Source organism: Streptomyces sp. TS71-3, from assembly GCF_018327685.1.
Classification (GTDB): Bacteria; Actinomycetota; Actinomycetes; order Streptomycetales; family Streptomycetaceae; genus Streptomyces.
This window is the reverse complement of the sequence record NZ_BNEL01000001.1, coordinates 1,897,028-2,127,713: the sequence shown is the minus strand read 5'-3', so window position 1 is coordinate 2,127,713 and position 230,686 is coordinate 1,897,028. Positions and strand designations below refer to the sequence as shown.

Genomic DNA, 230,686 nt, shown 5'->3' with positions numbered 1-230,686 from the left:
CGCGAGCGCCGGGCGGTGTAGGAACGTAGTACCGCTGCGTCGAAGGGACCCATCGTGCATCGCTCAGCCGGGCCGGCCGCCCTGGCCGCCGCCCTCCTCCTGGCCACCGCCGCCTGTTCCTCGGACGGCGGCTCCCACCCGCGGCAGACGTCAGGCGCCTCGGCGAGCTCCGCGCACCCGGGCTCCTCCGCCCCCGCCCCGGCACCGGCCGCGCCCCCCGCCAAGGGCTCGGTGAAGGTCGTCCGCACCCTCACCGAGGACCTGAAGTCCCCGTGGGGCCTCGCGGAACTCCCGGACGGCGACCTGCTGGTGTCGTCCAGGGACGAGGCCACCATCACCCGGGTCGACACGAAGAGCGGCAAGAAGACGGAGGTCGGCTCGGTGCCCGGGGTCTCCCCGTCCGGCGAGGGCGGGCTGCTCGGCATCGCGCTCTCGCCGTCCTTCGCCAGGGACCACATGGTCTACGCGTACTTCACCACCGCCTCCGACAACCGCATCGTCCGCATGCCCTACGACGAGAAGCGGTCGTCCGGCGACCAGCTCGGCGCGCCGAGCACCCTGCTGCGGGGCATCCCGAAGGGCTTCATCCACAACGGCGGGCGGATCGCCTTCGGCCCGGACAAGTTGCTCTACGCGGGCACCGGCGAGTCCGGCGAGCGCGGCCGGGCGCAGGTGAAGACCGACCTGGGCGGCAAGATCCTCCGGATGACCCCGGACGGCCGCCCGGCCCCGGGCAACCCCTTCAAGAACGCCCCCTACGTCTACTCCTACGGCCACCGCAACGTGCAGGGCCTGGCCTGGGACACCCACCGCCGGCTGTGGGCCTCGGAGTTCGGCCAGGACACCTGGGACGAGCTGAACCTGATCGAGCCCGGCGACAACTACGGCTGGCCGGAAGTGGAGGGCAAGGCGGGCAAGAAGGGCTTCCACGACCCGGTGGCCCAGTGGCGGACATCGGAGGCCTCACCGAGCGGTATCGCCTACGCGGAGGGTTCGATCTGGATGGCCGCGCTGCGCGGCGAGCGGCTGTGGCGGATCCCGCTGGACGGCACGCATGTCTCGGCCGACCCGCAGTCCTTCCTGAAGGGCACCTACGGCCGCCTGCGCACGGTCGCGCCTGCGGGCGGCGACAAGCTCTGGCTGACCACGAGCGAGACGGACACCCGGGGCACTCCGCAGAAGGGCGACGACCGGATCCTGGAGGTCCAGGTGAAGTGACGGGCGGCGGGCCGGCCTCGACCGGCGGCCCGGCCTCGACGGGCCTCCCCGGAAGCGGGGGACCGTTCAACACCCGTTCTCAGGCAACGTCCTGGTCGGGCTTGCGGATGACGACCTTGCCCGAGTCGAGGTCTATGGGGCCCCGTCCGGGGTCGCCGTCGTAGAGGTCGATCCGGCTCAGCTCCAGGCGCTTGCGTTCCTCGTCGGTGTGCTTGCGTCCGGGCGAGAAGAGCTCCTCGATCATGTTGAACACGCCGCCTCCAGGGCCGAGTCCTCGCTTCAGCGTAAGCGAGCGGGTCCGGGAGCGGCGTGTCTCGCCGGTCACATCCGGGCCGCCGCCCGGGCACGGGCGGCAGTTCCGGGGACGGGCGGCGGCGCCGGGACGAACCTCGGGCGGCCGGCGGACGTGGGCCGGCGGACGCGGGCCGGCGGACGCAGGCCGGCCGACGCGCCCGGTACGCACCCGGCCCAATGCGTGCCCGGCCCAACGCGCCCTCAGCCAACGCGCCCACGGTTCGGTCCGGACCTACGCGCCCCCGGGCCGCCCCGCCGCGTCCTACGCGCCGCGGGCGACCGTCTGCTCGGCGGGGAAGAGCTGCCGGCTGTGGGCCAGCGCGGCGGCCTCTCCGCGCCCGGAGACCCCCAGCTTGGCGAGGATGTTGGAGACGTGCACGCTCGCGGTCTTCGGGGAGATGAAGAGCTCCTCGGCGATCTGGCGGTTGGTGCGGCCGGCGGCGACCAGCCGCAGGACGTCGCGCTCCCGGCTGGTGAGCCCCAGCGCCTCCGCCGGGTCGGCCGGGTCCGGGGTGGCCCCGCGGGTGAGGGCGAGCCGGCCCCGCTGGGCGAGGCCCGCGACGGCCTCGGCGAGCGGCCGGGCGCCCAGGTGCTCGGCCACCGCCCCGGCCTGCCGCAGCAGTTCGGCGGCGCGGTCCCGGTCGTCGTCCCCGGCGCCGGCGGCGAGCAGGGCCTCCGCCAGCCGGTACCGCACCCGGGCGGTGTCGTAGGGCCGCTCCAGGGGTCCGACGGCGGCGACCACTTCCAGCCAGGTGTCCGGGCCCGCCCGGCCCTCGGCGCGCAGCAGTTCCGCGCGCACCCAGCGGGCGTAGGCGTCCCAGACCGGTACGCCCGTGGCCAGCGACTTGGCGGCGTCCCTGATCCGGTCCAGCGCTTCGGCCCGGCCGGGGCCGGCGACGGGCAGGGTGCGCGCGTCGGCCTCGGCGGTGGCGGCGGCGAGCAGTAGGGGCCATGCGTAGCGCTGGGTGCCGGGCGGGAAGCCGGCGGCCACGGCGTCGGCCAGCTCGGTGCGGGCGTCGAGGACGCGGCCCTCGCCCGCGGCGGCGCCGACCGCGATACGGGCGATGGGTATGGACTGCTGGGGCATGCGGTCGTGCGTGCCGTAGTGCCCGCGGGCCGCGGTGAGCAACCGGGCGGCTTCGGCCATCTCGCCCCGGGCCAGGGCGAGATACGCGAGACGGGCCACGCCGGCGCCGCGGGGCTTGGCGCTGTGCCCGATGCGCTCGGCCTGCGCGGCGGCCTCGGCCGCCCGGTCCCAACGGCCCAGGGCGTACAGCGACTCGGAGAGGTTCCCCCACATCCAGGCCTCGGAGTCGCGCAGGCCGTACTTCCTGCTGAGTTCGAGGCCCTCCTCCAGGAGGCCGACGGCCTCGCGGGAGCGGCCGACGCCTTCGAGCGCCGAGGGGAGGTTCACATGGCTGCGGCCCACGCAGCCGGCGATGCCCAGCTCGCTGACGCGGGCGGCCACCTCGTACATCGTGGCGAGGCCGTCCTCCACCTGGCCGGCGTCGACCATCAGGCCGCCGAGCGTGATGCGCGCGTGCATCTCGGTGTCGCGGGCGCCGACCATGTGCGCGTACTCCACGGCGCGCTCGGCGGCGACCAGGGCCTCGTGGCCGGGCTCGTGCAGCATCGACCAGTTCGCGGCGTAGGCGAGGACCTCCGCGTGCACCTGGGACGGCGGCAGCCCGCGCACCAGGTCCTGGGCGGTGCCGAGCTCCTGCCAGCCGTCGCCGTGCGCCAGGCTCTGCACCAGGCGGGAGCGCTGGACCCAGAACCACGCGGCGCGCAGCGGATCCTGCCCGTCGGAGTCGTCCTCCAGGAGCCGCAGCGCCCGCTTGGTGATCTTCAGGGCGCGCAGCCGCTCGCCGCAGAGCCGGCCGGCCACCGCCGCCTCGGCGAGCAGGTCGAGGAAGCGCAGCGGGGTGGTCGCGGGGTCGCAGCCGCAGGGCAGGTACGACTCGGCGTAGTCCATCGGACGCAGCTCGGCGCGGACGGGCTCGGGGGCGGCGTCCCACAGCTCCATGGCGCGCTCCAGCAGCCGCAGCTGCTCGGAGTACGCGTGCCGGCGGCGGGCCGCCACGGAGGCGCGGAGGACGGCGGGCAGGGCCTTGGCTGCGTCGTGCGCGTGGTACCAGTAGCTGGCCAGGCGGGTGGCGCGCGCGTCGCTGGCGACGACCGCGGGCTCGGCCTCCAGGGCTTCGGCGTAGCGGCGGTTGAGGCGTGAGCGCTCGCCGGGCAGCAGGTCGTCGCTGACGGCCTCGCGCACGAGGGAGTGGCGGAAGCGGTAGCCGTCGCCGTCCGGGCTGGCGATCAGGATGTTCGCGCCCACGGCGGCCCTCAGGGCCTCGATCAGCTCGTCCTCGGTGAGGCCCGCGACCGCCGCGAGCAGCGGGTACTCGACGGTGGAGCCGCCCTCGGCGGCGATCCGCACGGCCCGCTGGGCGTGCTGCGGCAGCTGCTCCACGCGGACCAGCAGCAGGTCGCGGAGGGAGTCGGTGAGGCCGCACTCGTCCGGGGCGACGGCCAGCTCCTCGACGAAGAAGGCGTTGCCGTCGGACCGCTCGAAGATCTCGTCGACGAGGTCGGGCTCGGGCTCGGCGGCGAGGATGCCGGCGAGCTGCCGGGCGACCTCGGGGCGGCTGAGGCGGCGCAGCTCGACACGGCGGACCACGCGCAGCCGGTCGAGCTCGGCGAGCAGGGGGCGCAGCGGGTGCCGGCGGTGGATGTCGTCGGCGCGGAACGTGGCGAGGACGACGATGCGGGGGGTGCTGAGGGTGCGCAGCAGGAAGGCGAGCAGGTGCCGGGTGGAGGCGTCGGCCCAGTGCAGGTCCTCCAGGACGAGGACCAGGGTGCGGCCGGCGGCCAGGCGCGTGAGGACGCGGGTGGTCAGCTCGAAGAGGCGTGCCATGTCCTCCTCGTCGTGCAGCCCGCGCGGGGCCTCGCCCAGCTCGGGGAGCAGCCGGGCCAGCTCGGCCTCCTGACCGGCGGCAGCGACGGCCATCTCCTCGGGGAGCTGCCTGCGCAGCGAGCGCAGCGCGGCGGAGAACGGGGCGAACGGCAGCCCCTCCGCCCCGATCTCGATGCAGCCGCCGCACGCCACGACCGCGCCCTCGCGGCGGGCGAGGGCGGCGAACTCCTCGACGAGGCGGGTCTTGCCGACACCCGCCTCGCCCCCGAGCAGCAGGGCCTGCGGCTCCCCCGCGAGGTCCGGGTCCTCAGACGGGTCCGGATGCCCTGCGCGGGGCCCGCCCGCGGCCGGCTCCCGGGCGGCGGCGCCGGCGGCCCGTGCGAGGGCGTCGCGCAGCAGCTCCAGCTCGTCGTCGCGGCCGACGAACACGGGGCTGACGGATCTGGTCTCCACGGGCCCGAGCATGGCACAGGGGTACGACAGCGCGGCACCGATTACCGGCACCGCCCCCGCTGCCACGGCGGCACCGCCCCCTCCGTCGGTGCCGTCCGCGGCGCGGGGGCCGGTCATGCCGTGCGGGGTGAGCAGGCGTGGGCCGGGGTGCCCTTGCCGCCGCCCTTCTCGGGGGAGCGTTCACCGGACTCGCCGGGCTCCCCGCGGACCCTGCGGCCCTCGGCGCGTGCCTCGCGTGCCTCTCGTGCCTCGCGGGCCTCGCGCAGCAGCCGGCGCTGCTCGACGGCCCGGATCAGGTCGGCTTCCCGTGTCTGGAAGATGCTGAACTGGAACATGCGAACCCCCTGGGACGAGTCGGTCTGATCTCACCGCGCCGTGTCGGCCGCGGTGTTCCAAGACTCGTCTCCCAGGGGGTTCATCCGCATCGGGAGAGTTCCGCATTGTGCGGGCTGGGGGTGCCTTAGCGGTGCCGTACCGCGTGCTTAGGCGGTCCTCGCCAAAGGGCCGGGGCGGGGCGTGGCCCCCTAAGGGGCCTCACATGCCCGATCCCCGGGCCCTCCGGCGCCGGTAGTCCCGCGCAAGCGCACTCCGGGTCCCGCCACGGACACGGCCCCGGCTCGGAAGGGAGGCCGGCGGTCTGCCCGTGAGGGGAAGGCGGGGCCGCTCAGGAGGAGACCGACGGCAACCCCAGGATGGCGTCGCTGTACTTGAGCACCGCGAGCAGCAGCCCGATGACGCCCAGGACGACACCCGCCCAGGACACCGACTTGATCCAGGACGCCTGCCGCTCGCCCGGCGCGCCGAAGGCGGGCTTGGCCAGCACCACCACGCCGACGATCAGCGCGGCGAGCGCGAAGATGCCGCTGATCAGTGCGGTGACGTGCCACTGGTCGCCGTAGACCTCGTGGATCTGCTTGGAGACGCTCGCTCCCTGGGACGTCTGGAGCTGCCCGACCAGCGATTCGCGGGCACCGGCGACGGTGCCGAGCCAGCTTCCCGTGAGGGAGACGAAGCCGAGCGCCGCGGCGACCACGGCGCCCGTGCCCTGGGCGACGTCCGACGAGGGGGCCTCGCCGTCCTCCTCGACCAGGAAGACGTCGTCGCCCGCGCCGGCGTCCACGGTCTCGCCTTCCGCGGTGACCGCGCCGGCTTCCGTGGTCCCACCCGGAGCGGCGTCCGCGGTGGGCTCGGCGCCCTGGGGTGTCGTTGCGGCGTCTCCGGTCTCCTTCGGCGACTCGGCAGCACGCTCCGCGCCGTCGGCCTCCTCGGGCCTCTTCGTGGGCTCCTCGCCCTTGACTGCGAGCCCTTCCGGCCTGTCCATGCGCTGTCCCTTTTCCTTGGTTTCCTTGGTTTCGTACGTCTGTCCGTCGTCCTGGATGCCCTCGGCCCCCTTCTTCCCGGCCTCGTCCGCGGTGGTCGCCCGGCCCGTGGAACGGGTCTCCGCCGCGGCCGCGTCAGGTGTCCTGTATGCCATCCCGCGCACCGTACGAACGGAATCTGAGAGCTGTCTTAGCGAGCGCCGAGCCCCACCCCGGGTCGGTACCAACGCGCAGCGAGCCCAGGAGGGGCCGGATGTCGACGTGATGCCCCACAGCCGCACACCAGGCGAAATATCCCGTGGCGCCCATGGCGTCCAAGGCATCCGCGCGCCAGCATACGCACCCGGCGACCGGGTGCGGGGGGCGGGAGCGGGAGCCGAGCGGAAGCGGGCGTCCCGGCGGGGCGGGACCGGGGCGGGAGCGGGCGCCTCCCGGGAGCGGGCCCACGGAGCCCGGAGGGGGTGGCGTGGGCCGCGGCCCCGCGTGCCGGTGCCAGTCCCGCGTGCGGGCGGCGGTCAGTCGCTCCGCGCGGCCGACGGCCTCGGGGAGGCCATGTCCCCGTCGCCGGGGGGCCTGGTCAGGCGGGCGACAGCGAGGACGACCGCGTGACGGCGCAGGGCGATCACCTCCGGGGAGACATCGCCCTCGCCGAAGGCCTCCGGGCTGCCCGGGCTCCAGGTGGCCGCGATGGACAGGATCAGCGAGAGCAGTTGCAGCGGAGGCAGGCCCGCGTCCACCAGGCCGTCCGCCTGCGCCCCGGCCAGGCCGCGCATCTTGAGGGAGTTCGACGAGACCACCACCGGAAGCCGCTCCAGGGCGCCGGGCCGCTCCAGGCTGTGCCAGCGCGCGAGCCGCATCAGCCGCGGGCGGGTCAGGTAGAAGTCGTAGAGCGCCCCCGCGTAACCGGGCAGGTCGTCGGGGGTGATCGGGACGGCGTTCTGCAGCTCTTCCACGGCCCGTGCGAAGACCGCGTCGAAGAGCCCCTCCTTGCTGCCGAAGTGCACGTAGATCAGGTTCTTGTTGTAGCCCGCCGCCGCGGCGATGCGGTCCACGCGCGCGCCTGCGATCCCGTACGTGGCGAACTCGTCGCTCGCCGCCTGCAAGAGGCTGGCCTTGGTCGCTTGGGAATCCCTGGGCATCCTCTCATGCTAGCCCGAGTCCGTACCCGGTGACTAACCAGATGGTCATCTTGGTAGGCGGAGCCCTTAACCCCGAAGATTCGCTGAAAAAGCTCGTTGCAATCGGTGGCGTATGGGCGTACTTTCCGAAGTAACTGGATGGTCAGTTACTTCTCTGGCTACGCCGATCGCCTTCACCACCGCGTTCACTTCAGGAGCCCCCTTGGCACCCAGCAGCTCGCCCGCCCCCGATGCCCGGACCTGGTTCATCACCGGCAGTTCCCGGGGACTCGGCCGCGCGATCACCGAAGCCGCCCTGGCGGCGGGACACCGCGTGACGGCCACGGCGCGCAGACCGTCACACCTCGACGACCTGGTCGAACGGTACGGAGCCGACCGGATCAGGGCAGTACGGCTCGACGTCGCCGACGGCGGCGCGGCGCGTGCGGCGGTGGCCGAGGCCGCGGAGACGTTCGGCCGGCTCGACGCCGTCGTCAACAACGCCGGCTACGGCGACATGGCCGCCGTAGAAGACGTCACCGACGAGGCCTTCCGGGCGCAGATCGACACCAATTTCTACGGTGTCTACCACGTCACCAAGGCGGCCCTGCCGATCTTCCGCGCCCAGGGCTCGGGGCACGTCATCCAGATCTCGTCCAGCGGCGGGCGGATCACCACCCCCGGGCTCAGCGCGTACCAGAGCGCCAAATGGGCCGTGGGCGGCTTCTCCGAGGTCCTGTCGAAGGAGGTACGGCCGCTGGGCATCAACGTCACCATCGTCGAGCCGGGCGGCCTGCGCACCGACTGGGCGGGCTCGTCGATGCGGATCCCGCCGATCAGCGAGCCGTACCGGCAGTCCGTGGGGGTGTTCGCCGAGCAGGTCCGGGGCATGGACGGCAAGCAGAACGGCGACCCGCAGAAGGCCGCCGAGCTGATCGTGGGGCTTCCCGAGCTCGCGGATCCGCCGCTCCACCTGCTACTGGGCTCCGACGCGTATCGGCTGGTCACCGAGGCGGATCGGGGCAAGGCCGCGGCGGATGAGAAGTGGCGTTCGCTGTCGGAGTCGATCGACTTCGAGGCAGGTGCGCCTGTGCCTCGGCTGTGACACTGTGGTTTGCGGTTCCTTGCGGTCTCGTGCCCGGCTGGCCGCCGGTGGGGCTTCTTTCCGCAGTTCCCCGCGCCCCTGATCAGGTCCAGCCCCCTGCGGTCCCGTCGTCGGCCGACCGTCCGTCGGGGCTTTTTTCCGCAGTTCCCCGCGCCCCTGATCAGGTCCAGCCCCCTGCGGTCCCGTCGTCGGCCAGCCGCCCGTCGGGGCTTTCGCGCAGTTCCCCGCGCCCCTGTCGGGGCTGGGTCATGTTTGAGCGTTCGGGGCGGTCGGGGGGCCTGGGCGTTCTACGGCGATCATGGCCATGTCGTCGGCCAGGTTGTCGTTCACGTAGTCCAGCAGGTCCCGGGTGAGGAACTCCACCAGGGTCTCGGGGCCGCCGTCCGACCACATGGCGACCCTGTCCGCCTCCGCGGCGCGCTCCACCACCGGATAGAAGGTTCCGTCGCGGTCCCGTGCCTCCGAGACGCCGTCCGTGTACAGGAGCACGCGGCCCCCTTCCGGGAAGGGGAACGTCTCCGGGGCGTACGAGCTCGTGGCCAGGCCGCCGAGGCCGAGCGGGGTCGACGGGCGGCTGACGACCAGCGGGGTGGCCGTGCCGTCGCGCAGCAGCAGGGGCGGTGGGTGGCCGCAGCTCACCAGCCTGATGACGGGCTCGTCGTCGGGGATGTCCGCGACCACGGCCGTGACGAAGCGCTCACCCACGTCCGTCTCCATCTCCGCCAGCTCGGAGAGCCCCCAGTGCACGCTGCCCTCCAGATAGGCGACCAGCTCCGGCAGCGGCGCCTGGCGGTGGGCCGCCGCCCGGAAGGCCCCGAGCATGATCGAGGTGTCGGTGATGGAGTCGAGGCCCTTGCCTCTCACGTCCCCGATGAGCAGCCGGGTGGAGCCCTCGGTTCTCGCGAAGGCGAACAGGTCCCCGCCGATGCGCGACTCGCTCTCGGCGGTGCGGTACTCCGTGGCGATGCCCAGCGGGCCCGCGCGCTCAGGCAGCGGGCGCAGCACGGCGCGCTGGGTCGTCTCCGAGACCAGTCTCACCCGCCTGAGCTGGCTGCTGTGCGTCTCACGGACGTAGGTGAAGAGCACCAGCAGGGACGAGAGCAGCACCAGCGCCACGACCTCGGTCAGGACCTGCTGCGTGCCCAGGGTGTGCCGCTCCGCGCCGGCGACCACCTGCGCGAGCACGGCGAGGACGCTCATCCCGGCGGTGGCCCAGATTCCGGCGATCGCCGCGGTGAACGCCGGCGCCACCGTGAGCAGCGGCGCGATGTGAATGGTCGGTTCCAGGAAGTAGTCGGCGATGGGGATGGCCACGACGAAAAACAGCGGCGCGAGAATCAGGGGCCAGCCGGTTTTCACGGAGTCCCCGAAGACCACGTCCGGGATCCGGATCCTCATTCTTCCTGGATACACCTAATGCGGCATATGTAACTTTTCGGGGACGTCACCCGCGGGTCTCATCACGCCTTGTCACGCCTCGCCATCCACGACGGCAGCATCCGTCACCTCATCCATGACGGCATCCACCACGGCATCCATGGCGATCCCGCCCGCGCCGTCAGGGGTCAGCGCGGCAGGTAGCCCCGCAGGAACGCCCGGACACCCGCGGTGATCAGCTCGGTGCGCTCCTGATCCGGCAACGGCAGCGCGCCCATGCACGTACGGTCGTTGACCTCGCCGAGCGTCAGGTGGAAGAGATGGTGGGCCGCGCGAAGCGGGTCCGGCGCGTCCAGGAGGCCCTCGTCGGCCAGCTCCCGGAAGCGCCCTGCGGCCGCCTCGATGGACCGCTGCGGGCCCGAGCGGCGCCAGGCGTCCACCAGCTCCTGCGGGATGTGCCCCACCTCGGCGCGTAGCTGCCGCGCCACGGCGAAGTGGTCGGGGAACCGGTCCGCCGGCTCCGCCCACGCCTGGATGAAGGCGATCAGGTCGGCCTCCAGGTCGGTCACCTTGTGGAGCCTGCGGTCGAGGGCGTCGAGGTGCGCCTGGACGACCTGCGCCGCGCCCTCCTCCACCACCACGCGGAAGACCTCGGCCTTGCCGCCCGGGAAGTGGTTGTAGATCGTCCGGGTGGAGACGTCCGCTTCCTTCGCGATCGCGTCGATGCTGGTACGGGTGTAGCCGTCACGCCCGAAGACGCGGCGCGCACCGCAGACGATCGCCGTCCGCTTCTCCGCGAGCCCCTGCCTCACCCGTTGTGCCACGTGGGTACCCCTGCACTTCCGGTCTCGACACCGCTTCCGTCGTCGCGCTCGGGCCACCGTACCCAGTGGGCCTCGCGACTGAGGTACAACGAGCCATGTAATTATTACCACGGTCGTTGTACTTTTCGTTGTACTTTCCGTGTCATGACACCCCCAGAACCCGCCGGCCTCCGACACCGCACGCGTGCCCCTTCCGCGGCACGCCCTTGCCGTCGCGGGTCTTCCTCACCGCGGTCGCGCTCTTCACGCTCGGCTCCGCCTGCGCGGGGCTCGCCTGGGACGCCGGCTCGCTGATCGCCTTCCGGTTCCCTGGGCGTGCTGCCGCTGCTGCTCGCCGCACGCGTCCTGTGGCCGTGGCCACTCGCGGCCTCGCGAACACCGAGGTGGCCGCGGGGACCACGGCGGACACCATCGTCACGCAGGTCTCCGCGGCCACCGGCACCGCGCCGTCCGCGCTGCTGCTCACCGCGACGGGCGGCTTCCGGACCACGCTGCTGTGCGAGGCGGCCCTGATGGCGCTGTCGCTGCCCGCGGCGCTGCGGATGCCCGGGGTCCTGCGGATGCCTGGGGCCCTGCGGATGCCCGGGGTCCTGCGGATGCCCGGGGAGTCGCCCGGGTCCGGGAAGCGGCTCGGTCCCGGTCCTGATGGGCGGTCCGGTGCCGGGGAGCCGTCAGGGGGCTGATTCGTCCCGTGCGTGCGCTTGCGGCGCGGAGTCGGCCTCCTGCCCGGTCGTCGCGGCGGTCGCCGGGCGGGTGGCGAGGTGGGCGAGGAGTTGCAGGCGCTCGTGCGAATCCGAGCCGGGCTCGGCGTGGTACGTGATCAGCATCTGCCCGGGCGCGCCGGGCAGCGCCAGCTTCTCGTAACGCAGGTCCAGCGGGCCCACCTGGGGGTGCAGCAGCCGGCTCGTGCCGGCCGCTTCTGACGGTGGCTACCTCTCCGCCTCGTCGCGCAGTTCCCCGCGCCCCTGAGCAGGCACCGGTCGCCCTCTCCGCCACCTGAACCGGCCACCCCGGCACGGCAGCGACTGCCCCCTCCCGCCGTGACTACCTCTCCCTCTCGTCGCGGCTCGTCGCGCAGTTCCCCGCGCCCCTTCGTGGGCGCCGGTAGCGCGGGAGGGCGGCGCACCGTGGGTGCGTCGCCCTCCCTTTCGTGCTGTCGTGCTGCGGTGTCAGGACTCCGTGACGCCCAGTTTCTCCAGGATGAGTTCCTTGACGCGGGCCGCGTCCGCCTGGCCCCTGGTCGCCTTCATGACCGCGCCCACCAGCGCGCCCGCGGCGGCCACCTTGCCGCCGCGGATCTTGTCGGCGATCGCGGCGTTGCCCGCGATGGCCTCCTCCACGGCGGTCGTGAGCGCGCCCTCGTCCGAGACGACCTTCAGGCCGCGCTTTTCGACGACCTCATCGGGACCGCCCTCGCCTGCGAGGACGCCCTCGATGACCTGGCGGGCCAGCTTGTCGTTGAGCGAGCCCTCCTGCACCAGGGTCGCGACGCGGGCCACCTGCACGGGGGTGATGGGCAGGGCGCCGGGCTCGACGCCGGTCTCGTTGGCGTGCCTGGCCAGCTCGCCCATCCACCACTTGCGGGCGGCGGTGGAGTCGGCGCCGGCCTCGATGGTGGCGACGATCGGCTCGATCGCTCCCGCGTTCAGGATCGACTGCATGTCGTGGGCGGAGACGTCCCACTCCTCACGCAGCCGGTTGCGGCGCTGCAACGGCAGTTCGGGCAGGCCGCGGCGGAGCTCGTCGACCCACTCGCGGGCCGGGGCGACCGGCACCAGGTCGGGCTCCGGGAAGTACCGGTAGTCCTCGGCCTCCTCCTTGATCCGGCCGGAGGTGGTGGTGCCCTGGTCCTCGTGGAAGTGCCGGGTCTCCTGGACGACGGTGGCGCCGGAGTTCAGCACCGCGGCGTGCCGCTCGATCTCGAACCGGGCGGCCCGCTCCACGCTGCGCAGGGAGTTGACGTTCTTCGTCTCGCTGCGGGTACCGAACTTCTCGCTGCCCTTGGGCATCAGCGAGAGGTTCACGTCGCAGCGCATCTGGCCCATCTCCATCCGGGCCTCGGACACGCCCAGCGCCTTGATCAGCTCGCGCAGCTCGGCGACATAGGCGCGGGCCACCTCGGGGGCGCGCTCCCCCGCCCCGACGATGGGCTTGGTGACGATCTCGATGAGCGGGATGCCCGCGCGGTTGTAGTCGAGCAGGGAGTGCTGGGCACCGTGGATCCGGCCCGTGGCACCGCCCACATGGGTGGACTTGCCGGTGTCCTCCTCCATGTGGGCGCGCTCGATCTCCACGCGGAAGGTGGTGCCGTCCTCCAGCTGGACGTCCAGGTAGCCGTTGTAGGCGATCGGCTCGTCGTACTGCGAGGTCTGGAAGTTCTTCGGCATGTCCGGATAGAAGTAGTTCTTCCGGGCGAAGCGGCACCACTCGGCGATCTCGCAGTTCAGCGCGAGGCCGATCCGGATGGCGGACTCGACGCCGGACGCGTTCATCACGGGCAGCGCGCCGGGCAGGCCGAGGCAGGTCGGGCAGGTCTGCGAGTTGGGCGGCGCGCCCAGCTCGGTGGAGCAGCCGCAGAACATCTTGGTCCTGGTGCCCAGCTCGACATGGACCTCCAGGCCCATGACGGGGTCGTACGACGCGAGGGCTTCCTCGTACGGCACCAGGTCGGTCGTGGCAGTCACGGTGAAAACTTCCCTCTCAGCCCAGCAGGACGTCGTCGTCGCCCAGGCGCTTCAGCTCGCGGTAGAGGATGGCGAGGCCGGTGACGATGGCGACGGCGGAGACCGCGGCGTCGACCAGCCGGAGCGTGTCGTTGTCCTGCCGGGCCAGCTTGGCCTGCTTGGCCACGCTGATGGCGCCGAGGGCCGTACTGCCGATCGACAGGTACAGGCCCGTCTTGGACTTCTTGAAGTTCTTGGCCTTCTTGGTCATTGCGCTCACAGTGACGGTGCCTCCTCCAGCAGCGGATGTCCCCAGCGTTCCACGAAAGCGGACTCGACGGCGGCACCGACTTTGTACAGCCTTTCGTCCCGCATGGCCGGCGCGATGATCTGCAGGCCCACCGGGAGGCCGTCCTCAGGGGCCAGGCCGCACGGCAGCGACATGGCGGCGTTGCCCGCGAGGTTCGCCGGGATGGTGCACAGGTCCGCGAGGTACATCGCCATCGGGTCGTCGGCGCGCTCGCCGATCGGGAAGGCGGTGGTCGGGGTGGTCGGCGAGACGAGCACGTCGACCTGCTCGAAGGCCCGCTCGAAGTCGCGCGCGATGAGCGTGCGCACCTTCTGCGCGCTGCCGTAGTACGCGTCGTAGTAGCCGGAGCTGAGCGCGTAGGTGCCGAGCATGACCCGGCGCTTGACCTCGGCGCCGAAGCCGGCCTCGCGGGTGAGGGCGGTGACCTCCTCGGCGCTGTGGTTGCCGTCGTCGCCGACCCGCAGGCCGTAGCGCATGGCGTCGAAGCGGGCGAGGTTCGAGGAGCACTCGGACGGCGCGATCAGGTAGTACGCCGACAGGGCGAGGTCGAACGACGGGCAGTCCACCTCGACGACATCGGCGCCGAGCTCCTTGAGGAGCTGGACGGACTCGTCGAAGCGCTGCACGACGCCGGGCTGGTAGCCCTCGCCGCGGAACTGCTTCACGACTCCGATCCGCAGGCCCCGCACGCTGCCGCTCCGTGCCGCCTCCACCACCGGCGGTACCGGGGCGTCGATGGAGGTGGAGTCCAGCGGGTCGTGGCCGCCGATGACCTCGTGCAGCAGGGCTGCGTCGAGGACCGTCCGGGCACAGGGGCCGCCCTGGTCGAGCGAGCTGGAGAAGGCCACCATGCCGTACCGGGAGACGCCGCCGTAGGTGGGCTTGACGCCGACGGTGCCGGTGACCGCGGCGGGCTGGCGGATCGAGCCGCCGGTGTCCGTGCCCATCGCGAGCGCGGCCTGGTACGAGGCGATGGCGGCACTGGAGCCGCCCCCGGAGCCGCCGGGGACCCGGGTGAGGTCCCAGGGGTTGCCGGTGGGCCCGTAGGCGCTGTTCTCGGTGGAGGAGCCCATGGCGAACTCGTCCATGTTCGTCTTGCCGAGCAGCACCAGGCCGGCGTCCTTGAGGCGCCTGGTGACGGTGGCGTCGTACTGCGGGACCCAGCCTTCGAGGATCTTGGAGCCGACGGTGGTGGGGACGCCCTCGGTGGTGAAGAGGTCCTTGACGGCGATCGGCACGCCGGCGAGCGGGCCGAGCTGCTCGCCGCGCTCCCGCCTGGCGTCGACGGCGCGGGCCTGCTTGAGGGCGCCCTCGCGGTCGACGTGCAGGAACGCGTGCACCTTCTCGTCCACGGCCTCGATACGGGCCAGGTGGGCCTCGGTGACCTGCACGGCGGTGAGCTCGCCGGAGGCGATCCTCGCGGCGGTCTCGGCCGCGGTGAGCCTGATGATGTCCGTCATGTCGGTCACTCCTCACCCAGGATCTGCGGCACCTTGAATCGCTGCTGCTCCTGGGCGGGTGCTCCGGAGAGCGCCTGCTCGGGGGTGAGCGACGGGCGTACCTCGTCCGGGCGCATGACGTTCGTCAGCGGCAGCGGGTGGGAGGTCGGCGGAACGTCTTGGTCGGCGACGTCGGAGACGCGGGCGACCGCGTTGATGATGTCGCCGAGCTGGCCTGCGAAGTGGTCGAGCTCTTCGGGCTTCAGTTCCAGACGCGCCAGCCGGGCGAGGTGGGCGACCTCCTCGCGCGTGATGCCAGGCATGCGGGATCCTCAGGGTCAGTGACGGTGGTTCGGGCGGCAGTCCGCCCCCGTGCGCAAAGTACACCGTAGGCACACGCACACGGGACGAGCCCAATCCTATGGGCGCAGCGCCCCTGCCCGTGAATTTCTTTTCCCGACCACCGCCCCTTCTGGGGCGCACCGGGGTGCCCGGACGGCCCACGGCACACACCCAGGGGCGCGGGGTGGGGGCACCTCCCACGCCCTCAAGGCAGTGGGGGAGCGAACGGCCACGACGAAACCGACAGCCCGCCACGCAGCGCCACCCACCAGGACCGGAGGCATGGCCCGTCAGGGCCGAGGCGTCCCGCCCACCAGGGCCAGGGTGCGGCCCGCCAGGGCCAGAACATCCCGCCGCGTCCGGCAACCCGCTACCCCTGGCCCCGCCCCAGCGAGGCCTGCTCGCGCGCCCGCAGCCACGCCGTGGCCTTGTCGGTCGGCATGGCCGCGGCCACCAGCCAGCCCTGCACGGCGTCGCAGCCGAGTTCCCGCAGCCGCTGCCAGGTCTCGTCGTCCTCCACGCCCTCGGCCACCACGACCAGGCCCAGGGAATGCGCGAGGTCCACCGTGCAGCGCACGATCTCCGCGTCCTCCGCGTCCACCGCGAGCCGCGCCACGAACGACCGGTCGATCTTCAGCTCGCTCACCGGCAGCCGCCGCAGGTGGACCAGCGAGGAGTACCCGGTGCCGAAGTCGTCCAGCGACATCTTCACGCCGTGCGCGGTGAGCCCGGCCAGGGTGTCCGCGGCGCGCTGCGGGTCCTCAAGCAGCACGTGCTCGGTGATCTCCAGCTGGAGCGCCCCGGGCGGCACGCCGTGCCGGGCGAGCCGGGCCGCGACGGAGCCGGCGAAGCCGGGCGTGTGGACGTCGCGCGGGGAGACGTTCACCGCGACGGGCACCCGCAGCCCCTGCTCGCGCCACCGCGCGACCTGGGCCAGCGCGGTCTCCAGCACGTACTCGGTCAGGTGCGGCATCAGCCCGGACGACTCGGCGATCGCGATGAACTCGTCGGGCGGCACCTTGCCCCGCTCCGGGTGCACCCACCGCACCAGCGCCTCGAGTCCGGCCACCTCGCCGTCGAAGCGGACCTTGGGCTGGTAGTGCAGCTCCACCTCGTGCGCGTCGAGCGCCCGCCGCAGGTCGCCGAGGAGGCCGAGCCGGTCGGGGGTGTTGGAGTCCCGCTTGGACTCGTACACCTCCACTCCCGTGCGGTCCCGCTTCGCCTGGTACATGGCGACGTCGGCGCGGCGCAGCAGCCCCTCCGCGTCGAGGGCGTGGTCGGGGAAGACGGCGAGTCCGGCGCTGGCCTCCAGGACGAGGGTGAGGCCGTCGAGGTCGAGCGGACGGCCGAGTTCGGCGACGAGCCCGCGGGCCACCCGGCTCGCGGAGGTGGTGGAGTCGGCGACGGGCAGCAGCACGGCGAACTCGTCGCCGCCGAGCCGGGCCGCCTCCGCCCCGCGGGGCAGCGCGAGCCGCAGCCGGTCGGCGATCTGCAACAGCAGCCGGTCGCCGGCGAGGTGCCCGAGCGTGTCGTTGACCGACCGGAAGCGGTCGAGGTCGATCAGCACGAGGGCGGACCGCTCTCCGTTCTGGTCGGCCTCCTCCAGGGCGGCCCAGGTCCGCTCCAGCAGCCACTGCCGGTTGGGCAGCCCGGTGAGCGGGTCGCGCAGCTGCTCCTCGGCGCGGGCGCGGGCGATCCAGAGGCTGGAGTCGAGGGCGATGAGGGGCACGGCGAAGAGCGGCAGCAGCACGGGGCGGGCCATCGCGACGACGCAGATCAGCGGGGCGATGCCGAGCAGCCCGGCGCCGACCAGGCCCTGCCGGATGAGCGCGGTGCGCAGGACGGTGGGCAGGCCGGTGCGGGGGGTGTGCACGTACCAGGTCAGCAGGCGGGTGACGGCCACGTAGGCGGCCGCGACGAGCACCGCCTCGGGGGCCGTCAGCAGGTCCCAGCTCTCGGGTTTCCACGGGGACTCGACGGACGGCACCCGCCCGCACGCCCAGAGCACCAGGGCGCCCGAGCCGATGCCGAGGATGTCGGCGGCGCCGTGCAGCACGCCCTGCCGCCAGCCGTTCCTGCGGGCCACGCCGACCAGGACGATCAGGATGAGGCTGACCATGCCGGCCGGCACCCACCCGTACAGCAGCAGCACGGCGAGGGTGAGGGCCGAGCCGGAGCCCGTGCCGCCCCACCAGCGGTCGCGGCCCATGGCCACGAGGTGGCCGACTATGAGTCCGGTGAGCGCGGCCAGGGACCATCCGGTGACTCCGGACGGGAAGAGGGCGTGGTGGCCGCTGACGGCGCGCACCACGCCGGCGCCCAGCACCAGCACGGCCAGCAGGACGACGGCGCTCGGCAACGCGGCCCGAAGAGCCTGCCGGGACGCGGCGTCGTCGGCGAGGGCGCCGTGCTCGCGCCCGGCCTCCCGCGTGCCACGCGTGGACAGCCGGTCGCGCAGCCCCGCGATCCGGGCGATGCTCCAGCGCTCGGCGGCCGGGCGCGGCGCGCTCCGGCCGGGCAGTCCTTCGGAACGCTCCTGAGACCGTCCCGACCAGGGGGTCGGGGCGCCCCGGCCACGGCCCGGCACGGAGGAACCGGTGGCGGCGGATCCCGGTCCACCGGAACCTCTCGCTCCGGACCCCGGCATCCCGGTGCCGGTCACCGCGGGCCTCGGCCCGCCGCGCCCGTTCGCACCGGGCCCCGTCACGCCCTGTCCAGCGGCTCCCGGCGACATCGCCGCACGTCCTCCCGCATTCCGATCACGTCCCCCCGGACTCTGCCCCACAGCACCCTGCCCCGCGGAGCCCTGCTCTGCCAATCCCTGCCCCGCAGAACTGTGCCCCCCGGAGCCCCGCCCCGCCAAACCTGCTGCGTCCGAAGGGCCTTGAGCCCCGGTGCGCGGTGCCGCGGCCCGGGTGTCCGGTGCCGTGGCCCGGGTGTCCGTGGGGGCCGGCTCCGCGGATCCGGCGCTCGCGGAACGTTTTACCAACGAGGCGTCAGGCTCCTCACCCGGCCCCGCTGCCTCCGGTCCGCTCCCCGCTCCCCGGGACGCCTCAGCGCGGTCCTGCCCGGGCAGGGGAGGTCCGGTCCGTTCGGAGGCTGACGGTGCGGGGGCTGAGTCCACCTTCGTCTGCGCGGGAGCTGAGTCCACGCTCGCACGCGCGGGAGCTGAGTCCACGCTCGCACGCGCGGGAGCTGAGTCCGCGCTCGCACGCGTGGGGGCCGAATCACCACCGCGTTCCCTCCCGAGCGCTGACGGACCCGCGCTCGCACGCGCGGGGGCCGAAGCCACATCTGCCTGCGCGGGGGGCGAGCCCGCATCCGCCTGAGCGGGGGGCGAGCCCGCATCCGCCTGAGCGGGGCCCGGATCCTCCGGTTCCGGACTCGGACCGCTCTGCCTCGCCGCGGGCTCCGCCGGCCCGTGCGCCGCCGGCTCCGGTTCTCCGGGCTCTGTTTGAGCAGGCACGGGATTGGGCGAGCCCTGACCAGTGGGCGTCCGGCCCGCGTCGGGGCGCTCGGTCGCGCCGTCAGCGGAGGCGCGATCCATGGCCGTGGCCATAGCCCTGGCCGTGGCGCCGCCCTCACCGGCCTCCCGTGCCGTCTCCCCGCTGGTAGGGCCGTCCTCCGGCGCCGCGGGAGTGTCGGGCGTAGGCACCGCGGGGACGCCGGGCGCAGGCGCCGCGGGGGTGCCGGGCGCAGGCGCCGCGGGGGCCGGGGTCGCCGAGGGGCCCGCGCCGTCGGCGGGCTCGGTGCCCTGCGTGGCGGTGGGCTCGCCGGTGAGTGCGGGGGCCGGGCCGGAGCCCTGCCGGCTGCCCGGCCGGCGTGCCGCTCCGCTGCCGCCCCGTGGCGTCTCGTTGGGCGGAGCGGCGGCACCCGGGGAGCGCTCCCCCGTGGCGGTGCCGCGCTCGCGGGTTTTGGGTGCGGCGCGGCGACCGCTCAGCCAGTGACTGCGGCCACGGTGCAGTCGGGCCTCGGGGGCGGCGCTCTCGGTCGGTTCCATTCCCGTCCCTCTCACAGCCGGCGGTGCCCACGCCCTGCGGCGCGGACGCCGAAGACGGAAGGCGGCGGCCCCGGTAACCCCGGTGCCCCCTCGACCTCGACGGGGTCCGCGTCCGATAACCCGCCGCGCTGCTGGGCACGCACGACGGGCACGCCCCTCAACAGTAGGCCGCGGATGGCTTTCAGGGGCAGCGCTCGACAGTGGTTGCCCGAATGCGCCCCGGCCACCCATCTGCCTCTGATATGCGCCGAACGAGTGGCGTTCAACCGCTACTCATCGGTCGGCCGTGCGATTTCCGCCGCCGCGTCGGGTCCTCGTTCGAGCAGGGTGGTAAGGCCGTCCTCGTCCAGGACGGGAACCTTCAACTGCACCGCCTTGTCATGCTTCGAACCGGGATTTTCCCCCACCACCACGAATGAGGTCTTCTTGGAGACCGAGCCGGAGACCTTGGCGCCCTGGTTCTGGAGTGCTTCCTTGGCGGCGTCGCGGGTGTAGTTCACGAGGGTGCCCGTGACGACGACGGTGATGCCCTCCAGGGCGCGAGGGCCCTCTTCCTCGCCGCTGACCTCGGCTTCGAGACGGACCCCGGCCGCACGCCATTTCCCCAGGATCTCGCGGTGCCAGTCCTCCTCGAACCACTGCTTGAGGGAGGCGGCGATGGTCGGTCCCACGCCCTCCACCGCGGCGAGCTCCTCCTCGCCGGCCTGCTCGATCCTGTCGATGGAGCGGAATTCCCGGGCCAGCGCACGGGCCGCGACCGGCCCGACATGGCGGATGGACAGGCCCGTGATGACGCGGTCCAGGGGGCGCTCTTTGGCCGCGGCGATATTGTCCAGCATCGCCAGGGTGTTCTTCTTGGGCTCGCCCTGCTGGTTGGCGAAGACCGTCGCGATTTTCTCCTCGCCCGTTTCGGGGTCCCGCTTGGGCAGGCCGCTGTCCTGGTCGAGAACGTACGCCTTGATGGGCAGCAGCTTTTCCAGGGTGAGGTCGAAGAGGTCGCCCTCGTCGCGCAGCGGGGGCTCGGAGGGTTCCAGCGGCCTGGTCAGCGCGGCGGCCACCACATAGCCGAAACTCTCGATGTCGAGGGATTTGCGGCCCGCCAGATAGAACAGCCGCTCGCGGAGCTGTGCGGGGCAGCCCCGGGCGTTGGGGCAGCGCAGATCGACGTCGCCCTCTTTCATCGGCCGCAGCGGGGTGCCGCACTCCGGGCATTCGGTGGGCATCACGAATTCCCGCTCGGTGCCGTCCCGCAGGTCGGCGACCGGGCCGAGGATCTCCGGGATGACGTCGCCGGCCTTGCGCAGCACCACCGTGTCCCCGATGAGGACGCCCTTGGCCTTGACCACGTCCTGGTTGTGCAGGGTGGCGAACTCGACCTCGGAGCCCGCGACGGTGACGGGCTCCACGTGCGCGTAGGGCGTGACCCGGCCGGTGCGGCCGACGCCGACGCGGATGTTCACCAGCTTGGTGTTGACCTCCTCGGGGGCGTACTTCCAGGCGATCGCCCAGCGCGGGGCGCGGGAGGTGGAGCCGAGGCGGCCCTGGAGCGGGATCTCGTCGAGCTTGACGACGACGCCGTCGATCTCGTGCTCCACGGAGTGGCGGTGCTCGCCGTAGTACGCGATGAACTCCCGTACGCCGTCGATGGAGTCGACCACCTTGCCGTACGGCGTGGTGGGCAGGCCCCATTCGCGCAGCAGCTCGTAGGCATTCGAGAGGCGGTCGATGTCGAAGCCCTCACGGGCGCCGATGCCGTGCACCACCATGCGCAGCGGGAGGGTGGCGGTGACCTTGGGGTCCTTCTGGCGCAGCGAACCGGAAGCCGAGTTGCGCGGGTTGGCGTACGGCTTCTCACCGGCCTCGACCCGGCGGGCGTTCAGCGCCTGGAACTCCTCCATCGGGAAGAAGACCTCGCCGCGGATCTCGACGAGCTCGGGGACGCGGTCGCCCCTGAGCCGGTCGGGGATCTCCTCGATGGTGCGGACGTTCGGCGTGATGTCCTCGCCGGTACGGCCGTCGCCGCGGGTGGCGGCGCGGGTGAGGCGGCCGTGCTCGTACGTGAGGTTGACGGCGAGGCCGTCGATCTTGAGCTCGCACAGGAAGTGGTAGTCGGTGGTGCCGACGTCCTTGGCGATGCGGTCCGCCCAGGCGCCCAGCTCGTCGTCGTCGAAGGCGTTGTCCAGCGAGAGCATGCGCTCGCGGTGCTCCACCTCGGCGAGGTCGGTCTCGTAGGCGCCGGAGACCTTCTGGGTGGGCGAGTCGGGGGTGCGCAGCTCGGGGTGCTCGTCCTCCAGGTCCTGGAGGGCCCGGAGCAGCCGGTCGAACTCGGCGTCGCTGACGACCGGCTGGTCCTTCACGTAGTACCTGAAGCGGTGCTCCTCGATCTGCTCGGCGAGCTGCTTGTGCTTCTCCCGTGCCTCGGCGGGCACCGCTGCGGGCTGTGCTTGCTGTTCGCCGGCCACCGTCTGTCCTCCCGTCACTCAGGGTTGTCCGCGAGGGATCTCGCCGCCTGGACGCAGTGGGCGAGCGCGCGCCGCGCGTACGCGGGAGACGCACCCGCCAGACCGCATGCGGGCGTGAGCACCACGGCCCGGGCGAGCAGCTCGGGCCGGAGCCCCAGCCTGCGCCACAGCGTCCTGACACCCCCGACGCTACCGGCAGGGTCTGACAATGGGCCGTCCGTGCCGGGCACGACACCGGCGAACAGCTTCGTACCGCTCTCGACGGCCTCGCCGATCACGTCGTCGTCACGTTCGGTGAGCAGTGCGGCGTCGAACGAGACGGCGTCCGCGCCGGCCCGGCGCAGCAGCGCGAAGGGGACGTCCGCGGCGCAGGAGTGCACGACCACGCCGCCGCCCGCCGCGTGCTGGATCTCCATCACGTCCCGCAGGGTGCTCTCGACGACCTGGCGGTCGACGGCGCCGTGGGTGCGGTAGCCGCTGGCCGAGCGCACCTGGCCGCGCAGCACGGCCGTCAGGGACGGCTCGTCGAGCTGGAGCACGATGCCGGCGCCGGGCACCCGGCGCCGTACGTCCGCGAGGTGCGCGCCGAGCCCTTCCGCCAGCGACACGGCCAGGTCCCGGCAGGCGCCCGGGTCGGAGAGGACCGCCTCGCCGTTGCGCAGCTCCAGGCTCGCCGCGAGCGTCCAGGGGCCCACCGCCTGTACCTTCAGCAGCCCCTCGTAGCCCTGGGTGAACTCCTCCAGGGCGTCGAGGTCCTCGCCGAGCCAGGAGCGGGCGCGGCGGGTGTCCCGCCCCGGGTGGTCGCCCAGGCGCCAGCCGCTGGGCTCCACGCGCGCGTACAGCTCGACGAGCATCCCCGCCGTCCTGCCGATCATGTCGGCGCCCGGGCCGCGGGCGGGCAGCTCGGGAAGGTAAGGGAGCCCGTCCCCCGACTGGCCGGATTCAAAGGTTCCGGTCACGGTCCTCACGGCCTCGCGGGCATCGTCTCCCGGCATCGATCCCGTGCCGGAGGCGCCCCGGGGGCTGAAGTCCCGGTTCTCGGTCGGGGGGTTCTCGCTCACGCGGTTTTCGCTCACGCTGCGCAAGCGTACGGAATCCGCGGGGGCGCGGATTCCGGTGGTGGGGTTGTGGGGGGTTCGCTGCTGGCCACGTGCGGTGCGCGGGGTCGTGGTAACCGTCCTGCGCAGTTCCCCGCGCCCCTATCAGCGGGGCTTCGCCCCGACCGCACCACGGCGTGGGCACGGCCTATCGACCCGGACCACCCCCCGGCGGAACTTGCTCGCGCAATTCCCGCGCCCCTATCAACGGGCTTCGCCCCGACCGCACCACGGCGTGGGCACGGCCCATCAACCCGGACCACCCCCCGGCGGAACTTGCTCGCTCCCCCACTGCCTTGAGGGCGTGGGAGGTGCCCCCGTCCCCGCGCCCCTATCGGGACGCCGGGGTGGCCCTACGGCCCACGGCACCCGCTCAGGGGCGCGGGGAACTGCGCAAACAGCCACGACGAGGCCCGCGCCATCGCAGCGCGGAGAAACCACCCGAGGAAGGGGCGCGGGGAACTGCGCGGACGGTCACCACGGACCCCCGCACCGCCACAGCCATGAGAAACCACCCCGAGAAGGGAGCGCGGGGAACTGCGCGATCAGCCACAGCGATGCCCGCGCCGTCGCAGCGCAGAGAGACCACCCCCGAAAAAGGGGCGCGGGGAACTGCGCAAAGCCGCCGGAGGCGACGCACGCGGTGCGTCAGAGGTGCGCCGGGGTCACGTGCCGGGGCGGACCGTCACGTCGTGGATTTCCGCGTCGCGCGGAAGGTCGAGGGCCGTGAGGACCGCCGTGGCGACGGAGTCGGGCGCCATCCACCGGGCCGGGTCGTACTCCTTGCCCTCCTGACGGTGCACCTCCGCCTGCATGGAGGTCCTGGTGCGGCCGGGATACACGGTGGTGACCCGAACCCCGGCGGCCCGCTCCTCGGCCCGCAGGGAGTCCGCCAGGGCCTTCAGACCGTGCTTGGAGGCGGCGTAGCCGCCCCACTCGGGGCTCGCCGACAGCCCCGCTCCGGAGTTGATGAAGACGACCTGCCCGCGGGCGGCCCGGAGCGAGGGCAGCAGGAGGCGGGTCAGCTCGGCCGGAGCGACCAGGTTCACATCGAGCTGCCGGCGCCACGTGGCGGTGGAGAGGTCCCCCACGGACCCCAACTCGACGACACCGGCGCTGTGCACGAGGGAGTCGGCCCGCTCCGGCAGGCCCTGGCGCGAGATCGCCTCCGCGAGCTTCTCCGGCTCGGCGAGATCCCCGACGAGGGTGCGGGCGCCGGGGTACTCGGCGGCCAGTTCCTCGGCGCGGCCGGCGTCCCGCGCCAGCAGCAGCAGTTCCTCGCCGCGCGCGTGCAGACGGTGCGCGACGGCCGCGCCTATGCCGGAGCCGGCGCCAGTGATCACACGTGTGGCCATGGGGGACATGCTAGGCACCGGCTCCCACGCAGCCGCCCGGCGGGTCGGCGGACCCGCAGGCCGACGGCCAGGTCACGCGGTGCCGAACGACTCCTCCAGATAGGCCAGCGCCCCCACCGGCTCCTCGGCGAAGAACACCAGGTCGGTGAGGGGCAGCGGCAGGAACCCCTCCTCGTCCATGCGCCGGAACTGCTCCTTGAGGCCGTCGTAGAAACCGGCCGCGTTGAGGAGGACCACGGGCTTGGTGTGGTGGCCGTGCTTCTTCAGTTCGAGGATCTCGGTGGCCTCGTCGAGGGTGCCGGTCCCGCCGACCATGATGACGACCGCGTCGGCCTTCTCCAGCAGCAGCGCCTTGCGCTCGGCGAGACTGCGCGCGACCACCATCTCGTCGGACCGCTGGCGCACCCGGTCGGAGAGGAATTCCACGGAGACGCCGAGCAGCCGCCCGCCCGCCTTCTCCACGCCGTCCGCCACGACCTTCATCAGCCCCACGTCGGAGCCGCCCCACACGAGGGTGTGCCCGCCCTTGCCGAGCAGCTCGGCGAATTCACGGGCAGGTCGTGTGTAGCGCTCGTTGAGGTCGGCGGCGGAGAGGAAGACGCAAATGTTCATGCGCCCCACGGTACGGGGAAGAGACACGCTCCAAAGAACGCTTTACGTGGCATGGCTGATGGACACACGATCACGATCGAGCAGGGCAGCGAGCACGTACGCGTCGTTCACGAGGGGCAGGTGCTCGCCGAGAGCACCCGGCCGCTGGTGCTCCGCGAGACCGGCTGCCCGCCGCGCTACTACTTCCCCCCGGAGGACGTCCGCACGGACCTGCTGACCCCTTCGGAGTCGCACACCTACTGCCCGTTCAAGGGCACGGCCTCCTACTGGTCGCTGAACGGCTCCCCCGACCTGGTGTGGGCGTACCCGGCCCCTAAGCCGGACGTGGCCCAGATCGGGGACCACCTGTGCTTCTACGAAACCCAGGTGGTCGGCGAGGCGGCCTGACCCTTCGCCCGCTGGCAGTGCGGAGCGTCCGCCACACGCGCGTGGCGGACGGTCCGGTTCGGTTCGGTTCGGTTCCGGAGACTGACCCCGTCGGCGGGGGCCGCTCGGTGCCACAGAGCGGGTTCAGATGTGCCTGGAGCGGTGCCCGAACCGGCACCGGGGAGTCGCCGTGGGGATTTCCGGGGTTTTCCGCGGAGACCCCGCTCAGCCCGCTCAGCCCGCTCAGCCCGCTCAGACGGCTACACGCGCGCGTGTGGTCGACGCGATCGTCGCCGAGCCGACCACCCGGGTGCCGTCGTAGAGAACGATCGCCTGGCCGGGGGCCACGCCGCGGACGGGCTCGGTGAAGGTGACCTTCAGGTCGCCGCCTTCGAGGTGCGCGCCGACCTCGGTCTCGCCGCCGTGCGCGCGGAGCTGGGCCGTGTACGTGCCCGGGCCGGCGGGCGGGGTGCCGCACCAGCGGGGGCGGATCGCGGTGAGCGCGGTGACGTCCAGGGACTCGGCGGGGCCGACCGTGACGCGGTTGTCCACGGGTGAGATGTCCAGCACGTAGCGGGGCTTGCCGTCCGGTGCCGGGGTTCCGATGTGGAGCCCCTTGCGCTGGCCGATGGTGAAGCCGTAGGCGCCGTCGTGGCTGCCGACCGTGGTGCCCGACTCGTCGACGATGTCACCGGGGGCCGTGCCGAGGCGGCGGGACAGGAAGCCCTGCGTGTCGCCGTCGGCGATGAAGCAGATGTCGTGGCTGTCGGGCTTGCGCGCGACGGCGAGGCCCCGGCGCTCGGCCTCCGCGCGGATCTCGTCCTTCGTGGTGACCGTGTCGCCCAGCGGGAACAGCGCGTGCGCGAGCTGCCGCTCGTCGAGCACACCGAGGACGTACGACTGGTCCTTGGCCATGTCGGAGGCACGGTGCAGCTCGCGGGTGCCGTTCTCGCCGGTGACCACCTTCGCGTAGTGGCCGGTGCAGACGGCGTCGAAGCCGAGGGCGAGCGCGCGGTCCAGCAGGGCGGCGAACTTGATCTTCTCGTTGCAGCGCAGGCAGGGGTTGGGGGTGCGGCCCGCCTCGTACTCGGCGACGAAGTCCTCGACGACGTCCTCGCGGAAGCGCTCGGCGAGGTCCCACACGTAGAACGGGATGCCGATGACGTCCGCGGCGCGGCGGGCGTCGCGGGAGTCCTCGACCGTGCAGCAGCCCCGGGCGCCCGTGCGGAAGGATTGCGGGTTCGCGGAGAGGGCGAGGTGGACGCCGGTGACGTCGTGGCCGGCTTCGGCTGCGCGGGCGGCGGCGACGGCGGAGTCCACGCCGCCGGACATTGCGGCGAGGATGCGGAGGGGGCGCTGCGGGGTGTCAGTCATAACGTCCACCAGGGTACGGGGCTCCGCCCCGCTCCGGCCGCCCCGTTTCCGCACACCCCGCTTCCCTCGCGCCTGAGCGGCACGGGCCCCGCTTGCGGCCACTTGCCGGTGGGGGTTCCCAGACCGCGGGGCTCCGCCCCGACCGCCCCCTTGGTCGCGTTGGCCGTCGACGCCGGACCATCTGCCGGTGGGGGCCGTTTTTGCGCAGTTCCCCGCGCCCCTTATCCGGGGCCACGACCCTCTCCTCCGGACCACCAGCCGGTGGAGGCCCTTTCGCGCGGTTCCCCGCGCCCCTATCGGGGCTCCAGGGCGGCCCTACGGCCCACGGCACCCACTCAGGGGCGCGGGGAACCGCGCGACCAGCCGCAGCGATACAGGCGCCATCACAGCGCCGAGAAACCACCCCAGACAAGGGGCGCGGGGAACTGCGCGATCCGCCACGACGGAAGCCGCACGTTCACGCACCATCCGCCCCCCGTTATCTTTTTCGCGGTCCTGCAAGAGGGCCGCTGGCCTCCGGGCCCGGCATGACTGTGTCCCCCTGTCCGAGATGACGTGGGGGGTGGTGTTCACCGGGCCCGAGAGGTGCCGTCGGAGCCGCTGATGAGAGGTCCGGCCACCGTCCGGTCCGGCGCAACGCCGGACAGTTCACGGGCGGCAGGTCTGCATAACGTGGATGCGCGCGTACGACACCGAAGCCCAGGCCAGCCGCACCAAAGGAGCTGACAGCACGATGTTCGACACCGGCGACGTGGGCGTCTTCCTCGGCCTGGACGTCGGCAAGACCGCCCACCACGGCCACGGACTCACCCCAGCCGGCAAGAAGGTCTTCGACAAGCCCCTGCCCAACAGCGAACCGAAACTGCGAGCCGTCTTCGACAAGCTGGCCGCCAAATTCGGCACCGTCCTGCTGATCGTGGACCAGCCCGCCTCGATCGGCGCTCTGCCACTGACCGTGGCCCGGGACGCAGGCTGCAAGGTCGCCTACCTGCCCGGACTTGCGATGCGCAGGATCGCCGACCTCTACCCGGGCGAGGCCAAGACCGACGCCAAGGACGCCGCGGTCATCGCGGACGCCGCCCGCACCATGCCCCACACCCTGCGGTCCCTGGAACTGACCGATGAGATCACCGCCGAACTCACCGTGCTGGTCGGCTTCGACCAGGATCTTGCCACCGAGGCCACACGCACCAGCAACCGCATACGCGGCCTGCTCACACAGTTCCACCCCAGCCTCGAACGCGTCCTGGGCCCGCGGCTGGATCACCAAGCAGTCACCTGGCTGCTGGAGCGCTACGGATCCCCATCCGCCCTCAGGAAAGCCGGCCGCCGCAAACTCGTCGAAACCATCCGACCCAAAGCCCCGCGCATGGCCCAGCGGCTGATCGACGACGTCTTCGACGCACTCGACGAACAGACCGTCGTGGTCCCGGGGACCGGCACGCTCGACATCGTGATCCCCTCGCTGGCCCGCTCGCTCGCGGCTGTCCACGAACAGCGCCGCGCTCTTCAAGCGCAGATCGAGGCCCTGCTGGAGGAGCACCCTCTTTCCCAGGTCCTGATCTCGATGCCGGGGATCGCGGTCAGGACCGCTGCCACCCTGCTGGTCACCGTCGGCGACGGCACCAGCTTCCCCACCGCCGCCCATCTCGCCTCCTACGCCGGCCTGGCCCCGACCACCAAGTCGTCGGGCACATCGATCCACGGCGAACACGCGCCACGAGGCGGAAACCGCCAGCTCAAACGGGCGATGTTCCTGTCCGCTTTCGCCGCCTTGCACGATCCCGTCTCCCGCACCTACTACGACCGCTGCCGAGCCAGGGGAAAGACTCATACCCAGGCTCTCCTCCGCCTGGCCCGCCAGCGCATCAGCGTGCTCTACGCGATGCTCCGCGACGGCACCTTCTACGAACACCGAACCCCACGCCCCGCTTGACCAAGGACATAGAGGCACCCCCCCCGAAACAGGGGCGCGGGGAACTGCGCAAAGCTGGGGGGCGGCCCCTACAGGGGGCGGAGGGAGCTCAGGACAGACCCGCCGTCCTCGCCCTCTTCACCGCGGGCCCGATCGCCGTGGCGACCGCGTCGACGTCCGCGCGCGTGGACGTGTGCCCCAGCGAGAAGCGGAGCGTGCCGCGGGCCGCTTCGGGCGAGGCGCCGGTGGCGAGCAGGACATGGCTGGGCTGGGCCACCCCGGCCGTGCAGGCCGAGCCGGTGGAGCACTCGATCCCCTGCGCGTCGAGCAGCATCAGCAGGGAGTCGCCCTCGCAGCCGGGGAACGTGAAGTGGGCGTTGGCGGGCAGCCGGTCCACGGGATCGCCGCCGAGGACGGCCTCCGGCACCGCCGCGCGGACGGCGTCGATCAGTTCGTCGCGCAGTACCCCGGCCCGCCGCGCGAACTCCTCGCGCCGCTCCGTGGAGATCCGCGCCGCCACCGCGAACGCGCTGACCGCGGGCACGTCGAGGGTGCCCGACCGCACGTGCCGCTCCTGGCCGCCGCCGTGCAGCACGGGCACGGGGCTGTGGTCCCTGCCGAGCAGCAGCGCCCCGACTCCGTACGGCCCGCCGATCTTGTGCGCGGAGACGGTCATCGCGGCGAGCCCCGAGGTGGCGAAGTCGACCGGCACCTGGCCGACGGCCTGCACCGCGTCCGCGTGCAGCGGAACCCCGAACTCCGCTGCCACGCCGGCGAGTTCCCGGATCGGCATCAGCGTGCCGATCTCGTTGTTGGCCCACATGACTGTGGCGAGCGCCACATCGTCGGGGTTGCGGGCGATGGCCTCCCGGAGCGTCTCGGCGTCGACCCGGCCGTAGGTGTCCACCGGCAGGTACTCGACGGTGGCCCCCTCGTGCTCGGCGAGCCAGTGCACGGCGTCCAGCACGGCGTGGTGCTCGACGGGGCTGGCGAGGACGCGGGTGCGGGCCGGATCAGCAGCCCTGCGGGACCAGAACAGGCCCTTCACGGCGAGGTTGTCCGCCTCCGTACCGCCGGAGGTGAGCACCACCTCGCTGGGGCGTGCGCCGAGCGCCGCGGCCAGCGTCTCGCGGGCCTCTTCGACGGCGCGCCGGGCCCTGCGGCCCGCTGCGTGCAGCGATGAGGCGTTTCCGGTGTGTGCGAACTGGGCGGTCATCGCCTCGATCGCCTCGGGAAGCATCGGGGTGGTCGCCGCGTGGTCGAGGTAAGCCATGGTGGCCCCGATTCTACGAGGTCCGCCTTTCGGGACCGCCGGGGCCGGTACCGGTTCCCGCGCCCGGCGGAACGGTCACCGGGGCGCGGCGGGTGCGCGAACGGCCGGTTCGGGAGGGTCAGCCCGGGATGTTCCAGGACCAGGTGTGGTCGACGGTGACGAGCACCGCCAGGACCGCGAGGTCGGCGACGCCGAGGGCCAGGCCGAGCAGGGCGCGGCCGCGCCGGCCGGTACCGCGGGAGAGCGCGAGCGCGGACAGCACGATGGCCGTGGGCCCGAGGAAGAGGTTGGCGACCAGCAGGCCCAGCAGGCCGAGCACGAAGGACGCGACGGCCATGCCGTCGGCGTCCCGGCGCGGGCCGCGTTCCGCCGCTGGCCCGGCGGGCCTCGCATCGGGGCGCGTCCCGGCGGACGAGGACGTCGCGGTCGCGCGCTCGGCACGCGGAGTCAGGGTGGGGTTCATGGGTGCCTCCTGACGGAGTGGTGAAACGGGTCGGTGAAGGGGGTCGGGGGTGTGGGGAGTCGGGAGCCGCCGAAGGGTCAGTGGTGACGGCGGGCGTGCCGTTCGCGCACGGCGAAGACGACGAGCCAGACGCCGATGACGGCGGCGGCGATGACGCCCACCGGCAGCGGCGCGTGCGCCACGGCGCCGAGGCCGACGCCGAGCAGCAGCAGGGCGGCTACGAGGAAGAGCATGGAGACCTCTCTGGTGTCTCGTGACCCGCGTCCCGTCGGGCTCCACGGGAGTCCAGGGAGTCCAAGGGGCTCCATGGGAGGAGAGCCTCCGGGTACGGGAAGTTCGGTGAACGAATGTGGGTACAACTGTTCACTGACATCCACAGTACTCCCTGTTCGGCTTTCCAAAGGCGGAGAACAGTTGTTGACTGAATGGCATGAGTCACACCCTCGGCAAGCGGCAGGCCCAGAAGGAGCAGACCCGGCAGGCGCTGCTGGACGCCGCGCTCACGCTCCTCGCCGACCAGAGCCTGAGCAGCCTGGGCCTGCGCGAGGTCACGCGTGCGGCGGGCATCGCGCCGACCGCCTTCTACCGGCACTTCCACAGCACGGCCGACCTGGGCATCGCCCTGGTCGAACAGGCGCTGGGCAGCCTCCACGAGATGATCGGCATCACCCTCGCCGCGCCGGGCGGCATCGACGAGCGCATCGCCCGCAGCGTCGATCTGATAGCCGGTCACGTGCGGCGCCATCCGGCGCACGTACGGTTCGTGGCACGGGAACAGCACGGGGGCGTGTCGCCGGTACGGGAGGCCATCGCGCGCCAGCTCGACCAGTTCTCCCTTGAGGTGCGCACGGAGCTGGCGCGGCGGCCCGAGTCACGGGGCTGGGACGACGACGACCTGCTGATGCTGGCGCGGCTCTACGTCAACCACATGGTGATGACGGCAGCGGCGATCCTGGAGGCCCCGCCCGAGGGTCTGGAGGCAGTGACGGAGCTGGCCCGCCGCCAGATGCGCCTGATGAGCCTCGGCCGCCGCCACTGGCTCGACTGATCCCGTCCGGATCACGAGGGTGATCCCCGTCCGTCTCCGGATCCCCGTCCGGGGACGGACGGGGACCGGAGATCCGTCGGGGGCTCCCTCCACCCCGGCGGCCGTGCGCATCCGCGGCGGCAGAGAGGCGGTCAGTCCCACAGGTCGCAGTGGTGGAGCGCCGCGGTGGTGGCGGGGTGCACGCCGCCGTCCGAGGGCGGCGCGAGGCGCTGGAGCACGGGCGCCGGGCCTCTCACCGCGGGCCAGTGCGGCAGGCCCGGGCGGTTGGGGTCGCCCGTCGCGGCGAAGCGGGCGAGATAGCGGATCATCTGCCCGGAGAGCCGCCGCTGCGCCGGGCTCAGCAGGGCCGTACGCCCCGGGACGTCCCAGACGTAGGGGAGGTCGGAGCCGTGGTAGGCGCCCAGCGGGAACGGGGGCTCCATGTCGAAGGTCGACGGAGCATGCGTGTCAGCGAACTCGTAGGCGTGGGTGGGCACCTGGGAGGCGAGGACGGCCTCGGTCCGCTGGTTGGGGCAGGCGTAGGCGCGGTCGGTGACGATGGCGGCCCATCGCAGCGACGGTGAGCCGTAACGGCTTGCCGGATAGGCGGCGGCCACCTCACCCGCGCGCGGCCCGAGGGCGCGGTCGAGCAGGTCGTGGAGCGTGCCGGTGCCGATCTGCCCGAGGGCGGCGGCGACCAGCAGCGTCGCCTCGTCGCGGGTCGTGCCTTCCAGCACCGGGACGTGCGCGAAGTCGCCCGCGGCGATGGCTCTGCCGGGAGACCTCGGCAACGTGGGGGTGCCATAGGCCGGACTCCAGTAGACGGCGGCCACCGCCGGCGCGCTCAGCAACTGCTCGGCGCTCATCGCGCGCAGACAGGGCAGTGCCCTCTCCTTGCAGCCGAGCCGTTCCGCGACCCCCGCGCCGGCGGACCGCACGGCGTCCAGCGGCTTCCAGGTGGCCGTCGCGGCACCGGCGCCGGGGTACAGGTCGTCCACCGCGTTCGTGTCGGTGCAGGTGCCGCTCTGGATGGCGGCCCGCGCGAACAGGCCGCGTGCCGCGGGCGATGCGAGCTGGGCGCAGACGCTGTCCCCTCCGCCCGACTCGCCGAAGACGGTGACCTCGTGCCCGTCGCCGCCGAAGCGTGCCGCGTTCCTGCCCACCCAGGCGAGCGCGGCCCGCTGGTCCATGATGCCGAAGTCGCCCGAGCCGGGCAGTCCGGAATGGCCGAAGAAGCCGAAGACGCCGAGCCGGTAGTTGACGGTGACGACGATGACGTGGCCGTCGGCGGCGAGCCTGCGGGGGTCCTGGTCGCTCCCTGCTCCGGAGCTCAGCCCGCCGCCGTGGATCCACACGAGGACCGGCAGCCGCTCACCGGGGCGCCTGGGCGGCACCGCGACGTTGAGGTAGAGGCAGTCCTCGCTGGTGCTGCGCGCGGTCCCCGTCAGCGGGTCGGCGTTCTGGGCGCACCGGTCACCGGGACGGGTGGCGTCCCTCGTGCCGTGCCAGGGCCGCGCCGGGAGCGGCGGCCTCCAGCGCAACGGGCCCACCGGCGGCGCGGCATAGGGAATGCCCTGGAAGCTGCGGTATCCATCGGCGGCGGCGGTGCCGCGGACGAGGCCGCCGTCGGTGCGCACCACGGTGCCGCGGCCTGCCGCCACCGCGCCGGCCGCCACCGGACCCCCTCCCCCCGCGGGGACCAGGGCGGGGACGAGCAGAGCCATCACCGGGGCCAGCAGCAGGGCCGACCGCAGCGGCACCGGCAGCCGTAAGAGCCGCAGAAGCAGCCGCAGAACGAGCCGCGGCGCGCGCGTCGAGGAGATGCACGTGGTCATGGGTCTCCGGTCTCCTCAGCGGGCGGGGTTCGATGAGGTGTTCCGGTCGACCGCGGCCCCGGCCGCAGGGCGGTCGGCGGCGACGGCCGGCCCTTCGACCCCGGTGTCCGGGCCGGACGGCGGTTCGGTCAGGGGTGACAGGCGGGCTCCCCTGAGGCGCAGGCCGTGCCGGCGCAGGTAACCGCGTGCGTAGGTGCGCTGGAACACCAGCAGCGCGCCGAGCGTGACGGCCAGCAGCACATCGTCGAGGACCGGCACCACGTCCACCGGCAGGGTGAACGCCATCGCCACCCGCAGAGCGGAGTCCAGCAGGCACGCGGCGCCCCAGACGAGGCTGCACACGCGCAGGACGCGCCGGAACGCCTCGTACCGCTCCCAGTTCCGGGTCCACGCCTGCCGCCCGTCCTCGTCCAGGACGAGGCGCCCGGCCTCGTAGAGCGGCGGGCGCCGCCTGAACGCGGTGAGCATCATCCAGAGTCCGATCGCCGCCATCCCCCAGCCGTTGCGGAGCAGGAGGAGGCGCGGGCTGCCCGCGACGAAGGACATCACGACGGTCAGCGTCATCGAGCCGACGACGAAAAGGGTCACGCCGCCGACGCGGCGCTCGCGGACGATGCCGTGCACGGCGCGTCCCAGCGACAGGACGATGCCGGCGAGCAGCGCGACGAACTGGCTCGCCCCGAGTGCGCGCAGTCCGTAGAACAACGCGAGCGGGGCGACGACCTCCGTCATCAGCGGCCGGCTCATGGCACGGCGCGCGCTGCCGGCCCGCCGGACCTCGTTGGATGTGCTCATGCTCATGGGGACGCCTTCCGGTCCGGGGGTCAGGTGCGCCGGGTCGCGAGCGTGAAGGTGGTGACGACCTCGCGGCGGTAGGCGTCGAAATCCAGGCCCGGTCCGCCCCGCAACCGCTGTGCGGCGGCCTCCACGGCGCCGCGGATGACCAGCGCCATCGAGCGGAGGTCGAAGTCGCGGAACTCGCCGCTGTCCTGCCCCGCCCTGAGCAGCTCCTCCAGGCCCAGCACGCCCGGCTCCTGCGCCGTCTGCGAGGTGTACGGCTCGCCTGCGGGGGTGCGCAGGTGGGGGCCGATCTCGGTCAGCGCCGCCATGTCCCGTGCGTGGTCCCGCAGATATTCCAGATTCGACTCCAGGTACGCGCGCAGCCGGCCGGCGGCCGTCTCCTCCGCCTGGATGCGCTCCGCCATGAACCGCGCGGCCGAGGTGTAGATCTCCACCACGATCTGCTGGATCAGGCCGTCCTTGCTCCCGAAGTGGTACGAGATCAGCCGTGGACTGCTCAGCCCGGCCCGCTCGGTGATCCGGGCGAAGGTCGCCCCGGCGAAGCCGTGTTCGGCGATCGTCTCGATGGCCGCATGCATGATCTGGGCGCGCCGCGCCTCGTTGGTGAAGGTCCGCACCGTGCCGTCCGGCTCCCTGATTCTCATGGCGCCAATTCTCATGGCGCCGACTCCCGTGACGTCGGCTCCCGTGACGCTCGTTTTTATCCGGCTGGATAAACTCTACCCCACCCAGATAAGATCATGAACGCATCGTCACCGCCGCATCGGCGCGGTGGCCGGGCAGGCCACCGCCGGCGGCAACGGGAGAGAGGACACCTCTGTGATCGAAGGAATCAGTACCGGCAACGCACCGGTCAGCCGCTTCGCGGACGGCACCGAGCCGCCGTTGTCGGGGGCCGTCAGGTCCCTCGGCCTGATCATCACGTCCGGGCAGGGGCCGCTCCACCCCGCCACGCACGAGATACCTGCCGGCTTCGCGGCCCAGGCCCGCCAGGCCCTGGAGAACCTCGTAGCGGTCGTCGTGGCGGCCGGCGGCAGGAAGGACCTGATCATCAAGTGCACCTGCTACCTCGCCGACAGGAGCGACTTCGCGGAGTTCAACGGCGTGTACCGGGACTTCTTCGCGGACTGCTCGCCGCTGCCCGCCAGGACCACGGTCATCGCCGAGCTCGTGCGCGACGGCGTGCGCGTCGAGATCGACGGTGTCGCGGCCGTCGCGGCGGCATGAGCTCCGGCCCCATGGTCCGGGTGAGGACCGAGGACGACGTCGAGGCCTTGGTACGTGTCCTCGCGGACGTGCACCGGGGCGACGGCTATCCCGTGAACTGGCCCGGCCGGCCCGGTGAGTGGATCGCGGGGGCGCCGGCCCTGGGCGCGTGGGTGGCCGAACTCGACGGCCGCGTCGTGGGCCACATCGGCCTCACGAGGAGCGGCGACGGAGACGTGGCCCCCGGCGTGTGGAGCGCCCGGACGGGAACGGGGCCGGGACGGACGGCGGTGGTCAGCCGGCTGTTCGTGGCCCCGGGGGCGAGAGGGCACGGGATCGGTGCGCTGCTGATCGGGCGGGCCGTGCGGGAGGCCCGGCGCCGGGATCTGCACCCCGTACTGGACGTCGTGGCCTCCGACACGGCCGCGGCCGCCCTGTACGAACGGCTCGGATGGGAGCTGCTGGCCACGCTGGAGCAGCGGTGGGGCCCGCGGCAGACGGTGACCGTGCGCTGCTACGCCGCCCCGGTCGGGTCCGGCGTTGCGGGGTCCGGTGCCGGCGGGCCCGGTGCCGGCGGACCCGGTGCCGACGGGCCCGGTGTTGATGGGTCCGGTGCCGACAGGTTCCGTGCCTACGGGTTCGGTGGTGATGGGTCCGGTGCCGGCGGAGCCACGTTCGAGAATTTTTAGAACACGACATAGTCTGACCGCCCATGAGCGATGTGCGTCGCCCAGGCGACCGGGAGCTGTCCGCCGTGTCCCCTCCGGGTACGGGGTCGGGTGACGGCGACTGGCACCTCGACCAGGTCTTCCGGAGCCCCTACGGCGACGTCCGCTGGACCGCGCTCGGCGAGGGGGACGCGCCGCCGGTCATCCTCGTGCACGGCACTCCGTTCTCCTCCTACGTCTGGCGGGGGCCCGCCCGGGCGCTCGCGCGGGATCGTCGCGTCTACGTCTGGGACCTCGCCGGGTACGGCGCCTCCCAGAAGTTCACCGGGCAGGACGTCACGCTCCGCGCGCAGGCGGAGATCCTGCCGGAGCTGCTGTGCCACTGGGACCTCCCCGAACCCGACGTGGTCGCCCACGACTTCGGCGGCTGCGTGGCACTGCGCGCCCATCTGCTGCACGGCGCACGCTTCCGGCGGCTCGTGCTGGTGGACCCCGTGGCGCTCGCCCCCTGGGGCTCCCCCTCGTACCGCCTGCTGGGCGAGCACGCCGAGGTGTTCGGGCAGCTTCCGCCGGAGCTGCACGAGGCGCTGGTGCGGGCGTACGTCTCCTCGGCGAGCCACCGCGGGCTGCACCCCGCCGTGCTCGACCGGCTCGTCGCGCCCTGGTGCACCGAGGAGGGCCGGGCGGCCTTCTACCGGCAGATCGCGCAGAACGGACAGCGCTTCACCGACGAGATCCAGGGGAAGTACGGGCAGGTGGAGCCGCCCGTACTGATCTGCTGGGGCGGCGAGGACACCTGGATCCCGCCCGAGCGGGGGGTCGAGCTCGCGGGGCTGATTCCCGGGGCCGAGTTGCGGATGATCGAGGGGGCGGGGCATCTCGTCCAGGAGGACGCGCCGGACGAGTTGACCGCGGCGGTGGTGGATTTTCTGGGGTAGGCGGGCCCCGCGGCCCCACCCGCCTGCGGCAGGCCACCGGGGCTGGCCCTCGCTACCTCACCCCGGCCGCCGGGAGGTCGGACGCCAGGGGCGCGAGGGTGCGTTTGCCCTGCCCTCCGCGTCTCCCTGCGGATGCGCTCCGCGCGGTCGCCTGCGGCGGGCTTTCTCGGGCCAGCCCCCTGCGGTCTCTTCCTTCACCGCGGGCCGGCCTCGGCTGGCCGCGCAGTTCCCCGCGCCCCTTCATGCGCGCCGTCCGTCCCTCCTGTTGCCGCGCCCACACACGCGCGTGCCGCCTCCGGCGGGCTCTTCCGTCCAGCCCCCTGCGGTCTCTTCCTTCACCGCGGGCCGGCCTCGGCTGGCCGCGCAGTTCCCCGCGCCCCCTCGTGCGCACCGCACCCGCACCCCCGCCTCTCCCCCTCGGCCTCACACTCCGTCACTCGCATACAACGCCGTAATGGACGCCGCCGCCTCCGCCAGGTGGGCCCGGGCCTCCGGGGGCGAGAGGACCTCCAGACGGTTGCCGAAGGCCAGCAAGGGGCGGGTCTCGCCTACCGCGCCGTAGCCGAGGTGGACCGTGATCCAGTCGCTGGTGCCGTCGTCCTCCGGCGGGGCCGTGAGCGACGCGGCGTGCAGGCGTAGGAAGAGGTCGTAGCGGTCGCGGCGCACGCGTGCCGTCACGTGGAGGGCGTCGGGGCGTTCCTCGACCTCGCGGCGCAGCGCCTCCCAGACGTCGGAGAGTTCGACCCCGGGCCTGCGCCGGACCGGGTCGTCCGTGACCGTCGCCGCGCGTACGCGTTCCGCGCGGAACAGCCGGGGACTGCCGCGCCGGTCGGCGACCAGGTACCAGATGCCCGCCTTGGCCACCAGGCCGTACGGGTCGACGGTGTACGTGCTCGGCTCGGCCGCGCCGCTGTGCCGGTACCGCAGGCGCACGCGCCGGTCGCTGAAGACCGCCTCCTGGAGCGCGCCCAGGTCGGCGGGAGCCTGCGGACCGCCGCGCCAGCGGGCGGCGTCCACCAGGATGCGGCGGCCGGCGAGTTCGGCCGCCGGGCGGTGCGGTGCGGGCAGGGCCGCCATCACCTTGCGCAGTGCCGAGCCGAGCGCGGCGCCGAGGCCGAGGGCGTCGTGCGCGCCGCGCGCGGCGACGATGAACAGCGCCCGGGACTCGTCCTCGGTGAGGCCGGTGACGTCCGTGCGGAACCCGGGCAGCAGGGCGATGCCTCCGTGCCGGCCGCGTTCGGCGTAGACCGGGACACCGGAGGCGGACAGCGCCTCCACGTCGCGGTAGACGGTGCGGACGGACACCTCGAGGCGCTCGGCGAGTTCTGGGGCACTGACCCGGCCGCGGGTCTGGAGCAGCAGCAGGATCGACAGCAACCGGTCGGACTTCACCCGTCCAGCATTCCGCAGGCCGCTGTCACTGCCCCGCCCGCCCCGCGCCGGCGTGCGCCCGGCGCCCCGTTCCCGACCCTCGTCCCGCCTTTGCGGCCAGTCCGGCCGGCCCCGCGCTCAGCCCAGGCGTACCCGGGCCAGTTGCCGGGCCTGCGCGACCAGGCGGTCCGCGGTGTCCCAGACCTCGGCGTCCTCCTCCAGGAAGCCGCCGGCCAGATTGCGCGTGACGACGGACACCCGCAGGGGTCCGGGCGCCGGCAGCGCGCGCACGTGTGCGGTGAGTTCCACCGTGGGCACCCAGCCCGTGAAGCCCATCTCGAAGGTGGTGGGCGGCAGCGCGTCCACGGCGACGAGCAGGGCGAGGGGGTCGGGGTCCCGGCCGTCGGCGAGCGCGAACCAGCCACGCGCCTCGCCCTTGCCGGAGGGCTGTCCCACGGCCCAACCGAGGGTCGCCGGGTCCAGCCGCAGCCGTAGCCGCTGGTGCAGCGGCATGGGCGGCACAAGGCCGTCGTCGGGGGCGTCCTCGGGTCCAGGGCACTGTTCGATGGGCGGGGTCTCCGGCGGCTTCGCCGCGGTGCGCACGTCGTCGGGGAGCTCGTCGAGGTCGCCGTACGAGGCGAGGACCCGTACGCGCTCGACCTCGTTGCCGTCGCCGTCCCGCTGGATCAGGCTCGCGGTGCCGGTGGACAGGGACCGGCCGGTGCGGACGGTCTCGGCGCGGATCAGCGCGGGGCCCGGCCGGGAGACGGTCAGGTAGTGGGCGGTGATGGTGAACGGGTGGGGGTGCGGAAGCTGCTCCCCCAGGGTCCGGCCGAGCAGGGCGAGCAGGTAGCCGCCGTGCAGGGCCCCGTTGGCGGCGGACCAGCCGGTCGGGAGATCGGCTTCGTAGAGGCCGGGGCTCCGGCGCTCCACCGCGGTGTCGCGGTCCAGCTCGCCGGCGCCTATGGGAACGGGTGCAGCCATGCCGCCAGAGTACGTCACGCTGGTACTAAGCGGTAGCTTTCCATGGTCGACTCCGGCGGGGGCGGATCCGTGATCCTCCGCGTCCGGCCGCGCCGCGCCCCGGCCCCGAACGGGCCGCCGGGAAGCGTCTCCCGTACGCCGCCGGGCGGCCGCCCCGCGAAGGGACGGCCGCCCGGCGGCGTACGGCCCGTCTCACTCCTCGGAGGCCGCGCCCCCGGTGGAACCGGACGCACCCTCAGCGGACGCCGAGGCGCCGCCGGCGGAACCGGACGCACCCTCAGCGGGGGCCGACGGGCCCTCGGCGGGGCCGCCGGCGGCCGCAGACCCGTCCGTGCCCAGGGTCACGAGCTCGATGGCCTCCCGGGCCGCGGAGAGCAGCGTGGTGTCCTGCGGAGCCTGGTCCGGCGCGTTCTCCGGGTGGTGGCAGGCGACCCGCTGGCCCGGACCCAGCTCGATGAGCGGCGGCTCCTGGGTGGTGCAGATCTGCGTGGCCTTCCAGCACCGGGTGTGGAAGCGGCAGCCGCTCGGCGGGGCGATCGGGGACGGGACGTCGCCCTTGAGCAGGATCCGCTCGCTCTTGGCGGAACGACGCTTGGGGTCCGGGATCGGCACCGCGGAGAGCAGGGCCTTGGTGTACGGGTGCATCGGCGCGTTGTACAGCGCGTCGCGGTCCGCGAGCTCGACGAGCTTGCCCAGGTACATCACCGCGATCCGGTCCGAGACGTGCCGGACCACGGAGAGGTCGTGGGCGATGATCACGTACGTCAGGCCCAGCTCGGACTGGAGGTCGTCCAGGAGGTTGACCACCTGTGCCTGGATGGAGACGTCCAGCGCCGACACCGGCTCGTCCGCGACGACCAGCCGCGGGTTGAGCGCCAGCGCCCGGGCGATGCCGATGCGCTGCCGCTGGCCGCCCGAGAACTCGTGCGGGTAGCGGTTGTAGTGCTCGGGGTTGAGGCCGACCACCTCCAGCAGCCGCTGGACCTCCTTCTTGATGCCGCCCTCGGGCGTGACGCCCTGGAGCCGGAAGGGGGCCCCGACGATGGTGCCGATGGTGTGCCGGGGGTTGAGCGACGAGTACGGGTCCTGGAAGATCATCTGGACGTCGCGGCGCATCGGGCGCATGCCGCCGACGCCGAGGTGCGTGATGTCCCTGCCCTCGAACTCGACCGTGCCCGCCGTCGGCTCCAGCAGCCGGGTGATCAGCCGGCCCATCGTCGACTTGCCGCAGCCCGACTCGCCCACCACGCCCAGGGTCTCGCCCGCGCGCACGTCGAAGTCGAGGCCGTCCACGGCCTTGACCGCGCCGACCTGGCGTTGCAGCAGCCCCTTCCTGATGGGGAAGTGCTTCTGCAGTCCGCTCACCTTGAGGAGGACGTCGCCCTCGGCGATGTCCTGCTTGCCCGTTGTCTTCTGGTTCACAGCTTCGGCGCAATCTCTTCGGTCCAGATACGCTCCCGCTGCTCCTGCGACATGTGGCAGGCCGCCCAGTGCCGGCCGCCGACCTCCTGGAGCTCCGGCCGGACGGTGCGGGTGACGTTGTCCTTGGGAACGTCCGCGTACGGGCACCGTGGGTTGAAGGCACAGCCGGACGGGATGTTGATGAGCGAGGGCGGGGAGCCCTTGACCGGTACGAGCCGGTCGGTCTGGTCGCGGTCGAGGCGGGGCATCGAGCCCAGCAGGCCCCAGGTGTAGGGGTGCCGGGGCTCGTAGAACACCTTCTCGGCCGGGCCGCGCTCCACGCACCGGCCGCCGTACATCACGAGGATGTCGTCGGCCAGCTCCGCGACCACGCCCAGGTCGTGGGTGATGATGATGACCGCGGAGCCGAACTCCTTCTGCAGATCGCGGATGAGGTCCAGGATCTGCGCCTGCACGGTGACGTCCAGGGCGGTGGTCGGCTCGTCGGCGATCAGCAGCTCGGGGTTGTTGACCAGCGACATCGCGATCATCGCGCGCTGGCGCATGCCGCCGGAGAACTCGTGCGGGTAGCTGTCCACCCGCTTGTCCGGCTGGGGGATGCCCACCCGGTCGAGCATCTCGACGGCCCGGCGCCTGGCGGTCTTCTTGTCCACGTTGTGGTGGACCCGGTAGGCCTCCACGATCTGGTGGCCGATCGTGTAGTACGGGTGCAGCGCGGAGAGCGGGTCCTGGAAGATCATCGACATCTCGCGGCCGCGCAGCTTGCGCACCTGGTCCGGGTCGGCGGAGAGCAGCTCGGTGCCGTCCAGCCATATCTCACCGGAGATCTGCGCCTTGCGCTTGCCGTACTGGCCCGCGGTGTGCAGGCCCATGATGCCGAGCGACGTGACCGACTTGCCGGAGCCCGACTCGCCGACGATGCCGAGGGTCTTGCCCCGTTCCAGCTGGAAGCTGAGGCCGTCGACGGACTTGACCACGCCGTCGTCGGTGGGGAAGTGCACCCTGAGGTCGCGCACCTCCAGGAAGGCGGTGGGAGCGGGCGAGGCGTCGACCGGTTCGCCGACGGCAGCTCCGCTCTTGTGGAGTTCGGTCATGCGAGCCTCACTCGGGGGTCGATCACGGCGTACAGGATGTCCACGAGCAGGTTGGCGAAGATCACCGCGATGGACGTGATCAGCGTGACGCCCAGGATGATGGGCAGGTCCTGGTTGCGGATCGCGTTCAGCACGGCCTGGCCGAGGCCCGGGAGGCTGAACGTGGTCTCGGTGAGGATCGCGCCGCCGATCAGGGCGCCGAGGTCCATGCCGAGCATGGTCAGGACCGGCGTCATCGTGGAGCGCATGGCGTGCTTGCCGATCACGACGGGCTCGGACAGGCCCTTGGCGCGGGCGGTGCGGATGTAGTCCTCGCCGAGGATCTCCAGCATGGTGGCGCGGGTGATCCGGGCGTACATCGCCGCGTAGAGGAACGCGAGGGTGATCCACGGCAGGATCATGCCGCCGAGCCAGCCGGTGAAGCTCTTCCCGATCTCCACGTACTGGCCGTCGATCCAGCCGAGCCCGTAACTGAAGATCGCGAGGCTCAGCAGGCCGGTGAAGTAGATGGGCAGCGAGACGCCCGCCAGGGCGACGACCATCGCGCTGCGGTCCCACAGGCTGCCGCGCTTGAGCGCGGAGAGCACGCCGGCCGCGATGCCGAACAGCAGCCACAGGACGGCGGCACCGAGGGCCAGCGCCAGGGTGACCGGGAACCGGTCGGTGAGCACCGGCCAGATCGCCTGCTCGCTGCGGAAGGAGTAGCCGAAGCAGGGCGCGGCGCAGTGGGTCACATCGCCGCCGGCCGCGTAGGTGCGGCCCGCGAAGATGCCTTTGAAGAACTCCCAGACCTGGATGAAGATCGGATCGCCGAGGCCGAGCTTCTGCCGCACCGCCTCAATGGCGGCGGGGTCGGCCTGCTTGCCGACGAAGGACGCGGCCGGATCGACCCCCGCCCATTTCGGGATGAGGAAGAAGATGCAGAAGACCACCACGATGATGACCACCAGCATCACTACGGCGGCGATCAGCCGCCTGATGAGGTAAGTGAGCACAGCGATCGGCCCGCTGCGGACCGCGGGCCACCGGTGGCCTGCCCCGGCTGTTTGCCGGAGGACTGCCCCTGGTGGCCCGCGGTCGCGCCGCGCCGGCCTTCACCTGCCTTTCGTGCCGTAGGGCGGGTGTGCCGGGACTAGCTCTTCAGACCCAGGTTGACGAAGTCGTACATACCGTTGTACGCGTCGGTGGTGTACACGTTCGCCAGCCGGGTCGAGCGCCAGTTGATGAACTTCTCGAAGACGAACGGCAGGTAGTAGCCGCCCTCCATCACCTTGTGGTTGATCTGGGTGGCGATCTGCGCCTTCTTCGTCGCGTCCATCTCGTTGACGTACGAGTCGAACAGGCCGTCGATCGTCTTGTCCTTGATCAGGGCGTAGTTGTTGTTACCGCTCTGGAGGATGTAGTTGCTCCCCCACAGCGGCAGGCCGTAGCCCTGCACCGACGCGAAGTCGGGGCCCCAGCCCATGATGATGATGCCGTAGTCCTTCTTGACCACGTTCGAGGGGCTGCCGATGATGCCGGGGCTCTGGGAGCCGTCGTACTGGTCGATGTCGGCGGTGATGCCGATCTTCTTCAGCGACGCCTGGAGCGACTGGGCGGTGGCCACCTCGACCGGCTTGTTGTTCCGGACCGCGATGGTGGTCTTGAAGCCGTTCGGCTTGCCGCACGCCTTCAGCTCGGCCTTGGCCTTGGCATCGTCGGGACCGCCGTTGTTCTTGAGGAAGCCGAACGGGTCGTACTTCTGGCCCTCGGCGCCCGGCACGGCCGGCGGCAGCATGTTGGGGGCGATGGCGCCACCGGCGATCGGGCCGCCACGGGCGGTCTGGAGCGACTTGTGGTCGGCGCCGTAGATCACCGCGTTGCGGCAGTGGATGTTGTCGAACGGCTTCACGCTCTGCGGGAAGGTCGCGTAGCGGACGTAGCCGGACGTGGGGTTGTCCAGGTTCGCCCTGTCCTTCTTCAGCGCCTCGGTGCGGCCCTGCGGCGACAGGCCCGTCTGCGCCAGGTCCACGTCGAAGTCGCCCTGTATCAGGCGCTGGTCCAGGTCGTTGGCGTTGGTGAAGAAGTTGATCGTGACCTTGTCCGGGTACGCCTTGCGGACCGGGTCCGAGGACTGCTTCCAGTTGGGGTTCCGGACGAGCGTCAGCGACTTGGCCGGGGAGTACGACTGGAACTTGTACGGGCCGGAGGAGAACGGGTGCAGGCCGTACTTCGACTTGGTGTCCTTGTCCTGGCGGACCGGGGACGACGAGGCCATCGCCAGCATCTCCGGGAAGTCGGAGTTGGCCTTGGGCAGGTGGAAGACGATGGTCTTGTCGTCCGGCGTGGAGATGGCCTTGAGACCCAGGTGGTCGGGGCTCTTGTCCTTGTAGGGGCCCTGGTAGGCGTTCTTCGGGTCGAGCACCTGCTTGAGGTAGACGGGACCGCCGGACAGCACGTCCTGCGCCCACTGGCGCTCGATGCCGTACTTGACGTCCTTGGAGGTGATCGGCTTGCCGTCCTCCCAGGTGACCCCGTCGCGCAGCGTGTACGTGTACGTCTTGCCGCCGTCGGTGACCTTGCCCAGGTCGGTGGCGAGGTCCGGGGTGACCTCGGCACCCGCCTTGCCCGGCTCGGCCTTGTTGGTGACGAGCGTACGGCTGTAGTAGCGCATGAAGTTCCACGCGAAGCCGTAGTAGCCGCGCGTGGTGTCCCACGAGTCGGCGTCCTGGGCGCTGGCGAACTTCAGCGTGCCGCCCTTCTTGGCCGCGGACGCCTCGGCGACCTTGTTGTTGGCGGCGTCGTAGCCGGGGGCGCCGTCCTTCGACGAGCCGTTGCCGCCACCGCCACCACACGCCGCCGTGGCGAGCAGCGCGGCTACCGCGGTCGCAGCGGCGAAGACCTGCTTACGCCGCCCTGAGATGCGTTGGGTAGTCACGATCTCGGATCCTCCGAATTGAAATGCCGGCCGTGGATGGGCCACGGGTCCCGGGGGGTAGCTGTTCATCGGGAACCCTTCGGGTCGAGCGCGTCACGCACGCCGTCGCCGAAGAGGTTGAAGGCAAGCACGGTGATGAAGATCGCCACGCCGGGGATCACCATGTACATGGGGTCCGAGTCGTAGTAGTCGATCGCACTGGAGAGCATCTGCCCCCAGGAGGCGGTGGGCGGCTTGACGCCCACGCCCAGGAAGCTCAGTGCCGCCTCGGTCAGGATGTTGGTGGGGATCATCATCGTCGAGTACACGATGATGGGTGCGACGAGGTTGGGCAGCAGCTCCTTGAAGAGGATGTAGCGCCGGCCGGCGCCCAGGCTGCGTGCCGCCTCGACGTACTCGCGTTCGCGCAGCGAGAGGGTCTGGCCGCGCACCACTCGGCCGACGTAGGGCCAGCCGAAGAAGCCGATCACCAGGATCATCACGAACAGGCGCACGTCCGTGCCGGTGAGGCCGAGCATCGAGTTCGGCATCACGGAGACCAGCGCGATGATGAAGAGCAGCTGCGGGAAGGCGAGCAGGCCGTCCATGACGCGGCTGACGACCGAGTCCACCCAGCCGCCGAAGAAGCCGGCCAGGGTGCCCAGCACGGTGCCGAGGATGACCGCCACCACCGCGGACAGGAAGCCCACGAGCAGCGAGATCCGGGAGCCGTAGACGACGCGCGCGAACACGTCGCGGCCGTTCACCGGTTCGACGCCGAAGGGGTGGGCGCCGCTGATGCCGCCCAGCGAGCCCTTGGGAGTCGAGAAGAGCGGGTCGATCAGGTCCTCGTGGTACCTGTCGGGGTCCTGGCCGACCAGATGGGCGATCACGGGAGCCAGGATCGCGATAACGATCAGTACCAGGACAACGATGCCACCGGCCAGTGCCAGCTTGTCTCGCTTAAGGCGCTCCCAGGCGATCCGGCCCAGCGAGCGGCCCTGGACCGCCGAACCGGCCGTGGCGACCGACGCCTCATCGGCCGCGCTGGGGGCCGCTTCTGCTGTCGGCTCGTGCAGTGGTGCCGTCATCGTGGCAGGGACCCCTCTCAAACCGGCGGTTACCGGCCCACACATGCCGCTGTGGCGGCCTGATCCGTCCGTTTCGTACGCAGGGGCGACCGCCCCTTGGAGCGGGAGTCTTCATTGCTGTCGTGATCTGTTGCCAGACTTGACAGGGAATGGATGCCTAACCGTGATGCTGTCTGGGACGTTCCGTTATCCGGACGAGAGAAATCGAGGGTCGGACACCCGGAAATTCCGGACAAACCCCAAAAACGCGGAGATTAGTCACCATGTTGTTTATGGGGCGTGGGCATCTGTTACTGAAGAAGACATAATTCCCCCCAGTAACATTCACATGACGCACCGTGTCCTGGGGCGGAGTCAAGCGATTTTCACCCCTCGAACGGATCCGCAGGGGCGGAATCAGGCCCCGCATCAGGGCTCTGCGACGGGTACTTCCGGGATTTTCCGGGGCTCTTCCGGGGTTCTCCGGGGCTGTTCCGGGGTTTTCCGGGTTCTTCCGAGGGGCTCTCTCAGGGCTTCTCAGTAAGCGCCCGGAGGCGGGTAGCCGTAGCCCGTGGGCTGCGCCGGCGAGGAGGCGGGGTTGCCCGGGCCGGCGATGACACCCGGGCCGCCGGGGCCGCCGGGGAGACCGGCCGCCGCGTGCGCCTCGCGGTCGTAGAAGGGCCGGGCGAGGGCCCGCATCCACATCGCCACGGGATCGTGCTCGTCGAAGAGCGCGACGGTCGACACCGAGAGGCCGTCCGGCACCGCGCCGATGGACTGCTGCATCATCGCCCGGACGGCATCCACGGCGGGCGGGCTGGTGTCGTACACGTCGAGCCCGATGGCCAGGTACGGGGTGCCGATCGCCGGCTGCACCCAGGCGCGGCGCAGCGAGCGCACCGCGGCGGTGCGGTGGGCGTGCTGGGTGAGCAGGGCGTAGAACTGCGGGATCTCGATGGTGGGTTCGCTCATCCGCAACGGGCCCGCGGGCTGGCGGTCCAGGCCGGTGGCCACCCGCCGCAGGTCGAGCCAGGGGATGCCGACGCCGCCGTTCGGCGCGTGCGGATTCAGCCAAAGGCCGTAGTGGTCGGGGTAGAGGGCGCGGGCGACCTCCACGCCGCCGACGAGCTCGTACGCCCTGTTCCAGCCGCTCACGGCCAGCTCCTGCGGGGAGGTCACGCAGGGGGCGTAGCCGTGGTCGTCGACCAGCATGTTCCCGTACTGGGCGTCCGGGGAACCGGCCTGCCCGTGCCAGAGCAGCATGTACACCTGCCCGCCGGCGGGGTCGGCGAGCGCCTGGAGCAGCGCCTCGTAGGCGTCATAGCGCCCGGGCTTCACCTGGCGCAGCATGTGCTCGACCTGCCCGGCCGCTGCCGTGCCCGACGCACTCACCCTGACCGCTCCTTCGAAGCATCCGCTGTGACGCACTGACGAATCCCGGCCGTCCCGAGCACCGGAGGACGGACCGAACCGTACGCGAGGAACCCTGGTACCCCGCCACCGCCCGTCCGGGTCATGAAACCAGCTTAAGCGGCACCGCCCGGTACCGACTTGACGCGTCCCGTGCCGGTGCCGCGCCGTTCGACGTACGGAACCGGTGGGACGGGCGCCCGTGCGGCGCGTTGCGGGCCGCCGGGAAGGCTCCTGCGGACCGTCCCGCGTCGGCCGCCGCGGTGGGCCTCGCGAACCGCCCGGCACCCGCCGGATCCGCTCGCCACGCCGGGTCGCGGGTGCCCGAATGCTGCCACGCCGCGGCCGGCCGGCTCACCGGGCGCTCGTGTAGAACGGGATGACCTTGTCACGCATCCACTCGGCCACCGGGTCCTGAGTGACGTCCAGCAGGACCAGGTTGACGGGCCAGCGGACCGGGGCCCGGCCGAGCGCGCGGCCCAGGGCGGCGAGCGGTGCCTCGCGGGGGTCGTGGCCCTCCGTGCCCCAGTGCTCCGCCATTCCGAGGGGGCCCAGGTGGGCGAGTTCGACGCCGACGAACAGGACGGGGTCGTCGCCCTCGACGCTGGCGAGGCAGCGCCGCGCGCTGCGCACGGCTCCGGCGGGCTCCCCCGTGCCGGGCAGGCCGGTGTGGGAGGCGGCGCCCCCGGCGTGGTCCCCGGCCGCGAACTCCTCGGCGGCGGCGGTCAGGAACTCCACCGGATCCTCCTGCCAGTCGGGCTCGAAGAGCCGCACCCGGCCGCCGCTCAGGGACGCGTCGAGCGGAATGCCCCCCGCTCGGCAGAGCTCGGCCACGGCGGGCGGCGGGAGCGGGATGCCTATCGTGCCGTCCGGGTTGACGGCGATGCCCAGCTGCGGCTGGAGCCCGCGCGCGAACTCCACGGCCGGCGCGACGGTGAACGCCATGTGGTCGCCGACCACCTGGCGGAACTGCTGCTCCGAGCTGAAGACGGGGACGTACGCCTGGCCGTCGAGCTCCATGGTGGGCAGGTCGAGCATCCGGTGGTCGGGGCCGCCGCCGTTGGGCAGCGGCACCCACAGGGGGCTGCGGGCCAGGACTTCCAGGATGCGGGCCCCCGCCGAGGACGGTCCCCCGCTGCCCGAGGCCCCGGGGAAGTGGCCGCCCTGGGTGCCCAGGGAGGCGGCCAGCACCTCTTCGAGCTCGTTGGCCGGCCAGCCGCCATGGGGGTGGGTCATGGCCTGTGGCGGTATGTCCATGCTTCTCAATCCTTGCGTCCTGCCCTGTTCGCCCACGGCCTGCGGGTGGTGGGTCGCTCGCCGTGCACAGCATTGTTCCGCTGCTGCGGGTGGCACCCTAACCCGACGTCAGCGGGGGTGACGCTTGTTGTGGGCGGCGGGTTGCGTACGGGTTCCCTTCCGGGGGGTTCGCCGGGGTGGGTGGGGGTGATTTGGGTGCGTTCCGGGGGGTGTGGGGTGCCGGCCTGTCGCGCGGTTCCCCGCGCCCCTTTTCGGCGCCTTCCGCGACCACCCGGAGGGGTGGACTCGGATGTCTCCGGTTCCTGCGCTGGGTGGTGGGCTGCTCGCGCAGTTCCCCGCGCCCCTTCAGGGCCCCTTCGGTGACCGACCAGCGGTGTCTTGGGCGTCTTTCGAACCTGCGCTGAGTGGCCGGTCGTTCGCACCGGCCCCCGCGCCCCTTATCCAGCGCCTTCTGCAGCCGGTTGGGCGGGACGGGGTGCTGTCGCCGGAGTGCGCCGCAGGCGCCTTGAGGGGCGCGGGGAACTGCGCGACCGGCCCATCGGCCAGCGTGAGATGAAGGACAACCGGGCCCTCAGCGGCGCTGAGGCGCCGCAGGCGCGGACGGGGCGCGGGGAACCGCGCAAGGTATCCGCCACCCGCCGGCCGGGGCCGGGGACCGCCGGAGCGGACCCTCAGAGTGGGTCACCGGAGCCGGGGCGCGCGGCGAATTCGATCGTGTGGAGGTCGTCGGATGCTGCGCGGTCCATGAGGACCGCGGACGCGCAGCCGTGTGGCAATCGGCCGGCTGCCAAAGCCCCCGCGAGCCGCCCCACGGCCCTGCGGTGCCGCAGGAACGCGTACCACGACACCCCGCGCCCCCGCGCCCGCTGCCCGGCCAGCGCCGCACCCGCGGGCACGTCGAGCAGCACCAGGTGCAGTGCGGCGCCCCGCCGCGCCGCCACACGGGCGAGCCACCACCGCACCCACGCCTGCGTCCCGCAGTCGTGCACGACGAGCCCCGCCCCGTCACGCAGCGCACGACGCAGCCGCGCGAAGTGCGCGAGGCGCACGAGAGGGCGGTAGAGCGCGTACGGCACCCACCGGGGCAGCCGCCGCGCCCAGCGCTCGCGGCTGTCCTGCGAGTCGATGCGGTGCCCCCGCACGGCCCTGCGCATCAGGGTGGACTTGCCGCTGCCGGGCAGACCGGAGACCACGACGAGGTCGCCCGCGGCGAACGACAGGCGCCAGGGCCCACGCCAGGAGTGCCCCCGCAGGTCGCGGACGGCGCCCGGACCGGGCGTGACGAGTGCCCCGGGCCCGGCTGGCGCCGCACGCCGGGCCACCGCACCGCCCACCGCGCGCCCGCCGCGCACCGTGATCGGACCCTCCATGATGGACCTCCCCCGGCCTGCCCCGGCGCCGCCCTCCCGGCCCGCTGGTACGTGGTCTGCCCGCCGCAAAGTGCAAAGAAACGGTAATGGGACGGCTGGCGCGAACCCGTCTGCGCACGTCCTCCGCGTGTGTCGCAGGGCCACCGCCGGTCACACCCGGCCGACCGGCACCGCCCGCGCCCCGGAGCGCGGGCTTCCGCCGAGCGCCGCTGCAATCCCCTGAAGCGCCCCCACTGCCATGGCCTGCGCGCCGTGCAATGATGTGCCCGCCAACTCCATACAGGCCGCTCGAATCCGCGCGGGAGAGCCTCCGGCCGTCGGCCGGGGCGCCGAAGGAGCAAGTCCTCCCTTGAATCTCTCAGGCCCCGATACCGCGCGGGTGAGGCAATTCTGGAAAGCGGGCCGCCCCTGGCGGTCCCACCCAAGGTGCAAGCCCGGACGCCCGGACGTCTCCTCGTGAGACGGGCTCTCGGCGAACCTCTCAGGTTCCGATGACAGAGGGGGAGGAACGGCACCGTTCGTCCGTGCCCGTCCTTCCTCGCAACCCTCTGATCCGACCCGGGAGCCCTCATGCCGCACGACGCCGCCCAGCCCCGCCGCACCGCCCTCGACGCGGTGCACCGCTCGCTCGGCGCCACCATGACCGACTTCGCGGGCTGGGACATGCCTCTGCGGTACGGCAGCGAGCGCGAGGAGCACCAGGCCGTACGGACCGCGGCCGGCCTCTTCGACCTCTCGCACATGGGCGAGCTCACCGTCACCGGGCCCGGCGCCGCCGCCCTGCTGGACCACGCGCTGGTCGGCAACATCGGCGCCCTGAAGCCGAGCCGCGCGCGGTACACGATGATCTGCCGGGCGGACGGCGGCATCCTCGACGACCTGATCGTCTACCGGCTCGACGGGGGCCGGCCGGGCACTCCGTCGCAGGCGGCCGGTCCGGGGCAGGCCGCGCCCGAGTACCTGGTCGTCGCCAACGCCGCCAACGCCGAGACCGTCCTCGCCGCGCTCACCGAGCGTGCCGCCGAGTTCGACGCGGCCGTGCGCGACGACCGCGACGCCTACGCCCTGCTCGCCGTCCAGGGCCCCGCCTCCCCCGGCATCCTCGCCCCGCTCACGGACGTCGATCTGGACGGGCTGAAGTACTACACGGGCGCGCCCGGCACCGTCGCGGGCGTTCCCGCGCTCATCGCCCGTACGGGGTACACCGGCGAGGACGGCTTCGAGCTGTTCGTGGCGCCCGCCGACGCCGAGCGGCTGTGGGCGGCGCTGACCGAGGCGGGCGCCGGCGCGGGCCTGGTGCCGTGCGGGCTGTCGTGCCGCGACACGCTGCGCCTGGAGGCGGGCATGCCGCTGTACGGGAACGAGCTGAGCACGCGGCTCACGCCGTTCGACGCGGGCCTCGGCCGGGTGGTGAAGTTCGACAAGCAGGGTGACTTCGTCGGGCGCGAGGCGCTCGAAGCGGCCGCCCGGCGCGCTGAGAGCGCCCCGCCGCGCCGGCTGGTCGGCCTGGTCGCCGAGGGCCGCAGGGTGCCCCGCGCGGGGTACGCCGTGGTGGCGGCCGCGGACGGTACGGTGATCGGCGAGGTCACCTCGGGCGCCCCGTCGCCGACGCTGGGCAGGCCGATCGCGATGGCCTACGTCGACGCGGACCGTGCGGCTCCGGGCACGCCGGGCGTGGCCGTGGACGTCCGCGGCGCCCGCGAGCCCTACGAGGTGGTGGCCCTGCCGTTCTACCAGCGGAAGAAGTGATCCGGGGCGCAGAGCTGCACCCCTCACGCCCCCGTGGGCCCGTGTCCGCCGCGGGCCGCGCCCCCGCCCGGCGCGATCATGGCCGGGTCCATCCGCTCCGTCTCGCATCGCAAGACGGTCCGTTCACAAGCACTCCCCCGCGTACAGGAGAATTCACCACATGAGCAACCCCGAGCAGCTTCGCTACAGCAAGGAGCACGAGTGGGTGTCGCCCACCGAGGACGGTGTGGCGACGATCGGCATCACCGAGTTCGCGGCCAACGCGCTCGGCGACGTCGTCTACGCCCAGCTCCCCGAGGTCGGCTCCTCGGTCAGCGCGGGCGAGGCCTGCGGAGAGCTGGAGTCGACCAAGTCCGTCAGCGATCTGTATTCGCCGATCAGCGGCGAGGTCACCGAGGTCAACGACGACGTGGTCGACGACCCCTCGCTGGTGAACTCCGCGCCGTTCGAGGGCGGCTGGCTGTTCAAGGTGCGCGTGAGCGGAGAGCCGGACGACCTGCTCTCCGCCGACGAGTACACCGAGTTCTCGGCCGGCTGACCCACCGCCACCGCTGCCGGGGCGCCCCGCACCGCCGCCGGGCGCCCGCGCACCGCCGCCGGGCCGTCCGGCGGGCCGCTCAGACGGGAAATGCCCGGACAACCGCTTAGGGACCGTGATGTCGCTTCACTCGCCTCACTCGCTTCTCGACATACCTCTCCACGAGGTGGACCCGGACGTCGCCGCCGCCGTGGACGCCGAGCTCCGGCGCCAGCAGTCGACGCTGGAGATGATCGCCTCTGAGAACTTCGCCCCGGTGGCCGTGATGGCCGCGCAGGGCTCGGTGCTCACCAACAAGTACGCCGAGGGCTACCCGGGCCGCCGCTACTACGGCGGCTGCGAGCACGTCGACGTGGTCGAGCAGATCGCCATCGACCGCGTGAAGGCGCTGTTCGGCGCCGAGCATGCCAACGTCCAGCCGCACTCGGGCGCACAGGCCAACGCCGCCGCGATGTTCGCACTCCTGAACCCCGGCGACACGATCATGGGCCTGAACCTGGCGCACGGCGGCCACCTGACCCACGGCATGAAGATCAACTTCTCCGGCAAGCTCTACGACGTCGTCGCCTACCAGGTCGACGACGAGACCGGCCGGATCGACATGGCCGAGGTGGAGCGGCAGGCCAAGGAGACCAGGCCGAAGCTGATCGTGGCGGGCTGGTCGGCCTACCCGAGGCAGCTCGACTTCGCGGCGTTCCGCCGGATCGCGGACGAGGTCGGCGCTTATCTGATGGTCGACATGGCGCACTTCGCCGGCCTGGTGGCGGCCGGACTGCACCCGAACCCGGTCCCGCACGCCCACGTGGTGACCACCACCACCCACAAGACGCTGGGCGGGCCCCGCGGCGGTGTGATCCTGTCCACCGCCGAGCTGGCCAAGAAGATCAACAGCGCGGTCTTCCCCGGCCAGCAGGGCGGGCCGCTGGAGCATGTGATCGCGGCGAAGGCGGTCGCCTTCAAGATCGCGGCGAGCGAGGAGTTCAAGGAGCGCCAGCAGCGCACGCTGGAGGGCGCGAAGATCCTGGCCGAGCGCCTGGACAGCGCGGACGTCGCCGAGGCAGGCGTCTCCGTCCTGTCGGGCGGGACGGACGTCCACCTCGTCCTGGTGGACCTGCGCAACAGCGAGCTGGACGGCCGGCAGGCCGAGGACCGCCTCCACGAGGTGGGCATCACGGTCAACCGCAACGCCATCCCGAACGACCCCCGTCCCCCGATGGTCACCTCGGGCCTGCGCATCGGCACGCCCGCGCTGGCCACCCGCGGCTTCACGGCCGAGGACTTCCGCGAGGTCGCGGACGTCATCGCCGAGACGCTCAAGCCGGCGTTCGGGGCGGAGGCCCGGGACGCCCTGGCCGCCCGGGTGGCCGCGCTGGCCGCGCGGCACCCGCTGTACCCGGGAGTGGGCGAGGGCTCCTAGCGGGCCGGGCCCCTTCCACGGCGGGGCTGGGCCCCGGCCCGCTCAGGGGCGCGGGGAACTGCGCGAGCAACCGTCCACCGACAGGTGGTCCGGACACGACAGAAACTGCCCCCTTGGGTTGGTGGCGATCTCACGGCCTCGTGGCTCGTCGCGCAGTTCCCCGCGCCCCTGGGTGGGCCGGGGACGACCCCACATAAAGGCGCGCCCGAAGGGGTGCGGGGCTGTGTCGTGGGGGCACCTCCCACGCCCTTGAGGCAGTGGGTCAGGCTCCGCCGCGCGGGCGCAAGCAACCACCCCACCCTCCGAGGTTTCGGAGACGACCGCACCACCCCTTACGAGGGGGCGCTGAAGGTGCAAGAAAAGCGTGCCGTTCCGCCCGGTTCGTCAGCACTTCCGGTGGAACGTACGCTGAGGTGGGGCGGCGCGCGCCCCCAACATTCGCGTCACGGCGGACGTCGCCGTCCGCCCATGCAAGGAGTCCCTGTGGCCGTATCCGTCTTCGACCTGTTCTCGATAGGCATCGGCCCGTCCAGCTCCCACACGGTCGGCCCGATGCGGGCGGCCCGGATGTTCGCCCGGCGCCTGGAGGGCGAGGGCCTGCTCCCCCGGACGGCCGCGGTCCGCGCCGAGCTCTACGGCTCGCTGGGCGCGACGGGGCACGGCCACGGCACCCCGAAGGCGGTGATGCTGGGCCTGGAGGGCAGCTCGCCGCGCACGGTGGAGCTCGACGGTCCGGCGGGCGCGGACGCCCGGGTGGAGCAGATCCGCGCGGCGCGCCGCATCCGGCTGCTGGGCACCCACGAGGTCCCCTTCAACGCCGACAAGGACCTGGTCCTGCACCGCCGAAGGGTGCTGCCCGGGCACGCCAACGGCATGACCCTCTGGGCGTACGACGAGACGGGCGCCACGCTCCTGCAGAAGACGTACTACTCGGTCGGCGGCGGCTTCGTGGTGGACGACTCCGCGCTGGGAACCGACCGCATCCAGCTCGACGACACCGTGCTGAAGTACCCGTTCCGCACCGGTGAGGAGCTCCTGCGGCTCACCCGGGAGACCGGCCTGTCCATCTCCTCGCTGATGCTGGAGAACGAGCGCGCGTGGCGCACCGAGGACGAGGTGCGGACCGGGCTGCTGGAGGTCTGGGACACCATGCGCGACTGCGTGCGCCGCGGCGTCTCGCGCGAAGGCATCCTGCCGGGCGGCCTCAAGGTGCGGCGCAGGGCGGCGATCCTGGCGCGGCAGCTGCGCGCCGAGGGCGATGCCCGCACCCGCGCGATGGAGTGGGTCACGCTGTACGCGATGGCGGTCAACGAGGAGAACGCCGCGGGCGGCCGCGTGGTCACGGCACCCACCAACGGCGCGGCGGGCATCATCCCGGCCGTCCTGCACTACTACCAGGACTTCGTGCCGGGCGCGGACGACGAGGGCGTCGTCCGCTTCCTGCTGGCGGCCGGCGCGATCGGCATGCTCTTCAAGGAGAACGCGTCGATCTCGGGCGCCGAGGTGGGCTGCCAGGGCGAGGTGGGCTCGGCGTGCTCGATGGCGGCCGGGGCGCTCGCGGAGGTGCTGGGCGGCAGCCCGGAGCAGGTGGAGAACGCCGCCGAGATCGGCATGGAGCACAACCTCGGCCTGACCTGCGACCCGGTCGGCGGCCTCGTGCAGATCCCGTGCATAGAGCGGAACGGCATGGCGGCGGTCAAGGCCGTCACCGCCGCCCGCATGGCGATGCGCGGCGACGGCAGCCACAAGGTGTCCCTGGACAAGGTGATCAAGACCATGCGGGACACGGGCGCCGACATGAGCGTCAAGTACAAGGAGACCGCGCGCGGCGGGCTCGCGGTGAACATCATCGAGTGCTGAGCGCCGGGCGCGTCAGGCCCCCAAGGGGGCGCGTCCCGCCAGGCCCGCTCTCACCACGGCTCCCCGCACACCCACGCTTTTCGGCTCTTCCCCGGCTCAAAACAGATTCACGGCCTCTTCGCGGCTAATTGCGGCTTATCTTCCGTACTGCGACACCTCGCCGTCAACGGACGAAGCACAAGAAGCACGATCAGAGAGGTCCGTCCTTGAAGGTTCTGTGCACCACGCTCGGCAGCCCCTCGCACGGGCGCGCCCAACTCCCGACGCTCCGTTCCCTCAAGGCCGCCGGACACGACGTCCTGGTGGCCACCGCCCCCGAGCTGAGCCACGTCTTCGAGCCCGACGGCTTGCGGGTGCTCGACTGCCTGCCGGCCCTGTGGGGCGAGAACACCCGGCACATCTTCAGCGAGGCGCTGGCCGCGGCGGGCCTCACCTCCGGGAGCCTGCCCCAGCAGGCCGCACGAGGTGGGGACGGCCCGCCGGGTACCGCGTTCGAGGCGAGGCACGAGAAGATCGTGGCGGCGATGGCGCTCGCCCTGGCGGGCCCGCTCGCCCTGCTGCTGCGGGAGGCCGTCCGGCCGGTCGTCCGCGACTTCTGGCCCGACCTGATCCTGCGTGACGGCTTCGACATGAGTTCCGTCCTGATCTCGGAGGAGACCGGGATCCCGCAGGTGGCGACACCCTCGGGAGCGAGCAACGTGATGGACCCCGGCCTGCTCCACGGCGGCCTGAACGCGTTGCGCGACACGCTCGGCCTGCCGCGGAAGGACGACCCGCTGTCCGTCGTGCCGTACGGCCGGATCGACCACGTGCCGCCGGCGTTCTCCTTCGCCCGCCACCTGCCCCCGTCCCTCTCCTACCGGCAGGCGCTCCAGGTGGACCATCAGGCCGTGCTGCCGCCCTGGATCGCCGGCCTGCCCACCGACCGGCCCCTGGTGCTCGCCGCCATCGGCACGGCGCTGCCGATACGGCACGCCGTGCCGGAGTCGGACACCCCCTCGCCGTTGGCGCTGGTGACCGGCCCCGACCCCGTCGAGACGCTCGGGGCCATCGTCGAGGGGGTGGCGCAGCTCGACGGCTGCACCGCCGTCGTGGCCACCGGCGGGCTGCCCGTGGACAGGTCCGGGCTGCCCGGCCACGTCCACCTGACCGATCGGGTTCCGCAGCCGCTGCTGCTGGAGTCCGTCGACGCGTTCGTCACGCACGGCGGCTTCAACAGCATCCGCGAATCCCTGCGCACCGCCACACCGCTGGCGGTCCTGCCGCACTTCGGCGACCAGATCCACAATGCGAAGCGGGTCGAGGAGCTGGGTATCGGCCGGGAGATCACCGACCGGACGGCGGACGGCGTCGCCGCCACCTGCCGTGCGGTCCTGGGCGACCCCTCCATCGCCGCCAGGACCCGCGCGGCACGCCTCGGCATGCTCGCCCTGCCGGAGGTCGGGGCCGTGGTGGGCGACCTGGCGGACCTCGTGGCGCGCGGCACCCCGGTGGGCGCCGCCGGCGGCCCCGCGGCGTAGCACCGCCCGCCCGGGGGGTCCGGGCCCGCCGGCCCGGCGCGGGCAGCCCGACGTGGTGGGGCCCGCCGGCGGCGGCTCATGGCTGCCGGCGGCGGGCCCGGTCCCTGCGCCGGTGTCACGGCGCGGGTGCCTCAGGGCCTCAGGGCCTCAGGGCCTCAGGGCCTCAGGGCCTCAGGAAGCGTTCAGCCCGAGGGTGGAGCCGGTGCCCGCCAGGGACTTGGCGGACTGGTTGGCGGTGCCGGTGAGCGTGGTGTGGCCGTACTGCGAGAAGGGCTTCGCGACCCGCTCCACGACGTAGACCCTGTTCGCGGCGGTGTTCAGGGTGAACTCCGGGTCGGCGGTGCTCAGCACCACGGAGTTGTCGGACACCGACCGCACCTGGACCTGCTGGCCCGGCCACGGGTTGACCACCCGGGTGCTGTTCCCGTAGAGGCTCTTGATCCCGACGTATTTGGTCTCGCCGGCCTCGCGCTCCGAGCTGACCTGGAAGCCGCCATTGGCCAGCAGCGTGAACTTCCCGGTATAGCCCGACAGCGACGGCGTCGCGGGGAAGACGCGGATCTTGCCGTTGTAGGACTGGAGCAGCGACTCGTTGATCACGTTGAGCTGGACGCCCAGGTACTCGAAGACGCCGTTGGTGTTGCTGGTCATCCCGTTCGGGTAGTTCTGGTACTTGTTCAGCATGGTCTTCATGCCGTCGAAGGCGTCGCCGCCGAGGCCGAGCCGGGCGGCCTGGATGGCGTCGTTCGACCAGACGTTGCCGTAGGGGAAGGGCCGCGCGCGCCAGGTGTTGACGGCCTTCTGCTGGTCCGGGTAGCCGATGCCGGTCCGGTCGTAGGGCCAGACGAGCTCCGCGGCGACGTTCTCGTTGTTGCGGGTCTGCGCGATCGGCGGGGTGTGCGGCAGGTAGGTGCTGCTGTCGGACGGGTACGCGATCAGGTGGTCCAGGATGTTCTGCCACTGGGGCCTGAGGTCCGCGTCCTGGCCGAGCTGCTGGGAGACGCTGATGGCGATCGGGAAGACGTTGCGCACGGCCGCCAGGTCGGTGATCGCGTTGGGGACGTTCCAGTACGTCTCGTGGGAGTTGGAGTTGGCCACGTAGTACTGCCCGTTCGCGTCGCGGGACAGCATCTGCTGGTAGAACTTCACGACCTCGCGCAGGAACGGGTAGGCGGTGTTCCGCAGATATCCGGTGTCGTTCGTGTACCGGTACTGGAGGTACATGTTGTAGGCGGCTTCCGCGCCCGACGACCAGATGTTCTTGGTGTAGTCGCTGCCCACCGTGCCGCGGGCGTTGCCGTCCCAGCCCATGGTCTCCGGCACCCAGATCCCGTCGACGCCGTACCGCTGTTTCGTGAACGACTTCAGCGCGTCGAAGTTCCGGCTGTAGAGGCGGTTGAACCCGGACATCAGGTCGGCGTGGTTGGACGCCAGGAAGGAGTTGTAGACGTCGCGCTGGTTCCAGTACCAGTACGCGTTGCTCCACTTGGTGCTGTCCCCCGTGGAGCGGAAGACGCCGTTGATGAAGTGGAACGGATAGTCGCCGTATCCGCCGGCCGCGATCATGTAGGTGCTCAGGTAGTAGACGTTCTCCATGTAGTCCGCCGCGCCCGACTGGTCGCCGTACTGCACGAAGGACTTCTGCCAGAACGCGTGCCACCAGTTCTTGTAGGCGTTCAGGGTGCCCGTGTACCCGGTGGCCCTGACCTGGCTCAGCGCCTTCTTGGCCTGGGCCACGGAGTCCTGGTTCGGTGCGTTCTTGCGGCTGCTGGTGGTGAACCAGACGGTGTAGCTGTGCGACGGCGTGATGGTCAGGCGCACCGTGCGGCCGTCCACCACCTGCGTGCTGTACGCGGCGCCCTCCACGCTGGCGGCGAGGGTGTAGCCGAAGCCCTGCGGATCGTCCTGGCCGCGGCTGAAGCCCGCGCTGTCCGCGTCGGCGTAGGTCCTGACGGTCTTCCAGGTGTCCAGGTTCGGCACGTCACCGCTGTTGCCGAGCCCGCTGACGTCCCAGAGGCCGAGGTCCAGGGTCACCCCGGAGACGTTGCTGCGGCCGTCCTCCACGTGGATGCCCATGACCTCGGAGCCCGGGGCGCCCATCACGGTGACGGTGCGGTTGTCGTCGTAACGGGTGGTCAGGGTGCCGTCGTAGAGGGAGAGGCGCTGCTGGTAGCGGGAGAAGCCGCTCTCCATGGCGGGTGTGGTGCGCAGATTGACCAGGCCGCCTCCGAAGGCGCCCTGCTGGGAGTTGTCGACGCCCGACGCCTGCATGGTCAGGCCGTTCTGCTGCCAGGCCATGGCGCCCATCCGGCCGTTTCCGACCGTGAGGGCGTACTTGGGATCGGTGTTGGGCCGGTTGTAGACGATGTCGTGCTTCGAGAGGTAGCTGCCGTAGTTCACGTCGAGGGCGCCGGAGCCGGTGTTGAACGCGGCGTCCGTGGTGGAGGCGGGACGGGGCGGGGCGGCCGACGCGGGGACGCCGGCTCCGATCGCCGCCACGCAGGCCACGGCGACCAGCGAGGCGACGAGTCTGGGGAATCTCATTGGCGTTTCTCCCAAGGGTTGCGGGGGTGGAACAACCTGGGCGCTCTGTCTGCCGTCGCGGGGCGGCTCGGCGGGGCAGGGAGACGCACTAGAGCAACACGCAGTTAACATCGGAGGTTTATAGGGGTCAAGCCTCAGAACGCGTCTCGGGAAAATCGTCCTGGAATTCCCAAGTGCCGGAGCGCATCGTGATGTTCGACCTCCGGAGAGCGCTTCCTAATCATCGGATGTCCAGTGGCGTTTCCAGAGATACGGACCCGCCGACACGAGTTGTAAAGAATGGAGAATGACAGCTCCCTGTGCTTCGCTCACAGGGCGGCGCGGCGGCGGTCGTCAGGGCGCGCGGCGGCACGGGAGCGGACCGGCGCGGCGTGGGGCGCGCGAGGTCGGGCGGCACTCTCGGACCCGGACCCCGACATCACCTGTGGCGCGTCCGGGACCCGGTTCGGGGTAGGGGACGGTGCGGACGCCGTCGCCCGACCCGAAAGGCTCGGCACGCCGGGCGACGGGGAACGTCCATAGCGGAGCATTCATTCACGCCATTACGGGAGGCGGTTACGCGTGCTGCACGGCATCGACGTCAGCTCTTATCAGACCTCGTTCGACACGGACGGCCTTGCATTCGTGTTCGTGAAGGCCACGGAAGGCCGTTCGTACATCAATCCGAAGCAGTCGGAGCAGGCGAAGAGGGCACGGGACGCGGGATGCGTGGTGGGCTTCTACCATTTCCTGTGGCCCGGCAACATCAAGGCGCAGGCCGAGTACTTCGTGGAGAAGTGCGCGTCGGTCGAGGAGGATCTGCTCGCGGCCGACTGGGAGTACACGGGCGAGGGCACGGCGGCGAGCAACGCCGAGAAGGACAGCTTCATCAGAGAGGTGAAGCGGCTCCGCCCCCAGCACCGCGTGATGCTCTACTGCAACCGCGACTTCTGGCTGAACCACGACACCACCTCCTACGCCGGAGACGGCCTGTGGATCGCCGACCACGTCGATGCCGGAAAGCCGCGCATCAAGGCGGACTGGACCATCCACCAGTACAGCAGCACCCCGCTCGACAAGAACGTCGCCGATTTCAAGAGTGCCGCGGCCATGCGGGACTGGGCGACCGCGCTCCAATAGGCCGAGCGGGGCCGGCCGAGTCCGGGCGCGGCGGGCCGCGGGGGCCGGCCGCGCCCGGGTCCGGCGTGCCGTGTGCGGCCTTCGCGCGCCGCTTCGCCGCGCTGGTCGGCGTTCCCCGCTGACGTTCCTCACCTGGTGGCGGACGACGGCGGCCGGCCGGCTGCTGAGCGACGATGGCATCCCGCTGCGGACGGTCGCGCCACGCACCGGGCAGGCCCGGCCGGGGGGATGGGGCCTGCGGACCCTGGGTGGGCCGGGGCTAGGCTTCTGACCATGACATTCAGCGGTCTGCTCCCCGAAACGGCCTCGGCGGACGACGCCGGGGCGCCCCCGCACGCGCCGGTCCTCGACGCCCGTGACGTGCACGTGGTGCGCGACGGCCGCCCGATCCTCCAGGACGTGTCGCTCACCGTGCGGCCGGGCGAGCACTGGGCGCTGCTCGGGCCGAACGGCGCGGGGAAGACCACCCTGCTCAGCCTGCTCGGCGCGCTGGTGCATCCCACGGAGGGGACTGTCAGGGTGCTGGGCCGGACGCTGGGCCGGGTCGACCTGCGCGAGCTGCGCACCTACGTCGGCCATGTCAATCCGCGGCATCCGCTGCGCTCGCCCCTGCCGGTCCGCGAGGTGGTGCTGACCGGCCTGACGAACAGCGTGGAACGGCTGCCTCGCTGGCGGCCGACGGCGGAGCAGGAACAGCGGGCCGACCGGCTCATCACCACGCTCGGCCTCGCGGCCCGGGCCGGGGCGCGCTGGCCGACCCTCTCACAGGGCGAGCGCGGCCGGGCACTGATCGCCCGCGCCCTGATGCCGAGCCCCCGCCTCCTGCTGCTGGACGAACCGGCCACCGGCCTGGACGTCGCGGGCCGCGAGCAGCTCATCGACTCCCTCGACTCCCTGTCGGCCGACCACCCCGCGCTCGCCTCGGTCCTGGTGACCCACCACCTGGAGGAACTGCCCTCCGGCACCACGCACGCCATGCTGCTCCGCGACGGCCGCACCCTGGCCTCCGGCCCCGTCTCCGAGGTCCTCACCAGTGACCGCGTCAGCACGTGCTTCGCCCACCCGGTCCACCTGACCCGCCACGAGGGCCGCTGGACGGTACGCGCGAGGCGGGTGGGGAACGCCTGAGGGGCCGGTTCGGCGAGTACTTGAGGACGAGCGAGGCAAAATCGAGCCGGTCCGGCGCTTGAGGAACGAGCTAGGCAACTTCAAGCCCGTCCGGCACGTGAGGACGGGCCAAGCGAAAACAAGCCCGTCCGGCGCTTGAGGACGAGCGAAGCGAAAACAAGCCCGCAGGGCGAGAAGAGAGAAAGCCTGTCCGGGGCCTGAGGACAAGAGCCCGTCCGGCACGTGAGGACCCCGTACCGGACAGACCCACCCCCACCGCTCAGGACTTGTTCAGGTTCGCCCAGAACTCGTCGAACGACAGCACCCTGTCCCCGTTGGAGTCCTGAGCCGCGATCACGGCTTCCGCCACGGACTCGGTGACGTAGAAGTCCCCCATCGCCGCCATCGCGCTCTTGTACTCGGCCGCCGTTATGAACCCGTCCCCGTCCGCGTCGAACCGCTGGAACGCCCTGCGTGCCGCCTCGATGTCCGCCACCGGGATCTCCGCCCCTTCTCGCTGCCTGACTCTGTCCGGACCAGGCTATCGGCCGAGTTGGTGACGGAGCGCGGCGGCCACCCAGGCGAACTCCTCCCGGTGGTCCGGGGCCGCGGGGCGGCCGGCGACCCTGGCGAGCAGTTCCTTGTAGCGGACGGTGTCGGCGTCGGTGCCGGTCTCCAGGCGCTCCAGGACGGCGGCGCGGTCGCCACTCGTGCCGAGCAGTTCGTCGAGGACACCGGCGGCCTCGGGGCTCTGAGGGGCGATGCCGCGCTGCCTCGCGTCCCCGACGAGCTGGACCAGGCGCTTGGCGAACCAGATGGAGGCGCCACCGGGGGTGTCCTGGGTGCGGCCCTCCGCGTTGAACTCGATCATGCGCCGCATCACCGCCCTGAACTGCGGGTCCTGGACCAGTTCCGCCAGCTCGACCCAGGCGTCGACCTGTTCGGGCGTGGGGTCGTCGGGCAGGTGGACGGAGGTCCTGCGCATCCGGTCGCGGATGTCCGGGTCGACGTTCTCCAGGTCCCTGAAGGTGTCGGCCACGAAGTCGTCGATGATCCGCTGCCGCTCGGCGGCGGACAGGCGGGCGAGTCTGTTCACGAGTGCCATCTCCTCGGCGGTCGAGCCGCGTTGCGCGACGGTTGACAGCACGGCCCTGGTGATCCGCAGGCTCCGGATCTGCGCGTCGATCGCCGCCACATGGGCGTCCGCGACCTCGGCGACCGTCGCCTCGCCGGCCAGCACCCGGCGCACGTCGGCGAGCGGGAGGTCCAGCTCGCGCAGGGTGCGGACGAGTTCGAGGCGGGCGACGGACGCGGCGTCGTACAGCCGGTAGCCGCTCTCGGAGCGGGCGACGGGCGGCAGGGCGCCGGCGTCGGACCAGTAGCGGATGGTGCGCACGGACAGTCCGGTGCGCCGGGAGAGCTGCCCGATGGTGAGCAGTTCCGTGCCGTCTTCGATCATGCTGAGGAGTCTCGGCCCTCCAGTCGGTGGAGACTCAAGCCCCTACCGCGCCCCGCGTCAGCGGAAGACGCCGGTGTGGCCGAGCGAGTAGCGTCCCGGCTGCGGGTAGACGGCGAGGCCGTGCGGTCCGCTGCCGACGGGGATCTTCGCGAGCTGCGCGCCGGTTCCCGTGTCGATGGCGTAGACCTCGGAGTTGTAGCGGCCCGAAAGCCAGAGCACCTTGCCGTCCGCGGAGACGCCGCCCATGTCAGGGCTGCCGCCGTCCGGCAGCCGCCACTTCTTGCTGAGCCTGCGCTGCCCGAAGTCGAAGAGGGAGATGGTGCCCTCGCCGCGGTTGGTGATGTACATGACCTTGGAGTCCCGGCTGACGTACAGGCCGTGGGCGCCCTTGCCGGTGGGCATCAGCACGGGTTTGCCGAACTTCCCGCCGTCCAGGACCCAGACGCCGTCCGCCGCCATGTCGGCCACGTAGAAGGCGCTGCCGTCCGGTGCGATCTTGACGTCCTGCGGCATGGCGCCGCCGAGCGGCAGCTTCTGCTGGGCGACGACGGCCATCCGCGCGGTGTCGACCTTGAGCAGATCGCCCGAGAACTCGCAGGAGACGATGAAGTACGTGCCGTCCGGCGAGAAGTCGGCGTGGTTCACGCCCGCGCAGTCCACCGGCACGGTCTTCTTGATCTGCATGCTGTGCGCGTCCCGGAAGACGAGTTCGCGGTCCCGGGAGGCCATCACGACGGCGTACTTGCCGTCCGGCGTGAAGTAGAGGTTGTAGGGGTCGTGCACGTCGACGGGCCGGCCGGCCTTGCCCGTCTTCGGGTCGATCGGGGTGAGGGAGTTGCCCAGGTCGTTGTTGACCCAGAGCGTCTTGAGGTCCCAGGAGGGCACGACGTGCTGGGGCTGCGTGCCGACCTGGATGGTCTCGGTGACGCGGAACGTGGCGGGGTCGATGACCGAGACGGTGTTGGAGTTGGTGTTGGGCACGTAGATCCGCGTGGGGAACCCCCGCACCACGGGCGAGAGCATGCCGGGGCGGTCGGCGGCGTACACGTCCTTCGGATCGAGCAGCGGAGGCATGCCGGGCAGCCCGTCCTTGGGGGCCGGGGCCGCGGTCCTCCTGGCGGCCGGCGGGGGCGGCATGATGTGGCCGCTGTCCTTGGTGCTCCGCTCGCCGGAGGGCGTGCCGCAGCCCGCCAGGGCGACGAGCAGCGCGCCGCCGAGCAGGGCACCGGCGCGTCTGGTGAAGGGTCGGTACACATACAGCAGATTCACCCGGAACCGCCTGCTCGGCGAGATCTGTTCCGGCATCGGTGTCATGTCCGTCGGCATCGGTGTCATGTCCGCTCGGGACGGTTCAGGACGCCAGGTGCCGCGCTTCCCGTCCATCCCGTCCCTCACGGACGGACGCCGTCATGCACCCCGTTGAAGATCATCACGAAGGCGCTCCATCAGCCGCACTTTCGTAGGCAAGTGGCACATATCACCTGTGATTGCGTGTACCTCTTGGGGACTGCGCCCCCTTTTGCATGAATGGTTCCTTTGGATCGGGGGGCATCGGCTGCCATAGTCGAAGACGTGCCCCGCACGCGTCCGGGACGGGCCCGGACCGTCGCCCTCACCGGCTCGGGGCCACCCTCCGACCGCCGTGGCTCACCATCCCCCGAGAGACACGGCACCCCGACAGCAGCCCCCGTGCCCCAAGAAGGCGGCGGGGGCTGCTGGCGTTCCGGGCACGCCCCTAGGTCGTGTCCGGCGCCGACCCCGCCGACCGGTTCCGGCCGGCTCGCTCCCGGCCGTGCCGTCAGCGCTCCGGCAGGCGCATCTCGAACCAGGTGGCCTTGCCGTGCGGCTCCAGGTCGACGCCCCAGCGGTCGGAGAGCTGGTCCACCAGGAACAGGCCCCGGCCCGAGACGTCCAGTTCGCGTACGGGCATCAGGCAGGGCAGGCCGCGCGAGGGGTCGCGCAGCTCCACACGCAGGCAGCCCCGGCCGCGCAGCAGCCGCATGCGCAGCCCGAAGTACCGCGCGCCGGTGTGCCGGACGGCGTTGCCCACCAGCTCCGAGACGAGCAGCACCGTCTCCTCGGTCACCTTCGGGCCGAGGCCCCACTGGCGCAGCACGACGACCTGGGCGAGCCGACGGGCCCTGGCCGCGGACTCCGGGCGCGACGGCAGCCGCACCTCGGTCTCGGCGGGGTTGCCGAGCAACTCCAGTGCCTCAAGCGCCCGTTCGTCCTCGACCGCCGGTGACCAGCGTGCCGCGGTCGCACTCGCGTGCCGCCGCGGCTGTTCGACACCCTCCAGCCCCGCCATGACCCCATCATGACCGTCCGGAGCACCCTCCGGGGCCGTTCCCGGGAATCGTTTCGAGGCAGGCCCCGGGCCGCGAGTAGTCATCCTGCATATGCCAAAGGCATGTGGAAGCCAGAATTTCGGCCTCTGACCTGCTGTGACCTTATGCGTTCGGAAGGTAACCCAGAGCTTCTACCGCGGCCCGGTCCGGCCCCGCCGCAACGGGCCGGATAACCCGAAAGAGGCACTCAGCCGAACTGGGCCTTGCCCGGCCCCTCCTCCACGAAGCTCCGCATGCCGCGCTCGCGGTCCTCCGTGGCGAACAGCCCCGCGAACCAGTTGCGCTCGATGGCCAGCCCCGTGTCGATGTCCGCCTCGAGGCCGCGGTCCACCGACTCCTTCGCCGCGCGCAGCGCGAGAGCCGGTCCCTTGGCGAGCGCCGCCGCCCACTCGTGGGCCTGCTGGAGGACCTCGCCGGCCGGGGCCACCCGGTCCACCAGGCCGATGGCGAGCGCCTCCGCGGCGCGTACGTGACGGCCCGTGAAGATGAGGTCCTTGGCGCGCGACGGGCCGATCAGCCGGGCCAGCCGCTGCGTGCCGCCGGCGCCCGGGATCAGGCCGAGCAGGATCTCGGGCTGACCGAGCTTCGCGTTCTCGGCGGCGATCCGGTAGTCGGCGCAGAGCGCCAGCTCGCAGCCGCCGCCGAGGGCGTAGCCGGTGACGGCGGCGACCACGGGCTTGGGGATCCGGGCGACCGCCGTGAAGGAGTCCTGCAGGGCGCGGGACCGTACGGCCATGGCCGCGTGGTCCATCGCCCGCATCTCCTTGATGTCCGCGCCGGCCGCGAAGACCTTCTCGCCGCCGTGGATGACCACGGCTCGGATGTCCTCGCGGTCGGTGACCTCCTCCGCCAGCTCCTTGATCCGGTCCTGCATGGCGATGTCCAGGGCGTTCATGGGCGGCCTGTCGAGGCGCAGCACGCCGACCGCGTCGGCCACTTCGAGATGCACAGTCATGCAGAGCAGGTTAGCGGTGGTTAACCGCGACGGGGCAGGGCGTGTGCCTCCGCCCTGTCCGGCATGGCGCCGCCCGCGGCTGCGCCGTGCCGTCCGTTCCGCGTGGTCTACTTGGTCCAGTCCGCCCAGGACATGTTCCAGCCGTTGAGGCCGTTGTCCGGCTGGATCTGCGTGTCCTTGGAGTTCTTGACGATGACGACGTCGCCGATGAGGGAGTTGTCGTAGAACCACGCGGCGGGCGTCTTCTTGCTCCAGGCGCCCTTCACGTCCCTCAGGCCGACGCAGCCGTGGCTGGCGTTGTAGTTCCCGAAGGCGCCGCCCGCCCAGTAGTTGCCGTGGATGAAGGTGCCGGAGGTCGACAGGCGCATGGCGTGCGGCACGTCCTTGATGTCGTACTCGCCGCCGAAGCCGACCGTGCGGCCGTCCATCCGGGTGATGTGGTACTTCTCGCTGATCACCATCTGGCCGTTGTACGTCGTGTGGCCGGTGCCGCCCGCGGTGATCGGGACCTTCCTGATGACCTTGCCGTCCCGCTCGACGCTCATCATGTGCTTCTTGGCGTCGACGGTGGAGATCTGGGTGCGGCCGATGGTGAACGTCACCGACTTGGTCTGGGTGCCGTAGACGCCGGGCCGGCCCTTGACGCCGTCGAGGTCGAGCGTGGCGGTGACCTTGGTGCCGGGCTTCCAGTAGTGCTCGGGGCGGAAGTCGAGGCGGTCGTTGCCGAACCAGTGGCCCTTGACGGGGACCTCCGGGTCGGTGGTGATCCGGATGCCCTTCTGCACGTCCTCCGGGTGGGTGATACCGCGGGTGAAGTGCAGCGAGAACGGCATGCCGACGCCCACCTTCGAACCGTCCTCCGGGGTGAAGATCCCGACGAAGGTGTTCTTGGGCTTGAGCGTGGTGAAGGTGGACTTGCTCGACGTCGCGCGGCCCTCGGAGTTCTTGGCGCTGGCCTGCACGGTGTAGGTGGTGTTCGAGGTGAGGTGGCCGGAGGGGCTCCAGGTCTTCCCGTCGCCCGCGAGGGTACCGTCGACCGGGTGGCCCTTCGCGTCCCGCACCGTGACGCCGGTGAGCTTGCCGCCGGAGGCCGCGACCTTGAGGGCGCCGGTGGTGTCGACGGAGTGCGTGCCGTCCTTCGGGCTGATGGTCACCACGGCGTTCGGCACGGGTGGCTTGCTCGGCTTGCCGCCGTTCTTGTCGCCGTCGGCCTCGTCCCCGCCCCCGCAGGCGGTGACGAGCAGCAGCGCGGCCCCGAGCAGCACGGCCCACGGGCCTGAGCGCCCGCGGCGCCCGAGTCGTAGACGTGCGCCCCGCGCGCCAACCGATGGACCGGTTATCGGTCGCCCCTCCACGATGACTCTCCCCTCGCCCGCCCGACCGGGCTCACTCCCCCCGCGACTACCGCGGACTCGGCGGTAATTAATCACATCGGCTCGCTTCGAGACTCCCCCCGATGGTCACCGTTCAGTCTCAACACGGGGGTTGGTCCTCACCGGCACGCCGCCCGTGGCTGCCGGGCAGCGCACGGGTGCGGTGGGAGGGGCTGAACGAGCTCAACGAGCCGAACGAGCGGAGGGAGCACACACGGAGCAGAAGGAGCACAGAGTAGAGGGAGGGTGGGGAGGCGGAGGAGGGAGGGGGTACTTAATCGACGCCCGTCAGGCCGCCCCCGCGCGCCACCGGGGCCAGCTCATGTTCCAGCCGCTGAGTCCGTTGCCGGGGTCGACCAGCCTGTCCTGGGAGTTCACCACCTCGATCACGTCCCCGACGAGGCTGCGGGCGAAGAACCAGCCGGCGGGCGTGCTGTCGCCGCCGCCCTTCACATCGCGCAGGCCCACGCAGCCGTGGCTGACGTTCTCGGTGCCGAAGACGTCCTCGGCCCAGTAGTTGCCGTGCAGGAACGTGCCCGAGGACGTGAGCCGCAGGGCGTGCGGGACGTCCGGGATGTCGTACTCGCCGCCGAAGCCGACCGTGCGGCTGTTCATCCTGGTCTCCTTCAGCATCTCGCTGACCACCATCTTCCCGTTGTAGGTGGTGGTGCTCGGAGCGCCGGCCGTGATGGGCAGGGTGCTGATGAGCTTCCCGTCGCGCCGGACCTGCATGGTGTGCGCGGCGGCGTCGACCCGGCTCGTCTGGTTGCGGCCGACGGTGAAGGTGATGGTCCTGCTCTGGAGCCCGTACACGCCCGGTGCCGCCACCACGTCCTGGAGGCGCAGTTCGACGGTGACCCTCGTGCCGGGCCTCCAGTAGTGCTCGGGGCGGAAGTCGAGACGGTCGTGGCCGAACCAGTGCGGGGCGATGGGCACGGCGGGCCTGGCCACCACGCGGACGGCGCGCTGCACAGCCGCACGGTTGCGGATCGACCGGTTGAACTCCAGCGAGATGATCATTCCGGTGCCGACGGTGGTCCGGTTCTGCGGGGTGACGTAGCCGATGAACCGGTGGTCCGGGACCAGGGTGCGGAAGGCGGCGTGCCGCGCCGACCGGCGGCCGTGCCCGTCGAGTGCGACCGCGTCGACGGTGTACCGCGCGGCCGTCACCAGCCGGCCGCTTTCCGCCGGCCGCCAGGACAGCCCGTCCGTGGAGATCCGGCCGGGCACCGTGAACCGCTGGGCGTCCTGGTACCGCACGACCCGCACCGACTCCAGCCGCCCGCTGCGCACCCGCACCCCGATGGGCCGCCCCAGCGCTACGTGCCCGCTGCCGTCGGCCGGTGTGACCGCGATGGCGTCCTTGGCCGAGGGCGGTTCGCCGAGCAGCCCGCCCGCGCCGCAGCCGGCGGCGGAGGCCAGCAGAGCGGCCCCGCAGAGCCCGGCCGCCAGTACGACTCCTGCGCGCGGCGCGCGCCTCACTACGCGAATCACGATCGGCCCAACGACGGGCTCCCCCGGGGGAAACGTAGGTGACCCCATGTGCCGAGCCGGAACACCGGAGAGGACGACACCCGCACGGCCCAGCCCTCCCCGGAGCGGACCCGTGGGCGTTGCGGCACGGCACGTTTCAGCCGCCCGGACCGAGCGGCCCGGCCCGCTCCAACGGAGGGTGGCGCCCGCTGGTGGGCCGAGGCTCCCGGCCCGCGCGGCTGCCCCGCCCAAACCCAGGCGGGCGCTGGGCTCACTCCTTGGCCGCGCCCAGGATCCGCCGGTCGTAGGCCACCGCCACGGCCGCGGCGCGGTCGCTGACGCCGAGCTTGGCGTAGATATGGGTCAGGTGGGTCTTGACGGTGGCCTCGCTGATGAACAGCACCCGCGCGATCTCGCGGTTGGAGGTGCCCTTGGCCACCAGGGTGAGCACCTCGCGCTCCCGGGCGGAGAGCATCTCGCTCCCCGGGGCCGGGGACGGGTCGCGGACCGCCGAGACCAGCCGAGAGGCGATGGCCGGCGACAGCACCGTCCGGCCTTCCGCGGCGGCCCGGACGGCGGTGAACAGCTCCTCGCGCGGGGCGTCCTTCAGCAGGTAGCCCGTGGCACCGGCCTCGATCGCCGGGATGGTGTCGGAGTCGGTGTCATACGTGGTGAGCACCAGCACCTTGGCCCGGGCGCCCCTGCGGGCGAGTTCCTTGATGGCGTCGACACCCCCGCCGCCCGGCATCCGCAGATCCATCAGGACCACGTCCGGATCGACGCGGTCCACGAGGTCGACCGCCGCCACGCCGTTGTCCGCCTCACCGAGCACCGTGAAGCCCTCGACCGATTCGAACATGCCCCGCAGGCCGTTCCGCACGACCGGGTGGTCGTCGACGATGAGCAGGCTGATCGCCGCGGACGGCTCCGGGACACAGGCCCGGGGCAGCCCCGGCACGTCCTGCTCGCGCGTCTTATCGGTCATGGCGCACCAACGGTACGCGAGCGGAGACGGCCGTGCCGTGGCCCGGCTCGGATTCCACGCAGAGGGTTCCCGCTATGCGCTCGGCGCGGGCGCGCATCCCGGCGAGCCCGAAGCCGCCGGTGCGTGAGCGGGGCGGCAGGGCCCGGGGGTCGAAGCCGCGGCCGTCGTCCCGGACGTCCAGCGTCACTTCGTCGTCCATGTAGGAGAGGGTGACGCCGACGCGGGTGGCGCCGGAGTGCTTGGCCGCGTTCGTCAGGGACTCCTGGGCGATCCTCAGCAGCGTGGCCTCGACCTCCTCGTGCAACGGCTGGGCGGTGCCGGTGACCGTGAACTGGGAGGGCACCTCCTCCCGGGCCGCCCATTCGGAGACGGTGTTCTCCAGTGCCTGCGGCAGGGCGTCCTGCTCCAGGGCGGCCGGGGCGAGATTCTGCACCGAACGCCGGGCCTCGCCGAGGCTGTGCCGGGCGAGCTCCGCGGCCTGCTCCAGGTGCTCCCTGGCCAGGCCGGGCTCCTTGGTGCCCATGACGACCTGCAACTGGGCGATGATGCCCGTCAGGCCCTGTGCGATGGTGTCGTGGATCTCGGCAGCCAGCCGCCGCCGCTCGTCGGCTACCCCCGCCTCCCGTGCCTGGACGAGCAGTTGGGCGTGCAGGGCGGCGTTCTCGTCGAGGGCCTGCTGGAGGCGGGTGTTGGCGCTCTCCAGTTCCGCGATGGTGCTGGCCTGGAGGCGGTTGCGCTCCGCCTCCTTGGCGCCCAGCTGGCTGAAGATGGTGACGAGCACGCCGTTGAAGGCGAGCATCGTCCCGAACAGCACCCAGCTGAGCGGAGCCGGCGGAGGCAGCCCGCCGGCCTCGGCCCCGGCCATCGTGACCGCCGTCGCGAACAGGCCCAGCTTGACGCGACGGGCGGGCAGCAGCCTCTCCGCGCCGAAGTACCCCGAGACCGCGTAGAGCGACATGAACGGGTTCGTCCAGGACAGGGCGAAGCCCAGCGCCCAGCGGGCGGCGTAGTAGCGCTCAGAGGTGCGGGACGGGGCCAGCGGGGAGGCGCTGACGCGGTACCACCACAGTTGCAGCGCGAACGCGGCGCAGACGAGCGGGATCGCGGCGATCCGATCGCTGTGGCTCATGATCAGGCTGCCGCTGGCGAGCGTGACGAGCGTGGCCGCCGAGAGCAGCATCAGCGGGCCGGAGCGGTTGAACTGGGCCCAGCGCCGCTCGACCGCCGCGCTGGCGTGCCCCGCTCCGGCCACCCCTCCGGCAGGCCCGGCCACCCCTCCGACAGGCAGGGTGCAGCCGGTGCCCGCGGCCCCCGCCGCCGTGTCACCGCCGGTGCCCGCCCCGCCGAGGTCCGTGCTGCCGGCGTCCGCACCGCTCTTCTGTTTCACGGTCCGTGTGCTGCTCGCCATGGGGTCAGTCTGAGGTACCGACCCGCTCGGGCGCAGGGGCTTGGCGGGTGCCGTCCCCCGCCCCAGGTCGGAGGTCATCTGCCGTCACTCCCACCGGAACCAGCGGGACGCGGCCGCGGAGAGCACCACGGCCCACAGCGCGAGTACGCCGAGGTGTGCCCAGGACGGCCAGTCGCCCAAAGCCGCCTGGTCGAGGGCCCCCGCCGCCGCCCCGAACGGGGTGAGCTCGACGATCCGCGCAAGGGTGTCGGGCATCGCGCGCACCGGCAACCAGACACCTGCGCAGAACATCATCGGGAAGAACACCACGGACCCGATCGCACCCGCGATCTTCGAGGTACGGGAGAGGGCCGAGACCAGAGCTCCCATCGCCAGGGCGGCGAGCACCGCGAGGAGCAGGCCGAGGACGTATCCGAGCGCCTGCCGGGGCAGCGGCACGTCGAAGGCGAGCCGGCCCACCGCGAGGCTGAGCACGGTGGAGACCACGGCCGCCGCGCCGTGCAGGCCCATCTGGGTACCGAGCAGGGCGCCGGGGCGCACGGGGGTGGTGGACATCCGGCGCAGGATGCCGCGCTCCCGGTAGCCCGTGACGACCGGCGGCATCGACTGGAGACCGGAGACGATCATGGCGAGCAGCACCGACACGGGGACGTACGCGTCCACGAGGCGGATGCCGCCCAGGTCGGGATCGTGCTCACGGAAGGAGGGGATGGAGCCGAGGACCACCAGCAGGAGGGTGGGGAAGCAGAGGATCCAGAAGATGCCGGCGGGCTCACGTCTGAAGAGTCTCGCCTCGGTGATCATCACGGCACGCCAGGGGCGGTTGCCCGCCGGTCGGGCGGGGGCGGAGACAGTGGTGGCGCTCATGGGTCAGGCTCCTGTCAGGTCAAGGAACGCGTCGTCGAGCGTGGCGTCGGCGACGCGGAGCTGGTAGGCGGTGATGTGCCGGCGGGTCAGCAGGGTGATGACGGCGTTGACCGTCTCGTCGGTGCCGCTCAGGGTGATCCGGCCGTCCTTGCTCTGCACGGACGCCACCTGGGGCAGCTCGGCGAGGACGGCCTCCTCCAGGGGAGAGGAGGGGGTGAAGGAGATCACGGTCGAACTCGTGGCACGGCCTATCAGGCCGGCCGGGGTGTCCAGGGCCGCCACCCGGCCGTGGTCGATCACCGCGATCCGGTCGCAGAGCCGCTGGGCCTCCTCCATGAAGTGGGTGACCAGCAGGACGGTGACGCCGCCGCCGCGCACCTCTTCTATGAGCTCCCAGGTGTCGCGCCGGGCCCGGGGGTCGAGGCCGGTCGTCAGCTCGTCCAGGACGACGACCCGGGGATTGCCTATCAGGGCGAGCGCGATGAACAGCCGCTGCTTCTGCCCTCCCGACAGCTTTCCGAAGCGGGTGCCCAGCTTGTCGGTGAGCCCGAGCCGCTCGGCGAGCGGGCGCCAGTCGGCCGGCGAGGGATAGAAGGCCGCGTACAGCTCAAGGGCCTCGCGGACCGTGAGCTTCGCCTGCAGCTCGCTCTCCTGGAGCTGGGCGCCGAGGATCCGGGTGACGGCCTCGTGCTCGGTGACCGGGTCGAGGCCCGCGACGCGGATACGGCCGGCGTCGGGGACGCGCAGTCCCTCTATGCACTCGACCGTCGTCGTCTTCCCCGCGCCGTTGGGACCGAGGATTCCGAAGATCTCGCCCTCCTCCACGGCGAACGAGACTCCGTCGACGACGGCGCGGCCGGCGTACGACTTCGTGAGGGACTGCACCTCGATGATCGGGCGTGGTCCCGGGTGGCCGCCGGACGCGACCGGCGGGGGATCTGTGACAGGCATGTTCGGCATGCTTCGAGGATCCCGGCGGCGGTCCCGCCCCCACATCGGCCATCACGCCATAACCCTGCATCGTCCGATCGGTTGATACGCCAGTACGACTTCGCGGGAGGCCGGACCTGGGCGGCCCGCGGACCGGGAGATTCCGGCCCCGAATCCTCCCAGGCGGAGTCCCAGGTGGAGTAGGACCAGAGGACGAGGCCGGTCCGCCCAAGGACGGTCAAAACTAGGTGGGCGGTGTCAGCTGCAAACCGTAGGCTCGCCACTGATGCCCGAGACCCCTGCACCCACGCTGCCCGAGCCCGCCGCGCGGGCGACCCCGGCCACGGCCGCGACCGACGCATCCGACCCGTTGGGGGCACCCACCGCGCCGGACGCCCAGGCCGCGCCGGCCGGAGGCCACTCCACGGCGCGCTCGCTGCTGCGCTTGTGGCCCTACGTGCGCCGGGTGCGCGTCCGGCTCCTCACCGCGGCCGGCATCGCGATAGTCGCGTCCAGCGTGGGGCTGGTGATCCCGCTCGTCCTGAAGTGGATCGTCGACGACCCGGTGGCGCACCGGGACCCCGGCGGCGTCTGGCTCGGCGCCCTCTACCTGCTGCTGCTCGGCATCGCCGAGGCCTGCCTGTTCGGGCTGCGCCGCTGGCTGGTGGCGCGCCCGCTGGCGGGCGTGGAGGCCGAGATGCGGAGCGACCTCTACGGCCACCTCCAGAGGCTGCCGGTCGCCTTCCACGACCGCTGGGCGTCGGGGCAGCTGCTGTCGCGGGGCACCACGGACCTGATGCTGATCCGGATGTTCCTCGCCTTCCCTCTGACGTTCCTGCTGGTGAACGGCGCGACGATCCTGATCGGCGTCGTCATCCTGCTGGCCCAGCAGTGGATCCTCGGGCTGGTGCTGCTGGCTCCCGCCGTGCCGCTCATGGTGGTGTGCGCGTACTTCGAGACCCGGTACTCCATCGTGGCCCGCCAGGCGCAGGACCAGGTCGGCGACCTGACGACGGTCGTCGAGGAGGGCGTGCTCGGCATCCGCATCATCAAGGGTTTCGGCCGGCACCGCAGCCAGGCGATGGCCTTCCGCACCCTCGCGCGCACCCTGCGGGGTACGGAACTGGCCAAGGCCCGGCTGCTCGCGTGGATCTGGGCCGTCATCATGACGCTGCCGGAACTGGCCATCGGCGCCGCGCTGGTCCTCGGCACCCTCCAGGTGGCGGACGGCACGGTGTCCGCGGGCACGCTGGTGGCCTTCCTCTCCACGGCCCTCGCGCTGCGCTGGCCGATCGAGTCCATCGGCTTCCTGCTGGCCATGACCCAGGAGTCCGCGACCGCGACGGAACGCTACTTCGAGGTGATGGACGCGGAGCAGGAGACGGCGGACCTCCCCGCGAAGGCCGAGCACCCGGCGGACGCCACCGCGCCGGGGAACGCCACCGCGCCGGGGAACACCACCCCGCCGGCCACGTCCACGGCTCCCGCCACCGCGACCGCCTCCCGGACCACCGCCTCCGGCCTCCGTTTCGAGGCCGTCGAGTTCCGCTACCCGGACGCGCCGCCCACCGCCCCGCCCGTACTGAGCCATATCGACCTGCACATCGCGCCCGGCGAGACGATGGCCCTGGTGGGCGCCACGGGCAGCGGCAAGACGACCCTCACGGCCCTCGTCCCCCGGCTGCACGAGCCGACCGGCGGCCGCATCACCCTGGACGGCGAGGACATCACGGCGATCCCACGCGCGCGTCTGCGCACGCTGGTCGCCGTCGCCTTCGAGGAGCCCACGCTGTTCTCGGCGAGCGTCGCGGAGAACGTGCTGATGGGCGCCCCGGAAGCGGCGGGCGACACGGAGTTGCGGCGCGCCCTGTCGGTGTCCCAGGCGGAGTTCGTGCACCAGCTCCCCGAAGGCGCCACCACGCAGGTGGGCGAGCAGGGGCTCAGCCTGTCGGGCGGGCAGCGGCAGCGCCTCGCGCTGGCCCGCGCGGTCGTGGGGCGCCCCCGCTTCCTGGTGCTGGACGACCCGCTGTCCGCGCTCGACGTGCACACGGAGGCGCTGGTGGAGGCCGCCCTGCGCCGGGTGCTCGCCGACACGACCGCGCTCGTCGTCGCGCACCGCCCCTCCACGGTGCTGCTCGCCGACCGGGTCGCCCTCCTCGACCAGGGCCGGATCACCGCCGTCGGCACGCACCAGGAGCTGCTGCGCAGCAATCCCACCTACGCCTGGCTGATGTCGGCCACCGGCTCCGAGGGCACGGCGGACTCGCCCGCACCCGCCCCCGCGCCGGACGCGGCACGGATCGGGGCGGCGTCCGCCGCCTCCTCGTCCGCATCCGCCCCCGAAGGGAAGAAGGACCGATGACCACGGCGTCCACCAGCACAGCACCGGACGCCGACGACGGCGACGAGAGCCGCACCACGGGCACCGGCACGGCGAACGGCACGAGCGCCACGGGCTCCGCGAACGCGAACGGGAACGGGAACGGGAACGGGAACGGGAACGGCACCGACAAGGCGAACGGCACACACGCCAACGGCACCACCGGCACGAACGGCGCGAACGCCAACGGGACCACCGGCACGAACGCCACCGGCACGGCGGACGACACGGACACCACGAACGGTTCCACCACCACCGAGGAACGAAAGCCCGCCACCGCCGAGAAGCCCAGAACCTCCGAAGAGCCCAGCACCTCCGAAGAGCCCGGCACCCCCGCACCCCCCGACACCGCCGACACATCCGACACCCTCGACGCCCCCGGCGACCCCTTCGACCACGACACCCTCCCCTCCCCCAAGGGCGCCACCGGCGCCCTGCTCCGCTCCCTGCTCGCACCGATGCGCGCCAGAGTCGTGGTCACCACGGTGCTGCTGCTCCTCCAGCAGGCTGCCGTGCAGGCGGGCCCGCTGCTGGTCGCCTACGCCATCGACCGGGGCGCCCCGGCGGCCCGGCACGACGACTACGGCCCGCTGATGGCGGTCGGCGGCGGTTACGTGCTCTGCGCGCTCGCCTCCGGCGGACTCCAGTACGCGTTCATCATCGCCTCGGCACGCGTCAACCAGGACGTGCTGCTCGACCTGCGGGGCCGGATCTTCCGGCACGCGCAGGCCCTGAGCATCGACTTCCACGAGCGCTACACCTCGGGGCGGCTGATCGCACGGTCCACCACGGACGTCGAGTCCCTGCGGGAGCTGCTGAGCGAGGGGCTTCAGGAGCTCATCACCGTCATCCTGTCGTTCGTCTACATCTCGGTGATGCTGCTCTGGCTCGACCTCGGCCTGGGCTCGGTCGCGGTGGTCTCCTTCGTGCCGCTGTACCTGCTGGTCCGCATGTACCGGCGGCGGGCGGGGCGGATCTTCGCGCTGCGGTCCACGGCGGTCGCCGCCGTCATCGTGAAGTTCACGGAGACGATGAACGGCATCCGTCCGGTACGCGCGTTCCGCCGTGAGAAGGCGAACGACGCCGCGTTCGGCGTGCTCAACCGGCGTCATGAGCGGCTGAACGGGGACACGCTGCTGGAGATGGCCCGCTATGTGGTCGGTTCGCGGCTGGTGGCCAACACCGCGATCGCCGCGATCGTCCTCTGGGGGGCCTACCGGGTCGCGAGCGGTTCGCTGGCGCTGGGCGTGCTGGCGGCGGCGGTGCTGTACCTGCGGCGGCTGTACGACCCGATCGACCGGCTGGGGATGTTCCTGAACTCCTACCAGTCCGCGGCGGCCTCCCTGGAGAAGATCGCGGGCCTGCTGGCGCAGAAGCCCTCCGTGCCGGAGCCGTCCTCTCCCACGTCCCTTCCGGAGCGGGAACCGGGCCGTCCGGGGCGCGCGGTGACGTTCGAGGGCGTGCGCTTCGCGTACCGCACCGGTGGCGAGGTGCTACCCCGCTTCGACCTCCGCATCCCGGCCGGCCAGACGGTCGCCGTGGTGGGCTCGACCGGGGCGGGCAAGTCGACGCTGGCGAAGCTCCTGGCGCGGTTCTACGACCCCACCGAGGGCCGGGTCCTGCTCGACGGCACGGACCTGCGCGACCTCTCGGTACCGGACCTGCGGCGCGGCGTCGTGATGGTGACGCAGGAGGCCTTCCTGTTCTCCGGCACCGTCGCGGAGAACATCGCCATCGGGCGCCCGGACGCCACCCGGGAGGAGATCGAGCAGGCCGCGAAGGCGATCGGCGCGCACGACTTCATCGCGTCACTGCCCGACGGCTACGACACCGACGTACGCAAGCGCGGTGGCCGGATCTCCGCGGGTCAGCGGCAGCTGGTGGCCTTCGCACGGGCGCTGCTCGCGGACCCGGCGGTGCTGATCCTGGACGAGGCCACCAGCTCGCTGGACATCCCGGGCGAGCGGGCCGTGCAGCGTGCCATGGACACCGTGCTGCGGGGCCGTACGGCGATGGTCATCGCCCACCGCCTGTCCACGGTGGAGATCGCCGACCGGGTGCTCGTCATGGCGGACGGCCGCGTCGTGGAGGACGGGCCGCCCGCGGAGCTGATCGCGGACACGGGTGCCTTCGCGGACCTGCACCGCGCCTGGCGGGAGAGCGTCGCCGGCTGAGTCTCGTTCCGGGGGTCGCGGCCTCGGACAAGCGGGTCAGTCCATCACCCGCGACGAGGGCACGCGAGGCACCGCGGAGCTGGGGTCGAAGCCCGCGAACGCCAGTCCGATGGTGAAACCCGCCACCTCCTCCAGCTGGCGGACGCGGTCCAGCGCCCCGAGAACCGCCGGTGTCCCGCCGACGTCACGCACCAGCTCGCCGACGACATGCAGTGCCGCAGGATCGTCGCCGCACATCGCGACAGCCACGCCGGAGGAGCCGCCACCCGGAGGGCTCGTCCACTGACCTGCGGGAAAGAGGTGGAATGCCTTGACGACATGTGCTCCCGGAGCAAGCCCGGCGATCCGCCTCGACATCGACTCGCCGTGCTCGGTGAGCAGGACGCCGACACCGTGCGCGACGGCGTTCGTGGGATCGATCAACGGCGTCCCCTCAAGCAAGCCGTCGGACGCGCCCACCAGTTCCAGCATGTCCTCGACTCCGTCCCAGGACACGGCGAGCAGCACCGCATCGCGCCCGATCGCCGCCTCACGCGGCGTGACGGCGAGCGCTCCGCGGCCCAGCCGCCCGGCGAGCTTCTCGGCCTTGGCCTGCGACCGCCCGCCGATCGACACCTCGTGCCCCGCGCGTGACCAGCCCTCGCCCAAGGCCGCCGCCAGCGTCCCCGTTCCCAGGATCCCGATGCGCATCGTCGCTTCCTCTCACGTGGCAGCCAGTCGGGCACTCACGCTAGGGAAGGCGTTACGCACCGATCGGTGCGCGACGGCCGCGCGATGATGGGCGACGAGATGACTGACCACGAAGGCCGCTGCTACGAGCTGGTCGCCGACTGCCGCGTGCGCGCGGCCACCGATCTCTTCGCCCACACCTGGGATCCCGTCGTGCTGGCGGCTCTCCGCACGGGCCGGCGCCGACGCCGCGAGCTGCGTGCCGCGATCGGCGGCATCAGCGACAAGGCTCTTACCGACACCCTGCACCGCCTGCTCTCCAGCGGTCTGGTCGACCGCCACGCACACGCCGAGGCGCCACCTCGCGTCGAGTACGGCCTGACAGGCTTGGGGCAGAGCCTTGTCGAGGGCCCCATGAGGGCGCTCGGATGCTGGGCGGTCGAGCACGGTGACGAGCTTCTCGAAGCCCAGGAGGACGCGGCACGGAGCGGAAGCGCCGACCCGCCGGGGTGAGGAGGCGGGTGAGCCCGAAGGGGGGCGCCGCCTCACACCGGCGCAACGCGCCCTACCGGGGCCCGCCACGGCTCCCCGGCGACGTCGGCTGCGGATGCGGCTGCGGCTGCGGCTGCGGCTGCGGCTGCGGCTGCGAATGCGAATGCGCAGTGCATGCGAAACGGCTTCTACGCGTAACGACCCGGGACCGTAGCCGCGACGGTAGCCGCCGCGTACCGCCCTATTGCGCTCGTTCGGTGTTGCCGGAGCCCACCGCGAGTGCTTCCACCGTGTTCAGGAAGTCGGTCGTGAGGTTCGAGCCGCCGATGGCGTACACGCAGGTCTCCTTGGCGGCACCGCGGCTGCCGTTCAGCCCCGTGGGACACGGAGCCGCCGCCCCCGCCAGCCGGCCGCGCGCGGTCGGCAGCGGAGCCAAGGCCGTCCAGTCGTTCGCGGCGTGGTCGAACGCCTCCACCGTGTCGTAGACGGTGACCTGGCCGGTCGGCGAGGCCGAGAGCCCGCCGAACGCGTACACGCAGGCGTCCTTCACCTGCTTGCGGGAGCCGTCCGCGGCTTCGGGGCAGGGCGCGGCGGCCCCCGCCAGAGTCGCCCGGGCGACCGACACCGGGGGAACGTCGAACCACGCCCCCTGCGCGTTCGCCGCCGGGGCCGTCAGAGCGAGAACGGGCACCAGCGCGGTGAGAACGAGCCCCCTGCTCGACCGCCGAGCGCCGCGACGGTGCCGCGACACCCGCTCCACAAGGCGTTCCCGTCGGCCGGACCGGCGGCTGCTCCGCATCAGGTACCTCTTTCACGGCATGTCGCGGTTGCCCATCGCGACATGAACGAGCGATTCGCCCCCATTCGTTCACGAGCGCCGAACCAGTCAAACCCGGCGTATCCGAATGACTGACGCCCCGTCACGCGGAAGGCAGCCACTGAGCCAAGCGCGCGACAGGCCACCGGTCGAACACCATCATCCGGGCGACGGGTCATCCGGTCACACGGCACCACCCGGGACGCCGGTCGCTCGTTCGAACACCCCCGCCGGGGCCACTGGTCGGACAGTCGAACGACATCGCCGGGCAAACCGCCACCGTTCGCAGACGCGGCCCCTCCAAGCCAACCGACCGGTCGAACAGGGGCGCTCGCGCGACCAAGCCTTTCCGGCCAACCTATTGATGCGCTCCTGACAAATCCGTTGCCGGACTGACACGCTTCCCCTCATCCACTGCACAGCTCGGTCACAGCTTGTTCACCATCGAGCCGCCCAGCCCGGCCTGTCCCACCGGCGGCCGGAGCCCGCACGACCGGGCTGTGCACGCGCCGCACGGCACTGCACCGCACTGCACTGCAACGCACGGCACCGCACGACCCGTAGGTACCGCAGAAACACCTGCACACGCGCCACACGCGCTCACGAGCACGCGCACCCCGCACGCAAGCGCACCCCACGCGCACGCGTACCGCACGACCGCGCGCACCGCACCGCAGCGCAAGCGCCGCAGAGCAACCGCCACACCGCAGAACCCGCGCGCACCGCACGGCCACGCACACCGCACAACCCCAGCGCCGCACGACCACCCGCGCCCAAAGCACGCGCCCCCACAGCACGCGGCGCAAAAGCGCACCCGCACAGCGCCAAGCGCACCGCGCACAGCGGACCGCGCACAGCGCAGAGCGGAAACGCGCACCCGCACCGCGCACCGCGCGCAGACCCGCACGTCCGCACATGGTTCCGCCCTGTAGTGCCCGGACGGCCACCCGCCGTCCGGCCCACCCTGGCCGCGTCATCCGCAGCCACGCAGAAGGAGTCCGTGTTGAGACACACCCCCCGAAGAGGCAGCGCCTCCCACAGACCGGCCACGGCGGCCGGCGTGTTCGTCGCCATCGCAGCGCTGCTGTCGATCGGCGCCCAGGCGGGCGTGGCCGCCGCCGACGCGCACCCCGCGCAGCAGGCCACCATCGGCAACCCCACTCCGGCGCTCGGCAACGTCCACAAGGGCGCGCTGCCGGTCGACCTCTCCCCCGCCCAGCGCACCGCGCTGCTCAAGCAGGCATCGGCCGCCACCGGTGACACCGCCCGGGAGCTCGGGCTCGGTGCCAAGGAGAAGCTGGTCGTGCGGGACGTCGTCAAGGACGCGGACGGCACGCTGCACACCCGCTACGAGCGGACGTACGACGGCCTGCCGGTGCTCGGCGGCGACCTCGTCGTCGACTCCACGGGCGCCGGAGCGGCCAAGGGCATCACACCCGCCGTCCGGACCCACCTCGGGACCGTGGACACCACCGCCACCGTCAAGCCCGCGACCGCCCAGAAGCAGGCGCTGAGCGCCGCCGCGGCGAAGGGCGCGGAGAAGGCCGGGGCCGACAGGGCCCCGCGCAAGGTGGTCTGGCTGGCGCAGGGCAGCCCGGTGCTCGCCTACGAGACGGTCGTCGGCGGCCTCCAGGACGACGGCACCCCGAACCAGCTGCACGTCATCACGGACGCCTCCACCGGCAAGCAGCTGTACAGCTACCAGGGCATCGAGACGGGCACCGGCAACACCGAGTACAGCGGCACGGTGACCCTCGGCACCCAGCACTCCGGCTCGACGTACACCCTCACGGACACCGGCCGGGGCAACCACAAGACGTACAACCTGGCGGGCCGCACCTCGGGCACCGGGACGCTCTACTCGGGCACCGACGACGTCTGGGGCAACGGGCAGGCCACCAACTCGGAGACGGCCGCCGCCGACGCCCACTACGGGGCGGCGCTGACCTGGGACTACTACAAGAACGTGCACGGCCGCACCGGCATCCGCGGGGACGGTGTCGGCGCGTACTCGCGGGTGCACTACGGGAACCAGTACGTGAACGCGTTCTGGGACGACTCCTGCTTCTGCATGACCTACGGCGACGGCTTCGGCAACACCTCGCCGCTGACGTCGATCGACGTGGCGGCGCACGAGATGTCGCACGGCGTCACCTCGGCCACCGCGGGCCTCAACTACAGCGGTGAGTCCGGTGGCCTGAACGAGGCCACCAGTGACATCTTCGCCACCGCGGTCGAGTTCTACGCCAACAACTCCGCCGACCCGGGCGACTACCTCATCGGCGAGAAGATCGACATCAACGGCGACGGCACTCCGCTGCGCTACCAGGACAAGCCGAGCAGGGACGGCACCTCGCCGGACAACTGGTCCTCCGGGCTCGGCGGCCTGGACGTGCACTACTCGTCAGGTCCCGCCAACCACTTCTTCTACCTGCTGTCCGAGGGCAGCGGCGCGAAGGACATAGGCGGCGTGCACTACGACTCGCCGACCGGCGACGGCCTTCCCGTCACCGGGATCGGCCGGGACAAGGCGGCGCTGATCTGGTACAAGGCGCTGACCACGAAGTTCACCTCGACGACGAACTACGCGGCCGCGCGCACCGGCACGCTGGCCGTCGCCGGCGAGCTGTACGGCACGGGCTCGGCGGAGTACAAGTCGGTGGCGGACGCCTGGGCGGGCATCAAGGTCGGCTCGCGGCCGGGCGGCGGCGACCCGGGCGACCCGGGCGACGGCACCACCTTCGAGAGCAACACGCGGGTCAACATCCCCGACCGCGGCACCGGGACCTCGTCCATCGCCGTCAGCGGGATCAGCGGCAACGCCCCGAGCGACCTCACGGTCTCGGTCGACATCGTGCACACCTACCGCGGCGACCTGGTCGTCGACCTGGTGGCGCCGAACGGTGCGTATGCCCGGCTGAAGGACGCGGACGGGTTCGATTCCGGCCAGAACGTCCAGGAGACCTACACCGTGGACGCCTCCACGGTGGCGGCCAACGGCACCTGGAAGCTGCGGGTCCAGGACACCGCCGCGCAGGACACCGGATACATCAACGGCTGGAAGCTCACCTTCTGACGGTCCTTACACCGTCCACATAGGGCCACTTCACAGGCGCCGCACCTGGGAGAACTCCCGGGTGCGGCGCCGCCGTTCGGTCCAGACCGACGGTATCCAGAACATTTCATTCGTATTGCGCCCAGTAGTTGGCAAGTTGCTATCGATTTCCCGCCAACATTGGTACGGACTCATGACATGTACGAGAGGTAAATGACAGGCTGCCCGGGCAGGTGTACTTCGCACCTCAATGTGTAACCCCGAAGGACCCCCACGTCTTCGGGTCTCCCCCACGAACCACAAGGAGCCTGCGTGACCCCCCACATATCTCGCAGAGGCAAGGTCCTGGCCATCGCCACCACCGTCGCCGCCGGCGCGCTCGTCGCGTCCGCCGTCTCGGGACCGGCCTCCGCCCAGCCCAAGCCGTCCATCCCGGCCGCCGCCCCCATGAGCCTCACGGCGACCGCGCACACCGACCTCGTCAAGGCCGCCCAGGCCAGGACGGACGAGACGGCGAAGGCACTCGGCCTGAGCGACAAGGAGAAGCTTGTCGTCAAGGACGTCGTCAAGGACGGCAACGGCACCACCCACACCCGCTACGAGCGCACCTACGCCGGCCTGCCCGTGCTCGGCGGCGACCTGGTCGTCCACGAGAGCAAGTCCGGTACGACCAAGGGCGTCACCCGCGCTGCCAAGGGCAGCATCGCCGTCCCCACCGGCACCGGCACGCCGGCCGCCAAGGCCGCGCCCGAGGGCGCGCGCAAGGTCGTCTGGGCCGCCTCCGGCAAGCCCACCCTGGCGTACGAGAAGGTCGTCACCGGCACCGCGAAGGACGGCACGCCCCAGAAGCTGCACGTCATCACGGACGCCGCCTCCGGCAAGAAGCTCTTCCAGTACGACGCCATCCACACGGGCACCGGGGAGAGCGAGTTCAGCGGCACCGTCGACCTCGGCACCACGAAGAACGGCAGCACCTACGAGCTGACCGACGGCGACCGCGGCGGGCACAGCACGTACAACCTTGACAACGGTGTCAGCGGCAAGGGCACGCTCTTCACGGACGACGACGACAAGTGGGGCAACGGCAAGGTCGACGACCCGGCCACCGCCGCCGTCGACGCCGCCTACGGTGCCGCCGAGACGTGGGACTACTACAAGGAGGTGCACGGCCGCAGCGGCATCAACGGTGACGGCAAGGGCGCCTACTCCCGCGTGCACTACGGCGACAACTACGTCAACGCGTTCTGGGACGACTCCTGCTTCTGCATGACGTACGGCGACGGCGCGGGCAACAAGGCGCCGCTGACCGCCCTGGACGTGGCGGCGCACGAGATGAGCCACGGTGTCACCGCGGCCACCGCCGGCCTCGTCTACAGCGGTGAGTCCGGTGGCCTGAACGAGGCCACCAGTGACATCTTCGGCACGTCCGTGGAGTTCTACGCCAACAACGCCGAGGACCCGGGCGACTACCTCATCGGCGAGAAGATCGACATCAACGGCGACGGCTCCCCGCTGCGCTACATGGACAAGCCCTCCAAGGACGGCGCGTCCCTGGACTCGTGGAGCGCGGACGCCGGCAACACCGACGTCCACTACTCCTCGGGCATCGCCAACCACTTCTTCTACCTGCTGTCCGAGGGCAGCGGGGCCAAGGACATCAACGGCGTGCACTACGACTCGCCGACGTCCGACGGCTCCACCGTCACCGGGATCGGCCGGGACAAGGCCGAGCAGATCTGGTTCAAGGCCCTGAGCGAGTACTTCACGTCGGACACCGACTACAAGGGGGCCCGTGAGGGCACCCTGAGTGCGGCCGCCGACCTGTACGGACAGGACTCCGCCGAGTACAAGGGTGTGGACGCCGCCTGGGCGGCCGTCAACGTCTCCTGAACGTGAGGCGCATGGCGCCTCCGTCAGCCGGCGGGCGGCATCTGGACCTTGGTCCGGGTGGCGCCCGTCGGCGCGTTTGCGGCGTGGCCGCCGGGTGAACCGGTGCTGGTTGCGCGCGCCTCCCGCTACCAGCGGGGCTGCGCCCCGGCCACCCGCCACGTGGGTACGGCTGTGTCCACACCTGCGGTCCATCGTGGTCGCTCGCGCCGTTCCCCGCGCCCCCTTCCAGCGGGGCTGCGCCCCAACCACCCGCCGCACGGGTACGGCTGTGTCCACACCTGCGGTCCATCGTGGTCGCTCGCGCCGTTCCCCGCGCCCCCTTCCAGCGGGGCTGCGCCCCAACCACCCGCCACGTGGGCACGGCTGTGTCCACACCTGCGGTCCATCGTGGTCGCTCGCGCCGTTCCCCGCGCCCCCTTCCAGCGGGGCTGCGCCCCAACCACCCGCCGCACGGGTACGGCTGTGTCCACACCTGCGGTCCATCGTGGTCGCTCGCGCCGTTCCCCGCGCCCCCTTCCAGCGGGGCTGCGCCCCAACCACCCGCCACGTGGGCACGGCTGTGTCCACACCTGCGGTCCGTGGTGGTTGCTCGCGGCCACGCGGCGGAGCCGCATATCGACCACAGCCCCGCGCCCCCTTCCCGGCGCGGGCGGGCGCGGTGGAACGTGCGTCCGGGCTACCTCAGCACCACCCCCGCCCCCTCCGCCGTCGCCGGGGTGCCCGTGCCGTCGTCGGGGAGTGCTACCAGGCCCAGTTCCGCACCGGAGGCGAGCAGGGGGTGGGAGGGCAGGATGCGGACGGTGTAGCCGAAGGGGCCCGTGCGGTCCAGGGTCAGGGGGCCCTCGTAGCTCCAGCGGCCCTCCAGGTCGGGGCCCGCTACCGGCTTCAGCGGGAAGGAGGTCGCCCCGGCGATCCGGTCCTCGGTGTCCACGCGGCCGGTGACCGCCTGGACCTCGACGTCGTCCGGTGAGAGGTCGCCGAGGCGTACCCGCACCCGCAGGGCCTGGGTGGCGCCCAGTTCCGCGGTGCTCGCCGCCCCCGCAGCCTCCACGTGGTCGACGGCGACCCGCGGCCAGCCCGCGTGCACCCTCGACTTCCAGGCCGCGAGTGCCCGCGCCGCTTCGGGGCCGTGGACGCGGTGCGCGTGGGCCGCGGGGGTGTAGAGCCGCTCGACGTACTCCCTGACCATGCGGCCGGCCAGTACCTTGGGGCCGAGCCCGCCGAGGGTGCGGCGGACCATCTCGATCCAGCGGTCGGGCAGGCCCCTGGAGCCCTGCTCGTAGAAGCAGGGCGCGATGCGCCGCTCCAGCAGGTCGTAGAGTGCCGCCGCCTCCAGGTCGTCCCTGCGCTCCTCGTCGAGCACGGCCCGGCCGGGGACGGTATCCGCCGGACGGCCCAGCGCGCCGTTGTCGCCCGCCCCGCCCGGCCCCGCGTGACCGTGGCGGCCGGCGGCGTCGTGGCCGTCGGCGGTGGGGATGGCCCAGCCGAAGTCGGGCTCGTACCACTCGTCCCACCAGCCGTCCAGGACGGAGAGGTTGAGGCAGCCGTTCAGTGCCGCCTTCATCCCGGAGGTGCCGCAGGCCTCCAAAGGCCGCAGCGGGTTGTTCAGCCAGACGTCGCAGCCCGGGTAGAGGCGCTGCGCCATCCCCATGCCGTAGTCGGGCAGGAAGACGATGCGGTGCCGCACCCGCGGGTCGTCGGTGAAGCGCACCAGTTCCTGTACGAGGCGCTTGCCGCCGTCGTCCGCGGGGTGCGCCTTGCCGGCCACCACGATCTGCACGGGGCGCTCGGGGTGCAGCAGCAGGGCGGTGAGCCGGGCGGGGTCGCGCAGCATCAGGGTGAGGCGCTTGTAGGAGGGGACGCGGCGGGCGAAGCCGATGGTCAGCACGGCCGGGTCGAGCACCTGGTCGATCCAGCCCAGCTCGGCGGGGGCCGCGCCGCGCTGCCGCCAGGACGCGTACAGCCGAGACCTGACCTCGGCCACGAGCTGGCCGCGCAGCTCGCCGCGGAGCCGCCAGAGGTCCTCGTCGGGGACGCCCGCGAGGGCCTCGGGGTCGGTGCCGTCGCCGGGCGCCGCCCGGTCCGCGCCGGCGGTGAGCCGCTGGACCTCGGGCGCGGTCCAGGTGGGGGCGTGCACGCCGTTGGTGATCGAGGTGATGGGCACCTCGTCGGCGTCGAAGCCGGGCCACAGGCCCGCGAACATCTCCCGGCTGACCCTGCCGTGCAGCAGGGAGACGCCGTTCGCGCGCTGGCCGAGCCTCAGGCCCATGACGGCCATGTTGAACAGTGCGGGGTCGCCTCCCGGGTAGCTCTCCCTGCCGAGCCTGAGGACCCGTTCCACGTCGATGTCGGGCGCCTCGGCGTCCGGGCCGAAGTGGCGGGCGACGAGGTCGGCGTCGAAGCGGTCGATGCCGGCGGGCACGGGCGTGTGGGTGGTGAAGACGGTGCCGGCGCGCACGGCCTGAAGTGCGGCGTCGAAGTCGAGGCCGCGCACGGACAGCTCCCGGATGCGCTCCACGCCGAGGAAGCCGGCGTGGCCCTCGTTGGTGTGGAACACCTCAGGCTCGGGGTGGCCCGTGATCCGGCAGTAGGAGCGGACGGCCCGGACGCCTCCCATGCCGAGCAGCATCTCCTGGAGGAGGCGGTGCTCGCTGCCGCCGCCGTAGAGGCGGTCGGTGACGTCGCGCTCGCGGGGATCGTTCTCCTCGACGTCGGAGTCGAGCAGCAGCAGCGGCACCCGGCCGACCTGCGCGAGCCAGACGCGGGCCCGCAGGTCCCGGCCGCCGGGCAGTGCGAGGCGGACCCGGGTGGGGGTGCCGTCGTCCTCGTGGAGCGGGCTGAGCGGCAGCTCGTGGGGGTCGAGCACCGGGTAGTGCTCCTGCTGCCAGCCGTCGTGGGCGAGGCTCTGGCGGAAGTAGCCGTGGCGGTAGAGCAGCCCTACGCCGATCAGCGGAGCGCCGAGGTCGCTGGCGGCCTTGAGGTGGTCGCCGGCGAGGATGCCGAGGCCGCCGGAGTACTGGGGCAGTGCGGCGGTGAGGCCGAACTCCGGGGAGAAGTAGGCGACGGCCGCAGGGAGGTCGCCGGGCTGCTGCTGGTACCAGCGCTCCCCGGTCAGGTAGTAGTCGAGGTCGGCGGCGGCGCCGGCGAGCCGCCGCAGGAAGTCCTCGTCGGCGGCGAGCCGGGCGAGGCGGGCCGGCGGCACGCTGCCGAGCAGCCGCACGGGGTCGCGGCCGGATGCGTCCCAGCGGTCGGGGTCGAGGCGGGCGAAGAGCTCGCGGGTCGGCTGGTGCCAGGACCAGCGGAGGTTACGGGCGAGTCGGCTGAGCGGACGGAGCGGCTCAGGAAGAACAGGACGTACGGTGATCCGACGGATGGCCTTCACATATCCACCTTTGCAATCCATTCCGGGCACCGCAATGGGACGCACCCGGAGGCGGGGACCGTCGCGGAGGCGACGCCGGTCGCAACCGAGGCGCACGGTGGGACGCCCCGTCAGAAGCCGTGCTCCCCCTGCTGCTCCAGGGGGGTGCGTGCGAACCGAACACCCGAATGCGCCCCCGAGGCTCCGGGGAAGGTTCACCCGGTGCGTCGCGAGCCAGGCGCACACCCTCTGCCAGGCGCCAGGCGCGCACCCCCAGTTGAGTGAACCGAGTGAACGCGGACAGGAGCGGCCATGTCCGCGGGCCCTGAGTCGTCGGTCGCACCGATAAAAAGGTCAAAACAACCTTTACCTTCGCTCCGCCGACCCATCAGGTGATCTCATGATCGGCCGTATCCCCGTCCTGGACGTACGCCCTTCCGTCGACTGCGGCCGCCGGCCCGCCAAGTCCGTGGTGGGCGAGGCGTTCGACATCACCGCGACCGTCTTCCGCGAGGGCCACGACGCCGTCGCCGCCAACGTGGTGCTGCGCGGCCCGAACGGACGCGGCGCGCCCTGGACGCCGATGCGCGAGACCGCCCCGGGCACCGACCTGTGGGCGGCCACGGTGGCACCGGCCGTGGAGGGCCGCTGGAGCTACCTGGTGGAGGGCTGGGGCGACCCGGTCGCCACCTGGCGGCGCACCGCGCGCCTCAAGGTGCCGGCCGGCGTCGACACCGAGCTGGTGTTCGCCGAGGGCGCGGCGCTGCACGACAGGGCGGCGGCCGGGGTCCCGAAGAGCAAGGGCCGCCGCGAGGTGGTGCTGGCCGCCGCGGACGCGCTGCGCGACACCTCCCGGCCGGCCGCCGACCGGCTGGCCGCCGCGCTCGCCCCCGAGGTGGACGAGGTGCTGGCCCGCTACCCGCTGCGCGAGATGGTGACGGCCTCCAAGCGGCTGCCGCTGCTGGTGGAGCGCAAGCGGGCGCTGTTCGGGTCGTGGTACGAGTTCTTCCCGCGCTCCGAGGGGGCGCGGGTGCCGGACGGGACCCCGGAGGGCGCCTCTTCCGAGGGCGCGCCGGTGCCGGGCCGGGCCCCGGAAGCCGCCGCGGAAGCCGCCCGCCTCGGCGGCACCTTCCGCACGGCGGCCGAGCGGCTGCCCGCGATCGCGGCGATGGGCTTCGACGTGGTGTACCTGCCGCCGGTGCACCCCATCGGGGAGACCTTCCGCAAGGGCCGGAACAACGCGCTGTCCGCGGGCCCCGACGACGTCGGCGTGCCCTGGGCGGTCGGCTCCGCCTACGGCGGGCACGACGCCGTCCACCCGGACCTGGGCACCCTCGACGACTTCGACGCGTTCGTGCGGCGGGCCACCGCGCTGCGCCTGGAGGTCGCGCTCGACCTGGCGCTCCAGTGCTCCCCCGACCACCCCTGGGTGAAGGAGCACCCCCAGTGGTTCAGGCACCGCCCCGACGGCGGCATCGCCTACGCCGAGAACCCCCCGAAGAAATACCAGGACATCTATCCGCTGCATTTCGACGAGGACATGGCGGGACTGGTCGCGGAGACGCTGCGCATCGTGCGGTTCTGGATGTCGCACGGGGTGCGCATCTTCCGCGTCGACAATCCGCACACCAAACCCGTGGTGTTCTGGGAGCAGGTTCTCTCGGACATCAACCGCACCGATCCCGATGTCATCTTCCTTGCCGAGGCTTTCACCCGGCCCGCGATGCTGCGCACCCTGGCGGCCATCGGTTTCCAGCAGTCGTACACCTATTTCACCTGGCGCAATTCCAAGCGGGAGATCACCGAATACCTCACGGAAATCTCGACTGAGACATCGGCCTATCTGCGGCCCAACCTGTTCGTCAACACACCCGACATCCTCCACTCCTACCTGCAGAAAGGCGGTCGCACGGCGTTCGAGGTGCGGGCCGTGCTGGCCGCGACGCTGTCGCCGTCCTGGGGCGTCTACAGCGGCTTCGAGCTGTGCGAGAACACCCCGCTCCGTGAGGGCAGCGAGGAGTACCTCCACTCCGAGAAGTACGAATTGCGCCCCCGTGACTGGGAAGCGGCGGAACGCGAGGGACGGACCATTGCACCTCTGATTTCCGCCCTCAACCGCATCCGGCGCCGCAGCCCCGCTCTCCAGCAGTTGCGGAACCTCCACTTCCACAAAACCACCGATGACTCGGTAATTGCTTTCTCAAAAGCTGCCGCTGGCACCCGTGGCTCGAATACCGTTCTGGTGGTCGCGAATCTCGACCCCCACCACACCCACGAGACCACGGTGTCGTTGGACATGCCGCGGTTGGGGTTCGACTGGCACGAGCCCCTGCTGGTGCGCGACGAGCTCACCGGCGAGACCTATCACTGGGGCAGGGCCAACTACGTGCGTCTGGAGCCGAGAAGCGTTCCCGCGCACGTGTTCACCGTCCTGCGACCGTCCCCGCCGATCGGAGGGTCACCCACATCATGATCGTCAATGAACCCGTCCCGGACACCTTCGAGGACACTCCCGCAAAGGACCGGGACCCCGAGTGGTTCAAACGTGCCGTCTTCTACGAAGTGCTCGTACGCTCCTTCCACGACAGCAACGGAGACGGCGTAGGCGACCTCAAGGGCATCACCGCCAAGCTGGACTACCTCCAGTGGCTGGGCGTGGACTGCCTCTGGCTGCCGCCCTTCTTCAAGTCGCCGCTGCGTGACGGCGGTTACGACGTCTCGGACTACACGTCCGTGCTCCCCGAGTTCGGCGACCTGGCCGACTTCGTGGAGTTCGTGGACGCGGCGCACCACCGCGGCATGCGGGTGGTCGTCGACTTCGTGATGAACCACACCAGTGACCAGCACCCGTGGTTCCAGGAGTCCCGCACGAACCCCGACGGGCCCTACGGCGACTACTACGTCTGGGCCGACGACGACAAGCAGTACCAGGACGCCCGGATCATCTTCGTCGACACCGAGGCGTCCAACTGGACGTTCGACCCGGTCCGCAAGCAGTACTACTGGCACCGGTTCTTCTCCCACCAGCCGGACCTGAACTACGAGAACCCCGCGGTGCAGGAGGAGATCCTCGCCGCCCTCCGCTTCTGGCTCGACCTCGGCATCGACGGATTCCGCCTGGACGCGGTCCCGTACCTCTACGCGGAGGAGGGCACCAACTGCGAGAACCTCCCCGCCACCCACCAGATGCTGAAGCGGGTGCGCGCCGAGATCGACGCGCACTATCCGGACACCGTGCTGCTCGCCGAGGCCAATCAGTGGCCCGAGGACGTCGTCGACTATTTCGGCGATTTCAGCGGAGGCGGCGACGAATGCCACATGGCCTTCCACTTCCCGGTGATGCCGCGGATCTTCATGGCCGTCAGGCGCGAGTCGCGCTATCCGGTCTCGGAAATCCTCGCCAAGACCCCGGAGATTCCGTCCGGTTGCCAGTGGGGGATCTTCCTGCGCAACCACGACGAGCTCACCCTCGAAATGGTCACGGACGAAGAGCGCGACTACATGTACGCGGAGTACGCCAAGGACCCGCGGATGCGCGCGAACATCGGCATCCGCAGGCGGCTCGCCCCGCTGCTCGACAACGACCGCAACCAGATCGAGCTGTTCACCGCCCTGCTGCTCTCCCTGCCGGGCTCGCCGATCCTCTACTACGGCGACGAGATCGGCATGGGCGACAACATCTGGCTGGGCGACCGTGACGCGGTGCGCACCCCGATGCAGTGGACGCCGGACCGCAACGCCGGCTTCTCGTCCAGCGATCCGGGCCGGCTCTTCCTGCCGACGATCATGGACCCGGTCTACGGCTACCAGGTCACCAACGTCGAGGCCTCGATGTCGTCGCCGTCCTCGCTGCTGCACTGGACGCGCCGGATGATCGAGATCCGCAAGCAGAACCCGGCGTTCGGCCTGGGCAGCTACACCGAGCTTCAGTCCACCAACCCCGCCGTGCTGGCGTTCCTGCGCGAGTACGGCGACGACCTGGTGCTGTGCGTGCACAACTTCTCGCGCTTCGCCCAGCCGACGGAGCTGGACCTGCGGGTCTTCGAGGGCCGCCATCCGGTGGAGCTGATCGGCGGGGTGCGGTTCCCCGCGATCGGCGAGTGGCCGTACCTGCTCACCCTGGCGGGTCACGGCTTCTACTGGTTCCGGCTCCGCAAGGACACCGCCACGCCGACGGCCACGGTGGCGGCGGCAGGAGCGTCGCTGGAGGCGCACGACGGCCCGGACGACGCGGGGTTCGAGGACTCCGCGGCGGGCGGCCCCGGGACGGCGGCGGGCGGTTCCGGAACGGCGGCGGGTGCCGGCGAGCCGTCCGTACCCCGCGCTGCCGAGCCGGCCCCGGCCGCGGAACCGGTCGCCTCCCCGGCCCCGGAGGTGGCGGCGTCCTCGGCCACCGCCCCATCCGTGCCCAAGGCCGGCGGCCCCGGCAGATAGCGACAGGCGCCCGGGCACACCGGCCGTGCCCGACCGGCCGAACCGGTCCGCCCGGGCGCCATACCCCACCGAGTCCGTACGGACCATCCTGACCCGACACGTTCCGTACAGCCGCGCAGTAACCAGAGCATTCCGGGAAACTGGCGCGGAGTTTGAGTGGTGCCTGGGGAAAGGACTGTGACGCCATGTCGGAAGCCGCCACACATCCCGGCACGGCGTCCCTCGCCTGCCCCGACCTGCTCGTCTCCCTCGGCCCGCTGCTGCACGGCTGGCTGCCGAGGCAGCGCTGGTTCGCCGGGAAGGGCCGGCCGGTCACCGGCTTCTCGCTGGTCTCGGCGACCCAGCTGAGGCCCCCGGCACTGCCCGCCGCGCGGGACGCCGGCGCCGACCGGGCGGCGGGCCTGCTCCACCTGCTGGTGCGCGCGGAGCAGCCGCCGACCGCGGGCCGCGGCGGTCCAGCCCCGTCCGGCGACTGCTACCAGCTCCTGCTGGGCGTGCGCGACACGCTCCCCCCGCACCTCGCCCCGGCCCTCATCGGCCACGTCGCGGACGGCCCGCTGGCCGGCGCCGGCGGCTGCGACGGCCGCGTCGGCCGCGTCGGCCGCGTCGTCTACGAAGCGCTGTACGACCCCCAGCTCGCCGAGGTGCTCCTGGAGGCCCTGCGCCGGCGGGCGCGGATCGGCGGGCTGCGCTTCGAACGCGACACGGACATCGAGATCGGCCATGGTCTGCCGCCGCGGATGCTGGGCGCCGAGCAGTCCAACTCGTCCCTGGTATACGGAGATACGTTCATTCTCAAGCTGTTCCGGCGCATCGTGCCGGGCACCAACCCCGATCTGGAACTGCCGCACGCGCTCGCCCGCACCGCGTGCCCGCGCGTGCCGCCGCCCGCCGCCTGGTTCGTGGCCGACGCGCGCGACGCCGCCGACGCGCGGCGCCCTGCGCCCCACGCGTTCGCGCAGCACGGGCCGCGCCCGGCCGCCGGGCCCGCGGACGGCCGGCGGCCCGGAAGCCCCGACCGCCGCCCGCAGCCACCCGGCCGCTACCCGGCGGAGCCCGCGGACGACGTCCTCGTGCTCGGCGTGCTCCAGCCGTTCCTGAAGGGTGCCGCGGACGGCTGGGAGCTGGCGCTGAGCGAACTCGCCAGGGGAGAGGACTTCCGCTGCGAGGCGCGGGCGCTGGGCCGCGCGACGGCCGAGGTGCACACCGCGCTGGCGCGCGCGCTGCCCACGGTGACGCTGGACCGGCGGCAGATGGAACGGCTGGCGCGGGGCATGACACAGCGGCTGGACGCGGCGGTGGACGCGGTTCCCGCCCTGCGGCCGTACGCCCGCGGGCTGCGCTCCGCCTACGACTCCCTGGCCGCGCTCGGCTCCCGCAGCGACACGTGGTCCGCGCAGCGGGTGCACGGCGACCTGCACCTGGGGCAGTGCCTGCGGGCCCCGTCCGGCGAGTGGTCGCTGATCGACTTCGAGGGCGAGCCGGCGCGCCCGCTCAGCGAGCGCCTCATGCCGCAGCCGCCGGCGCGCGACATCGCCGGGATACTGCGCTCGTTCGACTACGCGGCCCGCTCGCACCGCCCCTGGGCGCCCGACTGGGCACACGGCTGCCGGGGCTCCTACTGCGCGGGGTACGCGGAGGTGGCCGGCCACGATCCCCGTGCGGAGCCGGTGCTGCTGCGCGCCTACGAGACGGACAAGGCGATCTACGAGGTGATGTACGAGGCACGGCACCGGCCCGACTGGCTGCCCGTGCCGCTCGCCGCGATACACCGCCTGGCCACCGCCGACGACCTGTGACCACTCCCCCTCCGCCCTGCTCTCCGTGCGCCCGGGCGGTACCCCCGAGGAGGCTCAGCCCGTGACCAGCCCCCACACCCGCGAACCGTCGCCCCAGCCGCCCTCGGCGCCCCCGCCGTCCCCCGCGGGCGGCGCGTCCGGCGCCGTTCCCCCGCTGCCCACGGCACCCGTGCCCTCGGCGGCCCGTTCGCCGGAGGACGCGGGGGCGGGCGGTGCCGCGGCGGGACGGGGCCGGGCGGCGGCGAAGGACGGGGCGGCGGCGCGGAAGCGGCCGGCGGGGGCGGGCAGACGGGCCGCTGCCGGCAATGGGGCGGCCACCGGGAAGCGTGCGGCCGGGAGGGCGAAGTCGGCGGCCGCCTCGGGTACCAGGCCTGCGGCCGCCCCGAAGAAGAGGACGGCGTCCGGACGCGCGCCTGGGCCGGGGCCGGTCGCCGCGGGCGTCCCGAGCGGGACCGCCGTGCCGGCCGGGGACCGGGAGCGGCTGCTCGCCGGCACGCACCACGACCCCCACGCCGTGCTGGGCGCGCACCGCACCGGGGACGGCGTCGTCGTGCGGGCCCTGCGGCCGGGAGCCCGGGCGGTCACCGTGGTCACCCCAGACGCCCGCGTCCCGCTGCACGACGACGGGGGCGGCTTCTTCTCCGGCGCCCTGCCGCCGCGGGCGGCGCCGGAGTACCGGCTGAGCGTCACGTACCCGGCCCCGGAGACCGCCACGGATTCCGGGGCGGGCACCGGCACGGCGACCGGGGCGGGCCCGGCCCACGTGCGCGTCGCCCCCGGCGGACCTGGGGGCCCCGGCGGCCCCGCTGCCCCGGCCAAGCGCACGACCGCCGCGGGCAAGGCCACCGTCCCCACCGAACCGGCCGCCCCCGCAGAACCCACCAAATCCGCCGCCCCCGCCACCCCCGCCGCCCCCGCAGAACCCACCGAAACCCCCGCCCCCGACGTCATGCACGACACGGAGGACGCCTTCCGCTTCCTCCCCTCCCTCGGCGAGTTCGACCTGCATCTGATCAGGGAGGGGCGGCACGAGCAGCTCTGGCTGGCGCTGGGCGCGCGGCCCATGGAGCACCAGGGCACGGAGGGCACCCGTTTCACCGTCTGGGCGCCGAACGCGCGCGGGGTCAGGGTGGTCGGCGGCTTCAACTACTGGGACGGCACCGGACACCCCATGCGCTCGCTGGGCTCCTGCGGCGTCTGGGAACTGTTCGTGCCGGCCGTCGGCGAGGGCGAGCTGTACAAGTTCGAGATCACCCGCCCGGACGGCACCCGGACGCTGCGGGCGGACCCGATGGCACGCCGCACCGAGACGCCGCCCGCCACCGCGTCCGTCGTCTTCGCGTCGCACCACGAGTGGGGGGACGGGGCGTGGCTCGCGCACCGCGCGGCGCAGTCCGTGCACGAGGCGCCCCTGTCGGTGTACGAGGTGCACCTGCCGTCCTGGCGCCCCGGGCTGACGTACCGCCAGCTCGCCGAGCAGCTTCCCGCCTACGTGTCGGACCTGGGTTTCACGCACGTGGAGTTCATGCCGGTGGCCGAGCATCCGTTCGGCGGTTCCTGGGGCTACCAGGTGACGGGCTTCTACGCGCCGACGGCCAGGCTGGGCACCCCGGACGACTTCAAGCACCTGGTGGACGCGCTGCACCGGGCGGGCATCGGGGTGCTGGTGGACTGGGTGCCCGCGCACTTCCCGCGCGACGACTGGGCGCTCGCCGAGTTCGACGGGCGTCCGCTGTACGAGCACCAGGATCCGGTGCGGGCCGCGCACCCCGACTGGGGGACGCTGGAGTTCGACTACGGGCGCCCCGAGGTGCGGAACTTCCTGGTGGCCAACGCGGTCTACTGGTGCGAGGAGTTCCACATCGACGGGCTGCGGGTGGACGCGGTGGCGTCGATGCTCTATCTGGACTACTCGCGCCGGCCCGGCGAGTGGGCCCCGAACGCGCACGGCGGCCGGGAGAACCTGGACGCGGTGGCGTTCCTCCAGGAGATGAACGCCACCGTGTACCGGCGGGTGCCGGGCGTGGTGACGATCGCGGAGGAGTCGACCGCCTGGGACGGCGTCACCCGTCCCACCCACCTCACCGGCGCCGGGGGCCTCGGCGGCCTCGGCTTCGGGCTGAAGTGGAACATGGGCTGGATGCACGACTCGCTCGGGTACGCGGCGCACGAGCCGGTGCACCGGAAGTACCACCACCACGAGATGACGTTCTCCATGGTGTACGCGTACAGCGAGAACTACGTCCTGCCGATCTCGCACGACGAGGTGGTGCACGGCAAGCGGTCGCTGGTGTCGAAGATGCCCGGGGACTGGTGGCAGCAGCGCGCCAACCAGCGGGCGTATCTGGGGTTCATGTGGGCCCACCCGGGAAAGCAGCTGCTCTTCATGGGGCAGGAGTTCGCGCAGGGCGCCGAGTGGTCGGAGGGGCACGGCCCGGACTGGTGGCTGCTCGATCCCGCGTACCCGGCCGAGCCGGACCACCGCGGCGTACGGGATCTGGTGCGCGACCTGAACACGGTGTACTGGGGCGAGCCGGCGCTGTGGCAGCGCGACAGCGACCCGCGGGGCTTCGCGTGGGTGGTGGGGGACGCCGCGGAGGACAACGTCTTCGCGTTCCTGCGGTTCGCCGCCGACGGCTCCCCGCTGCTGTCGGTGTGCAACTTCTCGCCGGTGGTGCGGCACGGCTTCCGTGTCGGCGTGCCGGAGGCGGAGCCGGCCTGGCACGAGATCCTCAACACCGACGATCCCTGGTACGGCGGGAGCGGGGTGCGGGGCGCGGGCGTCCACAAGGCGGAGCCGGTGCCGGCCGGGGGCCACCCGACCAGTCTGGCCTTGACGCTGCCGCCCCTCGCGACCGTGTGGCTACGGCCCGTGTAGCGCCCACGCCCGTCTCACCGTCCGTCCTGCGGGATACGCCCATGTGGGTTTACATGGAATTGCCTGATGCTGCCCGGAAGGCGCCTGGAGGACCCTGATGGGCTCCCCTGGCGCCGCACACGAGCGAGAGGACCGCCCATGCCCACTGTGACCACCCGTGACGGTGTCGACATCCACTACAAGGACTGGGGCAACGGGCGCCCGGTCGTCTTCAGCCACGGCTGGCCGCTCAACGCGGACGCCTGGGACGACCAGATGAAACACGTCGCGGACAACGGCTTCCGAGGCATCGCCCACGACCGCCGCGGCCACGGCCGCTCCGAGCAGCCCTGGGGCGGCTACGACTTCGACACGTTCGCGGACGACCTGAACGACCTCATCGACAAGCTCGACCTGCACGACGTCACGCTGGTCGCGCACTCCATGGGCGGCGGCGAGCTGGCCCGCTACATCGGCCGCCACGGCACCCGGCGGATCAGCCAGGCCGTGCTGCTCTCGGCGATCCCGCCGCTGATGCTCAAGACGGACACCAACCCCGAGGGGGTGCCCGCGAAAGTCTTCGAGGACATCAAGAGCGGCATCATCGCCGAGCGTTCACAGTTCTGGAAGGACCTCTCGGAGTCGTTCTTCGGCGCGAACCGGCGCGGCAACCGCGTGACGCAGGGGAACCTGGACGCGTTCTGGTTCATGGCGATGCACGAGAGCATCGAGGCGGGCGTCAGGTGCGTGGACGCGTACGCGAGGACGGACTTCACGGAGGACCTGAGGAACTTCGGGGTTCCGACGCTTGTCGTGCACGGGGACGACGATCAGATCGTGCCGTTCGAGGCGACCGGGAAGAAAGCGGCTCAGCTCATTCCGAATGCCACGCTCAAGGTGTATGAGGGCGGGGCGCACGGGTTGGCGATGGTTCCCGGTGACAAGGAGAAATTCAACCGGGACCTTTTGGAGTTCCTCTCCTCCTGAGGGGGTGCGCCTGGCGGCGCGGGGGCCGATTGTTCGCTCGCCACGGCTTCGTTCGTCCTCAAACGCCGGACGGGCTGGACAGTCGCAGGACCAGCACCCTCGGGTCTCGTCCCCGGCCACCGGCCGGTGGGGGCTCGTCGCGCAGTTCCCCGCGCCCCCACCGGCACATGGTCACGCCGACCGAGGCATCGGCGACGCATCAAGCCCGCCATTCGACAGGGACACGAGCCACAAAATCAAGCCCGTCCGGCGCTTCAGGACAAGGCCGCCAGGCCGACAACCAGCCCGTCCGGCGTTTGAGGACGAGCCCGGAGGGCGATAACCGGCGCCCCCGCGCCGACGGCAGGGCCCCGGCCTTACGGGGCCGAGGTCGGGGCCGGGGTCGCCGTGAGACCCCGCGGCAGGCTCCCGGTGTGGACGACCCCCAGCGCCTGCGTCGCCCGCGTCAGGGCGACATACAGATCGCTCGTGCCGAAAGCCCCCGGCTCCACCACCACGACGGCGTCGAACTCCAGCCCCTTGGCCCCCCGGGGATCCAGCAGGACGACGGGCTGCGTGAGATCCGGCAGCACCCCGCCGTGCGAACCGGGCAGCGCCCGGCCCAGCTCCCCGTGCAACCCCCGCGGCGCGATCACCGCGAGCCGCCCCTCCGCAGGAGCCAGCTCGGCCACCACGGACGCCACCGCGCCGGCGAGCGAGTCGCGACCGGCCGAGCGCACCAGAGGCCGCACCCCGGTGCTCCGCACCGACCGCGGCGGCTCGAACCCGGGCCGCTCGGCCCGGACCACGTCCGCCGCCAGTTCCATGATCTCCGCGGGCGTGCGGTAGTTGACGCCCAGCCGGGTGTGCTTCCAGCGCTTCTCGACGTACGGCGCGAGGATCGCGTCCCAGGATCCGACGCCCGCCTCGTCCGCGGTCTGCGCGGGATCGCCGACCAGCGTCATCGACCGCGTCGGGCAGCGCCGCATCAGCAGCCGCCACATCATCGGCGACAGCTCCTGCGCCTCGTCGACGATGATGTGCCCGAACGCCCACGTCCGGTCGGCCGCGGCGCGCTCCGCGGCGCTGCGGTGGTCGTCCTCGTCGTGCCGCTCGGCCATCCGCTCGGCGTCGATGACGTCGTGCGCGCCGAGCACCTCGGAGTCGTCGTCCTCCTTGTCCTCGAACTCGTACGTCCGCGACGCGTAGGACACGTCCAGCACGCCCTGGGCGTAGGCGATCTTCTCGCTGCGCTCCCGCTCCGCCGAGGCCCGCGCCACGCGGTCGTCCTCGCCGAGCAGTTCCGCGGCCTCGTCCAGCAGCGGCACGTCGGCGGGGGTCCAGGGGCCGCCTGCGCGGCGGATCGCGGCGGCGTCCTCCTCACAGAGGTGGGTCGGCTCCGCGAGGAAGTCCGCGACGAGCCGCTGCGGGGTGAGCCGCGGCCAGAGCTGGTCGATGGCCGTCCAGACCTCGGGGTTCGCGGCCAGCTCGTCACGGATCTGGGTGATGTCGTCGGGGTCGAGGAGGCTGTCGCCGTCGTACGGGTCGGTGCCGATGCGCTCGGCGTGCATGTCGGTGAGGGTGTTGAGGATGTGGCCCTCGAAGTACTCCCGGGCGGCGTTGTGGGGGATCCGGGCCTCGCGGGTGCGGTCCCGGGCGACCCGGGCCAGGTCGTCGTCGAGCATCAGGATCTCCCGGTCGTGCTCGATCGCGATCACCGGATCGGGCAGCGCCTGGCGGTCGGCCAGCACGGCGGCGAGCACCTCGGCCATCTCCACGCGGCCCTTGACGGCGGCGGCGCGCGGGGTGTCACGGCCGGTCGCGCGCACTCCCGGGTACAGCTCCCCCGGGCTGGACAGCAGCACGCCCGTCTCGCCGAGGGACGGCAGCACCTGGCCGATGTAGCCGAGGAAGGCGGGGTTCGGCCCGACGATGAGCACCGCGCGCCGGGCCAGCAGCTCACGGTGCTCGTAGAGCAGGTACGCGGCGCGGTGCAGCGCCACGGCGGTCTTGCCGGTGCCGGGCCCGCCCTCCACGACCAGGACACCGCGGTGCGGGGCGCGGATGATGCGGTCCTGGTCGGCCTGGATGGTGCGCACGATGTCACCCATCCGGCCGGTACGCGCGGCGTTCAGCGAGGCGAGCAGCACGGCGTCGCCGGTGTGGTCCTCGTGGCCGGTGCGCTCCTCGTCGGAGAGGTCGAGGATCTCGTCGTGCAGCGCGGTGACCTCGCGGCCTCGGGTGGAGATGTGCCGGCGGCGCCGCAGGCCCATCGGCTCGTGGCCGGTGGCCAGGTAGAACGGCCTCGCGACCGGGGCGCGCCAGTCGATGAGGATCGGCGCGCGCTCGCCCGTCTCGTCGGGGTGCTCCTCGCGCAGCCCGATCCGGCCGATGTGGTGGCCGCCGCCGCCGGCCAGGTCGATGCGGCCGAAGCAGAGCGAGCCGTCGACGGCGCTCAGCGCGGCCAGCAGCCCCGAACGCTCGGTGACGCGCACGTCGCGCTCCAGCCGGGCCTGGTAGTTGTTGCCCACCGGTCCCAGGGCTTCCTGGACGGAGCCCTCCACGTCCCCGCGCAGCGCGTCCACGTGCTCGTAGAGGCCGTCGATGAATTTCTGCTCCGCCGACAATTCCTGGTCAGGGACATTGCCGTCCGATGAGTTTGACAATTCGACTCCCACCCCGATAGACTGCGCGCATAAGCTTTGGATGACGGCTTCTTGTTGATGCCTCGCCGGCACTTCGGCAAGCTATCGCGAGAAGCAGACACGAAAATCCAATATACGCAGAGAAATCCCCCGGCTGTCAATTCGCCGGGGGATTTTCTTCTTCTGAGGGAGGCCGGGGCCGCTTCTGACGGAGACCGGAGCCGCCTACCGACGCCGGAGCCGCCCAGGCCGCCGCCTACACCACGTCGGCCAGGTCCTCCAGCAGCCGCCGCTTCGCGCGTGCCCCCACCATCGACTTCACGGGGCTCCCGTCCCGGAACACGATCATCGTCGGCGTGCCCATGACGCCGTACGCGATCGCCGTCGCCGGGTTCCTGTCCACGTCGATCTGGACCACCTTCAGCCGCCCGGCCTCGTCGCGGGCGATCTCGCCGAGCACCGGGGCGAGTTGCCGGCATGGCGGGCACCACTCGGCCGTGAACTCCACGAGCACCGGACCGTCCGCCCCGAGGACCTCGCCCTCGAAGTCGGCGTCCGTCACCTCCGCCACCTCTGCCGCCTTGGTCACAGTCCTCGTCCTCCCAGTTCGCAGCGTGGCTCCGGGCCGTCCGGGGCCACCGCGCCGGCGGCCAGCGCGTCCCTCTCCCGCTCCGCGCGCACGAGCTGTACGCCCACCTGGGCGCGCACCGCGCGCAGCTCGCCGATCAGCCGGTCGAGTTCGTCGAGCTTGCGCCGGTAGACGTCGAGCGACGCGGGGCAGGAGTCGCCTGCCGGATGGCCGGCGCGCAGGCACTCCACGAACGGCCTGGTCTCCTCCAGGCCGAAGCCGAACTCCTGAAGCGTCCTGATCTGCCGCAGGAGCACGAGGTCCGACTCGTCGTAGGTGCGGTGACCGCTCGGGCCGCGGCGTGCGGGAAGCAGCCCGCGGGACTCGTAGTACCGCAGCGTCCGGGTGGTCGTCCCGGCCCGCTGGGCAAGTTCGCCGATGCGCATGTCCTGGACCGTACGTGTTGACGTCGGCGTCAAGACAAGAGCCGCCGGCCGTGGCCCGCGGTCCGGGCGGCTCCGGCGTCCCACCACGTCCCGTTTCACGAACCGTCTCCGCAGCTCAGAGCATGGGACGTCCCACGGTCTGCCCAATCGCGCCAGCACTGCTGCGAGGCCGCCGCCGGCGGGCGAACCTGTCGGAGCGGAAGGCGGCGGGCCGCCGGAGGATCCCCGGGGGGAGGGGCCCGCTGCCGCCGCATCGGCGCCTTCGATCCGTCGCCGGGGAACGGATCGAAGGCTCGGCCGGTGGTGCGGCGCGAGCGGCCGGGTCCGCGGCCGTCGCGCGTGAGCAGCGGTGAAGGACACGAGAACCGTCAGGAGGCGTCACCAGTGGCGTGGGACGAGTGGGAACAGCTCAAGGCGGCGGCCGCCGAGAAGCACTCGGCACGGATGGAGCTGAACTCCACGCCGGGCGACAATCCGTCGGCAGGCGGCGACCTCCAGGTGAGCCAGAAGGACCTGGCCGCTGTCGGTGACCGGGCCTACAAGCTCTGGGACCGCCTCGGCAGGGACGGCAAGTACGCCGACGCGACCACCGAGAAGGCGGCCGGGGACCTGAAGGCCCACAACCTCCAGCTCGGCGCCGCGCTGTCGACGACGCAGGCCGAGTGGGGCAAGCAGCTCAGGACCCTCCTGGACGCGTGCGCTCAGATCTCCAACCACCTGGACTACACGGGCAAGGTCCACAGCGGCAACGACCAGTTCATCGGCGGGCAGCTCAGCAGCATCTCCACGCTCGACAAGGGCTTCACCGACGAGGGGGCGAAGCACTGATGGACCTCTACGACCTCAGGGACGCCACGTTCGCGACTCTCGGCGACGCGGTCGACGACTGGGACCAGATGGGGACGAAGCTGTCGGAGCTGGAGAAGGACGCCAAGCAGGGCATGAAGGGCCAGGCGGACCGGGCGGACTGGAAGGGCGTGAACGCCTCCGTCTCCAAGGAGTTCATCGGCAAGACGGCGAAGGAGTTCACCGACGCCCACACGGAGGCCACCACCGTCCACAACGTCCTCAGGGACGCCTACCACGAACTGGTCTCCTACCAGAAGCAGCTGCACACCGCGCTGGACGACGCCGACCGGCAGAACCTGTACGTGTCGTGCTCCGGCAGCCAGATCATCGTCACCGGGAAGCAGTCCGGCCCCAGCGGTCCCGCCGGTGGCTCGTACCACGAGGAAGACCTCCAGGCCATGCTCAGGCTCCTCCAGGGCATCCTGAACAAGGCCAACGAGAGCGACAGCTCCGCGGCGAAGGTCCTCGACGAACTGATGAAGCAGAAGCCGTACGGCTTCTCCAGTGCCTCCTACGATCACCTCAAGGAGGCGGCGGACGCCATCAAGGACGCCGAGAGGTACGCCAACCTGATGAAGAAGAAGGGAGACGACATGTCTCCCGCGGAGTTCGACGAGCTCAACAAGATCCTGACGAAGTACCAGAACGACCCGCTGTTCCAGGAGAAGTTCGCCGAGAGCCTCGGCCCGAGGGGACTCATGGACTTCTGGGCCGACATCTCGGACCCCTCGGACCACGGACGGCTCCAGCAGACCCGACACGGCCAGTTCGGCGAGCTCCAGAAGAACCTGGGCATGGTGCTGGCCGGCGCCACGCAGTCCGACTCCCCCGCCATGCAGAAGTGGGAGGAAGACATGGTGAACTCGGGACCGCGGACGTACGACACCAAGCGCGGCACCATGTACGGCTTCCAGCTGATGAGCAACCTGATGCGGGAGGGGAACTGGAACGACCAGTTCCTCGACAAGTACGGCAATGCGCTGGTCACGATGGAGAAGAAGCCGGACGCCCTGACCCATATACCCGGTCGGCCGGACATGGTCTGGAACGCGACCCTGGGCGGGCGCATGCCGTACACGATGAACTTCATCGGCGAGGACAACGGCCGCGACCCGATGGCGGGCCTCATGCAGGCCATGTCCCGCAGTCCCGACGAGGCCGCGAACTTCTTCAACGAGAAGCAGCCGCACGACAACGCCGAATGGGTACTCAGGGACCGCCCCGTGTTCGACACCACCCCGGACAACCCGCACGACGGCAACCAGACCCTCGAAGCCACGGGCCGCGCCATGATGGCCGCCACCACCGGCATGAACCCCAACGAGCCGAACGCACACGCCGTCCCGCACACCCCGGCCAACCGCCAGGCACTCGAACACTCCATGTCCGTCCTCGCCAGGGCCGGCGACGGCATGCACCCGGAACTCCGCGACGACCTGGCGAAGGTGTTCGTCAACCACGGCACGGAGTTCTTCCACACGGCCAGCGCACTGAGCGACACCGACGGCTCCGACCTGCTGAACCGGGACGACCTGCGAGAGCTCACCAAGCAGGTCTCGCGTGACGGCGGGGCCTATCACCTGCTCAACGACGGGATAGGCAGGATCGTCGCCGGCGACATCAGCACCAGTCACTACCCGAAGCCGGATGAGGCGCTTCAACGTGCCGGGGCCACTCTCGGGTTCCTGGAGCAGAGCCGGGACCTGGCCATCGGGACCGACAAGCCGGATCCGTCCTGGGTGGCGCAGTACGGCGCCCCGCTGGGCGTCTCGGTCGTAAGCGACTTGCTGCCCCAGGGCGGCAACACCGTGTCCACGCTCGGCGGCGACGTCATCGACGCCTGGCAGAAGGACGAGCAGGCGAAGATCGACGGTCGTGAGGCCTCGCAGGTCCACGACACCTTCAAGGGCCGTGAGCACGAGATGGACAAGCTCTGGGAAGTCTGGGACAAGAGGTTCCCCGGCCGCCTGGACCACCACATGGCACTGAACGAGATGAACGGTGCGGCGAACGACAGCAACTGGGACGTCAACAAGGGATGGGGCAAGAGCGGCTGACCGGCCGTGGCCCGCTCAGCCGTGGAAGCACTCCTCGCCACCCCGGGCCGGCTCGAAGCAGGCCCGGACGTGGGCGCGGTCGTCGGCGTCGACCATGTACGTGAAGACGTAGTCCCCCGCGTCGATACGGTCGGTGACCTCGGCCCGCTGCGGCTTGCTGCCCGGGGCCGACACCACGAGTCGGTCACCGATCGTCGTGTGCCACATCCGTGCCCACGCGGCGCCGCACGCCGCGTTGTACCTGATCTCCACCCAGGCCCCGGTCGACATCCTGCGCGAGGCTCCGAGGTCGCGCACGGCGCTGCCGCAGCCCATCGTGCCCGGTTCTTTCCCGGCGCACCCCTGAGCGTGACATCCGACTGCGGGCGCCGCGGTGTGCGTGGTGCCCGCGGTCGGCCGCTCGTCCCCGGTGCCGGGCAGGGTCGCCGCCCACACCGCCGCCGCGACGCCGACCACGCAGACGGCAGCGGCGACGGCCCACTGCCGCCGCCCCCACCGGCCGCTTCCCGAGCCGCGGGGGTCCCGATCCCCAGAGGTGTCATGATCACCCCGCTCGCCGCGGCGGCCCTGCCTGGCGTCGTCCGGCTGCGCGCCCACCGTTCCGGCGAGGGGGCGCGTGGCGCCCTGGGACCGGCCGCTCCACTCCAGATCGGCCAGCTCCCACAGTGCCACGAGGCGTCCCGGCGGCTCGTCCGCCAGGCGGCAGAGCGCCTCCACGGCGCTCCGCGGAGCGAGCAGTTTGCCGTTGAGATACCGCTCCCAGGAGGACTTGCTGTACGGGGTGCGTTCGGCCAGGGCGGCCATGCTCAGGCCCGTACGCCCCCTGAGTTCACGCAGGCTCCCGGCCAGCCTTGTGCAGGCGGGACCGGGGGCCCCCTGCGGGGTGCTCGTCACCGTCGCAGCACCTGCCAGGTCTGCGGCCCCACGATGCCGTCGTCCGGCAGGTGGGCCTTCTGCTGGAGCCGCCGGACGGCCCGCTTGGTGAGGTCACCGACGGCGCCGTCCGCGGCGCCCGGGTCGAAGCCGTGGTGCTTCAGCAGGCACTGGGCCTCCACGACGTCCCATGTGGGCAGTCCCGTCAGGATCGCGGTGCGGGTGGTGCTGTAACCGGCGTACAGGAGCCCGTTCTTCCGCTTCACGGCACAGGGATAGGTCTTCCCCGCATGGAAGGCGAAGGCACCGCGGGCGGCGGAGGCGCTGGGGGCCGGTCCGGCCGCGGCCTTGCCCTCACCGCCTCCGTCGCCCCAGGGCCGCACGACCAGCAGCCCGGCGAGCACCGCGATGACCACCACGGCCGCGCCGACGCCGGCCAGCACCTTCGGGCGTACGCGCCGCCGCTCCCGTCTGTCCGCCTCCTGGTCCTCATGCGCCGCCTCGGCGCTCCCGCGCCACGCCTCGGCGGCCACTTCGTGGAGCACGAGGAGCCGGGTCGGGTCGGTACCGCCCACGCGGGCCAGTTCCTCCACCGCCTGGCGCGGCGGCAGCGCCTTGCCGTTCAGGTAACGCTCCCAGGAGGAGCGGCTGTAGCCGGTCTTGGACGCCAGAGACGACAGGCTCAGCCCGCCGCGGTCCTTCAACCGGCGTAGTTGCACGACCAGTTGCACGCCGCTCTCGTCGAGCGAATCCGGCAAGTCCTTCCAACGCGACATGTTCCACCCCACACGCGTCGATCCATCGGAGGCAGCAGTATCCACCTCATCGCTTGTCAGACACCCGGCTTTCGCACTCCGGTTGCGGCGGTCGTCTGCCGCGTGCTCTCCGGTTGGTTACCCACCGTGCTGTTCGGATACCCGCGGCAGGCTCCGGCCCGGGGCCCCGCGCCTCGCTCAGGTGCGGTCGGCGAGTTCGGCGACCGCACCTGCGCATCCCCAGGACAGGGTGACGCCCGCCCCGCCCTGGCCGTAGCAGGCGATCACGTCGATCGCGTGGCCGGGCACGTGCTCCAGGCGGATGGCGTCGCGGGCGGGCCTGAGCCCGGCGGCGCGGGAGAGGACGGGCCGGCCGGCCAGCTCGGGGACCAGGTCGCCGACGCGGCGCAGGATCTCCCGCTCCGTCGCGGGGTCCGGTTCGGTGTCCCAGGCCCCGGGGTCCGACGTTCCGCCGCATATGACGTCGTCCCGGCGGGGGATGACGTACGTGAGGCCGCCGCCGGGGTGGTCGTCGTCCGTGATCCACTCGGTGATCGCGGGGTCGGCGGCGAGGCGGAGGATCTGGCCGCGCACCGGATACACCGAGTCGTCGCCGAGGAGGGCCCCGGAACGGAGTCCTGCGGCGACGACGGCCAGTTCGGCACCGTCGTCCAGGTCGTCCAGGTCGGCGAGGTCGTCGAGGGAGTCCACGGAGCGGGTGGTGAACCGGACGCCGAGCGCCGTGCAGCGCTGCCGGAGCCACGGCAGGTAGAGGGGCATGGAGACGACGGGGACGCTCGCCCGCACGCCGGCCAGCGCGCCCGGGGGAAGTTCGCCCGCGGTCGCCTCCCGGTGCTCCCGGACGGACTCGGTCCACGAACGGTCCACGTCCGGGCGGCGTTCCACCACGGTGCCCCAGCGGAGGTCGACGCCCGTGCCGGGGTCCGTGGACAGCTCCTCGAAGCGCCTGAGGGACGTGTCCAGCCAGGCGCCGAGGGCCGGCGATGCCCCGCTGTCGTGCGGGAACCACAGGCCGCCGGCGACCCCGGACACGCTCGCCTCCGCCGTCCGGTCGGCGACCACCGTCACGGCGTGGCCCCGGGTGGCCAGTTCGTGGGCCACGCTGAGGCCCACGACCCCCGCGCCGACGACCCGGACCCGCTTCGTGCCCACCCGCACCACCCACTTCGCGTCTCGACCCCGGTACGACCATGCTCCCCCGCGCCCCTGGCGGGCGCAGCCCGCTTTTTTTTGGGGGCGCGGGGAACTGCGCGAGCAGCCATCCACCCACCGGTGGTCCGGACACGACAGCAGCTGCCTCCTCGGGACGGTGACGACCTGACCGCATCGTCCTGGCTGGCCGCGCAGTTCCCCGCGCCCCCTGAGCAGGCCGGGGCGCAGCCCAACTTCTCAAGGGGCGCGGGACTGTATCGATGTGCGGCTCCGCCGCGCGGGCGCGAGCAACCACCAGCGGCCGGTGGTCCGGACACGACAGAACCAGCCCCTCCCGGCCGGTGACGACCTGCAAGGTCGCATTTCCCCGCGCCCCTGGGCAGGCCGGGCCGGCCGGCACCGACAGCGCCCCCGCGCCTAGCGGGGTGCCGGTACCGGTGCCCCGTCCTCCGGCTGCTCCGAGGGACGCTCACCCTCATCGAGGAGCGTCTTCTCGTCGAACGGAATCTCCCCGGCAAGAACCCGCTCGACGCGAGCCTTGTCGATCTCCTTGGTCCACGTCCCGACGAGTACCGCCGCCACCGCGTTGCCCGCGAAGTTCGTGAGGGCGCGCGCCTCGCTCATGAAGCGGTCGATGCCGACGATCAGGCCGACGCCGTCGAGCAGTTCGGGCCGGTGGGACTGGAGCCCGCCCGCCAGCGTGGCGAGCCCCGCGCCGGTCACGCCCGCCGCGCCCTTGGACGCGATCACCATGAAGACCAGCAGGGAGATCTGCTCACCGGCACTCAGCGGCTTGTCCATCGCGTTGGCGACGAACAGCGACGCCATCGTCAGGTAGATCGCGGTGCCGTCCAGGTTGAAGGAGTAGCCCGTCGGCACGGTGATGCCGACGACCGGGCGGCTGATGCCCAGGTGCTCCATCTTCGCGATCAGGCGCGGCAGCGCCGACTCGGACGACGACGTGGAGAGGATCAGCAGGAACTCGCGGGCGAGGTAGCTGAGCAGCTTCCATATGTTGATCCCGGCTATCAGGCGCAGGATCGTGCCCAGCACGACGAAGACGAAGATGATGCAGGTGATGTAGAAGCCGATCATGATCACGGCGAGGGACTTCAGCGCGTCCACGCCGGTCTCGCCGACCACCGCCGCCATGGCGCCGAACGCGCCCACCGGCGCCACCCACATGATCATCGCGAGCACGCGGAAGACGAGCCGCTGGATGTGCGCGATACCGGTGAGGATCGGCTGCCCCGCGCCGCCCAGCGCCTGGAGCGCGAAGCCGACGAGCAGCGCCACCAGCAGCGTCTGGAGCACCTCGCCCTCGGTGAACGCCGAGACCAGGGTGGTCGGGATGATCCCCAGCAGGAAGTCCGTGGTGGACGAGGACGCGCCCTCGGCCTGCGCCGCGCCGGCGTGCCGTGCGGCCTCGGTGAGGTGGAGTCCGCTGCCCGGCTCCAGGATGTTGCCGACGATCAGGCCGAGCGCGAGCGCCACCGTCGACATCACGAGGAAGTAGGCGAGCGCGAGGCCGCCCACCGCACCGACCTTGGAGGCCTTACGGATCGAGCCGACGCCCAGCACGATGGTGCAGAAGATGACCGGGGAGATCATCATCGTGATCAGGTTCACGAAGCCGGTGCCCAGCGGCTTCAGGTCCTTGGCGAAGTCCGGCGCGGCGAAGCCGACGATGATGCCGATCACCACGGCGACGATGACGGCCAGGTAGAGGTAGTGGGTTCTGTCCCGACGGGCGGCCGGCGCCACCTGAGGAGCGGTCACGGGGTGCCTCCTTGACGATTGTGCCGGTGACTATCCCCCAGGCCGGGAGGACGGTCACCCTTCCGTTCATTTCGTTCACGCTTCATTTAGTCCGCGCTCGAAGTGATTGTGACCCTCTCGCGCGTGGCTCGAACGGGCGGTCCACGGCCGATAACAACTTGACACAGTGCCCGATCGTGTACATGCACGACCATTGACCATGCTCAGGACAGCGCCTTACGTTCACCGGGCAGCCACCGCGCCACACCCGTGGCGACCAGGATGGTTCCGGCCACGCAGGAGGTTGTGCCCGTGCGCCCCACAGCTCGCTCCGCCATCGCCCTCGCCGTGCTGCTCAGCGCCGGCTCTCTCAGCGCCTGCGGCGGAAGTTCAGGCAGCGATCCGGATACGGTCAAGATCGCCTACAACCGCAGCACCGACAACAAGGTGCGCTTCAAGGACCAGTTCCTTCAGCAGATGAAGAAGGAGTTCGAGAAGGCCCATCCGGGCAAGAAGGTCCAGCTCATCCCGATCCAGGCGCAGGACAACGACTACGCCACCAAGGCGCAGCAGATGATGCGCTCGCCGAAGACCGCGCCGGACATCGTCTACGAGGACACCTTCCGGATCAACTCGGACATCGGTGCCGGCTATCTGAAGCCGCTCGACGACTATCTCGCCAAGTGGAACACGTGGGACCAGTTCGTCGACACGGCCAAGACCGCCGCGAAGGCGCAGGACGGCAAGACGTACGGCGTCCCCGACGGCACCGACACCCGCGGCCTGTGGTTCAACAAGAAGATCTTCGCCAAGGCGGGGCTGCCCGCGAACTGGCAGCCGAAGAACTGGAACGACCTCCTCACCGCGGCCCGCACCATCAAGAAGAAGGTGCCCGGCGTCATCCCGCTGAACGTCTACACCGGCAAGGCCCCCGGCGAGGTCTCGACGATGCAGGGCTTCGAGATGCTGCTGTTCGGCACCGGCGACGGCAAGGCCCCGATGTACGACACCGCGTCGAAGAAGTGGGTCACGGGCAGCAAGGGGTTCAAGGACGCCCTGCAGTTCGTGAAGACGGTCTACGGCGAGAAGCTGGGCCCCGACGTCTCCGACGCGCTGGACCCCAACGTCAACACCACCGTCGTCAACGAGTGGCTTCCCGACGGCAAGCTCGCCATCGCGCTGGACGGCTCCTGGCTCGGCCAGCAGTGGCTTCCCACCGGAGCCCACCCGTGGCCGGCCTGGAAGACGACCCTGGGGCAGGCCCCGATGCCCACCCAGAACGGCCAGGCGCCCGGCAAGGTGTCCATGTCCGGCGGCTGGGCCTGGTCGATCCCGCAGAAGGCATCCAACCCCGACCTCGCGTTCGACTTCATCAAGGACATGCAGACGACGAAGAACGCCGCGCACTGGTGCGTCGTCGACGCGGGGATCTCGGTCCGCAAGGACGTGGCGGCGAACCAGGAGTACACGTCGTCCATGCCCGGCATCGACTTCTTCACGGGGCTCGTGAAGTACACCCACTACCGGCCCGCGCTCTCCGTCTACCCGCAGGTGTCCGAGGCGGTCGGCGAGGCCCTGGAGTCCGTCACGACGGGTGACGCCACTCCCGCCGGTGCCGCGAAGAACTACGACGACCAGCTCAAGGACATCACCCAGGGCGCCGTGGCGGCCAAGCCGTGAGCCGCGCGCTACCCAGCCCCGCCGGAAGAACGATCCGGCGGGGCGCACCGCCGCTGCTCCGCTGGCTGCCCATCACACCGGCGACGGCCATGCTCCTGCTGTTCCTCGCGGCCCCGATCGCCTACTGCGTGTACGCGGCGTTCACCGACATGCAGCTCACCGGGTCCTCGCACACCAGCTTCGTCGGGTTCGACAACTTCAAGCGCGCCTTCTCCGACGCGGAGTTCCGCAACGCGGTCTGGCTGACGCTGGTCTTCACCGTCATCTCCTCGATCGTCGGCCAGAACACCCTGGGCCTGGTGCTCGCCGGGCTGATGCGGAAGTCGGTGAAGTGGGTGCGCACGCTCACCGGCGCCCTGGTCATCACGGCCTGGGTGCTGCCGGAGATCGTGGCCGCGTTCCTGCTGTACGCCTTCTTCCGCCGCGAGGGCACGCTCAACGTCATCCTGGACTGGCTCCACCTGCCCTCCCAGAACTGGCTGTTCACGCTGCCGATCATGGCGGTGTCCTTCGCCAACGTCTGGCGGGGCACCGCCTTCTCCATGCTGATCTACTCGGCGGCGCTCAACGACGTGCCGCAGGAGATCACCGAGGCCGCGGAGGTGGACGGCGCGCGTGGCTGGCAGCGGATCTGGCACGTCACGCTGCCGATGATCAGCAGGTCCATCGGCACCAACCTGATGCTGAACACGCTCCAGACCCTCTCCGTCTTCGGCCTGGTCTGGGGCATGACGCGCGGCGGTCCCGGCACCCGGTCCACCACGCTGCCGGTGATGATGTACGACGAGGCGTTCAACAAGAGCCTGATCGGCTACGGCACCGCCATCGCGCTGGTGCTGCTGGTGGTCGGGGCGCTGTTCTCGGCCGTGTACCTGCGTCTCGTCCGAGCGGAGGTGTGAGTACCGTGTCCCGTTCCTCCGCGTCCCCCGCGCCCGTCGCGACCCCCGAGCGACCGCCGGGCGCCACGCCGTCCCCCCGTCCCGCGCGTGTCCGCCGGACGACTCCGGTCCGCCAGGAGACCCGCGCCAGGATCGCCGCGACGGTCGCGCTGCTGGTCGTCGCGGTGGCCTTCGCGCTGCCGCTGATCTGGCTGGTGCTCTCGTCCGTCGACACCCAGGCGGGCCTGCGGGTCAAGCTGCCCTCGTCGCCGTCGTTCGGGAACTTCTCGGCGGTGCTGACGGACGAGATCACCTTCACGCCGATGCTGAACAGCCTGATCCTGTGCGGCGGCGCGACGCTGCTGACGGTGGTCTGCGCGGCCCTCGCCGCGTATCCGCTCTCCCGCTACCGCAGCCGGTTCGCCCGCCCGTACATGCTGACGATCCTGTTCTCCACCTGCCTGCCGATCACCGCCGTGATGGTGCCTGTCTACGGGCTCTTCGTGCAGGTGAACCTGATCGACACGATGTCCGGCACGGCGTTCTTCCTCGCCGCCTCCCAACTGCCGTTCGCCATCTGGCTCATGAAGAACTTCATGGACGGCGTGCCGATGGTGCTGGAGGAGGCCGCCTGGACGGACGGTGCGTCCGGGCTCCAGACCCTGATGCGGGTGGTGCTGCCGCTGATGGGTCCGGGGCTGACCGTCGTGACGATCTACAGCTTCATCATGATGTGGGGCAACTTCTTCGTCCCCTTCATGCTGCTGCTCACCCCGGACCAGCTCCCCGCCTCCGTCTCGATCTTCACCTTCTTCGGCAACCACGGCCAGGTCGTCTACGGCCAGCTCGCCGCGTTCTCGATGCTGTACTCGGTGCCGGTGATCCTGCTGTACGTGCTGATCGCACGGCGGCTCGGCGGCGGTTTCGCACTCGGCGGTGCGGTCAAGGGTTGACGCTGCCGGTGCCTCCGGCCACCCCTGCGGCGTACGGGAGGAAGGTCTCCCACGCCGTGGGGGTGAGGGTGAGGTGGGGGCCCCGCTTGTCCTTCGAGTCGCGGATGTGGACGGTGGTGGGGCAGGTGGCTATCTCCAGGCAGTCGCCGTCACCGCCGCTGCTGTATGTGGACTTGTGCCAAGTGAGGGCGACTTCGACGCAGTCGCCGTCTCCGCTGCTGCTGTAGGTGGACTTGTACCAGCTCAGTCCGGTGGCGCTCACAGCGCTCCCTTCATCTGCTCCAGTAGACGTACAGAATCCTCCAGGCTGAGGGCCTGTGAGCGCATCCTCGCGTATCGCTTCTGAAGCACACTGATCTCTTTGGGATCGGAGATGAGCAAGCCGCCACGTTGGCCCTCGTTGTAGGCGAACCACCGATGGTCCGGAGTCTCCAGCAGTTGCATGGGGCCGTCGAGGCCAGCATGAGTCTCACAATGCACGGGCATGACCTGGATCTCAATGTGCCGCAACTTGCTGATCTCCAGGATGTGATCGATCAGATCTCGCGTCACCTCTCGACCGCCCGTGTGCCGTTGCAATAGGTGCTCTTCGACGATGAAGCCGAACGCTGTGTTCGTTCGCCCCCGGAGAAGGGCTTGTCGCTCCAGTCGCGCAGTCAACTGAGCCTCGATCTGGTCATCGTCCAGCGCCGGAACCTGGTTCCGGAACAGCGCCCTTGCGTATGCCGCAGTCTGCAACAGCCCAGGAACCACCCGGCACTCGTACGTATACAGACTGATCGCCTCAGCCTCCATGCGTGCCCAGAGCCGGAACCACGCCGCCAACCCCGGCTTCCGGCAAATATGCTGCGCCCCGCGCCGCAACGCACCCGTGTTACCGGTCGCGTCCTCCGCCAGCTCGACGAAGTCGGGGTCGGGCATCCGCCGCCCCTGCTCGATGGATGCCACCGTGTGCTTGGAGAACCGCACCCGTTCCCCGAACTCGGCCCGGCTGAGCCCCGCGTGCTCGCGTAACCCCTGGACCACCGCCCCGAAGGTCCGCAGGCTGTCCGACGGCTCGGGCTCGACGTAACCCGAACCACCCGACCCGCCCGAACTCCCCGTCTCGCCGGTCTCCTCGGTCATCGCCGACTCCCTCCCGTGTCCACGGAACACATCCAGTGCTGTGTTATTAACAGCTCCGCGTGGAAGAGGGTCACGAAAGACATCGCGTACGGTCCGACGGCCGCCCGCGTACGCGGACGGGAGGTACGCGCCGGGCGCGCGGTGTCAGGAACCGGCCGTCAGGGCGCCGCGGAGCCCGGCGATGGCACGTAGCTGCCGCCAGGCCGGCTGGGGGTCGGCGATCTCCGCCATGTCACCGGTGAAGGTGTCGAAGACGATGCTCTCGGCGCCGAGCCTGGTCAGCTCCACGAGGTCGTCCCGGACCTGGTCCTCGGTGCCGGTGCCGGCGGGGCGGTCGGCGCCGTCCACCGGGCGGTCGGTGATGCGCAGCGCCAGGCGGGGCGCGAAGGCGGGCATCGGGCGGTCCTCCTGGTCCGCGGCCTGCCTGAGCGCGTCCAGACCGTGGCGCAGGCCGTCCAACGGCAGGTTGATCGGATGCCAGGCGTCACCGAACCGCACGGCCCGGCGCCGGCCGGCGGCGCTGTTGCCGCCCACCCAGACCGGGACGCGGGCGCCGTCCCGGAACTCCGGGGTCTCGCGCCAGGTGCGGCGGATCGTGGCCAGGTACTCGTCGCTCAGCGCCCCTCGGCGGCCGTGGTCGACGCCCAGCACGGCGAACTCCTGCTTGGCCCAGCCGATGCCGACGCCGAGGACGAAACGGCCCCCGGACAGCTCAGCCAGGTTGGCCGCAACGCGTGCCACCTGGAGCGGGTGGCGGTAGGGCAGTATCAGGACCGTCGTGCCCAGCACCAGCCGCTCGTTGCGGCCGGCGAGCCAGGCGAGCGTCGTCAGCGGCTCGAAGAAGGGGGCGGGGTACTGCTCCGCCACGTCCGGCGTGATGACCAGGTGGTCCGACGTCATCAGCAGGTCGTAGCCGAGGTCCTCCGTGAGGTCGGCCCAGTCCGCGAGCCGTGCCCGGCTGGTGCCGGGACCGAAGTTGGGCATGTTCACACCCAGCCGTGGGGCCATCGAGTCAAGCACCGCCTCCCGAGGGACGCGTCCGCCGTTCCCCGTCCGCCTTCCCTGGCCTGACCAGGGTATATGCCTGACCGAGCGTAGTCGTGCGGTGCTGATTTTCCTGGTCAGCGCCACGCGGCAGTTTTCTCGCTCCGATCCAGCCGTGCGGCACCGCGCACAGGCCGCTTCAGAAGAGCCTCTCCCGATCGCACCATTCGGCAAAGCCACCTGGCTCGAAAGGGAGACGGTACCGGCTCTTGAGTAGATCGTCTGCCAGTGCGGACACCAGCGGAATCGTCAGAAGCCCCTCGCGGATCGCGTCGCACAGCAAGCCCAGGGTGCGGCGTACTTTGACAGGCCGGCCTCGGGCAGAGCTTGACCAAGTGCTTCTTGTTGCGATGGTTCGGTCAGGTGAACCGCGCCCGGAGGTCACCGCCTGGGGCCCTCGATCGATGGTTGCGGCATCCGCATCCGCCGCCAGCTGCTCGGTTCCTCCGCCCACATATCGGACCCTGAAAGACGTGGCTGCGCCCCGATCAGCGGCGCGAACAACCCCACCGGCCGGAGGCCGCGGAGGAGACCGCAGGGGGCTCGGCCCCGGCAGCCCGCCGCAGGCGGAGGGGGGTGACGGTCAGAACACCGATTCCGTCTCGTCCATGCGATCGACCGGCACGGTCTTCAGCTCGGTCACCGCGTCAGCAAGCCGCACCATCACGATGTCCGTGCCGCGCAGCGCCGTCATGCGGCCGTAGTCGCCCCGGTGCGCGGCCTCCACCGCGTGCCAACCGAAGCGGGTGGCGAGTACCCTGTCGTACGCCGTGGGGGTGCCGCCGCGCTGCACGTGGCCGAGGATGACCGGCTTGGCCTCCTTGCCGAGGCGGCGGGCCAGCTCGAAGGCGAGGGCCGTGCCGATGCCCTGGAAGCGCTCGTGACCGTACTGGTCGATCTCGCCCTTCTCGTAGTCCATCGTGCCCTCGACGGGGTGGGCGCCCTCGGCGACGCAGATGACCGCGAACTTCTTGCCCCGGTCGAACCGCTCCTCGACCATCTTGACCAGGTGGGCCGGGTCGAAGGGCCGCTCGGGCAGGCAGATGCCGTGCGCGCCGCCGGCCATGCCGGACTCCAGGGCGATCCAGCCCGCGTGCCGGCCCATGACCTCGACGACCATCACGCGCTGGTGGGACTCGGCGGTGGTCTTCAGCCGGTCCATGGCCTCGGTGGCGACGCCGACCGCGGTGTCGAAGCCGAAGGTGCGGTCGGTGGACGAGATGTCGTTGTCGATGGTCTTGGGCACGCCCACGACGGGCAGGCCGGCGTCGGAGAGCATCCGCGCGGCGGTCAGGGTGCCCTCGCCGCCGATCGGGATCAGCACGTCGAAGCCGATCTCGGTGGCCATCTGCCGGGCGTTCTCACAGGCCGCGCGGAACCGGTCGCGGGCGAGGCGCGAGGAGCCGAGGACGGTGCCGCCGCGGGCGAGGATGCCGCTGACGTCGTCCAGGTCGAGCGTCCGGTAGCGGCTCTCCAGCAGGCCGGCGAAGCCGTCCCCGAAGCCGATCACCTCGTCGCCGTAGTGCACCACGGCGCGGTGCACGATCGACCGGATCACTGCGTTCAGGCCCGGACAGTCGCCGCCGGCGGTGAGAACTCCGATACGCATCGTGCTGTCTCTCCTGCTCCCTGCGTCCGTTCGTGTGTCGATCCGATTGTTTCACGTCCTGCAAGTGACGTACGCCGGATCCGCCCGGTACCGGCAGAACCTTGCCACCGGGTCCCCTACTCATCTGGCACGATATTGTCAAGGGGGCGTTTGCTCACAACGGCTCGTGCAGCATGCGGCCACGCCCCCGCCGGAGCCACCACCCCGTTCTCGTGTGAACTCTGTCCCCCGCGGGCGACACGGGCGGGTCCGTCCGGTGACGACTCCGCGAACCGGGGGCGTCACCGAGTGGCCCGGTGGGACGGTTCCAGGGCAGCCAGACAGCCAGAGAACGGCCGATGAGGGCCGGGGAAACGGAGAGCTCGCGTGACGCGCAGCGTGTACGTGACCGGGATCGAACGCGGCGACGGCCGGCAGGTCGTCGAGCTGGGGGTCATGGAGTTGCTGACCCGGCGGGTGGACCGCGTGGGGGTCTTCCGGCCGCTGCTGCACGAGGCCCCCGACCGCCTCTTCGACCTGCTGCGGGTCCGCTACCGCCTGGCGCAGGACCCGGCCACCGCCTTCGGCATGGACTACCGGGAAGCGTCCGCCGTCCAGGCCGAGCTGGGCACCGACGAGCTGGTCTCCCGGCTCGTCGAGCGCTTCACCGAGGTGGCCCGGGACTACGAGGCCGTGCTGGTGCTGGGCACCGACTACGCGGACACCCAGCTCCCCGACGAGCTGGCCCTCAACGCCCGTCTTGCCAACGAGTTCGGGGCGCCCGTGCTGACCGTGGTCGGCGGCCGGGGGCAGGCCGACGGATCCGTGGCGGCGGAGGCCCGCAACGCGTTCAGGGCCTACCAGAGCCTCGGCTGCGAGATCGCCGCGGTGTACGTGAACCGGGTGGCGGCCTCGGACCGGGACGCGGTCGCCGCGGAGCTCGCCGAGCGCCTTCCGGTGCCGTGCCACGTGCTGCCGGACGAGCCGTCGCTCGCCGCGCCCACGGTGGCGCAGATCGGCCAGGCGCTGGACGGCACCGTGCTGCTCGGCGACGAGGGGGGCCTGTCCCGGGACGCCATGGACTTCGTGATCGGCGGCGCGATGCTGCCGAACCTGCTCGCCGCGCTCACGCCAGGCTGCCTCGTCGTCACCCCGGGCGACCGGGCCGACCTGGTGGTCGGGGCGCTCGCGGCGCACAGCGCGAGCACGCCGCCCATCGCGGGGGTGCTGCTCACGCTGGGCGAGCGGCCCGGCAAGGAGATCCTGGCGCTGGCGGCCCGGCTCGCCCCCGGCACGCCGGTGATATCGGTGGAAGGCAACACCTTCCCGACCGCCACCCGGCTCCAGGTGCTGGAGGGCAAGCTGAGCGCGGCCACGCCCCGCAAGGCGGAGACCGCCCTCGGGCTCTTCGAGCGGTTCACCGACGGCGGCGCGCTGCTCGACCTGATCTCCGCGCCCAGCAGCACCCGCGTCACCCCGATGATGTTCGAGAACCGGCTGCTGGAGCAGGCGCGCGCGGTCCCCCGCCGGGTGGTGCTGCCGGAGGGCACCGAGGAGCGCATCCTGCGCGCCGCGGAGGTGCTGCTGCGCCGCGGGGTCTGCGAGCTGACGCTGCTCGGCCCCCTGGACCAGATCCGCAAGCGCGCCGCCGACCTCGGCATCGACCTCGCGGACGCCCGGCTCGTCGACCCGGCCACGTCCGACCTGCGCGAGCGGTTCGCCGAGCGGTACGCGCAGCTGCGCGCCCACCGGGGTGTCAGCAAGGAGCTGGCGTACGACGTGGTGGCGGACGTGAACTACTTCGGCACCCTGATGGTCGAGCAGGGCTTCGCGGACGGCATGGTCTCCGGGTCCGTGCACTCCACCGCGGCGACCATCCGGCCGGCGTTCGAGATCATCAAGACCCGCCCGGACGCCTCGATCGTCTCCTCGGTGTTCTTCATGTGCCTGGCGGACACCGTGCTCGTCTACGGCGACTGCGCGGTGAACCCGGACCCGGACGCCGAGCAGCTCGCCGACATCGCCATCCAGTCGGCGGCCACCGCCGAGCGGTTCGGGGTGGAGCCGCGGATCGCGATGCTGTCGTACTCCACCGGCACCTCCGGGACCGGCGCGGACGTCGACAAGGTGCGGGCGGCCACCGAGCTGGTGCACGCGCGGCGGCCCGACCTGAGCACGGAGGGGCCGATCCAGTACGACGCGGCGGTGGAGCCTACGGTGGCGGCGGCGAAGCTGCCGCTGTCCGAGGTCGCGGGCCGCGCGAACGTGCTGATCTTCCCGGACCTCAACACCGGCAACAACACCTACAAGGCCGTCCAGCGCTCCGCGGGCGCCGTCGCCGTCGGCCCGGTCCTCCAGGGGCTGCGCAAGCCCGTCAACGACCTCTCGCGGGGCGCCCTGGTCGGCGACATCGTCAACACGGTCGCCATCACGGCGATCCAGGCGCAGCAGTCCGAGTGAGCGCCGCCGGGCCACCGCGCCCGGGTCCCGGTCGCGGCGCCCGCGCTCGGGACGGGCCCGCCCCGGGCTCCGTTCCCGCCCGCACGCGACGCTCCTCCCCGACACCCGTCCCCGTCCCCCGTCCCCCGTCCCAGAAGGCGCACCGCCCGTGAACGCAACGCCCCCCGCCGGCAACGACAGGCCCGACCAGGTCCTCGTGCTCAACTCCGGTTCGTCCTCGCTGAAGTACCAGCTGATCGACATGACCGGCGGGCGGCGGCTGGCCACCGGCCTGATCGAGCGGATCGGGGAGAGAACGGGACGTGTCGTGCACACCCCGGGTGAGGGCGGCGAGCGCCGGGAGCGCGAGGAGCGGATCGCCGACCACCGGGCCGCGCTGGAGGCCGCGGGCGGGGAGCTGTCCGCGGACGGCCTCGGGCTCGACTCGCCCCGGCTCGCGGCCATCGGGCACCGGGTGGTGCACGGCGGGCAGTCCTTCACCAGGCCCGCGGTCGTCGACGAGAGCGTGCTCGCCGAGATCGAGCGGCTGGTGCCGCTTGCGCCGCTGCACAACCCGGCGAACCTCCAGGGCATCCGCACGGCCATGGAACTGCGCCCCGACCTTCCGCAGGTCGCCGTCTTCGACACCGCCTTCCACACCACCATCCCGGCGGCCGCGGCCCGGTACGCGATCGACGTGGAGACCGCCGACGCCCACCGCGTGCGCCGCTACGGCTTCCACGGCACCTCCCACGCGTACGTCTCCCGGGCCACCGCCGCCCTGCTGGGCAAGGCCCCCGAGGACGTCGACGTGATCGTGCTGCACCTCGGCAACGGCGCCTCCGCGGCGGCCGTGCGGGGCGGGCGCTCCGTGGAGACGTCCATGGGGCTCACGCCCTTGGAGGGTCTCGTCATGGGTACGCGATCAGGAGACATCGACCCGGCGGTCATCTTCCATCTGATGCGGGTCGGTGGAATGTCCGCGGACGAGGTCGACGAATTGCTGAACAAGAAGAGCGGGCTGCTCGGGCTCTGCGGCGACAACGACATGCGGGAGATCCAGCGCCGCATGGCGGACGGGGACGCCGACGCCCGGCTCGCCTTCGACATCTACGTGCACCGGCTGCGGAAATACGTCGGTGCCTATTTCGCCGTGCTCGGCCGGCTGGACGCGCTCGTGTTCACGGCGGGCGTCGGGGAGAACTCCGCCGAGGTGCGCGAGGCCGTCGTGGCGGGCCTTCAGGGGCTGGGCCTGGCCGTGGACGCGGAGCGCAACGCCGCACGGAGCGGTGCGGCACGCCTGATCTCACCGTCCGGCTCGCGGGTCGCCGTGGCGGTGGTGCCCACCGACGAGGAAATGGAGATCGCGAACCAGACATACACACTGGTAAAGCCCTGAAGACATCCGAAGACTTTCCGTGAGTTTCCGTGGTTTCCGCTGCAGTCCGAGTAGTCCGTTGCAGCCCGATGTAGCCGAACAACTGAGCAAGGCGCCGCACATGTGTCACTTCTGCCAGTCGGCGGACTCCGGTTAATTCCGCCCAGAAACAAACCGATAGGATCCGATCCATGCGCCGTTCGAAAATCGTCTGCACACTTGGCCCCGCCGTTGACTCGTATGAGCAGCTCACATCGCTCATCGAGGCCGGGATGAACGTGGCCCGCTTCAATTTCAGCCATGGCTCCCACGCCGAGCACGAGGAGCGGTACCACCGCGTCCGCCAGGCGTCGGAGGACGCCGGCCGGGCCGTGGGCGTCCTCGCCGACCTCCAGGGCCCCAAGATCCGTCTGGAGACCTTCGCCGAGGGCCCGGTCGAGCTGGTGCGGGGCGACGAGTTCGCCATCACCACCGAGGACGTCCAGGGCGACAAGTCGGTGTGCGGCACCACGTACAAGGGCCTTCCCGGGGACGTCGCCATCGGCGACCCGATCCTGATCAACGACGGCAACGTCGAGCTGCGCGTCGTGGAGGTCGACGGGCCCCGGGTGAAGACGATCGTCGTCGAGGGCGGCGTGATCTCCGACCACAAGGGCATCAACCTCCCCGGCGCGGCCGTCAACGTCCCCGCGATGTCCGAGAAGGACGTGGAGGACCTCCGCTTCGCCCTGCGGCTCGGCTGCGACATGGTCGCGCTGTCCTTCGTCCGGGATGCCAACGACATCAAGGACGTGCACGCCATCATGGACGAGGTGGGCCGCCGCGTCCCGGTCATCGCCAAGGTGGAGAAGCCGCAGGCGGTGGCGAACATGAAGGACGTCGTGATGGCGTTCGACGCGGTGATGGTGGCCCGTGGCGACCTGGCCGTCGAGTACCCGCTGGAGAAGGTGCCGATGGTGCAGAAGCAGCTCATCGAGCTCTGCCGCCGCAACGCCAAGCCGGTGATCGTGGCGACCCAGATGATGGAGTCGATGATCACCAACTCCCGGCCCACCCGCGCCGAGGCCTCGGACGTGGCGAACGCCATCCTGGACGGCGCCGACGCGGTCATGCTGTCGGCCGAGTCCTCGGTGGGGGCGTACCCGATCGAGACGGTCAAGACCATGTCGAAGATCGTCACGGCCGCCGAGCAGGAGCTGCTGTCCAAGGGCCTGCAACCGCTGGTCACCACGAAGAAGCCGCGCACGCAGGGCGGTTCGGTGGCCCGTGCCGCGTGCGAGATCGCGGACTTCCTGGGCGGCAAGGGCCTGGTCGCGTTCACCAAGTCCGGCGACACCGCCCGCAGGCTCTCCCGCTACCGGGCCGAGCAGCCGATCCTGGCGTTCACGACGGAGGTGTCCACCCGCAACCAGCTCACGCTGACGTGGGGGGTGGAGGCGTTCGTGGTGCCGCACGTGGACAACACGGACGCGATGGTGGAGCTGGTCGACGCGGAGCTGGTGAAGCTCGGGCGCTTCAACAGCGGCGACGTCGTCGTGATGACGGCCGGGTCGCCGCCCGGGGTGCCCGGGACCACGAACATGGTGCGGGTGCACCACCTGGGCTCCGCCTGATCCGACGGTGCGCGGCGCCCCGTCAGGGGCGCGGGGATGGGGGTACCTCCCACGCCCTTGAGGCAGTGGGGGAGCGAGCAACCATCTACCGGCCGGTGGTCCGGAAACGACCGAGACCGCCCCCTCGGCTCGGTGACGACGCTCGCCACTCCTGTTGCTGAGCGCGCAGTTCCCCGCGCCCCTGATCGGGGCGGAGCCCCGCCTTCTAGGGCCTGTCTGGCAATTCGCGGCGGATCAGCCCGCGGCGTCTGGTGCCGTGCATCGCAAGGCGGAGGGTCGCCCTCGTACTGGGCGTACGTGGGCGTGCCCGACAACGCGGCGAGGTGCGGTGCCAGACGTCGCGGGCCCGGCGGGAATTGTCAGACAGGACCTAGGGGCGCGGGGAACCGCGCGAGCAACCGCCCACCCGCCGGAGGCCCGGCCACGACGGGAACAGCCCGCTTCGGAGGGTGAGGTCCTGGCAACCTCCTCGCGGGCACGCGCCGCAGCTCATCCGGTGGTCAGCAGTGTGCTGAGGTCGTCCCCGTCGGACGGCGGGCGTCCTCGCTCGGGGGTCCTGGCTCCTCGCGCCGCGCTGAGGACGTCCGCCGCCGTCAGCCGCGGGACAACCGCGCGGATCCGGTCCAGTAGCTGCTCAGCGGTCTCCAGCAGCTCCGGCTCGCCCAGCGGGCGGGCTTCGATCGCCAGACCGTCCATGATCGTGCGCTGGAGGGCGGCGTAGAGTTCCTGCGTGCCCACCTCTCGAACGGTCAGGGAGAGGTGGGTGGAGAGCCCCTCCTCCCCCGACGCGGTGTGTGCGAACCCACGCGGGATGTAGAGGACGTCACCCGCGCGTACCGTCTCCTCCAGGACGGCGGCCCCCACCTCCTCGGCAGGGCCCGGCCGCCAGTTGCCGTCCCCGGGCCCCGGGTACACGGTCCACCTCTTGCTGCCGCTGATCTGGAGCAGCAGGACGTCGGCGTCGTCCCGGTGAGTGACGAGCCCCTGTGCGCCGGCTGGTGTGGCGAAGAAGAACGCCTCGACCGGGCGCCGGAGATCCGTCTCGAAATCCCGTGTCAACCGCTCCGTCGGGGCGTGCCAGTGCTCCACGTTGCGCAGCAGCAGCGTGCTCCCCTGCCTCAGCAGGCGGGCGATGGCGGCACCGTCGGCGAAGGCGGGTACCGTGCTTCCGGTCATGCGCCGGGAGGTCGTGTAGGAACTCTCGGGGATCTCGTCGGTTCCCCTGACCATCTCGACGTGCGGTCGTCGTAGCATCCTGTGTCGGATGGCCCGGTCCACGTCCCCGAGGGTGATCGGCGTCTCGGGCCTCAAGCCGCGGAACACCCTGGGCGCCCGCCCCCAGTCGTCCGCCAGGAACGCCTGCGCCGAGCCCACCCAACCGGGGACCGCTTTCCATGTCATCGTTGCCTCGTCATCGTTGCCTTCTCATGAGTGTGCCGCCCGCCCGCCGCGAAACCCCCGTCAAGCGATCAGGAGCGCGCGCTCCCAGGGCGTGGCGGGCTGAGTGCCGGTGGCGCAGGTGTGCAGCGCGAGGGCGGCCCCGGCAGCCCCGGTGAGGAACCCGAACGGGTCGTCGGGAACATACCCGGGGCGTGCGGCGCCCGGGACGGTGCCGCACACCGCGCCCGGTGCCGCGTCGAGGAGCCGTGCGGCGATCCACGGCAGCCGTGCCGCAAGCTCGTCGTCGGAGCTTTCCTGAGCCGTCCTCCAGGTGATCTGCAACAGGCCCGCCCATCCGTGGCACAGGCCCGGTCCGTTCAGGGGCGGCTGCGTGGAGGAGGGGCGGAGCACCGACCGCAGGGCCCGGACGGCGGCGTCGCGCCATTCGGCGACGTCGAAGGCGGCGCCCGCCAGATACAGGGCGCGGGCGACTCCCGGAGTCCCGTAGCACCATGAGGGCCTGGGCCGCGCGGCCTCGGCGCCGTCCAGGCCGAGCATGGGGGGCCACCAGACACCGTCGCCGTCGTCCCTGCGCCGTTCGAGCAGGTACCCGGCGAGCACGGTGGCGGCCTCCCGCTGTCCCGCCACCCGTGAGCCGTCGCGCCAGGCCAGGGAGAGGAGCGCCAGGAGACCGGCGACGCCGTGGGCCATGCCGAGGTTGGCGTGGCCCTCCCTGACCGCGGTCGGGGCGTAGGATGCCGTGTCCTGTGCCACCCACCAGCCGGGAAGGCGAACGCCGGACACCTCGATGGGGTCGGTCAGCGCGACCACGGCCTCCAGCACGGGAGCGGCGGCGCCGGTGAGCCCACGTGCGACGAGGTGGCCGCCCAGTCCGGCCAGCCCGGTGATCGCGTCGTAGGCATGGATGGTCACACACGCCTCTCCGAGCGCGACCCGGCGCGCCTCACGCTCGGCCCAGGCACGCGCCATGGCGGCGAGGCGCTCGTCGAGGCCGGCAAGGGTGCGGGCGTAATGGCCGCCGTGCCCCGCCGCGCAGTGAGCCGCGAAGGACAGAGCGGCTGCGCCACGGAAGATCCCGGCCGTCGACGGCTCCTGGCGCGACCGCGCCGCTGCGGTGAGCCAGGCGTGGGCCAGCGCCCGGTGGGCCGTGTCCCGGTGGGCCAGCTCCGCGTAGAGCAGGGACATTCCCGCACAGCCCCGGTCGAGGCTGGAGGGCACGCACGAGTCGCCTGCCTGCCAGATCCGGGTGGTGGCCTCGATGTCCGAGAAGCGCTCGGAGACTTCCTCCACGTACTGCGCGGCCCGGTCCCATGGCGGCATGGCGGGCGTCATCGCGGCCGACCCGCTCGCCTCTGCCGCGCGTCGACCGCGGCGGCCGCGAGTGCGGTGACCGCCGCCTCGTTGGCCCGGTCGATGCCGCAGAGCCGGTTGTGGTGCATGTGCAGCAGAGAGGGGAGCACCGATCGGGGGAGCGCTCCGTTCAGGTCCCGCAGCCGCTGGGCGTACGCGTTCAGCGCCTCTGCCCGCTCGTCCCAGACGGCGGCCAGTTCGGGCCCGGACGGCAGGGCGCGCAGGCGCTCCCAGCCACCGGCCGGGTCGATGAGCCCTTTCGCCTCACCGTGCAGCAGGGCCCTCGCCTCGTGGCCGCCGGAGGTGCCGGCGCAGTCGAACAGCGCCCCGGCGGCCTCCCGATCCCCCAGGAGCCGAACGGCTAGGTCGGCGCAGTTGGCCGCCGCCAGCACCCGCCGGCTCATCACCGGCGGCAACGACGGCTCAAGGCGGAGTTGCCCGACACACGCCGCACTGTCCGCGCGGAAGAACTCCTCCGCGCAGCTCATGGCCTCCGGGCCGCCGTAGCGCTCCCACTCCGGATCGTAGGTGTCCAGGACGAGACGGCCGGCCATGCCCGAGGCGGACAGGCCACTCGCCCAGTCGCCGAGGAGGGGCAGCACACCGCCGGCGAGTTCCGCGGGATCACCGTGGAACCGCAGCCGCAGGTGGGCGTCGGGATCCTGGTAGCGGATGTAGAACCAGCGCTGGAGGTCCGGCAGTTTCGCCAGCAGATCGGCGAGAGCCCGCGCGATGATCTCGTCCTGCCGCTCCGAGGAGCAGTACAACTTCGCGTACAGCCACGAGGAGCCCGGCGGGAACACCGCGCGCCCGGACAGGTGGACCGCTCTGGCGGCGCCGGTGACGGGAGGCGAGAGGGGCCCGTTCTCTCCGTGCGGCGCCCCACGCGCTGCCGTGTCCTCGCGGCGCACCAGGGAGAAAGCCAGCTCGTTGGTGCGCCCTCGGGCCGTGCCGCCCGACGCTGACAGCCACCCGGTGCCGCACTTCCCGCCGGCCGGCAGTTCGACGAGCTGGACCGGCCGCCCGCGGCTCAGTCCGTTGCGCAGCAGGTCCTGGTGCCCTGTGGAGGTCAGGTCCAGGCTGATCCGCTGATCGTTCTCGACGAGTTGCACCCGGTCGGGAACACCCCAGCGCACTCGCCACTCCTTCAGCGACCGGCGCCATTCCCCGGGTCCGGCGGCCGGGTCCCTCAGGGCCGCGTCGGGCTTCCAACGGGCGGAGGACAGGACGGTACGGCCGACCCGGACCCGGGGCAGATAGGGCAGCGACTCAGCCGCCCCCCAGCGCCACCCCGGCCAGGCCGGCTCCCCGCTCCGCACGATCTCGTGGAGGAGGCGTCCCGCGTTGGGCGCCTGCCGATCGACGGCCATGGTGCTGGGCACGGTCGGCACCACCTCACGTCCCGTCCTCAGCGACACGACCGCGAGCCGCCGGGGCGTGGCCACGACCGCGAGATCCCGGAGTCCCAGGGTGTCGGGCCGGCCGGTGTCGGCGAAGGAGCCCAGCACGATCCGCTGGTCCGCCCAGACGGGCACGCGTGCCACGTTCCCCGCACGTGGCCGGTGCGGCGGAAAGAACAACCGGGCGCGTGTGGCCTGGGGGGCGGACGTGGGCAGGCCGCGAACCATCTCCCCTATCCGGTCGCCGTCCCGTCCGAGGAGCGGGGCGAACCGGCCGGCGAAGGCCCCGGCGAGTGTCTGCGTGCCGACCACCACCAGCCTGAAGTCGCCCGCGGCCAGGGCCGAGGTCGAATCGGAGATGAGGTGGGCCAGCATGTCCATGGACGGCGGCGGTGTCCCGGCCTCGGCACGGATTTCGCCGAGGACGGAATCGTCGAGAACGATCTCCCGTTCTCCCGCGATCGACGCCCCCTGCGCCAAGGAGAGGAGCAGGTCGTCGTGTTCGGAGTCCGCCACCTGCTTTCCGCGGAGTGTGCGGGGGCTGCGCGGGAACCGGTACCCCGCAGGGGCCGCCAGGCCGATGTCCGGGTCGACGGCGTCCCGCAGCGGAACCGCCCGGCCCACTCCGTACCGTTCGATGAAGTCCTCGTGGAACTCCGTGAGGAAGCCGGGCCCCGGGTGTCCTGACGACAGGACCCACAACGCCTCGGCGGCCTGCTCCACCTCGCCGCGCACGATGTCCGGGAGCTGGACGTCGACGTCGAGACGCAGGTCCACCTGCACCGGAGTGTCGGCCGGCTGGACCCGCCGCATACGATCCGTCACCCTGTCCAGTACGGGGCCGGGCTCGCCGAGCGGAGTCCGCGCGTAGGCGGCCAGTTCGCGGCGCACCTCGCGGAGTTCGGCGAGCACCTCGCCGGTCCGTGCGGTGAACGCGCCGTCCGAGCCGTCCAGCCGTGACAGGAGCGTTTCCAGGGGGTCGGTGTCGTCCAGCGGCGCCCGCAGCTCCGTCACCAGGACACCGGCCCGCACGAGTCTCGCCACCGAGGCCATGATGAGATCCCCGCCGGCAGCGGGGAAGGCGTCCGCCAGCGCATCGACCAGATCCGTGCATCCGAGGGGGAACCGGGCGCGGTCCCATATCTCCCGAACCGCGCTGGTGAGCCTGACCGAGACCTCCCGGGTGAGGGTCTCACCCTTCCCCGCCTGCGGAACGTACGGATTGATGACGCGGTCACCACGCACGAAACAGAGATTATTTACGACCACCCGGAGCTTCCGAAGGACAGCCTCGTCGCTCTCCAGGGCCGAGAGGACTCCGCCGAACCACTCCAAATCCACCCGGGCACATTTGACATGGGCCTCGCCCCACCGCACTCGGGGGTGCGGACCAAAATGCGCGGTCGACACCCCCGCCATCAACCCGAACGGTGTCGCACGGCTCGACATGCGCAGCCGGTAACGACTGACGGCGCGCACGGCCCGGCGTATCCGCTTGGGCGAGGCAATACGGCCGGCGCACACGTCGTCGAGGGTGCGGATGAGGGACGGACTGGAGATCGACAGGGCCTCACGCAGCAGGGGGTCTTTCGCCGCGGCACGAAGGTAGTCGGCATCCTCGTCAGTCGCGGGCTGGGAACCGGGGTGCGCCTCTCGCACCGCGGCACGGAGCAGGACCACGTCCGAACAGGCGAAAGCAGTGGTCAAAGAGGTGTCCTTCGGCAGCGTGCTCACCACTTTCTCGTCCTTGGAAGGAAACGGCGGGCGGAGCGCTCCGCCCGCCGCCTCCGTACCCGTCAGCGGGTCAGATGCAGTCGCACGGGTTGCTGGGGGCGGTGGCGATCGTCGCCGAGCACATCGACGCGTTCGGCGTCTCCATGGCGTCCCCGTCTTCGGCGATCTCGACCACGTCGAGCTCGAATGCCTCGGTTACCTCGTTGACATTCATGTACTTTCCACCTTTCGCTCTCCGACTTTCTTCGAGGCTGAATTAATTCAATTCAGCCGAGATTCAACATAGCAAACGCGGACGCCGCACACCACGACCACCTCCCAAATCTGACGGGCTCTCTTTTCTTCTCAACGGCAGCACGAATTCAAATCGACCACAATCCGAAATTACCCCCGGAAAAGTCAGCGCGAGATTTCAATGAATGAAGCGGCTTCACTCATTACCCAATGACTCATACTTCCAAGCGATGATTTATCGGATATTCCTCCGGCAGGTCAGCACTGTCCACGACCGGATACGCGAGGTGACCGGAGCGGACGCGCACACGGGGCGGAAAACAACCGTGGCCCGCACCCCCGGAAGGGTGCGGGCCACGGTTTATGTGCGGCTCCCGGAACGCTCTGGTGAACCCAGGCAGCGGGTCAGCCCGTGAGGTACTGGTGCAGACCCGGAACCGTCAGGTTCCCGCCGAACTGGCCGGCCTGGACGATCTTCACGTTGGTGAAGTACGCGACCGGAATGTTCAGCGGCGGCGGGTGCTCCGCGTCGAAGACGATCGGGATGAGACCGAACAGGTTCCCCGACAGGCTCTCCGTGTACATCGTCACCCGACCCCCACGGATCGTGGACGTCGAGCCGGAGGCGGCCTGGACGTGGTACGTCTTGCCCCCCTGGCCCGCCACGGTCTGGTGCAGGTCGCCGATGTCGACGCCGTCGTCCGCGGTGAACTTCAGGACCTGCTTGGTGTGGCCGTCGGGCGTCGTGAGGTTGACGACTCCCGCGTAGTTCAGACCCTTCAGGAGAAGCGAACTGGCCTGAAGGTTCCACGGCTGGTTGGGAATCGGCACCGGCGGCGTCTCGTCCTTGCCGGCGGTCTTCTTCTCCACCACGCAGGGGTACGAGGGGCTGCCGTCCTCGCCCTTCGACTGGCCCAGCAGGTCACCGGTGGACGGAGACGGCGAAGCCGCCTTGCCCGCGGTGTCCTTGACGCCGTCCGTGACCTTCTTGGTCGTGTCACCGACCTTGCCGGCGGTGTCCGTGGCGGAACCCACGACCTTGTCCACCAGCGAGTCCGAGCTCTTGCCGCTCTGGCTGGCCGACGGAGTCGGAGTGGAGGTCCCGGCGTCGGACGACGTCGACTTGCCCTGGCCGCCCGACAGCACGTTCCCGAGGCTGTCGCCGAGGTCGCCCAGCAGGCCACCCGAGCTCTTCGACGCCGACGGGGCAGGCGAGTCGTCCTTGGTGTCCCCGGAGGGCGCGGACTTCGTCGAACCGGACGGTGTGGCCGACGCGGACGGAGACGGGCTCGCCGAGGGGTCGCTCTTGCCGTCCGAGTCGGAGGCACCGGGCTTCTGGTCGAAGAGGCCCTTGCCGTCCGTGGTCTTGCCGTCGTCCGCCTTCTTGCTGCCGTCGTCGGGGACCTCGTCAGGCTGGCTGACGCAGTGCCCGTCGGAGGCCGGGTTCTTCGGCAGCCCCTTGGCCGCGGCGAAGGTCGGGGTCAGGCCCATGCCCATGAGGACGGCGGTCGGCATCGCCGCGAGGGCGAACGCCTTGCCCGCCGGCATCTGCAACCTGGTGAACAGGGCTTTCCTGGGAGCGGCATGCCGCCTTGCTGCATGGCGACCCGTGGCTCTCTCCCGGGTGTCACCCGCGGATTCCTCGTGGTGCGCCTCGTCAGCCCGCACGGTGCCTCCCGTTCGTCCCCTTGGGCCGGTTGTTTCCAAACAGGTCGCCCGGCTCACCGCTCACCGAGTAAGTGGCGCCGGCGACTGCCGGGGGCGGGGCGGGACGGTCGTCGTTCGCCGGGAAGTCCTCCGGCTTCGAGTCATCATCCTTCGCACCCTGGGCCGACGCGCTGCCTTCCGCCCAGGAGATGCCGAGTGCGCCGCCGACGAGGGCGAGCAGGAAGCCGAAGAAGAAGCCACCGAAGTTGGAGACGACCAGCGAGACCAGACCGAGCAGGATCGCCGCGACACCGGCGAACACCCGCGAGTGCTTCTGGTACCACATCGTCAGACCGAGCACCACGAGCAGCACGCCGATGATCAGGGAACCGGCGCCCGCGGTGGTCGCCATCCTGATCGTCATCGTGCCGAGCGTGAAGTTGGCATACGGAATGTACGCGATCGGGATGCCGCCCAGCAGCGTCAGCAGACCACCCCAGAATGGTCGCTGCCCGCGCCACCCTCGGAACGATCGGCGCATACGGCCGAGCCGTGCGCTCGACCCTGCCTGCGCTTCGGCGCTCATGTCGTACAGCTCCTCGGGAATGGCGTTGTCTCTGTGATGGTGCGGTTCAGGATACGGAGGGCACGGGGACGGACGGGAGGTGACCCGCGCCCCCGCGCCCGGCCGTTCAGCCCAAGTGTCTCAGCGACGATGCGCTCAGTAGCACTCGTGCTTGCCCTTCTGGACCTTCATACCCAGGCCCGAGAGCTTAAAGGTTCCAGCGGTGGTGGCCCATGCCTGCTGCTTCACGTCGGTGAAGGTGGCGGACTCGGCCTGCTGGGCAAAGCTGTCGGGAAGGTACTTGTCGCCCTTCGACGGACCCGGGCCCTTGGTGGTGCTGTCCACCGAGGTACCGATGTCGATCTTGTTGAAGGTCGCGTTGGTGTGCAGGTCATCGGCGTCGATGTAGAGCTTGTTCGCCTTGACCCGCTCGCCACCGGGTGCACCGGCTTTGAGCGTCATCGACACGTCGCCGAACACCGGCACCGGGACGACAACCGACTGGCAGAGGTTGGTGATCTCCGCGTTGTCGAAGCCGACCACGGCGACCGGGTGGTCACCCGACTTGCCGCTGTCCACAGCGCCGTACTGCACAAAACCGGTGCCGTCAAGACGGTCCGCAGTCACCTTGAACTGCTGACCGGACACGCTGAACGATGCCGCGAGCGCACCCTGCGAAAGGGCGACGCCTATCGCGGCCGTCGCCGCGACGCTCGGCACCATGACCACGGCGAACCGCTTCCATCTGGTTCCGCCACGAGCCACGGACTCCATGACTTTCCTCCTTCTCGGACGTACATCTCCAGCCCGGACTGCTGCTTATCGGGCGGTTCAGCCGGGCAGGGATGGGAGAAGTGCTACGTCCTCGGGAAGGAGAGCGCCCGCTTCGGAGGCACTGCATGCGCCCAAAAACCGGCGATCACCCCCGAGCGACAACCACTTTGGCTGCGCTTCACGCACGTACGCAACCTTCCGGACAGGCCCTACCGCGAAAACGGTAAGGACCCCCCTGTCCAAGGCCGGCACCAGCGGTACCCGCCCGCTCGGTGGGGACCCAAACCCTTCGCGCACACGACTGGCCGTCGGGCTGTGGGGAATGGACCGAGCGTCGCCGATCGTGGTCCATTCTTGGCGCCCGCACAAGGGGGTTCGTTACTGAGCAGTAACGGATGGATAACTGAAGTGCGACAGGCCGAGATCGGTTGATCACACCGAGTGTGGCACGGTGTGACGCCGGATCACCCAAGAAGGAACGTATCCGGACAGATACTCGGCTGGTTCTTACTGGGAGTAACAGCGGCCGCTTTCCCCAAGTTTTGGCAAAGTGCGGCCGCCGCGCGCCTCCTTCAGAGAACCTTCACGCCGGCATCACAACGCCCTGCGTTTAGCGACTGGTCAGAAGAGTGCACGTGCAAGTTCCCTACGGGCGGTGGCCACTCGGGGGTCGTCGGCGCCTACCACGTCGAAGAGTTCGAGCAGCCTGAGCCGGACGCTGTTGCGGTCCTCGCCCGCGGTGCGCCTGACCGTGTCGACAAGTCGTCCAAACGCGTCCTCGACATGACCACCCACCAGATCGAGGTCGGCGGCGGCGATCTGCGCGGCGATGTCGTCCGGCTTGTCGGCGGCCTCGGCGCGCACCTGCTGGGGGTCGGCGCCCTGCACGCGCTGGAGCAGCTCCGCCTGGGCGAGGCCGAGCTTGGCCTCGGGGTTGGCCGGGTCCTCCGCGAGGACGCTCTGGTACGCCTGGACAGCGCCGCCCAGGTCGCCGCTGTCCAGCGCCGCGACGGCGGCCTCCAGCAGGGCGTCGTACGGACCCGCGGGCTGGGCGGGGGCTCCGGCGGGGGCCTCACCCTCCTCGGACTCGGCGTCCTGATCGACCGTCAGCCCGGTCAGCCCGAAGCGCTGCTCCGCGACCTGTACGAGCTGGTCGAGGGTCTGGCGGATCTGGGCCTCCGGGGCGGCACCCTGGAAGAGCGGCAGGGCCTGGCCGGCCACCACCGCGAACACCGCCGGGATGCCCTGGATGCCGAACTGCTGCATCAGCATCTGGTTGGCATCGACATCGATCTTGGCCAGCAGGAAGCGGCCGTTGTACTCGTGGGCGAGGCGTTCGAGCAGGGGGCTGAGCTGCTTGCACGGCTCGCACCACTCGGCCCAGAAGTCGATGACGACGGGGACCTCGTTGGAGCGCTGGAGCACCGCGCTCTCGAAGCCCGCCTCGTCGACGTCGATCACCAGGCTCGCCGGGGAGACGGCTCCACCGCCGCCCGTCCGTGCGGCGTCCGCACGGGCCTGCTCCGCCTTCGTCCTGGCCTCCTGGGCCGCCTTCACCGCGCCGAGGTCGACGACCCCGCTCATGGACATGTTCCGTGGCTGCATGGGTACATCCTCCCCCTTCAGCGCGCCCCAGTGAAAAGCATGACGAAAAGCGAGCTCCGTGCCGCGCCGCCGGCCGCCCCGCGCCGGTGCGGGACCCCGGTGGAGGCCGCGCGCCCGGCGGGCAGGCTCCTCGGAGGCGGCCGTTCTCCCCGGGCGGCAGCCGCTCTCCCACGGCTTTCGCTACGGGTCGTAGCGTAACTGCCCCCGCCGGTTCACGGGGCGCGAGCCCTCCTGACGTGCTGTGATCCTGCTCACCGGGGGGCGCCCTCGCGGCGCCTGGGCTACCCGCCGGTATGGTCGCCTGCATGGCCCCCCACAGCCCTGCCCGTTCCGGCCCCCGGACCGGCCGGACCGGCCGCCCTCGCAACGCCGCCACCGATGCCGCGATCCTGGACGCGACCCGTGCCGCGCTGGTCGATCTCGGCTGGTCCAAACTGACGCTGAGCGACGTCGCCACTCGCGCGGGGGTCGCGAAGACCACGCTCTACCGGCGCTGGGCCGGGAAGAACGAGCTGGTGGTGGACGCGGTGGCGGTCCTCTTCGACGAGCTGGAGCTGCCCGACCGGGGCAGCCTGGCCGCGGACATCGAGGGAGTGGTCCGGCAGTTCGCCGCGCTGCTCGAACGGCCCGAGACGAAGACGGCGCTGATGGCGGTGATCGCCGAATCCACCCGGGACGAGCCGCTGCGGGCGCGGATCCGGGACTCGATCGTGGCCCGCCAGAAGCGGCTGGTGGTTTTGGGGCGGGCGCGGGCGGAGGCGCGGGGTGAGCTGCCGCCTGCGGCGGGTGCCGAGGACGCGGCGCGCAGTGCGGATCTCATCTTCGATGTGGTGGCGGGGGCCGTGGTGCATCGGATGCTGGTCAGCGGGCAGGACGTGGACGGGGCGTGGGTGCGGGGGCTTGTGGCGCTCCTGGGGGGCGGCCTGGCGGCCGCGGTGGCTCCCCTGGCCGGGCCCGCGTAGGCCGTCACGGCCCCTTGCGGGGGCGCGGCTTTTCGCCTGCGGCGGGCTTGCCGGGGCCTGGCCCCGTCGGCCGTTCACCTTGCCACCTGCTGGTGGTGGCCCGCTTTTTTGCGCAGTTCCCCGCGCCCCTTTTATAGGGGGTTGGCCTCTCGCGCCACTCTCCCGCCGCGTCGGGTTCTCGCGCAGTTCCCCGCGCCCCTTATATGGGGGGGTTCGCCTCTCCGGCCACTCTCCCGCCGCGTCGGGTACTCGCGCAGTTCCCCGCGCCCCTGCCGTCGGGGGGTTCGCGTCTCGTTTCGCCGTCTCGCCATCGTGGTTGCTCGCGCAGTTCCCCGCGCCCCTTGGGGACGGGGCTGCGCCCCGATCTCCACGCCCCTGATCGGGGCGCAGCCCCGTCATTCAGGGGCGCGGGGAACTGCGCGACCAGCCACCACGAGACCCGCAGACAGCCACCGGCCAAGAGAAGCAGCGGCGCGACACTGATCGGGGCGCAGCCCCGCACCAAAGGGGCGCGGGGAACTGCGCGAGCAACCACCACGAGACCCGCAGACAGCCACCGGCCCAGAGCGGCAGCGGCGCGCGCTGGCCGGGGCGCGGGGAACTGCGCGATCCGCCGCCGCGAGACCCGCGGACGGCCACCGGCCCCAGAAAGCTCTCTCCCGCCTCGTGGGCGCCGTACGGCGCCCTGCGCGCCTAGAAGCCCGGCGGCTCCGTGTAGACGCCCCACTCCTCTCGGAGCGCGTCACAGATCTCCCCGAGCGTCGCCTCCGCCCGGACGGCCGTCAGCATCGGCTCGATCATGTTCGCCCCGGACCGCGCCGCCTCGACCATCGCGCTGAGCGCCCCGCGCACCCCGGCGTCGTCGCGGCGGGCACGCCGCTCCCCCAGTTCGCGCACCTGCTCGCGCTCCACCTCGTGGCTGACCCGCAGGATCTCCAGCTCGCCGGTGACGGAGGCGGTGTGGGCGTTGACGCCCACCACGTGCTTCTCGCCCTTCTCCAGCGCCCGCTGGTACTGGAACGAGGCCTCGGCGATCTCGCCGGTGAACCAGCCGTCCTCGATGCCGCGCAGGATGCCGGAGGTCATCGGGCCGATGGGGTGCCGGCCGTCGGGGTGGGCCAGCTCGCCGCGCTCGCGGATCCGCTCGAAGATCTTCTCGGCGTCCGCCTCGATGCGGTCGGTGAGCTGCTCGACGTACCAGGAGCCGCCGAGGGGGTCGGCGACGTTGCCCACGCCGGTCTCCTCCATCAGCACCTGCTGGGTGCGCAGCGCGATCTCCGCGGCCCGCTCGCTGGGCAGCGCGAGGGTCTCGTCGAGGGCGTTGGTGTGCAGCGAGTTGGTGCCGCCGAGCACCGCGGCGAGGGCCTCCACGGCGGTGCGCACGACGTTGTTGTACGGCTGCTGGGCGGTGAGGGACACGCCGGCGGTCTGGGTGTGGAAGCGCAGCCACTGCGCCCGCTCCGTCTTCGCGCTGTACACGTCCCGCATCCAGCGGGCCCAGATGCGGCGGGCCGCGCGGAACTTCGCGATCTCCTCGAAGAAGTCGACATGCGCGTCGAAGAAGAAGGAGAGGCCGGGCGCGAAGCGTTCCACGTCGAGGCCGCGGGAGAGGCCGAGCTCGACGTAGCCGAAGCCGTCCGCGAGCGTGTAGGCGAGCTCCTGGGCGGCCGTGGAGCCGGCCTCGCGGATGTGGTAGCCGGAGACCGAGAGGGGCTTGTAGTCCGGTATCCCGGCCGCGCAGTGCTCCATCAGGTCGCCGATGAGGCGCAGGTGGGGCTCGGGCTTGAAGAGCCACTCCTTCTGCGCGATGTACTCCTTGAAGATGTCCGTCTGGAGCGTGCCGTTCAGCACGGCCGGGTCGACGCCCTGCCGCTCCGCCGCGACCAGGTACATGCAGAAGACGGGAACGGCCGGGCCGCTGATCGTCATCGAGGTGGTGACGTCGCCCAGCGGGATGTCCTCGAAGAGCAGCTCCATGTCGGCCGCGGAGTCGATCGCGACACCGCAGTGCCCGACCTCGCCGAGCGATCGCGGGTCGTCGGAGTCGCGCCCCATCAGCGTCGGCATGTCGAACGCCACGCTCAGGCCGCCGCCGCCGGCCTTGAGGATCATCTTGTACCGCTCGTTGGTCTGCCGGGCGTTGCCGAAGCCGGCGAACTGGCGGATCGTCCAGGCGCGCCCTCTGTAACCGGTCGGGTACAGGCCGCGGGTGAACGGGTACTCGCCCGGCCAGCCGATCCGCTCGAAGCCCTCGTAGGTGTCGCCGGGCCGCGGCCCGTAAACAGGCTCCACGGGGTCTCCGGAGAGCGTCGTGAAATCCGCGCCGCGGGTGTGGGCGGCGTCGTACCGGGCCTGCCAGCGTCGGCGGCCCTCCTCGATCGCATCAGCGTGCATACCACGGAATTTTACTAGGACGTCCTAGTAACTGTCGATGGCTACGGGACGCTCCTGTGCCTGCTGAACCCTGCCGCACCCTGTCGCGCCCTTCAGGGACGCGTGATTCCGGCCCCTGAAGGCGGCCACCCGCAGGGGGTCCGCCGACCGTCCGCCGACCCCCGGCAGGGCGGACGGCTCAGGCCTTGACCGGCTCCGAGGCGTCCTCCGCGATCTTCGGCTCCAGCTCGCGGGTCACACGGCGCTCGACGAAGAACGCGGCCGTCGGGATGGTCCCGGCGAGCAGCACCCAGAGCAGCCTGGGCAGCGGCATCCGGGCCTTGGAGCCGAGGTCGAAGGCGAAGATCAGGTACACGACGTACAGCCAGCCGTGCGCGATGCCGACGGCGGTCACGAAGCCCGCGGCGCCGTTCATCTGGAGCCCGTACTTGGCGATGCAGCCGAGGGTCAGCAGCACCAGCAGCACACCGGTGACGTAGGCCATGACGCGGTAGCGCGTCAGCACGCTTTTCCTCATGACAGGAGAGTAACCGCCCGTTTTGCGCGCTCCCCGGGCGCCCCCACCCGCCGCGCAACCGGGCCGGTCGAGCCGTGGGGACGGGCCCGAGGAGCGCTCCGGAGCCCGCCGGGCATGCCCGGGTCAGGCCTCGTCGAAGTCGTTCGCCGCCACCCGCAGCGGCCGGAGCAGGTCGAAGATCTCCGAGCAGCCCTCGGCGTCGTACGCGCCCAGGCCGAAGTCCATGGCCATCAGGTCCCGGGAGGCCGACTCGACCACCTCGCGACCCTTGTCGGTGATGGAGGCGAGGGTGCCGCGGCCGTCGTTCGGGTTGGGCCGCTTGTCGACCAGGCCGGATCTCACCAGGCGGTCGACCGTGTTGGTCACCGACGTGGGGTGCACCATGAGACGTTCGCCGATCTTGGACATCGGCAGCTCACCCGCCTTGGAGAAGGTCAGCAGGACCAGCGCCTCGTACCGGGCGAAGGTCAGGCCGTACGGCCGTACGACCGCGTCGACCTCGGCGAGCAGGATCTGCTGGGCGCGCATGATAGACGTGATGGCGGCCATCGACGGCACGGATCCCCAGCGCTGCTTCCAGAGTTCATCCGCGCGGGCGATCGGGTCGAAGGCGAGACTGAGCGGCTTTGACACCCTGCCGACCTTACCGGTCCGGGTTTTGACGGTCTCCGGATAGTGGGCATCTCGTCTCACCCCTCGGTCGCGACGCCGCGAGCAGGCGCGGCGAGCCCTCGGCGCAGGGGCAGGCTCCTCAATGATAGGAGCAGGCGCTCCCGGGGTGGTACGAGGGGCCCTTGACCGTCCGTCGGACTCCCGTCCGCTCCACGGGCCGGAGCTCGGCGGTGTTGCAACCGGGGCGAATAGTTCATCTATGCCAGGATTGCCGCACCGATATGTGGTCCGGATCACAGTGCCAGCCAGGGTGCCGACGCGGCCGGGCCCGGCTTGCTGTCACCTCGCCCCAAGGGAGCAGGATGTCCCGGCTGATCCGTACCTTCGCGGCCCTGACGCTGCTCGGCGGGCTGGGGGCCGCGACGGGCTGCTCCTCTTCAGGCACGGCCCAGAGCGCGGCGACGGCGTCGGCGGGCGGCGCGGCACCGGCGCAGGGCGCGGTGGCGCCCTTCTGGGTCGACCCGTCGAGCCCGGCCGCCTGGCAGGCCGACGACTGGCAGCGGCACGGCCGGGCGTCAGACGCGCGGCTGCTCGAACTCATCGCCCGGCAGCCCACCGCCATCTGGCCGGCCGGGGACGATCCCGGCGCGATGATGCGGGCGGCCACGGAGGGCGCGGACAGACACGGCACGACCGCGCTGTTCGTCGCGTACAACATCCCGCACCGGGACTGCGGCCAGCACTCGGCGGGCGGGGCCGTGGACGCTGCGGCCTACCGGCAGTGGATCGACCGGTTCGCGGCGGCCCTCGGCGACACGCACGCGTGGGTGGTCCTCGAACCGGACGCGGTCGCCCACGCGGTGGACGGCTGCACGCCTCCCCCGTACCAGGCCGAGCGGTACCAGCTGCTCTCCCAGGCGATCGACCGGCTCAAGCAGCAGCCGCACACCCGCGTGTACCTGGACGCGGGCAACCCGGCCTGGATCACCGATCCGCGCCGTCTCGTGGAGCCGCTCGGCCGCGCCGGGATCGGCCACGCGGACGGCTTCTCGCTGAACGTCTCCAACTTCCAGACGACCGGCGCCGCCAGGGCCTACGGCCACCGGCTCTCCGAGGCCCTGGCGGGGACGGGCACCAAGCACTTCGTGGTCGACACCAGCCGCAACGGCAGGGGCCCGCTGGCCGGCGACCACAGCACCGCCTGGTGCAACCCGCCGGGCCGCGCGCTGGGCGCCCCGCCCACCCTGCACACCGGCGACCCGCTGGTCGACGCCTACCTGTGGATCAAGCGGCCCGGGGAGTCGGACGGCCAGTGCCGGGGCGGCCCCGCGGCCGGCACCTGGTGGCCGCAGTACGCGGTGGGGCTGGCCCGCGCGGCGCGGGGCTGACCGCGCGGACGTCAGCTCCCACCGGGCGCCCCGCCACCGACCGTCTCCGGCGCGGCCGTGACGCGGGAACTGGTGGCCAGCGGCCTGGCATGCTCCGGCTCGGCCACCGGCACCGGGGCCGAGGCCGGGGTCGAGGCCGGGGCCGGGCGACGGGCCGCGCGGATGCGGGGCGCGAGGCAGGTGTACAGCCAGACCCCGGGCGGTGCGACGCAGACGGCCAGGGCCAGGCAGGCCCAGGTGCGCATGGCCGCGTGCGTGTGGTGCAGCACCACGGAGGCGGCGAGGGAGGAGACGAGCACCATCCCCCAGCCCAGGTGGATGCGGAAGGTCATCAGCCGGTCGGCGCCGCCCGTGCCGCCCTTGGGGGTGACCACGAACCGGCTCGGCCTGCGCAGCACCGCGCTCCACAGCGACCTGGCGTAGATGGGCGCCGACAGCGCGGACATCACCATGCCCGCGAGGCCGCCAGAGCCCTCCGGCTCGTGCGGGGAGACGTTGTGCCGCCGGTTCCACAGGTACAGGCCGATCTGCAGCGCCGCCGCGTCGCTGTAGAGCATCAGCCACACCGAGGCCGCGACCTGCGTCCCGGACGCCCCGAACCACATGAACAGCACGCAGCTCAGGATGCCCAGCAGCCAGTTGACCGCGGTCATCGGGTAGTAGACGAGCATCAGCGTGTACGAGAAGCACCGGCCGGCGGGCATGGTGAGCGGCGCCTTCCAGTACTGCTTGAACAGCGTCTCGTACGTACCCCGCGACCAGCGCATCTGCTGGGTGAAGAAGTCCGTCCAGGTGACCGGGCCCTCCCCTATCGCCAGCACGTCGGGCGTGTAGACGGAGCGCCAGTACTGGCCGGTGTACGGGTTCCTGCGGCGGTGCAGCTCGAATCCCGTGGCCATGTCCTCGGTGATCGAGTCGTACAGGCCGCCGATCTGGAGCAGGGCCGGGATGCGGACGACGTTGTTGGTGCCGACGAACATGGGCGCGCGGTAGCGGTTCCCGGCGCGCTGGATCAGGGCGTGGAAGAGGAACTGCTGCGACTCCGCGGCCTTGGTGACGGCGGAGTCGTAGTTGCCGTAGACCTGGGGGCCGACGACGAAGGCCACGTCCGGGTCGCGGAAGTAGCCCATCATCCGCTCCAGGAAGTTGGGCAGTGGCACGTGGTCGGTGTCGACGGAGGCGAAGAAGTCGTAGTCGCCGCCGTGCAGGGCGAGCCAGGCGTTGTAGTTGCCGTGCTTGGTGCGCGTCTTGTGGGGGCCGCTGGGCTGGTTCCACTCCGGCACCCCCTTGCGGGAGAAGTGCCGGGCGCCGAGGGCCGCGCAGAGCTCCCTGGCCTCGTCGCTGTCGCCCTCGTCGAGCAGCCACACGTCGATCGGTCCGGTGTGCCGCACGCGCATGGCGCCCTCCAGGGTGGCGGCGACCATGGAGAGGGGTTCCTTGCCCGGTACGAACGTGGTCAGGAACGCCACCCGCGTGCCGGGCTCGGGGACGACCGGTATCGGGTCGCGGGCGACCAGGGTGGCGTGGGCGATGGACAGCACGTTGACGAGCATGAACAGCTCGATGAGGCCGATGATGACCAGCATCGTCGTGTCGAGACCGGTCAGCCAGCGGTCTGCGCCCTCCCGTTCGGTCCAGTGTGAGGGCCAGACGAGATAGACCAGGAGGACCCCCGTCAGCAGGGGCGCCAGCGCCATCAGGGCTACGGCGCGGATGCGGTGGGGCTCCTGGGCCAGCAGGGAGCGGTACCGGACCCGGTAGGGGTCCTCGTCCGGCTCGGTGAGGGGTCCTGCGAGCGTGCTGTGGGTGTCGTAGTCGTAGCCCTCCGGCCGCACAGCGCCCTCCATTGTGTGGTGTCGAAAGAGCCGCTGTACTCACAGAAAGGGAGATGGGGGGTGGTGTCGAACCGGGAGGGGCCGAGCGAGGGGTTTGTGACGGCGAGCGGGTGCATCCGCAATCCAGCCGCAGCCCGTGGTGACCCCCGACGTCCGGTTCGCCCTACGGCCGGGGCTTCTTGCGCAGTTCCCCGCGCCCCTTGGGGGGTGATGGGCTGGCCTCGCTCCCCGGCTTCCCCGCGGTCGGTGTGTTGTGCGCAGTTCCCCGCGCCCCCTGGTTCGTGGCGGGCTCGCCTCGTTCGCCGGCTTTCCCACCGCGGGGGTGTTCGCGCAGTTCCCCGCGCCCCTGGATCCGTGGCGGGCACGCCTCGCTTTTCGGCTATCCCACCGTCGGGGTGTTCGCGCAGTTCCCCGCGCCCCTGGGCCGTAGCCGGCTCGCCTCGTACTCCGGCTTTCCCACCGCGGGGGTGTTCGCGCAGTTCCCCGCGCCCCTCGGGCCATGGCGGGCTCGCCTCGTACTCCGGCTTTCCCACCGCGGGGGTGTTCGCGCAGTTCCCCGCGCCCCTCGGGCCATGGCCGGCTCGCCTCGTACTCCGGCTTTCCCACCGCGGGGGTGTTCGCGCAGTTCCCCGCGCCCCTCGGGCCATGGCCGGCTCGCCTCGTACTCCGGCTTTCCCACCGCGGGGGTGTTCGCGCAGTTCCCCGCGCCCCTCGGGCCATGGCGGGCTCGCCTCGCTTTTCGGCTATCCCACCGTCGGGGTGTTCGCGCAGTTCCCCGCGCCCCTGGGTCCGTTTCGGTGGCTCGGGTTTGTGGTTGCTTGTGCTGGTCCCCGCGGCCCTGATCGGGGCGTAGCCCCGTCTTTTAGGGGCGCGGGGGACTGCGCGACAAGCAACGACGAGAGCCGCGGACGGCCAGCGGCCCAGAGGGGCAGGGCCCTGAGAAGGGGCGCGGGGAACTGCGCGAAAAGCACGGCGAGGGCCGCCGGGCGGGCGTCGGGCCGGAGGGGCCGGGCGGGGTGCCCGGTGCCCGGCGGTGGGGGGTGAGTGGGGTGGCGGCTACTGGGACAGGTGGCGTTCCACCGTGTCGACCTTTGACGTGAGTGCGTCCGTCACCCCGGGCCGGATGTCCGCCTTGAGGACGAGGGAGACCCGTGGCGCGCGCTCCTCGACGACGGCGACCGCGCGCCGGACGACGTCCATCACCTCGTCCCACTCCCCCTCGACCGACGTGAACATCGCATCGGTGCGATTGGGCAGCCCGGACTCCCGGACCACGCGGACGGCGTCCGCCACGTACTCCCCGACGTCCTCGCCGACACCCAGCGGCGTCACGGAGAAGGCCACGATCATGCGTTGACGACCCCCTCACGGCGCGCGCTGGCGGCGATGGCCGCGTCCCTGGACTCGCGCCGCAGCCGGCGCTCCGCGAAGAAGCCGCCGGTGGGCAGCACCGCGAGGACGAAGTAGAGGATGCCGGTGCCCTTCGACCACTTGGCCCGCTTCCACGCGTCCAGCCAGAAGAGCACGTACAGGATGAACAGCACGCCGTGGATGGAGCCCATCACCGGGACGGCGTTGAAGTCGGTGGTGCGCTTGAGCACCGAGCAGATGAGCAGCAGCAGGAAGGAGACGGCCTCGGGGGCGGAGACCAGTCGGAGGCGGCGGAGTGCGGAGGCGGTCTTGAGGTCCACGGGTCACCTTCGGTGGGAGTGCGGCCGTCCCCGGAAGGCCGGGGCCGGGGTGCCGGGTCCCGGGGCCGGGACCGGCGTGCTTGGCGTGCCCTCTCGTACTTGTGAATACGGGCACAAGCAGGTCCATTCTGACGCAGCCACCGCCGGGTGCGGCGCCCAGGGGGCCTCACACCGCATCGTGCCCCGCATCGGCCGGCGCATGGGGCAGCGGTCCTGATCCTTGCGTCCGCCCTGTGCCGGGATGTCCGCGGCCGATACGGTCTGCGCGTGGCTGTGTTTCGACTCCAGGGCAGCAGAGTGCTGGCCATCGACATGGACGGGGACGCCGTCAAGGCGAAGAGCGGCTCGATGGTCGCCTACGACGGACGGATGACCTTCAAGAAGCTGAGCGGCGGCGGTGAGGGCCTGCGCGGCATGGTGACCCGCCGGCTGACCGGCGAGCAGATGTCCGTGATGGAGGTGAAGGGGCACGGCACGTGCTGGTTCGCCGACCGGGCGACCGAGATCAACCTGGTCCGGCTCACCGGCGAGAAGCTGCACGTCGAGGCGGGCAACCTGCTGGTCACCGAGGCGAGCCTGCGGACCGGCACCACGTTCACCGGGCTGCGCGGCGCCTCCCAGGGCAACGGCCTGTTCACCACCACGGTGGAGGGCCACGGCCAGGCGGCGATCATGTCGGACGGGCCCGCGGTGGCGCTGCGGGTGAGCGGGCAGTACCCGCTCACGGTCGACCCGGGCGCCTACGTCGCGCACCAGGGCGACATCCGCCAGACCTTCCAGTCGGGTGTGACGTTCCGCACCTTCCTGGGCGAGGGCGGCGGCGAGGCGTTCCAGATCCGGTTCGAGGGCGAGGGCCTGGTCTACGTCCAGCCCAGCGAGCGCAGCACCGTCGCGGGGGATGTCTGAGATGCCGTTCCGTGAGCTCAACGCGAAGATGGTCGAGGCGACCGTGACCCCCGGCCAGACGCTCTTCAGCCAGCGCGGCGCGATGCTCGCCTACACGGGCGAGGTGTCGTTCACGCCCAGCGTCCAGGGCGGGCAGGGCGGCCTGATGTCGATGATCGGCCGCCGGGTGGCGAACGAGGCGACGCCGCTGATGACGGTGGACGGCAGCGGCACCGTGCTCTTCGGCCACGGCGGCCACCACGTCAGGGTGATAGACCTCGCCGGCGACACCCTGTACGTGGAGGCGGACCGGCTGCTCGCCTTCGACGGGAGCCTCAGGCAGGGCACGATGTTCATGGGCTCCCAGGGCGGGGTGATGGGCATGGTGCGCGGGCAGGTCACCGGCCAGGGGCTCTTCACCACGACGCTGTCGGGCCACGGCTCCCTGGCGGTGCTGGCGCACGGCGGCGTGATCGAGCTGCCGATCGCCCCGGACCACCCGGTGCACGTCGACCCGCAGGCGTACGTCGCCCACCGCGGCGAGGTGCGCAACAGGCTCTCGGCGGCGATCGGCTGGCGGGAGATGGTGGGCCGCGGCTCCGGGGAGGCGTTCCAGCTGGAGCTGTCCGGCAGCGGCACCGTGTACGTCCAGGCCTCGGAGGAGAAGCTGTGACCTCGTACCCCGCAGCGCAGGGGCCCGTGGTGTACGACCCGGCGACCCTGCCCGTCGACGACAACGTCAACAACTACACCTTCTGCGTGGAGCTCACCGGCACCCGGTGGTTCCTCCAGAAGGGCAGGATGATCGCCCACTACGGGTCGATGGAGTTCAACGGCGTCGGGCACGGCAGCCTCGACCGGCTGATCCGGACGTCGTTCCACTCCCCGCTGCACGCGAGCGACTGGGTGGTGGCCGAGGGGCACGGCAAGATGCTGCTCGCCGACCGCGCCTTCGACGTCAACTCCTACGACCTCGACGACGGCAACCTGACGATCCGCTCCGGCAACCTGCTCGCTTTTCAGCCGACTCTCGCGCTGAAGCAGTCCATCGTCCCGGGCTTCCTCACTCTCATCGGCACGGGCAAGTTCGTGGCCGCGTCCAACGGCCCCGTGGTCTTCATCGAACCGCCCATCCGGGTGGATCCGCAGGCACTGGTCGGCTGGGCGGACTGCCCGTCGCCCTGCCACCACTACGACCACGGGTACCTGACCGGCCTGCTGGGCGGGGTGCGGGCGTGGACGGGGATCGGCGGGGCGTCCGGCGAGGAGCACCAGTTCGAGTTCGTCGGGGCCGGGACCGTTCTGCTCCAGTCCACCGAGACGCTGATGGCCGAGCACGACGTCGGGCTGGTGCCCGGGGAGCCCGGGGTGCCCGGCGGGGGGCGTCCTGCGGGGCCGGCCGGCGGGGCACCGGCGGGGCCCGGACTGCCCGGGCAGCTCGGCAGTCTCCAACGTCGCTTCGGGCTGTGAGCGGTACCCTGCGCAGTGTGACGTCGAACGCGTGCTCTCCCGTGGCTTCGAGGGCCCCGGGAGGCTCGCCGGGGGCGTCGCGGCTCGTCATCACCCCAAGGCTCGTTCGTATTTCAACTTCTTAGGTAGAATGCATCCCATGGACACCGAGACGACCACGCGCTGGCTGACCGACACCGAGCAGTGTGCGTGGCGCACCCACCTGGAGGTCAACCGCCTGCTGGCGTACCAGTTGGAGAAGGACCTCCAGCCATTCGGGCTGACGATGAACGACTACGAGATCCTGGTCAACCTCTCGGAGTCCGAGGACCAGCGGATGCGGATGAGCGACCTGGCCTCGGCGACGCTGCAGTCCAAGAGCCGTCTCTCCCACCAGATCACCCGGATGGAGGGGGCCGGGCTGGTGCGCAGGGAGAACTGCGAGTCGGATCGGCGGGGGCTTTTCGCCGTGCTGACCGAGCAGGGGGTGGCGACGATGCGGAAGGTGGCGCCGCACCATGTGGACTCCGTGCGGCGGCATTTCATCGACCTGATGTCGCCCGAGGCGCTGGCGGAACTCCGGGCTTCCCTCACCCCGGTCGCGGACCACCTCCGCGCGCAGCGCGGCCGCCCCTGATCCCCTTCCGCCCACCCCGCCCGCCCTTTTTCTGCGCAGTTCCCCGCGCCCCTGATGCAGGGCCCTGCCCCTGAGGGCCGGTGACTACCCGCGGGCCTCGTCGTCGTTCTTCGCGCAGTTCCCCGCGCCCCTCATGCAGGGCCCTGCCCCTCTGGACCGGTGACTGCCCGCGGGTCTCGTCGTGGCTTGTCGCGCAGTTCCCCGCGCCCCTGAAAGACGGGGCTGCGAGGACCCGCGCGTACAACCACGAACAGCAGGCAGCGAAACAAACACGCGAACCCCCTGCTTCTAGGGGCGCGGGGAACTGCGCGAACACCCCACGGCGGGAAAGCCAAGGAACCAGCCGACGCCACCCACGAACCCAGGGGCGCGGGGAACTGCGCAAAACGCCCCGACACCGGGAAAGCCAAAGAACCAGGCAAACCCACCACCCCCCAGGGGCGCGGGGAACTGCGCGAACACCCCACAGCGGGAAAGCCAAGGAACCAGGCAAACCCGCCACCACCCAAGGGGCGCGGGGAACTGCGCAAAAAGGGGACCGCCAAGCCGAGGTAAGCGGGGCCCACGGCACCGGGGAAGCGCCCCCGACAGGGGGCTCAGTGGTGGGTCACGCCCTCCACCAGCTCATCCGCCGCCCCGTAAGGATCCAACTCCCCACCCACAACCCGCTCGGCCAGAGCCCCGACCCGGCGATCGCCATGCAGATCGCCGATCCGCTCGCGCAACGCCGTGACCGCGATCGTCTCGATCTCCTTCGCCGCCCGGGCAAGCCGCCGCTCCGCCAGCACCCCCCGCTCCTCCATCCACGCCCGGTGCTTCTCCAGCGCCTCGACGACTTCCTCGACGCCCTCCTGGCGTGCGGCGACGGTCTTCACGATGGGCGGGCGCCAGTCGCCTGGCGCGCGGGCCTCGCCGAGGCCCAGCATGTGGTTCAGCTCGCGGGCCGTGGCGTCGGCGCCGTCCCGGTCGGCCTTGTTGACCACGTAGACGTCGCCGATCTCCAGGATGCCGGCCTTCGCCGCCTGGATGCCGTCGCCCATGCCCGGGGCGAGCAGCACCACGGACGTGTCCGCCTGCGAGGCGATCTCCACCTCGGACTGCCCCACCCCCACGGTCTCCACCAGGATCACCTCGCACCCGGCGGCGTCCAGCACGCGGATGGCCTGCGGTGCGGCCCACGCGAGCCCGCCGAGGTGGCCCCGGGTCGCCATGGAGCGGATGTAGACGCCCGGGTCGGAGGCGTGCTCCGACATCCGCACCCGGTCACCCAGCAGCGCACCCCCGGAGAACGGCGAGGAGGGGTCCACGGCGAGCACCCCGACCCGTTTCCCGGCCCGCCGGTAGGCACTCACCAGCACGGACGTCGATGTCGACTTGCCGACACCGGGCGACCCCGTGATCCCGACGACGTAGGCGCGGCCGGCCAGCGGGGCGAGGGCGGCCATGACCTCCCTCAGCTGCCCGGAGGCGCTCTCGACCAGGGAGATCAGCCGGGCCACGGCCCGCGGCCTGCCGTCCCTGGCCTGGGCCACCAGCGAGGCGACATCCTGCATCACAGCTCCGTTCGTCCGCGCGGCCCGTCCGCCCGGCCGCGGTCCCCACCGCCGCCCCACCGCGGGCCGGCTCCGTCAGCGCCTGAAGCGTGCACGGCGGGCCGGGCGTGCCCCGCACACCCGGCCCGCCCCGCGTCCGCCGCCGTCAGGCACCCGGAACGCGCACGATCAGCGCGTCCCCCTGGCCGCCGCCACCGCACAGGCCCGCCGCGCCCAGGCCGCCGCCGCGCCGCCTCAGCTCCAGCGCGAGGTGCAGCACGATGCGCGCGCCGGACATCCCGATCGGGTGACCGAGGGCGATGGCACCGCCGTTGACGTTCACCATTTCAGACGACACGTCGAGGTTCTTCATCGACTGGAGGAGGACGGAGGCGAACGCCTCGTTGATCTCGATCAGGTCGAGGTCCCCGACGGTCAGCCCGCCCTTCTTCAGGGCGTGCTGGATGGCTCCCGAGGGCTGGGAGTGCAGGGAGTTGTCCGGACCCGCGACGTTGCCGTGCGCGCCGATCTCGGCCAGCCAGGTGAGCCCGAGCGCCTCGGCGCGCGCCTTGCTCATCACGACGACCGCGGCGGCGCCGTCGGAGATCGGCGAGGAGGACCCGGCGGTGATGGTGCCGCCGGGGCGGAAGGCCGGGCGCAGCTTGGCCAGCGTCTCGGCCGTGGTGTCGGGCCTGATGCCCTCGTCGGTGGCGACCACGACCGGCTCGCCGCGCCGCTGCGGGATCTCCACCGGGACGATCTCCTCGTCGAAGATCCCGCCCTGCTGTGCGGCGCCGGCGCGCTGGTGCGAGAGGGCGGCGATGGCGTCCTGCTCGGCGCGCTCGATGCCGAGCCTGGTGTTGTGGTTCTCGGTGGACTCGCCCATGGCGATGTTCTCGAACGAGTCGGTCAGGCCGTCGTGCGCCATGGAGTCCAGCATCTCGATGGCGCCGTACTTCACGCCCTGCCGGGACCTGGGCAGCAGGTGCGGGGCGTTCGTCATGGACTCCTGGCCGCCGGCCACGACCACGTCGAACTCTCCGGCGCGGATGAGCTGGTCGGCCAGCGCGATGGCGTCGAGGCCGGACAGGCAGACCTTGTTGACGGTGAGCGCCGGGACGTCCATGGGGATGCCGGCCTTGACCGCGGCCTGCCGCGCCGGGATCTGCCCGGCTCCGGCCTGGAGCACCTGGCCCATGATCACGTACTGCACCTGGTCGGCGCCGATTCCGGCCCGCTCCAGGGCCGCCTTGATGGCGAAGCCGCCGAGGTCGGTGCCCGAGAAGGGCGTCAGCGAGCCCAGCAGCCGCCCCATGGGCGTACGGGCGCCCGCGACGATCACTGAGGTGGTGCCGTTCGTTGCAGACATGTCGTGCGATCCCTTTCCAGCGTACGTACGCTCGGACGGCGTCTGAGGGGGCGAGGCCGCGGGGCCCGCCCGGGGGCCGCTCCGGCGTGCGCCCCGGGGGCGGTGCGGGCGGCTCGGACGCCCGGGCCGGCGGGCGGCTCGTGCCGGCCGATGCGGCTCGTACGGCCGGTATGCGGCCGAGGGGGTTGAGAGGCGGAGGGGACGGAGGGGACGGATACGGCGGGTGGTGCGGACGGGTGATGCGTACCCGTGCGGTGCGGACGGGTCCCGCGGGCTCCTTGGACCCGGGCCGAGCGGTGTGCGGGCGGTGCGGACGGGGGCAGTGAACGATGGTTCACTTGAATGTACTGGCCGGTAAGCCGTCCGTCACCGCCACACGAGTGTGATGGCGCGCACGTTGCGTAACCGGCCGCGAAGCGCTGCACTGTGGGCCATGCTGACGAGAATCGACCACATCGGAATCGCCTGCTTCGACCTGGACGCAACGGTCGAGTTCTACCGCGCGACCTACGGCTTCGAGGTGCACCACACCGAGGTCAACGAGGAGCAGGGCGTGCGCGAGGCCATGCTCAGGATCAACGGGACGGACGACGGCGGCGCCACCTACCTCCAGCTCCTCGAACCCGTCCGGGAGGACTCCGCGGTCGGCAAGTGGCTCGCGAAGAACGGCGAGGGCGTGCACCACATCGCCTTCGGCACCCCGGACGTCGCGGCCGACGCGGACGGCATCCGCGACAAGGGCGTACGGGTCCTCTACGACGAGCCGCGGCACGGTTCCATGGACTCCCGGATCACCTTCCTGCACCCGAGGGACTGCCACGGCGTCCTCACCGAACTGGTGACATCCGCCCAGGCCCGGGGCCCGCAGCAGGGCGGGAGCTGACCTCCGCGGACCGGATTCGCAGCCCCCGCAGCCGCACGTTCCGCAGGAAAACCCGGGCACCCGGCGGGAAAAAGCCCATCGGCCGGGCCAACCGGAAAAGAGGGAACGGTAGGGTTGGCAGCGGTCGCCCGGGCTTGGAGTTCCATCAGTGGCGGCCACGTCCGGGGTCCGGGTTTCGGGGGGCGAGCGTCGGGGCAGCAGCCCATGTTCCGCCGTTGATCTGACACCATTTCCCCGGGAGCCCCGTTCAGTCGGACGGGCGGGGCTGTTCGGAGAAGTTGCCACCATGGGACGGATGGGACCGCGGAGTGCGGGGCTACGAGCGCCAGGAACGAGAGCGGGCTGAGGTCGACCACCTCGCTCGGTTCGAGGCCGAGATGGAGCGGCTGAAGACCGAACGGGAGAAGGCCGTCCAGCACGCCGAGGACCTCGGCTACCAGGTCGAGGTATTGCGCGCCAAGTTGCACGAGGCGCGCCGTGCTCTGGCGCTCCGCCCTGCCTATGAGGGCGCCGACATCGGCTACCAGGCCGAGCAGCTGCTGCGCAACGCCCAGACCCAGGCCGACCAGCTGCGCTCCGACGCCGAGCGCGAGCTGCGCGAGGCCCGCGCCCAGACCCAGCGCATCCTCCAGGAGCACGCCGAGCAGCAGGCCAGGATGCAGGCCGAGCTGCACGCGGAGGCCGTCAACCGGCGCCAGCAGCTCGACCACGAACTCGCCGAGCGCCGCGCGACCGTCGAGTCCCATGTCAACGAGAACGTCGCCTGGGCCGAGCAGTTGCGCGCCCGCTCCGAGCAGCAGGCCCGCCGGCTGCTCGACGACTCCAGGTCCGAGGCCGACCAGGCCCTCGCCGCGGCCCGGGCCGAGGCCGAGCGGCTGACCGCCCAGGCCCGCCACCGGCTCACCGAGGAGGCGGAGGCCGCCCGGGCCGAGGCGGAGGCGCTGCTGCGGCGCGCCCGCGCCGACGCCGAGCGGATGCTGAACACCGCCTCCAGCCAGGCCCAGGAGGCCACCGACCACGCCGAGGCGCTGCGCACCTCCACGGCCACCGAGTCGGAGCAGGCGCGGCTGCGGGCGACCGAGCTGAGCCGCGCCGCGGAGCAGCGGATGGCCGAGGCCGAGCAGGCGCTGCGCGAGGCGCAGGCCGAGGCGGACAAGGTGCTCGCCCAGGCCAAGGAGGAGGCCACGACCCGGCTCGCGGGCGCCGAGGCCACCAACGAGCAGCGCACCCGTACCGCCAAGGAGCAGGTCGCCCGGCTCGTCGCCGAGGCCACCAAGGAGGTCGAGAGCAGCAAGGCCGAGGCCGAGCAGCGCATCGCGGACGCCAGGGCCGAGGGCGAGAGGCTGATCGCGGAGGCCTCCGACAAGGCCCGCACGGTCACCGCCGAGGAGACCGCGTCCCAGCTCGCGAAGGCCGCGCACACCGCGGAGGAGGTGGTCACCAAGGCCTCCGCGGACGCCAAGGCGACCACCAAGGCCGCCTCCGAGGAGGCCGAGCGGATCCGCCGCGAGGCCGAGGAGGAGTCCGACCGGCTCCGCTCCGAGGCGCACGACATCGCCGAGCAGCTCAAGGGCGCCGCGAAGGACGACACCAAGGAGTACCGCGCCAAGACGGTCGAGCTCCAGGAGGAGGCGCGGCGGCTGCGCGGCGAGGCCGAGCAGCTGCGCGCCGACGCGGTCGCCGAGGGCGAGCGGATCCGCGGCGAGGCGCGCCGCGAGGCCGTCCAGCAGATCGAAGAGGCGGCCACGAGCGCCGAGGAGCTGCTGACCAAGGCCAAGGCCGACGCGCAGGAGATGCGCACGACCGCCCAGAGCGAGTCGGAGAAGGTGCGCACGGACGCCATCGAGCGCGCCACCACCCTGCGCCGGCAGGCCGACGAGGCCATGGAGCGCACGCACGCCGAGACCGAGCGGCTGCGCACCGAGGCCGCCGAGCACGCCGAGCAGGTCAAGACGGAGGCCGACCGCGCCGCGCGGGAGAAGCAGGAGGAGACCGACCAGGCACTCGCCGCCCGCAAGGAGGAGGCCGACCGCGAGCTGGCCCGCCGCCGCGCGGAGGCCGAGGAGCGCCTCGTCGCCGCCGAGCAGGCACTGAAGGACGCGCGCGACGAGGCCGACCGGCTGCGCACCGAGGCCCGCGAGGAGACCGACCGGCTGCGCACCGAGACCTCCGAGCGCGTCAGGGCGCTGCACGCGAAGGCCGAGGAGGAGGCCGAGCGGCTGCGCACCGAGGCCGCCGCGGACGCCTCGGCGTCCCGCGCGGAGGGCGAGAACATCGCCGTGCGGCTCCGCTCCGACGCGGCCTCCGAGGCCGAGCAGCTGAAGTCCGAGGCCCAGGACGCGGCCGACCGCATCCGCAGCGAGGCCGCGGCCGCCGCCGAACGCGTCGGCGCGGAGGCCGCCGAGGCGCTCGCCGCCGCCCAGGAGGAGGCCGCCCGGCGCCGCCGCGAGGCGGAGGAACTGCTCGGCTCGGCCCGCGCCGAGGCCGACCAGGAGCGCGAGCGGGCCCGGGAGCAGAGCGAGGAGCTGCTGGCCTCCGCGCGCAAGCGGGTCGAGGAGGCCCAGGCCGAGGCCGTCCGGCTGGTCGAGGAGGCCGACCGGCGGGCCACCGACATGGTCTCCGCCGCCGAGCAGACCGCGCAGTCGGTCCGCGACTCGGTGAACGGCCTGCACGAACAGGCCCAGGAGGAGATCACCGGACTCAGGTCCGCCGCCGAGCACGCCGCGGAGCGCACCCGCACCGAGGCGCAGGAGGAGGCCGAGCGGGTCCGCGCCGACGCCTACGCCGAGCGCGAGCGTGCCGGCGAGGACGCCACCCGCGTCCGGCGGGAGGCGCAGGAGGAGGCCGAGGCCGCCAAGTCGCTGGCCGAGCGAACCGTCACCGAGGCCATCACCGAGTCCGACCGGCTGCGCACCGAGGCCCGCGAGGCGGCCAACAAGCGCCGCTCCGAAGCCGCCGAGCAGGCGGACAACCTCCTCGCGGAGGCCACCACCGAGTCGGAGCGGCTGCGTGCCGAGGCCGCCGAGACGGTCGGCTCCGCCCAGCAGCACGCCGAGCGGACCCGCGCCGAGTCGGAGCGGATCAGGAGGGACGCCGTCGCGGAGGCCGAGCGCGTGTCGGCCGCGTCCCGCGAGGAGGCCGACCGGCTGCTCGACGAGGCGCGCAAGGACGCCAACAAGCGCCGCTCCGAGGCCGCCGAACAGGCCGACAGCCTCATCACCGAGGCCGCCTCGGAGGCCGACAAGCTCACCTCCCAGGCCCGCCAGGCGGCCCAGAAGACCACGACGGAGGCCGAGACCCAGGCCGACGCCATGGTGGGTGCCGCCCGCAGCGAGGCCGAGCGGCGGATCTCCGAAGCGACCGTCGAGGGCAACTCCATTGTGGAGAAGGCCCGCTCGGACGCCGACGAACTGCTCGTCGGCGCCCGCCGGGACTCCACCTCCATCCGGGAGCGCGCGGAGGAACTCCGCGAGCGGGTCACCAGCGAGATCGAGAAGCTGCACGACCGGGCCCGCCGGGAGGCCGCGGAGGCGCTGAAGTCCGCCGGCGAGCGCAGCGACGCGCTGGTGCGCGCCGCCGAGGAGCAGCGCGCCGAGGCGGAGACCAAGGCGGCCGAGACGCTATCGGAGGCCAAGTCCGAGGCCAGCAGCATCCGGATCTCCGCGGTGAAGAAGGCCGAGGGCCTGATCAAGGAGGCGGAGCAGAAGACCGCCGACGCCACCCGCGACGCGGAGCGGATGAGGGCCGAGGCCGAGGCGGAGGCCCAGCGGATCGTGACGGAGGGCAAGCACGAGCTGGAAGTGCTGGCCCGCCGCCGCGAGGACATCAACGCCGAGATCTCCCGGGTGCAGGACGTGCTGGAGGCGCTGGAGTCCTTCGAGACGCCGGGTTCCGGCGGCGGCAAGTCCGCCTCCGGTGGCAGCGGGGGCGGTTCGGGCTCCGGCGGCGGGGTCAAAGCGGGCGCCGCCGCGGCCGCGACACCTTCGAGTGGCAAGTCCCCGGAGAGCTAGCCGGGAGCCCAACTTCTGTGGTTATGGGGGTCCTTGAGCGCCCTCTGACAAGAGGTGCGGCGCTTCGCCACTCAAAAGAGGTGTCAATCTCCGCTTCAAACGGGCATCTGCTCGATGCCACGCCTCTTGGAGCCCTAGGATTCCCTCTATCACCTCACCGGTCTCATTCGACAGGAACCCCATGAGCGACACTTCCCCCTATGGCTTCGAGCTTGTGCGGCGTGGGTACGACCGCGCTCAGGTGGACGAACGCATTTCCAAGCTCGTCTCCGATCGTGACGGCGCCCTGGCACGCATCACCGCTCTGGAAAAGCGCATCGAAGAGCTCCACCTCGAAACGCAGAACGCTCAAGCCGCGATCAACGACTCCGAGCCGTCGTATGCCGGTCTCGGTGCCCGCGTTGAGAAGATCCTCCGCCTTGCCGAGGAAGAGGCGAAGGATCTGCGCGAAGAGGCGCGTCGCGCCTCCGAACAGCACCGCGAGCTCGCCGAGTCGGCGGCCCAGCAGGTGCGCAACGACGCCGAGGCCTTCGCCGCGGAGCGCAAGGCCAAGGCGGAGGACGAGGGCGCCCGGATCGTCGAGAAGGCCAAGGGCGAGGCCGGCACGCTGCGCTCCGAGGCGCAGAAGGACGCGCAGTCCAAGCGCGAGGAGGCGGACGCCCTCTTCGAGGAGACGCGTGCGAAGGCCGCCCAGGCCGCCGCCGACTTCGAGACGAACCTCGCCAAGCGGCGCGACCAGTCCGAGCGCGACCTCGCGTCCCGGCAGGCGAAGGCCGAGAAGCGGCTCGCGGAGATCGAGCACCGGGCCGAGCAGCTCCGTCTGGAGGCGGAGAAGCTGCGGACCGACGCGGAGCGGCGTGCGCGCCAGACCGTGGAGACGGCGCAGCGGCAGGCCGAGGACATCGTCGCCGACGCGAACGCCAAGGCCGATCGGGTTCGCAGCGAGTCCGAGCGGGAGCTGGCGGCGCTGACGAACCGGCGCGACTCCATCAACGCGCAGCTCACCAATGTCCGCGAGATGCTGGCGACGCTTACCGGGGCGGCTGTGGCCGCGTCCGGTGGGGCCGCGGAGGACGAGCCGGTCACCCGCGGGGTTCCGGCCCAGCAGACGCGCTGACGCGCGGTTTTCCGGGTTCTCGGGGTCTGCGGTTCTCGGGGTCTCCCGGTCTCGGGGTCTCCGGTTCTCCGGTTCTCGGGGCTTCTCCCAGGCGCCCTGCACCGTTTCGGCGGTGTGGGGCGCTTTGCGCGAGGGCGCGCGGGAGGCCGGGTGGGTCTCTCGGTCGATGGCGTCTGCGGGGGTCCTTGGGCTTGGGGCGCCTTCTGTTTCGTTGTAGGTGCGGGGCCGCGGGGGGATGTACTCCCCCAGTGCCTTAAGGGCCTGGGAGGTGCCCCCACGGTCCGGCGCCCTTCGGTCGGATGAAGGGTCCCCTGGGCTTGGCGCCGGCCGCTGCGCGCGCACATCCCCCCACGTCCCCTCCCGTCTCGTACACGTCTGCGGCCCGGCAGGGGTGCGCCTTCCAACCACCCCTGCCCATTGCTGTGGGCCCCCACCGCTGTGGGCAACCAATTCGCCACTCCGCTGCTGTGGGCAGGCGTTCCGCTGGCTGGGGGCACCTCCCAGGCCCTTAAGGCACTGGGGGAGGGTGGGCACAGCCCACGGCGTGCGGCTCCCGGGCGGTGTCGGGCAACCACTGATCCCACCCGCCCGGGACGGGGAAAGGCAGCCCACCGACGGCAACCGGGCGGGGCGTCGGCGGGCAGGGCGCCGTGGGCGCCCGTAGCGTGGGGGCATGATCGAGATGGCGGGGCTCACCAAGCGGTACGGGCGGAAGGTGGCCGTGGACCATCTGACGTGTGCCGTGCGGCCGGGTGTCGTCACCGGGTTCCTCGGACCGAACGGCGCTGGGAAGTCCACCACGATGCGCCTGATCCTCGGCCTGGACCGGCCCACGTCCGGGCGGGTGACCGTGGACGGCAGGCCGTACGGCCGGATCAGGGAACCGCTGAAGGACATGGGCGCGCTCCTGGAGGCCAGGGGCGCGCACGGCGGGCGGACCGCCTTCCACCATCTTCTGTGCCTCGCCCAGAGCAACGGCATCCCCACCAGCCGGGTGCACGAGGTGCTCCGCACCGTGGGGCTGACCGCGGTCGCCGGGAAGAAGGTGAAGGGGTTCTCGCTGGGGATGAGCCAGCGCCTCGGCATCGCCGTCGCGCTCCTCGGCGACCCGCGGATCCTGATGTTCGACGAGCCCGTGAACGGCCTGGACCCGGAGGGCATCCACTGGGTCCGCACGCTGATGAGGTCCCTCGCCGAGGAGGGCCGCACCGTCTTCGTCTCCTCGCACCTGATGAGCGAGATGGCGCTGACCGCCGGTCACCTGGTGGTGATCGGGCAGGGCAGGCTCCTCGCCGACCTGCCGATGGACGAGTTCATCCGCCGGCACGCCCGCTCGTACGTCCGGCTGCGCTCCCCCGAAGGCGAACGCCTCCTCGATGTGCTGGCCGCCGCCGGGGTCGCCGTCACCCGGGCACCGGACGGTGCGCTGGAGGTCGCGGACGGCGAGGCGGCGCGGCTCGGCGAGCTGGCCGCCCGGCACCAGATCGTGCTCCACGAGCTGAGCCCCCAGCAGGCGTCGCTGGAGGAAGCGTTCATGCAGCTCACGGCCCAGTCGGTGGAGTACCACGCGCGGTCCGGCACCGTGGACGGATCCGGCGGGGAGGTGCCCGGGTCGGACGGCGACGGCCCTCCGGCTGTGCCCGGTGGCGGCGGACCGGACAGGCCCGCGTGGGGCGCGGGGTGGAAGCAGCGGAAAGGGTTCTGACGTGCTGGCGGCCCAGGTCATGAAGTCCGAGTGGACCAAGGTCAGGACCGTCGCGTCGACGGCCTGGACGCTCTCCACGGCCCTGGTCGTCACCGTCGCCCTGGGCATGCTGATCAGCTATCTCTCGCGGCGGGACTTCTCCGGCATGAGCGCCGAGGAGCAGGTCACCTTCGATCCCACCTTCATCAGCTTCGCCGGGACCAGCCTGGGACAGCTCGCCATGATCGTCTTCGGGGTGCTGGTGGTGTCGAACGAGTACAGCACCGGCATGATCCGCACCTCGCTGGCCGCGGTGCCGCAGCGGGGGACATTCCTCCTCGGCAAGATCGCCGTGGCCGCCGCGCTCGCCCTGGGGGTGGGCATGGTGACCAGCTTCGCCGCCTTCTTCCTCGGGCAGGCCGTACTGGGCCCGCACCGCGCGGGGATCGGGGACCCCGGGGTGCTCCGGGCGGTGTTCGGGGGCGGTCTCTACATGGCGCTGATCGCGATGTTCTCGATGGGGGTCGCGGCGATGCTCCGCGGTCCGCTGATCTCGCTGGGCATCCTGATGCCGTTCTTCTTCCTGATCTCCAACATCCTGGGCAACGTCTCCGCCACCAAGAAGGTCGGCCGCTACCTGCCGGACCAGGCGGGCAGCAGGATCCTCCGCGTCGTACCACCGCTGGACCGCACCCCGTACGGGCCCTGGGGCGGGCTCGGGATCATGGTGCTGTGGGTGCTCGCGGCGCTGGCCGGCGGCTTCCTGCTGCTCAGGCGGCGCGACGCGTAAACCGGACACCGGCGTGGGCGGGGACGGAACCGGTCAGGGAGCGGGGCGCCCGGTGCCGCCGTCGTCGCCGGGGGCGTCGGGAGCGCCCGTGGCATCAGTAACAACGGCGGAATCGGTGGCGACGGTGGCATCGGCGCCGTCGGACGAGGGCGCCGGAGCGGGCACCGGGGCCGGGCCCTTCGGGAGCAGGGCGTCGAAGTCCTGCCAGCCGTCCCACTTCCACACGTCGCGTTCCGTGTCCGCCTGCACGCCCACGAAGCGGCCCAGCTCGAAGTCGCCGCCGGCGAGGTCGAACCACCGCTCGTCGGCGACCTCCGTGCCCAGGCCCACGGTGCGTGCCGTCACCCGTACCAGCAGCTTCACCCCGTACGACTGCGCGAGGTCCTTGCCCTGGATCCGGGTGAACGGCAGCTCAGGCACCGGCGCGTCCACCGGTATCCAGACGGTGAAGGGGGCGCCGCGCTCCACGGCGAGCCAGTACCGCTCGTCGGCGGGCTCCCCCTCCTCGTCGAGGATCTGGAGCCACTTCTTGTAGATGACGAGGGTGCCGTCGTGCGGGGAGCGCTCCAGGTAGCGCAGGTGGGCGCGGGCGCGCAGGTCGACGAGGGAGAGGTTGTCGAAGCGGTTGTAGAAGCGGACCGCGATGATGCCGTCGTCGCTGTTCGCGTGGCTGCGGGAGTAGCCCGGGAAGTCGGCCGTCCAGGCGTGCGAGATGCTGGCCCGCTTGCGCCAGATGAAGGGGCGCAGCGAGAACATCTTGATCAGGATGATGCCGAGCAGGACCGCGGGGGCCAGCGCGCCCGTGACCGACGCGAGGGTGGCGAGGAGCTGGTGGGGGGTGCAGTCCGGCTCGGGGTCGAGGCTGTCGGTGCCGACGCAGGCCCGCAGCACGTCGAGGGTCAGGTCGAAGATCCGCTCGCCGTCCCCGAACCTGGCGCCGAGCGAGTCGCCGGTGGGCGCCGTCAGCATCCACAGCACGGCGATCAGGAAGGCGAAGCAGGTCAGCGCGGCGAGCGCCATCAGCAGCAGCGCATGGATGGACCGCCCGGCGATCCACCAGCGGACGGACGTCCTGTACCGGGGGTGCCGTATCCGCCTGCCCTGCTCGGACCCGCCGTTCTCCCGCATCCCGCTCCCCCGAACTCCGCGGCCCTGCACGCCTCTTCGGCCCCGGCGGGGGCCGCCCGTAGAATAGCGACCTTGCTCCCCGGTGTCGGGCCGGCCCCGGCTCATGTCGGATCGGTGTCCTTCCGGCCTCCACGGGTAGCCGGGCATGGAAGGCTGTGCCCGTACCGCGCCACCACCCGAAGGGCATCACCGTGACCACGAGAGATCGAAGTCTTGCGGCACTCGGCCTGAACGACGTACCCGCCAAGCAGCCCCTGACCTACCCCGGCCGCCCCGCGCCCGGTCCCGCCCTGCTCACCGGCGAGGAGTTGCTGGAGCTGGACGTGCGGCCGCTCAGGCTCGGCGAGTGGTACGTGGAGGAGCAGCAGGCGCAGCAGCGGCTGGACGAGGCCCTGAGCGGCCTGGGACAGGAGGTCACCGGCCGCCGCCACCCGGTGATCGCCGTGGGCTCCAACGCCTCCCCCGGGCAGGTGGCGCACAAGCTGAGCCGGCTCGGCATCCCGGCGACCGTGCCGATGGTGCCGATCACCGTCACCGGCATCGGGGTGGGCTGCTCCGGGCACATCAGCCCGGCCGGCTACGTGGCGACCACCCCTTACGTGGCCCCGGGTGTGAGCACCACGCTCGTGGTGACGTGGCTGGATCCGGCGCAGCTCAAGGCGGTCGACGACACGGAGTTCCCCGACTACCGGCGCGCGATACTGCCCGGCGACGCCTTCCCGATGAGCATGCCGTCCGGCGAGCGGCTCGGCGGGGCGTACATCTACTTCAGCGCGCACGGCGTGCTCGCCGACCCCGCCACCGGCCGGCCGCGGCCTGGCGGGGGCGACCAGTCGGCGCTGCTGGCCGCGCTGCTCGACGCCTCCGGGCGGCTGCGGGACCTGCTCGGCCCCGACCCGGAGAGCTGGGTGCGCAACGCGGGCGCCGACCAGGGGCTGCGCGAGAAGGGCACCCGGATCTTCGGCGAGGAGGGCTGGGTGCTGCCCCAGACCGAGTTCCTGCCGTACGTGGACGACGGGGACGACCCCGGGGCCCTGCGCCTGTACGACGACCTGCCGCCCGTCGGCGGTTCGCTGCCGCCGGCGAGCCGCTAAGCCCAGGGCCTAGGGCCGGAGCCCGGGCTCACCGGGCCGGGATACCGGGCTTCCCGGGCCGGGACCGTCAGGGCTTCCCCGGCGGGCCCGGCCACGCTCCCGGGCTCCTCTCCTCGTGACCGGTGGTACCGGCCCCGCCACCCTTGCGGCCCGCACCCGCTCGCGTGAACGTTTGGGGGCGGCCCGCGCCCCTGGGAACCGTAAACTCCCCACTAGGCTCCTAAGCCTTACGGGGGCGTGCGCCCCGACGATCTGACCTGTCGATGGGTGCGGAGCATGATCGAGGCAGTCGGCCTGACCAAGCGCTACGGCGCCAAGACGGCCGTGGACGACCTTTCCTTCCAGGTGCGGCCGGGGGCCGTGACGGGCTTCCTCGGGCCCAACGGCTCCGGCAAGTCGACGACCATGCGCATGATCCTCGGCCTCGACCGGCCCACGGCGGGGTGGGTCACCGTCAGCGGCCACCCCTTCGGCGAGCTGCCCAACGCCCCCCGCCAGGTGGGGGCGCTGCTCGACGCCAAGGCGGTGCACGGCGGCCGGTCCGCCCGCAACCACCTGCTCTGCCTCGCCCAGCTCTCCGGCATCCCGGAGCGCAGGGTGGACGAGGTGCTGGGCGTGGTGGGCCTCAAGGAGGTGGCCTCGCGGCGCTCCAAGGGGTTCTCGCTCGGCATGGGCCAGCGTCTGGGCATAGCGGCGGCCCTGCTCGGCGACCCCCAGGTGCTGCTGTTCGACGAGCCCGTCAACGGCCTCGACCCCGAGGGCATCCTCTGGGTCCGCAACCTGATGAAGCAGCTCGCCTCCGAGGGGCGGACCGTCTTCGTCTCGTCCCACCTGATGAGCGAGATGGCGCTCACGGCCGAGCACCTGATCGTGATCGGCCGCGGCCGGATGCTCGCCGACATGAGCGTCAAGGACTTCATCTCCCACAACTCCGCGGACTTCGCCAGGGTCCGCACCCCCTTCACCGAGCCCCAGCAGCGCGAGAAGCTGACGGCGGCGCTGACCGAGGCCGGCGGCCAGGTGCTGCCCGAGCACGACGGCGCCCTGCGGGTGACGGGGCTGCCGCTGCCCCGGATCAGCGAGCTCGCGCACCAGGTGGACGTCCGCCTCTGGGAGCTCTCGCCGCACCAGGCCTCGCTGGAGGAGGCGTACATGCGGATGACGCAGGGCGCCGTCGACTACCGCTCGACGGCCGACCAGCGCTTCGGCCTCCAGCAGGAGCTGCCGCTCGGCGCCGTGCCGCTGCCGCCCATGCCGGTGGCCGGCCACGGGCAGCCGGGCTGGTACGCCCCGCCGCCTCCCCAGCAGGGCGGCACACCCTTCGGCATGCCCGCACAGCCCGGCGTCGCCGTCCCGCCCGGGGCCCCCGCACCCGTTCCCCCCACCCCCGAGAACGCCCAGCGTGACAGCGAGGACCGCCGATGACAGCGCAGCCGACGCCGCAGCCCCCGGCCCCGCCCGGCGGCTGGCAGGCGGCCGCCGACCCCCTGTACAACTCGCCGATCCCGATCAGGAAGACGCACCTGGGCCACGCCATCACCTCGGAGTGGACGAAGATCCGCTCGGTGCGCTCCACGATGTGGACGCTGGGCCTCTTCGTGGTGGTCGTCGTCGGCGTCGGGCTGCTGTTCGCGGCGGACACCCAGGACACCGACTACGCCAACGTGCCGTACACCGTCCCGGCCTTCTTCGGCCTGATACTGGGGCAGATCTGCCTGATCACGCTGGGCGTGCTGGTGATCTCCTCCGAGTACGGCACCGGCATGATCCGCACCACCTTCACGGCGTCACCGCAGCGTTACCGGGTGCTGACCGCGAAGATACTGGTCTTCTTCTGCGTCTCCCTCGTGGTCTCGATGCTGTCGGTGGGCCTGGTGGGCCTGCTGACGTCCCAGATCCACCACGACAGCTCCAACCGCGAATGGCTGGGCACCGTCTTCAGGAGCTCCCTCTACGTGTCCCTGATGGGCGTCCTCGCCCTGGCGATGGGCTCGATCCTGCGGCACTCGGCGGGCGCGATCACGGCGATGCTGGGCCTGGTGCTGGTACCGGCGATCCTCCCGGTGTTCCTCGCGATCTCACGCAGCACACGCGAGATCGGCAACAAGGTGCTGGAGTACAGCGCCCCCAACTCCCTCGCCAAGCTCTTCCACCTGGACAACGGCTCGGGCACACCCCAGTTCTGGCTCCTGGCGGCGGTGACGGCGGTGGCGGTCGCGGTGGCGTACATCCTGCTGGACCGCAGAGACGTGTAGGGCCGCCCGCGACAACCCTCCGTAGACACGGCCTCCGTAGACACTGCGCAGACCCGGCGCAGACCCGGCACCGGCAGAGACCCCCTGGGACGGTGACGATCCGACGTCCCCACTGCCTGAAGGGCGTGGGAGGTGCCCCCAGTCGTGGCCGGCCGCGCAGTTCCCCGCGCCCCTGAGGTGCGCCCGCAGAACCCGGCAGCCCGCCGCAGGCGAGAAAGGGGCGCGGGGAACTGCGCGCCCAGCCACGACGAACAAGCACGTGCACAAACCCAAAGGGGCACGACCCAGACAGCCCGCCGCAGGCGAATACCGCCCGCCGCAGGCGAATAAGGGGCGCGGGGAACTGCGCGCTCAGCCACGACGGGCGAACACGCGCAAACACACCGCAAGGGGCACCCCCGAAAGCCCGCCGCAGGCGAAGAGCGGCTCAGCCCCGAGCACCCCGACCGGAACCGTCCTCAGTACCGAGGAGCCCCCCGGGACCGCTGGACGCGAGCAGTCCGGCGGTCCTTGGCCGACCAGCACGCCTTGTGCCAGTGCCGCCGCTCATCCACCCCCGCGTACTCGGGCCACGCCACCACATGCGGCACCCCGGAACCGATCTCCTGATCACACCCGGGACACCGGTACGTCTTGCCGGCGGCACTGGCCCCGGCCACGTGCCGCACGCTCCAGTCGTCGCCCTGCCAGCTCTCCGTGCGCTGGTACCCCCCGTACCGTTCGCCGTTCTCCTCGTCCGCATGCCGGCCCGCCCCCTCGGCCCGGCGGGACGACGCGCGGTTTCGACGCGGGGACACAGCACACCTCACAGGCTCAACGGATGTGGTCGGCGGTCTGCCTTCAGACTACTGGCCCCGGCGCCACGAGCGGGGATCTCGCCAACACGGACATCTTTCCCATCGAGCTGTAAATCTGCCAATCACTCTGCCAGGCCGTGCCCTTGGCACGTGTCGCACGTTGTTGCCGGTAGAGGGAGCGTCGCCAAGGGGGAGCCGTATCGGCACCGGAAAGGCAGGAAGTGCCATGCGGGTGGGAACGTTCGTGCTGGCCGGCCAGTACCCCGGCCAGGGGCACGCGGAGGCGCTGCACCGCGCGATGCGCACGGCGGAGGTCTCCGAGGAGTCGGGCCTGGACACGGTCTGGCTCGGCGAGCACCACTTCGTCCCGTACGGCACGTGCCCGTCCGCGATCACGTTCGCCGCCCTGCTGCTCGGCCGCACCCGACGGATCCGCGTCGGCACCGCGGTGAGCGTGCTGCCGACCCTGCACCCGGTGGCCCTCGGCGAGCAGGCCGCGCTGCTGCACCTCACCGCGGGCGGGCGCCTCTCGCTGGGCGTGGGCCGCGGCGGCCCCTGGGTGGACCTGGAGGTCTTCGGTACGGGCGCGGAGGCGTACGAGACGGGGTTCCCGGAGTCACTTGAACTCCTGCTGCGGTGGCTGCGCGAGCCCCGCGTCGGCGCCGCCGGCGAGCGCTACTCGTTCCGTGAGGTGCCCGTCGTGCCCAGGGCGTCCGGCCACCCCGCGCCGGCCACGGTCCCCGGACAGGGCACGACCCCCGCGCCGGCCGCGCACGCGGCACCCGCCGCGGCCACGGCCTCCGCCGCTGCCCCCGCCCCCGAGGTCCTCGTCTCCTGCACGAGCCCGGGAAGCGTCCGCCTCGCCGCCGAGCACGGGCTGCCGATGCTGCTGGGCATGCACAGCGACGACCAGGAGAAGGCCGACATGGTCACCCTCTGGCGTTCGCACGCCCACGCCGCCGGCCGTTCACACGAGGAGATCATGGAGGCCGGACACGTGTCAGCCGGCGTCGTGCAGATCGCGGACCGCACGGCCGACGCGGAGCGGATCCTGCTGCGTGCCATGCCCGAGTGGTTCCGGCGGGGCCTCGGCGCCCATGTCACCGTCGACGGCCGCCCCCGCCCCATGCGGGCCCCCGGCCCCTACACCGAACTGCTCTGCGGACTGCACCCCGTGGGCTCGCCCGCGCTGTGCGCCGACCGCCTCGCGGCCACCGCCCGGCACACCGGCATCACCCGCTTCGCGCTCCTCGCCGAGGGCTCAGGCGACCTGGCGACCACCGAGGAGAACGTACGGCGGCTGGGCGCCGAAGTGCTCCCCCAACTGTCCGACGCGACTCGTCCGACCCAACCCACCTGAGCCGACCCACCTGCCCCAACCCGCCTGACGGGACTCACACGAACACACCGGCCACCGGGCATCCCGCCCGCCGGGGGCCACGCACCGCCCCCGCCGGGCCCGGACACACCGACACTTACAGACGCGCACACACAGAACCGCCGCCCCGGGCGCGGGGCCGAGACTCCCGGAACGACGCATGGCGGCACCTCAGCAGTCGCGAAGCTCCGGCGACTGGTTGAGGATCTGGCCGCGGATCGAGGTGAACTTCGCCAGACGGCCATCCACCGCGGTGTCCAGCGGGAACACCGCTACACGGTGGCAGTTCTGGAAGGCCAGACGCACACCGAAGTGCCGCTGCAACGCACCACGTATCGCGTCGCTCGCGAGCGCACGCAGCAGCTGGCCGCGTGCCTGCTCATCCGGCGGAGGCGTCTGATTGTCGGCGAAATCACCGCCGTCCACCTTCAGCTGGGCCACCAGAGAGCTGATCATCTCCCACGCGTAGGGCAGGGAGGTCCGGACGCAGTCGACGAAGGCTGCTTCGTCGACCTCGCCTCGCTCGGCCTGTTCCAGTAGGGCCGGTGAGACGTCGAGCGACATGGGTTCTCCTCTCGCACCCCCGTGCCGACACGGGGGCTGACGGACAGCGATCAAGCCCGGATACGCAGCGTGCACGAATCGCGACCTCGTGCTAACACCGTAAACATCCTGTCCCGCCCGCACCAGGAGAAGGCACGTACAACCGGCCACAACCGGAGGGCGCAAGACAGGCGCACGGGCTCGGCACCCGCGCACGGCTCCGGCGCCGGCGCGCAGCAGTGCTCAGCGCCCCCCCACGCGCCCGGGGCGGATCGCCCACCGGGCCCGGTGTCGAGTAGCGTTGCCGACCATGCGTCTCGTCATCGCCCGCTGCTCCGTCGACTACGCGGGCCGTCTCACCGCCCATCTTCCGTCCGCCCCCCGCCTCATCCTCGTGAAGGCGGACGGCAGCGTCTCGATCCACGCGGACGACCGGGCCTACAAACCCCTCAACTGGATGTCTCCGCCGTGCACCTTGAAGGAGGGGACGGGAGACGATTCCGGGGTCTGGACGGTCGTCAACAAAACGGGCGAGAAACTCATCATCACGATGGAGGAGGTCCTGCACGACTCCTCCCACGAGTTGGGCGTGGACCCCGGCCTGATCAAGGACGGCGTGGAGGCACACCTCCAGGAGCTGCTCGCGGACCGGATCGAGACCCTGGGCGAGGGCTACACGCTGGTCAGGAGGGAGTACCCGACCGCCATCGGGCCCGTCGACATCCTGTGCCGGGACGCCAGCGGCGGCACCGTCGCGGTGGAGATCAAGCGCCGGGGCGAGATCGACGGCGTCGAGCAGCTCACGCGGTATCTGGAACTGCTCAACCGCGATCCCCATCTGGCCCCGGTACGCGGCGTCTTCGCCGCCCAGGAGATCAAACCGCAGGCCCGGGTGCTGGCCACGGACCGCGGCATCGGCTGCACCGTCCTGGACTACGACGCCCTGCGCGGCATCGAGGACGACAAGCTCCGGCTCTTCTGAGCCACCGCCGGCCCGGCACGTACGGGAAGGGCGCCGGCGCGCGTACGGGCGCCCGCCTCGCGCGCCCGGCACGTCCACCGCAGGCGCCGTAGCCGGCCTCGTACCCGGCGCGTACCGGCGCTCGGCAGCGGAGCCACGCGCCGCCGGCCGGTCCTCGCCCCAGGGGCCGCCCGCGGTCAACTCACCGCGCCACGGCCGGATCATCCCGCCGCAGCGCGTCCGCCCTTCCGCGGCCGACTCCCGCCGCCCCGCCCACGCACAACGCACTCGCAGCAGACCGCTACCGAAACCCGTACGGACAAGGGGCGCGGGGAACTGCGCGGAACACCACGACGCACCCGCACAGACCTCCCACGCCGGGCCCCCGCCCCCGCGGGGGAACCCGCGGCCCAGCGCACCCGCTCAAGGCAAGCCGGGTGTTCGGGGCGGTCACGCCCCCACTGCTCACGCCGCCGTGCTGCCGGCGGACGCGCTGGGCGGCGGGGTGTCCGTGCCCGAGGGGCTGGTGACCGAGGTGCTGGGTGCCGGGCCGCTGGCCGTGGTCGAGGGCGGCGGGTCGTCCGGCGAGGGGCTGGTCGGCGGCGTGCTCGGCGAGTGCGACGGCGGCTTGGGGGACGTGGGCGGCTTGCTGGACGGCGGCTTCGTGCTGGGCCTGTGCGTGGGCGGCTTGCTCGACGGCTTGTGCGTCGGGTGGGACGACGTTGTCGAGTGGTGCGCGGCGCCCCCGCCCCCTGCGCCGCCGCCCGGTGCGGTGCCGGCGGCGGAGGAGTCGCCGGGCGTCGGGCTCTGCGAGGCGCTGGGGGTGCCGCTGGTGCCCGAGCGGCTCGGGTCGGGAGCGCTGGTGGACGCCGTCGGGGGCTCGTCGGCGGCGATGCCTCCGCCGTCGTCCTGGCTCACGGCCGGGTCGGGGTCGACCTTCGTGGCGGGCTTGTCGTCGTGGTCCGAGGTGACGCCCAGGGTGACGACCGTGCCGAGCACGGCGGCCAGTACCGCGCCGGCGCCCGCGGCGATCAGATTGCGCTTGGTGTTCTTCGCCGCGTGGTGCGCCGGAGGCCGCCCGCTGCGGCCCGCGGCGGACCCGCTCCGGTTGCCCACCAGGGTGACCGAGCCGCCCCCGCCCGGTGTGCCCGGTGCGGACGAGGGGTCGGATATGTCGTCGTCCCGGTCGGGCCGGCCGGCGGCGGGCAGCCGTGCGGTGAGGGCGGAGCCGCTGGTGGTCGGCGGCAGCGCGCGGGCCGCGGGCCTGTCGGGTACCGCCGGTGCGGATGCCGGGGGCACGACGGGCAGCCGCGACGGCAGGACCTCGCCGAAGGAGGTCTGGACGCCGGAGGGCGGGGTCGTCTCCGGTGTTCCGGCAGCAGCGCCGCCCGTTCCGGATGTGCCGCCGGCCGCGCCGGATCCGCTCGGGCCCGGCGGCAGCGCCAGCGGTCCGGAGCGGTCCGCCACCAGGGCGAGGGTGCGCCGGCCCGCGACGGTGCCGCGCTTGTCGGCGAGGGCGCCGCGCAGCCCGATGGACGCCTCCAGTTCGGCGCGGGCCCGGTCGAGGCGGCCGTGGCAGAGCGCGAGGACGCCCAGCTCGTGGTGGAAGTAGGCCTCCTCGGCGACCTCGCCGGAGCGGCGTGCGGCCTCCTGGCCGGAACGCAGCGCGCGTTCCCAGGCGCCCCAGTCGAGTCCGGCGGCGAAGGCGGGCGCGGCGGTGCGGGCGAGCCGGACGGCGAGGCTGCTCTGCCCGTCGGCGGTGTGCTGGGGGTTGGTCCGCGGGATCAGGGCGGCGATGGCGGCGAGGACGGCGTCCGCCTCGGCCAGCACGCGCTCGGAGCCCACCGACGGGTGCCCGGCCCACCAGGCGTAGTGCTCTCCGGCGGCGTGGGCGCGCTCGTCGGCGTCGTCGGCGAAGCCGGCGGCCTCCAACTGCGCCTGGACGCCGGCCGCGAGGCGGTAGCGGCCCCCGACCGGGGTGATCAGCCCGCCGGCCAGCAGTTCGGCCAGGGCGATGTCCGCGCGGGGGTCGGCGAGCAGCGCGGGCAGCTGGGCGCGGTGCGGCACCTCGCCGCCGAGGGCGACGGCGAACCGCAGGGTGCTCCGTGCGGAGGAGCCCAGCAGGGAGGCGAGCAGCGCGACGGGTGCGGAGCCCTCGGCGAGGGACGGCAGCGGCATCTCCTGCGCGAGCACCGCGGTGCCGGCCTGGGCGGTCCCGGCGTGGAGCTGGTCGCGGCATCTCAGCAGGGCGCCGGCCTGGACGAAGCGGGCCGGCAGGCCGCCGGACTCGAACCAGAGGTCGGCGGCCCAGGCCGTCTCCTCCGCGGTGAGGTCGCGGTCGACGGTGTGCCGCAGCAGCGTCATTCCGCCCTCGCGGCCGAGGCCGCCGAGGAAGACCTCCTCCAGGTGCGAGTGCGGGGAGGGCGCGGCGACGTCGGGCGTGGTGGCCAGCACGAAGGCGCACTCGGGGGTGGCGTCGAGGAGGTCGTCGAGGGCGGTGCCGCCGAACTCCAGGTCGTCCAGGACGACCACGGCGCCTATCTCGCGGACCAGTTCGCGCTGGAACACCTCGTCGGGGCGGTGCAGGTCGCTCTGGTAGACGGCGGTGAACAGGTCGTGCAGCACGTCCTTGACGGTGCGCCGGTGGCCGGAGAGGCGGACGACGCCGTCCGGGGCGAGGCCGGCGCAGTCCTCGGCGACGGCGTCCAGCAGGGTGCTGCGGCCGGAGCCGGAGGGGCCGGTGAGGCGCACGGAGCGGCCGCGGGAGAGCAGCCGACCGAGCCGGCCCCGCTCCTCGTCGCGCTCCAGCAGCGGCGGCCGGACCACGAGGGGGCCCTGGGGCAGCGGCGGGCGGGCGGCACGGGCCAGTTCGGCGCGCTCGGTCGCGGTCCGCTTGACGGGGCGGGGCGGGCGGCGGTCCGGCGGGCAGAGCTCGACCTCGCTGCCGTCCACCGGGTTGAGGGTGACGAGCAGGTCGCCGGAGACGAGCCGGACGGCACGGGCGGGCCGGGGTGCGGAGGAGCTCGTGGCGGGCACGAGCGCGCCGCCCGGAATGCTCGGACCGGGTTCGGGGCCGGCGGGCGGGCCGTAGCCGTGGCTCCCGGGGGTGGCCGGTACGCCGGGGTCGCCGGGGAGACTGAGGTGGTCCTCGGGTCCGCGATTCATCGGATCCATGGTGAATGCCCCCAAGAGCGTTGTGTGCCGAGCCCTCTCGGCCTTTGTGCACACCGCTCTGTTGTTTCGGGTCCGGCACCCGGTACCCGGGCCCGTCCATACAACGGGCGATGGCACCCTAGACCCTCACCCCGGGGCGCGGAACACCGGGGTGGCGTACTGTCCGAGTCGTCACGCTCTTGGCGGGTTTGCCACCGGGGGGCCGCGGCGGAACCGCCCTCCTGCCCCCCTACACGCGAGGCAGGGACTCCAGCCCGATGCCGCCCTCGATGGCGAGGATCCGGTGCAACCGGGTGGCGACCAGCAGCCGCTGCATCTGGGGCGGCACGTCGCGCAGCACGAGCCGGCGGCCGCACCGTCCGGCTCTGCGGTGCGCGCCCATGATCACGCCGAGCCCCGTGGCATCCCAGGAGTCCAGCTCTGACAGGTCGAGCACCAGGTCGCCGGCGCCGTCGTCGACGGCCGAGTGCAGGACCGTTCGGGCGTCCGCCGCGCTGCGGACGTCGAGGCGGCCCTCGACGGCGAGCTCGGTGTGGTCGCCCTTGATATGCATATCGCGCTCCCCGGGATAGGTGTTCTGCTCTCTGGTCCTTGTCTTCTGCCTGCACGGGCCGCGTGGTCCGCGCGGTCCGCGTGTGTACACCGGGCCCCGGGGCCGCCGGCCTGCCGGGCCGAGCGGGGTGCGGGGTGCCGTGTGCAGTGCCGCATGTGCCCGCGCGGCCTGCCGTCATGTCACTGCAACTGACGGCTGCACGGACACGGGAGTTGCTGCTTGTCAGCGAACCGATGCCGAAATCACCCCTGAGGGTGACCGTGGGGTTGACATTCAGCGTCGGCGACCGCAGGGCGCCCCACCTGGAGGTACGGGGCGCCGCGGGCGATGGTTCAGTGCGGGTAGAAGCCCTGGCCGCTCTTGCGTCCGATGTCGCCGGCGTCGACCATCCGGCGCATCAGCTCGGGCGGGGCGAACTTCTCGTCCTGGGTCTCGGTGTAGATGTTCTCGGTGGCGTGCAGCAGGATGTCGACGCCGGTGAGGTCGGCCGTGGCGAGTGGACCCATGGCGTGGCCGAAGCCGAGTCTGCAGGCGGTGTCGATGTCCTCGGCGGAGGCGACGCCCGACTCGTAGAGCCGGGCGGCCTCGACGACGAGCGCCGAGATCAGCCGGGTGGTGACGAAGCCGGCCACATCACGCCGGACCACGACGCAGGTCTTGCCGACGGACTCCGCGAACGCGCGCGCGGTGGCCAGGGTTTCGTCGGTGGTCTTCAGGCCCCGGACCAGCTCGCAGAGCTGCATCATCGGCACGGGCGAGAAGAAGTGCGTGCCCACCACGCGCTCCGGGCGGGTGGTGACCGCCGCGATCTTGGTGATGGGGATGGCGGAGGTGTTGGAGGCGAGCACGGTGTCGTCGCGGACCATCTTGTCGAGTGCGCGGAAGATCTCGTGCTTGATCTCCAGCTTCTCGAACACGGCCTCCACGACGACGTCGGCGTCCGCGGCGGCGTCCAGATCGGTGGTCGTGGTGATCCTGCCGAGCGCCGCGCCGGCGTCCTGTGCGGTGAGTCTGCCCTTGTCGACGAACTTGTCGTAGGACTTCCTGATGCCGTCGGTGCCCCGGGTCAGGGCGGCTTCGGTGATGTCACGCAGCACGACGTCCCAGCCCGCCGCGGCGGAGACCTGTGCGATACCGGACCCCATCAGTCCGGCGCCGATGACGGCGAGCTTGCGTGCCACGGTGAGACTCCCTGTCCCGTTCTGCCGCCGGTACGGCCCCTTTGCCATACCGGGAGGTCGTTGACGTCGGGACGCCATTGACGTGTGCAGGACCCTAGCGCCAGAAGGGCCGCGATGGGGCGCGACGAGATGCGTGTCACGTCGCTGTTGACACAGATCACACTGCTGCCGGGTCCTGCGGGCTCATTCTTGGCCCCTTACCGCGTAGTTGAGCACCTTTTCGCTGAGGATGTCCTCCGCGGCGTCCAGCAGGTCGAGCGTCTCGCGGGACACGGCCTCGGGCGCGCGGCCGGAGACCATCTCACGGCCGATCGTGCCCATGACCAGCTGGTGGAGCCAGTTGAGCTGCCCGGCGACCAGAGTCGGCATCAGGTCGTCCGGATCGGCGCCGGTCTCCTCGCGCAGCGTCCGCTCGACGTTCTCGAAGACGGTCTGGCCGACGACCCAGAGCCGGGACCTGAGCGTGGGCGAGTCGTGCACCACCCGCATGAAGCGCTCGTACCCCTCGAACAGGCCGACCCGGGGCGAGACCGACTCCACCTCCTCCCGCAGCTCGCGCAGCACGGCCCCCACCGCGGACTCCCCCGGGTCCCGCCCGCGCACCCAGCGCGAGAGGCGGTCCACGACGCCGGACATCCGGTCGAGGAAGAGGTCCTCCTTGGCCGGGAAGTAGTTGTAGACCGTGTTCACGGAGACGTCGGCGGCCTCGGCGACCTCGGCGACGGTGACCGCGTCGAACCCGCGCTCCAGGAAGAGGCCCGTCGCGACGTCCGAGAGGTACTGCCGCGTCTGCCGCTTCTTGCGCTCCCTGAGTCCCTCTGCCATGCCGCCATCGTACGTTCACTGGGGTCCCTTGATTTTTGGTGTCATTGCAAAATTGGAGAGTCTCTGTTTTTCTGGGAGCATGCCCATCCTCACCACGTCCGGCCTGGCCCGGACCTTCGTCACCAAGCGCGGCCCGGTCGAGGCCGTGCGCGGGATCGACCTGCACGCCGAGGCCGGCGAGATCCTCGGCTTCCTCGGCCCGAACGGCGCGGGCAAGACCACCACGCTCCGGATGCTCACCACCCTTCTCGCCCCCACCGGCGGCAGCGCCACGGTGGCCGGCTGCGACCTGGCCGGGGACCCCGCGGGCGTGCGCAGCCGGTGCGGATACGTGGCGCAGTCCGGCGGCGTCGACGCCAATGTCTCCGTGCGGGAGGAACTCGTCACGCAGGGCCGGCTCTACCGGCTGCCGAAGGCCGAAGCGGTGGCGCGCGCCGGGGAACTGGCACGCGACCTGGGACTGACCGGCCTGCTGGACCGCAAGTGCGGCGCGCTCTCCGGCGGACAGCGGCGCCGGCTCGACATCGCCATGGGCCTCACCCACCGCCCCCAGGTGCTCTTCCTCGACGAGCCGACCACCGGCCTCGACCCCGGCAGCCGGGCCGACCTGTGGGACCTGGTGCGCCGGCTGCGCGAGGAGAGGGGCACGACGATCTTCCTGACCACCCACTACCTCGACGAGGCCGACGCCCTCGCGGACCGTCTCGTGATCGTCGACAAGGGCACGGTCGCCGCCGAGGGCACCCCTGGCACGCTCAAGCTCCGGCACGGCGGGTCGATCGACGCCAGCCTCCAGGACACGTTCCTCGCCATCACGGGCCGCGGCCCGCGGCAAGCCGAGCCCGCCCCCGTCGCCGTATAGACATGCTGCGTGTAGACATGCCGCCACACCGACAAGACGCCCTGTCTCCCCGTCACCGCACGGCCCCGTCGACCCATCGCCTCGACGCCGTGTCGCCAAGTCGCCGTACCGACCCGCCGCCGCGGAGGACCCCGCCGATGCCCACCCTGCTCTCCGACACCGCGCTGATCTTCGGGCGCTACGCCCGGCAGACCCTCGGATCCCGCTTCCAGATGCTCTTCGGCGTGCTGATGCCGCTGCTCTACCTGCTCTTCTTCGGCCCGCTCCTCACCGACCTGCCGCTCGGCTCGCGGGGCAGCTCCTGGCAGGTCCTGGTGCCCGGACTGCTCCTGCAACTCGCGCTGTTCGGCGGGGCGTTCTCCGGCTTCGGCATCATCATCGAGAAGAACCACGGCGTGGTGGAGAGGATGCGCGCCACCCCCGTCAGCCGCCTCGCCCTGCTGCTCGGCCGGACGCTGCGCGACACCGTCCTCTTCGTCTTCCAGGCCGTCCTGCTGGTGCTGGCCGCCCTCGCCATGGGGCTGCGGGCGCCGCTCGCGGGCGTGCTGCTCGGCTTCGCCTTCGTGGCACTGCTGACGGTCGCGCTGTCCGCCCTGTCGGGCGCCCTGGCGATGCGGGTGCGCACGCCCCAGGAGTTCGCTCCGGTGATCAACGCGGTCACGATGCCGTCGATGCTGCTGTCCGGGCTGATGCTGCCGATGGCGCTCGGCCCCGGCTGGCTCGACCTGCTCTCCCGCTTCATGCCGCTGCGCTACCTGGTCGACGCGGTGCGGGACGCCTACGTGGGCCGGTACGCCACCGCCGACGTGCGCTACGGAGCGCTGGTCGCCGCCGGCTTCGCGGCGCTGGCGCTCGCGGTGGGCACCCGGGTGTTCCGCAGGGCGGGGGCGTAGCGGGGCATGCCCGGGTGGCGGTGCGGGGCGGCGGCACGGCGGGCGGCCTAGGCTGGGACCCATGGTCAGGCTGACACGCATCTACACCAGGACCGGCGACCAGGGCACCACCGCCCTCGGGGACATGAGCCGCACCGCCAAGACGGATCTCAGGATCGCCGCCTACGCCGACGCCAACGAGGCGAACGCGGTGATCGGGACGGCCATCGCACTGGGACGGCTCGACGAGGAGCTGGTGAAGGTCCTCGTCCGCGTGCAGAACGACCTGTTCGACGTGGGCGCGGACCTGTCCACGCCGGTCGTGCCGGACCCCGAGTACCCGCCGCTGCGGGTCGAGCAGTCCTACGTCGACCGGTTGGAGGAGGACTGCGACCACTTCAACGAGTCCCTGGGGAAGCTGAAGAGCTTCATCCTGCCCGGCGGCGCGCCCGGCGCGGCGCTGCTGCACCACGCGTGCACCGTCGTGCGCCGGGCGGAGCGCTCCACCTGGGCGGCGCTGGAGGCGCACGGCGAGACGATGAACCCGCTCACCGCCACCTACCTGAACCGCCTCTCCGACCTGCTGTTCATCCTCGCGAGGACCGCGAACCGCGAGACGGGCGACGTGCTGTGGGTGCCCGGCGGCGAGCGCTGACGGCATCCCCGGCCGCCGGCCGCCCTTTGGCCGGATCAGGTATGTGAGCGCGATCACAGCGTGCGGGGCGGGTGCGATCGGCGACGGCGGATCGGCGGGGCGGGCGGTTGGCCGAGGGCGGATCGGGGACGGTGGATCGGGGACAGCGGATCGGCGGGGCGGGCGGTTCGCCGAGGACGGATCGCCGACGGCGGATCGGGAGGCGGGCAGTCCGCCGAGGACGGATCGCCGACGGCGGATCAGGGACCGCGGATCGGCGGAGAGCGGTGACGAGCCCGCGCCGGGCGGCGCCACTGCACCCTTCGATGTAGTGCGCCGGCCGCAAGCTCCACCCAGGGAACCAGGCGGCCGGGGGCCGGAACGTGCTGGGATGGGTGCATGGCACTGCCCGCGCTGCCCCGCCCGCACCGCCACGACGTCGTCATCGCGACCGCCGGCCTGCTCAGCGGCCTGCTGCTGTGGGTCCTGGGGCTCTCCACGCAGACCGGCCGGCCGTTCGGCGGCGCATGGGTGCTGGTGCCGCTGGCGGTGACCGCGCCCCTGGAGCTGTTGCGCAGGACCCACCCGCGGCTCGGCCTCATCGTCGGCACGGCGGCGGTCACCGCCGACCAGTTCACGCCGGGCAACTTCGCCACGGTCATGATGTTCACGGACCTCATGTACGCGGCGGTGGTGTACGGCACCCCGGCCCAGGCCCGCCGGATCCCGGTCGTCGGGGGCCTGGTCACGGTCGCGCTGACCCTGGCGCTGCTCGCCTGGTGGCAGGTGCCCCAGGCGCTGCTCGTGGGGGTGCTGTGCGGGCTGGTGTCGTTCGTGCCGGCCACCACCGGCGCGATGGTGCGCAATCAGCGGGACGCCGCCGAGACGGCCCGGCTGCGCGCGGAGCAGACGGCGCTGCTGGCGGAGGCCGACCGGATCCAGGCGGTGACCGCCGAGCGCGCCCGGATGGCACGCGAGCTGCACGACATGGTGGCGGGCCACCTCTCCGCGATAGCCATCCACTCCACCGCGGCGCTCTCCCTCGACGACCCGGGCACCACCCGTCAGGCGCTCACCGTCATCCGCGAGAACAGCGTCGAGGGCCTGGCCGACATGCGCCGCATCATCGGCATTCTCCGGGACTCGGGCGGCGAGCAGGATGCCGCGCCCGCACCCACCCTGAGCGGCGTGGACGCGCTGGTCGGCGGTGCCCGCGCCAACGGCCTGGACGCTCGCCTCACCGAACTGCCCGCCCCGGGCACCCGGCTGCCTGCGCCGGTCGAGCTCGCCGCGTACCGCATCGTCCAGGAGTCCCTGACCAACGCCCTCAAGCACGCGGCGCCCGGCAGCGTCACGGTCGCACTCGCCCTGTGCGAGGATGCGCTGACGGTTCGGGTGAGCAGTCCCTACGGGCGGGTGGACGGGCCGCGGGCGCCGGGTTCCGAGGCGGGCCTGGTCGGCATGGAGGAGCGGGTGGCCCTGCTGGGCGGCACCTTCCGGGCCGGGCCCGGGGACGCGGGGCTGTGGACGGTGTCGGCGACCCTGCCGGTGGACGCCGCGGAGGCGACGGCAGCCGGTGCGGGGGTGCGCGGTGCGCGCGTGTCGGGCACGCGAGAGTCCGGCACGGGGGCGTCAGGCGAACGGGTATCGGGGACGGGGGCGTCCGGCGGGCGGGTATCGAAGACGGGGGCGTCCCCCGGGCGGGCGTCCGGTGGAGGAGGGGCAGAGGCGTGAGGATCCGCGTTCTGGTCGCGGAGGACCAGTCGGCGGTGCGGATGGGACTCGTCCTCATCCTGCGCAGCGCGCCCGACATCGAGGTCGTCGGCGAGGCGGGCGACGGGGAGGAGGCGGTGGCGCTCGCCCGGGAGCTCCGCCCCGACCTGGTCCTGATGGACGTGCAGATGCCCCGCCTCGACGGGGTGTCGGCCACCCGCCAGGTGGTGGCCGAGGGGCTCGCCGACGTGCTGGTGCTCACCACGTTCGACCTGGACGAATACGTCTTCGGCGCGCTGCGGGCGGGAGCGGTGGGGTTCCTGCTGAAGAACGCGGAGGCCCACGAGCTGCTGACCGCGGTGCGGGCGGTGGCGCGGGGCGAGGGGACGGTGGCGCCCGCGGTCACCCGCCGGCTGCTCGCGGAGTTCGCCGGGCAGGCGGTGCGGGCGGAGGAGGAGCCGGATCGGTCGGCTCTGGAGGGTCTGACGCGCCGTGAGCGGGAGGTGCTCTCCTGTCTGGGGCAGGGGCTCTCCAACGCGGAGATCGCCGCGCGGTTGGGGATGGCCGATGCGACGGCCAAGACGCATGTGAGCAGGCTGCTGGCGAAGCTGGGGGTGCGGAGCCGCCTTCAGGCGGCGGTTCTGGCCCAGGAGATGGGGGTGTGAGGGGTTCCCCTCCCCTGGACCCCTCCCCCTCAGCGGGGGCGCTTGCTTCGCGCTGGCGCGCTGCCGGACTGCGCGGTTTCCCGCGCCTCTGATCGACGGCTTCTGTCGGTCGTCGGCTGTCCCTGCGCCGTGGCTCTTCGCGCAGTTCCCCGCGCCCCTGATTGGCGACTTCTGTCCGTCCTCGACTGTCCGTGCGCCCGTAGTTCTTCGCGCAGTTCCCCGCGCCCCCTCAAGGTACCGGTCGACCTGCGTGCGGAAGCGCTCCGCGAACGCGTCCGCGACCCTCATGTGTGTGCCAGGTCCTCGGCGAAGAACAAGCTGTCGTCTGCGTGGTCGCTCGGGAGGGTGTCGTCCTGCTCGGGCGGTTCGTCGGTGCCGGAACCCCCGCGAGCGGAGTACGAGACCAGCGACCTGGGCAGCAACCTCACCCCCTTGTTCGCCTCACTCGCCGGGTGGTCACCCAACCTGACCAGAGTCGAACAGGCCCGCGTCGCCTACGACGCCAGAGAACGGCGCCAGAACCCGAAAAACAAGAGAAGCCCCTGATCAGGGGCGCGGGGAACTGCGCAAAAGAAGCCACGGCACACGTCAACCCTCCGGCTCACGGCCACCCAGAAGCCGCCGCCAACCGTCACGCCACGTTGACCCGCTGCCCCGGAGGCGCAGCCTCCAACCACGCGAGGAACCCCGTCAACGCATCCTCACTCATCGCCAGCTCCAGCCGCACCCCCCGATGCACGCACGTGAGCACGATCGCGTCTGACAGCAGCGCCAGCTCCTCCTCCCCCTCGGGAGTCCGCCGCCCCTCGACCTCGATGACCCCCCGCTCCAGGGTCCGCCGGGGCCGCGGCGCGTAGGAGAAGACGCGGAACCACTCCACGCAGTCACCGTTGTAGCGGGCGATGCCGTACGCCCACCCCTTCCCGCCGGGGGCGACGGCGGAGTCCTCACCGAAGTCGGCGCCACCCCGTGGAGCCCCGGCCCCCTCACGGAGCGATGCCGGGACGTTCCAGCGGAGGCTGCAGTCGAACGTGCCACCCGACCGCTGGATGAGTCTGCGCCGCACCCCGAAGGCGAGCAGCCCGAGTACGACCAGCGCGACCACCGTGATACCGCACACCAGCACAGCGAGGATCACCGGCACCGACCTCCTCGCCTCGTAGGTAACGGAACGACTCTGCTTGATCCCTCATTGCCTCAGCCGCGACCCGATCCGGAGTGCTCCGGATCCGGCCGCGGCTGAGCCACAGCATTGTGCGCCGGGGGGAGTCAGCGCACCGCCACCGCTCGCAGGCGGACGTCGGCGCGCCGCTCCGCCGAGGCGTCGGCCTCGGACTTGGCACGCTCCAGTGCCCGCTCCGCACGCTGGACGTCGATCTCGTCCGACAGCTCCGCGATCTCGGCCAGCAGCGACAGCTTGTTGTCGGCGAAGGAGATGAAACCGCCGTGCACCGCGGCGACGACCGTTCCACCGTCGCCGGTACGGACGGTCACCGGGCCCGACTCCAGCACACCGAGCAGCGGCTGGTGGCCGGGCATGATGCCGATGTCTCCGGACCGGGTGCGCGCGACGACCAGGGTCGCCTCGCCCGACCAGACCTGGCGGTCGGCCGCGACCAGCTCGACATGCAGCTCAGCAGCCAAGGGTGGCTCCTCGGGTCACCACCCGGCGGTCGTGCCGGGTGTGGTTTCGGATTCTAGTGGTCGGGTGATGGGGCGTAGGGCAGGGGGCGGGACACGCGCCCGCCCCCTGGTTCCACGACCGCTCAGGAGACGCCGAGCTCCTTGGCGTTCTTCTTGAGGTCCTCAAGACCGCCGCACATGAAGAAGGCCTGCTCGGGGAAGTGGTCGTACTCGCCGTCGCAGATCGCGTTGAACGCCGCGATCGACTCGTCGAGCGAGACGTCCGAGCCCTTGACGCCGGTGAACTGCTCGGCGACGTGGGTGTTCTGGGACAGGAAGCGCTCCACCCGGCGGGCGCGGAAGACGGTGAGCTTGTCCTCCTCGCCGAGCTCGTCGATACCGAGGATGGAGATGATGTCCTGGAGGTCCTTGTACTTCTGCAGGATGTTCTTGACGCGCATCGCGGCGTCGTAGTGGTCCTGGCGGATGTAGCGCGGGTCCAGGATGCGGGACGTGGAGTCCAGCGGGTCCACCGCCGGGTAGATGCCCTTCTCCGAGATCGGCCGGGAGAGCACCGTCGTCGCGTCGAGGTGGGCGAAGGTGGTGGCCGGCGCCGGGTCGGTCAGGTCGTCCGCGGGGACGTAGATCGCCTGCATGGAGGTGATCGAGTGACCGCGGGTCGAGGTGATGCGCTCCTGGAGGATGCCCATCTCGTCGGCGAGGTTCGGCTGGTAGCCCACCGCGGACGGCATGCGGCCGAGCAGCGTGGAGACCTCGGAGCCGGCCTGCGTGAAGCGGAAGATGTTGTCGATGAAGAACAGCACGTCCTGCCGCTGCTCGTCACGGAAGTACTCCGCCATGGTGAGGCCCGCCAGGGCGACGCGCAGCCGGGTGCCCGGCGGCTCGTCCATCTGGCCGAAGACCAGCGCGGTCTTGTCGATGACGCCGGACTCGGTCATCTCCGCGATGAGGTCGTTGCCCTCACGGGTGCGCTCGCCGACGCCCGCGAAGACGGAGACGCCCTCGTGGTTGTTGGCGACGCGGTAGATCATCTCCTGGATGAGCACGGTCTTGCCGACGCCGGCGCCGCCGAACAGGCCGATCTTGCCGCCGCGCACGTACGGGGTCAGCAGGTCGATGACCTTGATGCCGGTCTCGAACATCTCGGTCTTCGACTCGAGCTGGTCGAAGCTCGGCGCCTTGCGGTGGATGGGCCACCGCGTGGTGATGTTGGCGTTCTCCTCGGGGACGTTCAGCACCTCGCCGACGGTGTTGAACACCTTGCCCTTGGTGAAGTCGCCGACCGGAACCGTGAGGCCCTCGCCGGTGTTCACGACCGGCGCCTGGCGGACCAGGCCGTCGGTGGGCTGCATGGAGATGGAGCGGACCAGGCCGTCGCCCAGGTGCTGGGCGACCTCCAGGGTCAGCGTCTTCTTCTCGCCCTCGTGGGCCGGGTCGGCCACCTCGACGTGCAGGGCGTTGTAGATGTCCGGCATCGCGTCGACGGGGAACTCCACGTCGACGACCGGACCGATGACCCGGGCGACGCGGCCCGTGGCCGTCGCGGTCTCAACTGTGGTGGTCATTATTTGTCACTCCCCGCGGTCGCGTCGGCCAGCGCACTGGAGCCACCGACGATCTCGCTGATTTCCTGGGTGATTTCGGCCTGGCGGGCCGCGTTGGCAAGACGGGAGAGGCTCTCGATCAGCTCTCCTGCGTTGTCGGTCGCCGACTTCATCGCGCGCCGGGTGGCGGCGTGCTTGGAGGCGGCCGACTGCAACAGCGCGTTGTAGACGCGGCTCTCGACGTAGCGCGGCAGCAGCGCGTCGAGCACGCCCTCCGCCGACGGCTCGAACTCGAACAGCGGCCGGACCTTGGTCCCCTGCGGCTGCCCCTCGGCCACGGGGGCCTCGGAGCCGCCCTCCGCGGCACCGGAGCCGACCGCGTCGAGGCTGAGCGGCAGCAGGCGCCGGTCGACCGGGTTCTGCGTCAGCATGGACACGAACTCGGTGAACACGATGTGCAGCTCGTCGACGCCGCCCTCGTCGGTGTCCTGCGAGATCGCCTCGATCAGCGGGTCGGCGACCTGCTTGGCGTCCGCATAGCTGGGGTCGTCCGTGAAGCCTCCCCAGTTCTGGGCGATGGCGCGCTCCCGGAACTGGTAGTAGGCGACGCCCTTGCGGCCGACGATGTAGGTGACGACCTCCTTGCCCTCGCCGCGCAACCGCTCGGTGAGCTGCTCCGCGCGCTTGATGGCGTTGGAGTTGTAGCCGCCGGCGAGACCGCGGTCGCTGGTGAGCAGCAGGATCGCGGCGCGACGCGGCTGGTCCGCCTCCGTGGTCAGCGGATGCTTGGCGTTCGATCCGGTCGCCACCGCCGTGACCGCGCGGGTGAGCTCGGTCGCGTAGGGGGTGGAGGCCGCCACCTTGCGCTGCGCCTTGACGATGCGCGAGGCGGCGATCATCTCCATCGCCCGGGTGATCTTCTTGGTCGCGGAGACCGACCGGATGCGACGCTTGTAGACCCGGAGCTGCGCTCCCATGAGTCAGGTCCCTTCGGTCGTCACTCGGCGGCGGAGGTGTCGTCGCCGAGCAGCTTGCCGTCCGAGGTCTCGAACTGCTTCTTGAACGTGTCCACCGCCTCGGAGAGCTTCTGGATCGTCTCGTCGGGCATCTTCCCGCCCTCGACGATGTTGGTGAGCAGCGGCTTCTGCTCGCGGTGCATGTAGTCGATGAGCTCCCGCTCGAAGCGGCGGACGTCCGCCACCGGAACGTCGTCCATCTTGCCGTTGGTGCCGGACCAGATGGAGATGACCTGGTCCTCGGTGGGGTACGGGGCGTACTGCGCCTGCTTCAGCAGCTCGACCATCCGCTGGCCACGGCCCAGCTGGGCCTTGGAGGCGGCGTCCAGGTCGGAACCGAAGGCGGCGAAGGCCTCCAGCTCGCGGTACTGGGCGAGGTCCACGCGCAGACGTCCGGAGACCTGCCTGACGGCCCTGTGCTGGGCGGCGCCACCGACGCGGGAGACGGAGATACCGACGTTCAGGGCGGGGCGGACGCCCGCGTTGAACAGGTCGGACTCCAGGAAGCACTGGCCGTCGGTGATGGAGATGACGTTGGTCGGGATGAACGCCGAGACGTCGTTGGCCTTGGTCTCGACGATCGGCAGACCGGTCATCGAGCCGGCGCCCATGTCGTCGGAGAGCTTCGCGCAGCGCTCCAGCAGCCGGGAGTGCAGGTAGAAGACGTCACCCGGGTAGGCCTCGCGGCCCGGCGGGCGGCGCAGCAGCAGGGAGACGGCGCGGTAGGCGTCGGCCTGCTTGGACAGGTCGTCGAAGATGATCAGGACGTGCTTGCCCTGGTACATCCAGTGCTGTCCGATGGCGGAGCCGGTGTAGGGCGCCAGGTACTTGAAGCCGGCCGGGTCGGACGCCGGGGCGGCGACGATGGTCGTGTACTCCAGCGCGCCGGCCTCTTCCAGGGCGCCGCGTACGGACGCCACGGTCGAGCCCTTCTGGCCGATGGCGACGTAGATGCAGCGGACCTGCTTGCTGGGGTCGCCGGAGCGCCAGTTGTCGCGCTGGTTGATGATCGTGTCGACGCACAGCGCGGTCTTGCCGGTCTGGCGGTCGCCGATGATCAGCTGGCGCTGGCCGCGGCCGATCGGGGTCATGGTGTCGACGGCCTTGTAGCCCGTCTCCATCGGCTCGTGCACCGACTTGCGCTGCATCACCGAGGGAGCCTGGAGCTCCAGGGGGCGGCGGCCCTCGGCGGCGATCTCGCCGAGGCCGTCGATGGGGTTACCGAGCGGGTCGACGGAACGTCCGAGGTAACCGTCGCCCACGGGGACGGAGAGCACCTCGCCGGTACGCGTGACCGGCTGCCCCTCCTCGACACCGCCGAACTCGCCGAGGACGATCGCACCGATCTCACGCTCTTCGAGGTTGAGCGCGAGACCGAGGGTGCCGTCCTCGAACCTCAGCAGTTCGTTGGCCATGGCCGAGGGCAGTCCCTCGACCTTGGCGATGCCGTCACCGGCCTCGGTGACGGTCCCGACCTCTTCGCGGGAGGCCGCGTCCGGCTGGTACGACTGGACGAAGTTCTCCAGCGCGTCCCGGATCTCCTCCGGCCGGATCGTAAGCTCCGCCATCTGAGTTTCCTGCTCTCCTTGTTGGGCCCGACGTCTGGGGGTCTGGGGGACTCCCCCCAGATATCACTGCGCTACGGCCCAACGAGGGCCGCTCTTCTTCTTCCGACTTCGACTGGCGCCTGCGCGTGCGTCAGCCGGCCATCCGCCGGGACGCCTCATCCAGGCGGTCCGCGATGGTGCCGTTGATGACCTCGTCTCCGATGCGCACCGAGACCCCGCCGAGGACCGCGGGGTCCACGTCGAGGTTCAGATGCACCTGGCGGCCGTAGATCCTGGCCAGTGCCTCTCCGAGACGCCGCTTCTGCGTGTCGTTCAGCGGCACCGCGGAGACCACGACCGCGACCACCCGGTCACGGCGCGCAGCGGCGAGCTTGGTCAGGGCATCGATCCCTGCATCCAGGCTACGTCCCCGCGGCTGCGTCACAAGACGGCTGAGCAGCTGCTCCGTGTACCGGTTGGCCCGGCCCTCCAGCAGGGAGCGCAGCAGCCCGGCCTTGGCCTCGGCGGGCGCGCGGCGGTCGGTGAGCGCCGCGCGCAGGTCGCCGCTGCTGGAGACGATGCGCCCGAACCGGAACAGCTCGTCCTCGGTCTCGTCGAGCGCGTCGGCACGGTCCGCGCCGATGATCTCGGCGAGGAAGGCGAGCTGCTCGCAGGTGTCCGCCAGGTCACGCGTCGCCGACCACCGGGACCGTACGAGGCCCGACACCAGGTCCAGCGCCTCGGCGCCGATCCGGCCGTCGAAGAGCGCGGTGACCAGGTCGGCCTTGCGCTGCCCCTCGATACCGGGGTCGGTGAGGGTGCCCCGCAGCCCGGCCTCGCGGTCGAGCAGGTCGGTCACCGCCAGCAGGTCGCCGGCGAGGGCGGAGGTGTCGACCGCACTGTGGTCGGTCAGCGCCTCCAGACGCTCACGGGCTGCTGCATTCGACTGACGTGTCGCGTTGCTCACGTGGCGGCGCCCTGCGTCTGCTCGGCCTTGGCGTCCAGCTCGTCCAGGAAGCGGTCGACCACACGGCTCTGGCGCGTGGTGTCCTCCAGGGACTCGCCGACGATGCGGCCGGCCAGCTCGGTGGAGAGCCGGCCGACCTCCTGGCGCAGCTGGACGGCCACCTGGCGGCGGTCGGCCTCGATCTGCGTGTGCCCGGCCTCGATGATCGACTCGCGCTGGCGCTGGCCCTCCTCGCGCATCTCCGCGATGATCACCGCTCCCTGCTCACGAGCCTGCTCCAGGATCCGGGCGGCCTCGTGACGCGCCTCGGCGAGCTGGGCCCGGTACTCCTCAAGCGTGCGGTTGGCCTCGGCCTGCGCCTGTGCCGCCCGCTCCAGGCCACCCTCGATCGCGTCGTGGCGCTCTGCCAGGGTCTTCTGGATGTTCGGCAGCAGCTTCTTGCCGAGGATGCCGAAGACGATGAAGAAGCAGAGCAGGCCGACGACAAGTTCTGGGGTTTCGGGCAGGAGCGGGTTCTGCGTTCCTTCCTGCGCCAGGAAATTCAACATGTCCGAACCTTTCGTCGAGTGTGGCTACCGTCCGTGACGTGTCACTGCTGGAACACGAAGGGCACGACCAGACCGAGCAGCGCGAGCACCTCACAGAGGGCGAAGCCGAGGAACATGTTCGTGCGGATGATCGGCATGGCCTCGGGCTGGCGGGCCATGGCCTCGATGGAGTGACCGAAGACCAGGCCGATACCGACGCCGGGGCCGATGGCGGCAAGGCCGTAGGCGACCGCACCCAGGCGGCCCGCGGTGGTGGCGGCGGCGAGGTTAACAAGCTCGGCAGACATTTACCTGTCTTCCTATGTGATGCGGTCCGCTGGGGGACTTCCCAGCGGAGGTCTGGATGGGGAAGGGGCGCGATTCGGGTCAGTGCCCCTCTTCGATCGCTCCCGAGATGTAGATCGAGGCGAGGAGCGTGAAGATGTACGCCTGCAGGAACTGGATCAGCAGCTCGAAGGCGGTCATGAAGGCCGCCAGCAGGAACGAGCCGCCGGCGACGGCGGTCAGGAAGGTGGGGGTCAGCAGGTACCAGCTCGCGACGCTGAACAGCACGATCAGGATGTGGCCGGAGAACATGTTGGCCCAGAGCCGCACGGCGAGGGTGAACGGCCGGGTGATCACGTTCTGGATGAACTCCAGCAGCACGATCAGGGGGACGAGGGGCTTGGGCAGGCCCTCGATCCAGACCAGGTTCTTGACGCCGCCGCGGAAGCCGTGCGTCTTGAACGTGAGGAACATGTACGTGATGAAGACCAGCGCCGCGAGTGCGACCGGGTACGCGAAGCGCGAGGTGGCCGGGAACTGCGCCAGCGGGATGATCGACATGATGTTCATGATCCACACGAAGAAGAAGATCGACGTGAGGAACGGGACGTACTTGTCGCCCTTCTTGCCGATCACCTCGCGGGCGATGCTGCGGGCCACGAAGCCGTAGCCGATCTCGCCGACGAGCTGGAGCTTGCCCGGGACGAGCTTGGGCTTGGCGAAGGCCGCCGCGAAGAAGCCCACCACCAGGAACGTGCAGATGACTGCGAGCAGCATCGGCTTGGTGACGTCGAAGCCGGCGACACTGAAGATCGGCCTGAAGTTGAACGAGTCGATACCCGGAGCGGGGAATGCGCAGTCTTGCCGGATATGACATCCAGGCTCAGCGAGTAGCGTGTGGGCACTCACCCGTGACTCCTTCGTCGTGACGCATAGGTAACGGCAATCTTTTGTGTCTGCGCGGCTGGCGAGGCCGCTGTTCGGCACTGGGCACGTGAGCGTGGGGCGGTGCCTCCGCAGTCCGCTGGGAGCATCCGCCGGAGACCGGTCGTCCGGGCTGCCGCACCGCGGCCGCAGCCGTCCGTCCGAGCTCGCCGGGGACCGCGGGGGCTTAGCCCTGCCGCGGCCCATGACCGGGAGAAAATCCCACAGCCAGAAGCGATTCCGGACGATAGCAGATCAAGGTGGAGCGTCTTAACGCAGCCCTTACGCCGCATCGCGGGACTCCGCGCCTGCCGCGCCCGCCGCCTCCTTGGGGGCCACGGAGGGTTCGGGCTGGACGTAGAGCATCCTGCTGGTGAGGCTCTGCTTGACCTGGCCGCCGACCCAGGACAGCGCGGTGACCAGCAGGCTGAGGCCGAAGGCCCGGCCGTTGAAGAACGTGGCGTCCTGGAAGGCGACGATGAAGACACCGATGAGCAGGATCTGCACGGTATAGACCAGCAGCCCGGCGGTCATCGCCACTTGGGGCGTGTTCTGGGTGATGCGCATCAGCGCATAGGACCCGAGGCCGAAGAACACGGCGACCACTGCCAGCGCCACCAGCCCGCCGACCAGGCCCTTCTCGCCGGCGACAAGCGCACTGACCACGGTGGCGACGATTCCCACGGGGGCGGCGACGAGCGCCGAGCCCCGGAGAATCCGGGCGTCGTTGGACTGCATGCGGCAGCTCCAGCGGGAGTTGGGGGCGGGTTGCACACGGTGACCGGCCAAGACTCGTCAACGGGCCGCGGTCACGGCTGTTGAGCAGAGGCTAGCGCCAGGAGGCAGGTGTGCCTCAGGCCGGAAGACCGTCCTGCACAAGGTCTTTCGGCTCTTCACCTGGTGGTAGTGAACGGTATCACAAACTATTTGATGAGAGCTTTACCTATTCGGTGTGGTCGCCGTCACACATGAGACCGAAACTGCCCGTCTGTGCGGCGCGGCGACCCGAGTTGACCGAATTTGAGCATATATGCCAGGCGCCGACCGTCTCCTGTCGGACCCTCAGCGTGAGGTTCCGGCACCCTTGCGACCGAGAAAGCGCCCGGTGTGATGATGGTCAATTGCCGTCGCGCCGTTGACCCCTGCGGCCCCTGAGGTGCCGGAACCGCCGGCGGGCCGGGTGGCCACGGCGGGCTCGGCCGCCGGAGAGCCACCGTCCTGCTGGCTCTTGTCAGGAATTGCACCGTTTTGGGAATTGCCGGCGAATTCAAGGTGGTCGGCCGAATTATCTTCACTGACCGTTTCGCCCCGAATATCGGCGGCTTGGCCCGTGCCGGGCTCCCCCGGCCTCTCGCCGCCGGAGCCCCCCGCACCGTCCGCGCCGCCCGTGGCCGGGCCGCCGTCCGTCCGGCCGTCCGCACCCCGCACCCCGTCCGCGGGCGCCTCCGGCAGCGGGGTCCCGGCCGTCGCCGGGCTCCTGCGGTACCGCGGCGGAACCATGTGCTGGGCCCAGGTGGGCACCCGCGGCGTGAACCGCGGCAGCAGGAGCAGCCCCAGGCCCACCCCGCTCAGCGCCACGATCGCCAGCACGATCCACATCGAGGCGGAGTTCACCGAGTAGGCCAGCGCGCCGAAGGCGATCAGCGCCGACCAGAAGTACATGATCAGCACCGCCCGGCTCTGCGAGTGCCCGATCTCCAGCAGCCGGTGGTGGAGGTGGCCGCGGTCCGCCGTGAAGGGCGACTGGCCGCGCCACGTCCTGCGCACCACGGCCAGCACCAGGTCCGCCGCCGGCACCGCGATGATCGTCAGCGGCAGCAGCAGCGGGATGTAGGCGGGCACCATCTGGTGCACGGTGGCCCGCTCGGAGCCGGAGAAGAGCTTCATCGCGTCCGGGTCCACCTGGCCGGTCATGGAGATGGCGCCCGCGGCCAGCACCAGGCCGATCAGCATCGAGCCCGAGTCGCCCATGAAGATCCGCGCCGGGTGCATGTTGTGCGGCAGGAAGCCGAGGCAGATGCCGATCAGGATGGCCGCGAAGAGGGTGGCGGGGGCGGCGTCCTCCAGGCCGTAGCCGTACCAGATGCGGTAGCCGTACATGAAGAACGCCGTGGCCGCGATGCACACCATGCCGGCCGCGAGGCCGTCCAGGCCGTCGACGAAGTTCACGGCGTTGATGGTGATCACGACGAGGGCGACCGTGAGCAGCGTGCCCTGCCACTGGGTGAGCGCGACCAGGCCGACGCCCGGCACCGGCAGCCAGAGGATCGTCAGGCCCTGGACCACCATGACGCCCGCGGCGATCATCTGGCCGCCCAGCTTGATCAGGGCGTCGATCTCGAACTTGTCGTCCAGGACGCCGATGATCCAGATCAGCCCGGCGCCCGAGAGCAGCGCCCGGGGCTCGCTGGAGTTGGCGAACACCTCGTCGAGGCTCGGCAGATGGTCGGCGACCAGCAGCCCCGCGCAGAGCCCGAAGAACATCGCGATCCCGCCGAGGCGCGGAGTGGGCTCGCGGTGGACGTCGCGGGCCCTGATCTCGGGCATCGCGCCGGCCACGATCGCGAACTTCCGCACCGGGCCGGTCAGCAGGTACGTCACCGCTGCCGTGATGCAGAGCGTCAGCAGGTATTCACGCACGGGCTTCCCCACAGGTATCGCTGGCCATCAGCCCCACACCCTAGCTTCGCGACGTCATGTGTGAGGACTTACGGGTAGGCGACGATGGTTGCACGTGTTGCTGAGAGCCGCGTCACCGAACCCACCGTAAGCGCGCTCCCCGGCCACTGGCGGGGCCCGCTGCGAGCGCTCTCTCGCGGGCGCGGGCGCCCTCCTGCCTGGCCACGTGCCGGCTGTGGTCGCCGGCTGCCGCCGCTAGCTGTCCGGGGCGGGGTACGGCGGGAAGGCGAGGGTGAGATCGCGCACGTCGCGGCGGGCCGCGGGGGCGTCGAGCGTGCCGCGCAGCACGGCGCCGACCAGCTCCGCGATCGCGCCGTCTCCGGCTCCCGCATGCTGGGTGGTGACGGCGGCGGTGCCGAGCCGCAGGTCACGGGCGTCGCCGGGCAGGGCCGGCCATGTACGTACCGTAATGCCCTGTATGCGCTCTTTCCCGTCCGTCCACTCGTCCGGCCGACCGGGAGGGGTGGTCTCTGCCGCATCCGGACCGCCAGGCCGGTGGGGGTCGCTCGCGCCCACGCGGCGGAGCCGCATAGCGACCCAGCCCCGCGCCCCTGGAGTGGGCCGGGGCGCAGCCCCGCTTCAAGGGGCGCGGGGAACTGCGCGACAAGCCAGAGCGGACCCGCGGATCGCCGCCGGCCGAAAGGGGCTGGTTCTGCCACATCCGGACCACCGGCCCGCGGGCGGTCGCTCGCGCAGCTCCCGGCGCCCTTGGTGGGGCACCCTCGGCGCGCGCCAGCGCTGCCAACCGGGGCAGCCCGAAGCCCCGCTTCGTGGGGCGCGCCACTCAGCGGCTCTACTTGCCCGTCAGGGCGACCATCACGGGACCCAGCGCCTCCTGGATCTCCTCCCCCACGGAGCGGAAGAAGGGCAACGGCGCGCCATACGGGTCGTACACCTCGTCCGCCTCGGGACTGGGCGCGAGCAGCCACCCGCGTAGCGCCGCCGCCGCCCGCACGAGGGCCCGCGCTCGCTCCACCACGCCCTCGTCCACGGGATCGGGCAGCGTCGCCGGGTCTATCGCCCGCACCAGCCGGGTGAACTCCTTCAGCGTGAAGGTCCGCAGCCCCGCCGAGTGCCCCATCGAGATGACCTGCGCCCGGTGGTCCCGGGTCGCGGTGAGCACCAGGTCCGCCCGGATGACGTGGTCGTCCAGCAGTTCACGCCCGACGAAGCCGCCGGGATCCGCTCCGAAGTCGGCGAGCACCGTCTCGGCGTGCGCCTCCATGGGCGCCCCCTCGTGGCCCCACGTGCCGGCGCTCTCCACGAGCAGCCCGCCGATCGGCACGTCCGCCGCGTAGCCGGCCGGGGGCGCCCCGAGGCGCCCCGCCAGGGCATGCCGCGTCAGCCGCTCGGTGATCGGCGAGCGGCAGACGTTGCCGGTGCTGACGTGGAGGATCCTGAAGGTGTCGCCGGAGTCGCCGGTGCCTATGCCACGCACGTCATCGGGACGGGGTGTCGTCAATTGGCCACCTCAAGGTCGGGTACGACCTTGCGGAGCTCGTCCGCGTCGAGGGCGCCGGCACGCAGCAGCACGGGCACCTTGCCGGTCACGTCGACGATCGAGGACGGCACGATGCCCGGGGTCGGGCCGCCGTCCAGGTAGACGGAGACGGAGTCGCCGAGCATGTCCTGTGCCGCGTCGCACGTCTCCGGTGCGGGGTGCCCGGTGAGGTTGGCGGAGCTCACGGCCATCGGCCCGGTCTCGTTCAGCAGCTCGATGGCGACCGGGTGCAGCGGCATCCGGACGGCGACGGTGCCACGGGTCTCCCCCAGGTCCCACTGGAGCGAGGGCTGGTGGCGGGCGACGATCGTGAGCGCACCGGGCCAGAAGGCGTCGACGAGCTCCCACGCCATCTCGGAGAAGTCGGTGACGATGCCGTGCAGCGTGTTCGGCGAGCCGATCAGGACGGGGCTGGGCATGTTGCGGCCGCGCCCCTTGGCGCTGAGCAGGTCGCCGACGGCCTCGGAACTGAAGGCGTCGGCGCCGATGCCGTAGACGGTGTCGGTGGGCAGCACGACCAGCTCGCCACGGCGGACGGCGGACGCGGCCTCCCGGAGACCGGTGGTGCGGTCGGTCGCGTCATTGGTGTCGTAGCGCCGTGCCATGGGCGGGCCTCCTCGTGCACTTACGGGCTCTGGGGATCGATGCGGGAGTCGGGTCGAGGGTGGAACGGTGGGGGGTCACGGCAGCGCCTTGCGCGCCGTCGCGAAGCGCGGGCGGTTGTTCAGGTCGGGGTGGTCGGCCGCATCCGCCCATCCTGACTCCTCGTTGAAGAGCCACGGCACCTGTCCGCCCTGCGTGTCGGCGTGCTCGACGACAACGATGCCGCCGGGCCGCAGCAGGCGGTGGGCGGTGCGCTCGATGCCGCGGATCGTGTCGAGCCCGTCCTCACCGGAGAAGAGGGCCAGCTCGGGGTCGTGGTCACGGGCCTCCGGAGCCACATACTCCCACTCCGTGAGCGGAATGTAGGGCGGGTTGGACACCACCAGGTCGACCTGGCCGTTCAGCTCGGGGAGCGCGGTGCGCGCGTCGCCGTGGTGGATGGTGACCCGGGCGCCGGCGGCCTGGTCGGCGTGGCCGGCGTTCCTGCGGGCCCAGGCCAGGGCGTCCTCGGAGAGCTCGACGGCGTGCACCCGCGAGCGGGGCACCTCCTGCGCCATGGCGAGGGCGATCGCCCCGGAGCCGGTGCACAGGTCGACGATGAGGGGTTCCACGACGTCCATCGCGCGCACCGCCGCTATGGCCCAGTCGACGACCGACTCGGTCTCCGGCCGCGGCACGAACACCCCGGGGCCGACCTGGAGTTCCAGGTACCGGAAGTAGGCGAGGCCGGTGATGTGCTGGAGCGGCTCGCGCGCCTGGCGGCGTGCGACGGCCTCCCAGTAGCGGGCGTCGAAGTCCGCGTCCTTGACGGTGTGCAGCTCGCCCCGCTTGACGCCGTGCACGAACGCGGCGAGTTCCTCGGCGTCGTTGCGCGGCGAGGGCACGCCGGCGTCGGCCAGCCGCAAAGTGGCCTGGGCGACCTCCGCGAGCAGCACGCTGCGGGGGTTGGGGGGTCGCTCCCCAGGATGAGGCTGCACGCTGGTCCTTTCGGGACTTTGGCCGTTCGTGGTGCGGGTGCGCGGGGCGGCGCCGGCACCTGATTATGCGACGCGAGCCCCCGCGCGTGCGGCCGCCGCCCCGGCCGCCACCGCCCGGGCTGCTGTCCGGGCCGTCGTCCGGGCTGCTGTCCGGGCTGTCGTCCGGGCCCCGGTCATGCGGCCGCCAGCTTGGCCGCGGAGTCCGCGTCGACGCACGCCTGGATCACGGCGGCGAGCTCGCCGTCGAGCACCTGGTCCAAGTTGTACGCCTTGAAGCCCACGCGGTGGTCCGAAATGCGGTTCTCCGGGAAGTTGTACGTGCGGATCTTCTCGGAGCGGTCGACGGTCCGCACCTGGCTGCGCCGGGCGTCCGCGGCCTTGGACTCCGCCTCCTCCTGGGCCGCCGCGAGGAGCCTGGAGCGCAGGATACGCATCGCCTGCTCCTTGTTCTGGAGCTGGCTCTTCTCGTTCTGGCACGACGCCACGACGCCGGTGGGCAGGTGGGTGATGCGCACGGCGGAGTCGGTGGTGTTCACGGACTGCCCGCCGGGTCCCGAGGAGCGGTAGACGTCGATCCTCAGGTCGTTCGGGTTGATCTCGATGTCGATCTCCTCGGCCTCCGGGGTCACCAGGACCCCGGCCGCGGAGGTGTGGATCCGGCCCTGGGACTCGGTCGCGGGCACCCGCTGCACGCGGTGCACCCCGCCCTCGTACTTCAGCCGCGCCCACACGCCCTGCCCCGGCTCGACGGTGCCCCTGGTCTTCACGGCGACCTGGACGTCCTTGTAGCCGCCCAGCTCGGACTCGGTGGAGTCGATGATCTCGGTCTTCCAGCCGACCCGCTCGGCGTACCGCAGGTACATCCGCAGCAGGTCGCCGGCGAACAGCGCGGACTCGTCGCCGCCCGCGCCGGCCTTGATCTCCAGGATGACGTCCTTGTCGTCGCTGGGGTCGCGGGGCACGAGCAGCAGCCTGAGCTTCTCGGTGAGATCGTCCCGCTGCTGTTCGAGGTCGCGCACCTCGGCGGCGAAGTCGGGGTCCTCGGCGGCCAGTTCGCGTGCGGTCCCGATGTCCTCGCCGGCCTGCTTCCAGGCGCGGTAGGTGGCGACGATCGGGGTCAGCTCGGCGTAGCGCTTGTTGAGCCTGCGCGCGCCCGCCTGGTCGGCGTGGACGGCGGGGTCGGCGAGCTGCTTCTCCAGGTCTGCGTGCTCGCCGATGAGTTCCTCGACCGCCTCGAACATCTGAAGGGCTCCTGATCTGGCAACGCGTACACCTTCGGTCACGAGGCGTACGCCATGGGGGTCGTACGGAAGGGGCGATCAAAAACGCCGGTCCCGGCGCCCCGGAGCGGGGCAGCCGAGGACCGGCCTGGGGGTACCCTCCCAGGCCTTGAGGCACTGGGGGACGGCGGCTACTTCTTGGAGCCGGCAGCAGCCTTGCCGAAGCGGGCCTCGAAGCGGGCCACGCGGCCACCGGTGTCGAGGATCTTCTGCTTGCCCGTGTAGAACGGGTGGCACTCGGAGCAGACCTCGGCACGGATGGCGCCGGATCCGATGGTGCTACGGGTGGTGAACGACGCGCCGCAGGTGCAGCTCACCTGGGTCTCGACGTACTCGGGGTGAATCTCGCGCTTCAAGGTGTCTCCTAGTTTCGGGAGGGCGCCGGGTCGCCGCCCGCGGGGTGCGGGAGCGTGAACCGGAGCCGACGTACCAGTCTGCCAGGACTGGCGCCATCCCCCAAAACCGGGTGGGTGACCCGGATATTCCCTCCGGCCTGAAGGGGCGCGGGGAACTGCGCGACATGCCACAACGAGACCGTCACGTCGCCACCGGCCCAAAGGGGCAGTCGCTGCCGCCGGACCACCGGCGAGCCGGTGGTTGCTCGCGCGGTCCCAGCGACCTTGGAGCGGGCCCGGGTGCAGCCCGGCAGCGGGCCCGGGTGCAGCCCGGCGGATGGCGGCTGCACCCCTCAGCCCCCGGTGACGACCCGCCCGGCGGAACCCTGTGCCGCAGCCGACCCCTTCGTCGCCGAAGCCGGCACCGGCTTGTCCCCCTTGAGCGCGGCCCACACCTGGCGGTCCTGCGCGGCGAGCGGCAGCACCCGGTTGGCGTCGTGCGGGTCGTAGGCGACCGGCAACGTGACCATGGTCGTGCCGTTCGAGCTGATGCCCTTGAAGCCGCCCGCGAAGCCGGCCAGCTGCTTGACGGAGGCCAGCTCGGAGTCGGTGGTCATGGCGCTGGTGGCGGTGTCGGCCAGATCGTAGAGCTTGGCCGGGTCACTGATCACCCCGACCTGCCGGACCTGGTTGATCAGCGCCCTCACGAAGGCCTGCTGGAGCTCGATCCGGCCGAGGTCGCTGCCGTCGCCGACGCCGTGCCGGGTACGGACCAGGCCGAGGGCCTGCTCACCGTTGAGCGTGTGGGTGCCGGGCGCCAGGTGCAGGTGGCTCTTGTCGTCGTCGATGGCCTTGCGGGTGGTGACCGGGACGCCACCGAGGGTGTCGACGAGCTTCTTGAAACCGGTGAAGTCGACCTCGACGAAGTGGTCCATGCGGATGCCGGACATGGCCTCCACGGTCTTCACCGCGCACGCGGGGCCGCCGGCGGCGTAGGCGGAGTTGAACATCTGCTCGCGCCCGCCCTTGACCGTGCTGCCGTCGGAGGCGGTGCAGTCGGGCCTGGTGACGAGGGTGTCACGGGGTATGGAGACCACGCTGGCCCGCTTGTGGCCCTTGTAGACGTGCACGACCATCGCGGTGTCCGACCGGGCCCCGGTGCCTCCGCCACCGCCGTACGCGGCGTTGGCGCCCGAACGGGAGTCGGAGCCGAGCACCAGGATGTCCATCGAGCCGTTGTCGACGTTCTTGGGCCGGTGCTTGCCGAGGGCGGTGTTGATGTCGACGCCGCTGAGGTTGCCGTTCAGCTTGAAGTACACGTAGCCGAGGCCTCCGCCGCCGAGGAGCACCAGCCCCGCCGCCGCCCACGCCGTGGCGAGCAGGGCCTTGCGGCCCGCGCTGCGCGACTTGCGCCGCCGCGGACCTCGCCCGTCGCTGCTGTCGGCTGTGCTCTCGTAGGCCATGTACTCCTCAGATCTCCTCGCTGGCCGGTTACCCCCCGCCGTCGTCCTCACTCACCCCACCACGGCCCTGGAACCAGCCGTCAGCGTTGCACAATGCACCGATTTCACCCGGTGCCTCTCTACGCACCCTCCGCACACACCCTCCGACCCGCCCCACCTCGACCAGCAGATTCCGGCCACACAGCCGGATCCGCCGGTCCGGCGCCCGGCGAGCCAATGTGGCGAACGTCTCGTCATCGCGCGCCAGGAACGCAGCCCGCTTGAAAAGAGGCGCGGGGGGTGGAGGCCGGTCTCTGCGGTCTCCGGACCACCGCCGGTGGCTGGTTGCCCGCGCCCGCGCGGCGAAGCCGCATAGCGATGCAGCCCCGCGCCCCTTGGATGCCCCGGGGCGCAGCCCAGCATTCAAGGGGCGCGGGGAACTGCGCAACCCCCACAACGAACCCCCACCAGACCACGAACCCGAGACGACACATCAGGGGCGCGGGGAACCGCGCAAACCCCACCACGCACCCGCACCGGGCCACATCCCCGGACAACGGAAAGGGGCCGCCCCCGCCGTCAGGCGGTAGAGCGGCCCCAGAACCACCGGTCGCCGGACGCCTCCGGCACCGACCCCGGCTGACCAGCGCGTCAGCGCTAGTCCCCGTTGTTCCCCGGCGTAGGCGTCGTCTTCTGGATCTGCAGCAGGAACTCGGCGTTCGACTTCGACTGCTTCATCCGGTCCAGCAGCAGCTCGATCGCCTGCTGCTGGTCGAGCGCGTGCAGCACGCGCCGCAGCTTCCAGACGATGCCCAGCTCCTCTCCGCTGAGCAGGATCTCCTCCTTGCGGGTGCTGGACGCGTCGACGTCCACCGCCGGGAAGATGCGCTTGTCGGAGAGCTTCCGGTCGAGCTTGAGCTCCATGTTGCCGGTGCCCTTGAACTCCTCGAAGATCACCTCGTCCATGCGCGAGCCGGTGTCGACCAGCGCGGTGGCCAGGATGGTCAGCGAGCCGCCGTCCTCGATGTTGCGCGCGGCGCCGAAGAACCGCTTCGGCGGGTAGAGCGCCGTGGAGTCGACACCACCGGAGAGGATCCGGCCGGAGGCGGGCGCCGCGAGGTTGTAGGCGCGGCCCAGGCGGGTGATGGAGTCGAGCAGCACGACGACGTCGTGGCCGAGCTCGACGAGCCGCTTGGCGCGCTCGATGGCCAGCTCCGCGACGGTGGTGTGGTCCTCGGCCGGGCGGTCGAAGGTGGACGAGATGACCTCGCCCTTGACCGACCGCTGCATGTCGGTGACCTCTTCGGGACGCTCGTCGACGAGGACGACCATCAGGTGGCACTCGGGGCTGTTGTGCGTGATCGCGTTGGCGATCGCCTGCATGATCATGGTCTTACCGGTCTTCGGCGGGGCCACGATCAGGCCGCGCTGGCCCTTTCCGATGGGCGAGACCAGGTCGATGATGCGGGTGGTCAGCACGCCCGGGTCGGTCTCCAGGCGGAGCCTGTCCTGCGGGTAGAGCGGCGTCAGCTTGTTGAACTCGGGGCGGCCGCGGCCGTGTTCCGGCGCCATGCCGTTGACGGAGTCCAAGCGGACCAGGGCGTTGAACTTCTCCCTGCGCTCGCCCTCCTTGGGCTGGCGCACGGCGCCCGTGACGTGGTCGCCCTTGCGCAGGCCGTTCTTGCGGACCTGGGCCAGCGAGACGTAGACGTCGTTGGGGCCCGGCAGGTAGCCGGAGGTGCGGATGAACGCGTAGTTGTCGAGGATGTCCAGGATGCCCGCGACGGGGATCAGGACGTCGTCCTCGGTGATCTGCGGCTCGCCGACGTCGTCGCGCCCGCGACGCCCGCGGCGGTCGCGGTAGCGGCCACGGCGCCCGCGGCGGCCGCCGCCGTCGTCGTCGAAGCCGTCGTCCTGCTGGCGGTCCTGGCGGTCCTGACGGTCCTGACGGCCGCCTCCGCCGCCCTGCTGGCGCTGGTTCGCGCCGCCCTGCTGGTTCTGCTGGTCGTCGCCCTTGCCGCGGCGGTCGCGGTCCCGGTCCCTGTCGCGGTCCCGGCCGCGGCCACGGTCCCGGCGGCTCTGGCGGCCGTCGCCGTGCTCGCCGTCGTGCTTCTCGGACTGATCGGTCCTGGGCTCGGTCCGCGTCTCGGTCCTGACGTCGCCGGCCTCGGCACGGGCGTCGGGGCTGCCGGCCTCGGCGGTGACGCGGCGCCTGCGGCGCTCGCCGGCGAGCTGGTCGTCGCTGGCGGGCTGGCCGGGGATGTCGATCTGCTGGGCGCCGGACTGCTGCCCGGACGTGTCGCCGCCCGAGGAGCCCGCGCCCTCGCGGTCCTGTGCCGCGGCGCGGCCCGCCCGGCCGGCCGTCTCGGCGGCGCCCTGGGCCGTCCCGTCGTGCTGACCGGCGTCCGCCTTGGCCTCGTCGGCCTGGCCCTCGTCGCCGGTGCGCGCCCGGGAGGTGGTCCGGCGCTTCGGCTTGGTGTCGGACGGTGCACTCTTCGCCTGGGCGCCCGAGGCGGCCTGCGGGGTTCCGCCGGCCTGTGCCTCCTTGATGACCTCGATCAGCTGGCTCTTGCGCATCCGCGCGGTGCCCCTGATCCCGAGGCCCGATGCGACCTGCTGCAGCTCGGCAAGCACCATGCCCTCAAGGCCGGTGCCGCGGCGCCGCCTGGTGCCGGCCGATGCACCGGAGGCAGGCGCGGCAGAGGCGTCCGTGGCGGGCGCGGCAGCGGTATCGACCGTGCTGTCGGCACTCACGCCCATCAGATCGGTGGTGTCGCTCACGAAGGGTCCTTCCCTGGAGCGGACGTCGGCCTGTCTGGCTCGGCGACCGGTTGTGCTGTCCGGTGGTCCTTCAGATGTGGACCGTGCCGGGGCGGTGGTCCGCCAAAGCGGCGGAGAAACAACTGGTGATGATGGCGAGTCCCGGCGGCCGTGTCACGGAGTTTCTGTGTCATTCGGCTCGGTCACGCCTGTTCCGGAGCTCCCCCAGCTAGCGCTGGGAGGTAACCGACCCAGCTACCGCTGGGAGGTACACCCACTCGGCAAAACCGCTCGGTGCAGCGCACAGAACGATTGGGGAGGCTCCCGGAAGAATGTCTGTCCCGGACGGGGACACAAAGCACCTCGCCATGGTGGGGTCGGGTGCAGACTTGAGGTTAACACTACCGGATCCAACAAACATTCCCCCTCTCCACATCCGGCAACCGTATCGGGGCAATTCGTCACTCTGCTCTGGTCGGCGGTTCGGCCCTGGTGGGCGCGAGGGGCAGCACGCTCGCCCCTGCCAGGTCCAGGACCAGGCGGTTCGCCGCCCATCCGTCCCCCGCGAGCTGCGCGATCTTGTCCGCCTCGTCGCTCTGGGTCAGCGCGAGGACGGTGGGTCCCGCGCCGGAGATGACCGCCGGTACGCCGTCGGCCCGCAGCCGCTCGACGAGGGCGGCGCTCTCCGGCATGGCCGGAGCGCGGTACTCCTGGTGGAGCCGGTCCTCCGTGGCCGGCAGCAGCAGGTCGGGGCGGTTCGTCAGGGCCTCGACGAGCAGTGCCGCCCGGCCGGCGTTGGCCGCGGCGTCCACATGGGGGACGGCGCGCGGGAGGAGCCCCCGCGCGGTCTTCGTCAGTACTGGTTTACCCGGTACGAAAACCACCGGAACGATGGAATCGGCGACATCCATCCTGATCGCACGCGCCATGCCGCCCTCCATCCAGGAGATGGTGAAGCCGCCGAGCAGGCACGACGACACGTTGTCGGGGTGGCCCTCGATCTCCGTGGCGAGTTCCAGCACGGCGGCGTCGTCGAGCCTCGCCTCGCCGCCTATCGTCACGGCGCGTGCCGCGGTGATGCCGGCGCAGATCGCGGCGGACGACGAGCCCAGGCCCCGGCCGTGCGGAATGCGGTTCGCGCAGACCACCTCCAGGCCGCGGGGCTGCCCTCCGAGCAGGTCGAACGCGGTGCGCATGGCGCGTACGAGAAGGTGCGTCTCGTCGCGCGGGAGCGTGTCGCTGCCCTCGCCCGCGATGTCGATGTGCAGACCGGAGTCGGCCACTCGGACGACGACGTCGTCGTACAGCCCCAGCGCGAGGCCGAAGGTGTCGAAGCCAGGACCGAGGTTGCCGCTGGTGGCAGGGGTGCGCACCCGGACGGCGGCGGCGCGGAAGGCGGGACCGGCCATCGCTCGATGACTCTCCTTGAGCTGTGTGATGTGCGTGTTGAGCTGTGTTGAGCTGTGCGATGTAGGTGCTCTGCGAACTTCTCGATATGCGTGTCTCGATATTCCTGCCGGCTGCGGAACCTGCGCGGTCCCGGTTGCGGACGGCGGGTCCGCATGGTGGGGGTGGCGGGTCTGGGCTACGGACGGCGTACGACACATGGGGGGACGCAGCAACCCAGCGCCCAGCACAGGGGCAGCACCGCGGCATATGCGGTGAGGGGTTCAGTACAGCCTATCGAAGGAAGGTTCTGTGGCGACACAGGGCGCACAGGAGGCGCACGATGCGTGTCGTGTGCTCATCCGTGCACCCCCCGGCCGTGGTGTCCACCTCCGTGCGGCGCCTGCGTCGGGCGTGCGGCCCTCTGCGGCGGAAGTGCTCCGGGTCCTGCGTTCGGGTCTTCGGTGCGCGGGGCCTGACTGTGCCATTTGTCATGCTGCACGTTGCCGTTCGCCGTGCCGCGCGGTGCGATCCGTCGTGCCGCACGGTGCGACTCGCCGTGCCGCGCGGTGCTGCACCGTGTGCGTCCTTGCACCCTGTGCTTCCACGGTCCGGCCCCAGCCCCCGGCCCACGGTACGCCGCGGGGCCTCGGCGGGGCGAGGCATCGCGCGCGTTCGGGCGTGGCCCGGGGCGGGACCGTGGCAGGCCCCAGACCCGACCTACCCCAGCCCGAGCCGCTCCGCCGCGGCGGCCGCGTCCACCGGGACGGTGAGCGGCTGCGGGGCACCGGCGACGGCCCAGTCCGGGTCCTTGAGGCCGTTTCCGGTCACGGTGCAGACGATGCGCTGGCCGGGGTCGACGCGGCCCTGCTCCGCCGCCTTCAGCAGGCCGGCGACGGACGCGGCGGACGCGGGCTCGACGAAGACGCCCTCCTGGGCGGCCAACAGCCGGTAGGTCCGGAGGATCTCACGGTCCGTCACCTCCTCGATGAGGCCGCCGGACTCGTCCTTCGCGGCGAGCGCGTACTGCCAGGAGGCCGGGTTGCCGATGCGGATCGCGGTAGCGATCGTCGTGGGGTCCTTGACGATCTCGCCGCGCACGATCGGCGCCGCGCCGGAGGCCTGGAACCCCCACATGCGCGGGGTCCGCGTCGCGGGCCCGTCCGCCGCGTACTCGCGGTAGCCCTTCCAGTACGCGGTGATGTTGCCGGCGTTGCCGACGGGCAGGACGTGGATGTCGGGGGCGTCGCCGAGCGCGTCCACGATCTCGAACGCGGCCGTCTTCTGGCCCTCGATGCGGACCGGGTTGACCGAATTCACCAGCGACACCGGGTAGTTCTCGGACAGGCCGCGCGCCAGCGTCAGGCAGTCGTCGAAGTTGCCGTCGACCTGGAGGATCCGCGCGCCGTGCACCAGCGCCTGGCCCATCTTGCCGAGCGCGATCTTGCCCTGCGGCACCAGCACGGCGCACACCATGTCGGCGCGCACCGCGTACGCGGCGGCCGACGCGGAGGTGTTGCCGGTCGAGGCGCAGATGACGGCCTGCGCGCCCTCCTCCTTGGCCCTGGTGATGGCCATGGTCATGCCGCGGTCCTTGAACGACCCGGTCGGATTGGCGCCCTCCACCTTGAGGTGCACCTCACAGCCCGTGCGCTCGGACACCACCCGCGCGGGCACGAGCGGCGTACCGCCCTCGCGCAGCGTCACGACCTGCGTGGAGCCGGAGACGGGCAGCCGGTCCCGGTACTCCTCGATGATTCCGCGCCACTGGTGCGTCATTGCTGGTTACTCTCCTTCAACCCGCATCATGCTGGCGACACCACGCACGGTGTCCAGGGTGCGCAACGCCTCGACCGTCCCGCTGAGAGCGGCGTCGGACGCGCGATGGGTGACGACGACGAGCGAGGCCTCCGAGCCCCCCGGGGCCTTCTCGCCCTCACTCTGCCGACTCTGCTGCCGCACGGTGTCGATGGACACGCCGTGCTGGGCGAAGACCGTCGCGACCTGGGCCAGCACGCCCGGCTTGTCGGCCACGTCCAGGCTGATGTGGTAACGCGTGGTGGCCTCGCCCATCGGCGAGACGGGCAGCATGCTGTAGGCGGACTCGCCGGGTCCGGTGGCCTCGCCGAGCCGGTTGCGGCAGACGGCGACGAGGTCGCCCAGGACCGCGGACGCGGTCGGCGCGCCGCCCGCCCCGCGCCCGTAGAACATCAGCTGCCCGGCCGCCTCGGACTCCACGAAGACGGCGTTGTAGGCCTCGCGCACGGACGCCAGCGGGTGGCTGAGCGGGATCATCGCCGGGTGCACGCGCGCGGTGACGGAGCCGCCGTCCGCGGCCCGCTCGCAGATGGCGAGCAGCTTGATGGTGCAGCCCATCGCCTTGGCGGAGGCGAAGTCCGCGGCGGTGACCTCCGTCATGCCCTCGCGGTAGACGTCGTCGAGACGCACCCGGGTGTGGAAGGCGAGGCCGGCGAGGATGGCGGCCTTGGCGGCGGCGTCGAAGCCCTCGACGTCCGCGGTCGGGTCGGCCTCCGCGTAGCCGAGCGCGGTGGCCTCGTCCAGGGCCTCCTGGTAGCCGGCGCCCGTGGTGTCCATCTTGTCGAGGATGAAGTTGGTGGTGCCGTTGACGATGCCCAGCACGCGGTTCACATGGTCGCCGACGAGCGACTCGCGCAGCGGCCTGATCAGCGGGATCGCACCCGCGACCGCCGCCTCGTAGTAGAGGTCGCGGCCCTGCTGCTCCGCGGCGGCGTGCAGCGCGGAGCCGTCCTGGGCGATCAGCGCCTTGTTCGCGGACACCACCGAGGCGCCGTGCTCGAAGGCGGTGGTGATGAGGCTCCTGGCCGGCTCGATACCGCCGATGACCTCGACGACGACGTCGATGTCGCCCCGTTTGACCAGGGCCATGGCGTCCGTGGTGATGAGCGCGGGGTCGATGCCCGCCCTGACCCTGGACGGCCTGCGCACGGCGACGCCGGCCAGCTCCAGGGGGGCGCCTATCCGGGCCGCGAGGTCGTCACCGTGCGACGTCATGATGCGCGCCACCTCTGAGCCGACGTTCCCACAGCCCAGCAACGCCACTTTGAGCGGCCGCGTACCCATCATCCGACCTCGCTTCCTCATCCTCACCCACTGCTCCTCGCCCACTGCCTTCGGGGCGTGGGAGGTACCCCCGGGGACAGTCCAGTCTCACGCAGAGGACAGCAGATTCTGCCCCACGTCCGGATCCTGAGATGTCTGTTTCCTCAGCCGACATCGAGACGCAGGAGGTCTTCCTCCGTCTCACGCCGGACGATGGCCCGTGCCGTGCCGGCGGTGACGGCGACGACGGGAGGGCGCAGCGCGTGGTTGTAGTTGCTCGCCATCGAGCGGCAGTACGCGCCCGTGGCCGGCACCGCGATCAGGTCCCCCGGCGCCAGGTCCGCCGGCAGGAAGGCGTCCCGGACGACGATGTCCCCGCTCTCGCAGTGCTTGCCCACGACACGCACCAGCATCGGTTCCGCGTCGGAGGTGCGCGATGCCAGAGCGACACTGTATTCGGCGTCGTACAGCGCCGTCCGGATGTTGTCGGACATCCCGCCGTCGACGGAGACGTAGGTGCGCAGCCCGTCGAGCGGCTTGATGGTGCCGACCTCGTAGAGCGTGAAGGCGGACGGGCCGACGATGGCGCGCCCCGGCTCGACGGAGATCCGCGGCACCCGGAGCCCCGCCGCCTCGCACTCCCGCTCGACGATCTCGCGCAGCGCCTTGGCGATCTCCTGCGGCTCGCGGGGGTCGTCGTCCGAGGTGTAGGCGATGCCCAGGCCGCCGCCGAGGTCGATCTCGGGCAGTTCCACGCCGTGCTCGTCGCGGACCTGGGCGAGCAGCGAGACCACCCGCCGGGCGGCCACCTCGAAGCCCGCGGTGTCGAAGATCTGCGACCCGATGTGCGAATGGACCCCGACGACCTCAAGACCGTCGAGCCCGAGCGCGCGCCGCACCGCCTCGGCGGCCTGCCCGTCCGCGAGGCCGATGCCGAACTTCTGGTCCTCGTGGGCGGTGGCGATGAACTCGTGGGTGTGGGCCTCGACACCCACGGTCACCCGGATCTGCACGGCCTGCCGCCTGCCGAGCCGCTGCGCGGTGTGGGCGACGCGCACGATCTCATCGAACGAGTCCAGCACGATCCGCCCCACGCCGGCCAAGACGGCACGCTCGATCTCGGCGGCGGACTTGTTGTTCCCGTGCAGCGCGATCCGCTCCGGCGGCATACCCGCGTCGAGGGCGGTGGCCAGCTCCCCGGCGGAGCAGACGTCGAGGTTGATCCCCTCCTCGTTCAGCCAGCGGACCACGGCCCGCGACAGGAACGCCTTGCCGGCGTAGAACACGTCCGCGTCGGGCCCGAACGCGGTCTTCCACGCGTGCACCCGGGCCCGGAAGTCGTCCTCGTCGAGGAAGTAGCCGGGCGTCCCGAACTCCTCGGCGAGCGTGGCCACGTCGATCCCGCCGACGGTCAGCACGCCGTCGGCGTTCCGCCGGACGGTCCGGGACCAGACCTTGGGGTCGAGGTCGTTGAGATCGGCGGGCGGGGCGAGAAGGTGCCCGTCCGGCAGCACGTCGGCGTGCCGGGGGCCGGCGGGGTGGGCGGAACGGCTCATTTGGTGCTCTGCTCTTTCGGGTGGGTTCGCGGTGGGTGCTTTGTTGTTCTGGGGGGCGGGCGGTGCGGTCGGGGCGTTGGTCTTCTGGGGGGCGGCCGGTTTGGTGGTTCGCGGTCGGTTTCTTGGGGTGCGGCCGGTTTGGCGGTCCGCGATCGTTCGAGCTTCGGCCCGCACGGGCTCCGCTCCGTTACGGCGGCCGTGCGGCACCTGAGGTCAGATGGTGTCGGGGGCGTCGATGCCGAGCAGGTCCAGGCCGCCGGCCAGCACCGTCCCGGCCGCTTCGGCGAGCGCGAGCCGGGCCCGGTGGGCGGCCGAGGGTTTCTCGTCGCCGACGGGGAGGATCCGGACGGAACCCTGGTACGCGAGGTAGGCGTCCGCGGTACGCACGAGGTGACGCGCCAGGACGTCGGGGGCACGGCGGCGGGCGGCGGTGGCCAGGGCTTGGGGGTAGGTGGAGAGGGCGGTGACCAGGGGGGTGGTAGGGGGGTCGGTGAGGGTGGCTGAGGGGTCGCCTGCGGTGGCCTCGGGTGTGAGCGCGGGTGCAGGGCCCAGGTCGCCCGGCTCGGAGGTGAAGCCGAGGGCTGCGGCGTTGCGGACCAGGGCGCGGGTGCGGGCGTGGGCGTAACGGACCCGGAAGAGAGGGTTGCTCTCACGCTGGACGAGATGGTCCTCGGCGATCCGGGGCCGGTCGTGGGCGGCGGGGTACAGCAGAGCCCAGCGGCCGGCGGCGCGCCCGAGTGGGAGGGGGTCGGCGGGTGCCGGAACGGGACGGACAAGGAGGACGGAAGCGGAGGCAAGGTCGGCGTCGTGGCCTGGACCGTCGTCTTCGTCGATGTAGTCGATGTTCTCGATGTGGTCGCCCGACAGCGGGTCGTACGGGGGCACGCTGAGGGCGCCCCAGGCGGGATCCGGCCCGGCAGCGTCCTCGTACCGAAGCAGGACGGAAACGCCCTGGGACCGGAGAATGCGGGCGAGGGCATCGGCGAGCACGGCGGCGCGGGGGCCGGGGGCGACCTGGAGTCGGACGGATACGGGGCGGTCGTGCGCGAGAGGCCCCGCGGGGACGCGCTCGTCGACGTGCCCGTAGGAGGAACCGCCACGGAGAACATCCCGTACGAGTCCGGAGAGCCCGTCACCGTCAAGGGTGATGTTGAGGAACCCGGGCCCGGTGATCTCGACACCGGCGACGCCGGGGACGACGAGCAGCCGATCCCGAAGCACCTCGGCGATCTGCCGTGGTGCCTGCCCCGAGGGCCGGGCGAGCTGGAGCGCGATCCCGGTGGCGTAGTCCCCGCAGCCGCCGGGCCGGGGCCTCTCGACGAGAGCCTTCGCAGGTACGGCCACGCTCAGCTCCCCCGCGTCCACGGCACAGCGCACGGCGTGCAGCACGGTACGGGAGAGCTCGACGGGGGTCACGGGACAAGCGTATGGGAGGGAGGGGGTGGGTTCGCGAACTGGTTTCGGATGCCGGAAAGAGACCGTAGGGGACAGGACCGTAGGGCAAAGGACGAACTCAGACGCCACTACCGCGCCGGGCGCACCCGGCCTCACCGGCACCGTGATCACGCGGGGAGGCAGCCCGGGACCCACCAGGCCCGGAGCCACGATGCGGCTCGCTGTCGGATGCCGACGATGACCGCCCACCGTCGGAGGCCCCGGAGGAGCGGGCGATGCCACGCGACTCGGAGGACTCGGAGGCAGGCCCTTGACGCGCAGCTCGCGGACGCTCGCCGAGAAAGGCCTGCTCAGCGAGAAATGCCTCATCGTCGGAAGGGGATTCGGAAGGACAGGAAGACTGATCACCGGACCAGCCCTGCTCACGCATAGCGGACCGATCCCCGGCACCGGACTGACCCCCGAGACAGGAGTGATCACCGTGCCCGCTATGTCCACGCCCCCCGAGACCGAGCCCGCCGGCAGTGGCGCCGCGTCGGGCATGAGCGCCACGAGGGGCGGCCGCGGACGAATCTGAACCGTCACGGGAACCGTCGTACGAACCGGATGCGAGGCCGGACCGCCCGTGGAGCCCGAACCCGGTGGGCCCACCGGGCCCGCCACGTTCCCGCCCGGTGTCCCGATCGGAACCGGACTCACGCTCGACGCCGGGACGGGGCCCCGGACGGGCGTCGCGCTCCAGGTCGGGGTGACCGCCGGCGTCGGAGCGGGTCCGAAACCCGAAGGATCCGCCGGAACCACCGGAGCCGCCGGACCCGGACCGATCACGGAGATCAGCATGCTCGGAGACCCCGGAATCGTCGCCGAGACCGGCACAACGATCACCGAGATCGGCACGCCCCCCGTCGCCGCCTCGATCACCGAGATCGGCAAGGAACCCGACAGGCGGAACGGCACGCTGCTCGACGAGCAACCGCACCGTCCGCACGAGGTCGGCGGGCTCGAAGGGCTTGGAGATATAGGCGTCGATGCCGGACCCGGGCCCGAACCCGGCTTCCTGCGGGGTACAGCCGCTGACTATGACGACGGGCAGGGAACGGGTCCGCGGATCGGACCGCAGCATCTGCGCGGTGCGCACTCCGTCAAGCCGAGGCATGACCACATCAAGGGTGATCACGTCAGGCCGCACCTGATGCACGACATCCAGACACTCGGCACCGTCAGCCGCGGTCACGACCTCGAAACCCTCCAGTTCGAGGTTGACCCTGATCAGTTGCCGGATGACCTTGTTGTCATCGACAACAAGCACCCGCCCCGACGCCCCAGGCACAAGTCGAGACTAGGTCGACCACCCGGCCCGCGTCCGGCTTTTCCCCACTTCCACCCCCTCCGGGGGACCTCCGAGGGACACACCGCGCCCCACCTCCCGAGGCCCCCGCCCCTCCCCCACCAGCGAACCCCCGATCAACGCACGTCCTCGGCACCGAGCCAAAACCCGTTCATGACCACCCCACCCAAGCTGATAGGGTTCTACCCGTCAGAGCGCAACGCGCCAGACACGCCCCCGTAGCTCAGGGGATAGAGCAACGGCCTCCGGAGCCGTGTGCGCAGGTTCGAATCCTGCCGGGGGCACTCGCCGAAGATCAGCAGAAACTACGCGCTGACCAGGGCGGATGCCGACAATAGAGGGCGGGAGTCACTCTCACTGACTCCCGCCCTCTCTCGTTGCCTCTCAGCGTTCGCGACACACCTCCGTCACGCCGTCGGTCCGTCTGGCTGTCAAAACTTTCAGGGCTGCCCCAGGCAGTCTGCTGTTGTGCAGGACCGCCAGACGTCGGAGGCCATTTTCGCTGGCCTTTGCCTTTACGACTGGCCTGTCTGCACAGCCGCACGAATCGCCTGGCGGACCCACGGGTCCACTGTTCCATCCTGGGACAAGCCGGAAAAATGTCGAGCTGAACCAGGGTGATCATGCAGAACCGCTGCTACGAGGTTTGCTGCCTTTCCCGACAGGGAGCGCAACCAGGGCGCGATCTGATCTTGGGCATTCCATTGATCCCACGCGGTGTCCCAGATGAACATTCTGCGGGCAGCGTCATCGAGAAGATCCCAATCTTCCTTGGCTGTGGCAAAATTAGCAATCGCGAGGAGCCATATAACCGCTCGGGCAGCTTCGGAAAATTGTACACGCCGCCTCCCTCCACCATCGGCATGCCTGGCCATAGCTTGCAGGAGTCGGTTGCTGTCTTGAGAGTTTCGAGATAGCCACGGGCCTGCTTGTTCAGCCGACAGTTCTGTCAATACGTGAAGGTAAAGAGTATAGCTTTCCGGGTAATCCACGATCAGTTCTAGCAATGCGTTAACCGCTTGTGGATCGCCGGCACGCGCCCTTTCCCGCAGTCGCCTAGCCCGCTCAACCGGCGACTCACTAGGTTCCGTAAACTCGCGATTAATCAATTGACGCAATTCCTGAATGGTCTGCGGTCTCTGCTTGGGGTCTGCATGGGCAGCGACTCGGGTTACGTTCCTCCATGGCCCTGGATCGGGCAAAAGCTGCACGTTCATCTGCGGGTTCTCGCCGGTAAGAGCCCACGCGATGACACGTCCGATTCCATATATATCTGAGGATGGCGTGGCATCGTGGGCATCAAGGAAGAGTTCTGGCGCCCCGAAACCCTCAGTTCCGATCTTTCGAGTACGCCCGACTTTTGTTGTCTGACCTCTGGGCCGACGAACGATTCCCCAGTCTGCGAGCGTCCATCGTTTATCCAGCAGCAGGATATTCGAGGGCTTTACGTCACGATGCAGCCAGTCATGGGTGTGCGCGAGTTCGAGCACGTCCATCAGCGCCTCTACGAGCGCGCGGAGGTGCGTAGGATCATTGAGGAGGTCCCGGCAATCTTCTGCGGTCCCCTGCGCCATCGGCATGACCAGCCAACCATCCTCTGGGTTGGAGTCGAGAATAGGCATGTAGTTTGGGTGCCGACCGAGCAGCTGCGATACCTCGATTTCCCGGCGCATTCGTGCACGAGGTTCTTCCCATTCTGAGGACCGACGTTTGAAAGCGACTTCGGCTCCAGTCGCCTTGTGCACGGCGCGGAAGACTTCGGCTTGTCCACCCGTTTCCTCCGGGAGGCGATTTAGGGCGTAATCCTTGCGATTGCCGCGCGCCTGCGCCCGCACTTGGTCATATGGGTGCATCGCACCTTGCTCACCCTGCGATCGACCACTATTCGCAGTCGCAGTTGCCAGTCGGGCGAGCCCTGGGATAGCTGGACGTGCCTGAACTGGAATGCGACGACCACCAAAGATGGGAAAGCCACTGATGGTATCAACTGAAGAGATGGTGTAGCCATCTCGGGCCAGCGAGCTATTGAACACCTTCAGTAACCGCTGCACCTCCACTACGTCAGTTCGAACAATAGGGTGAAGCATCTCGGATAGGAAGCGGAGGAAGGTACTGTCTGGACCTTGACTGAGTCCGAACCGCGGGTCTGTAAAGACCCAGTCTGACTCCCAATCCTCATTATTGAAGCGATGCTGAATGATGTCACCCTCCGCCGTGGCGAAGCGCGAGTCGTAGCTTTCCAGCGTATCCAAATCAAATATGCGCTTAAGGAATTCGACCTCGTCCAGTTCGCCAGCCCAGTCAACTTTTTGCAGCCTCAAAGCATCAAAGAGCCGCCTGCGGGTGACCTCGCTGATGCGTGGCGGTCTGCTTCTGCCAAACTGTTCGTCTCCTCCGCCCTGCAATAGGGAGGACGAGGGTGCATGCCGAGGGTGCAGTGCATGACGCCAATTATCGTCCGGACCGGGGAGAGCTGGCTTGAGTAGGATTCGGTCCACGCTTGAACGACCGTTCTGACTGGCAACTTCGGCGATCGTCGGTAGCAAGTACTCCAGCACATCCTCGCCGAAGCTGGGCATGTCGATCTCGTCGATATAGAAGAGTGCAGCCCAGAAATAACTATGCCAGTTGGTACTGTCGGTAAATCCGTCATCTGTCTGCTCGAAATCCAGCCGCTCAACTGCGCGAAGCAGTTCAATAGCTCCGGTGTCTGAGCGTGCAGAGAAGACTGCCGCAGCTTGCGCCAAAACACGTTCCCCGACCTGCTCATGTCCGCTGTCCATCGCCCACCCCAGTCAGCTACCACCCGAGACGCGGCGCCCCATCAGTACCAGCACTGTCTCGTAGCACATATGCCCCGCTCCGAGCCCGCAAGGCGGGACCGCCCCCTGCAACGCAGGAAGAACGGACAGCTTAGTGCGTTGCGCAACCAGCCTCGACGACCTTGCCTGAAGGCGCATCAATGAGTTGACGGGCCTTCAGGCAAGATCGAGACTCCGAGCGGCTCGCGATCCCTCCGAGCTGAACAAGTCTCTATGCCGCGTCGCCGTCGTCCGCCAACTGCTTCGCGATCTTGGCGTTGGCAGCTTCCTCGTGACCGTCGATACAGCCGTGATACCGGCGATGGATTACTTCTGGCGAGTTACCGACCCGCCGCGCCACCTCAGCGATAGGCACCCCCGCGTTCAGCCAGCGCGTGATGCAGGCGTGGCGCAGGTCGTACGGGCGCCCAGCCAACGACGAGTCGACGCGCTCCGGTGGCAGGGCATACCGACGCGCTTCCTCCCACACACGCCAGTAGGTGGATGAGCCGACCACTCCCCCTCGCTCATTGCCGAACACTCGTCCTTCCTTGGCCGTACCGAATGTTCTCAGGTGCGCTCGGAAGATCGCCACCAGGACGGGCGGGATGGGTACCGGCCGGTCAGCGGATGCCTCGCGTGCCTTCAGCCCCCGGCGGTCGTGCCGCTCTCCTGAGTCGGTCCATTGCTTGCCGGAGACGGGGCGTGTCTCCCGCAACGTCAACGTGCCCCAGCCCGTCTCGGGTAGGTCACAGTCCGACAGACGCAGCCCCGCAGCCTCAGCCGGCCGCAACCCCGCGTAGTACAGCGCGCCGTAGAAGGCCGCCAAGCGCCGCCCGCGGCCACGGTCCCACGATCCGACGTAGGAGACCGCTGTGAGCAGTTCCCGCCCCTGTACGGCGTTTACCAGAACGCGCCGGTCCACCGTGTCCGTGGAGCCCACACGCTTCCTGCCGGCCCGCTGCAAGGGATTCTCGGGAAGCTCCCCGGTCGCCACGGCGTATTCGAGGGCGGTATTCAGGGCGCGGCGCCGTCGCTTGTACGTCTCGCCGGCGGCCGGGGTCCCGTCCAGGCGGTAACTGAGCCGGTACATCACGTCCTCGAACACCACTGCGTCGGCCAGGTCGACAACGGGACGATCTGATGCCGTTACCCAGTCGTACGCGGCCCTCAGATCCGCCGGCGGCTCGTCTTCGGCGTTCGCCGGTATGATCGCCCACCGGAATGCCAGTCGCAAGGACTTGTCCGCAGGGATGGTCTGGCCGCGTTTCACCATGGCCAGGGAAACGGTCGCGAGGCTGTCCGCCATGCTTTCTCGGCTCTTAGCCGCACTCGTACGCCACCGTCCGGCCACGTACTTCCGGCAAAACTCGAACCACCGCAACTGGGGCTCGGCGTTTCGGGCTTCCGCTGCCGCACGTACTTCCGACTCAGGCAATCCCGAGGCGATCTCGAATGCCTCACCACGTCGCATGGCCTGCCGCAACTCCGAACGACGACTGTCCGCAAGGGCCGACGTCGCAAAGGTGGCGCCATGCACTTGACCTCCGACCACCCAACGCAGACGGTAAGGCCGCGATTTACGGCCCGTCTTGGTGACCTTCCACAGCCGGATGTCCAAGGAATACCCCAGTCGAGCCGACCCGCGAGGCTGCACGACTGGTGTTTCGTTTGTTCCGTTCACGCCGCCTCCTCCCGCTCCGTGAGCCACCGTTCGTACTCAGACCGGCGGATGCGCACGTCCCCGTTGGGCAGCTTGATCGAGCGAGGTGCTTTGCCGAGTTGACGCCACCGGTAGAAGGTTGCCGGGGCCACCTTGAGATCGGCGATGACTTCCTTGATGGTCAGCTTCTCGTCCCGCGCTCCGGACACGGCTGTCACCCTCTGGTGCCTCCTCGGTTGGTTCCCGATCAGGGGTGGGGCTGCCGCAGAAACCGCACAATCCGCAGAAACCCCTTCGTCTGTGCTGTGACCTGGCTCTTTGAGGACTCCAGCGTTGCCGCCGCAGAAGTCGAAGGAAGCTCCGCAAAAAGCCGAGCAGGAGGGCAGGGCAGTACCCGTTCGGGTGGTCGGAGTGATTTGTGCGGCCGTTACATCGCTTTCTGCGACGAGCGCACCCATGCCATGTCGTCGCTGATCAACAGGCATGCGGCCGTCTTTCCGCGGATTCTGCGGTTTGTGCGGCAGGCACGCGGCGGGGGCCATGGTGAGGGGCGTCATGCGTTGCCCTCCCGCACCTGGGGGTGGATGAGGTACCGGGGAGCCGGCGGGCGTCCGCGCTTGCCGTTGCGGGGCGGCACGTGGGTGCGCAGGTAGCCGTGTTCCTCCAGGAGACTGACGGCCGGCTCCATGTCGGCCACGGTCGGGAACTCCGAGCGGGACAGCTTGGCGAACAAGTCCCGTCGGGAGACGGTGTCCCATCCGTTGGCCGTGAGCACGTCCAGTAGCGAGCGGGCGCGGGCCTGCGCCGCGTCGGCGCCCATAAGGTCGAAGACGACCAAGGCGTGATCCGTGAAGTAGTCGCCCACCTCGATGGCGGCCGTCATGGTGTCCGCGTCGACGGGGCGGCCGTAGCCGTCCTGAAGGTGGGCGGCCAGGTGCAGGAGTCCGGCGATCCGTGCCGTCGTACCGATCAGTTTGCCCGCCCACTTGGCGACGTGACCGAGCCTGCCGCCCCTGGCCCGAAGCTGCGGCTCGATGCGGTGCTCGTAGGCCATCAGGGTTTCGTTGGCGGCCGGTGAGAGCTGGAGGACGAGAGGCTGGCTGAGGTCGGCGAGGGAGAGCGTCAGGGACGTGACGTCGCGCTCATATGCGGCGGCCACGGTTTCCGGGACGGCCGCCGGGTTGATCTGCCGGTAGCCCACGAGGGACGTCGGCAGGGCGTACAAGAACCGGGCGAGGAGTCCGCGACCGTCGAAGCCGCGGTTCTTGCCGATGTCCTCCAGGACGGAGGGCTGAACGGCCAGGCCCATGGTCAGCGCGGGCGCCTCCATGAACTCCTCGCGGTTGCGGCGGTCCACGCGCAGCCGGTCACCCGCGTGTCCTTTGAGGAAGACCTCCAGGTTCGGGCTGCCGGAGTAGCGGCCGGCGATGATGTCGAAAATGCCTCCCTCGGCGCTCATGACGGCCAGACGTCCGCCTTGCTCGGCCATGAGGGACGTCACGGTCTCAGGCGTGGAGTCGTCGGCCAGCAGACGAGGCTTGGCCGGGACCTCCAGACCGGCGGCGTGCTGGGCAAGGTCGACGGCTTCCGCCACGAGGGCGTCACGCTCGGGGCCGTCGGCGCCCGCGGCCTTCGCGGCGGCCTTGTCCGCCACCTCCTGCGCCACCCTGCGCGTCAGCTCGGCTTCGACGATGCGTGCGGCGGCGGTCTCGACGAGGGTCTTCTCCGCGGCGTAGAGAGGACCGGTCATCGCGGCGAAGACCGCCGACTTGCGGTTGGCGGGCGGCAGGGCCACGACGACGTAGAGGTTGGTCGGCTCGTGCCACCGCCCGCGCACGCGGACCACGGTGCGACCGCCCGCGGCCGTCGCCAGCACGCTCAGCCCGAGGGCTGCCGCCACGTCCACGGGGGTCTGCGTCTCTTCGGCGAGGGCGCCGCAGAAGTCGGCCAGCCACGCGGGGAAGGCGTGCAGCGGGAATGCCGGAAGGGTGGGCTTCGTACTCAGCGGGATGGGGGCCTGCCATCGCTCGGGAACGTTCTCCTCACCGAGCGCCAGGGCCTCGCGTACGTCCGCGGTGGTGGCGTCCGGCGCGGCAGCGGCTTGGACGAGTCTCGTGCCGACTTCCATCAGTCGGCGGCGCTCGGCCAGCTCGTGCACGATCTCGGCGTAGTGCGCGGCGTGCGCCGCGGTGGGCACGGCCTGGACGAGACGGTGTACGTACGCGGGGCCGCCGACTCGCCGCAGGTCGCCGGCACGGTCGAGAGCGTGCGTCACGGTGATGGGGTCGGCAGGGGTTCCCTCCTGGTGGAGGGCGACGACGGTGCGGTGGATGGTCTCGTGAGCCGGCTGGTAGTAGTCGGCGGGCGTCAGCACGGCGCGAACTTCGGTGATGACGGCCGCGGAGAGCATCATGGCGCCGAGTACGGCAGCTTCGGCTTCGAGGTCGACGGGTGGTCCGCCACGTTCGCCGCGCCCGGGGAACGGCCGGATGTCGTCATTGTTCGGGGATGCGAAGGGCCCGGATGGCATCCTGGGAGCCTCCTGTTTCTTGGTTGGGACGGGAGAGCCGGAGGCGGCGGGCTTTCTTGGTCGGGAGTGCCGCCGCCTCCGGGCGTGATCAGGTGGTGCGCCAGGTCAGGTACGCCAGGCGGACGTACTGCCGGCGGGGCTGGTCCCCACATGTCCGAGGCGGGCCGAATGTTGTGTCCGCCCGGTCTCCGTAGTCGAGTTCGGCCAGTCGGCAGGCGGCCAGCTCCGCCACCTGTCCGGCTTCTGCTGCGGACGCGAGCCCGTAGGTCTCGGCTTCATACACAGCGATGCGGTCCAGGACGGCGGCTTTACGAAGCCAGAACTCCCGCTCCATCGGCCGGCGGTCGGGATCGTTTGCCGTTGCGGCAATCCACCCGATCTCGCTGACGATGCTGGGGGCGTCCGCGTACGCGATCTCCGGTGCCAGGAAGGCGAGGGGGAAGTCGTTCATGTTGCGGACTCCTTCAGTCGCCGACGTGACCGACGGCGTTGGCAACGGCGGTCATGAACTCGTTGATCGAGTCGGCGGCACCCGTCTCGGCGAGGTAGAAGCCGAAAAGAGCGATGAGGACGAACGCGCCGAAGCCGACGGCGCGGAACTTCAGCAAAGCGGCGGCGAAGACGCCGAGGATGAGGACCAGGGAAATGGTCAAGGTCATGCTGTGTCTCCTGACAGGTCAGCGGGTTCCGTCGCGGTGGAAGCCGGCGACGCGGTTGTAGAGCCAGCGGCCGATGCGGATGCGGCGGCCGTAGCCGTGGCAGCTCCGGCAGACGCGGCCCGGCTTGAGCCGGCCGGTGACGCGGCTCTGCCGGATCTGGTGGCCGAAGCCGTTGCACTTGCGGCAGGTCCCGAAGGGCGAGACGGCACATAGAGCCGCGTAACCCAGAGTGATGAAGATGAGGCCGGGTATAGCGGTCAGCGCATGGGGCATGGAGCCCTCCCAGGGCAGGTTTTCGGTGTTCGAGGCATGGGGCTGCTACGCGCTACGGCACTGGTAGCGGCGTGATGGGTTGCTAGCGGAGGTGCTACCGGTAGCAGGGCGGCGTGCTACCGGCAGCGGTCCGGGACGGCTATGCGGCGTCCCGCTTTTCGTCACGCTCCGCCAATGCCTTGACGATGTGGTCGCGGACGATGCCGCGCCGTGTGGTGCGGGTGCCGTCGTCGGTGAGTCCGGCCACGTCGCGAGCCCTGACGCCGTACGGCTTGAGCGCGGCGGTCACGTTCTCGCCCCGCCAGCCGCCGTAGACCTCCGGACGCAGCTCGCCGAGCCGGGTGGCCACGCGCTCGTTCCACACGCGCTGCTCGTCCTCGGGGACGACCGCGAGGACATCGGCCAACAGGTCATAACTCGGGCCACGAGTGCCGCGCAGTTCCTCGCCGAGCGCGTGCCCGGAAAGCGTCCCTGCCGCCTGCCGCAGCCGCCGCGCCCGCTCGGCGATCTTTTCCGTGGCCGGCACGTCCAGGTAGGCGACGCGGACGACGGTCGCAGTCGTCGTGGCACCGACGAGGTAGCCGTTGCCGGCGTCGGTCTCGGGACGGAAGATCGTCGCGCGGATGCCGTTCTTGTAGGCCGAGGTGCCGAGGATCATGTCGTTCTCGACCTGGCCGGCGACCTTCAGGCAGAAGCGGATGGACACGTTGCCGCTGACGCCGGTCGGCAGGCTGTCCTTGTCGGGGCGCTGCGTGGCCAGTACGAGAGTGACGCCGAGGGCGCGGCCGAGCTTGATGATGAACTCGGCGTCCTCCCCCGCCTGCTTGCCGTACACCGGGTGGGAAAAGAGGTTCTGGCACTCGTCGAAGACGGCTACCAGTGGCCACAGCTTCAGTGACCGCTTGTCGGCGATCTCGCGGGTGACGCGCTTGTCGGGGCACAGGTCCCGGGGCAGTTTCTTGATGACTCCCGCACGGCGCATGACCTCGTCCCGCAGCATGCTCAACGACCGGGCCGCATAGCCGATCGAGTCGTCATCCATGCCGGACACAAAGCGGTGCGAGCACTCCTCCAGGGCGTCCAGGTCGCCCGTGCCCTTCAGCTCGTGGAGCCACAGTTCCACCGTGGGATCCAGCGCGGCGCCGCAGACCAGCACGCGGACGGCACCGGTCTTGCCCTGGCCCGGCAGCGAGCCGAGCAGGATGTTGTGCTGGATCATCGGCACCGTCTGAGCCCGGCCCCGCGGGTCGATGCCGAACGGGTTGCGACGGAAGATGTCGTGGCGCGCGGCGTTCACGAGCTGCCACTTGACGTTTCCGGTCTTGGACAGGTCCCGGTCCCCCACCCAGAGGACAAGACGTCCCTCGTGCTCGTCTGGGTCGCCCTCCGGCCACACGCACCCGATCGGACGCCGAAGGCCGGAAGCGAGCCGGCTGCGCCGTTCGATCACGTCCGCCACCGTCACGCCCAAGGGAAGGTCGATGTCCGCTCGCCAGCCCGGTCCCTCCCGGACGATCGGGGACACGAAGCGGATGCCGTCCCGCCCCTTGTTCACCTCGTTGGTGATCTGGCTGATGCCGATGGAGGCCATGGCCCGGACGACGATGTCACTCGTCAGCTTGTTGTCCCGGGGCTTGATGACGGCGCGGGAGGCCAAGGGACGGTCCGCAGGGGCGCCCACCACGCCGAACACGACCACGGCCAGCGCCACGGCAGCGGCCTGGACGGGGCTCGGCTCGAAGAACGCCAGATGGATCGCAAGGGCCAGCGCGAACGGCAGGGCCGCAACCGTGCAGAACCCGCGCCACCTCACCCGCCGGTCACGCTGACGGGACAGGCGCAGCCACTCACCGGTGTTCTCGCGCCTGGCCTCGGCTTCCCGCAGCGGCAGGCTCTCTGCGTCCCTCACCCAGCGACCGAAGCCGGCCAACGCTCGGAAGGCACCACGGGGAGCCCGGTAGACGAGGCGGGCGACGTAGATCGGTGAACGGAGGGCGTGGTAGGCCGCGATGTGCCCCACGTACCCGGCCGACCACGCGGCACCGTCCATGAAACCGGCTCGGGACCGCATCCAGTCCGGGCGGACCTGCATCCGCCTGGCGTCTCGCATGCGCGCAAGGCGACCCGACTTCGAGCCGCGCCTCGGCATGTCCACCTGGGTGGGGCGCTCGTCAGGGGCACTCGGGAGAGCGGAGGCGCCATCGGGCCCGCTCGCGTTCTGCCGGCGCCCAGGAGGGGTCTTGGTCACATCGGCCGCTGAATCGCCTGGCCCGGCGGCCATCTCCTTTTCCAGACGCGCGAAGAACTCTCGTTCCTGCCCGTTGTCGTCGTCGTGATTCACTGACGTTCCTTCCGTGATGGGAGGTACGGGGCCCGGCTGTCGCTTTGGCCGGCTGAGGGCCGGGCCCCGTGTTGGCGATGTGTGATCAGCCGTGGGCAACGGCGCTCACGGTGGGTGGCTTCTGACGGGCAGGCTCGGCGCGGCGGGCTTCCACGGCCTTGATGCGCTTGCGGCCCCACCCCTCGCTGAACCCGAACGCCCGGCCTAGCGCGGCCGGCCCGATCGGGGATCCGGCGGTCAGTGACTCGGCGTACGTCTGCTCTGCGCGCTGCCGCGTGCGCTCCAACTCCGCCTCGTCGAAGGACTTGCTCTGTGTGGGGCGTACGGGCGTACGGGGACGCTGTACGTCACTCGTACGCTCGCCTGCCCCGGAGGCGGGCGTACGCCCGCTGACCTGGGCAGGTACCCCGTACACCGGGAGGCCCGTGGACTCCGGTGTACGGTCCGGCCCGGCACCCTCGGAGACCGCCTGACCGCCGTCCGACGCGAGCCGTACGCCCTCCGTACGGCCGTCGCCGTACGCCGCGTCCGGCACTGGCTCGTGATGGTGGTGCAGCACCTTGGCGACCAGGTCCGATCCGAAGTAGATGGCGCCGACCGGCAGCGAGGTGGCCAACAGCACGAGCACGTAATTCGCCGGAGCCCAGTCGGCCATGTACATGCGCTGGCCGGTCCGCATGGCCGGCACGAGTCCGTGCACGTAGTTGAGCGAGAGCGAGGCGAGCGTGTACCCGGCCAGGACCCGCAGGGCGAACCGGCGATCCCGTCCCGTGAGCGCCAGCGTCGCCACCAGCGCCAGGGCCATGAGCCCGTCCACCACGAAGGGGTAGAGCGCGGCTGCGGCGTCGTCTGCGCCCACCGTGCCCGCCACATCCCGCAGGGCGTTCCATGAGACGCGGAAGGCCATGCCGACCACGCCGACGAGGGCGACCACCAGGAACGTCTTCGCTTTCCTGTTCACGCGGCGGTCACCTCGCGCGTGGCGGTCAGGTGGGCCCGGTCCAGTACGTCCGTCGCGACGTGGTCCAGAACCTCGGTGACGAGGTGCATGGCCCGGTCGAACAGGTCGGGGTCGTCGGCAAGGATCTGGCGTCCTGCGTCGAGCCGTGCCGCGCGCTCCTCCGGGGTCTCGTCGCCAGGGCCGAGCCAGAGATCGAGCGCGAACCGAAGGGTGTCGTCCCCGGTGACAATCTCGCGATGGCCGATGAAGTGCCTCATGTCGGATAGCTCCTGGTTCTCGGTTGGGACGGTGAACGGCGGGCGTCGTGTGGTCGGGAGTGCCGCCGTCGCCAGAATGACCTAGGTCAATCTTCTGTCGCAAGGGGTTCCACGTAGGGAGGTTGGATTGACCTAGTTCGGTTAGCCTCTAGGGGTGGACTGGAGCGCTGACACACCCCCTACGGCCAGGGACATCGCCGCGTACTACCGGCAGGAGATCGCGAACGGCAGCCTTGCACCCCTGCGGCAGCTCCCGTCGGCGCGCAGCCTCGCGAAGAAACTCCGGGTCGCGACGATGACGGTGCAGGGCGCGTACGCTCAGCTTCGCGACGAGGGCCTTGTCGACACCCGGCAGGGCAGCGGCACCTTCGTCCGTGACGCGGCGAGCAACGCGCCCAGCGCCCAGCAAAGCGCCCTGGGCCTCCGTGAGCTTCAGGACCAGGTCGAGCGCGTGACAGCACGGCTCGCCGAACTGTCCGACCGGGTGGCCAGGCTGGAAGCCGGAGAGGCTCCGCCCGCCGGCCCGGACCAGTAGAGCCGTCCTGCGCCGCCGAGGCGCAGTCAACCGGCCGAAGTTCTTCGACACTTGGTCTCACCCCCTCGTGGTCTCGCGGTCCGCCTCGTTAGGCTGACCTCGGCTTGTGACTCCGTTGTACGGCGGTGACGGACGCTTCAAAAGGCTGTCCATGTGGCCGCTCGAACAGGGCACATAGGACACGTGAGGAGGCGGCTGTGGGGCAGAAACCAAGGGCTCTGACGCCACACGCCAGCCCTCAGCACTATCTCGGCGCCGAAATGCGCAACTGGCGTACGCACAGGGGTCTCTCACTCGGCAAGCTGGGCGCTCAGATCGCGTTCACCCCCAGCTACATGGCCCGTGTGGAACGCGGCGAACAGGCCGCGTCCGCCGACCTGGTGACGGCCTACGACCGCGCGCTGAACGCCGAAGGCCTGCTCATCGAGGCGTACCGCCGCACACACGAGGAGGAGGATGTGTCCGGCCCCGGAGGACGTGTCCATGTGTCCAATCCGGCGGCCCATGTGTCCAATGACCCTGTGTCCCTGGCAGACGATTCGGGCATTCAGGCACCGTCATCGGAGGGGATTTCCGTCCCCGCCCGAACCGATGACGGAAGGATCATCTTCGTGTCGATCTCACGCCGGCAGTTGCTCGGTGGTCTCGGCGCCGCCGCGGCATCCGCCGCTCTCCTCGATCCCTCCACCGCCGCAGCCCACACGCCGCCTCCTGGAGCGCTGCCGGACATGGACCCGATCGAGCACTTGCAGGCCACCCACCGCGTACTCATCGACAACGACAACCTGTTCGGCCCGTTCCAGAGCATCCCCATCGTGGAACGCCAGTTGGCCGCCATGAAGGTTCTCCGCAACGACGCTCGCGGCTCGGATCGCCGCCGCCTCCTCCAGGTTCAGACGCAGTACGCCGAGCTGGCGGGCTGGTTCCACCAGGACGCGGGGAACCTGCGTGCCGCGCAGCACTGGACCCGCGAGGCCCTGGAGTTCTCGCACATGGCGGGTGACCCGGAGCTGACCACGTACGTCCTGGCTCGGCGGAGCCAGATAGCCGGAGACATGCTGGACCCGGCCGAAGCCGTGGACGTGGCGGAGGCCGCGGAAGGCATGGCACCACCGGGCAGTCGGATCGCCGCAATGGCGGCCACCTTCGCCGGTCACGGCCACGCCCTGCGTGGCGACACCGAAGCCAGCCGCCGGGCCTATGGCCACGCACACGAGTTGCGGGAGGCCATGAACCCGAACCCCGAGTCACCGTGGGCCATATGGCTCGACGAGGCCTACATCGAAGTACACCGCGCCCAGAGCCTCAGCGTTCTGGGCGAGTACCGGGCCGCTGCCGACGGCTTCCGCAAGGCCATCGTCCAGCTCCCCGCCGGTTTCCACCGCGACAGGGGCGTCTACCTCGCACGTGAGGCGGTAGCCCTTGCCGGTGCTGGGGAAGCCGAGGAGGCAGCAGTCAAGGGCATGCAGGCCCTGCACATCGGCGTGGAAACAGGCTCAGGACGGATTACGCGCGAGCTGGCGCGCTTGGACGCTGACCTGGGCGCATGGCATACGGTCATCCCCGTGGCCGAATTCAAGGACGCCATGAGAGACGCTGTCCTCCGCCAGGCATAGCCCCTGCCCGTATCTCCTCTCCCCGGTGAAGGGAAAAGCCAACGTGCCCCGTCCGTACGTCCTGTTGAGCGTCGCCACCTCTGTGGACGGCCACATAGACGACACCAGCCCCTCGCGGCTGCTACTGAGCAACAGCGAAGACTTCGACCGCGTGGACCAAGTGCGGGCGGATTCGGACGCCATTCTGATCGGCGCCGGCACGATACGCGCGGACAACCCTCGCCTGCTGGTGAACAGCGCCGAGCGGAGAAACGCACGGATAGCGGCTGGGAAACCCGAATATCCCTTGAAGGTCACCATATCGGCAAGCGGCGACCTGGACCCCGACCTGAAATTCTGGCACCACGGTGGGGACAAGGTCGCCTACACGACGGACGCGGCCGTGGACAAGCTACGCGACCGGCTTTCCGGCCTGGCCGACGTCGTCTCGACAGGACCGGAGATCTCTTTCGGTGCCGTGCTAGACGATCTGGGAAAGCGAGGCATAGGACGCCTGATGGTGGAAGGCGGCGGCCGTATCCACACGGCATTTCTTTCGCAGGGCCTCGCCGACGAAATCCACCTCGCCATTGCGCCCCTCCTCGTGGGCGAGGAGGCCGCCCCGCGCTTCCTCGGCCCTGCGTCCTATCCGGGAGGCTCCACGAGGCGCATGCAGCTCGCCGAGGCCCGCACCATCGGGGACGTAGTACTCCTCCGCTACCTGCCGAAGAAGGAGAGCAACGCATGAGCCACGAAGACGACCTGCGGTGGATGCGGAAGGCCATTGAGCTTTCCCGTCTCTGCCCACCCAGCGAAACCGCCTTCTCGGTGGGCGCGGTCATCATCGACGCGGAAGGCAAGGAAATCGCTACGGGCTACTCGCGCGAGACAGACAGCCATGTCCACGCGGAGGAATCCGCCCTGGCGAAGCTCCCGGCGGACGACCCCCGACTCTCCGGTGCCACGATCTATAGCACTCTAGAACCATGCACCCAGAGGAAGTCGCGGCCTCTGCCCTGTACTCAACTCGTCTTGCAGGCTGGATTGCGGCGCGTGGTTATCGCTTGGCAAGAACCGGATTTGTTCGTTGCCGACTGCACCGGGGTTGAGATGTTGAGGAATGCGGGAGTAGAGGTCTCGGAACTCCCGGAACTGGCCACCGATGCCCGCCTCTCAAATAAGCACCTGATCAACCCATAAGGCTCGATCGCACGGAGCCCGGATCAAATGTCTTGCCCGAGAACCGCTTTCAGCACAAGCGCCGTCTCGCGGAGGTCGGGCAAGACCTCGGACGCTCCGGCGGCGGTGAGTACCTCCTCACCGCTCCGTCCAGTGGCCACCGCGATCACGCGCACCCCCGTACTCAGCGCGCCTTCCACGTCCGCAGGCGTATCACCGATGACCACCGCCGCGGCGGGCGATGCAGACGACCGTTGCAGCGCAGCCCGCACCAGGCCCGGCCGCAAATCCGCATCTTCGCCGTATGCCCCGCCGTCCCAATCGATCTGCCGATCGAGGCCGAACACGCCTAGCTTGATCTCGGCTACCGCACGGATGTTGCCCGTGACTACCGTCTGCCGCGCGCCAGACTCGGCCAGAGCATCGAGTACGGCCGCCGCACCAGGCAGGGCATGGCCCCGCTCTCGGAGGTCCGCGGCGTGCACAACGTGCTGGTGTGCGAGGGCCGCAGCGAACCTCTCGAAGTCGGCCCGGGTGGTCTCCAACCCATGCAGCTTCGCCGTCTCGCGGAAGATGACAGGCTCTGTGACGCCATCGACGGCGGCCTGTTGAAGCATGCGCTGGCCGGTCGCCTCCTCAAAGGCGGCGGCAGACAGTTCCCTCCCCACACCGCGGGTGTCGATCAGCGTGTGGTCGATGTCCCACAGAACCAGCCGCGCCACATGGCCCCCAAGCTCACGCCGTAACAAAATGTCATGCTGTCGTCTACGGACCGTACCCGTAGCCGTGACGATCGTCCTACGCTGACGGTACGCGCCTAGCAGAACAGGACATGCACACATGACCTCGCCGAGGCTCCCAGTCGGTGAGCGCATCCGGTACTACCGGCTCAAGAACGGGAACCGGAAACAGTCCGCAATTGCCGGTCTGTGCGGCATCACCGAGCGGTATCTGTCCCAGATCGAGAACGGCAAGGCAGTCCCGTCGCTTGACGTTCTTGCCGCCATCGCAGCGGAGCTTGGTGTGCCGCTCGCCGCGCTCCTGAGTGAGACTGCCGCCGATCCCGGATCTTCGGCCGCTCTCACCATCTCGCCAGACGTTGCGCACGCCCTGATGGGGTACGGCCCGCCGGTCAGTGCCGGCCCCGCTACGGCGGTCTCCCTGCGTGAGCGGGTGGAAGACGCGTGGCGCATCTGGCAGACCAGCGAAACGCGTTTCACAGAAGCACAGACCGCGCTCCCACAGCTCATCGCCGACACGGAGCACGCTGTTCGCGCACACCGCCGGGCATCCGACAGCACTGACCTGCGCGAGGTTCACCGCGCTGCCGCCGACCTGTACGGACTGCTCCGCTCGTACTGCCGCCGGACGGGTCGGCTCGACCTCGCTCTGATGGCGGCAGACCGAGCAACGCGCGCCGCCGAGGACGCCGACGACCCCGTACGGATCGCCGCCGCACAGTGGAACCTCGGCCATGTCCTGCTCTCTCAGGAAGACGGCGCCGACGAGGCGGCCGATGTCGCTGAACGTGCCGTCGAGCAGTTGAAGAAGGCCCCGGCAACGTCGGAAGTGACCGCGTTGAAGGGCGCCCTGGAGCTTGTCTCCGTCGTCGCGGACGCGCGCCGCCACCGATGGTGGGACGCGCGGGCAAGACTTGAAAAGCACGTCCTCCCCCTCAGCAAGCAAGCTGGCGAGGGGAACACGATGTGGACTGTCTTCGGCCCCACCAACGTGCACCTGCACGCCTTGAGTATCGAGATGCTGGCAGGCGAGAGCGCGGAGGGCTTACGAGTCGCTGACCATGTCGACATCAGCCAGTTGCCCAGCCGCGAGCGGCAGTGGACCTTCACGCTGGAGGTCGCACGCTGCTACGACCTGCGCCGCGACGATGCCGCGGTTCTCGTGCACCTGCTTGCGTTGGAAGAACTGAGCAGCGAGGACATGGCCCGCAGCCGGACCGCTGCCGAACTGGTGGGCGGCCTCCTACGCCGAGTCCGCCCGACCTACCGCCCGCAGGTCACGGGCCTCGCCGAACGGCTCGGCTACCTCTGACCCGAACCCGCGGTTCACCCGAACTGAGAGTTCCGGTCATCCTCCCGGATTGCTCCTACCGTCAACGCTCCCAACAGCGAGAGACGGGACCAAGAGCATGCCGAGAGAAAGGGCTGTGGCCGGGCCTAACGGCACCCTCATCGCGCCCGCTGGCGTCGAATGGGACGCCATCAGGGTCAGCCGCTTCCCCGCGCTCCAGGCTCTCAAGAGGCTGAAGTCGGGAAGCGTCCTGGTGGATCCCACGCCGAGCAACCCAGTTTTGTACTTCTTCGTCGCACCCGGTTCCGCGGCGGACTGGCATGTACCCCACACCATCGCGCTCGGCGCCACGGCGAGCGTTGTCCTCCCCCCGCCCAGCCGGCAGGCCCCGCCAGGACCGTACTGGCTTGTCCCTCCGGGGACGAGCCTAGCCATTCGTCTGACGAGCGCACAGGAACTACGGGCGGCGCTTGCCGCAGGACTCACGGAAGCGCCGGCATACATCGAATCCATCCGGACGACAGCCGCCAACGTCCTCGCCTGGGACACCGGACTGCCACGCCATGACGACCTGCGGGACACATTGTGGCTCTTGGGCGGCCACCTCCAAGCGCTGATCCACCTGCTTGGCGACGCCGCTCGGACGTGCCCCGAGAGCGACACTGCTCGGGCCTCCGCACTGCTGGCCATCGACGAAGCCCGCGTGTGCTTGGCAGCTTCTCCAGGATCCGGCCTGGTGTCCGCGACGCGGCACGCACGCAGTCTCGCCCAGGAGCTGAAACAGCTCTGCGACCAATACCAGGCGCTGACCGACGCGCGCACCGGGGAGCCAGCGTGAGTACCACGCCGCGCTCACCCGGCCACCGACGGAAGCGGCCTCTGTGGCTGCGGGTCTTTCGAGCCACCAGGCGGCATCCACTACGCACTCTGTGCCGCGCGGACGAGGAACTTGTGGAGCGCACCAGCTTCGGCATCGCTCAGGTCCTGATCATCGGCACTTTCACGGTCATCGTCGCCGGATGGGTCGTTCTCCACCTCGCCCGCGCCCTGCTCTCCAGGTAGCCCGCCCCCACCACCTGAAAGGTCATGAGCATGTTGCCCGCGACGTGTCCGCACCAGCCGCCGTGTCCACCCGCCCACGCGCCGGATCGGGAGGCCGCCCACCCGATGGCCCCCCACCCCGAACAAGGCTGGACCCTGCTGTGCAATGGCGTCCTGCTCTTCGAGGACACCGGCGAACTACTCCCCGACGGGCAGGCCATCGCCCCGCACCGGCCGACCGTAGCCCTGGCGGCGGTCTGACGTGTACGAGGACCAGCCGGCCCGGCCCCCCGCGGCTCCTACGACGTGGTGCGCGTGGCACCGGGGGGAGACCACGACGGGCGTGCTCATCACCGTGATCGAGCAGGCATCCGGGCCCGGCGCCGCCGTCTATGCCTGCGCACAGTGCCGGGAGTCGTTCCGGCTGGAGCCCGCCTGAGACTGCCCAGCCCGCTGAACAGCCGCCTCCCATGGCGCGGACGGCGCAGCGGGCCAGGGCCGGCCCGCCCCCGGGGTGGGGACCTCTCGGGGTGGGCCACTCAAGTCCCCGCGCTTCGGCTGGTTACGCCGCCGGACCGCGGGATGCGCGGCCGTGCCTTCACGGGCGACCGCGAACAACACGGCGGGGCCCGCCGAAACCTCGGGCTCCGCCGGGGAACCAACCTCCAGCACGACCACGGAAGACGGACGAGACCGTATGGGATTGATCAACCCCAAGAAGGCGAAAGACCAGCAACAGGATCCACAGGGTTCGGCGGCGTGGCGGGCGGACAAACAGGCGCACGCACAGGACGCGGCAGCGGACTACGAGGGCGACCCCGGCGGCCCTGCCGCCCGCTTCGGAATCCAGAAGCACAACGCCGCAGCCGATCGCCAGATCCGACAGAACAAGGCCAAGAAGAAGAAAGACGGCCAGTAGGCGAGTGGAACCCCGCCGGGCGACTGCGCCGCCCGGCCTCCCGGCTGCCGTACCAAGTCGGCAGCCAGGGGCCCCGGCCATCCCCCGAGCCCGTGACCCCGCCCCGCCGAGCCGCAGACCTTACCTGCGGCTCGGCGGGGCCCCATCTATTCAGCTTGGAGACATCCATGTCTGTGATTCGCTACTGCGCTTACAACCTCTTGAACGGCGGGATAGACACCACCCGGTGTGAGGACCGCCGCGGAACGCAGGTCGAGATCCTGCGCCCCCTGGAGGTGGACGTACTCGCACTCCCTGAGTGCACCCACTGGGACGAGGGAGACTTCTGGCGGCTGCACTGGCTCGCCAACGAACTCAAGCTGGCCGTCTTCGGCGTCGTACAGACCCAGCGGTACACAGGCATGACCAGCCCAAACTTCACGGCCTTGCTGTACCGGCCCGAGCGGCTGCGGGTGATCAGCGGCACCACCCAACTGGGGCACGGCGCCCTCCACCACGGCGCCATTCGAGCCCTACTGGTCGACCGCGACGACCAGGACAAGGAATACCTGGTCCATGCAACGCACCTCACCTGGACCGACGGAGAACGACGGCTCGACGAGTCCAGGTGGTTCACCGATAAGGCACAGGGCCGAACCATCCTGATGGGCGACCTCAACGCCGATGTGCCCACGGCCCCCGAGCCGAACTGGTCCAACATCCCGCGGAATCTCCACAGCAGGTACCGGCGCGTCCTTCCCGACGGCACCTACGGCCCGGCCGACCGCCGTTGCACAGCCAACCTCCTCAACGCCGGCTACGTCGACCCCGGCGTGTACCTGGGCCTCAAACCCGCCCCGACGACCGGGCACTACTACGACAACGAACCAGAGCCGCAGACCCTCGACCACATCCTCGTCGGCGCCGAGCTGGCTGACGACATCGAGGAGTACTGGACAGTGGACACGGATGAGGCCCGCACCGCATCCGACCACCTGCCGAAGGTCTTGGACCTGATCACGTGAGCCAAGCCCGTCCCTTTACCCCACGATTTTTCAGCAGGGCTGCCTGCAAACTGAGCTGCGCAGCTACTCCCACCGTAGAGAGCTCCGCCGGCAACCAGGCGGGCGGCGGCCCCAGGCGGGGGCTGGCCCCCTCCCTCGTATCCTCCCCAGCCCCACCGACGCCCGTACCGCGTACACAGCGGCATGCCACCGCTCAAGATCGAAAATATCCCAGACTAGATCCAGTCTTCGCCAGAGATACAGGAACGCGCCGAACACCAAAGGTCACCCGTCGGGACTGAACTGCATGTTCGATCCGACATGACCCAACGTCCACTCGACAAAAAATCTGGCCAATTTCTACAGCGACTGCTGATACCGCTGGTTAGAGAAGGCAATCAACGAGGCAGGAGCGGTGATGGAGCTTACCCAACACCGTTAGCAGCTGTCCAAATCCCCCCTTCCACTTCAAGACAACATCTGCTCCCGCCTGGCCAGTTCGACCGCCAACCCTCAATAGCTTCAGCGCACTACGCTGAAGGGTCATGTCTGGGGGCACACAGCGAGGTCCATCCGTTTGATCGGATGTTCGAATACTGCCGGCATTAGACCATCTACATCTAGTCATATTGCCAATGATCTCCCTAGCGGCCTACAGAAGCGCCTGGGCCCTCCCTGAGACTCGTATGATCGGCGCAGTCGTAACTTGAGCGCTGGGGGCGGGGGTATGGCAGGTCCGGTCGAATCTGCGAGCGGCCCCACTGAGCAGCTACTGAAGCACAAGAAGGATATTCTTGAGCTTCAGAGTAAGATCAGAACACGGAAGTTACAGCAACGCACCCTATGGACTAGCGGACTAACTGCCGCATGCGGCCTTGTGGGAATTTACGTCGCCACCGCATCGACGTGGCGCACTGTGGATCTCGCCAGAGTAAATACGATAGCCGTCCCTCTGACTATCGCTTGCGGCATCACCTTCTGGGTCCTCGCAGTGTTGGAAAACAACCGCAAGAACCAAAAAGAAACATGGAAGTCCGTCCGGCAACTAGAGCTTGATCTGGAGATAGCAGAAGAACGTCGCATTCTTCACGCGAAGGCACTTGGCGTTCCAGTCGATCAGCGTCAGTTTTCTTACAAAGACTCGCTCCCTCGCGAACTTGAGAACCTTCGAACTGAAGCCCAGCACTACCGGCGCATACACAACATGTTTCAGTCCATCATCATCATCGGATCCCTCGGAACCACCACAGCAGCAAGCTTGGCGGATACACCCTCATACCTCAAGTGGGTGACGGTAGGACTGAGCTTCATGGTTGGGGTGTCCGCCGGATTCACTGGCTACTTCAAATATCGCGAACGCAGTTTCTACTTGCAGCAGACCGCAGACGCGATCGAGCAGCAGGCAAATGCATTCGAGCTGGGAATTCCTCCATACACAGATGAAGAAGGCGCAAACCTGGCGAAGCTCACTAAGGAAGTTGAGTCCTTGCGTGTGGAACAACGGAAGAGACAGCAGCAGCTCGACCAGCCGCACGAAGGCCGCGACGGAACAGTCTAGAAGTTTCCAAAATTGATTCACTCCGTGAAGAGGCCTGGGTCCTATGCATCTCATACACAAGCGATGGATCCTATCTCCGATCACGCAATGGCAGGCCCACCGTTTCACCCAGAACCAGAAAGCAGGAATGACAGTCGAGGTCGCATGGCTGTTGATCCGACTCAGTAAGAATCCGGCAGAAATCGGATACATACTTACACACCGTAAGTTGCACATCGAAGAAAGTTCGGGTCTTGACCTCGATGACTGGTCCCTGTTACCAGAAAAAGAGAAAAGACGGCGCCGCATCTGGCTTAGGAAACACGGTGGGTCCCCTTTTCAGCAGCTTGGCATCAGTGGACGAGTCCTATCAGAGGTAGGCCTTCACGTGACGGACTGGGGTCACCCTCCTGGCGACCAAAAAGCGTCGATTCCATGATCCTCCCTGGCATGCAGCCCTTCCTACCTGGACGGCAGAAGAGGAGCCGACGCACGGACAGGTGATCACTCTCATCCAGGATCTGAAACCGCCCGTGAGGCTCGCCCTGCGAACCCTGACGGTCATGTACGCGCCTATGGGGATTCGAACAGAGGCCAAGGGCGCTAGCACCGCGGCTCGCCCAAGCGGCGCTGTCCGACACACCTCCGACACATGCCGCAGGATCCGAAGACTCATCGCGGACTCCACCGCAGGTCAAGGGAACTGGAAGGCCATTGTTGGCACAATCACTCCGGAGCCGTGTGCGCAGGTTCGAATCCTGCCGGGGGCACCCGCAGCAAGGGACTGGTTACGCCGATTATGCGGCGTTTGTCCGTCCCGGGTGCCGAGATCGGGTGCAAGCACTTCGGTGCGGGCGCCCGATTTCTCATTCTTCTGTTTCCGCGTTTTTCTCGTTGGGGCCGGCGCAGCCTGAGCCCGCGAATCGGGGAGGCGCTGCCCTGGCGCTTTAAAATCGCGAACGGCTCACGCGCCCCGCCTCCCCACCCCAGCCGGCGATGCGACCCGGCGAATCACCCCTTCCCGCTCTCGAATGAGCCATTTTGAAGAATCCGGCCCGAGCATCGGGCCTTCGCCATGCCCACAAGCCAACGTGCCGACCGGCCTGCCAGTAACCGAAATCACCAGGCGACCGCCGTCAGCACAATTCAGCCACCCAAGCGAAACAAGGAGGTCAGTCGCAGACTGGCTGATGTCTTGAAGAGGCGATACGAACGCAGTCTGTGGCACTTGAGGTGTTAACGTACGCCGATTCGGCGCCCAGGCGTGCCTGCAACACGTAGAGGGGGATCTTCCGTGTCACACGACCTTGGAGTAGGTCCAGGTGCCCTGAAGAGAGGCGGGACAGAAATTCTGGAAATCCTCAAACCCGTCAAGAAGGTGGACCTGAGCGGTCCGGGCGGATATGCCACATCAATCGGGGACGACGATGCAGCCGCGGCGTTGGTGTCTTTCTGCGCGACGTGGGAGTCGGGTTCCGCCTTCCTCGCCAACTGTGCGGCGACCTTGGCGCAGGGTCTTGGCAAGGCCAGTGGCGACTACGAGGACACGGACGAGGCCATCCGTCAGTCGGTGAAGTCGGTCAAGACCGTTCTGAGCTAGAGGCAGGGACTACACAACCGCAGACATGGGAAACACACTCGGGTCGACGAATGACCCAAAGAGCCTCATCCCGGGAGATGTCGGCAAGCTTGACGACCTCGAAGACGCCCTCAACAAGTGGTCGAGCAAGTTCGACGGCATTGGAAACGGCCTGCGAGACATGCGCATCAAGGGCTGGGTCGGTCAGGCCAGTGACGTTTTCTGGCCAACGTTGTCCGAGGAGAAGAAGAACTGGTACTTCGCGAGCGACGCGATGTCCGGGGCCGCCAAGGCGGTCAAGTCGTATGCCTCCACACTGAGCTGGGCTCAGGGGCAGGCCGGGGCGGCGATCGACACGTGGAACGGCGGGGACCACGAGGGAGCAGAACACCTGCTGAGCACCGCACGCAAGCAGCTAAAGCAGGAAGCCCAGACACTGGCCAAGAGGCTCAACGATCTTGCTGGGAGCGCCTCGGACAGCCCCGACTGGCTCGTGGCGACCAGGAGCGGAGTGGATGCCAAGAAATGGGCCAGCGACCACAATGTCGCCAAGAGCGCCATTTCTCCAACAGCATGGGCCAAGGAGAACGCGAAGTGGATGACTGACGCGGACAGCCACTGGCGCCGCAGGCAAAAGGAGTTCGGCAAGGACGCCGACGGCAACTGGTACCTCCGGAACAAGCCAGGCGAGTCCGACGACTTGGCCACCCCCGGCAAGAAGACCGATGTGAACATCAAGCTTGCCGAGTGGTCGGGGAACGCCAGCGCCTGGTCGGCCGGTGTCTCTGGCGAGAAGGTGGTGGACGGCGTCACGTTGAAGGGCGCGGCGGGCCTCGCGACACTCGGAGTGGACGGGTCTGTGGGTGCCGGCGTCACGAACGGACGAGTGCAGGCCGGTGCTTCGGGAACCGCATACCTGGCGCAGGCATCCGCGAACGGCAGTGTGAACTACGGCATGATCGGAGCCCAGAGCGAGGTCAAGGCCTTTGCAGGGGCCGACACCTCGGCGGTGGTATCCGCCGGCAAGGACGGACTGCACGCCGGTGCGGGGGCATTCGCCGGAGGCAAGGTCACCGGGGCAGCCTCCGCTGACGTAGGCGGCCTGGGCGCGGGTGTGAACGGTGAGGCGTGGGCGGGTGCGGGCGCAGAGGCCAATGTCGATCTGGGTATGCAGGGTGGCAAGTTCACCATCGGCGGAGAAGCCGGGGCCGGCCTGGGCCTCGGCGGCAAGGTCGGCGTCAACATCAGCATCGATCCCGGGAAGATGATCGACTCGCTCGATGACGCGGCCGACGCTGTGGGCGGCGCCTGGGACCACACGGTCGGCAGCTGGCTCTAGCCTGGCTCGACGTTCACTGGAAGGTGTGATCCGCCATGACGGGCACGTTGCCGATCAAGATTTCCTTTTCGCTGCCGGACGGCTGGCAGGCGGCGCCGCCGGACGAGGTGGGAGCGCCCGACGTCGCTTTCGTCGCACTCCATCCCGCCTCCATCGACGGCGGTTTCACCGCAAACATCACCGTCTCCGGGAAGATGCGCAACGACGGCGCCACCATGTCGCAGATCGCCGACGAGTCCGTACCCAGGATGGAGCAGGCAGGAGCCGTACGGATCGTCAAGAAATCTGATGTGGGTACGCCGGACATCCCGGGCCTGACGGATTCCCCGGGGGTGGTTCAGAATCTCGTTCTCTCCACCACCCTGCGGGGAGAGCCCGTAGAGCTGTGCCAGAGCCAGGTGTACCTCGGCATGGAGGATGTCAAGAATCCGGCACAGCGTGCCGTGATCGAGCTCGTCCTCACCGCGAAGCCGAATCAACTCGACCATGTTGTGGGAGACTTCCAGACATTCCTCAGGACCGTGCGCCCGGCTGACAAACCCCCGGCCTAGTGTCTCGTCATCCCAGCCGTCCACTTCGCATCGATACGGACGAGTTCCTCCCCTTCACCCGGATGAGCGGACCTTACCGAGGAACGCACTGACGATGGAGGTTCAGGTGAATGGTTGGGTATTCACGATCCGGAGTCGATGTGGCCGCGGATCTGCCGTGCGCGACCCGGTCGCGAACCTCCGACCTCCTTGCCGGGCTGCGGGCTGGCCACCTCCCTCGCGAAGACCGGGGAAGCGCACGGCAGCATGGCTCCAGCGCCCCTCGCCGAGCGGAGTGGCCCCGTTGAACGGCGCGTCCACGCCCCGGTGCACCCGCCGGGCCAGGAGGCAGTCGACCTCACTCAGGCGGCGGTCCACGCTTGCGCAGGAATCCGGTCGAGCACATCGCAGAGGTAGTTCAACTGTTCTTCGAGGGCCCGCGGAGACAGGGTGCCCGTGTACCACGTGAACAACTCGTCGTTGCGCAGTTGAAGCGGGGACTCCTTGGCTCGTGGGTCCGAGAGCAGGAATGACACCATGGAGTCGGTCAGGACGTTTCGGACCCAGGTGTCATCATCGGTGACAATTCGAAACATGTCATCGAATTCGGTTATGCCGAGCCGCATGCTGGCCCTCCGGTCGAGCAGCACGTTCAGCCTGCTCGGTCGGAGAATCTCCATGGACGGCCCGGAACCCGGTGCGGAGACCATGAAAACGGCCTCGATGACGGGCCGTTTACGATCTGCGGCAAGATTGGCCGAATTGGGATTGTTGTAGCGATGCTCGAAGCACACGAAGGTGCGGCCACGAAACTCGCCCGTAATGTGGTGCCAGGCGCTCAGGTTCGACCCGCTGCCAGGCATGGGGCCCACACCGCAGTACTGAGTTGCCATCCCTCGCGCACGTTGCTCATATGTCCAGCCACGCTCGGTGGCGACCCGTGCGAGCTCAGACCACTCCTCCCGGATTCGTGCGTCCTCCTTGCGTCCGCGCACGAACACCCGGATGACGAGGGTGAACATCCCCACGACGAAAGCGATCAAGAGCACCTTCACCAAGACACCTACCAATTGCTCCATGACCGTGATTATTGCGGACGCCATGTGCTGCCGTGAACCAAGGGTTCTCCGGCGTTCGGGACGGCAGGGGAGATCATGGTCCGCCGGAGGAGCACCTGTGCCCCGTCTGCGGCCCGCCCGTGGAGCAGACCGGCTCGGGGCTGGTGCGGCTCACCCGTAGTGGAGATTGTTTGGTGATGAGGAGAAGAGCCTCTGGTTGAAGATGAAACGCGCAGTATATGAGGGCCGTTCACACCATATCCTGAGTTGGCCGCAGGACAAGCCTGTGCTTCTGGCTCCCTGTTTCTCCGAATACCAGGAATGGAAACCACCGATGATCAAGTCCCGCCTGTCCGCAGCAACATGGGGCCTCGCGGCCGTGGCCACCGGCGCGCTGCTCGCCGGCTGCTCAGTCTCGGCCAGCGTGGGAAAGCCCGCCCCCAAGGTGTCCAAGGCAAAGCTGGCCGATACGGTCTCCGAGCGGCTCGCGGCCACGACGGGTCAGGCCAAGCCGCACATCACCTGCCCCGAGAACCTGGTCGGGAAGAAGGGCAACAGCACTCGTTGCACACTCACGGCGTCCGATGGCAGCACCCTCGGTGTGACAGTCACCGTTTCCTCTGTCGACGGAGACAACATCAAGTTCGACATCAAGGCCGACGACACGCCCTCGCCCGCCGCGGGCTGACACGGGGTTCGCTGTCGCCGTCGCCGCGCCGACGACCGTCATGGGGACCTTTCCGGCAAGAGGTCGCCAGTCGCCGTGATCGTGACGTCGGTGGTGCGGCTGCCGTTGGCCTCTTCGGCACCGAGCGGGTGTGAGGGCTTCCGGGGCGGTTCTTGCAGAGGACCCGCCAGGAGTCGGCCCTCGCCCCCGAAGGTGAGCACATGCCGGCGCTTTCCTGTATCTCGCGCCCCGCCGGCTCGGCCGTAGTGAGGGCCCTTCCGCTTCGGTCTCCCGCCAGGCTGCG

Annotated in this window: 185 protein-coding genes, 1 tRNA gene, 6 pseudogenes and 1 riboswitch; of the genes and pseudogenes, 70 read left to right on the top strand and 122 right to left on the bottom strand. The window is 71.0% G+C overall.

All coding sequences use genetic code 11. The features are described 5' to 3' along the window. Positions 1-54: 54 nt before the first annotated feature. Complete coding sequence (locus Sm713_RS08740) at positions 55-1,218, top strand: sorbosone dehydrogenase family protein (RefSeq protein WP_212909077.1); 1,164 nt, start codon at positions 55-57, stop codon at positions 1,216-1,218. Positions 1,219-1,297: 79 nt separating this feature from the next. Here Sm713_RS08740 and Sm713_RS08735 read toward each other — a convergent pair whose 3' ends face one another. The 5 genes from Sm713_RS08735 to Sm713_RS08715 form a co-directional block, all read right to left on the bottom strand. Next, positions 1,298-1,462, bottom strand: a complete 165-nt coding sequence (locus Sm713_RS08735) for a DUF6191 domain-containing protein (protein ID WP_374196036.1) — start codon at positions 1,460-1,462, stop codon at positions 1,298-1,300. Positions 1,463-1,774: 312 nt separating this feature from the next. Beyond that, complete coding sequence (locus Sm713_RS08730) at positions 1,775-4,888, bottom strand: helix-turn-helix transcriptional regulator (protein ID WP_212911878.1); 3,114 nt, start codon at positions 4,886-4,888, stop codon at positions 1,775-1,777. A 101-nt stretch (positions 4,889-4,989) separates the two neighbouring features. Next, positions 4,990-5,211: a hypothetical protein gene (locus tag Sm713_RS08725; RefSeq protein ID WP_212909075.1), complete on the bottom strand. Its 222-nt coding sequence runs from the start codon at positions 5,209-5,211 to the stop codon at positions 4,990-4,992. 329 nt (positions 5,212-5,540) lie between these two features. After that, entirely contained in the window at positions 5,541-6,197 is a 657-nt protein-coding gene (locus Sm713_RS08720) for a hypothetical protein (RefSeq protein ID WP_212911877.1), read from the bottom strand. Positions 6,198-6,710: 513 nt separating this feature from the next. Further along, positions 6,711-7,334 (bottom strand): TetR family transcriptional regulator, encoded by a 624-nt coding sequence (locus tag Sm713_RS08715; protein ID WP_212909074.1) that lies wholly within the window; start codon positions 7,332-7,334, stop codon positions 6,711-6,713. A gap of 202 nt (positions 7,335-7,536) precedes the next feature. Here Sm713_RS08715 and Sm713_RS08710 point away from each other — a divergent pair, with 202 nt between their 5' ends. Next, on the top strand, positions 7,537-8,418 hold the full coding sequence (locus Sm713_RS08710) for an SDR family NAD(P)-dependent oxidoreductase (RefSeq protein ID WP_249416176.1): 882 nt from the start codon (positions 7,537-7,539) through the stop codon (positions 8,416-8,418). Between the two features lie 246 nt (positions 8,419-8,664). Here Sm713_RS08710 and Sm713_RS08705 read toward each other — a convergent pair whose 3' ends face one another. Together Sm713_RS08705 and Sm713_RS08700 are read right to left on the bottom strand one after the other, a co-directional pair. After that, positions 8,665-9,816 (bottom strand): PP2C family protein-serine/threonine phosphatase, encoded by a 1,152-nt coding sequence (locus Sm713_RS08705; protein WP_212909072.1) that lies wholly within the window; start codon positions 9,814-9,816, stop codon positions 8,665-8,667. 167 nt (positions 9,817-9,983) lie between these two features. Continuing rightward, a complete protein-coding gene (locus Sm713_RS08700) occupies positions 9,984-10,619 on the bottom strand; it encodes a TetR/AcrR family transcriptional regulator (protein WP_212909071.1) in 636 nt (211 codons plus the stop codon). 206 nt (positions 10,620-10,825) lie between these two features. On the opposite strand from Sm713_RS08700, the gene Sm713_RS08695 reads away from it, so the two are divergent. Continuing rightward, positions 10,826-11,302 carry a hypothetical protein gene (locus tag Sm713_RS08695; RefSeq protein WP_212909070.1) on the top strand — a complete coding sequence of 159 codons (477 nt, stop codon included), beginning with the start codon at positions 10,826-10,828 and terminating at the stop codon, positions 11,300-11,302. Here the strand turns inward: Sm713_RS08695 and Sm713_RS08690 are convergent. The 10 genes and pseudogenes from Sm713_RS08690 to Sm713_RS08645 all read right to left on the bottom strand — a co-directional run. Next, positions 11,291-11,527: pseudogene (locus tag Sm713_RS08690) on the bottom strand (hypothetical protein); the annotation flags it as partial. The gene Sm713_RS08695 and the pseudogene Sm713_RS08690 sit on opposite strands and share 12 nt — an antisense overlap. A 261-nt stretch (positions 11,528-11,788) precedes the next feature. After that, a complete protein-coding gene (gene gatB / locus Sm713_RS08685) occupies positions 11,789-13,303 on the bottom strand; it encodes an Asp-tRNA(Asn)/Glu-tRNA(Gln) amidotransferase subunit GatB (RefSeq protein ID WP_212909069.1) in 1,515 nt (504 codons plus the stop codon). Positions 13,304-13,319: 16 nt separating this feature from the next. Further along, the gene (locus Sm713_RS08680; RefSeq protein ID WP_212911875.1) at positions 13,320-13,553 is read right to left on the bottom strand and encodes a hypothetical protein; all 234 of its coding nucleotides are present in this window, start codon (positions 13,551-13,553) and stop codon (positions 13,320-13,322) included. Between the two features lie 5 nt (positions 13,554-13,558). Further along, complete coding sequence (gene gatA, locus Sm713_RS08675) at positions 13,559-15,052, bottom strand: Asp-tRNA(Asn)/Glu-tRNA(Gln) amidotransferase subunit GatA (RefSeq protein WP_212909068.1); 1,494 nt, start codon at positions 15,050-15,052, stop codon at positions 13,559-13,561. A 5-nt stretch (positions 15,053-15,057) separates the two neighbouring features. Further along, positions 15,058-15,354 carry an Asp-tRNA(Asn)/Glu-tRNA(Gln) amidotransferase subunit GatC gene (gene gatC / locus Sm713_RS08670; RefSeq protein ID WP_212909067.1) on the bottom strand — a complete coding sequence of 99 codons (297 nt, stop codon included), beginning with the start codon at positions 15,352-15,354 and terminating at the stop codon, positions 15,058-15,060. Between the two features lie 389 nt (positions 15,355-15,743). Further along, positions 15,744-18,020, bottom strand: a complete 2,277-nt coding sequence (locus Sm713_RS08665; RefSeq protein WP_212911874.1) for a GGDEF domain-containing phosphodiesterase — start codon at positions 18,018-18,020, stop codon at positions 15,744-15,746. A 1,622-nt stretch (positions 18,021-19,642) separates the two neighbouring features. Next, positions 19,643-21,835, bottom strand: coding sequence for an NAD-dependent DNA ligase LigA (gene ligA, locus Sm713_RS08660; protein ID WP_212909066.1), 2,193 nt, complete (start codon positions 21,833-21,835; stop codon positions 19,643-19,645). 14 nt (positions 21,836-21,849) lie between these two features. Beyond that, positions 21,850-22,830 (bottom strand): methionine synthase, encoded by a 981-nt coding sequence (locus Sm713_RS08655; RefSeq protein WP_212911873.1) that lies wholly within the window; start codon positions 22,828-22,830, stop codon positions 21,850-21,852. Positions 22,831-23,597: 767 nt separating this feature from the next. After that, entirely contained in the window at positions 23,598-24,287 is a 690-nt protein-coding gene (locus Sm713_RS08650; RefSeq protein ID WP_212909065.1) for an SDR family oxidoreductase, read from the bottom strand. Between the two features lie 72 nt (positions 24,288-24,359). Next, positions 24,360-24,899 carry a TIGR00730 family Rossman fold protein gene (locus Sm713_RS08645; protein WP_212909064.1) on the bottom strand — a complete coding sequence of 180 codons (540 nt, stop codon included), beginning with the start codon at positions 24,897-24,899 and terminating at the stop codon, positions 24,360-24,362. A gap of 51 nt (positions 24,900-24,950) precedes the next feature. Between Sm713_RS08645 and Sm713_RS08640 the strand changes: the two genes are divergently transcribed. Then, entirely contained in the window at positions 24,951-25,286 is a 336-nt protein-coding gene (locus Sm713_RS08640; RefSeq protein WP_212909063.1) for a DUF427 domain-containing protein, read from the top strand. 231 nt (positions 25,287-25,517) lie between these two features. On the opposite strand, the gene mnmA is transcribed toward Sm713_RS08640, so the two are convergent. Then, positions 25,518-26,639: a tRNA 2-thiouridine(34) synthase MnmA gene (gene mnmA / locus Sm713_RS08635; protein ID WP_212909062.1), complete on the bottom strand. Its 1,122-nt coding sequence runs from the start codon at positions 26,637-26,639 to the stop codon at positions 25,518-25,520. Between the two features lie 733 nt (positions 26,640-27,372). On the opposite strand from mnmA, the gene Sm713_RS08630 reads away from it, so the two are divergent. Next, positions 27,373-28,575: an IS110 family transposase gene (locus Sm713_RS08630; protein ID WP_212911822.1), complete on the top strand. Its 1,203-nt coding sequence runs from the start codon at positions 27,373-27,375 to the stop codon at positions 28,573-28,575. 88 nt (positions 28,576-28,663) lie between these two features. Here Sm713_RS08630 and Sm713_RS08625 read toward each other — a convergent pair whose 3' ends face one another. The 3 genes from Sm713_RS08625 to Sm713_RS08615 form a co-directional block, all read right to left on the bottom strand. After that, positions 28,664-29,827: a cysteine desulfurase family protein gene (locus Sm713_RS08625; RefSeq protein WP_212909061.1), complete on the bottom strand. Its 1,164-nt coding sequence runs from the start codon at positions 29,825-29,827 to the stop codon at positions 28,664-28,666. 118 nt (positions 29,828-29,945) lie between these two features. Continuing rightward, complete coding sequence (locus Sm713_RS08620) at positions 29,946-30,290, bottom strand: hypothetical protein (protein ID WP_212909060.1); 345 nt, start codon at positions 30,288-30,290, stop codon at positions 29,946-29,948. A 77-nt stretch (positions 30,291-30,367) separates the two neighbouring features. Then, complete coding sequence (locus Sm713_RS08615; protein WP_212909059.1) at positions 30,368-30,523, bottom strand: hypothetical protein; 156 nt, start codon at positions 30,521-30,523, stop codon at positions 30,368-30,370. Between the two features lie 197 nt (positions 30,524-30,720). Between Sm713_RS08615 and Sm713_RS08610 the strand changes: the two genes are divergently transcribed. Beyond that, a complete protein-coding gene (locus Sm713_RS08610) occupies positions 30,721-31,338 on the top strand; it encodes a TetR family transcriptional regulator (protein ID WP_212909058.1) in 618 nt (205 codons plus the stop codon). A 131-nt stretch (positions 31,339-31,469) separates the two neighbouring features. Here the strand turns inward: Sm713_RS08610 and Sm713_RS08605 are convergent, their stop codons facing one another. From Sm713_RS08605 to Sm713_RS08595, 3 genes are read right to left on the bottom strand one after another with little or no spacing between them, the layout of a single operon-like run. Next, positions 31,470-33,152, bottom strand: a complete 1,683-nt coding sequence (locus Sm713_RS08605; RefSeq protein WP_212909057.1) for a carboxylesterase/lipase family protein — start codon at positions 33,150-33,152, stop codon at positions 31,470-31,472. Between the two features lie 15 nt (positions 33,153-33,167). Next, positions 33,168-33,953: a VC0807 family protein gene (locus tag Sm713_RS08600; protein WP_212909056.1), complete on the bottom strand. Its 786-nt coding sequence runs from the start codon at positions 33,951-33,953 to the stop codon at positions 33,168-33,170. Positions 33,954-33,976: 23 nt separating this feature from the next. Further along, positions 33,977-34,597 carry a TetR/AcrR family transcriptional regulator gene (locus Sm713_RS08595; protein WP_212909055.1) on the bottom strand — a complete coding sequence of 207 codons (621 nt, stop codon included), beginning with the start codon at positions 34,595-34,597 and terminating at the stop codon, positions 33,977-33,979. A gap of 175 nt (positions 34,598-34,772) precedes the next feature. On the opposite strand from Sm713_RS08595, the gene Sm713_RS08590 reads away from it, so the two are divergent. The 3 genes and pseudogenes from Sm713_RS08590 to Sm713_RS08580 all read left to right on the top strand — a co-directional run bounded on the left by Sm713_RS08590 (position 34,773) and on the right by Sm713_RS08580 (position 36,765). Continuing rightward, on the top strand, positions 34,773-35,180 hold the full coding sequence (locus tag Sm713_RS08590) for a RidA family protein (protein ID WP_212909054.1): 408 nt from the start codon (positions 34,773-34,775) through the stop codon (positions 35,178-35,180). Next, positions 35,177-35,686: pseudogene (locus tag Sm713_RS08585) on the top strand (GNAT family N-acetyltransferase); the annotation flags it as partial. The gene Sm713_RS08590 and the pseudogene Sm713_RS08585, both read left to right, overlap by 4 nt. Before the next feature lie 185 nt (positions 35,687-35,871). Next, positions 35,872-36,765, top strand: coding sequence for an alpha/beta fold hydrolase (locus Sm713_RS08580; protein WP_212909052.1), 894 nt, complete (start codon positions 35,872-35,874; stop codon positions 36,763-36,765). A 423-nt stretch (positions 36,766-37,188) separates the two neighbouring features. On the opposite strand, the gene Sm713_RS08575 is transcribed toward Sm713_RS08580, so the two are convergent. The 10 genes from Sm713_RS08575 to Sm713_RS08530 all read right to left on the bottom strand — a co-directional run bounded on the left by Sm713_RS08575 (position 37,189) and on the right by Sm713_RS08530 (position 49,639). Further along, positions 37,189-38,157 carry a YafY family protein gene (locus Sm713_RS08575; protein ID WP_212909051.1) on the bottom strand — a complete coding sequence of 323 codons (969 nt, stop codon included), beginning with the start codon at positions 38,155-38,157 and terminating at the stop codon, positions 37,189-37,191. A gap of 117 nt (positions 38,158-38,274) precedes the next feature. Continuing rightward, positions 38,275-39,120, bottom strand: a complete 846-nt coding sequence (locus tag Sm713_RS08570; protein ID WP_212909050.1) for a thioesterase family protein — start codon at positions 39,118-39,120, stop codon at positions 38,275-38,277. A 192-nt stretch (positions 39,121-39,312) separates the two neighbouring features. After that, positions 39,313-40,542 carry an ABC transporter ATP-binding protein gene (locus Sm713_RS08565; RefSeq protein WP_249416174.1) on the bottom strand — a complete coding sequence of 410 codons (1,230 nt, stop codon included), beginning with the start codon at positions 40,540-40,542 and terminating at the stop codon, positions 39,313-39,315. After that, a complete protein-coding gene (locus tag Sm713_RS08560) occupies positions 40,539-41,636 on the bottom strand; it encodes an ABC transporter ATP-binding protein (protein ID WP_212909049.1) in 1,098 nt (365 codons plus the stop codon). The genes Sm713_RS08565 and Sm713_RS08560 overlap by 4 nt, the downstream gene beginning before the upstream one ends. Next, on the bottom strand, positions 41,633-42,631 hold the full coding sequence (locus Sm713_RS08555) for an ABC transporter permease (protein ID WP_212909048.1): 999 nt from the start codon (positions 42,629-42,631) through the stop codon (positions 41,633-41,635). The genes Sm713_RS08560 and Sm713_RS08555 overlap by 4 nt, the downstream gene beginning before the upstream one ends. Before the next feature lie 137 nt (positions 42,632-42,768). Then, positions 42,769-44,553 carry an ABC transporter substrate-binding protein gene (locus Sm713_RS08550; protein WP_212909047.1) on the bottom strand — a complete coding sequence of 595 codons (1,785 nt, stop codon included), beginning with the start codon at positions 44,551-44,553 and terminating at the stop codon, positions 42,769-42,771. A gap of 65 nt (positions 44,554-44,618) precedes the next feature. Continuing rightward, on the bottom strand, positions 44,619-45,623 hold the full coding sequence (locus Sm713_RS08545; RefSeq protein WP_212909046.1) for an ABC transporter permease: 1,005 nt from the start codon (positions 45,621-45,623) through the stop codon (positions 44,619-44,621). Between the two features lie 516 nt (positions 45,624-46,139). Beyond that, positions 46,140-46,994: an enhanced serine sensitivity protein SseB C-terminal domain-containing protein gene (locus tag Sm713_RS08540; protein WP_212909045.1), complete on the bottom strand. Its 855-nt coding sequence runs from the start codon at positions 46,992-46,994 to the stop codon at positions 46,140-46,142. Positions 46,995-47,366: 372 nt separating this feature from the next. Then, positions 47,367-48,269: an enhanced serine sensitivity protein SseB gene (locus tag Sm713_RS08535; protein ID WP_212909044.1), complete on the bottom strand. Its 903-nt coding sequence runs from the start codon at positions 48,267-48,269 to the stop codon at positions 47,367-47,369. Between the two features lie 671 nt (positions 48,270-48,940). Further along, on the bottom strand, positions 48,941-49,639 hold the full coding sequence (locus Sm713_RS08530) for an AAA family ATPase (RefSeq protein ID WP_212909043.1): 699 nt from the start codon (positions 49,637-49,639) through the stop codon (positions 48,941-48,943). 289 nt (positions 49,640-49,928) lie between these two features. Beyond that, positions 49,929-50,023: riboswitch (glycine riboswitch) on the top strand. 186 nt (positions 50,024-50,209) lie between these two features. Between Sm713_RS08530 and gcvT the strand changes: the two genes are divergently transcribed. The 5 genes from gcvT to Sm713_RS08505 all read left to right on the top strand — a co-directional run bounded on the left by gcvT (position 50,210) and on the right by Sm713_RS08505 (position 56,723). Next, positions 50,210-51,388 carry a glycine cleavage system aminomethyltransferase GcvT gene (gene gcvT, locus Sm713_RS08525; RefSeq protein ID WP_212909042.1) on the top strand — a complete coding sequence of 393 codons (1,179 nt, stop codon included), beginning with the start codon at positions 50,210-50,212 and terminating at the stop codon, positions 51,386-51,388. A gap of 160 nt (positions 51,389-51,548) precedes the next feature. Next, positions 51,549-51,926, top strand: a complete 378-nt coding sequence (gene gcvH / locus Sm713_RS08520; RefSeq protein ID WP_212909041.1) for a glycine cleavage system protein GcvH — start codon at positions 51,549-51,551, stop codon at positions 51,924-51,926. Positions 51,927-52,044: 118 nt separating this feature from the next. Beyond that, entirely contained in the window at positions 52,045-53,343 is a 1,299-nt protein-coding gene (gene glyA, locus Sm713_RS08515; protein ID WP_212909040.1) for a serine hydroxymethyltransferase, read from the top strand. A 483-nt stretch (positions 53,344-53,826) separates the two neighbouring features. After that, positions 53,827-55,203, top strand: coding sequence for an L-serine ammonia-lyase (locus tag Sm713_RS08510; protein WP_212909039.1), 1,377 nt, complete (start codon positions 53,827-53,829; stop codon positions 55,201-55,203). A gap of 206 nt (positions 55,204-55,409) precedes the next feature. Beyond that, on the top strand, positions 55,410-56,723 hold the full coding sequence (locus Sm713_RS08505; protein WP_212909038.1) for a glycosyltransferase: 1,314 nt from the start codon (positions 55,410-55,412) through the stop codon (positions 56,721-56,723). 171 nt (positions 56,724-56,894) lie between these two features. On the opposite strand, the gene Sm713_RS08500 is transcribed toward Sm713_RS08505, so the two are convergent. Then, positions 56,895-59,267: a carbohydrate-binding protein gene (locus tag Sm713_RS08500; protein ID WP_212909037.1), complete on the bottom strand. Its 2,373-nt coding sequence runs from the start codon at positions 59,265-59,267 to the stop codon at positions 56,895-56,897. A gap of 561 nt (positions 59,268-59,828) precedes the next feature. On the opposite strand from Sm713_RS08500, the gene Sm713_RS08495 reads away from it, so the two are divergent. Then, a complete protein-coding gene (locus Sm713_RS08495; RefSeq protein WP_212909036.1) occupies positions 59,829-60,386 on the top strand; it encodes a GH25 family lysozyme in 558 nt (185 codons plus the stop codon). 273 nt (positions 60,387-60,659) lie between these two features. Further along, positions 60,660-61,514, top strand: a complete 855-nt coding sequence (locus Sm713_RS08490) for an ABC transporter ATP-binding protein (RefSeq protein WP_212909035.1) — start codon at positions 60,660-60,662, stop codon at positions 61,512-61,514. Positions 61,515-61,773: 259 nt separating this feature from the next. Here Sm713_RS08490 and Sm713_RS08485 read toward each other — a convergent pair whose 3' ends face one another. From Sm713_RS08485 to Sm713_RS08435, 11 genes are all read right to left on the bottom strand, one after another. Then, complete coding sequence (locus Sm713_RS08485; protein ID WP_212909034.1) at positions 61,774-61,989, bottom strand: EF-hand domain-containing protein; 216 nt, start codon at positions 61,987-61,989, stop codon at positions 61,774-61,776. 45 nt (positions 61,990-62,034) lie between these two features. Beyond that, positions 62,035-62,952, bottom strand: coding sequence for a MerR family transcriptional regulator (locus tag Sm713_RS08480; RefSeq protein WP_212909033.1), 918 nt, complete (start codon positions 62,950-62,952; stop codon positions 62,035-62,037). A gap of 57 nt (positions 62,953-63,009) precedes the next feature. After that, a complete protein-coding gene (locus Sm713_RS08475) occupies positions 63,010-64,266 on the bottom strand; it encodes a YncE family protein (RefSeq protein ID WP_249416173.1) in 1,257 nt (418 codons plus the stop codon). A 484-nt stretch (positions 64,267-64,750) separates the two neighbouring features. Continuing rightward, positions 64,751-65,260, bottom strand: coding sequence for an ATP-binding protein (locus Sm713_RS08470; RefSeq protein WP_212909032.1), 510 nt, complete (start codon positions 65,258-65,260; stop codon positions 64,751-64,753). Between the two features lie 227 nt (positions 65,261-65,487). Continuing rightward, on the bottom strand, positions 65,488-66,255 hold the full coding sequence (locus tag Sm713_RS08465; protein WP_212909031.1) for an enoyl-CoA hydratase/isomerase family protein: 768 nt from the start codon (positions 66,253-66,255) through the stop codon (positions 65,488-65,490). Between the two features lie 107 nt (positions 66,256-66,362). Next, complete coding sequence (locus tag Sm713_RS08460) at positions 66,363-67,610, bottom strand: Ig-like domain-containing protein (protein ID WP_212909030.1); 1,248 nt, start codon at positions 67,608-67,610, stop codon at positions 66,363-66,365. Between the two features lie 306 nt (positions 67,611-67,916). After that, entirely contained in the window at positions 67,917-69,119 is a 1,203-nt protein-coding gene (locus tag Sm713_RS08455) for an Ig-like domain-containing protein (RefSeq protein ID WP_249416540.1), read from the bottom strand. Between the two features lie 253 nt (positions 69,120-69,372). Continuing rightward, the gene (locus Sm713_RS08450; RefSeq protein ID WP_212909028.1) at positions 69,373-70,086 is read right to left on the bottom strand and encodes a response regulator transcription factor; all 714 of its coding nucleotides are present in this window, start codon (positions 70,084-70,086) and stop codon (positions 69,373-69,375) included. Next, positions 70,076-71,266 carry a sensor histidine kinase gene (locus tag Sm713_RS08445; RefSeq protein ID WP_249416538.1) on the bottom strand — a complete coding sequence of 397 codons (1,191 nt, stop codon included), beginning with the start codon at positions 71,264-71,266 and terminating at the stop codon, positions 70,076-70,078. The genes Sm713_RS08450 and Sm713_RS08445 overlap by 11 nt, the downstream gene beginning before the upstream one ends. A 312-nt stretch (positions 71,267-71,578) precedes the next feature. Next, complete coding sequence (locus Sm713_RS08440) at positions 71,579-72,361, bottom strand: ABC transporter permease (RefSeq protein WP_212909026.1); 783 nt, start codon at positions 72,359-72,361, stop codon at positions 71,579-71,581. A 3-nt stretch (positions 72,362-72,364) separates the two neighbouring features. Next, positions 72,365-73,312, bottom strand: coding sequence for an ABC transporter ATP-binding protein (locus tag Sm713_RS08435; protein WP_212909025.1), 948 nt, complete (start codon positions 73,310-73,312; stop codon positions 72,365-72,367). Positions 73,313-73,577: 265 nt separating this feature from the next. Between Sm713_RS08435 and Sm713_RS08430 the strand changes: the two genes are divergently transcribed. Then, complete coding sequence (locus Sm713_RS08430; protein ID WP_212909024.1) at positions 73,578-75,653, top strand: ABC transporter ATP-binding protein; 2,076 nt, start codon at positions 73,578-73,580, stop codon at positions 75,651-75,653. Continuing rightward, a complete protein-coding gene (locus Sm713_RS08425) occupies positions 75,650-77,845 on the top strand; it encodes an ABC transporter ATP-binding protein (protein ID WP_249416172.1) in 2,196 nt (731 codons plus the stop codon). The genes Sm713_RS08430 and Sm713_RS08425 overlap by 4 nt, the downstream gene beginning before the upstream one ends. Before the next feature lie 36 nt (positions 77,846-77,881). Here Sm713_RS08425 and Sm713_RS08420 read toward each other — a convergent pair whose 3' ends face one another. After that, on the bottom strand, positions 77,882-78,535 hold the full coding sequence (locus Sm713_RS08420; protein ID WP_212909023.1) for an NADPH-dependent F420 reductase: 654 nt from the start codon (positions 78,533-78,535) through the stop codon (positions 77,882-77,884). A 66-nt stretch (positions 78,536-78,601) separates the two neighbouring features. On the opposite strand from Sm713_RS08420, the gene Sm713_RS08415 reads away from it, so the two are divergent. After that, positions 78,602-79,027: a helix-turn-helix domain-containing protein gene (locus Sm713_RS08415; RefSeq protein WP_249416171.1), complete on the top strand. Its 426-nt coding sequence runs from the start codon at positions 78,602-78,604 to the stop codon at positions 79,025-79,027. A gap of 220 nt (positions 79,028-79,247) precedes the next feature. Here Sm713_RS08415 and Sm713_RS08410 read toward each other — a convergent pair whose 3' ends face one another. Then, entirely contained in the window at positions 79,248-79,697 is a 450-nt protein-coding gene (locus Sm713_RS08410; RefSeq protein WP_212909022.1) for a hypothetical protein, read from the bottom strand. A gap of 1,129 nt (positions 79,698-80,826) precedes the next feature. On the opposite strand from Sm713_RS08410, the gene Sm713_RS08405 reads away from it, so the two are divergent. Both Sm713_RS08405 and Sm713_RS08400 read left to right on the top strand, forming a co-directional pair. Beyond that, the gene (locus Sm713_RS08405) at positions 80,827-82,899 is read left to right on the top strand and encodes a M4 family metallopeptidase (protein WP_212909021.1); all 2,073 of its coding nucleotides are present in this window, start codon (positions 80,827-80,829) and stop codon (positions 82,897-82,899) included. A 291-nt stretch (positions 82,900-83,190) separates the two neighbouring features. Next, positions 83,191-84,768 carry a M4 family metallopeptidase gene (locus Sm713_RS08400; RefSeq protein ID WP_212909020.1) on the top strand — a complete coding sequence of 526 codons (1,578 nt, stop codon included), beginning with the start codon at positions 83,191-83,193 and terminating at the stop codon, positions 84,766-84,768. 676 nt (positions 84,769-85,444) lie between these two features. Here Sm713_RS08400 and glgP read toward each other — a convergent pair. Continuing rightward, positions 85,445-88,150 (bottom strand): alpha-glucan family phosphorylase, encoded by a 2,706-nt coding sequence (glgP, locus tag Sm713_RS08395; RefSeq protein ID WP_212909019.1) that lies wholly within the window; start codon positions 88,148-88,150, stop codon positions 85,445-85,447. Positions 88,151-88,529: 379 nt separating this feature from the next. On the opposite strand from glgP, the gene Sm713_RS08390 reads away from it, so the two are divergent. From Sm713_RS08390 to Sm713_RS08380, 3 genes and pseudogenes are all read left to right on the top strand, one after another. Further along, the gene (locus Sm713_RS08390; RefSeq protein ID WP_212909018.1) at positions 88,530-90,602 is read left to right on the top strand and encodes an alpha-1,4-glucan--maltose-1-phosphate maltosyltransferase; all 2,073 of its coding nucleotides are present in this window, start codon (positions 88,530-88,532) and stop codon (positions 90,600-90,602) included. After that, a pseudogene (gene treS / locus Sm713_RS08385) lies at positions 90,599-92,290 on the top strand (maltose alpha-D-glucosyltransferase); the annotation flags it as partial. The gene Sm713_RS08390 and the pseudogene treS, both read left to right, overlap by 4 nt. Before the next feature lie 458 nt (positions 92,291-92,748). Next, positions 92,749-94,362 (top strand): maltokinase, encoded by a 1,614-nt coding sequence (locus Sm713_RS08380; RefSeq protein WP_212909017.1) that lies wholly within the window; start codon positions 92,749-92,751, stop codon positions 94,360-94,362. Positions 94,363-94,416: 54 nt separating this feature from the next. Here the strand turns inward: Sm713_RS08380 and Sm713_RS40220 are convergent, their stop codons facing one another. Continuing rightward, positions 94,417-94,857: a hypothetical protein gene (locus tag Sm713_RS40220; protein WP_249416170.1), complete on the bottom strand. Its 441-nt coding sequence runs from the start codon at positions 94,855-94,857 to the stop codon at positions 94,417-94,419. Here Sm713_RS40220 and glgB point away from each other — a divergent pair. After that, positions 94,820-97,240 carry a 1,4-alpha-glucan branching enzyme gene (gene glgB / locus Sm713_RS08375; RefSeq protein WP_249416169.1) on the top strand — a complete coding sequence of 807 codons (2,421 nt, stop codon included), beginning with the start codon at positions 94,820-94,822 and terminating at the stop codon, positions 97,238-97,240. The genes Sm713_RS40220 and glgB overlap by 38 nt on opposite strands. Positions 97,241-97,378: 138 nt before the next feature. Beyond that, positions 97,379-98,206, top strand: coding sequence for an alpha/beta fold hydrolase (locus Sm713_RS08370; protein ID WP_212909016.1), 828 nt, complete (start codon positions 97,379-97,381; stop codon positions 98,204-98,206). Positions 98,207-98,562: 356 nt separating this feature from the next. On the opposite strand, the gene Sm713_RS08365 is transcribed toward Sm713_RS08370, so the two are convergent. The 3 genes from Sm713_RS08365 to Sm713_RS08355 all read right to left on the bottom strand — a co-directional run bounded on the left by Sm713_RS08365 (position 98,563) and on the right by Sm713_RS08355 (position 101,844). Beyond that, a complete protein-coding gene (locus Sm713_RS08365; protein WP_374195972.1) occupies positions 98,563-100,851 on the bottom strand; it encodes an ATP-dependent DNA helicase in 2,289 nt (762 codons plus the stop codon). Positions 100,852-101,086: 235 nt separating this feature from the next. Next, positions 101,087-101,419 (bottom strand): co-chaperone YbbN, encoded by a 333-nt coding sequence (locus Sm713_RS08360; protein ID WP_283249767.1) that lies wholly within the window; start codon positions 101,417-101,419, stop codon positions 101,087-101,089. Continuing rightward, complete coding sequence (locus tag Sm713_RS08355) at positions 101,416-101,844, bottom strand: MerR family transcriptional regulator (protein ID WP_212909015.1); 429 nt, start codon at positions 101,842-101,844, stop codon at positions 101,416-101,418. Before Sm713_RS08355 ends, Sm713_RS08360 begins: the two co-directional genes overlap by 4 nt. Before the next feature lie 384 nt (positions 101,845-102,228). Here Sm713_RS08355 and Sm713_RS08350 point away from each other — a divergent pair, with 384 nt between their 5' ends. Beyond that, positions 102,229-102,672, top strand: coding sequence for a hypothetical protein (locus Sm713_RS08350; RefSeq protein WP_212909014.1), 444 nt, complete (start codon positions 102,229-102,231; stop codon positions 102,670-102,672). Continuing rightward, positions 102,672-104,750 carry a DUF6571 family protein gene (locus Sm713_RS08345; RefSeq protein WP_212909013.1) on the top strand — a complete coding sequence of 693 codons (2,079 nt, stop codon included), beginning with the start codon at positions 102,672-102,674 and terminating at the stop codon, positions 104,748-104,750. Before Sm713_RS08350 ends, Sm713_RS08345 begins: the two co-directional genes overlap by 1 nt. 15 nt (positions 104,751-104,765) lie before the next feature. On the opposite strand, the gene Sm713_RS08340 is transcribed toward Sm713_RS08345, so the two are convergent. From Sm713_RS08340 to Sm713_RS08325, 4 genes are all read right to left on the bottom strand, one after another. Further along, positions 104,766-105,644: an XRE family transcriptional regulator gene (locus tag Sm713_RS08340; RefSeq protein WP_212909012.1), complete on the bottom strand. Its 879-nt coding sequence runs from the start codon at positions 105,642-105,644 to the stop codon at positions 104,766-104,768. Next, the gene (locus Sm713_RS08335) at positions 105,641-106,399 is read right to left on the bottom strand and encodes a peptidoglycan-binding protein (protein WP_212909011.1); all 759 of its coding nucleotides are present in this window, start codon (positions 106,397-106,399) and stop codon (positions 105,641-105,643) included. The genes Sm713_RS08340 and Sm713_RS08335 overlap by 4 nt, the downstream gene beginning before the upstream one ends. A 177-nt stretch (positions 106,400-106,576) precedes the next feature. Next, on the bottom strand, positions 106,577-107,551 hold the full coding sequence (locus Sm713_RS08330; protein WP_212909010.1) for an FAD-dependent oxidoreductase: 975 nt from the start codon (positions 107,549-107,551) through the stop codon (positions 106,577-106,579). A gap of 417 nt (positions 107,552-107,968) precedes the next feature. Continuing rightward, complete coding sequence (locus tag Sm713_RS08325; RefSeq protein ID WP_249416168.1) at positions 107,969-109,330, bottom strand: cation:dicarboxylate symporter family transporter; 1,362 nt, start codon at positions 109,328-109,330, stop codon at positions 107,969-107,971. 291 nt (positions 109,331-109,621) lie between these two features. On the opposite strand from Sm713_RS08325, the gene Sm713_RS08320 reads away from it, so the two are divergent. Genes Sm713_RS08320 through Sm713_RS08310 form a run of 3 tightly spaced genes read left to right on the top strand, consistent with a single transcriptional unit; the run spans position 109,622 to position 112,820 of the window. Continuing rightward, a complete protein-coding gene (locus Sm713_RS08320; RefSeq protein ID WP_374195971.1) occupies positions 109,622-110,989 on the top strand; it encodes an extracellular solute-binding protein in 1,368 nt (455 codons plus the stop codon). Continuing rightward, the gene (locus Sm713_RS08315; protein ID WP_374195970.1) at positions 110,986-111,888 is read left to right on the top strand and encodes a carbohydrate ABC transporter permease; all 903 of its coding nucleotides are present in this window, start codon (positions 110,986-110,988) and stop codon (positions 111,886-111,888) included. Before Sm713_RS08320 ends, Sm713_RS08315 begins: the two co-directional genes overlap by 4 nt. Before the next feature lie 5 nt (positions 111,889-111,893). Beyond that, positions 111,894-112,820, top strand: coding sequence for a carbohydrate ABC transporter permease (locus Sm713_RS08310; RefSeq protein WP_212909008.1), 927 nt, complete (start codon positions 111,894-111,896; stop codon positions 112,818-112,820). Here Sm713_RS08310 and Sm713_RS08305 read toward each other — a convergent pair. The 4 genes from Sm713_RS08305 to Sm713_RS08290 form a co-directional block, all read right to left on the bottom strand. Beyond that, the gene (locus Sm713_RS08305; protein WP_212909007.1) at positions 112,810-113,082 is read right to left on the bottom strand and encodes a DUF397 domain-containing protein; all 273 of its coding nucleotides are present in this window, start codon (positions 113,080-113,082) and stop codon (positions 112,810-112,812) included. The genes Sm713_RS08310 and Sm713_RS08305 overlap by 11 nt on opposite strands. Further along, positions 113,079-113,945, bottom strand: a complete 867-nt coding sequence (locus Sm713_RS08300; protein WP_212909006.1) for a helix-turn-helix transcriptional regulator — start codon at positions 113,943-113,945, stop codon at positions 113,079-113,081. Before Sm713_RS08300 ends, Sm713_RS08305 begins: the two co-directional genes overlap by 4 nt. A 144-nt stretch (positions 113,946-114,089) precedes the next feature. Next, entirely contained in the window at positions 114,090-114,929 is an 840-nt protein-coding gene (locus tag Sm713_RS08295; protein ID WP_249416166.1) for a TIGR03619 family F420-dependent LLM class oxidoreductase, read from the bottom strand. 643 nt (positions 114,930-115,572) lie between these two features. Next, entirely contained in the window at positions 115,573-116,598 is a 1,026-nt protein-coding gene (locus Sm713_RS08290) for a 6-phosphofructokinase (RefSeq protein ID WP_212909004.1), read from the bottom strand. A gap of 366 nt (positions 116,599-116,964) precedes the next feature. Between Sm713_RS08290 and pta the strand changes: the two genes are divergently transcribed. From pta to pyk, 3 genes are all read left to right on the top strand, one after another. Beyond that, complete coding sequence (pta, locus tag Sm713_RS08285; RefSeq protein WP_212909003.1) at positions 116,965-119,037, top strand: phosphate acetyltransferase; 2,073 nt, start codon at positions 116,965-116,967, stop codon at positions 119,035-119,037. 148 nt (positions 119,038-119,185) lie between these two features. Next, on the top strand, positions 119,186-120,415 hold the full coding sequence (locus Sm713_RS08280) for an acetate kinase (protein WP_212909002.1): 1,230 nt from the start codon (positions 119,186-119,188) through the stop codon (positions 120,413-120,415). Positions 120,416-120,585: 170 nt separating this feature from the next. Then, positions 120,586-122,007 carry a pyruvate kinase gene (gene pyk, locus Sm713_RS08275; RefSeq protein ID WP_212909001.1) on the top strand — a complete coding sequence of 474 codons (1,422 nt, stop codon included), beginning with the start codon at positions 120,586-120,588 and terminating at the stop codon, positions 122,005-122,007. Positions 122,008-122,496: 489 nt separating this feature from the next. On the opposite strand, the gene Sm713_RS08270 is transcribed toward pyk, so the two are convergent. The 8 genes from Sm713_RS08270 to Sm713_RS08235 form a co-directional block, all read right to left on the bottom strand. Next, positions 122,497-123,408, bottom strand: coding sequence for a JmjC domain-containing protein (locus Sm713_RS08270; protein ID WP_212909000.1), 912 nt, complete (start codon positions 123,406-123,408; stop codon positions 122,497-122,499). Positions 123,409-123,468: 60 nt separating this feature from the next. Then, positions 123,469-124,728 (bottom strand): lanthionine synthetase C family protein, encoded by a 1,260-nt coding sequence (locus Sm713_RS08265; protein WP_212908999.1) that lies wholly within the window; start codon positions 124,726-124,728, stop codon positions 123,469-123,471. Positions 124,729-124,736: 8 nt separating this feature from the next. After that, entirely contained in the window at positions 124,737-127,892 is a 3,156-nt protein-coding gene (locus tag Sm713_RS08260; protein ID WP_212908998.1) for a lantibiotic dehydratase, read from the bottom strand. Positions 127,893-127,962: 70 nt separating this feature from the next. Next, entirely contained in the window at positions 127,963-128,106 is a 144-nt protein-coding gene (locus Sm713_RS08255; protein ID WP_212908997.1) for a hypothetical protein, read from the bottom strand. A 425-nt stretch (positions 128,107-128,531) separates the two neighbouring features. After that, positions 128,532-129,674 (bottom strand): hypothetical protein, encoded by a 1,143-nt coding sequence (locus Sm713_RS08250; RefSeq protein WP_212908996.1) that lies wholly within the window; start codon positions 129,672-129,674, stop codon positions 128,532-128,534. A 109-nt stretch (positions 129,675-129,783) separates the two neighbouring features. Next, complete coding sequence (locus tag Sm713_RS08245; protein ID WP_212908995.1) at positions 129,784-130,359, bottom strand: DUF6114 domain-containing protein; 576 nt, start codon at positions 130,357-130,359, stop codon at positions 129,784-129,786. A gap of 135 nt (positions 130,360-130,494) precedes the next feature. Then, positions 130,495-131,112 (bottom strand): DUF6230 family protein, encoded by a 618-nt coding sequence (locus tag Sm713_RS08240; RefSeq protein ID WP_212908994.1) that lies wholly within the window; start codon positions 131,110-131,112, stop codon positions 130,495-130,497. 621 nt (positions 131,113-131,733) lie between these two features. Next, complete coding sequence (locus Sm713_RS08235; protein ID WP_212908993.1) at positions 131,734-132,717, bottom strand: tetratricopeptide repeat protein; 984 nt, start codon at positions 132,715-132,717, stop codon at positions 131,734-131,736. Between the two features lie 305 nt (positions 132,718-133,022). Here Sm713_RS08235 and Sm713_RS08230 point away from each other — a divergent pair, with 305 nt between their 5' ends. Continuing rightward, on the top strand, positions 133,023-133,679 hold the full coding sequence (locus tag Sm713_RS08230; protein WP_212908992.1) for a TetR/AcrR family transcriptional regulator: 657 nt from the start codon (positions 133,023-133,025) through the stop codon (positions 133,677-133,679). 693 nt (positions 133,680-134,372) lie between these two features. Here Sm713_RS08230 and Sm713_RS08225 read toward each other — a convergent pair. The 3 genes from Sm713_RS08225 to Sm713_RS08215 all read right to left on the bottom strand — a co-directional run bounded on the left by Sm713_RS08225 (position 134,373) and on the right by Sm713_RS08215 (position 137,223). Continuing rightward, a complete protein-coding gene (locus Sm713_RS08225) occupies positions 134,373-136,073 on the bottom strand; it encodes a methylmalonyl-CoA mutase (RefSeq protein ID WP_212908991.1) in 1,701 nt (566 codons plus the stop codon). A 178-nt stretch (positions 136,074-136,251) separates the two neighbouring features. After that, positions 136,252-136,590, bottom strand: a complete 339-nt coding sequence (locus tag Sm713_RS08220) for a DUF3817 domain-containing protein (RefSeq protein ID WP_212908990.1) — start codon at positions 136,588-136,590, stop codon at positions 136,252-136,254. A 123-nt stretch (positions 136,591-136,713) separates the two neighbouring features. Further along, entirely contained in the window at positions 136,714-137,223 is a 510-nt protein-coding gene (locus Sm713_RS08215; RefSeq protein WP_212908989.1) for a MarR family winged helix-turn-helix transcriptional regulator, read from the bottom strand. Between the two features lie 341 nt (positions 137,224-137,564). Here Sm713_RS08215 and Sm713_RS08210 point away from each other — a divergent pair, with 341 nt between their 5' ends. Then, complete coding sequence (locus Sm713_RS08210) at positions 137,565-138,590, top strand: glycoside hydrolase family 6 protein (RefSeq protein ID WP_212908988.1); 1,026 nt, start codon at positions 137,565-137,567, stop codon at positions 138,588-138,590. Between the two features lie 11 nt (positions 138,591-138,601). Here Sm713_RS08210 and Sm713_RS08205 read toward each other — a convergent pair whose 3' ends face one another. From Sm713_RS08205 to Sm713_RS08195, 3 genes are all read right to left on the bottom strand, one after another. Further along, the gene (locus Sm713_RS08205; protein ID WP_212908987.1) at positions 138,602-140,425 is read right to left on the bottom strand and encodes a glycosyltransferase family 2 protein; all 1,824 of its coding nucleotides are present in this window, start codon (positions 140,423-140,425) and stop codon (positions 138,602-138,604) included. A gap of 1,056 nt (positions 140,426-141,481) precedes the next feature. After that, entirely contained in the window at positions 141,482-141,775 is a 294-nt protein-coding gene (locus Sm713_RS08200; RefSeq protein ID WP_212908986.1) for an MTH1187 family thiamine-binding protein, read from the bottom strand. Beyond that, a complete protein-coding gene (locus Sm713_RS08195) occupies positions 141,772-142,116 on the bottom strand; it encodes a DUF3817 domain-containing protein (protein ID WP_212908985.1) in 345 nt (114 codons plus the stop codon). The genes Sm713_RS08200 and Sm713_RS08195 overlap by 4 nt, the downstream gene beginning before the upstream one ends. A gap of 267 nt (positions 142,117-142,383) precedes the next feature. On the opposite strand from Sm713_RS08195, the gene Sm713_RS08190 reads away from it, so the two are divergent. The 4 genes from Sm713_RS08190 to Sm713_RS08175 all read left to right on the top strand — a co-directional run bounded on the left by Sm713_RS08190 (position 142,384) and on the right by Sm713_RS08175 (position 145,087). Further along, positions 142,384-143,022: an AIM24 family protein gene (locus tag Sm713_RS08190; RefSeq protein ID WP_212908984.1), complete on the top strand. Its 639-nt coding sequence runs from the start codon at positions 142,384-142,386 to the stop codon at positions 143,020-143,022. A gap of 1 nt (position 143,023) precedes the next feature. Next, a complete protein-coding gene (locus Sm713_RS08185; RefSeq protein ID WP_212911863.1) occupies positions 143,024-143,674 on the top strand; it encodes an AIM24 family protein in 651 nt (216 codons plus the stop codon). Beyond that, positions 143,671-144,471 carry an AIM24 family protein gene (locus Sm713_RS08180; RefSeq protein ID WP_212908983.1) on the top strand — a complete coding sequence of 267 codons (801 nt, stop codon included), beginning with the start codon at positions 143,671-143,673 and terminating at the stop codon, positions 144,469-144,471. Before Sm713_RS08185 ends, Sm713_RS08180 begins: the two co-directional genes overlap by 4 nt. A 139-nt stretch (positions 144,472-144,610) precedes the next feature. Then, positions 144,611-145,087, top strand: coding sequence for a MarR family winged helix-turn-helix transcriptional regulator (locus Sm713_RS08175; protein ID WP_212908982.1), 477 nt, complete (start codon positions 144,611-144,613; stop codon positions 145,085-145,087). A gap of 596 nt (positions 145,088-145,683) precedes the next feature. Here the strand turns inward: Sm713_RS08175 and meaB are convergent. Next, positions 145,684-146,640, bottom strand: a complete 957-nt coding sequence (gene meaB, locus Sm713_RS08170) for a methylmalonyl Co-A mutase-associated GTPase MeaB (protein WP_212908981.1) — start codon at positions 146,638-146,640, stop codon at positions 145,684-145,686. A gap of 145 nt (positions 146,641-146,785) precedes the next feature. Further along, on the bottom strand, positions 146,786-147,988 hold the full coding sequence (locus Sm713_RS08165) for an acetyl-CoA C-acetyltransferase (RefSeq protein ID WP_212908980.1): 1,203 nt from the start codon (positions 147,986-147,988) through the stop codon (positions 146,786-146,788). A gap of 433 nt (positions 147,989-148,421) precedes the next feature. On the opposite strand from Sm713_RS08165, the gene mce reads away from it, so the two are divergent. From mce to Sm713_RS08140, 5 genes are all read left to right on the top strand, one after another. Then, on the top strand, positions 148,422-148,871 hold the full coding sequence (mce, locus tag Sm713_RS08160; protein WP_212908979.1) for a methylmalonyl-CoA epimerase: 450 nt from the start codon (positions 148,422-148,424) through the stop codon (positions 148,869-148,871). A gap of 308 nt (positions 148,872-149,179) precedes the next feature. After that, positions 149,180-152,881, top strand: a complete 3,702-nt coding sequence (scy, locus tag Sm713_RS08155) for a polarized growth protein Scy (protein ID WP_212908978.1) — start codon at positions 149,180-149,182, stop codon at positions 152,879-152,881. Positions 152,882-153,062: 181 nt separating this feature from the next. Then, positions 153,063-153,998 (top strand): cellulose-binding protein, encoded by a 936-nt coding sequence (locus tag Sm713_RS08150; RefSeq protein ID WP_212908977.1) that lies wholly within the window; start codon positions 153,063-153,065, stop codon positions 153,996-153,998. A gap of 673 nt (positions 153,999-154,671) precedes the next feature. Then, positions 154,672-155,703, top strand: coding sequence for an ATP-binding cassette domain-containing protein (locus Sm713_RS08145; protein WP_212908976.1), 1,032 nt, complete (start codon positions 154,672-154,674; stop codon positions 155,701-155,703). A 1-nt stretch (position 155,704) separates the two neighbouring features. Further along, on the top strand, positions 155,705-156,472 hold the full coding sequence (locus Sm713_RS08140) for an ABC transporter permease subunit (RefSeq protein ID WP_212908975.1): 768 nt from the start codon (positions 155,705-155,707) through the stop codon (positions 156,470-156,472). A 33-nt stretch (positions 156,473-156,505) separates the two neighbouring features. Here Sm713_RS08140 and Sm713_RS08135 read toward each other — a convergent pair whose 3' ends face one another. Next, the gene (locus Sm713_RS08135) at positions 156,506-157,600 is read right to left on the bottom strand and encodes a hypothetical protein (protein WP_212908974.1); all 1,095 of its coding nucleotides are present in this window, start codon (positions 157,598-157,600) and stop codon (positions 156,506-156,508) included. 191 nt (positions 157,601-157,791) lie between these two features. Between Sm713_RS08135 and Sm713_RS08130 the strand changes: the two genes are divergently transcribed. From Sm713_RS08130 to Sm713_RS08120, 3 genes and pseudogenes are all read left to right on the top strand, one after another. Further along, a complete protein-coding gene (locus tag Sm713_RS08130; RefSeq protein WP_249416165.1) occupies positions 157,792-158,694 on the top strand; it encodes a hypothetical protein in 903 nt (300 codons plus the stop codon). Positions 158,695-158,970: 276 nt separating this feature from the next. Continuing rightward, positions 158,971-160,154: pseudogene (locus Sm713_RS08125) on the top strand (ABC transporter ATP-binding protein); the annotation flags it as partial. Between the two features lie 117 nt (positions 160,155-160,271). Beyond that, positions 160,272-160,949, top strand: a complete 678-nt coding sequence (locus tag Sm713_RS08120; protein WP_374196035.1) for an ABC transporter permease subunit — start codon at positions 160,272-160,274, stop codon at positions 160,947-160,949. Positions 160,950-161,407: 458 nt separating this feature from the next. Here the strand turns inward: Sm713_RS08120 and Sm713_RS08115 are convergent, their stop codons facing one another. Beyond that, positions 161,408-161,746 carry an ATP/GTP-binding protein gene (locus Sm713_RS08115; protein ID WP_212908971.1) on the bottom strand — a complete coding sequence of 113 codons (339 nt, stop codon included), beginning with the start codon at positions 161,744-161,746 and terminating at the stop codon, positions 161,408-161,410. 226 nt (positions 161,747-161,972) lie between these two features. On the opposite strand from Sm713_RS08115, the gene Sm713_RS08110 reads away from it, so the two are divergent. After that, entirely contained in the window at positions 161,973-163,106 is a 1,134-nt protein-coding gene (locus Sm713_RS08110) for an LLM class flavin-dependent oxidoreductase (protein ID WP_212908970.1), read from the top strand. 189 nt (positions 163,107-163,295) lie between these two features. Here Sm713_RS08110 and Sm713_RS08105 read toward each other — a convergent pair whose 3' ends face one another. After that, a complete protein-coding gene (locus tag Sm713_RS08105; RefSeq protein WP_212908969.1) occupies positions 163,296-163,688 on the bottom strand; it encodes an SCO5389 family protein in 393 nt (130 codons plus the stop codon). A gap of 289 nt (positions 163,689-163,977) precedes the next feature. On the opposite strand from Sm713_RS08105, the gene nucS reads away from it, so the two are divergent. Continuing rightward, the gene (nucS, locus tag Sm713_RS08100) at positions 163,978-164,649 is read left to right on the top strand and encodes an endonuclease NucS (protein WP_212908968.1); all 672 of its coding nucleotides are present in this window, start codon (positions 163,978-163,980) and stop codon (positions 164,647-164,649) included. Between the two features lie 444 nt (positions 164,650-165,093). Here the strand turns inward: nucS and Sm713_RS08095 are convergent, their stop codons facing one another. From Sm713_RS08095 to Sm713_RS08080, 4 genes are all read right to left on the bottom strand, one after another. Further along, complete coding sequence (locus Sm713_RS08095; protein ID WP_212908967.1) at positions 165,094-167,802, bottom strand: ATP-binding protein; 2,709 nt, start codon at positions 167,800-167,802, stop codon at positions 165,094-165,096. Positions 167,803-168,031: 229 nt separating this feature from the next. Continuing rightward, positions 168,032-168,355: an STAS domain-containing protein gene (locus Sm713_RS08090; RefSeq protein WP_212908966.1), complete on the bottom strand. Its 324-nt coding sequence runs from the start codon at positions 168,353-168,355 to the stop codon at positions 168,032-168,034. 332 nt (positions 168,356-168,687) lie between these two features. Then, positions 168,688-169,536 carry a 3-hydroxyacyl-CoA dehydrogenase family protein gene (locus Sm713_RS08085; protein ID WP_212908965.1) on the bottom strand — a complete coding sequence of 283 codons (849 nt, stop codon included), beginning with the start codon at positions 169,534-169,536 and terminating at the stop codon, positions 168,688-168,690. 183 nt (positions 169,537-169,719) lie between these two features. Beyond that, positions 169,720-170,361 (bottom strand): TetR/AcrR family transcriptional regulator, encoded by a 642-nt coding sequence (locus Sm713_RS08080; protein ID WP_212908964.1) that lies wholly within the window; start codon positions 170,359-170,361, stop codon positions 169,720-169,722. A 79-nt stretch (positions 170,362-170,440) separates the two neighbouring features. Here Sm713_RS08080 and Sm713_RS08075 point away from each other — a divergent pair, with 79 nt between their 5' ends. The 5 genes from Sm713_RS08075 (at position 170,441) to Sm713_RS08055 (ending at position 175,107) form a co-directional block, all read left to right on the top strand. Then, positions 170,441-171,223: an ABC transporter ATP-binding protein gene (locus Sm713_RS08075; RefSeq protein WP_212908963.1), complete on the top strand. Its 783-nt coding sequence runs from the start codon at positions 170,441-170,443 to the stop codon at positions 171,221-171,223. 137 nt (positions 171,224-171,360) lie between these two features. Beyond that, positions 171,361-172,116 carry an ABC transporter permease gene (locus Sm713_RS08070; RefSeq protein WP_212908962.1) on the top strand — a complete coding sequence of 252 codons (756 nt, stop codon included), beginning with the start codon at positions 171,361-171,363 and terminating at the stop codon, positions 172,114-172,116. Between the two features lie 61 nt (positions 172,117-172,177). Then, positions 172,178-172,750 (top strand): cob(I)yrinic acid a,c-diamide adenosyltransferase, encoded by a 573-nt coding sequence (locus Sm713_RS08065; RefSeq protein WP_212908961.1) that lies wholly within the window; start codon positions 172,178-172,180, stop codon positions 172,748-172,750. 378 nt (positions 172,751-173,128) lie between these two features. Next, the gene (locus Sm713_RS08060; RefSeq protein ID WP_212908960.1) at positions 173,129-174,463 is read left to right on the top strand and encodes a sensor histidine kinase; all 1,335 of its coding nucleotides are present in this window, start codon (positions 173,129-173,131) and stop codon (positions 174,461-174,463) included. After that, positions 174,460-175,107, top strand: a complete 648-nt coding sequence (locus Sm713_RS08055; protein WP_212908959.1) for a response regulator transcription factor — start codon at positions 174,460-174,462, stop codon at positions 175,105-175,107. The genes Sm713_RS08060 and Sm713_RS08055 overlap by 4 nt, the downstream gene beginning before the upstream one ends. A gap of 284 nt (positions 175,108-175,391) precedes the next feature. Here the strand turns inward: Sm713_RS08055 and Sm713_RS41425 are convergent, their stop codons facing one another. From Sm713_RS41425 to Sm713_RS40210, 26 genes and pseudogenes are all read right to left on the bottom strand, one after another. Then, on the bottom strand, positions 175,392-175,571 hold the full coding sequence (locus Sm713_RS41425; protein ID WP_212908958.1) for a hypothetical protein: 180 nt from the start codon (positions 175,569-175,571) through the stop codon (positions 175,392-175,394). Between the two features lie 167 nt (positions 175,572-175,738). Further along, positions 175,739-176,245, bottom strand: a complete 507-nt coding sequence (locus Sm713_RS08045; RefSeq protein ID WP_212908957.1) for a DUF2550 domain-containing protein — start codon at positions 176,243-176,245, stop codon at positions 175,739-175,741. A gap of 131 nt (positions 176,246-176,376) precedes the next feature. Then, positions 176,377-176,751, bottom strand: a complete 375-nt coding sequence (locus Sm713_RS08040) for a F0F1 ATP synthase subunit epsilon (protein WP_212908956.1) — start codon at positions 176,749-176,751, stop codon at positions 176,377-176,379. 122 nt (positions 176,752-176,873) lie between these two features. After that, on the bottom strand, positions 176,874-178,316 hold the full coding sequence (gene atpD / locus Sm713_RS08035; protein ID WP_212908955.1) for a F0F1 ATP synthase subunit beta: 1,443 nt from the start codon (positions 178,314-178,316) through the stop codon (positions 176,874-176,876). Next, positions 178,316-179,272 (bottom strand): F0F1 ATP synthase subunit gamma, encoded by a 957-nt coding sequence (locus tag Sm713_RS08030; RefSeq protein ID WP_212908954.1) that lies wholly within the window; start codon positions 179,270-179,272, stop codon positions 178,316-178,318. The genes atpD and Sm713_RS08030 overlap by 1 nt, the downstream gene beginning before the upstream one ends. Before the next feature lie 20 nt (positions 179,273-179,292). Further along, on the bottom strand, positions 179,293-180,879 hold the full coding sequence (gene atpA, locus Sm713_RS08025; RefSeq protein ID WP_212908953.1) for a F0F1 ATP synthase subunit alpha: 1,587 nt from the start codon (positions 180,877-180,879) through the stop codon (positions 179,293-179,295). Between the two features lie 130 nt (positions 180,880-181,009). Then, positions 181,010-181,825: a F0F1 ATP synthase subunit delta gene (locus tag Sm713_RS08020; protein WP_212908952.1), complete on the bottom strand. Its 816-nt coding sequence runs from the start codon at positions 181,823-181,825 to the stop codon at positions 181,010-181,012. Further along, on the bottom strand, positions 181,822-182,373 hold the full coding sequence (locus Sm713_RS08015) for a F0F1 ATP synthase subunit B (protein WP_212908951.1): 552 nt from the start codon (positions 182,371-182,373) through the stop codon (positions 181,822-181,824). The genes Sm713_RS08020 and Sm713_RS08015 overlap by 4 nt, the downstream gene beginning before the upstream one ends. 41 nt (positions 182,374-182,414) lie before the next feature. After that, the gene (atpE, locus tag Sm713_RS08010) at positions 182,415-182,660 is read right to left on the bottom strand and encodes an ATP synthase F0 subunit C (RefSeq protein WP_212908950.1); all 246 of its coding nucleotides are present in this window, start codon (positions 182,658-182,660) and stop codon (positions 182,415-182,417) included. Between the two features lie 79 nt (positions 182,661-182,739). Beyond that, on the bottom strand, positions 182,740-183,546 hold the full coding sequence (gene atpB, locus Sm713_RS08005; RefSeq protein ID WP_212908949.1) for a F0F1 ATP synthase subunit A: 807 nt from the start codon (positions 183,544-183,546) through the stop codon (positions 182,740-182,742). 297 nt (positions 183,547-183,843) lie between these two features. After that, positions 183,844-184,299 (bottom strand): hypothetical protein, encoded by a 456-nt coding sequence (locus Sm713_RS08000; protein ID WP_212908948.1) that lies wholly within the window; start codon positions 184,297-184,299, stop codon positions 183,844-183,846. Between the two features lie 621 nt (positions 184,300-184,920). Continuing rightward, positions 184,921-186,201 (bottom strand): annotated as a pseudogene (locus Sm713_RS07995) (MraY family glycosyltransferase); the annotation flags it as partial. A 234-nt stretch (positions 186,202-186,435) separates the two neighbouring features. After that, a complete protein-coding gene (locus Sm713_RS07990) occupies positions 186,436-186,756 on the bottom strand; it encodes a hypothetical protein (protein ID WP_212908947.1) in 321 nt (106 codons plus the stop codon). A gap of 277 nt (positions 186,757-187,033) precedes the next feature. After that, the gene (locus tag Sm713_RS07985; protein ID WP_249416163.1) at positions 187,034-187,702 is read right to left on the bottom strand and encodes a protein-tyrosine-phosphatase; all 669 of its coding nucleotides are present in this window, start codon (positions 187,700-187,702) and stop codon (positions 187,034-187,036) included. Further along, positions 187,699-188,346 (bottom strand): L-threonylcarbamoyladenylate synthase, encoded by a 648-nt coding sequence (locus tag Sm713_RS07980; protein ID WP_212908946.1) that lies wholly within the window; start codon positions 188,344-188,346, stop codon positions 187,699-187,701. Before Sm713_RS07980 ends, Sm713_RS07985 begins: the two co-directional genes overlap by 4 nt. A 75-nt stretch (positions 188,347-188,421) precedes the next feature. Further along, entirely contained in the window at positions 188,422-189,321 is a 900-nt protein-coding gene (gene prmC, locus Sm713_RS07975) for a peptide chain release factor N(5)-glutamine methyltransferase (protein WP_212908945.1), read from the bottom strand. Between the two features lie 173 nt (positions 189,322-189,494). Further along, the gene (prfA, locus tag Sm713_RS07970; protein ID WP_212908944.1) at positions 189,495-190,562 is read right to left on the bottom strand and encodes a peptide chain release factor 1; all 1,068 of its coding nucleotides are present in this window, start codon (positions 190,560-190,562) and stop codon (positions 189,495-189,497) included. 170 nt (positions 190,563-190,732) lie between these two features. Then, positions 190,733-190,957 carry a 50S ribosomal protein L31 gene (gene rpmE, locus Sm713_RS07965; RefSeq protein ID WP_212908943.1) on the bottom strand — a complete coding sequence of 75 codons (225 nt, stop codon included), beginning with the start codon at positions 190,955-190,957 and terminating at the stop codon, positions 190,733-190,735. 332 nt (positions 190,958-191,289) lie between these two features. Further along, positions 191,290-192,399, bottom strand: a complete 1,110-nt coding sequence (locus Sm713_RS07960) for an LCP family protein (protein ID WP_212908942.1) — start codon at positions 192,397-192,399, stop codon at positions 191,290-191,292. A 636-nt stretch (positions 192,400-193,035) separates the two neighbouring features. Beyond that, positions 193,036-195,159, bottom strand: coding sequence for a transcription termination factor Rho (gene rho, locus Sm713_RS07955; RefSeq protein WP_212908941.1), 2,124 nt, complete (start codon positions 195,157-195,159; stop codon positions 193,036-193,038). A 440-nt stretch (positions 195,160-195,599) separates the two neighbouring features. Continuing rightward, entirely contained in the window at positions 195,600-196,547 is a 948-nt protein-coding gene (thrB, locus tag Sm713_RS07950; RefSeq protein WP_212908940.1) for a homoserine kinase, read from the bottom strand. Positions 196,548-197,244: 697 nt separating this feature from the next. Beyond that, entirely contained in the window at positions 197,245-198,303 is a 1,059-nt protein-coding gene (gene thrC / locus Sm713_RS07945; RefSeq protein WP_212908939.1) for a threonine synthase, read from the bottom strand. Between the two features lie 6 nt (positions 198,304-198,309). After that, positions 198,310-199,629, bottom strand: a complete 1,320-nt coding sequence (locus tag Sm713_RS07940; protein ID WP_212911861.1) for a homoserine dehydrogenase — start codon at positions 199,627-199,629, stop codon at positions 198,310-198,312. A gap of 140 nt (positions 199,630-199,769) precedes the next feature. Next, positions 199,770-201,161 carry a diaminopimelate decarboxylase gene (lysA, locus tag Sm713_RS07935; RefSeq protein WP_212908938.1) on the bottom strand — a complete coding sequence of 464 codons (1,392 nt, stop codon included), beginning with the start codon at positions 201,159-201,161 and terminating at the stop codon, positions 199,770-199,772. A gap of 213 nt (positions 201,162-201,374) precedes the next feature. Beyond that, the gene (nrtL, locus tag Sm713_RS07930; protein ID WP_212908937.1) at positions 201,375-202,577 is read right to left on the bottom strand and encodes an ArgS-related anticodon-binding protein NrtL; all 1,203 of its coding nucleotides are present in this window, start codon (positions 202,575-202,577) and stop codon (positions 201,375-201,377) included. A gap of 936 nt (positions 202,578-203,513) precedes the next feature. Next, positions 203,514-203,886, bottom strand: a pseudogene (locus tag Sm713_RS40210) (response regulator); the annotation flags it as partial. 230 nt (positions 203,887-204,116) lie between these two features. On the opposite strand from Sm713_RS40210, the gene Sm713_RS07920 reads away from it, so the two are divergent. Beyond that, positions 204,117-204,188 (top strand) — tRNA-Arg (locus Sm713_RS07920). A gap of 231 nt (positions 204,189-204,419) precedes the next feature. Here Sm713_RS07920 and Sm713_RS07915 read toward each other — a convergent pair. The 10 genes from Sm713_RS07915 to Sm713_RS07870 all read right to left on the bottom strand — a co-directional run bounded on the left by Sm713_RS07915 (position 204,420) and on the right by Sm713_RS07870 (position 215,389). After that, the gene (locus tag Sm713_RS07915) at positions 204,420-206,687 is read right to left on the bottom strand and encodes a protein kinase (RefSeq protein ID WP_212908935.1); all 2,268 of its coding nucleotides are present in this window, start codon (positions 206,685-206,687) and stop codon (positions 204,420-204,422) included. Between the two features lie 250 nt (positions 206,688-206,937). Continuing rightward, a complete protein-coding gene (locus tag Sm713_RS07910) occupies positions 206,938-208,014 on the bottom strand; it encodes a tyrosine-type recombinase/integrase (protein ID WP_308293154.1) in 1,077 nt (358 codons plus the stop codon). 371 nt (positions 208,015-208,385) lie between these two features. Beyond that, a complete protein-coding gene (locus Sm713_RS07905) occupies positions 208,386-208,577 on the bottom strand; it encodes an AlpA family transcriptional regulator (protein WP_212911860.1) in 192 nt (63 codons plus the stop codon). 344 nt (positions 208,578-208,921) lie between these two features. Then, a complete protein-coding gene (locus Sm713_RS07900) occupies positions 208,922-210,898 on the bottom strand; it encodes a DUF3987 domain-containing protein (RefSeq protein WP_212908933.1) in 1,977 nt (658 codons plus the stop codon). Positions 210,899-210,986: 88 nt separating this feature from the next. Then, complete coding sequence (locus tag Sm713_RS07895; protein WP_212908932.1) at positions 210,987-211,349, bottom strand: hypothetical protein; 363 nt, start codon at positions 211,347-211,349, stop codon at positions 210,987-210,989. Between the two features lie 13 nt (positions 211,350-211,362). Then, complete coding sequence (locus Sm713_RS07890; RefSeq protein ID WP_212908931.1) at positions 211,363-211,557, bottom strand: hypothetical protein; 195 nt, start codon at positions 211,555-211,557, stop codon at positions 211,363-211,365. Positions 211,558-211,575: 18 nt separating this feature from the next. Next, on the bottom strand, positions 211,576-211,830 hold the full coding sequence (locus tag Sm713_RS07885; RefSeq protein WP_212908930.1) for a hypothetical protein: 255 nt from the start codon (positions 211,828-211,830) through the stop codon (positions 211,576-211,578). Between the two features lie 139 nt (positions 211,831-211,969). Beyond that, positions 211,970-213,940 (bottom strand): FtsK/SpoIIIE domain-containing protein, encoded by a 1,971-nt coding sequence (locus tag Sm713_RS07880; protein WP_249416162.1) that lies wholly within the window; start codon positions 213,938-213,940, stop codon positions 211,970-211,972. Positions 213,941-214,256: 316 nt separating this feature from the next. Beyond that, positions 214,257-215,132, bottom strand: coding sequence for a DUF2637 domain-containing protein (locus Sm713_RS07875; protein ID WP_212908928.1), 876 nt, complete (start codon positions 215,130-215,132; stop codon positions 214,257-214,259). Beyond that, on the bottom strand, positions 215,129-215,389 hold the full coding sequence (locus tag Sm713_RS07870; RefSeq protein WP_212908927.1) for a hypothetical protein: 261 nt from the start codon (positions 215,387-215,389) through the stop codon (positions 215,129-215,131). The genes Sm713_RS07875 and Sm713_RS07870 overlap by 4 nt, the downstream gene beginning before the upstream one ends. Positions 215,390-215,543: 154 nt before the next feature. Here Sm713_RS07870 and Sm713_RS07865 point away from each other — a divergent pair, with 154 nt between their 5' ends. The 4 genes from Sm713_RS07865 (at position 215,544) to Sm713_RS41415 (ending at position 218,719) form a co-directional block, all read left to right on the top strand. Further along, positions 215,544-215,924 (top strand): GntR family transcriptional regulator, encoded by a 381-nt coding sequence (locus Sm713_RS07865; RefSeq protein ID WP_212908926.1) that lies wholly within the window; start codon positions 215,544-215,546, stop codon positions 215,922-215,924. Positions 215,925-216,121: 197 nt separating this feature from the next. Continuing rightward, on the top strand, positions 216,122-217,540 hold the full coding sequence (locus tag Sm713_RS07860) for a helix-turn-helix domain-containing protein (protein WP_212908925.1): 1,419 nt from the start codon (positions 216,122-216,124) through the stop codon (positions 217,538-217,540). Between the two features lie 25 nt (positions 217,541-217,565). Beyond that, a complete protein-coding gene (locus tag Sm713_RS41420; protein WP_308293153.1) occupies positions 217,566-218,267 on the top strand; it encodes a dihydrofolate reductase family protein in 702 nt (233 codons plus the stop codon). Next, positions 218,264-218,719, top strand: a complete 456-nt coding sequence (locus Sm713_RS41415; RefSeq protein ID WP_308293152.1) for a deaminase — start codon at positions 218,264-218,266, stop codon at positions 218,717-218,719. Before Sm713_RS41420 ends, Sm713_RS41415 begins: the two co-directional genes overlap by 4 nt. A 23-nt stretch (positions 218,720-218,742) precedes the next feature. Here Sm713_RS41415 and Sm713_RS07850 read toward each other — a convergent pair whose 3' ends face one another. Continuing rightward, positions 218,743-219,420 (bottom strand): HAD family hydrolase, encoded by a 678-nt coding sequence (locus Sm713_RS07850; RefSeq protein ID WP_249416161.1) that lies wholly within the window; start codon positions 219,418-219,420, stop codon positions 218,743-218,745. A gap of 118 nt (positions 219,421-219,538) precedes the next feature. Between Sm713_RS07850 and Sm713_RS07845 the strand changes: the two genes are divergently transcribed. The 9 genes from Sm713_RS07845 to Sm713_RS07805 all read left to right on the top strand — a co-directional run bounded on the left by Sm713_RS07845 (position 219,539) and on the right by Sm713_RS07805 (position 228,678). Next, on the top strand, positions 219,539-220,750 hold the full coding sequence (locus Sm713_RS07845; RefSeq protein ID WP_212908923.1) for a helix-turn-helix domain-containing protein: 1,212 nt from the start codon (positions 219,539-219,541) through the stop codon (positions 220,748-220,750). 97 nt (positions 220,751-220,847) lie between these two features. After that, positions 220,848-221,567 carry a DUF6415 family natural product biosynthesis protein gene (locus tag Sm713_RS07840; protein ID WP_212908922.1) on the top strand — a complete coding sequence of 240 codons (720 nt, stop codon included), beginning with the start codon at positions 220,848-220,850 and terminating at the stop codon, positions 221,565-221,567. 254 nt (positions 221,568-221,821) lie between these two features. After that, positions 221,822-222,031: a DUF5999 family protein gene (locus Sm713_RS07835; protein WP_283249800.1), complete on the top strand. Its 210-nt coding sequence runs from the start codon at positions 221,822-221,824 to the stop codon at positions 222,029-222,031. A gap of 436 nt (positions 222,032-222,467) precedes the next feature. Beyond that, positions 222,468-222,689, top strand: coding sequence for a hypothetical protein (locus Sm713_RS07830; RefSeq protein ID WP_212908920.1), 222 nt, complete (start codon positions 222,468-222,470; stop codon positions 222,687-222,689). A gap of 167 nt (positions 222,690-222,856) precedes the next feature. Continuing rightward, positions 222,857-223,693, top strand: a complete 837-nt coding sequence (locus tag Sm713_RS07825) for an endonuclease/exonuclease/phosphatase family protein (RefSeq protein ID WP_212908919.1) — start codon at positions 222,857-222,859, stop codon at positions 223,691-223,693. 856 nt (positions 223,694-224,549) lie between these two features. After that, positions 224,550-225,230, top strand: coding sequence for a DUF4231 domain-containing protein (locus Sm713_RS07820; protein ID WP_249416160.1), 681 nt, complete (start codon positions 224,550-224,552; stop codon positions 225,228-225,230). Positions 225,231-226,503: 1,273 nt separating this feature from the next. Next, complete coding sequence (locus tag Sm713_RS07815; RefSeq protein ID WP_212908917.1) at positions 226,504-226,809, top strand: hypothetical protein; 306 nt, start codon at positions 226,504-226,506, stop codon at positions 226,807-226,809. 25 nt (positions 226,810-226,834) lie between these two features. Continuing rightward, positions 226,835-228,127: a putative T7SS-secreted protein gene (locus Sm713_RS07810; protein WP_212908916.1), complete on the top strand. Its 1,293-nt coding sequence runs from the start codon at positions 226,835-226,837 to the stop codon at positions 228,125-228,127. A gap of 35 nt (positions 228,128-228,162) precedes the next feature. Then, positions 228,163-228,678: a hypothetical protein gene (locus Sm713_RS07805; RefSeq protein ID WP_212908915.1), complete on the top strand. Its 516-nt coding sequence runs from the start codon at positions 228,163-228,165 to the stop codon at positions 228,676-228,678. Positions 228,679-229,019: 341 nt separating this feature from the next. Here Sm713_RS07805 and Sm713_RS07800 read toward each other — a convergent pair whose 3' ends face one another. After that, a complete protein-coding gene (locus tag Sm713_RS07800) occupies positions 229,020-229,736 on the bottom strand; it encodes a hypothetical protein (protein WP_212908914.1) in 717 nt (238 codons plus the stop codon). Positions 229,737-230,049: 313 nt separating this feature from the next. Between Sm713_RS07800 and Sm713_RS07795 the strand changes: the two genes are divergently transcribed. Continuing rightward, positions 230,050-230,403, top strand: a complete 354-nt coding sequence (locus Sm713_RS07795; RefSeq protein ID WP_212908913.1) for a DUF4333 domain-containing protein — start codon at positions 230,050-230,052, stop codon at positions 230,401-230,403. Positions 230,404-230,686: the final 283 nt, after the last annotated feature.

Bases quoted from the DNA above. Each gene is read 5' to 3' on its own strand.
- Sm713_RS08735 (WP_374196036.1), bottom strand. From the start codon at position 1,462: ATGATCGAGGAGCTCTTCTCGCCCGGACGCAAGCACACCGACGAGGAA.
- Sm713_RS08730 (WP_212911878.1), bottom strand. From the start codon at position 4,888: ATGCTCGGGCCCGTGGAGACCAGATCCGTCAGCCCCGTGTTCGTCGGC.
- Sm713_RS08725 (WP_212909075.1), bottom strand. From the start codon at position 5,211: ATGTTCCAGTTCAGCATCTTCCAGACACGGGAAGCCGACCTGATCCGG.
- Sm713_RS08720 (WP_212911877.1), bottom strand. From the start codon at position 6,197: ATGGACAGGCCGGAAGGGCTCGCAGTCAAGGGCGAGGAGCCCACGAAG.
- Sm713_RS08715 (WP_212909074.1), bottom strand. From the start codon at position 7,334: ATGCCCAGGGATTCCCAAGCGACCAAGGCCAGCCTCTTGCAGGCGGCG.
- Sm713_RS08705 (WP_212909072.1), bottom strand. From the start codon at position 9,816: ATGAGGATCCGGATCCCGGACGTGGTCTTCGGGGACTCCGTGAAAACC.
- Sm713_RS08680 (WP_212911875.1), bottom strand. From the start codon at position 13,553: ATGACCAAGAAGGCCAAGAACTTCAAGAAGTCCAAGACGGGCCTGTAC.
- gatA (WP_212909068.1), bottom strand. From the start codon at position 15,052: ATGACGGACATCATCAGGCTCACCGCGGCCGAGACCGCCGCGAGGATC.
- gatC (WP_212909067.1), bottom strand. From the start codon at position 15,354: ATGCCTGGCATCACGCGCGAGGAGGTCGCCCACCTCGCCCGGCTGGCG.
- Sm713_RS08665 (WP_212911874.1), bottom strand. From the start codon at position 18,020: ATGCCGGGGTCCGGAGCGAGAGGTTCCGGTGGACCGGGATCCGCCGCC.
- Sm713_RS08655 (WP_212911873.1), bottom strand. From the start codon at position 22,830: ATGCCGGGAGACGATGCCCGCGAGGCCGTGAGGACCGTGACCGGAACC.
- Sm713_RS08650 (WP_212909065.1), bottom strand. From the start codon at position 24,287: ATGGCCACACGTGTGATCACTGGCGCCGGCTCCGGCATAGGCGCGGCC.
- Sm713_RS08645 (WP_212909064.1), bottom strand. From the start codon at position 24,899: ATGAACATTTGCGTCTTCCTCTCCGCCGCCGACCTCAACGAGCGCTAC.
- Sm713_RS08640 (WP_212909063.1), top strand. From the start codon at position 24,951: ATGGCTGATGGACACACGATCACGATCGAGCAGGGCAGCGAGCACGTA.
- mnmA (WP_212909062.1), bottom strand. From the start codon at position 26,639: ATGACTGACACCCCGCAGCGCCCCCTCCGCATCCTCGCCGCAATGTCC.
- Sm713_RS08630 (WP_212911822.1), top strand. From the start codon at position 27,373: ATGTTCGACACCGGCGACGTGGGCGTCTTCCTCGGCCTGGACGTCGGC.
- Sm713_RS08625 (WP_212909061.1), bottom strand. From the start codon at position 29,827: ATGGCTTACCTCGACCACGCGGCGACCACCCCGATGCTTCCCGAGGCG.
- Sm713_RS08620 (WP_212909060.1), bottom strand. From the start codon at position 30,290: ATGAACCCCACCCTGACTCCGCGTGCCGAGCGCGCGACCGCGACGTCC.
- Sm713_RS08615 (WP_212909059.1), bottom strand. From the start codon at position 30,523: ATGCTCTTCCTCGTAGCCGCCCTGCTGCTGCTCGGCGTCGGCCTCGGC.
- Sm713_RS08610 (WP_212909058.1), top strand. From the start codon at position 30,721: ATGAGTCACACCCTCGGCAAGCGGCAGGCCCAGAAGGAGCAGACCCGG.
- Sm713_RS08605 (WP_212909057.1), bottom strand. From the start codon at position 33,152: ATGACCACGTGCATCTCCTCGACGCGCGCGCCGCGGCTCGTTCTGCGG.
- Sm713_RS08600 (WP_212909056.1), bottom strand. From the start codon at position 33,953: ATGAGCATGAGCACATCCAACGAGGTCCGGCGGGCCGGCAGCGCGCGC.
- Sm713_RS08595 (WP_212909055.1), bottom strand. From the start codon at position 34,597: ATGAGAATCAGGGAGCCGGACGGCACGGTGCGGACCTTCACCAACGAG.
- Sm713_RS08580 (WP_212909052.1), top strand. From the start codon at position 35,872: ATGAGCGATGTGCGTCGCCCAGGCGACCGGGAGCTGTCCGCCGTGTCC.
- Sm713_RS08570 (WP_212909050.1), bottom strand. From the start codon at position 39,120: ATGGCTGCACCCGTTCCCATAGGCGCCGGCGAGCTGGACCGCGACACC.
- Sm713_RS08560 (WP_212909049.1), bottom strand. From the start codon at position 41,636: ATGACCGAACTCCACAAGAGCGGAGCTGCCGTCGGCGAACCGGTCGAC.
- Sm713_RS08545 (WP_212909046.1), bottom strand. From the start codon at position 45,623: ATGACGGCACCACTGCACGAGCCGACAGCAGAAGCGGCCCCCAGCGCG.
- Sm713_RS08535 (WP_212909044.1), bottom strand. From the start codon at position 48,269: ATGGACATACCGCCACAGGCCATGACCCACCCCCATGGCGGCTGGCCG.
- Sm713_RS08530 (WP_212909043.1), bottom strand. From the start codon at position 49,639: ATGGAGGGTCCGATCACGGTGCGCGGCGGGCGCGCGGTGGGCGGTGCG.
- gcvT (WP_212909042.1), top strand. From the start codon at position 50,210: ATGCCGCACGACGCCGCCCAGCCCCGCCGCACCGCCCTCGACGCGGTG.
- gcvH (WP_212909041.1), top strand. From the start codon at position 51,549: ATGAGCAACCCCGAGCAGCTTCGCTACAGCAAGGAGCACGAGTGGGTG.
- glyA (WP_212909040.1), top strand. From the start codon at position 52,045: ATGTCGCTTCACTCGCCTCACTCGCTTCTCGACATACCTCTCCACGAG.
- Sm713_RS08500 (WP_212909037.1), bottom strand. From the start codon at position 59,267: ATGAGATTCCCCAGACTCGTCGCCTCGCTGGTCGCCGTGGCCTGCGTG.
- Sm713_RS08490 (WP_212909035.1), top strand. From the start codon at position 60,660: ATGACATTCAGCGGTCTGCTCCCCGAAACGGCCTCGGCGGACGACGCC.
- Sm713_RS08480 (WP_212909033.1), bottom strand. From the start codon at position 62,952: ATGATCGAAGACGGCACGGAACTGCTCACCATCGGGCAGCTCTCCCGG.
- Sm713_RS08475 (WP_249416173.1), bottom strand. From the start codon at position 64,266: ATGACACCGATGCCGGAACAGATCTCGCCGAGCAGGCGGTTCCGGGTG.
- Sm713_RS08470 (WP_212909032.1), bottom strand. From the start codon at position 65,260: ATGGCGGGGCTGGAGGGTGTCGAACAGCCGCGGCGGCACGCGAGTGCG.
- Sm713_RS08465 (WP_212909031.1), bottom strand. From the start codon at position 66,255: ATGACTGTGCATCTCGAAGTGGCCGACGCGGTCGGCGTGCTGCGCCTC.
- Sm713_RS08450 (WP_212909028.1), bottom strand. From the start codon at position 70,086: ATGACCGATAAGACGCGCGAGCAGGACGTGCCGGGGCTGCCCCGGGCC.
- Sm713_RS08445 (WP_249416538.1), bottom strand. From the start codon at position 71,266: ATGCTGCTCTCGGCGGCCACGCTCGTCACGCTCGCCAGCGGCAGCCTG.
- Sm713_RS08440 (WP_212909026.1), bottom strand. From the start codon at position 72,361: ATGAGCGCCACCACTGTCTCCGCCCCCGCCCGACCGGCGGGCAACCGC.
- Sm713_RS08435 (WP_212909025.1), bottom strand. From the start codon at position 73,312: ATGCCTGTCACAGATCCCCCGCCGGTCGCGTCCGGCGGCCACCCGGGA.
- Sm713_RS08430 (WP_212909024.1), top strand. From the start codon at position 73,578: ATGCCCGAGACCCCTGCACCCACGCTGCCCGAGCCCGCCGCGCGGGCG.
- Sm713_RS08425 (WP_249416172.1), top strand. From the start codon at position 75,650: ATGACCACGGCGTCCACCAGCACAGCACCGGACGCCGACGACGGCGAC.
- Sm713_RS08420 (WP_212909023.1), bottom strand. From the start codon at position 78,535: ATGCGCATCGGGATCCTGGGAACGGGGACGCTGGCGGCGGCCTTGGGC.
- Sm713_RS08390 (WP_212909018.1), top strand. From the start codon at position 88,530: ATGATCGGCCGTATCCCCGTCCTGGACGTACGCCCTTCCGTCGACTGC.
- Sm713_RS08380 (WP_212909017.1), top strand. From the start codon at position 92,749: ATGTCGGAAGCCGCCACACATCCCGGCACGGCGTCCCTCGCCTGCCCC.
- Sm713_RS08370 (WP_212909016.1), top strand. From the start codon at position 97,379: ATGCCCACTGTGACCACCCGTGACGGTGTCGACATCCACTACAAGGAC.
- Sm713_RS08355 (WP_212909015.1), bottom strand. From the start codon at position 101,844: ATGCGCATCGGCGAACTTGCCCAGCGGGCCGGGACGACCACCCGGACG.
- Sm713_RS08345 (WP_212909013.1), top strand. From the start codon at position 102,672: ATGGACCTCTACGACCTCAGGGACGCCACGTTCGCGACTCTCGGCGAC.
- Sm713_RS08335 (WP_212909011.1), bottom strand. From the start codon at position 106,399: ATGTCGCGTTGGAAGGACTTGCCGGATTCGCTCGACGAGAGCGGCGTG.
- Sm713_RS08300 (WP_212909006.1), bottom strand. From the start codon at position 113,945: ATGACCGAGGAGACCGGCGAGACGGGGAGTTCGGGCGGGTCGGGTGGT.
- Sm713_RS08295 (WP_249416166.1), bottom strand. From the start codon at position 114,929: ATGCCCAACTTCGGTCCCGGCACCAGCCGGGCACGGCTCGCGGACTGG.
- Sm713_RS08290 (WP_212909004.1), bottom strand. From the start codon at position 116,598: ATGCGTATCGGAGTTCTCACCGCCGGCGGCGACTGTCCGGGCCTGAAC.
- pyk (WP_212909001.1), top strand. From the start codon at position 120,586: ATGCGCCGTTCGAAAATCGTCTGCACACTTGGCCCCGCCGTTGACTCG.
- Sm713_RS08270 (WP_212909000.1), bottom strand. From the start codon at position 123,408: ATGACATGGAAAGCGGTCCCCGGTTGGGTGGGCTCGGCGCAGGCGTTC.
- Sm713_RS08265 (WP_212908999.1), bottom strand. From the start codon at position 124,728: ATGCCGCCATGGGACCGGGCCGCGCAGTACGTGGAGGAAGTCTCCGAG.
- Sm713_RS08255 (WP_212908997.1), bottom strand. From the start codon at position 128,106: ATGAATGTCAACGAGGTAACCGAGGCATTCGAGCTCGACGTGGTCGAG.
- Sm713_RS08250 (WP_212908996.1), bottom strand. From the start codon at position 129,674: ATGCCGGCGGGCAAGGCGTTCGCCCTCGCGGCGATGCCGACCGCCGTC.
- Sm713_RS08245 (WP_212908995.1), bottom strand. From the start codon at position 130,359: ATGAGCGCCGAAGCGCAGGCAGGGTCGAGCGCACGGCTCGGCCGTATG.
- Sm713_RS08240 (WP_212908994.1), bottom strand. From the start codon at position 131,112: ATGGAGTCCGTGGCTCGTGGCGGAACCAGATGGAAGCGGTTCGCCGTG.
- Sm713_RS08235 (WP_212908993.1), bottom strand. From the start codon at position 132,717: ATGCAGCCACGGAACATGTCCATGAGCGGGGTCGTCGACCTCGGCGCG.
- Sm713_RS08230 (WP_212908992.1), top strand. From the start codon at position 133,023: ATGGCCCCCCACAGCCCTGCCCGTTCCGGCCCCCGGACCGGCCGGACC.
- Sm713_RS08225 (WP_212908991.1), bottom strand. From the start codon at position 136,073: ATGCACGCTGATGCGATCGAGGAGGGCCGCCGACGCTGGCAGGCCCGG.
- Sm713_RS08220 (WP_212908990.1), bottom strand. From the start codon at position 136,590: ATGAGGAAAAGCGTGCTGACGCGCTACCGCGTCATGGCCTACGTCACC.
- Sm713_RS08210 (WP_212908988.1), top strand. From the start codon at position 137,565: ATGTCCCGGCTGATCCGTACCTTCGCGGCCCTGACGCTGCTCGGCGGG.
- Sm713_RS08200 (WP_212908986.1), bottom strand. From the start codon at position 141,775: ATGATCGTGGCCTTCTCCGTGACGCCGCTGGGTGTCGGCGAGGACGTC.
- Sm713_RS08185 (WP_212911863.1), top strand. From the start codon at position 143,024: ATGCCGTTCCGTGAGCTCAACGCGAAGATGGTCGAGGCGACCGTGACC.
- Sm713_RS08175 (WP_212908982.1), top strand. From the start codon at position 144,611: ATGGACACCGAGACGACCACGCGCTGGCTGACCGACACCGAGCAGTGT.
- meaB (WP_212908981.1), bottom strand. From the start codon at position 146,640: ATGCAGGATGTCGCCTCGCTGGTGGCCCAGGCCAGGGACGGCAGGCCG.
- Sm713_RS08165 (WP_212908980.1), bottom strand. From the start codon at position 147,988: ATGTCTGCAACGAACGGCACCACCTCAGTGATCGTCGCGGGCGCCCGT.
- mce (WP_212908979.1), top strand. From the start codon at position 148,422: ATGCTGACGAGAATCGACCACATCGGAATCGCCTGCTTCGACCTGGAC.
- Sm713_RS08150 (WP_212908977.1), top strand. From the start codon at position 153,063: ATGAGCGACACTTCCCCCTATGGCTTCGAGCTTGTGCGGCGTGGGTAC.
- Sm713_RS08145 (WP_212908976.1), top strand. From the start codon at position 154,672: ATGATCGAGATGGCGGGGCTCACCAAGCGGTACGGGCGGAAGGTGGCC.
- Sm713_RS08135 (WP_212908974.1), bottom strand. From the start codon at position 157,600: ATGCGGGAGAACGGCGGGTCCGAGCAGGGCAGGCGGATACGGCACCCC.
- Sm713_RS08120 (WP_374196035.1), top strand. From the start codon at position 160,272: ATGTGGACGCTGGGCCTCTTCGTGGTGGTCGTCGTCGGCGTCGGGCTG.
- Sm713_RS08110 (WP_212908970.1), top strand. From the start codon at position 161,973: ATGCGGGTGGGAACGTTCGTGCTGGCCGGCCAGTACCCCGGCCAGGGG.
- Sm713_RS08105 (WP_212908969.1), bottom strand. From the start codon at position 163,688: ATGTCGCTCGACGTCTCACCGGCCCTACTGGAACAGGCCGAGCGAGGC.
- nucS (WP_212908968.1), top strand. From the start codon at position 163,978: ATGCGTCTCGTCATCGCCCGCTGCTCCGTCGACTACGCGGGCCGTCTC.
- Sm713_RS08095 (WP_212908967.1), bottom strand. From the start codon at position 167,802: ATGGATCCGATGAATCGCGGACCCGAGGACCACCTCAGTCTCCCCGGC.
- Sm713_RS08090 (WP_212908966.1), bottom strand. From the start codon at position 168,355: ATGCATATCAAGGGCGACCACACCGAGCTCGCCGTCGAGGGCCGCCTC.
- Sm713_RS08080 (WP_212908964.1), bottom strand. From the start codon at position 170,361: ATGGCAGAGGGACTCAGGGAGCGCAAGAAGCGGCAGACGCGGCAGTAC.
- Sm713_RS08075 (WP_212908963.1), top strand. From the start codon at position 170,441: ATGCCCATCCTCACCACGTCCGGCCTGGCCCGGACCTTCGTCACCAAG.
- Sm713_RS08070 (WP_212908962.1), top strand. From the start codon at position 171,361: ATGCCCACCCTGCTCTCCGACACCGCGCTGATCTTCGGGCGCTACGCC.
- Sm713_RS08065 (WP_212908961.1), top strand. From the start codon at position 172,178: ATGGTCAGGCTGACACGCATCTACACCAGGACCGGCGACCAGGGCACC.
- Sm713_RS08060 (WP_212908960.1), top strand. From the start codon at position 173,129: ATGGCACTGCCCGCGCTGCCCCGCCCGCACCGCCACGACGTCGTCATC.
- atpD (WP_212908955.1), bottom strand. From the start codon at position 178,316: ATGACCACCACAGTTGAGACCGCGACGGCCACGGGCCGCGTCGCCCGG.
- Sm713_RS08030 (WP_212908954.1), bottom strand. From the start codon at position 179,272: ATGGGAGCGCAGCTCCGGGTCTACAAGCGTCGCATCCGGTCGGTCTCC.
- atpA (WP_212908953.1), bottom strand. From the start codon at position 180,879: ATGGCGGAGCTTACGATCCGGCCGGAGGAGATCCGGGACGCGCTGGAG.
- Sm713_RS08015 (WP_212908951.1), bottom strand. From the start codon at position 182,373: ATGTTGAATTTCCTGGCGCAGGAAGGAACGCAGAACCCGCTCCTGCCC.
- atpE (WP_212908950.1), bottom strand. From the start codon at position 182,660: ATGTCTGCCGAGCTTGTTAACCTCGCCGCCGCCACCACCGCGGGCCGC.
- Sm713_RS08000 (WP_212908948.1), bottom strand. From the start codon at position 184,299: ATGCAGTCCAACGACGCCCGGATTCTCCGGGGCTCGGCGCTCGTCGCC.
- Sm713_RS07980 (WP_212908946.1), bottom strand. From the start codon at position 188,346: ATGGCACGGCGCTACGACACCAATGACGCGACCGACCGCACCACCGGT.
- prfA (WP_212908944.1), bottom strand. From the start codon at position 190,562: ATGTTCGAGGCGGTCGAGGAACTCATCGGCGAGCACGCAGACCTGGAG.
- Sm713_RS07960 (WP_212908942.1), bottom strand. From the start codon at position 192,399: ATGGCCTACGAGAGCACAGCCGACAGCAGCGACGGGCGAGGTCCGCGG.
- thrB (WP_212908940.1), bottom strand. From the start codon at position 196,547: ATGGCCGGTCCCGCCTTCCGCGCCGCCGCCGTCCGGGTGCGCACCCCT.
- thrC (WP_212908939.1), bottom strand. From the start codon at position 198,303: ATGACGCACCAGTGGCGCGGAATCATCGAGGAGTACCGGGACCGGCTG.
- Sm713_RS07940 (WP_212911861.1), bottom strand. From the start codon at position 199,629: ATGATGGGTACGCGGCCGCTCAAAGTGGCGTTGCTGGGCTGTGGGAAC.
- lysA (WP_212908938.1), bottom strand. From the start codon at position 201,161: ATGAGCCGTTCCGCCCACCCCGCCGGCCCCCGGCACGCCGACGTGCTG.
- Sm713_RS07915 (WP_212908935.1), bottom strand. From the start codon at position 206,687: ATGGACAGCGGACATGAGCAGGTCGGGGAACGTGTTTTGGCGCAAGCT.
- Sm713_RS07910 (WP_308293154.1), bottom strand. From the start codon at position 208,014: ATGGCGGACAGCCTCGCGACCGTTTCCCTGGCCATGGTGAAACGCGGC.
- Sm713_RS07900 (WP_212908933.1), bottom strand. From the start codon at position 210,898: ATGCCATCCGGGCCCTTCGCATCCCCGAACAATGACGACATCCGGCCG.
- Sm713_RS07895 (WP_212908932.1), bottom strand. From the start codon at position 211,349: ATGAACGACTTCCCCCTCGCCTTCCTGGCACCGGAGATCGCGTACGCG.
- Sm713_RS07890 (WP_212908931.1), bottom strand. From the start codon at position 211,557: ATGACCTTGACCATTTCCCTGGTCCTCATCCTCGGCGTCTTCGCCGCC.
- Sm713_RS07885 (WP_212908930.1), bottom strand. From the start codon at position 211,830: ATGCCCCATGCGCTGACCGCTATACCCGGCCTCATCTTCATCACTCTG.
- Sm713_RS07880 (WP_249416162.1), bottom strand. From the start codon at position 213,940: ATGCGAGACGCCAGGCGGATGCAGGTCCGCCCGGACTGGATGCGGTCC.
- Sm713_RS07870 (WP_212908927.1), bottom strand. From the start codon at position 215,389: ATGAGGCACTTCATCGGCCATCGCGAGATTGTCACCGGGGACGACACC.
- Sm713_RS41415 (WP_308293152.1), top strand. From the start codon at position 218,264: ATGAGCCACGAAGACGACCTGCGGTGGATGCGGAAGGCCATTGAGCTT.
- Sm713_RS07845 (WP_212908923.1), top strand. From the start codon at position 219,539: ATGACCTCGCCGAGGCTCCCAGTCGGTGAGCGCATCCGGTACTACCGG.
- Sm713_RS07840 (WP_212908922.1), top strand. From the start codon at position 220,848: ATGCCGAGAGAAAGGGCTGTGGCCGGGCCTAACGGCACCCTCATCGCG.
- Sm713_RS07835 (WP_283249800.1), top strand. From the start codon at position 221,822: ATGTTGCCCGCGACGTGTCCGCACCAGCCGCCGTGTCCACCCGCCCAC.
- Sm713_RS07830 (WP_212908920.1), top strand. From the start codon at position 222,468: ATGGGATTGATCAACCCCAAGAAGGCGAAAGACCAGCAACAGGATCCA.
- Sm713_RS07825 (WP_212908919.1), top strand. From the start codon at position 222,857: ATGTCTGTGATTCGCTACTGCGCTTACAACCTCTTGAACGGCGGGATA.
- Sm713_RS07810 (WP_212908916.1), top strand. From the start codon at position 226,835: ATGGGAAACACACTCGGGTCGACGAATGACCCAAAGAGCCTCATCCCG.
- Sm713_RS07805 (WP_212908915.1), top strand. From the start codon at position 228,163: ATGACGGGCACGTTGCCGATCAAGATTTCCTTTTCGCTGCCGGACGGC.
- Sm713_RS07800 (WP_212908914.1), bottom strand. From the start codon at position 229,736: ATGGAGCAATTGGTAGGTGTCTTGGTGAAGGTGCTCTTGATCGCTTTC.
- Sm713_RS07795 (WP_212908913.1), top strand. From the start codon at position 230,050: ATGATCAAGTCCCGCCTGTCCGCAGCAACATGGGGCCTCGCGGCCGTG.